Annotated in this window: 230 protein-coding genes, 4 tRNA genes, 5 pseudogenes and 2 riboswitches (1 of these 241 cut by a window edge); of the genes and pseudogenes, 98 read left to right on the top strand and 141 right to left on the bottom strand. The window is 64.4% G+C overall.

Annotated features, from left to right (window positions below; translation table 11 throughout):
- The 14 genes from nuoG to ACJ8FR_RS10595 form a co-directional block, all read right to left on the bottom strand.
- On the bottom strand, positions 1-715 hold the start of the coding sequence (nuoG, locus tag ACJ8FR_RS10660) for an NADH-quinone oxidoreductase subunit NuoG (protein WP_407828601.1). The gene continues 1,295 nt to the left of window position 1, outside the view; only the first 715 of its 2,010 coding nucleotides appear in the window; its start codon is at positions 713-715; the stop codon falls past the left edge of the window.
- Complete coding sequence (locus ACJ8FR_RS10655) at positions 715-1,467, bottom strand: hypothetical protein (protein WP_407828600.1); 753 nt, start codon at positions 1,465-1,467, stop codon at positions 715-717. Before ACJ8FR_RS10655 ends, nuoG begins: the two co-directional genes overlap by 1 nt.
- The gene (gene nuoF / locus ACJ8FR_RS10650; RefSeq protein WP_407828599.1) at positions 1,464-2,789 is read right to left on the bottom strand and encodes an NADH-quinone oxidoreductase subunit NuoF; all 1,326 of its coding nucleotides are present in this window, start codon (positions 2,787-2,789) and stop codon (positions 1,464-1,466) included. The genes ACJ8FR_RS10655 and nuoF overlap by 4 nt, the downstream gene beginning before the upstream one ends.
- Positions 2,789-2,932, bottom strand: a complete 144-nt coding sequence (locus tag ACJ8FR_RS10645; RefSeq protein WP_407828598.1) for a hypothetical protein — start codon at positions 2,930-2,932, stop codon at positions 2,789-2,791. The genes nuoF and ACJ8FR_RS10645 overlap by 1 nt, the downstream gene beginning before the upstream one ends.
- Complete coding sequence (locus tag ACJ8FR_RS10640; protein ID WP_407828597.1) at positions 2,929-3,093, bottom strand: hypothetical protein; 165 nt, start codon at positions 3,091-3,093, stop codon at positions 2,929-2,931. The genes ACJ8FR_RS10645 and ACJ8FR_RS10640 overlap by 4 nt, the downstream gene beginning before the upstream one ends.
- The gene (locus ACJ8FR_RS10635) at positions 3,090-3,782 is read right to left on the bottom strand and encodes a complex I 24 kDa subunit family protein (RefSeq protein WP_407828596.1); all 693 of its coding nucleotides are present in this window, start codon (positions 3,780-3,782) and stop codon (positions 3,090-3,092) included. Before ACJ8FR_RS10635 ends, ACJ8FR_RS10640 begins: the two co-directional genes overlap by 4 nt.
- 220 nt (positions 3,783-4,002) lie before the next feature.
- Complete coding sequence (locus ACJ8FR_RS10630; RefSeq protein ID WP_407828840.1) at positions 4,003-5,199, bottom strand: NADH-quinone oxidoreductase subunit D; 1,197 nt, start codon at positions 5,197-5,199, stop codon at positions 4,003-4,005.
- A gap of 65 nt (positions 5,200-5,264) precedes the next feature.
- On the bottom strand, positions 5,265-6,071 hold the full coding sequence (locus ACJ8FR_RS10625; protein WP_407828595.1) for an NADH-quinone oxidoreductase subunit C: 807 nt from the start codon (positions 6,069-6,071) through the stop codon (positions 5,265-5,267).
- Positions 6,071-6,619, bottom strand: coding sequence for a NuoB/complex I 20 kDa subunit family protein (locus ACJ8FR_RS10620; RefSeq protein WP_407828839.1), 549 nt, complete (start codon positions 6,617-6,619; stop codon positions 6,071-6,073). The genes ACJ8FR_RS10625 and ACJ8FR_RS10620 overlap by 1 nt, the downstream gene beginning before the upstream one ends.
- Before the next feature lie 23 nt (positions 6,620-6,642).
- Positions 6,643-7,020 carry an NADH-quinone oxidoreductase subunit A gene (gene ndhC / locus ACJ8FR_RS10615; RefSeq protein WP_407828594.1) on the bottom strand — a complete coding sequence of 126 codons (378 nt, stop codon included), beginning with the start codon at positions 7,018-7,020 and terminating at the stop codon, positions 6,643-6,645.
- A gap of 82 nt (positions 7,021-7,102) precedes the next feature.
- Positions 7,103-8,008, bottom strand: a complete 906-nt coding sequence (locus ACJ8FR_RS10610; protein WP_407828593.1) for a hypothetical protein — start codon at positions 8,006-8,008, stop codon at positions 7,103-7,105.
- The gene (locus ACJ8FR_RS10605; protein ID WP_407828592.1) at positions 8,005-8,817 is read right to left on the bottom strand and encodes an inositol monophosphatase family protein; all 813 of its coding nucleotides are present in this window, start codon (positions 8,815-8,817) and stop codon (positions 8,005-8,007) included. The genes ACJ8FR_RS10610 and ACJ8FR_RS10605 overlap by 4 nt, the downstream gene beginning before the upstream one ends.
- Positions 8,818-8,820: 3 nt before the next feature.
- The gene (efp, locus tag ACJ8FR_RS10600; protein ID WP_407828591.1) at positions 8,821-9,384 is read right to left on the bottom strand and encodes an elongation factor P; all 564 of its coding nucleotides are present in this window, start codon (positions 9,382-9,384) and stop codon (positions 8,821-8,823) included.
- A 44-nt stretch (positions 9,385-9,428) separates the two neighbouring features.
- Positions 9,429-10,052, bottom strand: coding sequence for a M23 family metallopeptidase (locus ACJ8FR_RS10595; RefSeq protein ID WP_407828590.1), 624 nt, complete (start codon positions 10,050-10,052; stop codon positions 9,429-9,431).
- A 42-nt stretch (positions 10,053-10,094) separates the two neighbouring features.
- Here ACJ8FR_RS10595 and ACJ8FR_RS10590 point away from each other — a divergent pair, with 42 nt between their 5' ends.
- Both ACJ8FR_RS10590 and ACJ8FR_RS10585 read left to right on the top strand, forming a co-directional pair.
- The gene (locus tag ACJ8FR_RS10590; RefSeq protein WP_407828589.1) at positions 10,095-10,844 is read left to right on the top strand and encodes a DUF72 domain-containing protein; all 750 of its coding nucleotides are present in this window, start codon (positions 10,095-10,097) and stop codon (positions 10,842-10,844) included.
- A gap of 36 nt (positions 10,845-10,880) precedes the next feature.
- Complete coding sequence (locus ACJ8FR_RS10585) at positions 10,881-11,591, top strand: prolyl hydroxylase family protein (RefSeq protein WP_407828588.1); 711 nt, start codon at positions 10,881-10,883, stop codon at positions 11,589-11,591.
- Here the strand turns inward: ACJ8FR_RS10585 and thiE are convergent.
- Positions 11,588-12,253: a thiamine phosphate synthase gene (thiE, locus tag ACJ8FR_RS10580; RefSeq protein WP_407828587.1), complete on the bottom strand. Its 666-nt coding sequence runs from the start codon at positions 12,251-12,253 to the stop codon at positions 11,588-11,590. The two genes, ACJ8FR_RS10585 and thiE, sit on opposite strands and share 4 nt — an antisense overlap.
- Before the next feature lie 57 nt (positions 12,254-12,310).
- On the opposite strand from thiE, the gene ACJ8FR_RS10575 reads away from it, so the two are divergent.
- The 3 genes from ACJ8FR_RS10575 (at position 12,311) to ACJ8FR_RS10565 (ending at position 13,495) form a co-directional block, all read left to right on the top strand.
- The gene (locus ACJ8FR_RS10575) at positions 12,311-12,811 is read left to right on the top strand and encodes a helix-turn-helix transcriptional regulator (protein WP_407828586.1); all 501 of its coding nucleotides are present in this window, start codon (positions 12,311-12,313) and stop codon (positions 12,809-12,811) included.
- Entirely contained in the window at positions 12,808-13,212 is a 405-nt protein-coding gene (locus ACJ8FR_RS10570; protein WP_407828585.1) for a VOC family protein, read from the top strand. The genes ACJ8FR_RS10575 and ACJ8FR_RS10570 overlap by 4 nt, the downstream gene beginning before the upstream one ends.
- A 64-nt stretch (positions 13,213-13,276) precedes the next feature.
- Positions 13,277-13,495 carry a hypothetical protein gene (locus tag ACJ8FR_RS10565; protein WP_407828584.1) on the top strand — a complete coding sequence of 73 codons (219 nt, stop codon included), beginning with the start codon at positions 13,277-13,279 and terminating at the stop codon, positions 13,493-13,495.
- A 1-nt stretch (position 13,496) separates the two neighbouring features.
- On the opposite strand, the gene ACJ8FR_RS10560 is transcribed toward ACJ8FR_RS10565, so the two are convergent.
- Complete coding sequence (locus tag ACJ8FR_RS10560; protein ID WP_407828583.1) at positions 13,497-14,396, bottom strand: fructose bisphosphate aldolase; 900 nt, start codon at positions 14,394-14,396, stop codon at positions 13,497-13,499.
- Positions 14,393-14,899 carry an N-acetyltransferase family protein gene (locus ACJ8FR_RS10555; protein WP_407828582.1) on the bottom strand — a complete coding sequence of 169 codons (507 nt, stop codon included), beginning with the start codon at positions 14,897-14,899 and terminating at the stop codon, positions 14,393-14,395. The genes ACJ8FR_RS10560 and ACJ8FR_RS10555 overlap by 4 nt, the downstream gene beginning before the upstream one ends.
- Positions 14,900-15,071: 172 nt before the next feature.
- Here ACJ8FR_RS10555 and ACJ8FR_RS10550 point away from each other — a divergent pair, with 172 nt between their 5' ends.
- Together ACJ8FR_RS10550 and ACJ8FR_RS10545 are read left to right on the top strand one after the other, a co-directional pair.
- Positions 15,072-16,625, top strand: coding sequence for a winged helix-turn-helix domain-containing protein (locus ACJ8FR_RS10550; protein WP_407828581.1), 1,554 nt, complete (start codon positions 15,072-15,074; stop codon positions 16,623-16,625).
- Positions 16,626-16,752: 127 nt separating this feature from the next.
- Positions 16,753-17,019: a hypothetical protein gene (locus ACJ8FR_RS10545; RefSeq protein WP_407828580.1), complete on the top strand. Its 267-nt coding sequence runs from the start codon at positions 16,753-16,755 to the stop codon at positions 17,017-17,019.
- 135 nt (positions 17,020-17,154) lie between these two features.
- Here the strand turns inward: ACJ8FR_RS10545 and ACJ8FR_RS10540 are convergent, their stop codons facing one another.
- The 3 genes from ACJ8FR_RS10540 to tkt are packed head-to-tail and all read right to left on the bottom strand — an operon-like array spanning position 17,155 to position 21,348.
- Entirely contained in the window at positions 17,155-18,354 is a 1,200-nt protein-coding gene (locus tag ACJ8FR_RS10540) for a phosphoglycerate kinase (protein WP_407828579.1), read from the bottom strand.
- Position 18,355: 1 nt separating this feature from the next.
- A complete protein-coding gene (gene gap, locus ACJ8FR_RS10535) occupies positions 18,356-19,363 on the bottom strand; it encodes a type I glyceraldehyde-3-phosphate dehydrogenase (protein ID WP_407828578.1) in 1,008 nt (335 codons plus the stop codon).
- Positions 19,360-21,348, bottom strand: coding sequence for a transketolase (gene tkt, locus ACJ8FR_RS10530; protein WP_407828577.1), 1,989 nt, complete (start codon positions 21,346-21,348; stop codon positions 19,360-19,362). Before tkt ends, gap begins: the two co-directional genes overlap by 4 nt.
- A 134-nt stretch (positions 21,349-21,482) precedes the next feature.
- Between tkt and ACJ8FR_RS10525 the strand changes: the two genes are divergently transcribed.
- The 3 genes from ACJ8FR_RS10525 to ACJ8FR_RS10515 all read left to right on the top strand — a co-directional run bounded on the left by ACJ8FR_RS10525 (position 21,483) and on the right by ACJ8FR_RS10515 (position 22,816).
- Positions 21,483-21,656: a hypothetical protein gene (locus tag ACJ8FR_RS10525; protein ID WP_407828576.1), complete on the top strand. Its 174-nt coding sequence runs from the start codon at positions 21,483-21,485 to the stop codon at positions 21,654-21,656.
- Entirely contained in the window at positions 21,656-22,018 is a 363-nt protein-coding gene (locus ACJ8FR_RS10520; RefSeq protein WP_407828575.1) for a cell division protein ZapA, read from the top strand. Before ACJ8FR_RS10525 ends, ACJ8FR_RS10520 begins: the two co-directional genes overlap by 1 nt.
- 192 nt (positions 22,019-22,210) lie before the next feature.
- The gene (locus ACJ8FR_RS10515; protein WP_407828574.1) at positions 22,211-22,816 is read left to right on the top strand and encodes a 5-formyltetrahydrofolate cyclo-ligase; all 606 of its coding nucleotides are present in this window, start codon (positions 22,211-22,213) and stop codon (positions 22,814-22,816) included.
- Between the two features lie 4 nt (positions 22,817-22,820).
- On the opposite strand, the gene ACJ8FR_RS10510 is transcribed toward ACJ8FR_RS10515, so the two are convergent.
- Positions 22,821-23,213, bottom strand: coding sequence for a hypothetical protein (locus ACJ8FR_RS10510; protein WP_407828573.1), 393 nt, complete (start codon positions 23,211-23,213; stop codon positions 22,821-22,823).
- A 190-nt stretch (positions 23,214-23,403) separates the two neighbouring features.
- Between ACJ8FR_RS10510 and ACJ8FR_RS10505 the strand changes: the two genes are divergently transcribed.
- Genes ACJ8FR_RS10505 through ACJ8FR_RS10495 form a run of 3 tightly spaced genes read left to right on the top strand, consistent with a single transcriptional unit; the run spans position 23,404 to position 24,957 of the window.
- A complete protein-coding gene (locus ACJ8FR_RS10505; RefSeq protein WP_407828572.1) occupies positions 23,404-23,553 on the top strand; it encodes a hypothetical protein in 150 nt (49 codons plus the stop codon).
- Positions 23,554-23,601: 48 nt separating this feature from the next.
- A complete protein-coding gene (locus tag ACJ8FR_RS10500; RefSeq protein ID WP_407828571.1) occupies positions 23,602-23,820 on the top strand; it encodes a DUF2842 domain-containing protein in 219 nt (72 codons plus the stop codon).
- A 42-nt stretch (positions 23,821-23,862) separates the two neighbouring features.
- Complete coding sequence (locus tag ACJ8FR_RS10495) at positions 23,863-24,957, top strand: cell wall hydrolase (RefSeq protein ID WP_407828570.1); 1,095 nt, start codon at positions 23,863-23,865, stop codon at positions 24,955-24,957.
- Here the strand turns inward: ACJ8FR_RS10495 and ACJ8FR_RS10490 are convergent.
- The 4 genes from ACJ8FR_RS10490 to ACJ8FR_RS10475 all read right to left on the bottom strand — a co-directional run bounded on the left by ACJ8FR_RS10490 (position 24,954) and on the right by ACJ8FR_RS10475 (position 27,211).
- Complete coding sequence (locus ACJ8FR_RS10490) at positions 24,954-25,715, bottom strand: DnaJ family molecular chaperone (RefSeq protein ID WP_407828569.1); 762 nt, start codon at positions 25,713-25,715, stop codon at positions 24,954-24,956. The genes ACJ8FR_RS10495 and ACJ8FR_RS10490 overlap by 4 nt on opposite strands.
- Positions 25,716-25,754: 39 nt before the next feature.
- Positions 25,755-25,831, bottom strand: a tRNA-Asp gene (locus tag ACJ8FR_RS10485).
- A 20-nt stretch (positions 25,832-25,851) separates the two neighbouring features.
- Positions 25,852-27,084, bottom strand: coding sequence for an AI-2E family transporter (locus ACJ8FR_RS10480; RefSeq protein ID WP_407828568.1), 1,233 nt, complete (start codon positions 27,082-27,084; stop codon positions 25,852-25,854).
- Between the two features lie 41 nt (positions 27,085-27,125).
- Positions 27,126-27,211, bottom strand: a tRNA-Leu gene (locus ACJ8FR_RS10475).
- A gap of 143 nt (positions 27,212-27,354) precedes the next feature.
- Between ACJ8FR_RS10475 and ACJ8FR_RS10470 the strand changes: the two genes are divergently transcribed.
- Positions 27,355-29,133, top strand: a complete 1,779-nt coding sequence (locus tag ACJ8FR_RS10470; protein ID WP_407828567.1) for a thiamine pyrophosphate-requiring protein — start codon at positions 27,355-27,357, stop codon at positions 29,131-29,133.
- On the opposite strand, the pseudogene ACJ8FR_RS10465 reads toward ACJ8FR_RS10470, so the two are convergent.
- From ACJ8FR_RS10465 to ACJ8FR_RS10455, 3 genes and pseudogenes are all read right to left on the bottom strand, one after another.
- Positions 29,130-29,921 (bottom strand): annotated as a pseudogene (locus ACJ8FR_RS10465) (YifB family Mg chelatase-like AAA ATPase); the annotation flags it as partial. The gene ACJ8FR_RS10470 and the pseudogene ACJ8FR_RS10465 overlap by 4 nt on opposite strands.
- Positions 29,922-29,949: 28 nt before the next feature.
- Positions 29,950-30,909 carry a hypothetical protein gene (locus ACJ8FR_RS10460; RefSeq protein ID WP_407828566.1) on the bottom strand — a complete coding sequence of 320 codons (960 nt, stop codon included), beginning with the start codon at positions 30,907-30,909 and terminating at the stop codon, positions 29,950-29,952.
- Positions 30,867-31,091 (bottom strand): DUF6471 domain-containing protein, encoded by a 225-nt coding sequence (locus tag ACJ8FR_RS10455; protein ID WP_407828565.1) that lies wholly within the window; start codon positions 31,089-31,091, stop codon positions 30,867-30,869. Before ACJ8FR_RS10455 ends, ACJ8FR_RS10460 begins: the two co-directional genes overlap by 43 nt.
- Before the next feature lie 106 nt (positions 31,092-31,197).
- Between ACJ8FR_RS10455 and ACJ8FR_RS10450 the strand changes: the two genes are divergently transcribed.
- Positions 31,198-32,154 carry an IS1595 family transposase gene (locus ACJ8FR_RS10450; protein ID WP_407828564.1) on the top strand — a complete coding sequence of 319 codons (957 nt, stop codon included), beginning with the start codon at positions 31,198-31,200 and terminating at the stop codon, positions 32,152-32,154.
- A 598-nt stretch (positions 32,155-32,752) separates the two neighbouring features.
- Here the strand turns inward: ACJ8FR_RS10450 and ACJ8FR_RS10445 are convergent.
- From ACJ8FR_RS10445 to ACJ8FR_RS10435, 3 genes and pseudogenes are all read right to left on the bottom strand, one after another.
- Complete coding sequence (locus ACJ8FR_RS10445; RefSeq protein ID WP_407828563.1) at positions 32,753-33,091, bottom strand: hypothetical protein; 339 nt, start codon at positions 33,089-33,091, stop codon at positions 32,753-32,755.
- Positions 33,092-33,146: 55 nt separating this feature from the next.
- A complete protein-coding gene (locus tag ACJ8FR_RS10440; RefSeq protein ID WP_407828562.1) occupies positions 33,147-33,581 on the bottom strand; it encodes a hypothetical protein in 435 nt (144 codons plus the stop codon).
- 61 nt (positions 33,582-33,642) lie between these two features.
- Positions 33,643-34,374: pseudogene (locus tag ACJ8FR_RS10435) on the bottom strand (magnesium chelatase domain-containing protein); the annotation flags it as partial.
- Between the two features lie 131 nt (positions 34,375-34,505).
- Here ACJ8FR_RS10435 and ACJ8FR_RS10430 point away from each other — a divergent pair.
- From ACJ8FR_RS10430 to ACJ8FR_RS10400, 7 genes are all read left to right on the top strand, one after another.
- Positions 34,506-34,817, top strand: coding sequence for a hypothetical protein (locus ACJ8FR_RS10430; protein ID WP_407828561.1), 312 nt, complete (start codon positions 34,506-34,508; stop codon positions 34,815-34,817).
- Positions 34,818-34,903: 86 nt separating this feature from the next.
- A complete protein-coding gene (rpmH, locus tag ACJ8FR_RS10425) occupies positions 34,904-35,038 on the top strand; it encodes a 50S ribosomal protein L34 (protein ID WP_407828838.1) in 135 nt (44 codons plus the stop codon).
- Positions 35,039-35,043: 5 nt separating this feature from the next.
- Positions 35,044-35,364, top strand: a complete 321-nt coding sequence (gene rnpA, locus ACJ8FR_RS10420) for a ribonuclease P protein component (RefSeq protein WP_407828837.1) — start codon at positions 35,044-35,046, stop codon at positions 35,362-35,364.
- Positions 35,361-35,573 (top strand): membrane protein insertion efficiency factor YidD, encoded by a 213-nt coding sequence (yidD, locus tag ACJ8FR_RS10415; protein ID WP_407828560.1) that lies wholly within the window; start codon positions 35,361-35,363, stop codon positions 35,571-35,573. The genes rnpA and yidD overlap by 4 nt, the downstream gene beginning before the upstream one ends.
- 16 nt (positions 35,574-35,589) lie before the next feature.
- Positions 35,590-37,296 (top strand): membrane protein insertase YidC, encoded by a 1,707-nt coding sequence (yidC, locus tag ACJ8FR_RS10410; RefSeq protein WP_407828559.1) that lies wholly within the window; start codon positions 35,590-35,592, stop codon positions 37,294-37,296.
- Positions 37,293-37,937 carry a ribosome biogenesis GTP-binding protein YihA/YsxC gene (gene yihA, locus ACJ8FR_RS10405; RefSeq protein WP_407828558.1) on the top strand — a complete coding sequence of 215 codons (645 nt, stop codon included), beginning with the start codon at positions 37,293-37,295 and terminating at the stop codon, positions 37,935-37,937. Before yidC ends, yihA begins: the two co-directional genes overlap by 4 nt.
- A 9-nt stretch (positions 37,938-37,946) precedes the next feature.
- A complete protein-coding gene (locus ACJ8FR_RS10400) occupies positions 37,947-38,615 on the top strand; it encodes a glutathione S-transferase family protein (protein WP_407828557.1) in 669 nt (222 codons plus the stop codon).
- On the opposite strand, the gene ACJ8FR_RS10395 is transcribed toward ACJ8FR_RS10400, so the two are convergent.
- Positions 38,612-39,079 carry a cupin domain-containing protein gene (locus ACJ8FR_RS10395; protein WP_407828556.1) on the bottom strand — a complete coding sequence of 156 codons (468 nt, stop codon included), beginning with the start codon at positions 39,077-39,079 and terminating at the stop codon, positions 38,612-38,614. The genes ACJ8FR_RS10400 and ACJ8FR_RS10395 overlap by 4 nt on opposite strands.
- Positions 39,080-39,109: 30 nt before the next feature.
- Entirely contained in the window at positions 39,110-41,197 is a 2,088-nt protein-coding gene (locus ACJ8FR_RS10390; RefSeq protein WP_407828555.1) for a TonB-dependent receptor plug domain-containing protein, read from the bottom strand.
- A gap of 185 nt (positions 41,198-41,382) precedes the next feature.
- On the opposite strand from ACJ8FR_RS10390, the gene dapE reads away from it, so the two are divergent.
- On the top strand, positions 41,383-42,522 hold the full coding sequence (dapE, locus tag ACJ8FR_RS10385) for a succinyl-diaminopimelate desuccinylase (protein WP_407828554.1): 1,140 nt from the start codon (positions 41,383-41,385) through the stop codon (positions 42,520-42,522).
- On the opposite strand, the gene ACJ8FR_RS10380 is transcribed toward dapE, so the two are convergent.
- The gene (locus ACJ8FR_RS10380; protein WP_407828553.1) at positions 42,519-42,923 is read right to left on the bottom strand and encodes a hypothetical protein; all 405 of its coding nucleotides are present in this window, start codon (positions 42,921-42,923) and stop codon (positions 42,519-42,521) included. The genes dapE and ACJ8FR_RS10380 overlap by 4 nt on opposite strands.
- A gap of 216 nt (positions 42,924-43,139) precedes the next feature.
- On the opposite strand from ACJ8FR_RS10380, the gene ACJ8FR_RS10375 reads away from it, so the two are divergent.
- Together ACJ8FR_RS10375 and ACJ8FR_RS10370 are read left to right on the top strand one after the other, a co-directional pair.
- Positions 43,140-44,306 (top strand): hypothetical protein, encoded by a 1,167-nt coding sequence (locus ACJ8FR_RS10375; RefSeq protein ID WP_407828552.1) that lies wholly within the window; start codon positions 43,140-43,142, stop codon positions 44,304-44,306.
- 97 nt (positions 44,307-44,403) lie between these two features.
- Positions 44,404-46,008 carry a type II secretion system protein GspD gene (locus ACJ8FR_RS10370; protein ID WP_407828551.1) on the top strand — a complete coding sequence of 535 codons (1,605 nt, stop codon included), beginning with the start codon at positions 44,404-44,406 and terminating at the stop codon, positions 46,006-46,008.
- 9 nt (positions 46,009-46,017) lie between these two features.
- Here the strand turns inward: ACJ8FR_RS10370 and ACJ8FR_RS10365 are convergent, their stop codons facing one another.
- The 4 genes from ACJ8FR_RS10365 to ACJ8FR_RS10350 all read right to left on the bottom strand — a co-directional run bounded on the left by ACJ8FR_RS10365 (position 46,018) and on the right by ACJ8FR_RS10350 (position 50,137).
- A complete protein-coding gene (locus ACJ8FR_RS10365; protein WP_407828550.1) occupies positions 46,018-47,703 on the bottom strand; it encodes a putative bifunctional diguanylate cyclase/phosphodiesterase in 1,686 nt (561 codons plus the stop codon).
- 91 nt (positions 47,704-47,794) lie between these two features.
- On the bottom strand, positions 47,795-48,316 hold the full coding sequence (locus tag ACJ8FR_RS10360) for a Smr/MutS family protein (protein ID WP_407828549.1): 522 nt from the start codon (positions 48,314-48,316) through the stop codon (positions 47,795-47,797).
- On the bottom strand, positions 48,297-49,364 hold the full coding sequence (locus tag ACJ8FR_RS10355) for a murein transglycosylase A (protein ID WP_407828548.1): 1,068 nt from the start codon (positions 49,362-49,364) through the stop codon (positions 48,297-48,299). The genes ACJ8FR_RS10360 and ACJ8FR_RS10355 overlap by 20 nt, the downstream gene beginning before the upstream one ends.
- Positions 49,365-49,483: 119 nt before the next feature.
- A complete protein-coding gene (locus ACJ8FR_RS10350) occupies positions 49,484-50,137 on the bottom strand; it encodes a Tim44/TimA family putative adaptor protein (RefSeq protein ID WP_407828547.1) in 654 nt (217 codons plus the stop codon).
- Between the two features lie 181 nt (positions 50,138-50,318).
- Here ACJ8FR_RS10350 and secB point away from each other — a divergent pair, with 181 nt between their 5' ends.
- The 5 genes from secB to ACJ8FR_RS10325 all read left to right on the top strand — a co-directional run bounded on the left by secB (position 50,319) and on the right by ACJ8FR_RS10325 (position 54,895).
- Positions 50,319-50,837, top strand: a complete 519-nt coding sequence (secB, locus tag ACJ8FR_RS10345) for a protein-export chaperone SecB (RefSeq protein WP_407828546.1) — start codon at positions 50,319-50,321, stop codon at positions 50,835-50,837.
- A gap of 30 nt (positions 50,838-50,867) precedes the next feature.
- Entirely contained in the window at positions 50,868-52,457 is a 1,590-nt protein-coding gene (murJ, locus tag ACJ8FR_RS10340) for a murein biosynthesis integral membrane protein MurJ (RefSeq protein WP_407828545.1), read from the top strand.
- Positions 52,454-53,467, top strand: a complete 1,014-nt coding sequence (gene trpS, locus ACJ8FR_RS10335) for a tryptophan--tRNA ligase (RefSeq protein WP_407828544.1) — start codon at positions 52,454-52,456, stop codon at positions 53,465-53,467. Before murJ ends, trpS begins: the two co-directional genes overlap by 4 nt.
- Before the next feature lie 11 nt (positions 53,468-53,478).
- Entirely contained in the window at positions 53,479-54,117 is a 639-nt protein-coding gene (locus tag ACJ8FR_RS10330; protein WP_407828543.1) for an exopolysaccharide biosynthesis protein, read from the top strand.
- 106 nt (positions 54,118-54,223) lie between these two features.
- Complete coding sequence (locus ACJ8FR_RS10325) at positions 54,224-54,895, top strand: DUF4136 domain-containing protein (protein WP_407828542.1); 672 nt, start codon at positions 54,224-54,226, stop codon at positions 54,893-54,895.
- Positions 54,896-54,990: 95 nt separating this feature from the next.
- Here the strand turns inward: ACJ8FR_RS10325 and dnaA are convergent, their stop codons facing one another.
- The 3 genes from dnaA to mutM form a co-directional block, all read right to left on the bottom strand.
- On the bottom strand, positions 54,991-56,385 hold the full coding sequence (gene dnaA, locus ACJ8FR_RS10320; protein ID WP_407828541.1) for a chromosomal replication initiator protein DnaA: 1,395 nt from the start codon (positions 56,383-56,385) through the stop codon (positions 54,991-54,993).
- A gap of 367 nt (positions 56,386-56,752) precedes the next feature.
- Entirely contained in the window at positions 56,753-57,016 is a 264-nt protein-coding gene (gene rpsT / locus ACJ8FR_RS10315) for a 30S ribosomal protein S20 (RefSeq protein ID WP_407828540.1), read from the bottom strand.
- Between the two features lie 86 nt (positions 57,017-57,102).
- Positions 57,103-57,909 carry a bifunctional DNA-formamidopyrimidine glycosylase/DNA-(apurinic or apyrimidinic site) lyase gene (mutM, locus tag ACJ8FR_RS10310; RefSeq protein WP_407828539.1) on the bottom strand — a complete coding sequence of 269 codons (807 nt, stop codon included), beginning with the start codon at positions 57,907-57,909 and terminating at the stop codon, positions 57,103-57,105.
- A 48-nt stretch (positions 57,910-57,957) separates the two neighbouring features.
- Between mutM and ACJ8FR_RS10305 the strand changes: the two genes are divergently transcribed.
- The 4 genes and pseudogenes from ACJ8FR_RS10305 (at position 57,958) to ACJ8FR_RS10290 (ending at position 61,889) form a co-directional block, all read left to right on the top strand.
- A complete protein-coding gene (locus ACJ8FR_RS10305) occupies positions 57,958-58,689 on the top strand; it encodes a class I SAM-dependent methyltransferase (RefSeq protein ID WP_407828538.1) in 732 nt (243 codons plus the stop codon).
- Complete coding sequence (ubiB, locus tag ACJ8FR_RS10300) at positions 58,686-60,218, top strand: 2-polyprenylphenol 6-hydroxylase (RefSeq protein WP_407828537.1); 1,533 nt, start codon at positions 58,686-58,688, stop codon at positions 60,216-60,218. The genes ACJ8FR_RS10305 and ubiB overlap by 4 nt, the downstream gene beginning before the upstream one ends.
- 5 nt (positions 60,219-60,223) lie before the next feature.
- Positions 60,224-61,389: pseudogene (gene coaBC, locus ACJ8FR_RS10295) on the top strand (bifunctional phosphopantothenoylcysteine decarboxylase/phosphopantothenate--cysteine ligase CoaBC).
- 71 nt (positions 61,390-61,460) lie between these two features.
- Positions 61,461-61,889, top strand: coding sequence for a hypothetical protein (locus ACJ8FR_RS10290; RefSeq protein ID WP_407828536.1), 429 nt, complete (start codon positions 61,461-61,463; stop codon positions 61,887-61,889).
- A gap of 4 nt (positions 61,890-61,893) precedes the next feature.
- On the opposite strand, the gene ACJ8FR_RS10285 is transcribed toward ACJ8FR_RS10290, so the two are convergent.
- The 5 genes from ACJ8FR_RS10285 to plsY all read right to left on the bottom strand — a co-directional run bounded on the left by ACJ8FR_RS10285 (position 61,894) and on the right by plsY (position 67,255).
- Positions 61,894-62,640 (bottom strand): HesA/MoeB/ThiF family protein, encoded by a 747-nt coding sequence (locus ACJ8FR_RS10285; protein ID WP_407828535.1) that lies wholly within the window; start codon positions 62,638-62,640, stop codon positions 61,894-61,896.
- Positions 62,637-63,074: a dUTP diphosphatase gene (gene dut / locus ACJ8FR_RS10280; protein WP_407828534.1), complete on the bottom strand. Its 438-nt coding sequence runs from the start codon at positions 63,072-63,074 to the stop codon at positions 62,637-62,639. The genes ACJ8FR_RS10285 and dut overlap by 4 nt, the downstream gene beginning before the upstream one ends.
- A complete protein-coding gene (gene topA / locus ACJ8FR_RS10275) occupies positions 63,071-65,536 on the bottom strand; it encodes a type I DNA topoisomerase (RefSeq protein WP_407828533.1) in 2,466 nt (821 codons plus the stop codon). The genes dut and topA overlap by 4 nt, the downstream gene beginning before the upstream one ends.
- 61 nt (positions 65,537-65,597) lie before the next feature.
- Complete coding sequence (gene dprA / locus ACJ8FR_RS10270; RefSeq protein WP_407828836.1) at positions 65,598-66,680, bottom strand: DNA-processing protein DprA; 1,083 nt, start codon at positions 66,678-66,680, stop codon at positions 65,598-65,600.
- A complete protein-coding gene (plsY, locus tag ACJ8FR_RS10265) occupies positions 66,656-67,255 on the bottom strand; it encodes a glycerol-3-phosphate 1-O-acyltransferase PlsY (protein WP_407828532.1) in 600 nt (199 codons plus the stop codon). Before plsY ends, dprA begins: the two co-directional genes overlap by 25 nt.
- A 121-nt stretch (positions 67,256-67,376) precedes the next feature.
- On the opposite strand from plsY, the gene murI reads away from it, so the two are divergent.
- Both murI and hemA read left to right on the top strand, forming a co-directional pair.
- Entirely contained in the window at positions 67,377-68,165 is a 789-nt protein-coding gene (gene murI, locus ACJ8FR_RS10260; RefSeq protein WP_407828835.1) for a glutamate racemase, read from the top strand.
- A 69-nt stretch (positions 68,166-68,234) separates the two neighbouring features.
- On the top strand, positions 68,235-69,446 hold the full coding sequence (gene hemA, locus ACJ8FR_RS10255; RefSeq protein ID WP_407828531.1) for a 5-aminolevulinate synthase: 1,212 nt from the start codon (positions 68,235-68,237) through the stop codon (positions 69,444-69,446).
- Positions 69,447-69,455: 9 nt separating this feature from the next.
- On the opposite strand, the gene ACJ8FR_RS10250 is transcribed toward hemA, so the two are convergent.
- Complete coding sequence (locus ACJ8FR_RS10250) at positions 69,456-70,616, bottom strand: MBL fold metallo-hydrolase (RefSeq protein ID WP_407828530.1); 1,161 nt, start codon at positions 70,614-70,616, stop codon at positions 69,456-69,458.
- Positions 70,617-70,765: 149 nt separating this feature from the next.
- Here ACJ8FR_RS10250 and rpiB point away from each other — a divergent pair, with 149 nt between their 5' ends.
- The 5 genes from rpiB (at position 70,766) to rpsD (ending at position 74,522) form a co-directional block, all read left to right on the top strand.
- A complete protein-coding gene (gene rpiB, locus ACJ8FR_RS10245) occupies positions 70,766-71,212 on the top strand; it encodes a ribose 5-phosphate isomerase B (RefSeq protein ID WP_407828529.1) in 447 nt (148 codons plus the stop codon).
- Positions 71,212-72,543 carry a serine hydroxymethyltransferase gene (glyA, locus tag ACJ8FR_RS10240; RefSeq protein WP_407828528.1) on the top strand — a complete coding sequence of 444 codons (1,332 nt, stop codon included), beginning with the start codon at positions 71,212-71,214 and terminating at the stop codon, positions 72,541-72,543. The genes rpiB and glyA overlap by 1 nt, the downstream gene beginning before the upstream one ends.
- Positions 72,544-72,558: 15 nt before the next feature.
- The gene (gene nrdR, locus ACJ8FR_RS10235; RefSeq protein WP_407828527.1) at positions 72,559-73,041 is read left to right on the top strand and encodes a transcriptional regulator NrdR; all 483 of its coding nucleotides are present in this window, start codon (positions 72,559-72,561) and stop codon (positions 73,039-73,041) included.
- Positions 73,038-73,772, top strand: a complete 735-nt coding sequence (locus ACJ8FR_RS10230) for an RNA methyltransferase (protein WP_407828526.1) — start codon at positions 73,038-73,040, stop codon at positions 73,770-73,772. Before nrdR ends, ACJ8FR_RS10230 begins: the two co-directional genes overlap by 4 nt.
- A 135-nt stretch (positions 73,773-73,907) precedes the next feature.
- A complete protein-coding gene (rpsD, locus tag ACJ8FR_RS10225) occupies positions 73,908-74,522 on the top strand; it encodes a 30S ribosomal protein S4 (protein WP_407828525.1) in 615 nt (204 codons plus the stop codon).
- 60 nt (positions 74,523-74,582) lie between these two features.
- Here rpsD and ACJ8FR_RS10220 read toward each other — a convergent pair whose 3' ends face one another.
- Both ACJ8FR_RS10220 and ACJ8FR_RS10215 read right to left on the bottom strand, forming a co-directional pair.
- Positions 74,583-75,209: an alpha/beta hydrolase family protein gene (locus tag ACJ8FR_RS10220; RefSeq protein WP_407828524.1), complete on the bottom strand. Its 627-nt coding sequence runs from the start codon at positions 75,207-75,209 to the stop codon at positions 74,583-74,585.
- Entirely contained in the window at positions 75,158-76,591 is a 1,434-nt protein-coding gene (locus tag ACJ8FR_RS10215; RefSeq protein WP_407828523.1) for an alpha/beta hydrolase family protein, read from the bottom strand. Before ACJ8FR_RS10215 ends, ACJ8FR_RS10220 begins: the two co-directional genes overlap by 52 nt.
- A 100-nt stretch (positions 76,592-76,691) precedes the next feature.
- On the opposite strand from ACJ8FR_RS10215, the gene ACJ8FR_RS10210 reads away from it, so the two are divergent.
- Together ACJ8FR_RS10210 and aguB are read left to right on the top strand one after the other, a co-directional pair.
- On the top strand, positions 76,692-77,666 hold the full coding sequence (locus tag ACJ8FR_RS10210) for an agmatine deiminase family protein (RefSeq protein ID WP_407828522.1): 975 nt from the start codon (positions 76,692-76,694) through the stop codon (positions 77,664-77,666).
- 84 nt (positions 77,667-77,750) lie between these two features.
- On the top strand, positions 77,751-78,602 hold the full coding sequence (gene aguB, locus ACJ8FR_RS10205; RefSeq protein ID WP_407828521.1) for an N-carbamoylputrescine amidase: 852 nt from the start codon (positions 77,751-77,753) through the stop codon (positions 78,600-78,602).
- A 196-nt stretch (positions 78,603-78,798) separates the two neighbouring features.
- Here the strand turns inward: aguB and ACJ8FR_RS10200 are convergent, their stop codons facing one another.
- Positions 78,799-79,458, bottom strand: coding sequence for a uracil-DNA glycosylase (locus ACJ8FR_RS10200; RefSeq protein WP_407828520.1), 660 nt, complete (start codon positions 79,456-79,458; stop codon positions 78,799-78,801).
- A gap of 91 nt (positions 79,459-79,549) precedes the next feature.
- On the opposite strand from ACJ8FR_RS10200, the gene folK reads away from it, so the two are divergent.
- From folK to ACJ8FR_RS10160, 8 genes are all read left to right on the top strand, one after another.
- Positions 79,550-80,029: a 2-amino-4-hydroxy-6-hydroxymethyldihydropteridine diphosphokinase gene (gene folK, locus ACJ8FR_RS10195; protein WP_407828519.1), complete on the top strand. Its 480-nt coding sequence runs from the start codon at positions 79,550-79,552 to the stop codon at positions 80,027-80,029.
- Positions 80,030-80,043: 14 nt separating this feature from the next.
- A tRNA-Lys gene (locus ACJ8FR_RS10190) sits at positions 80,044-80,119 on the top strand.
- 42 nt (positions 80,120-80,161) lie between these two features.
- Positions 80,162-81,928 (top strand): ABC transporter ATP-binding protein, encoded by a 1,767-nt coding sequence (locus tag ACJ8FR_RS10185; protein ID WP_407828518.1) that lies wholly within the window; start codon positions 80,162-80,164, stop codon positions 81,926-81,928.
- Entirely contained in the window at positions 81,829-82,752 is a 924-nt protein-coding gene (locus ACJ8FR_RS10180; RefSeq protein ID WP_407828517.1) for an FkbM family methyltransferase, read from the top strand. Before ACJ8FR_RS10185 ends, ACJ8FR_RS10180 begins: the two co-directional genes overlap by 100 nt.
- The gene (locus ACJ8FR_RS10175; RefSeq protein WP_407828516.1) at positions 82,742-84,517 is read left to right on the top strand and encodes a glycosyltransferase; all 1,776 of its coding nucleotides are present in this window, start codon (positions 82,742-82,744) and stop codon (positions 84,515-84,517) included. The genes ACJ8FR_RS10180 and ACJ8FR_RS10175 overlap by 11 nt, the downstream gene beginning before the upstream one ends.
- On the top strand, positions 84,514-85,317 hold the full coding sequence (locus ACJ8FR_RS10170) for a hypothetical protein (RefSeq protein ID WP_407828515.1): 804 nt from the start codon (positions 84,514-84,516) through the stop codon (positions 85,315-85,317). Before ACJ8FR_RS10175 ends, ACJ8FR_RS10170 begins: the two co-directional genes overlap by 4 nt.
- On the top strand, positions 85,266-86,228 hold the full coding sequence (locus tag ACJ8FR_RS10165; RefSeq protein ID WP_407828514.1) for a sulfotransferase family protein: 963 nt from the start codon (positions 85,266-85,268) through the stop codon (positions 86,226-86,228). The genes ACJ8FR_RS10170 and ACJ8FR_RS10165 overlap by 52 nt, the downstream gene beginning before the upstream one ends.
- A 76-nt stretch (positions 86,229-86,304) precedes the next feature.
- On the top strand, positions 86,305-87,441 hold the full coding sequence (locus tag ACJ8FR_RS10160; protein ID WP_407828513.1) for a glycosyltransferase family 2 protein: 1,137 nt from the start codon (positions 86,305-86,307) through the stop codon (positions 87,439-87,441).
- Here the strand turns inward: ACJ8FR_RS10160 and ACJ8FR_RS10155 are convergent.
- The 13 genes from ACJ8FR_RS10155 to ACJ8FR_RS10095 form a co-directional block, all read right to left on the bottom strand.
- On the bottom strand, positions 87,376-87,744 hold the full coding sequence (locus ACJ8FR_RS10155) for a hypothetical protein (protein WP_407828512.1): 369 nt from the start codon (positions 87,742-87,744) through the stop codon (positions 87,376-87,378). The two genes, ACJ8FR_RS10160 and ACJ8FR_RS10155, sit on opposite strands and share 66 nt — an antisense overlap.
- Before the next feature lie 49 nt (positions 87,745-87,793).
- Positions 87,794-89,149, bottom strand: a complete 1,356-nt coding sequence (locus ACJ8FR_RS10150) for an O-antigen ligase family protein (protein WP_407828511.1) — start codon at positions 89,147-89,149, stop codon at positions 87,794-87,796.
- The gene (locus tag ACJ8FR_RS10145) at positions 89,142-90,308 is read right to left on the bottom strand and encodes a hypothetical protein (RefSeq protein WP_407828510.1); all 1,167 of its coding nucleotides are present in this window, start codon (positions 90,306-90,308) and stop codon (positions 89,142-89,144) included. Before ACJ8FR_RS10145 ends, ACJ8FR_RS10150 begins: the two co-directional genes overlap by 8 nt.
- A gap of 31 nt (positions 90,309-90,339) precedes the next feature.
- Positions 90,340-92,592 carry a GumC family protein gene (locus ACJ8FR_RS10140; RefSeq protein WP_407828509.1) on the bottom strand — a complete coding sequence of 751 codons (2,253 nt, stop codon included), beginning with the start codon at positions 92,590-92,592 and terminating at the stop codon, positions 90,340-90,342.
- Positions 92,593-92,622: 30 nt separating this feature from the next.
- Positions 92,623-93,324 (bottom strand): polysaccharide biosynthesis/export family protein, encoded by a 702-nt coding sequence (locus ACJ8FR_RS10135; RefSeq protein ID WP_407828508.1) that lies wholly within the window; start codon positions 93,322-93,324, stop codon positions 92,623-92,625.
- Positions 93,325-93,394: 70 nt separating this feature from the next.
- Positions 93,395-94,174 (bottom strand): metallophosphoesterase, encoded by a 780-nt coding sequence (locus tag ACJ8FR_RS10130; protein WP_407828507.1) that lies wholly within the window; start codon positions 94,172-94,174, stop codon positions 93,395-93,397.
- Positions 94,174-95,289 carry a glycosyltransferase family 4 protein gene (locus ACJ8FR_RS10125; protein WP_407828834.1) on the bottom strand — a complete coding sequence of 372 codons (1,116 nt, stop codon included), beginning with the start codon at positions 95,287-95,289 and terminating at the stop codon, positions 94,174-94,176. Before ACJ8FR_RS10125 ends, ACJ8FR_RS10130 begins: the two co-directional genes overlap by 1 nt.
- 23 nt (positions 95,290-95,312) lie before the next feature.
- The gene (apaG, locus tag ACJ8FR_RS10120; RefSeq protein WP_407828833.1) at positions 95,313-95,693 is read right to left on the bottom strand and encodes a Co2+/Mg2+ efflux protein ApaG; all 381 of its coding nucleotides are present in this window, start codon (positions 95,691-95,693) and stop codon (positions 95,313-95,315) included.
- 30 nt (positions 95,694-95,723) lie between these two features.
- On the bottom strand, positions 95,724-96,461 hold the full coding sequence (gene recO, locus ACJ8FR_RS10115; protein ID WP_407828506.1) for a DNA repair protein RecO: 738 nt from the start codon (positions 96,459-96,461) through the stop codon (positions 95,724-95,726).
- Positions 96,458-98,401, bottom strand: coding sequence for an excinuclease ABC subunit UvrC (gene uvrC, locus ACJ8FR_RS10110; RefSeq protein ID WP_407828505.1), 1,944 nt, complete (start codon positions 98,399-98,401; stop codon positions 96,458-96,460). Before uvrC ends, recO begins: the two co-directional genes overlap by 4 nt.
- 39 nt (positions 98,402-98,440) lie before the next feature.
- Positions 98,441-99,157, bottom strand: coding sequence for an aspartate/glutamate racemase family protein (locus ACJ8FR_RS10105; protein ID WP_407828504.1), 717 nt, complete (start codon positions 99,155-99,157; stop codon positions 98,441-98,443).
- A 115-nt stretch (positions 99,158-99,272) separates the two neighbouring features.
- On the bottom strand, positions 99,273-100,706 hold the full coding sequence (locus tag ACJ8FR_RS10100) for an NAD(P)(+) transhydrogenase (Re/Si-specific) subunit beta (RefSeq protein ID WP_407828503.1): 1,434 nt from the start codon (positions 100,704-100,706) through the stop codon (positions 99,273-99,275).
- Positions 100,699-100,989 (bottom strand): NAD(P) transhydrogenase subunit alpha, encoded by a 291-nt coding sequence (locus ACJ8FR_RS10095; RefSeq protein WP_407828502.1) that lies wholly within the window; start codon positions 100,987-100,989, stop codon positions 100,699-100,701. Before ACJ8FR_RS10095 ends, ACJ8FR_RS10100 begins: the two co-directional genes overlap by 8 nt.
- Before the next feature lie 161 nt (positions 100,990-101,150).
- Between ACJ8FR_RS10095 and ACJ8FR_RS10090 the strand changes: the two genes are divergently transcribed.
- Positions 101,151-103,439 carry an EAL domain-containing protein gene (locus ACJ8FR_RS10090; RefSeq protein ID WP_407828501.1) on the top strand — a complete coding sequence of 763 codons (2,289 nt, stop codon included), beginning with the start codon at positions 101,151-101,153 and terminating at the stop codon, positions 103,437-103,439.
- A gap of 373 nt (positions 103,440-103,812) precedes the next feature.
- Positions 103,813-103,992: a hypothetical protein gene (locus ACJ8FR_RS10085; RefSeq protein WP_407828500.1), complete on the top strand. Its 180-nt coding sequence runs from the start codon at positions 103,813-103,815 to the stop codon at positions 103,990-103,992.
- Here ACJ8FR_RS10085 and ACJ8FR_RS10080 read toward each other — a convergent pair.
- Genes ACJ8FR_RS10080 through ACJ8FR_RS10070 form a run of 3 tightly spaced genes read right to left on the bottom strand, consistent with a single transcriptional unit; the run spans position 103,966 to position 106,369 of the window.
- Positions 103,966-105,078: an NAD(P)/FAD-dependent oxidoreductase gene (locus ACJ8FR_RS10080; protein ID WP_407828499.1), complete on the bottom strand. Its 1,113-nt coding sequence runs from the start codon at positions 105,076-105,078 to the stop codon at positions 103,966-103,968. The two genes, ACJ8FR_RS10085 and ACJ8FR_RS10080, sit on opposite strands and share 27 nt — an antisense overlap.
- A 6-nt stretch (positions 105,079-105,084) precedes the next feature.
- A complete protein-coding gene (locus tag ACJ8FR_RS10075) occupies positions 105,085-106,212 on the bottom strand; it encodes an NAD(P) transhydrogenase subunit alpha (protein ID WP_407828498.1) in 1,128 nt (375 codons plus the stop codon).
- A 7-nt stretch (positions 106,213-106,219) separates the two neighbouring features.
- Positions 106,220-106,369, bottom strand: a complete 150-nt coding sequence (locus ACJ8FR_RS10070; RefSeq protein WP_407828497.1) for a hypothetical protein — start codon at positions 106,367-106,369, stop codon at positions 106,220-106,222.
- Between the two features lie 125 nt (positions 106,370-106,494).
- Between ACJ8FR_RS10070 and ACJ8FR_RS10065 the strand changes: the two genes are divergently transcribed.
- The gene (locus ACJ8FR_RS10065; protein WP_407828496.1) at positions 106,495-107,931 is read left to right on the top strand and encodes a sigma-54-dependent transcriptional regulator; all 1,437 of its coding nucleotides are present in this window, start codon (positions 106,495-106,497) and stop codon (positions 107,929-107,931) included.
- On the opposite strand, the gene folP is transcribed toward ACJ8FR_RS10065, so the two are convergent.
- The 10 genes from folP to ACJ8FR_RS10015 all read right to left on the bottom strand — a co-directional run bounded on the left by folP (position 107,928) and on the right by ACJ8FR_RS10015 (position 119,991).
- Positions 107,928-108,998 (bottom strand): dihydropteroate synthase, encoded by a 1,071-nt coding sequence (gene folP, locus ACJ8FR_RS10060; protein ID WP_407828495.1) that lies wholly within the window; start codon positions 108,996-108,998, stop codon positions 107,928-107,930. The genes ACJ8FR_RS10065 and folP overlap by 4 nt on opposite strands.
- 8 nt (positions 108,999-109,006) lie before the next feature.
- Positions 109,007-109,924 (bottom strand): C13 family peptidase, encoded by a 918-nt coding sequence (locus ACJ8FR_RS10055; RefSeq protein WP_407828494.1) that lies wholly within the window; start codon positions 109,922-109,924, stop codon positions 109,007-109,009.
- A 38-nt stretch (positions 109,925-109,962) separates the two neighbouring features.
- Complete coding sequence (locus ACJ8FR_RS10050) at positions 109,963-111,090, bottom strand: site-specific DNA-methyltransferase (protein ID WP_407828493.1); 1,128 nt, start codon at positions 111,088-111,090, stop codon at positions 109,963-109,965.
- A gap of 92 nt (positions 111,091-111,182) precedes the next feature.
- Positions 111,183-111,914 (bottom strand): ribonuclease HII, encoded by a 732-nt coding sequence (locus ACJ8FR_RS10045; protein WP_407828492.1) that lies wholly within the window; start codon positions 111,912-111,914, stop codon positions 111,183-111,185.
- 97 nt (positions 111,915-112,011) lie between these two features.
- Positions 112,012-113,190 (bottom strand): bifunctional hydroxymethylpyrimidine kinase/phosphomethylpyrimidine kinase, encoded by a 1,179-nt coding sequence (gene thiD / locus ACJ8FR_RS10040; RefSeq protein WP_407828491.1) that lies wholly within the window; start codon positions 113,188-113,190, stop codon positions 112,012-112,014.
- A gap of 88 nt (positions 113,191-113,278) precedes the next feature.
- Positions 113,279-114,619 (bottom strand): phosphoglucosamine mutase, encoded by a 1,341-nt coding sequence (gene glmM / locus ACJ8FR_RS10035; RefSeq protein ID WP_407828490.1) that lies wholly within the window; start codon positions 114,617-114,619, stop codon positions 113,279-113,281.
- A 99-nt stretch (positions 114,620-114,718) separates the two neighbouring features.
- On the bottom strand, positions 114,719-115,372 hold the full coding sequence (locus ACJ8FR_RS10030; protein ID WP_407828489.1) for an NnrU family protein: 654 nt from the start codon (positions 115,370-115,372) through the stop codon (positions 114,719-114,721).
- Positions 115,369-116,793: an amidohydrolase family protein gene (locus ACJ8FR_RS10025; RefSeq protein ID WP_407828488.1), complete on the bottom strand. Its 1,425-nt coding sequence runs from the start codon at positions 116,791-116,793 to the stop codon at positions 115,369-115,371. Before ACJ8FR_RS10025 ends, ACJ8FR_RS10030 begins: the two co-directional genes overlap by 4 nt.
- A complete protein-coding gene (locus tag ACJ8FR_RS10020; protein ID WP_407828487.1) occupies positions 116,790-118,187 on the bottom strand; it encodes an amidohydrolase family protein in 1,398 nt (465 codons plus the stop codon). The genes ACJ8FR_RS10025 and ACJ8FR_RS10020 overlap by 4 nt, the downstream gene beginning before the upstream one ends.
- Positions 118,177-119,991, bottom strand: a complete 1,815-nt coding sequence (locus ACJ8FR_RS10015) for a peptide MFS transporter (RefSeq protein WP_407828486.1) — start codon at positions 119,989-119,991, stop codon at positions 118,177-118,179. Before ACJ8FR_RS10015 ends, ACJ8FR_RS10020 begins: the two co-directional genes overlap by 11 nt.
- An 89-nt stretch (positions 119,992-120,080) precedes the next feature.
- On the opposite strand from ACJ8FR_RS10015, the gene ACJ8FR_RS10010 reads away from it, so the two are divergent.
- From ACJ8FR_RS10010 to ACJ8FR_RS10000, 3 genes are read left to right on the top strand one after another with little or no spacing between them, the layout of a single operon-like run.
- A complete protein-coding gene (locus ACJ8FR_RS10010) occupies positions 120,081-120,680 on the top strand; it encodes a nitroreductase (protein WP_407828485.1) in 600 nt (199 codons plus the stop codon).
- Between the two features lie 53 nt (positions 120,681-120,733).
- Positions 120,734-121,090, top strand: coding sequence for a GntR family transcriptional regulator (locus tag ACJ8FR_RS10005; protein WP_407828484.1), 357 nt, complete (start codon positions 120,734-120,736; stop codon positions 121,088-121,090).
- 38 nt (positions 121,091-121,128) lie between these two features.
- Positions 121,129-122,034 carry an L-threonylcarbamoyladenylate synthase gene (locus tag ACJ8FR_RS10000; RefSeq protein ID WP_407828483.1) on the top strand — a complete coding sequence of 302 codons (906 nt, stop codon included), beginning with the start codon at positions 121,129-121,131 and terminating at the stop codon, positions 122,032-122,034.
- Here ACJ8FR_RS10000 and msrA read toward each other — a convergent pair.
- Positions 122,031-122,579, bottom strand: coding sequence for a peptide-methionine (S)-S-oxide reductase MsrA (gene msrA / locus ACJ8FR_RS09995; protein ID WP_407828482.1), 549 nt, complete (start codon positions 122,577-122,579; stop codon positions 122,031-122,033). The genes ACJ8FR_RS10000 and msrA overlap by 4 nt on opposite strands.
- A 36-nt stretch (positions 122,580-122,615) precedes the next feature.
- A complete protein-coding gene (locus ACJ8FR_RS09990; RefSeq protein WP_407828481.1) occupies positions 122,616-123,323 on the bottom strand; it encodes a PilZ domain-containing protein in 708 nt (235 codons plus the stop codon).
- Positions 123,324-123,456: 133 nt separating this feature from the next.
- On the opposite strand from ACJ8FR_RS09990, the gene ACJ8FR_RS09985 reads away from it, so the two are divergent.
- Both ACJ8FR_RS09985 and ACJ8FR_RS09980 read left to right on the top strand, forming a co-directional pair.
- The gene (locus ACJ8FR_RS09985) at positions 123,457-123,846 is read left to right on the top strand and encodes a response regulator (protein ID WP_407828480.1); all 390 of its coding nucleotides are present in this window, start codon (positions 123,457-123,459) and stop codon (positions 123,844-123,846) included.
- A complete protein-coding gene (locus tag ACJ8FR_RS09980) occupies positions 123,843-124,691 on the top strand; it encodes an EAL domain-containing protein (RefSeq protein ID WP_407828479.1) in 849 nt (282 codons plus the stop codon). Before ACJ8FR_RS09985 ends, ACJ8FR_RS09980 begins: the two co-directional genes overlap by 4 nt.
- Here the strand turns inward: ACJ8FR_RS09980 and ACJ8FR_RS09975 are convergent.
- The gene (locus tag ACJ8FR_RS09975) at positions 124,656-126,119 is read right to left on the bottom strand and encodes an aldehyde dehydrogenase family protein (protein WP_407828478.1); all 1,464 of its coding nucleotides are present in this window, start codon (positions 126,117-126,119) and stop codon (positions 124,656-124,658) included. The genes ACJ8FR_RS09980 and ACJ8FR_RS09975 overlap by 36 nt on opposite strands.
- On the bottom strand, positions 126,116-127,270 hold the full coding sequence (locus ACJ8FR_RS09970) for an aminotransferase (RefSeq protein ID WP_407828477.1): 1,155 nt from the start codon (positions 127,268-127,270) through the stop codon (positions 126,116-126,118). The genes ACJ8FR_RS09975 and ACJ8FR_RS09970 overlap by 4 nt, the downstream gene beginning before the upstream one ends.
- Before the next feature lie 98 nt (positions 127,271-127,368).
- Between ACJ8FR_RS09970 and ACJ8FR_RS09965 the strand changes: the two genes are divergently transcribed.
- The gene (locus ACJ8FR_RS09965) at positions 127,369-127,623 is read left to right on the top strand and encodes a glutaredoxin domain-containing protein (protein ID WP_407828476.1); all 255 of its coding nucleotides are present in this window, start codon (positions 127,369-127,371) and stop codon (positions 127,621-127,623) included.
- 204 nt (positions 127,624-127,827) lie between these two features.
- On the top strand, positions 127,828-128,991 hold the full coding sequence (locus tag ACJ8FR_RS09960; RefSeq protein ID WP_407828475.1) for a glycosyltransferase family 4 protein: 1,164 nt from the start codon (positions 127,828-127,830) through the stop codon (positions 128,989-128,991).
- Here ACJ8FR_RS09960 and ACJ8FR_RS09955 read toward each other — a convergent pair.
- From ACJ8FR_RS09955 to ACJ8FR_RS09905, 11 genes and pseudogenes are all read right to left on the bottom strand, one after another.
- Entirely contained in the window at positions 128,914-130,263 is a 1,350-nt protein-coding gene (locus tag ACJ8FR_RS09955) for a capsule biosynthesis protein (RefSeq protein ID WP_407828474.1), read from the bottom strand. The two genes, ACJ8FR_RS09960 and ACJ8FR_RS09955, sit on opposite strands and share 78 nt — an antisense overlap.
- The gene (locus ACJ8FR_RS09950) at positions 130,260-131,996 is read right to left on the bottom strand and encodes a capsule biosynthesis protein (RefSeq protein ID WP_407828473.1); all 1,737 of its coding nucleotides are present in this window, start codon (positions 131,994-131,996) and stop codon (positions 130,260-130,262) included. The genes ACJ8FR_RS09955 and ACJ8FR_RS09950 overlap by 4 nt, the downstream gene beginning before the upstream one ends.
- A gap of 215 nt (positions 131,997-132,211) precedes the next feature.
- Entirely contained in the window at positions 132,212-133,084 is an 873-nt protein-coding gene (gene rfbA, locus ACJ8FR_RS09945) for a glucose-1-phosphate thymidylyltransferase RfbA (protein WP_407828472.1), read from the bottom strand.
- 81 nt (positions 133,085-133,165) lie between these two features.
- On the bottom strand, positions 133,166-134,227 hold the full coding sequence (gene rfbB / locus ACJ8FR_RS09940) for a dTDP-glucose 4,6-dehydratase (protein WP_407828471.1): 1,062 nt from the start codon (positions 134,225-134,227) through the stop codon (positions 133,166-133,168).
- Positions 134,227-134,793, bottom strand: coding sequence for a dTDP-4-dehydrorhamnose 3,5-epimerase (gene rfbC, locus ACJ8FR_RS09935; RefSeq protein WP_407828470.1), 567 nt, complete (start codon positions 134,791-134,793; stop codon positions 134,227-134,229). Before rfbC ends, rfbB begins: the two co-directional genes overlap by 1 nt.
- Before the next feature lie 215 nt (positions 134,794-135,008).
- The gene (locus ACJ8FR_RS09930; protein WP_407828469.1) at positions 135,009-136,157 is read right to left on the bottom strand and encodes a polysaccharide biosynthesis/export family protein; all 1,149 of its coding nucleotides are present in this window, start codon (positions 136,155-136,157) and stop codon (positions 135,009-135,011) included.
- A gap of 56 nt (positions 136,158-136,213) precedes the next feature.
- Positions 136,214-137,332, bottom strand: coding sequence for a glycosyltransferase family 4 protein (locus ACJ8FR_RS09925; RefSeq protein WP_407828468.1), 1,119 nt, complete (start codon positions 137,330-137,332; stop codon positions 136,214-136,216).
- A 4-nt stretch (positions 137,333-137,336) separates the two neighbouring features.
- Positions 137,337-138,227, bottom strand: coding sequence for a GDP-mannose 4,6-dehydratase (locus ACJ8FR_RS09920; protein WP_407828467.1), 891 nt, complete (start codon positions 138,225-138,227; stop codon positions 137,337-137,339).
- Positions 138,228-138,288: 61 nt separating this feature from the next.
- On the bottom strand, positions 138,289-139,323 hold the full coding sequence (gene gmd, locus ACJ8FR_RS09915) for a GDP-mannose 4,6-dehydratase (protein WP_407828466.1): 1,035 nt from the start codon (positions 139,321-139,323) through the stop codon (positions 138,289-138,291).
- Between the two features lie 4 nt (positions 139,324-139,327).
- Complete coding sequence (locus ACJ8FR_RS09910) at positions 139,328-140,365, bottom strand: class I SAM-dependent methyltransferase (RefSeq protein ID WP_407828832.1); 1,038 nt, start codon at positions 140,363-140,365, stop codon at positions 139,328-139,330.
- 6 nt (positions 140,366-140,371) lie between these two features.
- Positions 140,372-140,566: pseudogene (locus ACJ8FR_RS09905) on the bottom strand (hypothetical protein); the annotation flags it as partial.
- A gap of 268 nt (positions 140,567-140,834) precedes the next feature.
- Between ACJ8FR_RS09905 and ACJ8FR_RS09900 the strand changes: the two are divergent.
- The 3 genes from ACJ8FR_RS09900 (at position 140,835) to ACJ8FR_RS09890 (ending at position 146,096) form a co-directional block, all read left to right on the top strand.
- Positions 140,835-142,535 carry an FkbM family methyltransferase gene (locus ACJ8FR_RS09900; RefSeq protein ID WP_407828465.1) on the top strand — a complete coding sequence of 567 codons (1,701 nt, stop codon included), beginning with the start codon at positions 140,835-140,837 and terminating at the stop codon, positions 142,533-142,535.
- A gap of 91 nt (positions 142,536-142,626) precedes the next feature.
- Positions 142,627-144,960 carry a glycosyltransferase gene (locus ACJ8FR_RS09895; RefSeq protein ID WP_407828464.1) on the top strand — a complete coding sequence of 778 codons (2,334 nt, stop codon included), beginning with the start codon at positions 142,627-142,629 and terminating at the stop codon, positions 144,958-144,960.
- On the top strand, positions 144,957-146,096 hold the full coding sequence (locus tag ACJ8FR_RS09890; RefSeq protein WP_407828463.1) for a glycosyltransferase: 1,140 nt from the start codon (positions 144,957-144,959) through the stop codon (positions 146,094-146,096). Before ACJ8FR_RS09895 ends, ACJ8FR_RS09890 begins: the two co-directional genes overlap by 4 nt.
- 115 nt (positions 146,097-146,211) lie before the next feature.
- On the opposite strand, the gene ACJ8FR_RS09885 is transcribed toward ACJ8FR_RS09890, so the two are convergent.
- The 5 genes from ACJ8FR_RS09885 to ACJ8FR_RS09865 all read right to left on the bottom strand — a co-directional run bounded on the left by ACJ8FR_RS09885 (position 146,212) and on the right by ACJ8FR_RS09865 (position 151,707).
- Positions 146,212-147,531: a class I SAM-dependent methyltransferase gene (locus ACJ8FR_RS09885; protein WP_407828462.1), complete on the bottom strand. Its 1,320-nt coding sequence runs from the start codon at positions 147,529-147,531 to the stop codon at positions 146,212-146,214.
- A gap of 294 nt (positions 147,532-147,825) precedes the next feature.
- Positions 147,826-149,109, bottom strand: a complete 1,284-nt coding sequence (locus tag ACJ8FR_RS09880; protein WP_407828461.1) for a glycosyltransferase family 4 protein — start codon at positions 149,107-149,109, stop codon at positions 147,826-147,828.
- Positions 149,106-149,768: an ABC transporter ATP-binding protein gene (locus tag ACJ8FR_RS09875; protein ID WP_407828460.1), complete on the bottom strand. Its 663-nt coding sequence runs from the start codon at positions 149,766-149,768 to the stop codon at positions 149,106-149,108. The genes ACJ8FR_RS09880 and ACJ8FR_RS09875 overlap by 4 nt, the downstream gene beginning before the upstream one ends.
- Positions 149,765-150,568, bottom strand: coding sequence for an ABC transporter permease (locus ACJ8FR_RS09870; RefSeq protein ID WP_407828831.1), 804 nt, complete (start codon positions 150,566-150,568; stop codon positions 149,765-149,767). Before ACJ8FR_RS09870 ends, ACJ8FR_RS09875 begins: the two co-directional genes overlap by 4 nt.
- Positions 150,565-151,707, bottom strand: a complete 1,143-nt coding sequence (locus tag ACJ8FR_RS09865; protein ID WP_407828459.1) for a hypothetical protein — start codon at positions 151,705-151,707, stop codon at positions 150,565-150,567. The genes ACJ8FR_RS09870 and ACJ8FR_RS09865 overlap by 4 nt, the downstream gene beginning before the upstream one ends.
- A gap of 149 nt (positions 151,708-151,856) precedes the next feature.
- On the opposite strand from ACJ8FR_RS09865, the gene ACJ8FR_RS09860 reads away from it, so the two are divergent.
- The 6 genes from ACJ8FR_RS09860 (at position 151,857) to ACJ8FR_RS09835 (ending at position 156,938) form a co-directional block, all read left to right on the top strand.
- Positions 151,857-152,177, top strand: a complete 321-nt coding sequence (locus tag ACJ8FR_RS09860; protein WP_407828458.1) for a hypothetical protein — start codon at positions 151,857-151,859, stop codon at positions 152,175-152,177.
- A gap of 74 nt (positions 152,178-152,251) precedes the next feature.
- Positions 152,252-153,028 (top strand): outer membrane protein, encoded by a 777-nt coding sequence (locus tag ACJ8FR_RS09855; RefSeq protein WP_407828457.1) that lies wholly within the window; start codon positions 152,252-152,254, stop codon positions 153,026-153,028.
- A 197-nt stretch (positions 153,029-153,225) separates the two neighbouring features.
- Positions 153,226-154,029 carry a class I mannose-6-phosphate isomerase gene (locus tag ACJ8FR_RS09850; protein WP_407828456.1) on the top strand — a complete coding sequence of 268 codons (804 nt, stop codon included), beginning with the start codon at positions 153,226-153,228 and terminating at the stop codon, positions 154,027-154,029.
- 172 nt (positions 154,030-154,201) lie between these two features.
- Positions 154,202-154,969 carry a glucose-1-phosphate cytidylyltransferase gene (gene rfbF, locus ACJ8FR_RS09845; protein ID WP_407828455.1) on the top strand — a complete coding sequence of 256 codons (768 nt, stop codon included), beginning with the start codon at positions 154,202-154,204 and terminating at the stop codon, positions 154,967-154,969.
- Positions 154,936-156,033 (top strand): CDP-glucose 4,6-dehydratase, encoded by a 1,098-nt coding sequence (rfbG, locus tag ACJ8FR_RS09840; protein WP_407828454.1) that lies wholly within the window; start codon positions 154,936-154,938, stop codon positions 156,031-156,033. The genes rfbF and rfbG overlap by 34 nt, the downstream gene beginning before the upstream one ends.
- Positions 156,034-156,071: 38 nt before the next feature.
- Entirely contained in the window at positions 156,072-156,938 is an 867-nt protein-coding gene (locus ACJ8FR_RS09835) for an inositol monophosphatase family protein (protein WP_407828453.1), read from the top strand.
- 6 nt (positions 156,939-156,944) lie between these two features.
- Here ACJ8FR_RS09835 and ACJ8FR_RS09830 read toward each other — a convergent pair whose 3' ends face one another.
- From ACJ8FR_RS09830 to ACJ8FR_RS09790, 9 genes are all read right to left on the bottom strand, one after another.
- Complete coding sequence (locus ACJ8FR_RS09830; protein WP_407828452.1) at positions 156,945-157,607, bottom strand: TylF/MycF/NovP-related O-methyltransferase; 663 nt, start codon at positions 157,605-157,607, stop codon at positions 156,945-156,947.
- A gap of 42 nt (positions 157,608-157,649) precedes the next feature.
- Entirely contained in the window at positions 157,650-158,567 is a 918-nt protein-coding gene (locus ACJ8FR_RS09825; RefSeq protein WP_407828451.1) for a class I SAM-dependent methyltransferase, read from the bottom strand.
- Complete coding sequence (locus ACJ8FR_RS09820) at positions 158,564-158,992, bottom strand: GtrA family protein (RefSeq protein ID WP_407828450.1); 429 nt, start codon at positions 158,990-158,992, stop codon at positions 158,564-158,566. Before ACJ8FR_RS09820 ends, ACJ8FR_RS09825 begins: the two co-directional genes overlap by 4 nt.
- An 8-nt stretch (positions 158,993-159,000) precedes the next feature.
- On the bottom strand, positions 159,001-160,818 hold the full coding sequence (locus ACJ8FR_RS09815) for a thiamine pyrophosphate-binding protein (protein ID WP_407828449.1): 1,818 nt from the start codon (positions 160,816-160,818) through the stop codon (positions 159,001-159,003).
- The gene (locus tag ACJ8FR_RS09810; protein WP_407828448.1) at positions 160,815-161,891 is read right to left on the bottom strand and encodes an NAD-dependent epimerase/dehydratase family protein; all 1,077 of its coding nucleotides are present in this window, start codon (positions 161,889-161,891) and stop codon (positions 160,815-160,817) included. Before ACJ8FR_RS09810 ends, ACJ8FR_RS09815 begins: the two co-directional genes overlap by 4 nt.
- On the bottom strand, positions 161,885-162,901 hold the full coding sequence (locus ACJ8FR_RS09805; protein WP_407828447.1) for a glycosyltransferase family 2 protein: 1,017 nt from the start codon (positions 162,899-162,901) through the stop codon (positions 161,885-161,887). The genes ACJ8FR_RS09810 and ACJ8FR_RS09805 overlap by 7 nt, the downstream gene beginning before the upstream one ends.
- Positions 162,902-163,020: 119 nt before the next feature.
- Complete coding sequence (locus ACJ8FR_RS09800) at positions 163,021-163,830, bottom strand: aldolase/citrate lyase family protein (protein ID WP_407828446.1); 810 nt, start codon at positions 163,828-163,830, stop codon at positions 163,021-163,023.
- Positions 163,831-164,025: 195 nt separating this feature from the next.
- Complete coding sequence (gene rfbD, locus ACJ8FR_RS09795) at positions 164,026-164,901, bottom strand: dTDP-4-dehydrorhamnose reductase (protein ID WP_407828445.1); 876 nt, start codon at positions 164,899-164,901, stop codon at positions 164,026-164,028.
- A 63-nt stretch (positions 164,902-164,964) separates the two neighbouring features.
- Positions 164,965-165,039, bottom strand: a tRNA-Gln gene (locus ACJ8FR_RS09790).
- 187 nt (positions 165,040-165,226) lie between these two features.
- Between ACJ8FR_RS09790 and ACJ8FR_RS09785 the strand changes: the two genes are divergently transcribed.
- Positions 165,227-167,296: a M13 family metallopeptidase gene (locus tag ACJ8FR_RS09785; protein ID WP_407828444.1), complete on the top strand. Its 2,070-nt coding sequence runs from the start codon at positions 165,227-165,229 to the stop codon at positions 167,294-167,296.
- Here the strand turns inward: ACJ8FR_RS09785 and ACJ8FR_RS09780 are convergent, their stop codons facing one another.
- The 8 genes from ACJ8FR_RS09780 to ACJ8FR_RS09745 form a co-directional block, all read right to left on the bottom strand.
- A complete protein-coding gene (locus ACJ8FR_RS09780; protein ID WP_407828443.1) occupies positions 167,297-168,193 on the bottom strand; it encodes a branched-chain amino acid aminotransferase in 897 nt (298 codons plus the stop codon). It abuts the gene before it with no gap.
- 48 nt (positions 168,194-168,241) lie between these two features.
- Complete coding sequence (locus ACJ8FR_RS09775) at positions 168,242-169,072, bottom strand: pyrroline-5-carboxylate reductase family protein (RefSeq protein ID WP_407828442.1); 831 nt, start codon at positions 169,070-169,072, stop codon at positions 168,242-168,244.
- A 12-nt stretch (positions 169,073-169,084) separates the two neighbouring features.
- Positions 169,085-169,597 carry a YbjN domain-containing protein gene (locus tag ACJ8FR_RS09770; protein WP_407828830.1) on the bottom strand — a complete coding sequence of 171 codons (513 nt, stop codon included), beginning with the start codon at positions 169,595-169,597 and terminating at the stop codon, positions 169,085-169,087.
- A complete protein-coding gene (locus tag ACJ8FR_RS09765) occupies positions 169,597-169,893 on the bottom strand; it encodes an accessory factor UbiK family protein (RefSeq protein WP_407828441.1) in 297 nt (98 codons plus the stop codon). Before ACJ8FR_RS09765 ends, ACJ8FR_RS09770 begins: the two co-directional genes overlap by 1 nt.
- A gap of 82 nt (positions 169,894-169,975) precedes the next feature.
- Complete coding sequence (locus ACJ8FR_RS09760; protein ID WP_407828440.1) at positions 169,976-170,716, bottom strand: TlyA family RNA methyltransferase; 741 nt, start codon at positions 170,714-170,716, stop codon at positions 169,976-169,978.
- 25 nt (positions 170,717-170,741) lie between these two features.
- Complete coding sequence (locus ACJ8FR_RS09755) at positions 170,742-171,182, bottom strand: hypothetical protein (protein ID WP_407828439.1); 441 nt, start codon at positions 171,180-171,182, stop codon at positions 170,742-170,744.
- Positions 171,183-171,214: 32 nt separating this feature from the next.
- Positions 171,215-173,137 (bottom strand): 1-deoxy-D-xylulose-5-phosphate synthase, encoded by a 1,923-nt coding sequence (gene dxs / locus ACJ8FR_RS09750; protein ID WP_407828438.1) that lies wholly within the window; start codon positions 173,135-173,137, stop codon positions 171,215-171,217.
- 36 nt (positions 173,138-173,173) lie between these two features.
- Positions 173,174-173,494, bottom strand: a complete 321-nt coding sequence (locus tag ACJ8FR_RS09745) for an ArsR/SmtB family transcription factor (RefSeq protein ID WP_407828437.1) — start codon at positions 173,492-173,494, stop codon at positions 173,174-173,176.
- A gap of 110 nt (positions 173,495-173,604) precedes the next feature.
- Between ACJ8FR_RS09745 and ACJ8FR_RS09740 the strand changes: the two genes are divergently transcribed.
- Positions 173,605-174,387, top strand: a complete 783-nt coding sequence (locus ACJ8FR_RS09740; RefSeq protein WP_407828436.1) for an SDR family NAD(P)-dependent oxidoreductase — start codon at positions 173,605-173,607, stop codon at positions 174,385-174,387.
- Positions 174,388-174,433: 46 nt separating this feature from the next.
- Here ACJ8FR_RS09740 and ACJ8FR_RS09735 read toward each other — a convergent pair whose 3' ends face one another.
- The 3 genes from ACJ8FR_RS09735 to ACJ8FR_RS09725 all read right to left on the bottom strand — a co-directional run bounded on the left by ACJ8FR_RS09735 (position 174,434) and on the right by ACJ8FR_RS09725 (position 176,406).
- Complete coding sequence (locus tag ACJ8FR_RS09735; RefSeq protein ID WP_407828435.1) at positions 174,434-174,898, bottom strand: Fur family transcriptional regulator; 465 nt, start codon at positions 174,896-174,898, stop codon at positions 174,434-174,436.
- A gap of 48 nt (positions 174,899-174,946) precedes the next feature.
- Positions 174,947-175,318, bottom strand: coding sequence for a MerC domain-containing protein (locus tag ACJ8FR_RS09730; RefSeq protein WP_407828434.1), 372 nt, complete (start codon positions 175,316-175,318; stop codon positions 174,947-174,949).
- A gap of 470 nt (positions 175,319-175,788) precedes the next feature.
- Positions 175,789-176,406, bottom strand: a complete 618-nt coding sequence (locus tag ACJ8FR_RS09725) for a hypothetical protein (RefSeq protein WP_407828433.1) — start codon at positions 176,404-176,406, stop codon at positions 175,789-175,791.
- A 117-nt stretch (positions 176,407-176,523) separates the two neighbouring features.
- Between ACJ8FR_RS09725 and ACJ8FR_RS09720 the strand changes: the two genes are divergently transcribed.
- Both ACJ8FR_RS09720 and cutA read left to right on the top strand, forming a co-directional pair.
- Entirely contained in the window at positions 176,524-177,570 is a 1,047-nt protein-coding gene (locus ACJ8FR_RS09720) for a COX15/CtaA family protein (protein WP_407828432.1), read from the top strand.
- Positions 177,567-177,893, top strand: coding sequence for a divalent-cation tolerance protein CutA (cutA, locus tag ACJ8FR_RS09715; protein ID WP_407828431.1), 327 nt, complete (start codon positions 177,567-177,569; stop codon positions 177,891-177,893). The genes ACJ8FR_RS09720 and cutA overlap by 4 nt, the downstream gene beginning before the upstream one ends.
- On the opposite strand, the gene ACJ8FR_RS09710 is transcribed toward cutA, so the two are convergent.
- Entirely contained in the window at positions 177,890-178,189 is a 300-nt protein-coding gene (locus tag ACJ8FR_RS09710) for a hypothetical protein (RefSeq protein WP_407828430.1), read from the bottom strand. The two genes, cutA and ACJ8FR_RS09710, sit on opposite strands and share 4 nt — an antisense overlap.
- 471 nt (positions 178,190-178,660) lie before the next feature.
- On the opposite strand from ACJ8FR_RS09710, the gene rplM reads away from it, so the two are divergent.
- Positions 178,661-179,140: a 50S ribosomal protein L13 gene (gene rplM, locus ACJ8FR_RS09705; protein ID WP_407828429.1), complete on the top strand. Its 480-nt coding sequence runs from the start codon at positions 178,661-178,663 to the stop codon at positions 179,138-179,140.
- Positions 179,137-179,724 (top strand): 30S ribosomal protein S9, encoded by a 588-nt coding sequence (gene rpsI, locus ACJ8FR_RS09700; protein ID WP_407828829.1) that lies wholly within the window; start codon positions 179,137-179,139, stop codon positions 179,722-179,724. The genes rplM and rpsI overlap by 4 nt, the downstream gene beginning before the upstream one ends.
- Positions 179,725-179,781: 57 nt before the next feature.
- Here the strand turns inward: rpsI and ACJ8FR_RS09695 are convergent, their stop codons facing one another.
- From ACJ8FR_RS09695 to ACJ8FR_RS09670, 6 genes are all read right to left on the bottom strand, one after another.
- Complete coding sequence (locus ACJ8FR_RS09695) at positions 179,782-180,552, bottom strand: DUF899 domain-containing protein (RefSeq protein ID WP_407828428.1); 771 nt, start codon at positions 180,550-180,552, stop codon at positions 179,782-179,784.
- Positions 180,512-180,658 carry a hypothetical protein gene (locus ACJ8FR_RS09690; protein ID WP_407828427.1) on the bottom strand — a complete coding sequence of 49 codons (147 nt, stop codon included), beginning with the start codon at positions 180,656-180,658 and terminating at the stop codon, positions 180,512-180,514. Before ACJ8FR_RS09690 ends, ACJ8FR_RS09695 begins: the two co-directional genes overlap by 41 nt.
- A gap of 5 nt (positions 180,659-180,663) precedes the next feature.
- A complete protein-coding gene (locus tag ACJ8FR_RS09685; RefSeq protein WP_407828426.1) occupies positions 180,664-181,218 on the bottom strand; it encodes an SRPBCC domain-containing protein in 555 nt (184 codons plus the stop codon).
- Positions 181,211-181,657, bottom strand: coding sequence for an SRPBCC domain-containing protein (locus ACJ8FR_RS09680; protein WP_407828425.1), 447 nt, complete (start codon positions 181,655-181,657; stop codon positions 181,211-181,213). Before ACJ8FR_RS09680 ends, ACJ8FR_RS09685 begins: the two co-directional genes overlap by 8 nt.
- Positions 181,654-181,986: an ArsR/SmtB family transcription factor gene (locus tag ACJ8FR_RS09675; protein WP_407828424.1), complete on the bottom strand. Its 333-nt coding sequence runs from the start codon at positions 181,984-181,986 to the stop codon at positions 181,654-181,656. Before ACJ8FR_RS09675 ends, ACJ8FR_RS09680 begins: the two co-directional genes overlap by 4 nt.
- A 114-nt stretch (positions 181,987-182,100) precedes the next feature.
- On the bottom strand, positions 182,101-183,681 hold the full coding sequence (locus ACJ8FR_RS09670; RefSeq protein ID WP_407828423.1) for a hypothetical protein: 1,581 nt from the start codon (positions 183,679-183,681) through the stop codon (positions 182,101-182,103).
- A 312-nt stretch (positions 183,682-183,993) separates the two neighbouring features.
- On the opposite strand from ACJ8FR_RS09670, the gene ACJ8FR_RS09665 reads away from it, so the two are divergent.
- From ACJ8FR_RS09665 to ACJ8FR_RS09650, 4 genes are all read left to right on the top strand, one after another.
- Positions 183,994-185,241 carry an amidohydrolase family protein gene (locus ACJ8FR_RS09665; RefSeq protein WP_407828828.1) on the top strand — a complete coding sequence of 416 codons (1,248 nt, stop codon included), beginning with the start codon at positions 183,994-183,996 and terminating at the stop codon, positions 185,239-185,241.
- 77 nt (positions 185,242-185,318) lie between these two features.
- Positions 185,319-187,289, top strand: a complete 1,971-nt coding sequence (locus ACJ8FR_RS09660) for an energy transducer TonB (RefSeq protein WP_407828422.1) — start codon at positions 185,319-185,321, stop codon at positions 187,287-187,289.
- Between the two features lie 49 nt (positions 187,290-187,338).
- Complete coding sequence (locus tag ACJ8FR_RS09655; protein ID WP_407828421.1) at positions 187,339-187,662, top strand: ArsR/SmtB family transcription factor; 324 nt, start codon at positions 187,339-187,341, stop codon at positions 187,660-187,662.
- Positions 187,659-188,138, top strand: coding sequence for an SRPBCC family protein (locus ACJ8FR_RS09650; RefSeq protein WP_407828420.1), 480 nt, complete (start codon positions 187,659-187,661; stop codon positions 188,136-188,138). Before ACJ8FR_RS09655 ends, ACJ8FR_RS09650 begins: the two co-directional genes overlap by 4 nt.
- A gap of 9 nt (positions 188,139-188,147) precedes the next feature.
- Here ACJ8FR_RS09650 and ACJ8FR_RS09645 read toward each other — a convergent pair whose 3' ends face one another.
- Positions 188,148-189,143 (bottom strand): aldo/keto reductase, encoded by a 996-nt coding sequence (locus tag ACJ8FR_RS09645; protein ID WP_407828419.1) that lies wholly within the window; start codon positions 189,141-189,143, stop codon positions 188,148-188,150.
- Positions 189,144-189,156: 13 nt separating this feature from the next.
- Complete coding sequence (locus ACJ8FR_RS09640; protein WP_407828418.1) at positions 189,157-189,432, bottom strand: DUF167 domain-containing protein; 276 nt, start codon at positions 189,430-189,432, stop codon at positions 189,157-189,159.
- Between the two features lie 234 nt (positions 189,433-189,666).
- On the opposite strand from ACJ8FR_RS09640, the gene ACJ8FR_RS09635 reads away from it, so the two are divergent.
- Entirely contained in the window at positions 189,667-190,569 is a 903-nt protein-coding gene (locus ACJ8FR_RS09635; RefSeq protein ID WP_407828417.1) for a LysR substrate-binding domain-containing protein, read from the top strand.
- Between the two features lie 21 nt (positions 190,570-190,590).
- On the opposite strand, the gene ACJ8FR_RS09630 is transcribed toward ACJ8FR_RS09635, so the two are convergent.
- The 4 genes from ACJ8FR_RS09630 to ACJ8FR_RS09615 all read right to left on the bottom strand — a co-directional run bounded on the left by ACJ8FR_RS09630 (position 190,591) and on the right by ACJ8FR_RS09615 (position 194,121).
- Positions 190,591-190,914 (bottom strand): hypothetical protein, encoded by a 324-nt coding sequence (locus ACJ8FR_RS09630; RefSeq protein ID WP_407828416.1) that lies wholly within the window; start codon positions 190,912-190,914, stop codon positions 190,591-190,593.
- A gap of 125 nt (positions 190,915-191,039) precedes the next feature.
- On the bottom strand, positions 191,040-192,599 hold the full coding sequence (locus tag ACJ8FR_RS09625; RefSeq protein WP_407828415.1) for an MDR family MFS transporter: 1,560 nt from the start codon (positions 192,597-192,599) through the stop codon (positions 191,040-191,042).
- 8 nt (positions 192,600-192,607) lie between these two features.
- Complete coding sequence (locus ACJ8FR_RS09620) at positions 192,608-193,684, bottom strand: HlyD family secretion protein (RefSeq protein ID WP_407828414.1); 1,077 nt, start codon at positions 193,682-193,684, stop codon at positions 192,608-192,610.
- Positions 193,681-194,121 (bottom strand): MarR family winged helix-turn-helix transcriptional regulator, encoded by a 441-nt coding sequence (locus ACJ8FR_RS09615; protein WP_407828413.1) that lies wholly within the window; start codon positions 194,119-194,121, stop codon positions 193,681-193,683. The genes ACJ8FR_RS09620 and ACJ8FR_RS09615 overlap by 4 nt, the downstream gene beginning before the upstream one ends.
- A gap of 133 nt (positions 194,122-194,254) precedes the next feature.
- Between ACJ8FR_RS09615 and ACJ8FR_RS09610 the strand changes: the two genes are divergently transcribed.
- The 3 genes from ACJ8FR_RS09610 (at position 194,255) to ACJ8FR_RS09600 (ending at position 197,542) form a co-directional block, all read left to right on the top strand.
- Positions 194,255-194,527, top strand: a complete 273-nt coding sequence (locus tag ACJ8FR_RS09610) for a hypothetical protein (protein ID WP_407828412.1) — start codon at positions 194,255-194,257, stop codon at positions 194,525-194,527.
- 120 nt (positions 194,528-194,647) lie between these two features.
- On the top strand, positions 194,648-195,973 hold the full coding sequence (locus ACJ8FR_RS09605; protein WP_407828411.1) for a glycosyltransferase: 1,326 nt from the start codon (positions 194,648-194,650) through the stop codon (positions 195,971-195,973).
- Between the two features lie 117 nt (positions 195,974-196,090).
- On the top strand, positions 196,091-197,542 hold the full coding sequence (locus tag ACJ8FR_RS09600) for a hypothetical protein (protein ID WP_407828410.1): 1,452 nt from the start codon (positions 196,091-196,093) through the stop codon (positions 197,540-197,542).
- Between the two features lie 4 nt (positions 197,543-197,546).
- On the opposite strand, the gene ACJ8FR_RS09595 is transcribed toward ACJ8FR_RS09600, so the two are convergent.
- The gene (locus ACJ8FR_RS09595; RefSeq protein WP_407828409.1) at positions 197,547-198,524 is read right to left on the bottom strand and encodes an aspartyl protease family protein; all 978 of its coding nucleotides are present in this window, start codon (positions 198,522-198,524) and stop codon (positions 197,547-197,549) included.
- A 183-nt stretch (positions 198,525-198,707) separates the two neighbouring features.
- Between ACJ8FR_RS09595 and ACJ8FR_RS09590 the strand changes: the two genes are divergently transcribed.
- A complete protein-coding gene (locus ACJ8FR_RS09590; RefSeq protein ID WP_407828408.1) occupies positions 198,708-199,346 on the top strand; it encodes a PilZ domain-containing protein in 639 nt (212 codons plus the stop codon).
- Positions 199,347-199,357: 11 nt separating this feature from the next.
- On the opposite strand, the gene ACJ8FR_RS09585 is transcribed toward ACJ8FR_RS09590, so the two are convergent.
- The 8 genes from ACJ8FR_RS09585 to ACJ8FR_RS09550 form a co-directional block, all read right to left on the bottom strand.
- A complete protein-coding gene (locus tag ACJ8FR_RS09585) occupies positions 199,358-199,993 on the bottom strand; it encodes a DUF938 domain-containing protein (protein ID WP_407828407.1) in 636 nt (211 codons plus the stop codon).
- The gene (locus tag ACJ8FR_RS09580) at positions 199,990-200,475 is read right to left on the bottom strand and encodes a hypothetical protein (RefSeq protein ID WP_407828406.1); all 486 of its coding nucleotides are present in this window, start codon (positions 200,473-200,475) and stop codon (positions 199,990-199,992) included. Before ACJ8FR_RS09580 ends, ACJ8FR_RS09585 begins: the two co-directional genes overlap by 4 nt.
- Positions 200,476-200,509: 34 nt before the next feature.
- Entirely contained in the window at positions 200,510-202,078 is a 1,569-nt protein-coding gene (gcvPB, locus tag ACJ8FR_RS09575; protein WP_407828405.1) for an aminomethyl-transferring glycine dehydrogenase subunit GcvPB, read from the bottom strand.
- Positions 202,075-203,433 carry an aminomethyl-transferring glycine dehydrogenase subunit GcvPA gene (gene gcvPA, locus ACJ8FR_RS09570; RefSeq protein ID WP_407828404.1) on the bottom strand — a complete coding sequence of 453 codons (1,359 nt, stop codon included), beginning with the start codon at positions 203,431-203,433 and terminating at the stop codon, positions 202,075-202,077. The genes gcvPB and gcvPA overlap by 4 nt, the downstream gene beginning before the upstream one ends.
- Entirely contained in the window at positions 203,433-204,182 is a 750-nt protein-coding gene (locus ACJ8FR_RS09565; RefSeq protein ID WP_407828403.1) for a class I SAM-dependent methyltransferase, read from the bottom strand. Before ACJ8FR_RS09565 ends, gcvPA begins: the two co-directional genes overlap by 1 nt.
- Positions 204,179-204,550 carry a glycine cleavage system protein GcvH gene (gene gcvH, locus ACJ8FR_RS09560; RefSeq protein WP_407828402.1) on the bottom strand — a complete coding sequence of 124 codons (372 nt, stop codon included), beginning with the start codon at positions 204,548-204,550 and terminating at the stop codon, positions 204,179-204,181. Before gcvH ends, ACJ8FR_RS09565 begins: the two co-directional genes overlap by 4 nt.
- Complete coding sequence (gene gcvT / locus ACJ8FR_RS09555; protein ID WP_407828401.1) at positions 204,550-205,749, bottom strand: glycine cleavage system aminomethyltransferase GcvT; 1,200 nt, start codon at positions 205,747-205,749, stop codon at positions 204,550-204,552. The genes gcvH and gcvT overlap by 1 nt, the downstream gene beginning before the upstream one ends.
- Positions 205,750-205,810: 61 nt before the next feature.
- A riboswitch (glycine riboswitch) is annotated at positions 205,811-205,882 on the bottom strand.
- Position 205,883: 1 nt separating this feature from the next.
- A riboswitch (glycine riboswitch) is annotated at positions 205,884-205,986 on the bottom strand.
- A 79-nt stretch (positions 205,987-206,065) separates the two neighbouring features.
- Positions 206,066-206,707: a hypothetical protein gene (locus ACJ8FR_RS09550; RefSeq protein ID WP_407828400.1), complete on the bottom strand. Its 642-nt coding sequence runs from the start codon at positions 206,705-206,707 to the stop codon at positions 206,066-206,068.
- Between the two features lie 80 nt (positions 206,708-206,787).
- Between ACJ8FR_RS09550 and ispH the strand changes: the two genes are divergently transcribed.
- Both ispH and rnhA read left to right on the top strand, forming a co-directional pair.
- A complete protein-coding gene (ispH, locus tag ACJ8FR_RS09545; RefSeq protein ID WP_407828827.1) occupies positions 206,788-207,768 on the top strand; it encodes a 4-hydroxy-3-methylbut-2-enyl diphosphate reductase in 981 nt (326 codons plus the stop codon).
- Complete coding sequence (gene rnhA / locus ACJ8FR_RS09540) at positions 207,752-208,210, top strand: ribonuclease HI (protein ID WP_407828826.1); 459 nt, start codon at positions 207,752-207,754, stop codon at positions 208,208-208,210. Before ispH ends, rnhA begins: the two co-directional genes overlap by 17 nt.
- 117 nt (positions 208,211-208,327) lie before the next feature.
- Here the strand turns inward: rnhA and ACJ8FR_RS09535 are convergent, their stop codons facing one another.
- A complete protein-coding gene (locus ACJ8FR_RS09535; RefSeq protein WP_407828399.1) occupies positions 208,328-209,434 on the bottom strand; it encodes an NAD(P)/FAD-dependent oxidoreductase in 1,107 nt (368 codons plus the stop codon).
- A gap of 50 nt (positions 209,435-209,484) precedes the next feature.
- Between ACJ8FR_RS09535 and ACJ8FR_RS09530 the strand changes: the two genes are divergently transcribed.
- The 8 genes from ACJ8FR_RS09530 to ACJ8FR_RS09495 all read left to right on the top strand — a co-directional run bounded on the left by ACJ8FR_RS09530 (position 209,485) and on the right by ACJ8FR_RS09495 (position 216,826).
- Entirely contained in the window at positions 209,485-209,958 is a 474-nt protein-coding gene (locus tag ACJ8FR_RS09530; RefSeq protein ID WP_407828398.1) for a prepilin peptidase, read from the top strand.
- 46 nt (positions 209,959-210,004) lie between these two features.
- The gene (cpaB, locus tag ACJ8FR_RS09525) at positions 210,005-211,018 is read left to right on the top strand and encodes a Flp pilus assembly protein CpaB (protein ID WP_407828397.1); all 1,014 of its coding nucleotides are present in this window, start codon (positions 210,005-210,007) and stop codon (positions 211,016-211,018) included.
- A 1-nt stretch (position 211,019) separates the two neighbouring features.
- Positions 211,020-212,468, top strand: coding sequence for a type II and III secretion system protein family protein (locus ACJ8FR_RS09520; RefSeq protein ID WP_407828396.1), 1,449 nt, complete (start codon positions 211,020-211,022; stop codon positions 212,466-212,468).
- Between the two features lie 29 nt (positions 212,469-212,497).
- Positions 212,498-213,130 carry a CpaD family pilus assembly lipoprotein gene (locus ACJ8FR_RS09515; protein WP_407828395.1) on the top strand — a complete coding sequence of 211 codons (633 nt, stop codon included), beginning with the start codon at positions 212,498-212,500 and terminating at the stop codon, positions 213,128-213,130.
- A complete protein-coding gene (locus tag ACJ8FR_RS09510) occupies positions 213,130-214,398 on the top strand; it encodes a pilus assembly protein CpaE (RefSeq protein ID WP_407828394.1) in 1,269 nt (422 codons plus the stop codon). Before ACJ8FR_RS09515 ends, ACJ8FR_RS09510 begins: the two co-directional genes overlap by 1 nt.
- A gap of 63 nt (positions 214,399-214,461) precedes the next feature.
- The gene (locus ACJ8FR_RS09505) at positions 214,462-215,427 is read left to right on the top strand and encodes a type II secretion system F family protein (protein ID WP_407828393.1); all 966 of its coding nucleotides are present in this window, start codon (positions 214,462-214,464) and stop codon (positions 215,425-215,427) included.
- Between the two features lie 19 nt (positions 215,428-215,446).
- Positions 215,447-216,451, top strand: a complete 1,005-nt coding sequence (locus ACJ8FR_RS09500; protein WP_407828392.1) for a type II secretion system F family protein — start codon at positions 215,447-215,449, stop codon at positions 216,449-216,451.
- Positions 216,452-216,547: 96 nt separating this feature from the next.
- On the top strand, positions 216,548-216,826 hold the full coding sequence (locus ACJ8FR_RS09495) for a hypothetical protein (RefSeq protein ID WP_407828391.1): 279 nt from the start codon (positions 216,548-216,550) through the stop codon (positions 216,824-216,826).
- Here the strand turns inward: ACJ8FR_RS09495 and glyS are convergent.
- Positions 216,823-218,847 (bottom strand): glycine--tRNA ligase subunit beta, encoded by a 2,025-nt coding sequence (gene glyS / locus ACJ8FR_RS09490; RefSeq protein WP_407828390.1) that lies wholly within the window; start codon positions 218,845-218,847, stop codon positions 216,823-216,825. The genes ACJ8FR_RS09495 and glyS overlap by 4 nt on opposite strands.
- Positions 218,847-219,698, bottom strand: coding sequence for a glycine--tRNA ligase subunit alpha (locus ACJ8FR_RS09485; protein ID WP_407828389.1), 852 nt, complete (start codon positions 219,696-219,698; stop codon positions 218,847-218,849). The genes glyS and ACJ8FR_RS09485 overlap by 1 nt, the downstream gene beginning before the upstream one ends.
- A gap of 132 nt (positions 219,699-219,830) precedes the next feature.
- Here ACJ8FR_RS09485 and ACJ8FR_RS09480 point away from each other — a divergent pair, with 132 nt between their 5' ends.
- From ACJ8FR_RS09480 to ACJ8FR_RS09470, 3 genes and pseudogenes are all read left to right on the top strand, one after another.
- Entirely contained in the window at positions 219,831-220,721 is an 891-nt protein-coding gene (locus tag ACJ8FR_RS09480) for a TraB/GumN family protein (protein ID WP_407828388.1), read from the top strand.
- A 213-nt stretch (positions 220,722-220,934) separates the two neighbouring features.
- A complete protein-coding gene (locus ACJ8FR_RS09475; RefSeq protein ID WP_407828387.1) occupies positions 220,935-221,729 on the top strand; it encodes a TraB/GumN family protein in 795 nt (264 codons plus the stop codon).
- 140 nt (positions 221,730-221,869) lie between these two features.
- Positions 221,870-222,058: pseudogene (locus ACJ8FR_RS09470) on the top strand (50S ribosomal protein L25); the annotation flags it as partial.

Below are 222,058 nucleotides of genomic sequence, written 5' to 3'. Positions count from 1 at the left end.
GCTGACGGACGTCGAGGCGGATGTTGGATCCGACCGCGTCCATGACGTCGATGCCGGGCACCCGGCGCAGCTCCCACGGGCGCGATTCGAAGATCTGCGGCTTCTGCAGCAGCGCGCCGACCGGGCAGACGTCCGCGAGGTTGCCCGCCAGCTCGCCGCCCACCGCATGCTCGAGGTAGGAGGTGATCTGGCTGTCCTCGCCGCGGTAGAGCATGCCGATCTCGTCGACCCCCGCGACCTCGCTGCTGAAGCGGATGCAGCGCGTGCACTGGATGCAGCGGGTCATCGAAGTCTTGATGACCGGACCCATATATTTGTCGTCGATCGCGCGCTTGTTCTCCTCGAAGCGCGAGCCGCTGCGGCCGTAGGCGATGGCTTGGTCCTGGAGGTCGCATTCGCCGCCCTGGTCGCAGATCGGGCAGTCGAGCGGGTGGTTGATGAGCAGGAACTCCATCACCCCCTCGCGCGCCTTCTTGACCATGGCCGTGTCGGTGCGGATCGCCTGGCCGTCGGCGGCGGGCAGCGCGCAGCTCGCCTGAGGCTTGGGCGGCCCCGGCGCGACCTCGACCAGGCACATGCGGCAATTGCCGGCGATCGACAGCCGCTCGTGGTAGCAGAAGCGCGGGATCTCCTTGCCCGCAAGCTCGCACGCCTGGAGCACGGTCGCGCCCTGCGGGACCTCGAGCTCGACGCCGTCGACGGTGACTTTTGGCACTAGTGAGCTGCTCCAGTGCGTGACGCATAGGCTAGTCTGTAAAAATTGAACGCAAGCGCTCCCCGCACAGTCTCCCGATCAAGTTTGAATTGATTTCCGCGGTCCACGCATCCACTCATTGCGGGGATGAGCGCGTGGATCGCCTGCATCTCGTCGTCCGAGTTGATCTTGGATCGAAGCAAGACCTGAGAGCCGACCGGGTTTGCGCGGATCACGCAATCGCTGAAAGTTTCCAGCGCAATGTTGCGCTGTTCGTTGGCGAGCTCTTCGCGCTCTTTCGCTCCCGTGGCTGCGAGCATGTTCGCTGAAATCGTCAGGCGTGCAATTGGCGCGGCGAGCTTGATCTCGCTCGCGTCGAACGTGGCAAGGTCCTGATTGACCAGAGCGCTCGCGATTATCGTCCTGCCGCGCCATTGCGACATTTCCAATTGCACCGCGCCCATCAAGCCGGCGCGCATCAGCGCTTTGCCGAAGCAGTCGGGGTCGAACAGCTTGCGATACTTAGGCTCCAAGTCGATGGTCGTTGCGGACAGCACCATCGACCGCGCTAACTCAGGTGCGCGTTTGGCCGCGCATTGACCGAAATCGGCAAGGACGGGACGCGACTTGTCGACCGGCCATGAGATCGCCTCGGGCTGCTTCTCGAGCCGCGTTCCCCCTCCATACGGATTAGACGGCTGAGCTACCGTTGACGCGGCCGCCAGCGCCGCAGCTGCTGGGACCAGACGCGCGACGATCAGCGAAAGCTTCACTCCGCAGCCTCCAACATCTGGCGTCCGGCGCGTTCGGCGATGCGGCGCTCGAGCTCGGGGCGGAAATGGCGCACCAGCCCCTGGATCGGCCAGGCGGCGGCATCGCCGAGCGCGCAAATGGTGTGTCCCTCGACCTGCTTGGTGACGTCGATGAGCTTGTCGATGTCCTCGACCTCGGCGTCGCCCTCGCGCAGCCGCTCCATCATCCGCCACATCCACCCCGCGCCCTCGCGGCACGGGGTGCACTGGCCGCAGCTCTCATGCTTGTAGAAATAGCTGATCCGGCTGATCGCGCCGACGATGTCGGTCGATTTGTCCATGACGATGACCGCCGCGGTGCCGAGGCCGGAGCCCAGCGCCTTCAGCCCGTCGAAGTCCATCGGCGCGTCGAGAATCTGCTCGGCGGGGATCAGGGGGACCGAAGAGCCGCCCGGAATAACCGCGAGCAAGTTGCTGAAATCGTCGGCATTCTTACCTCCGCGTACGCCGCCGCCATGACGGACGATCAGCTCGCGGAAGCTGATCCCCATCGATTCCTCGACCACGCAGGGCGTGTTGACGTGGCCCGACAGCTGGAACAGCTTGGTGCCTTCGTTCTTCGGGTTGCCGATGCTCGCGAACCATTCCGCCCCGCGCCGGAGGATCGTCGGGACGACCGCGATCGATTCGACATTGTTGACGGTGGTCGGGCAGCCGTAGAGGCCGGCGCCGGCGGGGAACGGCGGCTTGAGCCGCGGCCAGCCCTTCTTGCCTTCGAGGCTTTCGAGCATCGCCGTTTCTTCGCCGCAGATGTAGGCGCCGGCGCCGCGATGGACGAACAGGTCGAAGTCGAAGCCGCTGCCGCAGGCGTTCTTGCCCAGCAGGCCGGCTTCATAAGCTTCGGCAACAGCGCGGCGCAACACCTCGGTTTCGCGGATAAATTCTCCGCGGATGTAGATGTAGGCGGCGCGTGCGCGCATGGCGAAGCTGGCGATCAAAGCGCCTTCGACCAGCTTGTGCGGATCGTGGCGGATGATCTCGCGGTCCTTGCAGCTGCCGGGCTCGGACTCGTCGGCGTTGATGACGAGGAAATTGGGTTTGCCGGGCTTGGGCTCCTTGGGCATGAAGCCCCACTTCATGCCGGTCGGGAAGCCCGCCCCGCCGCGGCCGCGCAGGCCCGAGGCCTTGATCCTGTCGATGATGACATCCTGGCCGACCGCCATCAGCTTCTTGGTATCGTCCCAGTCGCCACGCTGCCGCGCGCCCTTAAGATCGGGCGATTGAAAGCCGTAGAGGTTGGTGAAGATGCGGTCCTTGTCCGCGAGGGGCCCCGTATAGCCCATCAGAAGGCGCCCGACTGATGGGCGATGAACAAGGCGAACAGGACCACGACCGCGAGCACGGCAAACTTGATCAAACCGCCCACGAACTTGAACGCGAGAAAGGCGAGCGCGATGGCCGCGGCAATGACGAGCAGGATGGTCATTTGATCCGCTTCGTCCCCACACCTTCGACGAGCTTGACCGCGCCGTAGACGACCAGCCCCGCCACCGCGAGACCGACCAGCAGCCCAATCAAGCCCTTCAGGATTTTCCAGACGACGACGATCACGATGATCGCGAGGATGATCTTGCCGACGTCCTTCATTGCGCGCCCTCCTCCGCCGTCGCGGTCCACAGCGGGCGGTAATCGTAGTTCCGCTCGGCCATCTTCTTGAGGCTGGTCGGGCCGCCTTGCGGACAGCTGGTCTGACGGTCGACCTGCGGACCTGCCCTTGGCGCCTTGCCGGCCGCGAGCGCCTCGAGGATCGCGCTTATGCTCTCGGCCGTGAGGTCCTCGTAATTGTCGTCGTTGATCTGGACCATCGGCGCATTGGCGCAGGCGCCGAGGCATTCGACCTCGGTCAGCGTGAACAGCCCGTCATCGGTGGTATGGCCCTTCCTGAGGCCGCGCTTCTTGCAGGCGGCGAATACGTCATCGGAGCCGGCGAGCATGCACGGCGTCGTCCCGCACACCTGGACGTGGAAGCGGCCGACCGGCGCGAGGTTGAACATGGTGTAGAAGGTCGCGACCTCCAGCACGCGGATGTACGAGGTGTCGAGCTCGCGGGCGACGAACTCCATCACCGGGATCGGCAGCCAGCCCTGCGTCTTCGTGTCGGCCCCGACCTGCCGCTGCGCAAGGTCGAGCAGCGGGAGGACCGCCGAGACCTGACGCCCCTCGGGATAGAAGGCAATATATTCCTTGGCCTTGCGCGCATTCTCTGCGGTCCACTGGAACCCCTCCCAGCGCGCGCGCTGCGCGGCGTCGTCGACGAAGGAGCCCTGGCCGGCCATTACTTCGAAGCCCCTTTTGGCAAATAGCGCCGATCCATGCGCTGATAGAAGCGGATCAGCTCCCAGAAGAGACAAATTGTGATCCCGAGGCAGCCGACGGCGAGCGCAATGCTCATTTCTAGCTGAACACGCGAGTACTCAGGTGCAACGGCATAAGCTCGCCCCGCGACTGCAGTCGCGCCGATCAAAGCCGCAAGTGGTAGACGAGCCGTGGGCAACATCACCGGTCCACCTCCCCGAACACGATGTCGAGCGCGCTCAGGATCGCGGTGGTGTCGGCGAGCATGTGGCCGCGCATCATGAAATCCATCGCCTGAAGGTGGCTGAACCCCGTCGGGCGAATCTTGCAGCGGTAGGGCCGGTTGGTGCCGTCGGCGACGAGATAGACGCCAAACTCGCCCTTGGGGCTCTCGGTCGCGACGTAGACCTCGCCCGCGGGCACGTGATAGCCCTCGGTGTAGAGCTTGAAGTGGTGGATGAGGGCTTCCATCGAGGTCTTCATCTCGGCGCGCGACGGCGGAAACACCTTGCGGTCGTCGGTCGCGATGGGTCCCGGTGGCATTTGCTTTAGGCATTGGCGCATGATCCGCGCCGACTGCCGCACTTCCTCGACCCGGACCATGAAGCGGTCGTAGCAATCGTTGTTGGTGCCGACCGGGATCTCGAAATCCATTCGGTCATAGACTTCGTACGGCTGCGATCGGCGGATGTCCCACGGGATTCCGGCGGCGCGGATCATCGGGCCGGAGAAGCCCCAGGCGATCGAATCCTCTCGCGACATCTTGGCGATGTCGACGTTGCGCTGCTTGAAGATGCGGTTGTCGGCGACGAGCGAAATCGCGTCCTCGAACAATTGCAGCCGGTTATCGAGCCAGTCGCCGATGTCGGCGAGCAGCTTCTCGGGCAGGTCCTGGCGCACCCCGCCGGCTCGGAAATAATTGGCGTGCATCCGCGCGCCCGACGCCCGCTCGTAGAATTGCATCGTGTCCTCGCGCACCTCGAACAGCCACAGGTTCGGGGTCATCGCGCCAACGTCCATGATGTGGCTGCCAAGCGCGAGCATATGGTTGGAGATGCGGGTCAGCTCCGCCATCAGAACGCGGATATATTGCGCGCGGATCGGCACCTGGAGCCCCATCAATTTCTCGATGGCGAGCACGAAGCTGTGCTCCATGCACATCGGCGAGACGTAATCGAGCCGGTCGAAGTAAGGCAGCGCCTGGGCGTAGGTCTTGTACTCGATCAATTTTTCGGTGCCGCGGTGGAGCAGGCCGATGTGCGGGTCGACGCGCTCGACGATCTCGCCGTCCAATTCCATGATCAGGCGGAGGACGCCGTGCGCGGCCGGGTGCTGGGGTCCGAAGTTGATCGTGTAATTGCTGATCTTCTCGTCGCCGGGGTCGCGCGCATGGCCCAGCTCGGTTCCCTCGCCGCCGGCGCCGACATTCACCTCGACCTTGCGGCTCCTGGCGCGGGTGTCGGTCACGGCTTCTTCGCCCGCGATGGCTTGATGACTTCGCTCGCGGCCTTCTCCTTGCGCGGCTTGCGCGCCTGGCGGGTCGCTTCCTTGTCGGCCGGAGCGCCGCCGCCGGTCTGTGCCTGCGCTTCAGTCGCCTTGGGCGTCTGCGCCGGCGTTTTCACGTTCTGCGGCGCGGCTCCACCCGGCGCCGGGGCCGGCGACGGCGCGCCGGGCGCCTCGCCCTTCGCCTTCTCGTCGCCGGGAAGCAGATATTCCGGGCCCTCCCACGGCATCAGGAAATCGAACGTGCGGAAGTCCTGCGGCAGCGCGACGGGCTCATAGACGACCCGCTTCTCGGCCTCCGAATAGCGCAGCTCGATATGGCCGGTGAGCGGGAAGTCCTTGCGCTGCGGATAGCCTTCGAAGCCGTAGTCGGTGAGGATGCGGCGAAGGTCGTCGTTTCCGCTGAACGCGACGCCGTACATGTCGAATACCTCACGCTCGAGCCAGCCGGCGACCGGCCACAGCCCGGTGACGCTCGGCACGGGGGTTTGCTCGTCGGTGGTGACGTGGACCCGAACGCGGTGGTTCCTGGTGAGCGAAAGCAGGCAATAGACGATCTCGAACCGCTCGGCGCGCTCGGGATAATCGACCCCGGCAATCTCCATCAGCTGCTGGTATTCATGATCGTCGCGAAGGCTGCGAAGGACAGCCACCAGCTCGTCCCGCGCGACGTCGAACGCGGTCTCGATCCCGGCGCGAGCCCGCGCGTTCGCAAGCTTGGCAAGCGACGCCGGAGCGTCGGCATAGCGGGGGGCCGACGAAGCCATCAGCGCTCGATCGTCCCGTCCCGCCGGATCTTCCGCTGCAGCTGCAGGATTCCGTAGAGCAGGGCCTCGGCGGTCGGTGGGCAACCGGGGACGTAGATGTCGACGGGAACGATGCGGTCGCAACCGCGGACCACCGAATAGCTGTAATGGTAATAGCCGCCGCCGTTGGCGCAGCTGCCCATCGAGATCACGTAGCGCGGCTCGCTCATCTGGTCGTAGACGCGCCGGAGCGCCGGGGCCATCTTGTTGCACAGCGTTCCGGCAACGATCATCACGTCCGACTGCCGCGGGCTCGCGCGCGGAGCAACGCCAAATCTTTCAAGGTCATAGCGCGGCATGTTCACATGGATCATCTCGACCGCGCAACAGGCGAGGCCAAAGGTCATCCACCACAGCGACCCGGTGCGCGCCCAGGTAAACAGTTCCTCGGCGCTGGTGACCATGAACCCCTTTTCGTTGAGGCTCTGCTGAAGCTCGAGCAGCTTCGCCTGGTCGACTTCGCCGGGAACGAGGCCGGCAATCCGTGCCAGCTCCTCCTCGGTCGGCATCGGGTCTTCGCCGGGGCGAAGCATCACTCCCATTCGAGCGCCCCCTTCTTCCACGCATAAGCGAGCCCGAGGGCAAGCTCGACGAGGAAGACCATCATCGCCGCCCAGCCGGTCCACCTGGTGAAGTTGAGGCTGACCGCCCACGGAAACAGGAACGCCGCTTCGAGGTCGAAGACGATGAACAGAATCGCGACGAGGTAAAAGCGGACGTCGAATTCGGCCCGCGCGTCCTCGAACGCCGGGAAGCCGCACTCATATTCGCTGAGCTTGGCCGGGTCGGGCTTGTGCGCGCCGGTGAAGCGGGCAACGATCATCGGCAGCACCACGAACGCGGTGGACAGGCCGAGCGCCACGATCAGGAACAAGAGGATCGGCAGGTAGCCGAAGGCGACGCTCGCCAAGGGGATACTCCAAGGGCTTGAGACTTGGCGGCGCTTTAAGGCACGGGCTTCGCAGCCGCAACACCGCCGCGGTGCAATGTGCTCAGGTCGGTTTGCAATCTTCCGAGAGCGGAACGGCGACGATCGGCGCGCCAGCCGAGCGCCTGAAATCAGGCTTGTCGATCGTCGCCCAGCCGGAATCCGCGACGATCAGCAAGCGCTTGCCGTCATAAGCGATTTGCGTCGGGTCGGGCAGTGATCCCTGGCCAAGGGGAAGATCGACGGTCAGGGCGGTTTCGCCGGGCCTGATCGCCACCAGCGCTCCCGGCGTCGCTCCATTGTAGATGCCGTAATAGACGGGCCCGCAGCGCACGAGCCCGTCGATCCCGCGCAGCGGCTTGCCGTCCTGGCGGGGCAGCAAGGTGCGATCGCCGGTCGCGAGATCGACCACGCCGACGCCCTGGCTGTAATCGGCGACGATCAGCTTCTGCCCGGCGGGGTCGAGCGCCGTGCCCTGCGCGCTCTTGCCGATGCCGGGGGCGATGACCGGCGTGAGGCTGTAACCGCTCTTGGCCAGCTCATAGACGGCGCCGTTCTGGCTATCGCTGACGAATACGCCCGCGCTGGAAGCCGATACGTCGCCCGGGTGGAAGCTACCGGAGGGCGGCGCGATGCGGGTGACGATTCTGCCGCCGGTGCTGACGCCGATCAGCGCACCCCGCTCGCACCGCTTGATTGCAGCCACTCCGGGCGGGCAGTCGGCGACCACCCACAGACGCTTGCGCTGCGCGTCCCAGGCGATCGCGAACGGATGAAGCGGAGTCTGAACCGTCACCAGGGTCCGGCAGGTTTTGCGGCAGGCGAGAACCTGCCGGTCGAGGATGCTCGACACCCAGATCGTCGTCCCATCGCTCGCTATGCCCTCGACCAGCCGGTGCTTGGGGTCGATCGTCAGTACCGTCTGGGGTTGCACGGCCGCCGCCGCGCCAAAGGCCAGCAGCCCGATCATCGCAGCGCGCCCGCCAGCAACCGGTGCAGCTTCGAGTGGATGTCGCTGTTGCCGACGACATATTCGCGCCGTTCGAACATCCGGTCCCCGCCGCGATAGTCGGTGATGAATCCGCCGGCCTCACGGACCAGGATCAGGCCCGCCGCCGTGTCCCAGATATCGAGATCGTCTTCCCAGAAACCATCCATTCGGCCAGCCGCCACCCAGGCCAGATCAAGCGCGGCCGAGCCAAAGCGCCGGATGCCCGAGACCTGCGGTCCGACCGCCGCGTAGATTTTCGCCCATTGGGGCGCTTCGCCGCGACCACAATGCGGAATTCCGGTGCCGATCACGCTCTCGGTCAAGTCCCTGCGCGCCGACACGCGCAGCCGCCGCTCGTTGACCCACGCGCCGCGCCCCTTCTCGGCCCAGAAGCTCTCGTCGGTCAGCGGCTGGTAAACCAGGCCCTCGGTGACCTCCGTGCCTCCGCCCGGCTTTTTCTCTTCGACGGCTATGGAGATCGAGAAATGAGGAATTCCGTGGAGGAAATTGATCGTCCCATCGAGCGGGTCGACGATCCACCGCGGCTTGTCGGGATTGCCGGCGATTTCCCCGCCTTCCTCAAGCAGCATCCCCCAGTCGGGCCGCGCAGTGCGAAGCTCCTCGACGATGGTCTGCTCGGAGCGCTTGTCGGCCATCGACACGAAGTCGGCCGGCCCCTTGCGGCTGACCTGGAGCTGCTCGACCTCGCCGAAGTCGCGGCGCAGCCGCGGCGCCGCCTTGCGCGCGGCGCGTTGCATGACGGTGATCAAGCCCGAATGCGCGACCATGAGCTAGTCCGCCCGCCTCACATATTCCTGGCTGTACACGTCGACGACGATCTTCGTTCCCGCCCCGATATGCGGCGGCACCATCACGCGGACGCCATTATCGAGCTTCGCCGGCTTGTACGATGAGCTTGCCGTCTGGCCCTTCACTACCGCGTCGGCCTCGACGATCGTCGCTTCGACCTGGTCGGGCAGCTGAACGGAGATCGGCTTCTCGTTGTAGAGCTCCATGACCACGTCCATGCCGTCCTGGAGGAAGGCGGCGGCGTCGCCGAGCAGATCGCGCGGCAGGCTGATCTGCTCGTAATTGTCCTTGTCCATGAAGGTCAGCATGTCGCTGTCGGCGAACAGGAACTGGAAGTCCTTGGTGTCGAGGCGGACGCGCTCGACCGTCTCGGCGGAGCGGAAGCGGACGTTGTTCTTGCGGCCGTCGATAAGGTTCTTCAATTCGACCTGCATGTAGGCGCCGCCCTTGCCCGGCTGGGTGTGCTGGATCTTCACCGCCCGCCAGATGCCGCCCTCATATTCAATGATGTTGCCGGGACGGATGTCCACGCCGCTGATCTTCATGGATCGCCTTCACTTCAACTGATTGGAAAGAGCCGGCGCGGCGTCTAGCCGCCGGCCTTCTTCCCGGCAAGCAGCGGGTACGGGTTGATCGGCGTGCCCTGCCACCAGCGCTCGCCCGCCGCCATCGAGTTGATCGCGAGGTGGAGATGCGGGCCGGCGGCGCTTGCGTCACCGGTATGGCCGACGCGGGCGATGACCTGCCCGCGCTTCACCTGCTGCCCCTCGGCGAGCCCCGGTGCGTAGGCCGAGAGGTGGGCATAATAATACATCCATTTGCCGTCGGGCGAGCGCTCGTAGATCGTGATCCCGCCGCCGCCGCGGCTGAAGAACAATTTTTCGATCGTCCCGTCCGCCGCCGCGATCACCGGCGTGCCTTCGGCGGCCATGATGTCGATGGCGTCATGACGCCGTCCGCTGGCCCGCGCGTCGTCGAACGTATCCTGAAGCTGCGCGGCCTTCACGCCGACGACCGGGATCGCCAGGCCTGACGGCGCGACCCGGACCTGCTCGGCGACGACCACCGGCGGGGCATTGGCGGGCTGGACGGTCACCACCGGGCCGCTGCGGGAGACCTGCGGCGCCGGGCCCGGCACCGTGCCGTAGAACCAGATCCAGAAGAAGCTGGTCGCGGCGGCCGTAAGCAGCGCCGTGCCGATGATCTTGAGCATGGGTGCGCAACCTCGAGCGGTGAACGTTGTTCAGCTGCAACGATGGACGCAAGCAGTGTATCCAAGATTCACGTCGGCTGTTCGGGCTGGGTGTACAAGCATTGGCGCGGAATCTTCTATCCGGAAGGCCTACCGCAGAAGCGCTGGTTCGAGCGCTATGCCGAGGAGTTCGACACGGTCGAGATCAACGCCAGCTTCTACCGCCTGCCATTACCCTCGACCTTCGAAGGCTGGCGCGAAAAAGCCCCGCCCGGCTTCCATTATGCCGTGAAGGTCAACCGCTTCATCACGCACATGAAGAAGCTGCTGGATTGCGAGGCCGAGGTTGAACGATTCATTGGGCTGGCGCGCATGCTTGGCGACAAGCTCGGGCCGCTGCTCTACCAGCTGCCGCCGAGTCTCCACAAGAATATCGAGCGGCTGGATGCCTTCCTCGGCCGCCTGCCCAAAGACCTCGAGCAGGTCGTCGAGTTCCGCCACAAGAGCTGGTACGACACCGACGTCCTCGCTTTGCTCGACCGGCATGGCGTCGGCTTCGTCGCGCACGATTTGAAGGGCCTGGTCTCGCCGCGCTGGGCGAGCGGCCGAACAGCCTACGTCCGCTTCCACGGCGCCGCCGGCAAATATTGGGGCCGCTACTCCGACGAGGCATTGCTCGAGTGGACCGACTGGATCGGCGAGCAGCGGAACGAAGGGCGCAGCGTGTGGTGCTATTTCAACAACGACATCCACGGTCATGCGATCGAGGGCGCGCGGACGCTGAAGTCGATGGTCGGCCAAATCGGGCGCTGATTGGCAAATGCGCCAATCTCAAGCACATTCGCGCCCATGGCCGACGCCGAACCGCCGCCGTTCTACGAGCCGAGCATCCCGTTCGCCGAGCAACGGTCGGACCTGCGCGCCGGCGTCGGGCGGCGGATCGGCGATACTCTCGACGCGACGGCGCGGCTGTGGCGGCTGTGCTCCAGCGTGCGGCAGCCGGTCCAGCTGTACATCGGCGATGCGTTCCTTGACGCGAACACCTGCGCTCAGATGTGCGTCAAGATTGACGAAGGCTCCTTCCCCTCCCCGCTCTACGACAAGGAGAAGTGGGAGGACGTCCGCACCAGTTACAGCTGCAACCTCGACGCTTACGACCCGCTGATCGTCGACGTGAATGGGCGGATCGCCGATTTGCTCGGCATCGACCGGGTTCACGGCGAGCCGCTCCAGGGCCAGCGCTACGAGGAAGGCCAAAGGTTCCGCGAGCACGCCGATTTCTTCTACATCGACCAGCCCTACTGGGCCGAGTACGAGCCGCACGGCGGCCAGCGCACCTGGACCGCGATGATCTATCTGAACGAGCCCGAAGCCGGCGGCGCGACGCGGTTCAAATTGCTCGATTTCGCGGTCGAGCCCAAGCTCGGCCGGATTCTCATCTGGAACAACATGGCGCTCGACGGCAGCCCCAATCCGTGGACGCTACATGAAGGTATGCCGGTCGAGCGCGGCACCAAGTACATCGTCACCAAATGGTACCGCGAACGTCAGTTCGTCTAGCCGCTTAACACGTCCTCGAATGCCTGCACTGCGGCCGACGGATCGTCCTTCCCCCACACCGCCTGGCACACCGCGAGGAAATCCGCGCCGGCATCGACCAGCGGCTTGGCATTGTCGGGCGTGATTCCGCCAATCGCGACGCACGGGATTTCGAACACGGCCGACCACCAGCTGAGGATCGACGGCTGCGGGCGATAGTGCGACGGCTTGGTCGTGGTCGGATAGAAAGCGCCGAAGGCGACATAGTCGGCGCCCGCCTCCCCCGCTTCCATCGCCAGATGGCGGTTGTCATGGCAGGTCTTGCCGATCTGCGCCGAAGGCCCGAGCAGCGCGCGCGCCTCGCGAATGTCGCCATCGCTCTGGCCGAGGTGGACGCCGTCCGCGCCCAGCCGCTTGGCGAGCGCCATGCTGTCGTTGACGATGAACGCCACCTCCGCATCGGCGCAGATGCGCTGCAGCGGTTCCGCCAGCCGCGCCAGCTCATGTTCGCCGACATCCTTGACGCGCAGCTGGAATGCGGTCGCAACTCCCGGCTCGAGCGCAGCCTTGAGCCGGTTGGGAAATGCTCCGCCGACCTCCTGCGGGCTGATTAAATAGAGCTTCGCCTGCTCGGTCCGCTCAGGCGGCGGAAAAACAATCGCGTCGAAATCGTCCTCGTCCATGGCGAGCGCTCACTAGCGTGTTTGCGCGCCGAGGCTAGTCGTTCCTATCGGGTGCCAATGCGAGACAAACGCGGCCCAGCGATCCACGACCCCGCGCTGCTGCGCCGCCTGCTGCGCGCAAAGGACCGGATCGATGCCGCCAGCCACGAGGATTGGCCGATCCCTCGCCTCGCGCGAGTCAGCGGCGTTTCCGAGGCCCATTTCGCGCGCTCGTTCAAGGACGCGTTCGGAATCCCGCCGCACCGCTATCTGCTCACTCGGCGCATCGAGCGGGCCAAGGCGCTGCTTCGCGACACTGAGCGGCCCATCACCGAGATCGCGTTCGACACAGGCTGGAACAGTCTGGGGACGTTCGGACGCATCTTCCGCGACATCACGGGCGAGAGTCCGAGTGAGCTTCGAGCCCGTGAGAAAACCGCCCCGCACCGGCTCGGGGAGGTACCTCACTGCTTCGTCAGCGCGGCTCACCGGCCGAACCTCACAATCGCAGTTTCGGAGAAGCGACGGCAGGAATCGGACGATATTGCCCCTGGGTCCAAGCAAGAGGAGATTCCATGAGCCAGGGTGTCGGAGTAGCCGGTCTTTACGTCCGCGATCAGGACGAGGCTGCGGATTTCTATGTCGAGAAGCTCGGCTTCCGCGTCCACACGGACGCGCGCAACGGCGACTATCGCTGGCTGACGGTTCAGCATCCGGACCAGCCGAGCGTGCAGCTCGGACTGTTCAAGCCTCAGCCGCCGACCGTCGACGAAGCGACCGCGCAGACACTGAATGAGATCGTCGCCAAGGGCGCCATGCCGCCGCTTATCCTCGTGGTCGACGATTGCCGCGCGGCCTACGAGCGGTTTCGGGCACGCGGCGTGGAATTCACTCAGGAGCCGATTGAACGCTTCGGCAACGTCGACGCGAACTTCCGCGACCCGTCGGGAAACGGGTGGAAGATGATCGAGGCTCGATAAGATGTGGGCGCGGTTCTACTCGACCAAGCCAGATGATTCTCGTCCTCAGTCAAAGGAGGTTCGAGTGAATCGGAGCAGCTGGATGCGGCAGTTGCACCGCTGGTTGGCGATCTTATTCACGCTGACCGTAATCGCGAATTTCGTCGCCATGGCGCTTAGCCAGCCTTCCGCCTGGATCACTTACTCGCCATTGCCGCCACTGTTCCTGCTGATGTTCACAGGCCTCTACATGTTCGCTCTGCCCTACGCGGCGGCATGGCGTGAGACACGGCAGCCGTCGTAGGTCAGGCCGGCACCTTCGCGGTCGACGCCTGGTAGATCTCTTCGATCGCGGCGCCGAGCGTGCGGTTGAACTCCTCGTCGCTCTGCTGGGCGCGAAGGTCCGAGAGGAGAGCGCGGCTGAAACTCGCGATCATGCCGGGGTTCTTCGCCAGCTCGCGGCAGGCTTCCTCGCGGCTGAAGCCGCCGGACAGCGCGACGACGCGCAGGACCTTGGGGTGGATGACGAGCGGATCGAACAGGCCGGGGTTGGCCGGGAGCGACAGCTTGAGCATCACGCGTTGCCCTTCGGGAAGCTCGTCTAGCTCCTCGAGGATCGCCGCGAGCAAAAGCTCATCGCTTTCCGCCCGGTCGGCGCTCTTGATGTTCACCTCGGGCTCGATGATCGGCATCAGGCCGTGGGCGAGCACCTGCCTCGCGACCTGGAACTGCTGCGCGACGGCCACGGCGATCCCCGCCGCGTTCGCCGAGTTGATGACGGAACGCTCCTTGGTCCCGAAGACGCCGAGACCCTTCGCGCGCTCGAGCAGCGCGTCGAGCCCAGGCATCGGCTTCATCATCTGGACGCCGTTCTCCTCGGCCTCCAGCCCCTTGTCGATCTTGATGAATGGCACGACGCCGACATCGATCAGCGCCTGTGGCGTCGGCTTGCCCGCGACATTGCCGTCCATGGTCCGCTCGAACAGGATCGCGCCGATCACCTTGCCGCTGCCGAAGCAGGGCGCGGTGATGATCCGGGCGCGCATCTCGTGGATGAGGTCGAACATTTCCTGCTCGCTGGACCAGGCGCCCTCCTCGATGCCGTAGCCCTTGAGCGCCTGGGGCGTCGAGCCGCCCGACTGGTCGAGCGCGGCGATGAACCCGTCGCCCTGCCGGATTTTCGCAATCATGTCAGACTGGTTCATTCGTCACCCCTGAGAATGGAAACATCGGGCCAATCGATCCGCTGATTAGGGACAATCGTGCCGTAGAGGTCCTTGTCTTCGATCGGGCCCGGCTGTCCACCCAGTTTGAGATAGAGTGCGCGTGCTCGGTGGTTGGAAGCGACCACATGCAAATATGCCGATCGAACGTCATGACTCAACAATTGGCGAGCAGTTTCGCAAAGCATGGCTCGACCCAAACCCTGGGACTGGCACGACGATCGGACGTGCAAATTATCGATGTAGCCCCCGCTTTCCCCACCCCAGGTCGCGCAAAAGCCGACCACCTCGCCGTCGGTCTCCGCGACGAGGACGGCGTCACCGGGACCGATCGGCTGACTGCGCCAGCGCTCGATCATGATGCCGCTCAGGCGATCGTCCAGAAGCTCGTCGGGCAAGATTCCACGATAACTTTGCTGCCAGCTTGCCGTGTGAATCGCCGCGATAGCGTCGCGGTCATCCTCGTGCGCACTTCGAACCTTCATTAACACCCCAGCGCTGCGACGCCCGGAAGCGTCCGCCCTACTATCCATTTGAAAAATGCTTCGCCAGCGATCGACACGAAGGTCAAGTCGGCGAGCAAAGACAGTTCAAATGTCATCTCGACGATTTCCTGTGTGTCCAATAGACTTCCGCTTCCAGAGCGGGAGTGTCCAGGTGTCGGAAGCAGAGCGCATTGTTCTGGCGCACGAACCCGACTTCGTTCTCGGAAGGTTGCGGGTGTCACCCGTACGCCGGGAGCTCGTGCGCGACGACGGCCTTCGTGACTTGCTCGAGCATCGCGTGATGCAGGTACTGGTCGCGTTGGCGAAAGCCGGCGGAAGTATCCTCACCCGCGACGAGCTGACGTTGAGGTGCTGGGAAGGGCGCGTGGTCGGCGAGGACGCCATCAATCGCGTTATCTCGCACCTCCGCAAGGCGGCCCTCGGGATCGGGGCGGGGTCATTCGAGATCGAGACGATCACCAAGGTCGGCTACCGGCTCACAGGCGACAACGGCGTCGGGCTGGTCGTGGCGGAGGAGCCGCCAGATGCCGCGATGCGGCCAAGATGGTCCACGCGGCGATCATTTGCCGTCGGTGCGCTGAGCGCCGGCATCGTCGCTATCGGCGGCGGCGGCGCGCTGCTGTATCGCCGGTTCAGTCGCTCCGCACTGCCGGCGGAAGTGACGAGGCTCATGACCCAAGGGGCACTCGGGCTGGAACAATCTTCGCCTGACGCGCAGGATGATGGGATCGCCGCGTTCCGGCGCGTCGTCGAAATCGCTCCAGGCTACGCCGATGGGTGGGGGATGCTGGCATATGCCTATGGTTTCGTGTGTCACGTTCGCGCGAGGGATGAAGCCAGTTCCATGCGCGCGCGGGCGCAGGCGGCGGCGCGGCACGCGTTCGAGCTCGAGCCCAGCAACGTCAATGCTGAACTGGGCTTGGCTGTCACGCGGCCGTTCATGGGCCAATGGCTGGAGCGCGAACGCGGGTTTCGGCGTGTCCTGGAGCGCGAGCCAGACAATAAAAACGCACTCCGGCTGCTCGCCGTCAACCTGATATTCGTCGGCCGTTCCAATGACGCGGTGCCGCTGTACGATCGGATAGGCCGTCCGCTCGCCCCATCCGTTTATTCGAACTACATCGAGGCGCTGTGGAGCGCGGGGCGGCTGGAGGAAGCAGATCGCGTGGCCGACCAGGCGAGATCTCTTTATCCCAGCGATCCAGCGATCCGCGGACGACAATATCACATGTTGCTCTTCGGCGGGCATCCGCGCGCAGCCACGGCCATGCTCCAGGACGATGCCCAGAACGGTCCGCACGAGCTGGACGAAGACGGGCTCAGGCAACTAAGAGTGGCGCAGGCTTTGGAGAGCCGAGATCGGGTGCAAATTCAAGCCGTGATCGATGAGCAGCTACGGCTTGCCCACTTGGGCAGCGGTTACGCAAGGGACGCAATCCTTAACGCCAATGCGCTGGGGCGCGTGGATGAAGGTTTCGCCGTTGCGGAAGCCTATTACTTCGGCCGCGGGTTTGTCGTGCCCGACAGGCAAGCACCGTCCGCGACCTACTATGCGCCGCCCAACGATCGGCACACGCGCATGCTGTTCGATCCGGTTTCGCGGCCGATGCGCGCCGATTCTCGTTTTCCTCGCCTCATCGATGAGCTGGGGCTGGAGCGCTACTGGCGCGACTCCGGGTCGCAACCTGATTACCGCCGCGCCTAATTCTCCACGAAATCGGCAAAACATCGGCTTCGCATCAGGTCCGCATCCTCCCGCATGACACCGTTGTCGAGCATCGTCCACGCAGCTGGAAGTGCATTTCCGGCGCTGCAATCGAAAGGAAGAGTCGATGACGATGCTGAAAACCGCAATAGCCCTGGCCGCAATCGCCATTCCGGCCGTGACACTCGCCCATACGCCGGTTGACGTGCCCTACGAGACGCGAGGGGACTGCGAGGCTCAGATGGCCCAAGACAATATTTTTCACGCTCGCGACAAGGTCCAACAGGGAAAGTACGACAACGTCGGCGACGCAATGCAGGACATGCACGAGCATTTCTGGTGCGAGCAGAATCCGGACGATGGGTTCTGGTACATGCTTCGGACCCCGTTCTAGAGGGCCGTCTCCCGATGTGGGCGGCGAGCCAACAAAAAGCATCTTGGGCCGGCCGCTCATCAGCGCCGGCCCACAGAGGCTCAAAGGAAGCTTTAAGCTGCGGCGACTAACCGTGCGAGCCGGTTGGCTCGCGAATTATGCCAGCGCGGCGACGCCGGGAAGCGTGCGCCCTTCCATCCATTCAAGAAACGCGCCGCCAGCGGTCGAAACGAAGCTGAATTCATCGGCGACATCGGCCTGGTTCAACGCGGCGACCGTGTCTCCACCGCCGGCAACCGAGACGAGCGAGCCTTCCTTGGTCAGCGCAGCCGCGGTCTTCGCGAGCGCGACCGTCGCATTATCGAACGGCGGGGTCTCGAACGCGCCGAGCGGGCCGTTCCAAACCAGAGTCCGGCAGGTCTTGAGCACATCGGCGAGCGCCTCGACCGCGGCCGGGCCGATGTCGAGAATCATCTCGTCGGCTGCGACCTCGTGGACGTTGCAGGTGCGGACGCTCGGCGGGTTGGGCGCGAATTCCTTCGCCACCACCACGTCGTACGGCAGATGGATGGTGCAGCCGGCCTTCTCAGCCGCGTCGAAAATGCCGTTCGCCTCGCCGGTCAGCTCATGCTCGCACAGCGATTTGCCGACATTGACGCCGCGTGCCGCGAGGAAGGTGTTGGCCATGCCGCCGCCAATGATGAGGTGATCGACCTTGCCGACGAGGTGCCCGAGCACAGCGAGCTTGGTCGAGACCTTGGCGCCGCCGACCACTGCCGCGACCGGGCGGTCCGGATTGCCGAGCGCGCGCTCAAGCGCCTTCAGCTCGGCTTCCATCGCGCGCCCGGCGAAGCTGGGCAAGAAATGGGTGATGCCCTCGGTCGAGGCGTGGGCGCGGTGCGCGGTCGAGAAGCTGTCGTCGACATAATAGTCGCCGAGCGCGGCCATGCCCTTGGCCAACTCCGGATCGTTCTTCTCCTCGCCGAGGTGGAAGCGCGTGTTCTCGAGCACGCCGATATTGCCCGGGAGCATCGTCGTCACCGCCCGCGCGGCCTCAGGGCCCTGGCAATCCTCGATGAAGCGCACCGACCGTCCCGTCAGCCGGTGAATCGGCAGCACCAGCTGCGCGGTCGACATGTCGGGGCGGATCTCTCCATTGGGACGGCCGAAGTGCGACAGGAGAAGCACGATGGCGCCGCGGTCGCTCAATTCCAACACCGTCGGGAGCATCGCCCGGAGCCGCGTGTCGTCGGTCACCCGCGCGCCGTCCATCGGCACATTGAGGTCGACGCGGACGAGAACTCTTGTGCCGGTCAGTTCCTCCGGCAGGTCGTCGAGAGTCTTGAAACGGCTCACCTCAGCCGAGCGCTGCCATCGCCGCGGCGGTGTCGACCATCCGGTTCGAGAAGCCCCATTCATTGTCGTACCAGCTGACGACGCGCACGAGCTTGCCTTCGATCACCGCGGTTTCGAGACTGTCGATGGTCGAGCTTTGCGGAGTGTGGACGATGTCGACCGAGACCAGCGGCTCATCCGAATAGACGAGCACGCCCTTCAGCCGCTCGCTTTCGGAGGCGGCCTTGAGGATCTGGTTGACCTCATCGCGGGTCGTATCGCGCTTCGGCGTAAAGGTCAGGTCGATGAGACTTCCATCGGGCACTGGAACGCGGATCGCCGACCCGTCGAGCTTGCCCTTGAGCTCGGGAAGCACCTCGCCGACCGCGCGCGCGGCGCCCGTCGTCGTCGGTATCATCGACATCGCCGCCGCCCTGGCCCGCCGAAGATCGGAGTGGATCTGGTCGAGGATCTTCTGGTCGTTGGTGTAAGCGTGGACGGTGGTCATCAGGCCGCGCTCGATCCCGAGCGTGTCGTTGAGCACCTTCGCGACGGGCGCCAGGCAATTGGTCGTGCACGAGGCGTTGGAGACGATGCGGTGCTCAGGCGTGAGCTTGTCGTCGTTGACGCCATAAACGACCGTCAGGTCGACGCCCTTCGCCGGGGCCGAGATCAGCACTCGCTTCGCGCCGGCGTCGATATGTTTTTGGGCGCTCTCACGGTCCGTGAAGAAGCCGGTGCACTCGAGCACCAGCTCGATGTCCTGCGCGCGATGCGGGAGATTGGCGGGGTCCTTCTCCGCCGTCACATGGATGTGTTTGCCATCGACGACGATGTCGTTGCCCTCGGCCTTGACCTCGCCGGGGAACTTGCCGTGCACGCTGTCGTGCTTGAACAGCCAGGCGTTGGCCTTGGCGTCGGCGAGGTCGTTGACGCTGACCAGATCGAGCCCGCAGTCCGGCCTCTCGAGGATCGCACGGGCGACCAGCCGGCCGATGCGGCCGAAGCCGTTGATTGCAACTTTGGTCATTGGATTCCTCTTGTCCTCATGAAGTCGGTGATGCGGATCGCGACCTTGTCCGGCGTCAGCCCGAAATAGTTATAGGCGTCCGGAGCCGGCGCGGAGACGCCGAAGCGGTCGATACCGATGCGAAGCCCGTGCACGCCGGTATAGCGTTCCCAGCCGAAGGTCGTCCCGGCCTCGATCGAGACGCGCAGGATGTCGCGGTTGCTGACATCAGGCAGGATTTCGTCACGATATTCAGCAGGCTGCGCGTCGAAGCGCTCGGTGCAAGGCATGGACACGACGTCGGTACCGATGCCCTGTTGTTCAAGCTGGGCAGCCGCGCCGAGCGCGATCTCGACTTCCGATCCGGTCGCAACAATGACGACCTTACGGTTGTTTTCAGACGGTTTCAGGCGATAAGCTCCGCGTGCGCAGAGGTTCTCGGCGGCGCCCTCGCTGCGCACCGGCGACAGATTCTGGCGGGTCAGCGCGAGGATCGACGGTCCCTCGCCCTGCAGCGCCAGCGCCCAGCATTCGGCCGTCTCCACCGCGTCGGCGGGGCGATAGACCATTAGCTGCGGCATCGCGCGCAGGCTTTGCAGATGCTCGATCGGCTGGTGGGTCGGACCGTCTTCGCCAAGCCCGATCGAGTCATGAGTCATCACGTAGATGACGCGCGCGCGCTGAAGTGCGCTCAGCCGGATCGCCGGCCGCGCATAATCGGTGAACACCAGGAACGTGCCGCCGTAAGGGATCACTCCGCCGTGGAGCGCCATGCCGTTCATCGCTGAGGCCATGCCGAACTCGCGGATGCCGTAATAGATGTAGCGCCCGGCGTAATTATCAGCGGTCAGCGGTTCGAGCGCCTTGGTCTTGGTGTTGTTGGAGCCCGTGAGGTCCGCAGAGCCGCCGATCGTCGCCGGGATCGCCGCATTGATCACCTCGAGCGCCATTTCCGAGGCCTTGCGCGTCGCGACCGGCTTCAGATCGAGAAGCAACTTATCGAGGTAAGGCTTTAGCCAGGCGTCGCTAACCTTGCCGTTGAGCCGCGCCAGGAATTCGACCTTGCGGCCGCTGTCCTCCAACCGTTCATTCCACAAAGCATGATCGATCGCGCCGCGCTTGCCCGCCGCGCGCCACGCGGTGAGGACGTCGTCGGGCACGGTGAACTCGACCGGTTCGAGGCCGAGCTCGGCGCGGGCGGCCTCGACTTCGGATTTTCCGAGCGCGGCGCCGTGGGTCGCGGCAGTGCCCTGCTTGTTCGGGGCGCCAAAACCGATGATCGTCTTGCAACGGATAAGGCTTGGACGCGGGTCGTCGAGCGCTTCCTCGATCGCGCGACTGACGTCGTCGGCATCGAGGCCGTCGCATTGGCAGGTGTGCCATCGCGCCGCCTGGTGGCGCGCGACCACGTCCTCGTTCCGCGACAGGTCTGTCGAGCCGTCGATGGTGATGTTGTTGTCATCCCACAGGACGATCAGCCGGCCGAGCTTCAGGTGACCGGCAAGGCCCACGGCCTCATGATTCAAGCCTTCCATGAGGTCGCCGTCGCCGGCAATGACGAAGGTGCGGTGATCGACCAGCTCGTCGCCGTAGATGGCGTTCAGATGGCGCTCGGCGACCGCCATTCCGACGGCCATCGCAACGCCCTGCCCGAGCGGGCCGGTGGTGACCTCAATTCCGGCAAGCTCGAAATTCTCCGGGTGCCCGGCGGTCGGCGAGCCGAGCTGGCGGAAGCGCTTGATGTCGTCGAGCGTCGGCCGTTCGTAGCCGGTCAGGTAGAGCAAGGCGTAGATCAGCATCGAGCCGTGGCCGGCCGAAAGGATGAAGCGGTCGCGGTCTGGCCAATGCGGGTCCGCGGCGTCAAACTTCAGATGCCGTGTGAACAAAGCCGTCGCGGCGTCGGCCATGCCCATCGGCATTCCCGGGTGACCGCTATTCGCAGCCTCGACCGCGTCCATCGTGAGGGCACGGATGGCGTTTGCGAGACGGCGGTCGGTCGGCTGCATGGGACTCCGCGGCTGGGGTCGGTCCCGCCCGGGAATCCGGGCGATGTTGCGGCCCCATTAGCCGCCCTGCCCGCCGCGTCAAATCGCGCCGCGGATGCTTGCCGGGTGTTGGCAAGTTGCGTACTCAACCCGCCATGGACGACAACGAGCTTCCCCTGGCGTTGGAGCGGGCCGAACGCGCTCTTCAACGGATCGAGAGAATGCTCGCGGCGCGCCACACGGGCGCAGGCCGCGACGACGAGCTGCGCGCCAAGGTTCGCGAAGTCGTCGAGGAGCTTGACGAACTCATCAAGGAAGCCGCTGCCTGATGGCCAAGATGGTCGACCTGACGATCGCTGGACGAACCTACCAGGTCGCCTGCCGCGAGGGCGAGGAGGATAATCTCCGCGCCGCCGCGCGGCTGGTCGACGGGAAGAGCCGTGAAGCGCTCGCCGGGCTCGGAACCTTGAGCGAGGCGCGGCAGTTCCTGTTCGCTTCGCTGCTGCTCGCCGACGAGCTGGTCGAGGACAAGCCGGACGCGGCGGCAGCGACAAAAGCTCGGGCATCAAGCGAGCAAGCGCCGGCACCGCAGACTCGTCCCGATCCGGCGCTGATCCTGCGCGCCGAAGCGCTCGCCGACCGCCTCGAATCGCTCGCAATGACTCTTGAGAATGGGGCATCGAACGCCTAAATTGACCGGCGACGGGCACTACCCGGTGCGAGCCTTTGGAAAATCCCTGAGGCGATATCATCCTGAAGGGAGCTGTCCCTGCCCTGATCATCTGGGTTTTCCAGCGGGTCAGGATCACACGGTGCCCACCTGACGTTTGGGCGTCAGAGGATTTTAGGGCAAACGGCCATGGTGGTCCCGTCACCCCCTTTCATGAGCGGCCCCCAGGATCCCGCGGGCCCTGAGATGGAGCCGCTGGGCAAGGAGTCGCTGCGCCGTGCCGCGCTCGAAGCGCGAAAAGCGTTCGTCCGCACCCTGTCCGACGCCGCTCGGGCGCGCCTGGAGCAGCGCTTGGCCCAGCACCTGACTTCTCTATGCGCCGAGGCCAAGGTGGTCGGCGGCTACGCGCCGCTCGGGTCGGAGATCAGTCCGTTGCTGGCGATCGAGGAAGCCCGCGCGGTCGGCCGAATCGTCGCCTTCCCGGCGTTCGATCACCCGGCCAAGCCGTTCAAGTTCCGCGCCGGCGACCCACTCGAGCCGGGGCCGTTCGGAATCATGCAGCCGAAGCGGAGCTCGCCGGTGGTCGAGCCTGACCTGATCCTGGTGCCGCTGATCGCGCTTGACGGCGAGGGCACGCGCCTGGGACGCGGCAAGGGGCACTATGATCGGGCCCTCGCGAGACTGAAGAAAAGCGGCGCCCGATTGGTCGGCGTCGGCTGGCCGCTGCAGCGGCTGGTTGAAGTAATCCCGACCGACGCGTGGGACATCCCGCTCGACGCCTTCGCCTCGCCCGACGGGCTGGAGATCTTCCGCCGCTAAAAATTCAGCGGGCGTAGGGAATGAAATCGCCGAGGACGCAGGCTGGCCCCGGAATGCGGCTCGAACGGTCGATCGAGCGAACGAGGTCGCCGCGGCAGTAGGACGACCCGAATGGCTCGGTGACCAGCACATCATCGGAGCCGAAGCTGCACTGGCCGAGATTGTTGGTCCAGAGGGTTCGCCCGTTGCCGTAGAGAAGCACGTGCCGATCGCTTTCGGACACCCGAAGCGCTTGCTGTGAGTTGATGGACACGCAGCGCTCGGGCGCGCGGGCGACGCGGCCTGCAAGCTCCTGGTCGGGCGCGCGCTGCTGTGCGGACGGAGGCGGAGCGGCGCAGGAGCCCAGAACGAGCGCAAGTGCGAAGAGGTTGCGCGTCATGCGCGCGGCATAGCTCATTCGAAGGCCGGATGCTGCAGCCATTCCTGTGGTCACCAGCGGCGTGACCCAAAAGCCACAGCAGGCAAAGTTTGCCGTTCCTTACCGAATGTCAGGTAATTCCGTCGCAAATCGCTTCGGTCGCTGCCACCCGAGTGGTATCGGAGCGCGGTCGCGCCGGAGAGAGTTCCGCCGCCACAGGGGTATGATCATGCGTGTGAAGGCATTGGCCGTGGTCGTGGTGCTGGCGTTGAGCGCCGCGTTGTTCGTCGCCATGCGCAAGGACAACCGCGCCGACGCGGCGGGCGGCAATTGCTATTCGGCAACCCAGGGGCCTTCGACGCCGACCGTCTGCAACTGAGGCGGGCTCAAGCGACTCCAGCCGCGAAGGCTGCTATTTCCATCGGCCATGGCCGAGCCGTCCTATCGCAAGCTTGCCGGAATCGGCCTGATCCTGCTGTTGATCGGCGTCTGGGCTGCATTCGTCGCAACCCTCGCGCACGTCGTCGGCCGTTGGCCTATTCTCGTTCAAAGCGCGTTCTATCTGTTCATGGGCATCGTTTGGATCATGCCGCTGAAGCCGTTGGTGCGGTGGATCCAGACAGGCTCTTTCCGGGCGGAACCGTAGATCCGCGTTGAAACGACTGTATTAGCTGGCTATATCACTGACGTGGCAAATGCTGTGCCCCTTCCGACGCCCCAGTGGCGGCTGCGCGACGCCAAGGCGCGGTTGGCGGCGCTGTGGCGCGCCTATCCGCGTGAGATCGCCGGGACGGGTGTGTTCGGGCTCGTCGCGGCCGCGGCTGTCGCGACGACGTCGGTGTCGATGCGTGGGCAAGGCCCGCAGGCGGCCCCGCCCGCGCCGCCGCCAATGGTCGTCCGGCCGCTCGCACCGGCCGAGGCGCTGAAGCTGAACGCGGAAATCCCCGTCGCCAGCGGGCCCAATCCCGCCGCCGCGCCGTTCGTTTTCAAAGGCAATGCCGCGGCCCGATCGCAAGCGCTCAACTGCCTCGCCAGCGCGGTCTATTACGAAGCCGGGAACCAGGATGAGAACGGCGAGCGCGCGGTCGCGCAGGTGGTGCTCAACCGCGTCCGCCATGCGGCCTTCCCGGCAAGCATCTGCGCAGTCGTCTATCAAGGCTCGACGCGCCTCACCGGTTGCCAGTTCACCTTCACCTGCGATGGATCCCTCAACCGCCGGCCCGACGGCGAAGGCTGGAGGCGCGCGATCAAGGTCGCCCAGGAGGCGCTAGCCGGTACGGTGTACCAGCCGGTCGGCTGGGCGACTCATTATCACGCGGACTATGTCGTGCCTTACTGGGCCGCGACGATGGCCAAGAACGCGGTGGTTGGCGCCCATTTGTTCTATCATTGGGCCGGTGGCTGGGGCCAGCCGGCCGCGTTCACCAAGGCCTATGGCGGCCGCGAGCCGAGCGCGAGCGCCTTGCGCGCCGCTGCGCTTGCCGCCGTGCACGTGGTTCCCGCGCAGCCCGGATCGCTCGCAGCGGCGATCGCCCAGATTCCCGGCGCCGAGCCGCTGAAACTCAGCCCCTCGATGCGCGGCGACAAGAGGGTGGCGGTGCGCTTCAACCTGACTGCGCGGAAGGCGTCGGCGGAGGTGAGCCGCGAGGATTATTCCCGCAAGTTCGGTGTCTCCGACAATCTCAAATGGTCGCTGTCGGGCGACGCCGTAGCGGAGAACCAGGCGCCGCTCGGCAAGCCCGCAGGCGGCACCAGTGCAAGCGGAGCTTCGGCGCCGCGCTAATTGCTGCCCGCTGGGCTCGGCCGGGGCGCCGGCGCAAGCGCCAACTCAACCTCCAGCCGGATACGGTCGAGACGACCGTCGATCGCCACATAATCGTCCGACAAGGCGGTCGCGCCGCTCCACAGCCTGCCGGTCACCGCAAGCTCGCTGAACGGTCCCTGGTCGCGCAACGGGTCGCGGTCCTGGAGCTGGACGACGGCGTCGTCGAACGCGGTGCACCGATCGAGCTGAATGAGGCTGGGATCGCTGCGCAGTACGTGGTGGCAGTCGCGGCTGGCGCTGGCGAGCGCCATCTCGTCGCGCGTGCGTGCGAGAAACGAGGCGCGGTGCGCCGCCGCATCGATCGCCGCGAGATGGAGCGGCTGCTCCATCGGATCGGCAGGAGACGCTTTCGATCGTCCGCCACCGAGCAGGTGAGAAGCGGGCGATCGCACGGCGTCCGCCGAGGGCCCGAGCGGCCCCCCTATGAGCAAAAGCCCGAATACCCCCGCTGTCGCTATCGCCGCGAACTTCGGCCAGCCGCGGCCTGCCGATGGCGGGACAGCCCACTCCTCGTTGAGCTCGAGCGGGTCCTTGAGGTGACGCGCGGCGCGCAGGTCGCGATACGCGCGATTGATCTCCGCGGCGCGTTGCGCATCGCCGCCCTCACGGTCGGGATGATGCTCCTTGATGAGCCGCCGGTAAGCCTGCTCGATCGCCGCGGAATCGGCCCCGGGCTCCAGCCCCAGCGCAACGTATGCGGACGCGTCTTCGGCCATCGCCGACCGGTTTAATCCAGCTTAATCCGTTATGGAATGTGGCGCGAGTGACGGGACTCGAACCCGCGACCTCCGGCGTGACAGGCCGGCGCTCTAACCAACTGAGCTACACCCGCGTTTTTGGCGTCGCGGCGACCTACGGTCGGCGCTTGGGAGTGTCAACCATCGCCGGCTCCATTTGCTGGCGATCCTCGACCTCCTCCTCATCCTCTTCGCCGGCGTGGGTCAAGGTGCCGTGCTCGAACAGGAATCCGGCGATGTCCGGAGTTCCAGCGGCCGAAAAGACCGTCTTCAGGATGATCAGCAAAGGAACCGCCAGCAACGCGCCTGTGGTGCCCCATACCCACGCCCAGAAGGACAGCGAAATGAGGATAGACAAGGGGCTGACCGTGAGGCGGTGGCCCACGACCATCGGCGTGAAGAAGTTGGCCTCGACGAGATGGAAGCCGATGAACACGGCGGGGGGCAGCAGTGCGCCCCAGATGTCCGGGTAGGTCATGAGACCGCCGAGGAACAGCAAAAGAGCGCACACGATCGGGCCCAGGTAAGGGATGTAATTGGCGACCGCGACGATGCCGCCCCACATCACCGGCGAGGGCATTCCGAGCCACCACAGCGCCCCGGCGGTGAGGGTGCCGAGACCGATGTTGATAACCGTGATCGTGCCGAGATAGGTCGAGGTCGCGTCGACCACCTGCTGGATGACGCGCGCGGTGGTCAGCGCGCCCTCGAAGCTGCCGCGGGTGACGATCGCTTTCTTGCGCATCGCGGTCCAGCCGGCGAGGAAGAAGAAGATCACCAGCAGCGCGAAGAACAGCTGGATCAAAAGATGGGGCGCCGAGCTGGTCAACAGGCCCAGCATCGAATGCGGCTGCTCGACATTGACCGTCGGTGTGGCCTGCGCCGGCCCAATCGCGATCTGCGACGTCGCGCGCTCGATCCACCGGTCGAGATGCTTGTAGAGGCGGATCACCGGTTCGAGCGCGGCTCGAACCTTCGGGATCTTGGCCGGCACCTGTGCCACCCAGTCGGTGGCGGGAACGACGATCGAGCCGATCGCGAAGAAGGCCAGCATAAGAAAGATGAGGACGCATAGTCCTGCCGACAGCTTGGACGGGATGCCCCTCCGCTCGAACCATTCGAGCAGGGGCACCAGCGCAATCGCGACGACCAGCGCGGCCGTCACCGGCATGAAGAATTCAGCGCCGCCGCGGAGCGCGAACGGCACCATGACGATCAGCCCGATGCCCGCGATCAAGGTGAGCGACGCGAGCAGGCGATCGCGCTTGACGGTGATGGTCTCCGCCAGCATCCGCGCTTCGTCGGCGGTCTCATCCTCGACCGGGTGCTTGCGGGTGCGCGCGTCCATGGCGCCAGCATATCGCCCGCTCTGTCATGCGGCTAGCCGATTGGTGCCCCTGGTCAGAGTCGAACTGACACTCCGGTGAAGGAACTCGATTTTGAGTCGAGCGCGTCTACCATTCCGCCACAGGGGCCCAGGACCAATGTCCTGGCGGCGCGGGTTAGCTAGCGGGCGTCCGGGCACGCCGCAATGGGCGCCTGACAAGAACGAACTATTCACGGAGCGGACAGCCCCGTCTGGCGTTCTCCCCGCACCTCCAACCACGCAGGTGCAGCCATGAAAACCGCGGATTTCCTCGTCGAGCGCCTGAAAGCCTGGGGCGTCAAACGCATTTTCGGCTATTCCGGCGACGGCATCAACGGCGTCATCGGCGCCATCCAGCGCGACGGAAGCATCGACTTCATCCAGCCCCGGCACGAGGAAATGGGCGCGTTCATGGCGGTCGGGTACGCCAAGTTTTCGGGTGAGCTCGGGGTCTGCCTCGCGACCGGGGGCCCCGGCGCGACGCACCTGATCACCGGCCTCTACGATGCCAAGTCCGACCACACGCCGCTCCTCGCCATCTGCGGCCAGGCCGAGGCGACGGTTCGCGGCGGCAGCTACCAGCAGGAACTCAACCTGGATCGGATGTTCGCCGACGTCGCCGAATATGTTCAGGAGGCTTCGCACCCGGCGCAATTGCCGCACGTCGTCGATCGCGCCATCCGTCTCGCGATTGCACGGCGCGGCCCCTCGGCCATCATCATCCCCAAGGACGTGCAGGAGCAGGCCTTCGAGCAACCAAAGCGGGCCCATGGCTTCACGCGCTCCGGCCCCGGCTATTCGCGGCCGGCGGTCGTTCCTGCTGAAGCGGACCTGCGCCGGGCGGCGGAAACCCTCAATGCGGGCAAGAAGGTCGCGATCCTGATCGGCGCGGGCGCCCTCGGCGCGGCCGATGAAGTGATCGAGGTCGCGGACGTGCTTGGCGCCGGGATCGCCAAGGCACTGCTGGGAAAGTCCGTACTTCCGGACGATTTGCCGTTCGTAACCGGCTCAATCGGTCTTCTCGGCACGCGGCCCAGCTCGGACATGATGGACGGCTGCGACACGTTGCTGATGGTCGGGACAGGCTTCCCCTGGTCCGAGTTCCTGCCAAAGACCGGGGCGGCGCGCGCGGTCCAGATCGACGTCGACCCGGCCATGCTGTCACTGCGGTACCCATGCGAAGTGAACCTTCACGGCACGGCGAAGGAGACGCTGCGGCTGCTCCTGCCGATGCTCGAGCGTAAGTCGGACCGCGGCTGGCGGCAGCAAATCGAGCAGGGCGTGGCCGAGTGGTGGAAGACGCTGGAGGCGCGCGCCAAGACGGCCGCTCACCCGGTCAATCCGCAGCGAGTGGTGTGGGAGATGTCCCCGTGCCTCCCCGACGATGCGATTGTCACCAGCGACAGCGGCTCGTGCGCCAATTGGTATGCGCGCGACTATCGCGTCAAGCGTGGGCAGATGGCGTCGCTGTCCGGCGGACTTGCCTCGATGGGCGCTGCCGTGCCTTATGCGATCGGCGCCAAGTTCGCGCACCCCGATCGCCCGGTGGTCGCACTGGTCGGCGACGGCGCGATGCAGATGAATAACATGGCCGAGCTGATCACCATCGCCAAATATATGGACCGCTGGGCCGACAAAAGGCTCGTGACCTGCGTGTTCAACAACCAGGATTTGAACGAAGTCACCTGGGAGCAAAGGGTGATGAACGGCAATCCGCGGTTCGACGCGAGCCAGGACATCCCCGACGTCCGCTATTCAAAGTTCGCCGAGCTGATCGGGCTCAAGGGTATCTACGTCGACGATCCGAAGGATCTGGGCACCGCGTGGAAAGAAGCGCTGTCGGCCGACCGGCCGGTGGTGCTCGAGGTCAAGACCGACCCGGAGATCGCGCCGCTCCCGCCACACATCAGCTTCAAGGAAGCCAAGCAGTTCATGTTCTCGATGGCCAAGGACGAGGATGCCGGACACGTCATCGCCGACACGGCGCGGCAGGTGATCAACGCCGTTCTCGGGAAGGCCGACGCCGACTAGTTGCGCGGCGCCTGGCGTCGGTAGCTGAGCGCCTCGGCGACGTGGATACGGCCGACCTGTTCGGCGCCGCCGAGGTCGGCGATGGTGCGCGCGACCCTGAGCACGCGATGGAAGCCACGCGCCGAAAGCCGCATTGCCGCCGCGGCATCCGCCAGGAGCTTTCGCCCTGGCTCATCCGGAGTGGCGACCTGGTCGAGCAATTTGCCGTCGGCTTCCGCGTTGGTTCGGACACCGTGGCCGTTGTAGCGCTCCGACTGCAGCGTCCGCGCCGCGGCGACGCGCCGCGCAACCTCGGCGCTGCCTTCGGCGGGGGGCGGGAGGGTCAGGTCGGCAGCCGACACGCCGGGCACTTCGACGTGGAGATCGATGCGGTCGAGGAGAGGCCCTGACACCTTCGCCTGGTAATCTGCGGCACACCGAGGCGCCCGACTACAGGCAAGCGCTGCGTCGCCGAGATGCCCGCAGCGACACGGGTTCATCGCCGCGACCAGCTGGACGCGCGCGGGGAAGGTCACGTGGGTGTTGGCGCGGGCGACGCTGACGCTGCCGGTCTCGAGCGGCTGGCGGAGTGAGTCGAGAACGGGCCGCTGGAACTCGGGCAGCTCGTCGAGGAACAAGACGCCGAGGTGCGCCAGGCTGATCTCGCCAGGGCGGACGCGCAGCCCGCCGCCGACCAGCGCGGGCATCGAGGCACTGTGATGCGGCGCGCGAAACGGCCGCTGGCGGCGGATCTTGCCCCCGCCGAGCTCGCCCGCGACGGATGCGACCATCGAGACTTCGAGCGCCTCCGGTATTATGTAGCAGATGCACCAAACATCAGCCGCCACCCTTCAAATCGAGGGTTGGCTGATGGCTAGCGGGCTCTGGCTCTTCCTTCTTCACGGCGCGATGCTGCTGGAGGTCATTGGTGTAAATCACGCCGTTATCAATACTCGCTTTGGTGATCGACAGGTCGGTTCGGTACTCCCAATCCTCACCGAACTCGTTCGAATACGTTCCTTCGAAGATTATGCGGACTTCCCCGGTTCCGCTTTGAAGGCTTTGCAAATCTTCGGCAGCGAGTTGCAATTTGTATTCTATTTCGACCGGCTGCTCCCGGCCTACCGATCCGTGGGGCCATCGACCGGGATGCAAATTGGTGGTTTTGGCCACTCCGTAGGTTCTGAATATAGACGTGGCATAGAATATCAGCCCGTGTGCCGCAGTCCCGCCGCTGTTTGTGAATCTAAGCCAGATTACGAGCTGCTGGACTTCGTCGGGATGAAGCTCAACGGTTTCGCTCTTCGGAGCGAGATATGGCCGAACCATATGGAACGTGTGACCAAGTTGCTCTTCGGCCAGATTAGCTTGACGCCGCGTTTCGCGAGCAGCCTCACGAGCATAGAATGCCGCACCGACTGCGGCGACCAGGGTAAGCATTCCTCCCAAAGTTTGCAGGAACCCCGTCCAAAGCGATTGGCTGGCGATCTCAGCTTGCGCCTGAGCAGCATTCGCGGCCCGCGATTGCTGCACCAAATCATTTGTTTGCAGGCGATATTCTTCGGCTTCCTTTTCACAGGCTTGGGCATCGCGCGCGCGTTTCCGGCTGTTGCGGATGGACGCCAAGGCCGATGGCTGGCAGTCGCGGCCGCCGGGGCGGTAGGTGCCGCTTCGGGGATTCTCTTCGCCGTAGCTCTTTAGCGTCGGCTGAATAGGCCAAGTGGCAATGCCGATGGCAAGAGTCAGTAGTGCGACTATTCCAAGCGCAATGAACTCGCCCCGATGGCTTCTAAGCATTGCAGCAAAAACACCGCTGTAAACTTGCCCCGCGCCAGCTTGTTACGGATGTTAGGTTCGGAGTCCACAACGCCCACCGCCGCGAGCTTCTCGACCAGCTGCGCGTAAGTGACGCCCCGGCGCTTCAGCTCGCCCTTCAGCAAGCCCTTCACCTTGGTTTCCCACTCCGTATTCGTCGCCATTTGCCACTCCATTCGTCGCAAATGCACTCATATACGATACTTTTGCCCTTGCCTAGAGTGCATCAATGCCATTATATCAGATGCATAAGCATTGGAAACAATGGCAATGCAACACTTTCTCCTCTCCGCCGCCGCCCGCACCCTCAGCCTTAAGGCCGTGTTCCGCATGGGCGAGGACAAGGCTTACGAAACCTTCCGCCAGCTGCGCTGGTCATCAACGGAAGGCGAGGCCGTTTGCCCGCGCTGTGGTTGCGTCGAGACCTACGACATTAGCACCCGTCGCCGGTTCAAGTGCGTCGGCTGCGAGCATCAATTCAGCGTGACTAGCGGGACGATCTTCGCCTCGCGCAAGCTGTCCTTCACGGACTTGCTGGCCGCTATCGTGATCTTCGTGAACGGTGCCAAGGGCGTTGCCGCGCTCCAGCTGAGCCGCGACCTGGACTGCCAATATAAAACCGCCTTCGTCCTCTCGCACAAGCTGCGCGAAGCGATGGCGCGCGAGCAGGCGTCCGTTTCGCTGAACGGCATTGTCGAGATCGATGGCGGCTATTTCGGCGGCTACAGCAAGCCTGAGAACCGGGTTGAGGACCGTAAGGACCGCCGCCTCAAAGCCAACCGCACCGGCAAGCGCGAGTGCGTCGTGATCATGCGCGAGCGCAAGGGCCGCTCACTGCCGTTCGTCGTCGCCAATGAGGGCGATGCTTGCCCGATCGTCCGCGACCGCGTTGGAACGCTGGCGACGATCTATGCCGACGAAGGCACCGGTTGGGATGCGCTTCACGCGGGTTGGGATACGCGCCGGGTGAACCACTCCGTTGCGTTCATGGACGAAGGCGTTTGCACCAATCAGGCGGAGAGCTATTTCAGCCGCCTTCGCCGCGCCGAAGTCGGAACGCACCATCACATCGCCGGCCCATATCTCAACGCTTACGCGAACGAGATGGCTTGGAGAGAGGATCATCGCCGGTTGCCGAATGGTCGCCAAGTTGTCCTCGTGGCGTCTTCGGCGATGGCAGCGCAGCAGTCCCGCCGGTGGGCGGGTTATTGGCAGCGGGCAGCCTAAATCCTACGACCCATGATGCTATGATCATCGCGCAGAGCACGGCTAATGCCGTGAACGCCCAAGATATAACCTCCGAATAGGGCGCCGGAAGGATGTGAGCGCCTAAAACAACGACAAGGCCCACCATCGCCCCAAGGAACGCTCTGAAGAAAAGAGGCGTGCCGTGGGTGATCGCTCTTTCGAAGAGCGCCTTACCGTACTCGGTTACGCTCAAATTGTGCTCTTTCCGCGCCGCTTAGACCGGCAAGAGCCGCGAACAGTCCCGCGATAACGGTGCCGAGCGCAAGCTCCTTGAGTCCGGGCAGCAGACTAACGGCACCGAGCACAAGTGCGACTGCCAGGAAGGCCGCAAAAGCGGAAAAGCGCACGTAGACGCCTCTCGAATAAGCAACAGCCTGTGGCGACGTAGAGGCACGGGCAACCGGAACCACTTGCAACGAAGAGCCCTCCAGTATCACCCGAGCAGTGACGCTAGATGCATACCAGATTCCCACGTTGCCTCCAGTCCAGTTTCGACCAACTGAGTCGTCTGCACGACCTACGGGTCCATGCCTAGTTTCCGATGCGGTGGGAGGAGGCCGAACGTCGGCAAGCGCGTTCATTTCAAACCGGCCTTCTTCGCTTGAACAACCTTTTCTTGAAGCCAGCCAATCATGGACTCAGCGAGATCGATATCGAAATGGTATACGGCGTGAACCGAGCGTACAGCGCCCTCTTTTCCGCGCTTCGCGACATCCCGCAAGGTCATGGTGCCCGGCTCCCCTTCCACCGGCACGAGTTCAGCATCAAGCTCCTGAGGTATGACTGGCCGCTCAGAAAACAGCGCCATGCTTATGCCGTGCGGCGTGATTCCACCGTAGACCCCGTGCAGCGGATGTTCGCTGAAATTGGGTACCTTGATATAGTGGAAGGTGACCTTGGTCGGGGCGGTCGCCACGATTCCTCCTCGTGAATCAACGGATGACTACACAGCCGCATTAGGGAGCGCAACGTTACCGGGCGATGGCCCATAACTGAAATTGTCCCGGCCCGGGAACGGACGCAGCACGCCCTTTGTCCCGCTGGTCGCGCAGCGCCACGCCAACGCGCTTCGTCATGATGCGCAGCATTCGCTGATCTTCCGCGTCCATTGCCCGCTCCAGCAACATCTGAGCGGCAATCTCGCGGGTGGTGAGCGGTTCCTTGGACGTTCGCAGTATGGACAGCACCAAGCGGCTCATTTGCCCGCGCCTCGCCCAATCGTCGGGCGGTCGGAACGCCTTTGGCCTGATCGCTTCAAGCTCCATATCCGGCGCGACGATGCGAAGCGTCCCGTCGATATGCTCAAGCTGATTGACCAGCTCGCGGAGCCGAGCGTGCGTAAGCTCAATGTCGCCCGCCAGCTCGGCTCTTTTCTTGACCAGCCCCAAAATCATGTAGTCCGCCATTCGCGGACTTTAGCCATCATGGGCGATTACATCTAGCATCGCCTTGGTGCATTTGCTACATAATACCGAGCGCCTCGCTCGGCTGAAGCGGCGGGAGGATGCCCGGCAGGCAGGCGGCGAGCAGCGACTTGCCCGCGCCCGGAGGGCCGCTCATCAAGAGATTGTGCCCACCTGCCGCGGCGATCTCGAGGGCGCGCTTGGCCACTTCCTGCCCCTTGACCTGGGCGAGGTCCGGCCCGCCGTCGGGCGGCTCGGCCTCGGCAAGCTCGGGGATCGGGCACAGGCTGGTGCCCTTCAAATGCGCGAGCAACGCTAACAGGTCGGGCGCGGCGATGACGTCGAGCTGGCCTGCCCAGCTCGCTTCGCTGCCCTGGGCGGCGGGGCAGATCAGTCCTTTGTCGTGTGCGGAGGCATGGATAGCAGCGAGAAGCACGCCCGGCGACGTCGCAATCCGGCCGTCGAGGCTGAGCTCGCCCACCGCGACATAATGCGACAGCGTCTCGGCGTCGGTGGCCCCGATCGCCGCGAGCAGGCCGAGCGCAATCGGCAGGTCGTAATGCGAGCCTTCCTTAGGCAAATCGGCAGGCGATAGGTTGATCGTGATGACCTTGGGCGGAAGCGCGAGGCCGATCGACGCGAGCGCGGCGCGAACCCGCTCGCGGCTTTCCGCGACCGCCTTGTCGGGCAAGCCCACGATGGTGAACTTCGGCACTCCCGAGGTCAGCTGGACCTGGACTTCGACGGCGCGGGCCTCGAGGCCGAGGTAAGCGACGGTGGCGACGGTCGCGGCCATCAGGCTCCGCCCCCCGAACGATCAGCGCTGAACAGAATTCCCCCTAGCTCGGCGGTGCGAAGCTAGACCGTTGTGGACCTTTCCCGCAAGGCCGCTTGCGCGAACGGCCGCGCGCAACCACATCCGCGGCGATGATCACGCGTGTCCAGTGGCGGAATTTCTTCGACCATCCTGTCGTGGAATGGACGCTTTTCGGGACCGGAATGCTCCTCCTCTTCCTGTCGCCGATCGTCGGCGTCCTTCCGGGGCCGGGCGGAGTGGTCGTCGCAGCCGTCGGTCTCGGACTGATCCTCAAGACGAGCATGTGGGCGAAGCGCCATTATGTGCGGGTCAAGCGGTGGCAGCCCAAGGCCGGCAAGTGGATGGACTGGGCGCTTCGGCGGTCGAGCCATCAACGGCGCGAGGCGATCCGGAAGGCGGTCGATCCGGCCGAGCGGAATTGACTTCCTGGGCACCCTCCACTATCGGCGCGCACGACCGCGGCTGCCTCTTTGGCGGCCCTTTTTCTTTGATCCAAAAGGCATGAGCGATGAAGCGCACCTTCCAGCCCAGCAACCTCGTCCGCAAGCGGCGTCACGGGTTCCGCAGCCGCATGGCGACGGTGGGCGGCCGCAAGGTGCTCAATTCGCGCCGCGCGCGCGGCCGCAAGAAGCTCAGCGCCTAGCAACCATCAAGAAGCGGGCTGATTTCGTCGCCGCGAACGGCGGCCTCCGCGCAACCACCCCCGGGTTCGTCCTGCTGGTTCGCGAGCGCAAGGACGCCGATCCCGAGATGCGCGTCGGCTTCACCGTGACCAAGAAGATCGGCGGTGCGGTCGTCCGCAACCGCATGAAGCGGCGCTTCCGCGCGCTCGCGAGAGAGATTGTGCCTGCGAAGGGCGTCCCCGGCGCCGACCACGTGATGATCGGCCGGGCCAAGGGCATCGAGCGCGACTTCAGCCTGCTTCGCACCGAGCTCATCGACGCTATAGAGCGGCTGCGCAGGCCATGATCGCCAGGCTGATGATCCTGGTTGCCCGCGCGTGGCAGAAGGGCCCGTCGCAGGTTCTGCCGCCCAGTTGCCGCTATCAGCCGAGTTGCTCGGCCTATGCGATCACCGCGATTGAGCGCTATGGCGCCGCACGCGGCGGCTGGATGGCGTTGAAACGCATCTGCCGCTGCCATCCCTGGGGCGGCCAGGGCCCCGACCCTGTACCGTGAAGAGGATCGAACCTAGGTGAACGACAGCAAGAATATGATCATCGCCGTGGTGCTGAGCGCGCTGGTGCTCATCGGCTGGACCTGGGCTGCGAATAGATATTTCCCGACTGCCAACCCTCCCAGCACCAAGGTCGAAGCGGGCAAGCAACAACCTCTGCCCCAGCCGCAAGCGCAACCCTCGGCGCCGTCCGCGTCCAAGGCCGTGCAAAGCGTCTCGGCGGCGCTCGCTTCGAGCCCGCGCGTCGAGATTCGGACCCCGTCGCTGCAGGGTTCGATCAATCTCAAGGGCGCCCAGATCGACGACCTGCTCCTCGTCAACCACAGGCAGACGATCGCCAGGAATTCGCCGCCGGTCCGCTTGTTGTCCCCGCTCGGAACTCCGGCTGCGTATATCGCGAGCTTCGGCTGGACGGCGCAGAACGGCCAGGCCCCGGGCCTCGACACGGTCTGGTCGGCTGACAGCCAGTCGCTGACGCCCGGCCGTCCCGTCACGCTGACGGCGCAGACCGTCGACGGGACGCGCTACCAGATCAGGATCGCGGTCGACGAAGGCTATCTGTTCACGATTCAGCAGAGCGTGACCAACGCCTCAGGTCAGCCGCTCACGGTTCGGCCGATCGGCCTCGTCAGCCGCGCCGGCCAGTCGGCCGACCGCTCGACGTGGCAAAACCACACCGGCCCGATCGGCGTGTTCGGCGGAAAGGCCAATTACAGCGTCAACTGGAAAGACCTCGACCAAGGTACGACCGAAACCTTCCAGACCGATTCCGGCTGGCTCGGGTTCACCGACAAATATTGGCTGACCGCGCTCGCTCCCCGATCCGGAATGAGCGCCGAGTTCCGGCGTTCACCGAGCGGCGGCTATCAGGCGGATTACGCACTCGCCACGGCCAGCGTCGCGCCCGGCCAGACCCTGAGCACGGAGAGCCGCCTGTTCGCGGGCGCGAAGGAAAAAGCGCTGCTCGACCGCTATGAGAACGCGGGCATCCCCAAGCTCAGCTTCGCGATCGACTGGGGTTGGTTCTACTGGTTCATGATCCCGATCTTCAACCTGCTGCTGTGGCTGTTCCACACGCTCGGCAATTTCGGCGTCGCGATCGTCTGCCTGACCCTGATCGTCCGCGCGATCATGTTCCCGATCGCGCAGAAACAATTCCAGTCGATGGCGGGAATGCGCAAGCTCCAGCCGAAGATGAAAGCGATCCAGGAACGCTTCAAGGACGACAAGCCGCGCCAGCAGCAGGAGATCCTGAAGCTCTACCAGGCCGAGAAGATCAACCCGGCGGCGGGCTGCCTGCCGATCCTGCTCCAGATCCCGGTGTTCTACGCGCTGTACAAGACCCTGCTGGTCAGCGTCGAAATGCGCCACCAGCCATTCATCCTGTGGATCAAGGATTTGTCGGCGCCGGACCCGCTGACCCCGGTCAACCTGTTCGGGCTGCTGCATTTCTCGCCGCCGGCCTATCTCGCGATCGGAGTCCTTCCGATCATGGTGGGCGCGACCCAATGGCTGTCGATGAAGCTCAATCCCCAGCCGATGGACCCGGCGCAGGCGCAGGTGTTCGCGATCATGCCGTGGTTCCTGGTGTTCATCATGGCGCCGTTCGCCGCCGGGTTGCAGCTCTACTGGATGACCAACAACATCCTGACGATCGCCCAGCAATGGTGGCTGTACCGCAGATACGGACTGCACCTGTCGGATACCCACCCGGTTCACACATGAGCGAGGTCATGGACAATGAGATCGCCGAGCGGGCGCGCAAGCTGTTCGCCGGGCCGATCGAGTTCCTGAAGTCGGCTCCGGCGCTGCAGTTCTTGCCCGACCCGGTTGCGCCCGAGATCGCCTTCGCCGGGCGGTCGAACGTCGGCAAGAGCTCGCTGCTCAATGCGCTCACCAACCGCAAGGCGCTGGCGCGAACCTCGAACACGCCGGGGCGGACTCAGGAGCTCAATATCTTCGACGTCGGCGAGCCGCTGCAGCTGCGCCTGGTCGACATGCCCGGCTACGGCTTCGCCGAGGCGCCGAAGGACCTGGCGCGGCGCTGGCGCCACTTGGTGAACGATTATTTGCGCGGGCGCGCGGTACTTAAACGGACGCTGGTGTTGATCGATTCGCGGCACGGCCTGAAGCCGCCCGACCGCGACATCATGGACATGCTCGACAGCGCCGCCGTGAATTATCAGATCGTGCTGACCAAGGCCGACAAGGTGAAGTCGGCCGAGCTTGCCGCGACGCTCGAGCGCGTCGGCGAGGAAGCGCGCAAGCATGCGGCCGCGCACCCGGACATCTTCACGACTTCGAGTGAAACGGGTAGCGGGATCGGCGAATTGCGGACCGCGATCCTCGAAGCGGCCGCCTCTTAGGAGAAGGCGTTGTTCAAGCTGATCATCGGCAATCGTGCTTATTCTAGCTGGTCGATGCGCGGCTGGCTGGCGTGCAAGCAGGCGGGCGAGCCGTTCGATGAACTGGTCGTGCCGATGTTCGACGCCGATTGGGAAAAGCGCCGCGAGGGCGACGAGTTCGCGCCGTCGCTCGGCAAGGTCCCGATCCTGTGGGACGGCGACATTGTCGTCTGGGACAGCCTGGCGATCATCGAATTCCTCGCCGACCGCTTCGGCCCGGCGCTTTACTGGCCCGAGGACGAGGGCGCGCGCGGCATGGCGCGCTCGATGGCCGCGGAAATGCACTCGGGATTCGCCAACCTCCGGCGCGAGCTGCCGATGAATGTCCGGAAGAGCTTCCCGCCGATGAAGCTCAGCGAGGAAGTGCGAAGCGAGATCGATCGGATCCTGCAATTGTGGGCGCAGGCGCGGGCGCGCTTCGGCGGCACCGGCGATTTCCTGTTCGGCGATTGGTGCGCGGCGGACATCATGTACGCGCCGGTAGTGACGCGGTTCATCACTTACGGCGTCGGCGTGCCGAGCTTTGCCGCGGTGTACATGAAGCACGTTCTGTCGCACCCGGACGTCGCCGAATGGATCGACAAGGCCCAGGACGAGCCCTGGGTGATCGAGCAGTGGGAGACCGACAAGGCCGCCTAGGCGGGACGCTTCGCCTCGGCGTAGGGCGTGCCGTCACGGTGCGCGAAGCCCCCTTCGGTGGTCCAGATCATGTCGATGTCCGAATACCCGCCGCCGCTGTTCTCTCCGCCGCTCATGCACACGAACACACAGTCGGCATCACTTTCGTTGCGCAGGTGGTGGCCGTTGGTGCTGCCCTTCGGCCAGGCGGCGCAATCGCCCGGCCGAAGCGTGGTGCGGCCCTCGTCCTCGACGAGCACCGCTTCGCCTTCGAGCATCACCAGAAACTCGTCCTCGCCGTTGTGCCAATGGCGCTGGGATGACCAGGCGCCGGGCTTCAGCACGACATGGCTGACGCCGAAGTCGGTCAGCCCCGCGGCCGGGGCGAGGCGGCGATACCACCGCCCGGCGACTTCCTGGTTGAACGGCGGCGGATAGCCGGTGCGGCTCACCTGCTCGATGGCGTCGAGATCGATCTTGGGCATGAGCCTGCCGTTAGCAAACAGGCGTAGGGCTTAGAAGGTGCCTTTGATGCTCAAGTCGAAGAGCGGTCCGACGAGGTCGTCGTGCTTTTCGTAAAAGGCGATCGGAGAGCGGTCGCGGAACCCTGAATAGACGACGCGGTCGACGGTGTGGAGGCCGTGGCGGCCGCCAAAAATGTTGAATACGCTGGCCCGAACGGCCAGGCCCAACAGGTTCTTGTGCTCGACGAACGCGCCGAACGCCAAAGGGATATCGAGCGTCCGGATGATTTCGGTCAGGAAGTAGTTTTTCGCATAGTGTTGGTACTGCACGTTCGCGCCCCAGGCGAACGGCGTTCCGGGCACGTCGTGGCGCAGCTGAGCGCTTCCCCATCGGTCGTAATTGCCGCTGATCGGGCGGTTGCGGCCGGTCAACGGGTCCTTCACCGACGAGATCTCAACGCCGGCGTTGAGATCGATCTTCGCACCATGCCAGCCGAGCGGATCGAGGTTTAAGGTGCTGGTGCTCTCCGCTCCGTATTTGACCGCTCGCGGAAGGTTGCCGATCCCCTGCCCGTCCGTGCCGATCGGGATCACGTCGATAATGTCTTCGACGCGATAGTAATGAAGATTGAGGCGAGTCTTCCCCCATCGACCGAGGTCGTGGGAGAACTCGGTTTCGGCTTCCCAGCTTTGCGGCGGGACGAGTTCCGGATTGCCCGCATTCTGCCGGTCCTGGCTCAGTACCGGTTGTGCGAGGAAATCGAGGAAGTCGATCTGGCCGACGCGGCGGCGTAGTTTGAGGCTGATATCCCACGTCTTCGATGGGCGCCAAGCCAGCGTCACGCTGCCCTTCGGCCGGAAGAATTTGCGCGCTGGCTGGTCGTCGTCGACCCGATCCAGGGTCGAGGTCTCGGCACCGGCGGCAAGCTGCAGGTCAAGGTTCGGCGCAAGCGGCCGGCTGAGCGACGCGATCCCTTCGTAACGCACCTCGGTGACCTTGCCGCTTCCTTCGGGGAACGGCACCTGGATGAACTCGCCCTGCGAATTGAGCTGGAACAACCCGCCTCGCTGGTCGAGCGAATTGAACGCCCGCTCGAGCGATACCTGCCAGTCGTTGTTTCCCGTCTTCCAGCGATATTCTCCGCGCGCGATTGCTTCGCCGTATCTTGCGTCCCTGCTGAAGCGCGTACCGGTCGACGGGGCTGCGGTTGTCTCGAACGCCAGAATCTGCGTGGTGATGTTCGGCGCGTGCTCGTGGTGCCACAGACCGATTGCCTTGAGGCGGCCGGGGCCCAGCGCCAGCTCATAGTCGCCACTGATGTCGGCGTTGTACCCAGCCTTGCTTTGGCGATTTGTACGGCTTCGCCGTTCTCCCGTCGCCAGCACGCGCGTATCGCCGAGGAATTGCGGGCTCCAATAGGGATTATAGCTTAGCGCAAGATTGCCGAGCGAAGACCCTGGCCCGTCCAGGCCGAGCTTCGCCTTGAAAACCAGCTCGTGATATTCGCTGTGATAAATCTCGTCGCGCGTTTCGATGATGTTGTGGCTGGCGTCAGTGATCGTCACCGGGCCGCCAAGGCCGCCCCGACCCGACAGCGCGGCCGCCGACAGCGTATAGTCGAGCGGTCCAGTCTTGTTCGAATAGCTGATAGAAGCATTGTCGTACTGCGGCTGCGTAAAATGCGCGCGAAAGCCGGGATTCCAGCTAAACTGGCCACTACCTTTGGTTTGCGATTTGAGGATGATGTTCGCGACCTGGCCCGACAGGCCTGGAATTCCGAGACTCGCCGCCTCGACGATCTCGATCCGGTCGACGCTCGCGGCGGAGATGCGCTGCGACTGGTCGATCGCCCCGCCCGACTTGTTGGCAATGCGCTGACCATTGATCAGCACATTCTCGGACGCCTGGCCGAGCCCCCGCTCGCTGGTGTCGGCACTGCGAATGGTGAAGCTGGGCACCTGCGCGAGCATATCGTAGGCGGTCTTGGGAGCGAAGCGGGCGAAGTCGGCGGGCGTGTAGGTGCGCTTCGCAGCCGTCGGCGGCGCTGCCGGCGCGGACGGTTGCGCCATCAGCGGCATTGCCGCGGCAAGGCTCGAGCCTGCCCACAAAAGCGCGCGGATCGAACGCCACTCGATCATCGCCAACTCCTCCATCAATCAGCGCGAGACAAACGCGCTACATTTGCAGCGTGCTACATTTGTAGCGAATACGCAAGCGGTCTCCCGCTAACAGGCATACAGTGCCCTACCGTTGCACTACAGCAACTCACCTCCTTGGAACAACCTCCGCTTGTCTGCGAGTGGCGGGCTGTTAGGCACGCACCATGACCACGCCGATCGATCCCATTGCCTTGGCTTCAGAGCTGATCCGCTGCCCGAGCGTCACGCCCGCGGCGGGCGAAGTGTTCGACCGGCTCGAAGCCGCGCTCGCTGCGCTCGGCTTCACAGTCCACCGCTGGGTGATGGGCGAGCCACCCGATGGACCAACCGAAAACATGGTCGCCCTGCGCGGGGAAGGCGGACCGCATTTCGGTTTCGCCGGCCACCTCGACGTGGTCCCTGCAGGCGAGGGCTGGAGCGGCGGCCCGTTCGCTGCCGAAATCGTGGACGGGCTGCTGGTCGGCCGCGGCGCCAATGACATGAAGAGCGCCATCGCCGCTTACGTCGCCGCTATCTCCAGGCTCGGCGATGCGGGCGGAACCCTGTCGCTCCTGATCACCGGCGACGAGGAAGGCTATGCGACCTACGGCACGCCGCGGATCATCGACTGGCTGAACGAGCGGCAGATTCGGCCCGACATGATCCTCATCGGCGAGCCGACGTCGGTCGAGCGGCTCGGCGACACAGTCAAGATCGGCCGACGCGGATCGGTCAACATGTGGATCGAAGTGCCGGGCGTGCAGGGCCACGTCGCCTACCCGCACAGGACGACGAACCCGATCCCGCCGCTGGCGCGCGTGATTGCCGCGCTCGATGCGCTCCACCTCGACGACGGCACAGAGCAGTTTCCCGCCTCAAACCTCGAGTTCACGGCGGTCTCGACCCCGACCAGCGCCAGCAACGTCATTCCGGGGAGCGCGACGGCGCAGCTCAACATCCGCTTCAACAATCTTCAGCGGGGGGCGGATCTGGTCAAGCGGGTCGAGGAAATCGCGGCGCGCGAGGCGCCGGGAGCGATGGTCAAGGCCCGCATCTCGGGAGAGGCTTTCCTGACTCCGCCGGGTCCGTTGTACGATGTGGTGGTCGCGGCAATCGAGGAGGAAACGGGTCAGAAGCCCGAGCTTTCCACCAGCGGCGGCACTTCGGACGGGCGTTTCCTGATCCAGCTGTGTCCGGTGGTCGATTTCGGCCTTCCCAACGCGACCATGCACAAGGTCGGCGAATGCGCCGCGGTCGAGGATATCCACGCGCTCTCGCGGATTTACGAGCGGATCGTACGCAAGGTGCTAGCTGCCAAAAACTAATTGGCGGGGTGAATCGCCAAGACGGCGAAGGGCTGACTGCCGCAGCGCTGCTGATGGAGAGCGATCCGTGGATTAGGGATGCGCGACCATTGGATGGGCTGACCCTCCATCACGAACTCCTCCCCGACAACCACCTGCTGCTCGGCTTTCCCCGGCTGGTGGAAGGCGACCGACGTGCCGTTGAAGATGCTCCCGTCTGGCCACACCGGAAAGAGATGAAAACGATCATGCTCATCGCGAAACAAGAGGCAGCCGCCCTCGTACATCAGGCTTCCGGTAAGGGCGCTGGTAACGACGCCTTGGTAGGGCGCGGTGGCGATCTCCAGCGGCCGCAACGCCTGCACGTCGTTCGAGGCGCAACCCGACAGAAGCAGCGTCAAGATCGATACGGCCGGTCTCATGGGCTCTCCCCCATCGGAACCTTGAACGAGAGGAGCCCGCCGCGGTTCCGCGTAAGATATTCAAAAATAAGACAGTTAGACGGTCGTTAACGATTATTGACGCTTGCAATCGAGCGAATCGCTGTCAGCATCCGCCGCGCTCGGAGTTTGAGCGAGTAACGGAGGGAATTCAGTATGATGTTGCGTCAATGGGGGCTTGTTGGCCTCGGAGTTGCGTTGAGTTCTGCTGGCGTTGGCCCGGCGACGGCGCAAACGCTCCAGCTTGAGAGAAGCGGCAATGTTTTCCACGCCGCGGTCTGCGCGCGTGGCACTCCGGCGGGGACCGCCCGCTGCTATGCGCATGTCGTTACCGACGCGCGCGGTAATCCGCACAATGGCAAGGCCAATCCTGCCGCAACGCCATCGGGCTACGGCCCGGCTCAGCTCCAGGCTGCCTACGGCCTGACCGGAGTGAGCGGCAGCGGCACGCCAACCGTCGCGATCGTCGACGCCTTCGGCTATCCGAATGCCGAGGCAGATCTCGCGGTCTATCGCGCGCAATACGGTCTCCCGGCCTGCACGACAGCCAATGGCTGCCTCAAGATCGTCGGCCAGACTGGCGGCAAAGCGCCGGGCCGGGTCGACGTTGGATGGGACCAGGAACAGGCGCTCGACCTCGACATGGTCAGCTCAGCCTGCCCGAGCTGTCACATCCTGCTCGTCCAGGCGAGCTCCGCGTCCTTTTCCAACCTTTGGACTGGCGTTGACTATGCGAAGACGGTCGCGGGCGTGAAAGCCATTTCGAATAGCTACGGCAATACGGACTCATCGTCCTACTCTGCCTATGATTCGCACTACAGCGCGAACGAGATCGCGGTGACCGTCAGCACAGGCGACTATGGCTATGGCGCGCAATGGCCGGCAACCGCTCCGGGAGCGGTTGCGGTCGGCGGCACCAGCCTTCGCGCTGGCGGCGGCACGCGCGGCTGGACCGAGACGGTGTGGAACGGCGCCGGGAGCGGCTGCGGCCTCGGCCACGCCAAGCCGAGCTGGCAGAACGGAGTGACCGATGCCTGCGGCGGCCGGATGGAAGCCGACGTGTCGGCGGTTGCCGACCCCAACACGGGCGTCGCCGTCTATGGCCCGGCCAGCCGAAGCGCATCGCAGTGGATGGTGTTCGGGGGAACTAGCGCCTCGGCGCCGCTGATCGGCGCGATGTTCGCGCTGCGCAACGGCAGCATCAACGCTGCGTCGTCGATCTACTCGCACACCGCGAATCTCAACGACGTGACGAGCGGAAGCAATGGAACTTGCGCAGTTCCCTATTACTGCAACGCGCAGCCGGGCTACGACGGGCCAACCGGCCTCGGTACGCCGTACGGCCTTGGGGCGTTCGGCAACTAAGGTTCGAGAACAAAGCACGCGGGCTGCCATTGCGCAGCCCGCGTTGCTGTGCAAGTAACTGACTTTCCGGCTTAATTTCAGACTGGCCCAGTTCTAAGTGGCGCAAGCAAAGCGTATCTCACTGCTCATTTGGCTGTTCGTCCTCGCTCTGCTCGGGCCGGCGAGTCCGGCGCTCGCGGCGCAGGCGCCGGTTCCAAGCACCGTCGCGCTGACAAAAATCAACCTGGTCAGCCAAAGCGACCGTGAAGCCCACCTGCAGCTCGTCGTCGAGCCGAGGGTCAATGGGTTTCAGGCGCTCAGCAACAACGCTCGCGACCCAACGCTCGCGCTCGCACTGACCGCGAGGATGCCATCGGCCGTCAGCCCCCGCGATTTGCATGGCTTCGTCCGCGGGATCGAGTTCGTCCAGGCCGAGGGCGTGCTCGTACTCCACTTCCAGGTCGACAAAGGAGCGACAGTCGCGGCGGTCGCCAGCAGCGACAGGACGATCGAGGTCACGATCGGATCGATCGCCAAGCCGATCGAGCGGGCCGCGTCGGGTGAGGAAAGTCGCGGTGGCAGCCTGCCGCCCGCCTTCGCGGCGGCAGCCGGGCAGGACAGCTACGCCCTGGTGCTTTTGAAATATGCCGATGTCTCGGAAGTCGTGGGCCTTCTTTCGCAAGGCGCAGCGGTCAAATCGAACGACGTCTTCATCCCGCGTGAACCGCAATTCGGATCGAACAGCCTGACCGGGACCAATTACCAGGCGCAGACAGCGAGCCAGGCGCCCGGCAGCAGTGACGAACCGCTGGGCCAGTCCGTCGATGCGTCGATGTCGATCGACCGGAGACTCAATGCGGTGTGGCTGAGAGGCTCTCCCGATTACATCGCCCGGATGAAAGAGATGATCGCGGCCATCGACATCCCGGTCGACAGCGTGATCCTCGAGACGCAGATGGTCGAGCTCAACGAGACCGGTTCCAAAGCGCTCGGAATCGATTTCGCGAACTCCGCCGGGCAGATCGGTGTCGTGAGCTTCCGTTCGGGCGAAGCGATCCTGCCCGGGGTTCCGGCGCAGGGCTGCGACTTCGAAGGAGCGAATTGCTCCGGTCACATGACCAGCGCCTCCTTCCAGGCAGCGATCTATGCGCAAATCACCAAGGGCAACGGCCGGATCGTGTCGAAGCCGCGCATTGCCGCGCAGAGCGGATCGACGGCGAAGATCATCACCGGGGATGCGCTTCCGATCCTGACCTCGATTGCCCTGTCAGGCGTCAACGGCGTCCAGCAGCAAGTTCAATATGTGAATGTCGGCGTGACGCTGCAGATCGCCCCGCGCGTCAGCACCGATGGCTTCGTCTCGAGCCATGTTTACTGCGTGGTCTCCAGCGTCACGGGGTTCAGTCAGGGCTACCCGACCATCAGCCAGCGCCAGGCCGAAACGGCGGCGACGGTCCGCGACGGCGATTCCTTCGTCATCGGCGGCCTCATCCAGGACGAAAATCTCACGACCAAGACCAAGGTCCCGCTGCTCGGCGACATCCCCTTGCTCGGTCAGGCGTTCCGGACCGACAAGCAGACCCGCTCGAAGACCGAGCTCTATATCATCGTCACGCCGCATATCGTGCACGGCGTAGGCACGACGGTCCAGACGGCATCGCGGCAGCAGACGTTTGAAGTTCGGCCAGCGTCCATCCCGCCGGCGCCTCCGCCCGCGCGTTAGACCATCAGGTCAGGCGACCGACTTGGCGGCCGGCCCACGGCCCTTGCCGGTCCAGGCGAGGAATTCCTGCTCCATCATCGGCGGCGCGAACACATAACCCTGGACGGTATCGCAACCCATCGCGCGGAGCATGTCGGCCTGGGCAACGGTTTCGACCGCCTCGGCGACGATCTCGCAATCCACGCCCTTGATCAGCTGGATGACCGCCTGGACGATCACCCGCGCCTTTTCGTTGACCTCGATGTCCGCAGTCAGCGAGGGGTCGAGCTTGACGCGGTCGAGCGGCATGGCGCGGAGCCGCGCGAGGTTAGAGTAACCGGTGCCGAAATCGTCGATGGTGATGTGGGCGCCGTCGTTGCGCAGCGCCGCGATCTCGTCGAGCACGGGTGCGCTGACTTCCATCGCCGCGCTTTCGGTGAATTCGAGCTCGATCAGCGATAGCGGAACATCGGCGTCGCCGAATGCCTGGCGCAGCTTGGCGAAGAAATCGGGCCGGTCGACCTGGCGCGGGCTGATGTTGAAGGCGAGCCGTCCGTCGAAGCCGTCGCGGCGCCAATTGCTGAGCGTGGCGGCAACTTCCCCGGTCACCCACTCGCCGATCTCGGCCACCAGGCCGGTGCGTTCCGCGACCGGGATGAAGGTGCCCGGCAGGCGAAGCCCGTCACGTGGATGGTTCCACCGCAGCAGCGCCTCGGCGCCGGCAAGCTCGCCGGTCACCAGGCTCATTTGTGGCTGGAACACGAGCATGAATTCGTCGCGGAGAACCGCTTCCGACAGCGCCTTCTCGGTCTCGATCTTCTGCTGATGTTCGGCCGCGAGGTCGCCCGAGAACAGGCAATATTGGCCGCCCCCGCTGGCCTTGGCCCGATACATCGCGATGTCAGCCGCGCGCATCAGCGCCTCGATGCTCGTGCCATGCTCGGGGCAGACTGCGATCCCAATCGATGCGCCGATGTCGACGCTATGCGAGCAGAGTTCGAACGGCTCGGAGATCGCCAGCACGATGCGGCGCGATACCCGCTCGATTTCGGCGACCGAGGCGATCTCGGGGAAGAAGATGGTGAACTCGTCGCCGGCGAGGCGAGCGAGCAAAGGCCGGCTCCGCGCGCTGCCGGTGAACTCGGCATTGACGACGACACGCAGCCGATTGGCGACCATGATCAAAAGCTGGTCGCCGCGGGCATGGCCGAGGCTGTCGTTGACTAGCTTGAAGCGGTCGAGGTCGACGAACAGCATCGCCGACTGAGCGCCATCGAGGACCTCGCTCATCAGCTTGTCGGCTTCGGAGCGGAAATGCAGCCGGTTGGGAAGCGAGGTGACGGGATCGTACATCCCCAGCGCATGGGCATTTTCGATCGAGGCGCGAACCTCGGCGAACAGGCTATCCACCGCTGCCGCAACCTTGGGCATGACACGCTTTACCGAAACCGGCGCCGGTGACACGAGGTCCCCGTCCTCGACGGCCAGAAGCCGCTCGCTCAGCGCCGAAAGGGCGCGCGCGCTTTCGCTGTTGGGCCGCTCGGCGGCGACGTAGCTGACGAGCAGGCAGAACGCGCCGGCGACCATCGCCGCCAGGATTTTCTGGTCGAATTCCGTCAGATAAAGGAGGGCGGTCAATGAAAACAGGAACGAGGCCGCGCCCGCGCCGCACGACAGGATCGCGTTGCTGATCTTCTGTGCCGTGCCTGCGGTCATCGTGCCTGGTGCGCCTCGCGGGGGCGGGATTCATTCGCCTACCTCCCCGCGTTAATGAATCGAGGTTAAGAAACCGTCATCGGCGCGGCGGTTAGCGTTTTAATATGATGTAGAGGCTGCCGCCGCCGCCGTGGCGCCGGTGCGCACCGCGGACAGCAGCGATCGAGGGTGCGTGGCGCGACGCTGCAAGCCAGTCGTGCACGGCCGCACGAATCTTGCCGCGCTGGACTGGCGGCTCGCCGGGCCCATGATGGCCGGTGATCAGCAGCAAGACGCGGTCGCCGCGTCCAATTGCCTGCTCGAGCCCGCGATCGATGGCAGCCCAGGCGGTATCGAGGTTCATCCCGTGCAGGTCGAGCCTGCGATCAGGCTCGATCCGCCCGCTTCCGAGCCTTTTGTCCCAGCTGCCGTCGAGGGTTCGCGCTCCGATCGGTGTCGGTTTCGCGCGCCTAGCCTCGGTCGGCTTCGAGCGCGAAACGAGCGGGCCCGGAGGCCGCGTCGTCGGCTCGCTTGTTATAGCCGGAAATGGCCTGATCTTCTCCCGCGACAATGGCCTGATCGTCGCTGCGACCCGGGCCCAGAGCTCGGCCTCGTCAGCGCTGAGCGAGCGCACGCGCGGCGACGCCTTTGGGGATCAGGATCAGCGCCTGGCCGGTCGCCGACATGCCGCCGGCGATCGCGGCCGCCTCGGCGCCGGAGCCCCAGAAGGTATCGAAGCGATTGGGCCCCTTGATCGCCCCGCCGACATCCTGCGCGAGCCACGGCCCGTCGACCTCGCGCCGGTCGGCGTGGTGGATGTAGACCGGCGCGCCAAGCGGCACGTAGTTGGGATCGGCGGCGACGGTTGCGCGTGCAGTGACCGGCACGTTAAGCGCGCCGGGCGGTCCGGGGCCCGTCAGCTCCTTGAAGAAGACGTAGGACAGATTCTCGCGCATCAACTCGCGGCCCTGGTCGGGGTTCGAGCGGATCCAGTCGCGGATAGACTGCATGTTCGCGCCGCCCGACGGAAGAATGCCGCGATCACGGAGCAGCCGGCCGATGGCCACATAGTCGCGCCCGTTCTGGCCGGCATAGGCCACGCGCATGACCGAGCCGTCGTCGAACCGGATCCGTCCGGAGCCCTGGATCTCCATGAAGAATAGGTCGACCGGATCCTTGGCCCATGCAAGCTCCAAGCCCTTGCCCGCGAGCGCTCCGTTCTCGATTTCGGCACGCGTGAAATAAGCGACGCAAGTGCCGGTCTCGTCGATCCGGCCGCGGCCTGTCGTACCGTCTGGCCTGGTGCAGCGGACAAGGTCGGGCGGAACGCGATAGATCGGCACAGAGCCGGGCTGCGGGGTCCGCGAGCCTTCGATTTCCGGTTCGTAATAACCGGTGGCGAAAGCCTTGCCTTCGCCGACCCTCACCCAGTCGAACCCGTAATAGAAGAAGCCCGGCGCAAAGCTTGGATCGAGGCTGGCGGCCTGGGCGCAAACCGCCTGCCAGTCGCTGCCGACAGTCAGCCCGGAAGCGTCGGTGCGAGTCATTACCACCGGGCAGCTGAGGCGGAAGGCGGCCAGCGCCCGTGTCGCCTCCTCCTGACCAAGCACGCGCGGGTTCTCGAGCTTGATCCCGGTCTCGACCGCGTTGCGGCCGATCGGCGTCGGCGGCGGGACAGGCACAGGAGTGGGCGCCGGAGCCGAGGTAACGGGAGGAGGGATTTCAGCCGGCGCAATCGGCCTGGAGGCGCAAGCTGCAAGAAAAACGAGAGAGGCGAGCGCGAGCGCCCGTGCGATCAGCCTCACTCTTCCTCGTCGGTCTCGACCAGAAGCCAGTTGGGATCGCGCGAGCCGGTGTCGCGGCGGAAGGTCCACAGGTCGCGGGTCTGCACTGCGTCGCTGAGCGAGCCGGCGACGACCTGGCCGTCCGAATTGCGGGTCACCGCGGCGATATCAGCCTCGAACCGGACCGCGATGACCGCGACTCCGCGCTCCAGCGTCGCCTCGGAGATCACCGCCTGCTCGACCGCAACCAGGCGGTTGTCGAGGCTGAGGCCGTCGGTTTTGCGCTGCTCGACCGCGCTCGCGAACGCATCGAACACGTGCACTTCGACATGGCTGCGGAGGGTCTCGAGGTCGCCCTTCCAATAGGCTTCGAGGATCATGCGATATGCCGATTTCGCGCCTTCGAGGAAGCGCGCGACGTCGAAGCTCGAATCCGCAGCGAGAATGGCGCGCACGCCGGGACCGGCCGTCGGAACATAGGCGAGGTCGCCTGCTTCGGGCGCGGCGGGCTGCGGAACAACCGGCTGGGTTACCTGGGGCGCCGGACGGGCGTCCGGGTCAGCCGGCTTGAGGATTGGCTGCTGCTCGTGGCCCGTGCGTTCGCCGAGCACGCTGTAGAGGCGAAGCCCGATGAACAGTGCTACGAGTGCGAGGACGACGATGACGGTCAACTTTGGATCCTGTGTTTTTCCGCTGCCAACATAGTGTGCTTATCGTAAAGATTCCAACACCGCCCAACGCACGAAGGCGGCATTGCGCCCCATTATTGCGGCTGCTAGGCGCACGAGCCTGAAGCGCCGCTCCTCTGCAGGCGGATCCGGCACAGCACAACAATCTGTAAGGACAGGATAAATGGCGGACCAGCAACCCAATGGCGGCGGCAACGGCGCGGACGATAATGGTCAGCCGCAGGTTTCGATCTTCGCGCAATATGTGAAAGATTTGTCGGTCGAGAACCCGAGCGCGCCGGAAGTCTATTCCTGGCAGGTGCAGCCAAACCTCGACGTCCAGTTCAACCTCAACGTGCAGGGCGCCGGCGAAGGCGTCCACGAAGTGACCCTGAAGTTCGACATTTCGGCGCGTTCCGACAATGGCGTCCACTTCGTTGTCGACTTGAGCTACGCGGGGCTGTTCGGGATCCGCAACGTGCCCGAAGAGGCACTTCCGCCATTCCTGCTGATCGAGGCCCCGCGCCTGCTCTTCCCGTTCGCGCGGCAGGTCATCTCCGACGCGATTGCAAACGCCGGCTTCCCGCCGCTGATGCTGGACCCGATCGACTTCGCCGCGGCCTATATGGCGCAGGTCGAAGCCGCTCAACAGCAACAGCCGGCGCTCGACGAAGTCACCGGGGAAGACGCCGGCGACGCCTGACATTTCCGCAGCCCGCGCGGGATCGAGCCGATGAACCTCGCCCGATCGCTGGGATCCGTCGGCGGCCTCACTTTGGTCAGCCGGGTTCTCGCGCTCGTCCGTGATTCATTGCAGGCGCGCTACGTCGGAGCGAATTTCGCTTCGGACGCGTTCCTCGTAGCCTTCCGCCTGCCCAACATGTTCCGCGCCTTCTTCGCCGAGGGCGCCTTTGCCTCCGCGTTCATCCCGTTGTTCAACCGCAAGCTGGCGGAAGAAGGTGGTGGACGCGGCGCTGCATTCGACTTCGCCGAGCGGACGCTCTCGATGCTGTTCGCATTCCTCGCCGCGATGACGATCGTCATGCTGGTCGCCGCCTGGCCGTTCACCGCGCTGCTGTCGGGCGGGTTCCACAAGCAGCACCCGACTCATGAACAATTCGCGTTCGCCGTCCAGCTGAGCCGGATCACCATTCCTTACCTGATGCTGATCTGCCTCGCGTCGCTGCTCGGCGGGATCCTCAATTCGCTCGACCGCTTCTGGGTTAACGCGGCGGCCCCGATCTTGCTCAACATCGCGATGGTGACGGCGCTGCTCGTCTTTCACGGCACGGCCTACGAGACTGCGCGGGCCCAGGCCATCTCGGTCCCGATCGGCGGCGTGCTCCAGCTCGCGTGGCTTTACCTCGCCTGCCGCGCCGCCGGCGTTTCGCTCCGCCCGCGAATGCCGCGGCTCGACCCGGAGGTGAAGCGCCTGATGCAGCTGATCCTCCCCGCCGCGATTGGCGCCGGTGCCGTACAGCTCAACCTCGTCGTCTCGACCGCCCTCTCGGGCTACCTGCTCGGCGAAGGCTCGATCTCGTACATTTATTATGCCGACCGGGTGAACCAGCTTCCGCTCGGGATGATCGGAATCGGCCTTGGCACGATCCTCCTTCCGACCATCTCCCGGCTGCTGAGCGCGGGCGAAGACGCCAAGGCGATGGACACGCAAAACCGGGGGATGGAGCTGGCGCTGTTCCTGACGCTGCCGGCCATGGTCGCGCTGATCGTCGCCGCCGAACCGATCGTCCGCGGCCTGTTCCAATATGGCCATTTCGACGCGGCGGACACGGTCAAATGCTCGTGGGCTCTCGCGGGCTTCTCGATCGGTCTTCCGTCCTACGTCCTCGTCAAGGTGCTGACCCCCGGTTATTATGCCCGGCACGACACCCGCACGCCGGTGCGTTATGCCGTGATGTCGGTCGGCGTGAATCTTGCCGGCAATTTGATCCTGATCCCAGTCCTCGCCCGGTTCGGCTACGGCCATGTCGGCCCGCCGCTCGCCACGGCTCTGTCGTCAACGGCGAACGTATGGCTGCTCTACTCGACGCTCGCGAGGCGCGGCCACTTCATTGCCGACACCCAGCTCAAGCGCCGCATTCCCCGGCTGGCGCTTGCAGCGCTGCTGATGGGCGCGGCGGTCTACGGTTTCGGGCAGCTGCTAAATCCGTGGCTAAGCGGGAGGATCTGGGAGCGCTACCTGGCATTGACCGGGCTCGTCGGGGCCGGCGTCGCCGTTTATTCAATCGCCTGCTTCTTGACCCGGGCGTTCGTGCTCGACGATGTGAAGCTCCTCCTCAAGCGACGGGCGCGCGAAGCATGACAGACAGCCAAGTGAAACGCGTGGTTTCGGGCATCCAGCCGACCGGCGGCCTGCATCTTGGCAACCTGCTCGGCGCCATCCTTCGATGGGTTCGGATGCAGGACGAGGCGCAATGCCTCTATTTCCTCGCCGACCTTCATTCGTTGTCGGAGCATATGGATCCTGACGAGCGGCGATCGAGCGTGCGCGAAATGGCGGCCGCGCTGATCGCCAGCGGGATCGACCCCAAAAGGTCGATCGTCTTCGCGCAAAGCGCGATACCGGCGCATTCGGAACTGTGCTGGATTCTCAATGGCACCGCGCGAATGGGTTGGCTCAACCGCATGACACAGTGGAAGGACAAGGCCGGCAAGAACCGAGAGGGCGCCTCCGTCGCGCTGTTCGATTATCCGGTGCTGCAGGCGGCCGACATCCTGCTTTACCGCGCGACCCATGTCCCGGTCGGAGAGGACCAGAAACAGCACATCGAGCTCACCCGCGACATCGCGCTCAAGTTCAACACCGATTTCGATACCGACCTGTTCGTGGTCCCGGAGCCGTTCATCGGCGGGGGAGCGGCTGCGCGCATCATGAGCCTTCGCGACGGCCGCGCGAAGATGTCCAAGTCCGATCCGTCCGAGATGAGCCGCATCCACCTCACCGACAGCGACGACGTGATCGCGCAGAAGATCCGCAAGGCGAAGACCGACCCCGAGCCGCTGCCGGAGGATGAAGCGGCGCTCGAGCCGCGGCCCGAAGCGAAGAACCTCGTTGGGATTTATGCGGCGATCACGGGGGTCGGCATTGATGGCGTGCTTGAGCGCTTCGCCGGCCAGGGCTTCGGCACGTTCAAGCCGGCCCTTGCCGAGGCGGTCACCGGCCTGATCGCGCCGATCCGTCAGCGTCTCGAAGAGCTCCGCCGCGACCCCGCCGAACTCGACCGGATCCTTGCCGACGGTGCAGCGCGCGCGATCGAGATCGGCGCGCCCCTGCTTTCGGCAGCCAAGACGGCCGTGGGCCTCGCGCAATAGCCGAACCACCCTTGGATCCCGTCAAACCCCAGCCCGGCTCGTCGCGCCCGCTGCCGCTTTCGAAGCGGCTCGCGCAGATTATCCGGGACCACGAGCCCGACCGACTGAGTTTCACCGAGCTTGCGGCGCAGCTTCACGCCCGTGCGTGGGGCGGCCTGCTGTTCATTTTCGCCGCGATCAACGTGCTGCCGCTGCCCCCGGGCACCAGCGTCTTCTTCGCCATCCCGCTTCTGATCGTTTCGGGCCAGATGGTCCTCGGGCGCGCAAGCCCGTGGTTCCCGGCGCGGATCGACCGGCGGGGTGTGCGCAAGTCGGAGATCGAGCGGCTGATTGGGAAATTCGAATGGGTCGAGGCGCGCATCGAGCGCATCCTCAAGCCACGCCTCGCGATCCTCACCGGGCCGACGGCGACCCGCCTGATCGGTCTCGTCTGTTTCCTGCTCGCGCTCCTCGCCGCGGTGCCGATCCCGCTGTTTCACATCGCTCCCGCCGCCGCGATCGTCCTGTTCGGGCTGGCGTTGATCTACCGCGATGGAGCGCTCGCCATCGCTGCCGCCGTTGCCGCGGTGCTGAGCCTCGCGGTGGATGCACTGCTCGTCGGCTCGGGAGTCGCCGCCCTCAGCTACGCGGCATCGTGGCTGCGGGGCTAGCAACCGCTCGTCGGTGCCGGCGCACGCTTCATCGACCGTTCACAGCTGTTCATGCTATGGCGAAACGATCAGCAATTTCCGTTTCCCCGCCCGAAGGGAAGTCAATATGCGTATCCGTCGCTTCACCGCCATCCTCGCCCTTGGCGTTGCCGCTGTTGGCCTCTCGGCCTGCGCCGAGCAGATCAACACCACGGTCTCCCGCTATCAGGCCATGCCCGCGGCGCAGGGCCAGACCTTCTTCGTCGTCCCGGGCGGCGGGATGGCCAATAATGGCGGGCTCGAGTTTCAGCGCTATGCCGGAATCGTCGCCCAGCAGCTCCAGGCGCGCGGCTTCCAACCGGCGACAAGCTCACAGAGCGCGAACATGATCGTTCAGTTCGGCTATGGCGTCGACCGCGGCCAGGTGCGTTACGTCGAAGACCCATTCTATCGCAGCCGCTTTGGCTACGGCTTTGGCGGCTTCGGCGGTTGGGGCTCGCCGTTCCACCGGTCACGCTTCGGCTGGGGCGGCGGCTATTCCTGGGGCTGGGACGATCCGTTCTGGTACGGCGGCGGCGTCGACTCCTATGTCGAATATCACAGCCAGATCGACGTCCACATCCGCGCAGCCGGGACCAACGCGGCCCTGTTCGACGGCCGCGTCCAGGCGCGCTCCGAGACCAGCAGGCTCGACGTCGTCATTCCGAGCCTGGTCGAGGCGATGTTCACCGGTTTCCCGGGACGCAACGGCGAAGTCGTGAAGATCACCATCCCGACTCGGCCACCGGCGAGATCGTAAGCGGCGCCGGTCATCCCACCAGAAAAGAAGGCCCGCTGGGACCATCCGGCGGGCCTTTTTCTTTGTCCAAGACCGGCCGGCGTGGACGGCGCCGATCAGCCCTCGAGCTGGCGCATGAGCAGCCGGATATCAGCGTCGAGCTCGGCGTCGGCGGCGCGGAGCTTCTCGATCTGCCGGACGGCGTGGATCACCGTCGTATGGTCGCGCCCGCCAAAACGGCGGCCGATGTCGGGAAGCGACTTCGGTGTCAGCTGCTTCGACAAATACATCGCAACCTGGCGCGGCCGGGCGACTTCGCGCGCCCGCCGCGCAGATGTCATCTCCGCCTTGCGGATCCGGTAATGCTCGGCGACCTGGGTCTGGATCTCATCGATCGAGATGCGCCGCTGGTTGGCGCGCAGGACGTTGGCGAGGACTTCCTCGACGAACGCGACATCGATCTCGCGCCCGGTCATCATCGCATAGGCGCCGATGCGGTTGAGTGCTCCCTCCAGCTCGCGCACCGACGAGGTCACGCGCCGCGCCAGGAAGTCGATTACCGGGCGCGGCATGTCGACGCCCGGCAGCGCTTCAAGCTTGGAAACGATGATGTTGAAGCGAAGCTCGTAGTCGGCTGAATTGATGTCGGCGACGAGACCCCACGACAGCCGTGACAGGATTCGCGGCGCGATTCCGTCGAGGTCCTGCGGCGCACGGTCGGAGGTGATCACCAGCCGCCGCCCCGCGGTGATGATCTCGTTCATCGTGTGGAAGAATTCCTCCTGCGTCGAATCCTTGCCGGCAATGAACTGGACGTCGTCAATCAGCAGCAGGTCGGCCGAGCGCAGCCGGCTCTTGAAGCCGATCGTGTCATTCTCCTTCAGCGCGCGGATGAACTCGACCATGAACTTCTCGGCCGACATCGAGACGACTCGAGAGCCGCGGTTGCGGGCGAGGAATGCGTGGCCGATCGCGTGCAGCAGGTGCGTTTTGCCGCGCCCGGTGCCGCCGTGGATGAACAATGGATTGAAGTTGACGGCGGGCGAGGTCGCCAGAGTCTTCGCGGCGGTTGCGGCGACTTCATTGGCCTTGCCGACGACGAACGTCTCGAACCGGTAACGCGGGTCGAAGTTTGGAGCATTGGGGTCGCGCTCAGCGGGGACCGGCGTCTCTTCGAGAATCAGCAGCGGCGCCGGGCGCGGGGCATCGGCGGCAGCAATGACCCGAACATCACGGACAACCGGGAGAACGGTTTTCCATGCAAGGGTCAGCCGCTCGCCGAAATGCGAACGCACCCAATCAGCCATGAACTGGCTCGGCATCACCAGATCGAGCGTGCCGCTATCCGGCTCGAAGCCGCCAAGCTCGGCCGGCTTCAGCCAGCCGTCGAAGGTGCGGGCGCCAAGATCGCGGCGAAGCCCGGTGCGGATCGATTCCCAAGCCGCCTCCAGCGGCGCCGCAACTGGCGCTCCGGCCAGTTCAGCAGTCGAGCTCGCCCCACCCAGTTGCACTAGCCCGCGCCTCCCTCTCTCGTCCCCCTGCAAAAGACAAAGCCTACCTGCCGCCCGCGATGCGAGTCGCGCGCCCTGCGTCTCTTTTCTCTCTTGCCCCCGGCACGGATTCGCGCCCGGAACAGCCTTTCTGTGACTGTCCGCGGCAGCATGCAAGTGCCGTTTTTTCACAGAAGTGAAATAATGACACTTGACAGAGGATTCAGGCCGAAAGTTTCACGGATTGGCGGAAAACCGCCGTTTTCGCGATTAGCTCGTTGTTAACGGTGACGCGAATCGCCGGAATTGCTGCTTTTTTTGACATTCCAAAAACGGGACGAGCCGCCGGTTGCCCGGCGGCTCGAGTCTGTCCCCTTAGGATGGGTTTTTAGCCGAGCGAGGCAACCCGCTTCGACAAACGGGAAAATTTCCGAGAGGCGGTGTTCTTGTGGATAACCCCGCGCGCGACTCCGCGTGCAATCTCCGGCTGGACCTTTTTCAAAGCCTCGGCCGCTTCGCCCTTCTTGCCCGACTCGATCGCCGACTCGACGGCCTTGATGAAGGTCCGGATTCGGCTGACGCGCGAGTGGTTGATCGTCTCGCGCGTTGCGTTGCGACGGATGCGCTTTTTGGCCTGCGGCGTATTCGCCATGGTCGTCCTCTAGCTCAATGAAAAACGGCGCGGCCAACAGGCTCGCACCGAAGCGGCGCGTCCCCTACCGCGTAGAGCGCTGGAGGTCAACGCTGGCAGCTCGGGCAGTAGAAGGTCGAGCGGCCGCCCTGGACGATACGCCTAACGGTTCCGCCGCAGGCGCAGCTCCGGCCTTCCCGATCGTAAACGGCGAACGTCTTGGAGAAATAACCGAGCTCGCCGCCGGGCGCGACAAAGTCGCGCAAGGTCGATCCACCGGCGGCGATCGCTTCGGCGAGCACATCGTGAATAGCAGGCACGAGGCGGGCCAGCCGCTTACGCGAGACCGACCCTCCTGCGCGCTTCGGGTGGATCCCGGCGCGGTACAGCGCCTCGCACACATAGATGTTGCCAAGCCCGGCGATGATGCGCTGGTCGAGGAGCAGCAGCTTGATCGCCGCGCTGCGTCCGGCAAGGCGGTGCTGCAGCTCTTCCGCCGTGATGTCGAGCGGCTCGGGCCCGAGCGCCATGAACGGCGGCCATTCGCCAAGCTCGTCCGTTCGCACGAGATCGAGCGATCCGAAGCGGCGCGCGTCATTGAGCGCAAGCCGCCGGCCGTCGTCGGTCTCGACCAGGAAATGATCGTGCTTGCCAATCTCCGCGGGATCGATCCGCCAATGGCCCGACATGCCGAGATGGAAGACGAGAGTATCGCCGCGGTCGGTGTCGATCAGCCCATATTTGGCGCGCCGGCGCAGCCCCACGACCCGCGCGCCGGTCAGCCGCTGCCCGAGGTCGACCGGAAGAGCGCGCCGCAGATCCGGCCGTCGCGCTTCGACCCGCTCGATGCGCCGTCCCTGCAGCACCTGCGCAAGACCGCGGACGGTCGTCTCGACTTCGGGAAGCTCCGGCATGCGCGCGATATGGCGAAGGCGGGGCAACCCCGCTAGAGCCGCTCACCCATGACGGAACAGGTCAATTTCGGCGACGAGCTCGTCAGCCCCGAGGAGAAGATGCGCCGCGTCGGCGAGGTCTTCAGCTCGGTCGCACGCCGCTATGACGTGATGAACGACCTCATGTCGGGCGGCATGCACCGCTTGTGGAAGGACCGCTTCGTCGCCCGGGTGAAGCCGCGGCCTGGTGAGGACATCCTCGACATGGCGGGCGGCACCGGCGACGTCGCCTTCCGCATGGCCCGGCGCGGCGCCCATGTGACGGTCGCGGACATTAATGCCGACATGCTCGAGGTGGGCAAGTCACGGGCCGAGCGGCGGGGCCTCACCGGCCTCTCGTGGAAAGTCGAGAATGCCGAAGCGCTGAGCTTCGCCGCCGCCGCATTCGATGCCTACACCATCGTGTTCGGGATCCGGAACGTCACCGACATCCCGGCGGCGCTGCGCGAAGCGTATCGCGTGCTGAAGCGCGGCGGGCGCTTCTATTGCATGGAATTTTCGGCGAGCGACTGGCCGGGGTTCTCGACGCTCTATGACCGCTATGCGTCGTACGTCATCCCCAAGGTCGGCAAGGTCGTGGCCAACGACGAGGACAGCTACCGCTATCTCATCGAAAGCATCCGGCGCTTTCCAAAGCCAGCGGCGTTCAGGGCAATGGTCACCGAAGCGGGCTTCATCCGGGTCAATGCGGAGCCGATGCTGGGCGGGCTGGTGACGATCCATTCGGGCTGGAAAATTTGACCACGTCCGTCACTCATTTGTGGCGTTTGTTGAAATGGGGCCGGACATTGGCCCGCCACGGCGCGCTGCGCGGCATCGAAGAAGACCCACTGACCCCTCCGCCGGTGCGTCGCCTCGCTCGCATCGCCCGCTTTGGGGCCCCCATTCCGTCTGTGCCCGATTATGCCGCGGCGCTGGTCGCGATCGGTCCCGCCGCGATCAAGCTCGGGCAGGCGCTCTCGACCCGCCCCGACCTGGTCGGCGAGAAGGCCGCAGCCAATCTGTCACAGCTGCAGGACGACCTGCCCCCGGCCCCGTTCGCGCAGATCAAGCGGACCATCGAGACGTCGTTCGGCGCGCCGCTCGAAATCCTGTTCGCCGAATTCGACGAGAAGCCGGTCGGCGCGGCGTCCATCGCCCAGGTCCACCGCGCGGTCACGACCGAAGGCCGCGAGGTGGCGGTCAAGGTCCTGCGCCCCGGGATCGAGGAGGAATTCGCCAAGGCGATCGAGACCTATGAATGGGCCGCCGCGCATGTCGAGCGCTACGGCGGCGAAGCGCAGCGGCTGCGCCCGCGGCACGTCGTCGCGCAGTTCCGCCAATGGACCGCGCGCGAGCTCGACCTGCAGCGCGAGGGCGCATCAGCCTCTGAGCTGCGCGAGAACATGGTCGCCGAGCCGGGCTATTTCATTCCCGAGATCGACTGGCGCCGCACCGCCCGCCGCGTGCTCACGCTCGAATGGCTCGACGGCATCAAGCTCAACGACCGCGATGCGCTGATCGAAGCTGGCCAGGACTGCAAGGCGCTGGCCGCGATCCTGGTCCGCGCCTTTTTGCGCCAGGCAGTGGTCGACGGTTTCTTCCATGCCGACCTCCACCACGGCAATTTGTTCGCTCTCGCCGACGGTCGGATCGCGGCGATCGACTTCGGGATCATGGGCCGGGTCGACCGGCGCGCGCGGATCTGGCTCGCCGAGATCCTCTATGGCCTTATCACCGGCAATTACCGCCGCGTCGCGGAGATCCATTTCGAAGCGCAATACGTCCCCGCGCATCACAGCGTCGAGGAGTTCGCGACCGCGCTTCGCGCCGCCGGCGAGCCGATCCGCGGATTGCCGGTCAAGGACATTTCGGTCGGCCGGATGCTCGAGAGCCTGTTCTCGATCACCCGCGATTTCGACATGCCGACCCAGCCGCACCTGCTGCTGCTGCAAAAGACGATGGTCATGAACGAGGGCGTCGCGACCGCACTCGATCCCGACATCAACATGTGGGAGACGGCCGAGCCGTTCCTTCGCGAGTGGATGCGCTCGGAACTCGGCCCCGAGGCCTATTACGCCGACCGCATCATCGAGCTTGTGCGTGCGGTCAAGAAGATCCCCGAGCTGATCAATCGGCTCGACGAATATTATCCTGCGCGCGGCGCCGCGCCCCCCGCGCCGCCGTTGCCCGACATCGCCATCATCGAGCACCGCCATTGGTGGGGTTACGCGCTCGCGGGCGCGGCCGGCGTAGTCCTCGGCGCCTTGCTACTGTTTGTGCTAGTCTGAAGACCATGGCGCGGGTGCTCCTCATCGTCGGCGGCGGGATCGCGGCCTTCAAGGCGCTGGAGGTTGTGCGGCTAATGAAGAAGGCCGGCCACGCCGTTACCCCCGTGCTGACCAAAGGCGGTGAGCATTTCGTCACCGCGATGAGCCTAGGCACGCTCGCCGAAAACCAGGTTCACACGTCGCTTTGGGAGCTCAAGGACGAGGTCGAAATCGGCCATATCCAGTTGAGCCGCGCCGCCGACTTCGTATTGGTGTGCCCGGCGACTGCGGACCTGCTGGCGAAGATGGCTGCCGGCATCGCGGACGACCTGGCAACGACGCTGCTCCTCGCGACCGACAAGCCGGTCGTCGTCGCCCCTGCGATGAACGTCCGCATGTGGCTGCATCCGGCGACCGAGCGCAACGTCCAGCAGCTCAAGGCCGACGGGGTAAAGGTGATCGAGCCCGCCGAGGGCGAGATGGCGTGCGGCGAATTCGGGCCTGGGCGGCTGCCCGAGCCGCAGGACATCATGGACCAGCTCGCCGACCTCCTGAAGTGACGCTGGCAGGCAAGCACATCCTCGTCACCGCGGGGCCGACGCACGAGCCGATCGATCCCGTCCGGGTCATCGCCAATCGCTCCTCAGGCCTTCAGGGCTTCGCGATCGCCGCAGCAGCGGTTGAGGCTGGCGCGCGCGTGACGCTGGTGGCAGGCCCGGTCGCGCTCGAGACTCCCGCGGGCGTGGAGCGCATCGATGTCGAAAGCGCCGAGCAGATGGCGAACGCCGTCATGACGTCACTTCCCGCCGACGTTGCGATCCTCGTCGCCGCGGTTGCCGACTGGCGCGTCGAGCCTTCGGCGGCCAAGCTCAAGAAGAGCGACGGGCCGCCAGCGCTCCGCTTCATTGCGACGCGAGATATCCTCGCCGAGCTCGCCGCCAGCGATCAGCGCCCGCGCCTCCTCATCGGCTTCGCCGCGGAGACCGAGAATGTCGTCGAGCAGGCGACTGCCAAACGGCAGGCGAAGCGCGCCGACTGGATCGTCGCCAACGACGTCTCCGGCGACGTGATGGGCGGGCACCGCAACCGCGTGCACCTGATCACCGCCGAGGGCGTCGAGGATTGGCCCGAAGCCGCGAAGCAAGAGGTCGCCGAGCGGCTAGTCAGGCGAATCGATCAAGCGCTCGGCTGATTTTGCAGCCCTTCTCGACTTGAACCCTCGCCAGGAATAATCTCGCGGCTGCAGAACGGCGGGAGATTGCCATGAAGCGCTTGCTAGCCTTGCCTCTTGTCCTCGCGACGATTGCCGCGACCGCGCCGGCGCCAAAGGTCGAGGTCGCAACCGGCGACTGGAGCGAGCTCCCTGATCTCCAATCGCGCGGGTACGACCATCTTCAGTCGAATGTCATGCAGCGCATCTGGGAGCTGGGACATGCACGGACGTGCCAGATTCCCGGATATGCAATGGGCAAGCTCGACTTCCGCATCTCGTTCGCGACCCAGTTCAATCCGGACGGGAGCATCGCCCGGCTGATCGTTCCGCAGCTCAACTGTCCCGAAGCCGAGGGGATCGTTGCCGGCGCGCTTCTGGAAATGATCCACGGGGGCGACTACCGGCGTCACGGCGACAGTCCGGAAGGCTGGTACAAGGGCAACCTGACCTTCGGGTTCGAAGGCGGCCCCGGCTCCTGACCGCCTAGCCCTCGCCGCAGGCGCGGCAACCCGCATCGGCCGGGATTCGAATTTCGCGCCATGAGAGGCGCGCGCCATCGAACAGATGGAGCTTGCCGGCCTGGTCCTCGCCGATGCCGACAATGAAGTTGATCGCCAGCAGCGCGGCGAAGCTTCCAACGGTCGCGGTCAGCGCCCCGAGCACGCCCAGCTCGGCGCAATTGTCGCAATCGTCCGCATCGAATGCATCGCCGACAAAGCACCGGTAACAGGGCTTCGATCGGAACAACCCGACCTGTCCCTGGAACTGCACGGCGGCCGCCGAGATCATTGGAACGCCGAGCGCGACACAGGTGTCGCTGACCGCGAGGCGGGTCGCGAAATTGTCGCTGCCGTCGATCACCAAATCGTTACCTGCAAGCAGGGCGGGCGCATTCTCGCGTCCGATTCGTTCCTGCACCGGGCTCGCTTCGACGAAGCGGTTGAGACGATGAACGAACTGGAGCGCGAGATCGGCTTTCGAATAGCCGGCGTCGCGCTCGCGGAACAGCGGTTGGCGATGGAGATTGGCCAGCTCGACGACGTCGGAATCAATGATGGTGAGCTTGCCGATGCCCGCCCCGGCAAGCGCCGGAATGACCGCGCTCCCGATTCCGCCGGCCCCGATGACGGCGACGCTTGCGCTGTTCAGCTTGCGTTGCCCGACCCCGCCGACCTGCGGCAGAACGATATGTCGCGCGTACCGGTCCAGCTCTTCGTCGGAGAGCCTCACTGCCCCGTCGAGCCGAAGCCGCCGGCACCGCGATGGGTTTCGGTCAGCGTCTCGACCTCGCGAAACGCGGCCTTGAGCACCGGGGCGGGCACAAGCTGTGCGATCCGCTCGCCGCGGCGGACCTCGAACGGCTCGGATCCGAGATTGGCGAGAATCACCTTCACCTCCCCGCGATAATCGTGATCGATCGTGCCGGGCGTGTTGAGGCAGGTGACGCCGTGTTTGAGCGCGAGGCCAGAGCGTGGGCGGACCTGGACCTCATAACCCTCGGGAATGGCGATGGCGAAGCCGGTGGCGACCGCGTGACGCTGCCCCGGCGCGAGACTCACATCTTCGGCGGCGACGACGTCCAGGCCAGCCGCGCCGTCCGTCGCGTAGGCCGGCGCGGGAAGGCCTCGGCCGTGTGCTAGCCGCTGCAGTTCGACCTCGATCACTTCGCCTTCTTCTTCCGTGCCGGGCGTCGTCCCTTCTTAGCGGGACCCTGGGCCGAGCGCTCATCGATCAGCCGGACGGCTTCATCCAGGGTCACGGTCTTTGGGTCGGCGCCCTTGGGCAAGGTGGCATGGGTCGTCCCGTCGCTGACATAGGGGCCGTAACGCCCCGCCATGACCTTCACGTCCTTGCCGTTGGGGTGCTTGCCGAGCATTGCGATCGGTTCACGCGACGCGCTTCGCTCACGACCGCCGCCCGATGCAGCATCCGCGAGCTTGGCGACCGCGGCGTTCATGCCGGTTTCGAACACTTCGGCCGTCGAGCCGAGCTTCGCATATTTGCCGTCATGCGCGAGGTAGGGACCGTAACGCCCGATGGACGCGGTGATCGGCTTGCCCGTCTCGGGGTGCGGCCCGATCTCGCGCGGCAAGGACAATAGCCGCTCGGCTACCTCTGCGGTTACGTCCTCCAGCGGTACGTCCTTCGGGATCGATCCGCGCTTGTCGCCGCGCTCGACATAAGGGCCGAAGCGGCCGCTCTTGAGCAGGATGCCATCGCCAAGATCGGTCGGCCCGTCGCTCTGCGCCTGGTCGCCGCCCTGGCCGAACTTCTGCGTATATTTGCAATCGGGATAATTGGAGCAGGCGACGAACGCACCGAACTTCCCGCCGCGCAGGCTCAGCCGCCCGTTGCCGCACTGCGGGCACACGCGCGGATCGCTGCCGTCAGCGCGCGGCGGGTAGAGCCAGGGCGCGAGGAACTCGTCGAGCGCTGCCGTGATCTCGCTCGGTTTCTGATCCATGACCTCGCCGGCCTTGGGCTTGAAGTCGCGCCAGAAGTCGTCGAGCAATTTCTGCCAGTTGAGGCGGCCACCGGAGACATCGTCCAGTTCCTCCTCGAGCTCGGCCGTATAATCGTAGCTGACGTACTTCTCGAAGAAGCGCTCGAGGAACGCCGTGACCAGACGTCCGCTCTCCTCGGGGACGAAGCGGGCCTTCTCGACGCGGACATATTCGCGGTCCTTGAGCGTCTGCAGCGTCGCGGCATAGGTCGAGGGCCGGCCGATCCCGAGCTCCTCGAGCCGCTTGACCAGGCTCGCCTCGGAATAGCGCGGTGGCGGCTGGGTGAAGGACTGGGTCGCATCGACGCCGGTCTTGAGCGGCGCATCTCCCTCGCGCAGCGCGGGCATCCGCGCGCCCTCCTCGTCCTGAGGATCGTCGCGGCCTTCGTCGTAGAGGACGATGAACCCCGGGAAGAGCACGACCTGGCCGGTCGCGCGCAGCACCGCCCTCCCCGCGCCGTCGGTAAGCTCGACGGTCGTCCGCTCAAGCCGCGCCGACGCCATCTGGCTCGCCAGCGCGCGATTGTAGACGAGCTCATAGAGCCGCGCATGATCGCCCGAAGCAGCGCGCGGCCGGTCGAAATCGGTCGGACGAATCGCCTCGTGTGCTTCCTGCGCGTTCTTGATCTTGCTCTGATACTGGCGCGGCCGGTCGGGGACGAAGCCGGCGTCGTACCGGCTCGCGATCGCCCTCCGTGCGGCGCTGATCGCCTCTGGCGCCATGTCGACGCCGTCGGTCCGCATGTAGGTAATGAGCCCGTCCTCGTAGAGCGACTGCGCGACGCGCATCGTGTGGCTGGCCGAAAATCCGAGCTTGCGCGCGGCCTCCTGCTGCAGCGTCGAGGTCGTGAACGGGGGCGGCGGATTCTTCGCGAACGGCTTGGTCTCGACCGACGCGACCGTGAAACGACCAGCCTCGACAACCGCTTTGGCGGCGTCGGCGTCGCCGCGGTTGCCGATCGTCAGCCGATCGATCTTGTTGCCGTCGAGCTGCACCAGCCGCGCCGTGAAGCGTTGCCCGTCCGCTTCGAAGGTGGCGCTGACCTGCCAATATTCCTGGGGCCTGAAGATCTCGATCTCGCGCTCACGATCGACGATCAGGCGAAGCGCCACCGACTGCACTCGGCCGGCCGATTTCGCGCCCGGCAGCTTGCGCCACAGGATCGGTGAAAGCGTGAAGCCGACCAGATAATCGAGCGCCCGGCGCGCCCGGTAAGCGTCGATCAGGTCCTCATCGAGCCCGCGCGGATGCTTCATCGCCTCGGTGACGGCCGAATTGGTGATGGCGTTAAAGGTTACTCGCTGGACGTTGCTTGGAAGCGCCTTCTTCTGGCGCAGCACCTCTTGGACGTGCCAGCTGATTGCCTCGCCCTCACGATCCGGGTCCGTGGCGAGGATCAGAGTATCCGCGTTGCGGGCTTCATCCGTGATTGCCTTGAGCTGCTTCGAACGATCGGGCGAGACCTGCCACAGCATGTCGAAGCCCTGGTCCGGATCGACCGAGCCGTCCTTCGGCGGCAGGTCGCGCACGTGGCCGAACGAGGCAAGCACCCGGTGCCCGCTCCCAAGATATTTCTCGATGGTTTTCGCCTTGGCCGGCGATTCGACGACAACCAGCTTCAAGAGATGTTCTCACGCATACGCGTAAAGGTGGGGCTTCGGGTTTCGCCGCGTCAAGACAGGCTCAGGCGGGCCGCAGCGAGACCCGCCCCCCGGCATGCCGCTCGAGGCGGCCGGCGAGATCCAGCTCGAGCAGTGCCATCTGCACCGCGCCGGAGGGTGCGCCGGAAAGTCGGATGATCTCGTCGACCGGCACCGGCGAAGGGCCGAGCAGCTCCTCGACCAGCGCTGATGCGTCGGAATCACCGTTCAACGCTTCGAGCGCTGCCTCGAACGGCACGGGTGCCGAGCGGACCTGGCTCGCGAACGGCCGGATCGCCTCGATCACGTCTTCGGCGCTTTGCACCAGCGTCGCTCCGTCGCGGATCAACTGGTTACAGCCTTGCGCGCGGGGGTCGAGCGGCGAGCCGGGCACGGCCATCACTTCGCGGCCCGCCTCGGCGGCGAGCCGGGCGGTGATCAGCGAGCCGGATCGCGGTGCCGCCTCGACGACGACGGTGCCACTCGCCATCCCGGCGATGATCCGGTTGCGGTAGGGGAAGTGCCGCGCGCGCGGCTCGGTGCCCGGCGGCATTTCGGCGAGCACCAGCCCGCGCTCGTAAAGCGCCTCCTGCCGCTCCTCGTTCTCCGGCGGATAGACCACATCGATGCCCCCCGCGATGACCGCAATCGTGCCGGTCTCCAGCGCGCCGTCATGGGCCGCGCTGTCGATGCCTCGCGCCAGCCCCGACACGACGACCAGGTCGTGCTGGCCGAGATCGTGGGCCAGACCACGCGCAAAACGGCATGCGGCGGCCGAGGCATTGCGCGCGCCGACGATCGCGACCGCTTGGCGGTCGAGCAGGTTGAGCTTGCCTTTCGCGACCAGCAGCGGCGGCGCGTCCTCCAGCTCGGCGAGCAAGCGCGGATAAAGCCCCTGCCCCAACGCGAGCCACGTCGCGCCGAGCTTCTCCACCCGGGCGATCTCGCGTTCGGCATCGTCGCGGCTCCGGATTGTGGGCGCCCTGCCGCCGCCGCGCCGCGCGAGATCGGGCACTGCGGCAAGTGCCGCCGCCGGGGTTCCGAAGCGGGCGATCAGCTGGCGGCAGGTGACGGGTCCGATGCCCGGCGTGCGCAGCAGCCTCAGGCGGTCGACGAGGTCTTCGATCCTATTCGTGGCTCGGTTCCTTTCGTGAGGCGGACGATGTTCTCGCGGTGCTTCCACAGCACCACCACCGTGAAACCGAGCAGCATTAGGACGTAGGACGAGTGCAGGACGACGGCCGTGATTGGCGCGCTGGCCGTCGCCGCCATTCCTGCGACCGACGAGATTCGGAGCGTCAGCAGCAGGAGAACCCAGATCGCAGCGTAAATTGCAGCGGCAACCGGCAGCAGCGGGATCAGGATCCCAAGGTAGGTGGCGACGCCTTTGCCGCCGCGGAACCTGAGCCACACAGGATAAAGATGTCCGATCAGCGCCCCGGTCGCTGCAAACGCCGCGCTTTGGTCGCCGAACAGGGACCTGGCGAGCAGGATCGCAGCGGTGGCCTTGAGGCAGTCGAGCACGGCCGTCAGCACCGCGAGCGGCTTGCTCCCGGTTCTCAGCACGTTGGTCGCACCGATATTGCCCGAACCGATCTCGCGCACGTCGCCCTTGCCGGCGATCCGGGTCAGCACCAGCCCGAACGGGATCGACCCGAGCAAATAGCCGAGCGCCAAAGCGAAGAGCATCTCGCGGGTCATCGCGCGGTGGTAGCATAAGCATTCCGGGCCGCAATCAACCGTCATTGCGAGCGGAGCGAAGCAATCCAGCTATGGGGGACTGGATTGCTTCGTCGCTCCGTTCCTCGCAATGACGCGCCAGATGGACCCGAATGCCCCTATCCTGTTTTTCGATTCCGGCGTTGGCGGGCTGTCGGTGCTCGGACCGACGCTGAAGGTCCTGCCGAATGCGCCGATCGTCTATGCCGCGGACAGCGCCGGATTCCCTTATGGGAAGCGCACTGAGGCGGAGATCGCCAGCCGCGTCCCGGCCCTGCTCGGCCGGCTGGTCGAGCGCTTTCACCCGCGCCTCGCGGTCATCGCGTGCAACACCGCGAGCACCATCGCTCTGGATCACGTCCGGTCGGCGCTCGACCTTCCGGTCGTCGGCACCGTGCCGGCAATCAAGCCGGCGGCGGAAATGTCGAAAAGCCGGGTGATCGGCGTGCTCGGCACCGAGGCGACCGTTCGCCAACCCTATGTCGACGACCTTGCCGCGAAGTTCGCCGCCGACTGCACGATCATCCGTCACGGCTCGCCCGAACTGGTCGAGCTGGCTGAGGCCAAGCTAGCAGGTGAGGAAATCGGCACCGACGCAGTCCGCGCCGCCGCTCAACCGATGTTCGATGCGCCAGGTGGCGATCGGATCGACACGGTGGTCCTCGCCTGCACTCATTTCCCGCTGCTCGATGCGGAGCTTCGCGCCGCCTTCCCCGGCGTTGCTTATGTGGACGGCGGACCGGGCATCGCCCGCCGTATCGCCTGGCTGACGCGCGAGCAGGCGTGGCCGGGGGCGCCCTCGGAAGGCCTCATGCTGTTCACCTCGGCGACGCGGACGCCGTCGCTGGCGAACCTCGCCCGTTTCGGCATCGGCGACGTCCGCACGCTCTGAGACAAGTTGCGAGTCGTTCGCAATGGAATTGCGCCGGAGTGGAAGCTAAAGGCCCCAGAAGAGCCGGCCTTGGATTACGACCGCATCTTCAGATCCGCGATCGAGCGCCTTCACGACGAGGGCCGCTACCGCGTGTTCATCGACATATTGCGGACCAAGGGCAGCTATCCGAACGCGCGCTGCTTCGGCGGCAACGGGCCGAAGCCGATCACCGTCTGGTGCTCGAACGACTATCTGTGCATGGGCCAGCACCCGGCGGTGGTCGGTGCGATGGAGGAGGCACTGCGCGAGGTCGGCGCAGGCTCCGGCGGCACCCGCAACATCAGCGGCAACACCCATTATCATACCCAGCTCGAGGCCGAGCTTGCTGGCTTACACGGCAAGGAGGCCGCGCTGCTGTTCACCAGCGGCTATGTCTCCAACGAAGCGGCGCTGTCGACGCTCGGCAAGCTGCTGCCCGGCTGCATCGTCTTCTCGGACGAGCTCAACCACGCCTCGATGATCGCCGGCATCAAGAACAGCGGCTGCGAAAAGCGCGTCTTCCGCCACAACGACCTCGAGCATCTCGAGGAATTGCTCGCCGCCGAGGATGCCGAGACCCCCAAGCTGATCGCGTTCGAGAGCGTCTATTCGATGGACGGCGACATCGCGCCGATCGCGGCAATCTGCGACCTCGCCGACAAATATAATGCCCTGACCTACCTCGATGAGGTCCACGCGGTCGGCATGTACGGCGAACATGGCGGCGGCATTTCGGAGCGCGACGCGGTCGCCGGCCGGCTGACGATCATCGAAGGCACGCTCGGCAAGGCGTTCGGCGTGATGGGCGGATATATCGCCGCCGACCGGACGATCATCGACTGCATCCGAAGCTATGCGCCTGGCTTCATCTTCACGACCTCGCTGTCGCCGGTGCTGGTCGCCGGGGCCCTCGCCAGCGTCCGGCACCTGAAGGTTTCGAGCGACGAGCGGCGCGCGCAGCAGGAAGCCGCGGCGATGCTCAAGGCCAAGTTCGCCGCCGCCGGCCTGCCGATGATGCCCAGCGTCACCCACATCGTCCCGCTGCTCATTGGCTGCCCGATCAAGGCGAAGAAGATCAGCGACATCCTGCTCGCCGAGTACGGGCTCTACGTTCAGCCGATCAATTTTCCGACGGTGCCGCGCGGCACCGAGCGGCTGCGCTTCACGCCCGGCCCGCACCACAGCGCGGAGATGATGGACGAGCTCGTCGGCGCGCTGGTCGAGATCTGGGGACGCGAAGAAATCCGCCTCGCGGCTTAACGCTGCGGCTCAGCTCTTGTGATGGATCGCCCTGGATACCGGCGGCGTGTCGGTCGCTGCGGCCGGCGGGGCGCCGTCGCGGTCGCCCTGCAGGATCGGCTCGCCCCGCGCTTCTTTGTAAACGTTGCGGATCATCGGAATGAAGAACAATCCCTCGACGTTGGCCCTTATCCGCGGATTGTCGCCGAACAGTGCGAGCGACTTGGAAAAATCGACCTTCTTTCGGACATCCTCGAGCGTCATTTCAGCCTTGGCGAGCGGTCCAACCTGTGCCCGCAAGTCGGCGATCGAGGTGATGAGCTTGTCGAGATAGCCGGCGTCGCTCATCGGCTCACCGTGCCCCGGTATCAGGGTCCTGAACCCAAGCGCCTTGACCTTGGCAAGGGTTTCGATCCAGTCGGCCGGATAACTGCCAAAGCCGAACGGGATCGGCGAAACGACGATGTCGCCACTCGCCAGGATTTTCTGCTTCGGAAGCCAGGCGACCGCATCGCCCGCCGTGTTGGCGCGGCCGAGAAACAGCATGCGCACGGGGACGTCGCGATCATTGATCACCAGCTCGTGCTCGAATGTCTCGGTCGGCGGAACGATGTAGGTACCGGGAACGTCCTGGATCATCTCGTCCAATTGAGCGAGCGCCTTCTTCACCCGCTCCCTTCGGTCGGGCGGCGTTGCCGGATCGTCGAGTAGCTTGCTGAATGCCGCCTTGTTGCTCTCCGCGAGACCGGTCCAGGCTCGATCGAACTTGGCGTCGGGGCGATAACCGACGTCGTAGGACTCCGGGCCGAGCATTCCGGCCTCGGTGCCCGGCGTGGAAATGATCCGGACCTTTGGAAAAGCATCGCGGATCGCCGAAATCCCCTGCGGATGATCATTGTGCCAGTGGGTGATCATCACCGCCTTGATCGGTTTGTTGGCAAGCGAGCGGGCATAACGCACGACGGCGCGGCCATTGGCGGCATTGAAGCCGCTGTCGACGACAACGAAACCATCGCTTTGCTCGATCAGGATCACATTGCTGATCGCCACCGCGTACCAGTCGCTTGGTGTCGAGAGCAGATGGACCTTGGCATTGACCTCGTGCGCGACGAAGGGTCGGACGTCGACGGCGGGCGCGGGCTGCGCCGCCGCGGCCGCCGAAACGACAAGAATCCCGACTGCGGACAGCATCGCTCGCACTGGCCCATCCCCTGCTCGGCAAGCGGAACAGGCGGAACAACCGCGGTCGAGCCCGCATCGACCAGAGTGCGCTGCGATTAGACCGTTCGACGAACGGCGGGCACTGGCCATTTGAGCGCCCGTGGCTTACTCAAAACCGCATGCGCATCGCTCTCGCCGCGGACCATGCCGGCTACCTGCTTAAGGACGAGCTTGCCAGCTGGCTGCGTGAACAGGGTCACGACGTCCGCGACCTCGGCACCAACGGGCCGCAAAGCGTCGATTATCCGCTGTTCGGGCGCAAGGTCGCGCGAGCGGTGGCGTCCGGTGAAGTCGAGCGGGGGATTGCCGTGTGCGGCACGGGCATCGGCATCTCGATCGCCGTGAACCGCGAACCCAAATGCCGTTGTGCGCGCGTCGGCGACCCTCTCTCCGCCCAGCTAGCACGAGAACATAATGACGCGAACGTTCTCGCGCTCGGTGCGCGGCTGATCGGCAGCGAGATGGCGAAAGCCTGCGTCGCTTTGTTTCTCGGCACCGAATTTGCCGGTGGACGTCACCAGCCCCGCGTCGACCAACTGTCCCAGGAATTGCAGGAATCCGACTGATGGCCACCGCCGCCGATATCGAGCACGACCCAAAGGACAATAAGGACTACCGCGTCCCCCACGGCTTCTTCACCAGCGGGCTTTCGGAAATCGATCCGGCGGTCGAGGACGCCATCCGGCTGGAGCTGGAGCGCCAGCGCGAGAAGATCGAGCTGATCGCATCGGAGAATATCGTCAGCAAGGCCGTGCTCGAGGCCCAGGGCTCGGTCCTCACCAACAAATATGCCGAGGGCTATCCCGGCCGGCGCTATTACGGCGGCTGCGAATATGTCGACATCGTCGAGACGCTCGCGATCGAGCGCGCGAAGCAATTGTTCGGCGCCGCCTTTGCCAACGTCCAGCCCAACAGCGGCAGCCAGATGAACCAGGCGGTGTTCCTGGCGCTGCTTCAGCCCGGCGACAAGTTCATGGGTCTTGATCTCAATGCCGGCGGCCACCTCACCCACGGCTCACCCGTGAACATGTCGGGCAAGTGGTTCCACCCTGTGTCGTACGGAGTCCGCCGCGACGATCAATTGATCGACATGGACGAGGTCGCCGAAATCGCGCGGCGCGAGCGGCCGAAGCTGATCATCGCCGGCGGCACGGCCTATTCGCGGACCTGGGACTTTGCCGCCTTCCGCCGCATCGCCGACGAGGTCGGCGCCTATCTGATGGTCGACATGGCCCATTTCGCCGGCCTGGTTGCCGGCGGCGTGCATCCCAATCCGGTGCCGCATGCGCACGTCACGACCACGACGACGCACAAGTCCCTGCGCGGCCCGCGCGGTGGCATGATCCTCGCCAACGACGAGGAGATCGCCAAGAAGATGAACTCGGCCGTCTTCCCGGGCCTGCAGGGCGGTCCGCTGATGCACGTGATCGCAGCGAAGGCGGTTGCGTTCCACGAAGCACTGCAGCCGGAATTCAAGACCTACGCGAGAAACGTGGTCGACAATGCGCGCGCGCTCGCGGCCTCGCTCCAGGAAGCCGGGCTGGACATCGTATCCGGCGGCACCGACAACCACCTGATGCTTGTCGACCTGAGGCCGAAGCACGCGAAGGGCAAGCATGCCGAAAAGGCGCTCGATCGCGCGTCGATCACCTGCAACAAGAACGGTATCCCGTTCGATCCCGAAAAGCCGTTCGTCACTTCGGGCATCCGTCTCGGGACTCCGGCAGGCACGACACGCGGCTTCGGTCAGGCCGAGTTCCGGACGATCGGCGGCTTGATCGCCGAAGTCGTCGAAGGCCTGCGCAAGAACGGCGAGGCTGGCGACGCGCAGGTCGAACAGTCGGTCGCCCGTCGCGTCGGCGAGCTCTGCGCCCGCTTCCCGATCTACCCGGGCTGAGGGCGAAGGACCGCGATGCGCTGCCCCTTCTGCGCGCACGAAGACAGCCAGGTGAAGGACAGCCGGTCGAGCGAGGACGGCGCGGCGATCCGCCGGCGCCGCCAGTGCGAGGCCTGCGGCGCGCGCTTCACAACCTTCGAGCGAGTCCAGCTGCGCGACCTCACGGTGGTCAAGAAGGACAGCAAGCGCGAGCCCTTCGACCGCGACAAGCTCGCCCGGGCGATCGGCCATGCGTGCCGAAAGCGCGACATCGATCCGGCGCGCATCGACCGGCTGGTCAGCGGAGTGCAGCGGCAGATGGAGACGCTCGGCGACGAAGTCACTTCGGTGCGCATCGGCGAAGCCGTCATGGCCGGCCTCAGATCGCTCGACCATGTCGCCTACATCCGCTTCGCCAGCATCTACAAGGATTTCAGCGACCCCGGCGACTTTGCCGAAATCGCCGAGCGCGTGGAGAAAGAGGCCGCGCCGCCGCCCGGCCACGACAAGTTGCTGTGAACGGGGCACGCAAGCCGGTCATCGTCCTCGTCCGTCCGCAGCTTGGCCAGAACATCGGCAAGGCCGCGCGGGCGATGCTCAATTTCGGGCTGACCGAGATGCGGCTGGTCGCCCCCCGGGATGGCTGGCCCAACCCGGAAGCCGGGCCGGCGGCGAGCGGCGCGGACATCGTGCTCGAACAGGCCGCGGTGTTCGACACCGCCGAGCAGGCCGTCGCCGACTGCAATCTGGTGTTCGCCTCGACCGTCCGCCGCCGCGACCTGGTGATGCCCGTCGTCAGCCCGGACGAGATGGCCGACCGAATCGCGGCATTGCCTGAGCGCAGCGCGATCCTGTTCGGGCCCGAGCGGTCGGGGCTGGAAACCGAGGAGGTCGCGCTGGCCAACGCCATCGTCACCGTTCCGATCAACCCGGACTTCGGCTCGCTCAACCTCGCGCAGGCCGTGATCCTCCTCGCCTACGAATGGTCGAAACGAACGAGCCTGGCGCAACCCACCGTCAAGGAGGGCGAGCCTGCAGCGTCGCATGGCGAGCTCGAAGGGCTGATCGGCCACCTCAATGGCGAACTCGCGGCCAAGGGCTATTTCCATCCGCCGTCGCGGACGCAGGCGACGAAGAACACGCTCCGCACGATCCTGACCAAGCCGGGCTGGTCGTCGCGCGAGATGAAGGCGATACGCGGGATCATCCGCACGCTGGTCGGTCCCGCCCGAACGCGAGGCAAAACTTGACCCGAAGCAACCGCTTAAGCTAGGGGCGCCGTTCGCAATTGATCCCGCACGTCCGGTGAAGCGGTGATCGCGTGAAGCTTGTGCTTCGCGGTGCGGTTCCGGGCAAACTAGCTAACGCGAATTGGAGAAATCACCGTGACGAAGCGCACCAGCGCCAAATACAAGCTCGACCGCCGCATGGGCGAGAACGTCTTCGGACGTCCCAAGAGCCCGGTCAACCGCCGCGAATATGGCCCGGGCCAGCACGGCCAGCGCCGCAAGGGCAAGATCAGCGACTACGGCATCCAGCTGCGCGCCAAGCAGAAGCTCAAGGGCTATTACGGCGACATCACCGAGAAGCAGTTCAAGAAGAACTATCTCGACGCGATCCGGATGAAGGGCGACGCGTCGCAGAACCTCATCGGCCTGCTCGAGCGGCGGCTCGACATGGTCGTCTACCGCGCCAAGTTCGCGCCGACGATCTGGGCCGCCCGCCAGCTGGTCAGCCACGGCCACATCCGCGTCAACGGCGGCAAGTGCAACATCGCCTCGCGCCGCGTGGACGTGAATGACGTGGTCGAGCTCGGCGCCAAGGCGACCGAGATGGCGCTGGTGGTCGAGGCGCAGAGCCTCGCCGAGCGCGACATCCCCGATTATGTGGTTCCCGACGGCACGTCGAAAGTGACGTACACGCGCGTGCCCAAGCTCGACGAGGTGCCCTATCCGGTACGGATGGAACCCAACCTCGTGATCGAATTTTACTCGCGCTAGATCCGGGTCTCAGCAAAATGGACAAGGGCGGTCGTCGGCGGCCGCCCTTTTCCTTTTGCGTCAGTGGCCGATCGCCGAATCCAGGAACTCACCCATCTTGGTCAGCATAGAGACCCTGGCGTCGCTATCATCCAGCTGATGGTCGAGGCCCTTGAAGCGAACCAGCTCAACCTTGTCACCCGCGCCGCGCAGAGCAGCGGCCATTTTCTCGCTTTGCTCGATGGCAACATTGCGATCCATGTCCCCGTGAAACAACAGCACCGGGACCTTGATCTCGGTGGCTCGACGGAGGGGTGAGCCTTCCACCACATGCGGTCCGGAACCCACGAATTGGTTGACGAGGCTATAGCTGCTCAAATTCAATGCTTCCGATTTGAGAAGAGACAGATCGGTCACGGGGGCAATGGCCACGGCTGCTTTGTAAAGGCCCGGATCGACCGCCGCTGATTGAAGAGCGGCATAACCGCCATATGACCAACCGACGATGGCCAGCCGAGCGGGATCGGCAATGCCCTGCGAAACCAGGTAGCGAGCGGACGCACTCACGTCTCCAATGGCCTTGCGCCACTCCTTGAAGGCATTCTCGCCCTTCCATTCGTCGCCATAACCTGCCGATCCGCGGTAATTGGGCTGAATTACCGCATAGCCGCGCGCGGCAAGGAACTGCGCCAGCCAGTCAAACCCCAATCATCGCGCGCACTCGGACCGCCATGAGGAAGAACCACCGCCGGCATATTCCTCGGGGACCGATTGATCGGGAGGGTCAAATAGGCCGGGATCTGCGCCCCGTCCGTGGCGGTAACCTTGATTGTTTGAACGCGGGCAAGCGTCCGCCCTTCAAGCGTCGGCCGGATCAGTTCCACTTCGTCCAAGTGGCGCGTGTTCCGATCAAAATAATAGTAGGTTCCGGGACTGGCGTCGCCCCGCGCGATGATCAACAACTTGGAACCATCGGCGCCCGCCTCCATGAAATTAATTAGGGGCTGGTTCGGCAGCGCCTTTCCAAGCGAGGCAGCTAGCTCGCCGAATTCGTGATCGAAATAAACAATGTGACCCCGGTCGTCGGTATAGTTGTAGCCGATGACGCGCTGGCCGCGTCCGAACCGCTCGATACCGTCGATGTCGACGTTGGGATTGTTCGCCACAAGCTGCGCGCTCAGCGTCCCGTCCAGCTTGATCGTGTAGAGAGCATCGCGTCCGTTGGTCTTGCGCAGCACGAAGGCGCAGTCGCAGCCGGCATCGACGGCAATTGGAAGAGAACCCGAGCCACTGCGTGAATCAAAGTCGCTGAACGACAGCCATTCCTTCGAATTTTTGACGCGGTATTTCCAGCTGTAGACGCCGGTCATGTCATTGGAGCCAGCCCCGCTGAAGGACATCATGCGAACGTTCCCGCGCCCGTCCGCCAAATAGTCATCGGCATAGAGCTGCGGCCTCTCCACACGCGTGGACTTCAGCGTGGCAAGATCGATTCGGTCGACGCCCAATCCCTCTCGGTTGTCGCCCAGATGGCTTCCTATTGTGTCGACCGCCGGTACATAGTTGCGGGTCATCAAAACCGATCCAGGACCGTCCGGCAGCCAATCGAGAATCTCGCCGTCAAATTGTCGGAGGCCCGCGTCATGTTCATGCGCACGCTGACCGAGCAGCTTCTGGTTCTGGCCGTTCGTGTCAAGGGTGATGAGACGGCTGAACCCAACGACGTCATTGCCGTAATAAGCGCCACCGCCAAAACGGCAGATCAGTTGTTGGTCGGTCGCAAACTTGCACCAGTAAAGCTGCTCCGGGTCGCCGCCACTTGTGAGGATCGCTCGCTCTTTGCCCGTCGACGTGTCGATGATCGTCAGGATGGAGCTTTTGCCCGGTCCTGGATCGATCGTCAGCACCTGCCGCCCACTCGGCGAGATATCGACGCTCTGGGCGCTCGGGCGCCTTCCGAACGCCTTCGCATCCGCGATCAATTGCGGATCGGCGGCTCGAAGCGGCGCAGCGACAGACAGCCAGATCGCGCTTGCGATTAACAAGCCGCACGACCTTTTCGACGCGACCACGCCAAAGAGCTTACGCAACATTGATCCCCCTCGCTCGGCCGCCGCATCATGCACTGTCAGGCGCGACGTGCAAGCATCCGGCTTGGCGCTGAGGCAGCGCCCTGTTAGCGGCCACCCGATGAATCGTCCTCCCCTCCCCGAATGGGCGCCGCATGAAGCGGTGTGGATCGGCTTTCCGAGCGATCCCGAGCTGTGGCTCGGCGATCTGAAACCGGCCGAGCGCGAAGTCGCCGCGTTCGCCAAGGCGGTCCACGCCGGCGGCAAGGGCGAGAAAGTGTGGCTGGTCGCTGCCCACGAAGGCGCAGCGGACACGGCAAAGCGCCTTTGCCCGTTCGCCGAGGTCATCGTCGAGCCGTTCGGCGACATCTGGCTGCGCGATACGGCTCCGATCATTCTCGGCAGTGGCCCGGACAGGCGCGCGCAGGGCTTCGGCTTCAACGGCTGGGGCGGCAAATACGAGCTCGAGGGCGACGACGATATCGGCGAGCGGCTGGCGCGCTGCGCGGCCCTGCCTTTCGCCAAAGCCGGCTGGGTTCTCGAAGGCGGCGCGATCGATGGCGACGGATCGGGTACGGTGCTGACCACCGAGCAATGCCTGCTCAATCCCAACCGCAACACGCTGACCCGCCGCGAGCTCGAAGGGCGGCTGCTCGATGACCTCGGATTCGAACGCGTCTTGTGGTTCGGCTCGGGGCTGATGAACGACCATACCGACGGCCACATCGACAATCTCGCGCGCTTCGTCGCCCCGGGCCGCGTTGCGATTCCCACCTGTGCCCCGGGCGATCCGAACGAGGCGGTGTACAAGGACGCCGCGCGGCGGCTCGGCGATGCCCACCTCGACATCGTCACTCTGCCCTCGCCCGGCCGCATCACCGACGAGGACGGCGACGTGATGCCGGCCAGCTACATGAACTTCTATATCGGCAATGCCGTCGTCGTGGTCCCGCAATATGGCGCCGCGAACGACCGGGGCGCGGTCGACGTCGTCCAGGCTTTGTTCCCCGACCGCGTTGCAGTCGGCCTTCGCGCCGACCACATCCTGACCGGCGGTGGAAGCTTCCACTGCATCTCCCAGCAAGTGCCGAAGTGAGCGTCATTGCGAGGAGTGAACGCGACGCGGCAATCCAGCTCTGGATTGCTTCGCTTCGCTCGCAATGACGGTTAAGGGCGCGCAATGACCAGCCTGACCGTCGCCGCGCTGCAGCTCGCCTTTACCGGCGACACGGTCGCGAACATCCGCGCGGTCGCCGAGCTGGTGCGGGAAGCCGCCGCGAAGGGCGCCGAGGTCGTCCTCCCGCCCGAGCTGTTCGAAGGCCCCTATTTCTGCCGGGTCGAGGACGAGAGCCTGTTCGCGAACGCGAGGTCTCCCGACGAGCACCCGTCGGTGCTCGCGATGCAGGAGCTGGCGAAGAACCTGAAGATCTGGATCCCGACCAGCTTCTTCGAGGCCGACGGCCCGCATTTTTACAACAGCCTCGCGATGGTCGGCCCCGACGGCAAGGTCGCCGGCGTCTATCGCAAGAGCCACATCCCCGACGGCCCCGGTTACGAAGAGAAGTTCTACTTCCGCCCGGGGAACACCGGCTTCAAGGTGTGGAAAGGACCGCACCGCTCGACCCTCGGCGTCGGCGTCTGCTGGGACCAATGGTACCCGGAGACGGCGCGCTCGATGATGTTGATGGGCGCCGACATCCTGTTTTACCCGACCGCGATCGGCACCGAGCCGCACGATCCCGACCTCGACACCTCGCGGCTGTGGCGGCGGGCGATGATCGGCCATGCGGTGTCCAACGTCGTCCCGGTGGTCGCCGCCAACCGCATCGGGACCGAGGGCGGCCAGCGCTTCTACGGCCACAGCTTCATCTGCGACGAACGCGGCGACATTCTCGCCGAGTTCGGCGCGGAGGATACGGGCGTGCTGGTCGCGACGCTCGATCTCGCGGCGGCGAAGAAGCACCGCGCCGCCTTCGGCTTCTTCCGCGACCGCCGGCCTGAACTTTATGGGCGACTGGTTGAGGACCGCTAGCGCCCCTATATTCGACGCATGGCCATTCGTATCCGCGACAGTCGAGAGTCCTGGGAACGCCTCCTGAGAATCTATCTCAAGCCGAAGCGGCGTCCGCCACGGCGTGGAGGGCATGGTCTCACGGAACCGGTAGAGCCGGACAAGCCTAGTTCACTGTCCGGCGGTGCTGCTGCTGCACTGGAGTTCGACGACTGAGCTAGATGAGGCTCTTCGCCCGCTCGAACACGCTTTCGAACATCGCCGCATCGAGGCGGCCGGTATTCTGGTTGTACCGCGAGCAATGGTAGCTCGACAGCAGGATGCGCCCATCGGGTGCGGCATTCTCGGCGCCGTGCCCGAACTTCGTTGAGGCAGGCGGCAGGCCGAGCGCCCGCGCCGCGGCGACATGCGCGATCTGGCCGAGCGCGACCAGCACCCGCACCTTCGGAAGCGCGGCCAGCGCCGCCTCGAAATAGTTGCGGCAGGTCGCGATCTCGCGTGGTTCGGGCTTGTTCCCCGGCGGCAGGCATTTGACCGCGTTCAGGATCACCGCGCCCTTGAGTTGCAGACCGTCGCCCGGACTCGCCCGATATTCCCCTTCCGCCAAGCCGAACTTGAGCAACGTCGCGTAGAGCAGCTCGCCGGCATAATCGCCGGTGAACGGCCGCCCGGTGCGGTTCGCCCCGTGCTTGCCGGGCGCGAGGCCGACGATCGCCAGCCACGCATCCGGGTCGCCGAACGCGGGCACCGGCGCGTTCCACCAACCGGGATGCTCGTCGCGGCATTCTTCGCGGAAGCGGACCAGCCGCGGGCACAGCGGACAGTTGCGCGGCGCCTCGGCCTCGGGGATCGGCGACAAATCGGCGGGCTGGAGCATGGCTCCGTCATTGCGAGGAACGCGGCGACGAAGCAATCCAGCGACGCGAGGCTGGATTGCTTCGCTCCGCTCGCAATGACAGGGCTGAGGCGTGTCTCACCTCTACGCGATCGCGATCGGCTCGAACCGGCCGCATGGCCGGTATGGCCGCCCGGCCGGCGTGGTCGAGGCGGCGATCGCGCGTCTCGATCACGAGTTCGGCCTGTTCGACGCGTCGCCCATCGTGCTCAACGCGGCGCACGGCGGCGCCGGGCGCGATTTCGCCAATGCCGTGGCGATGGTCGAGAGCGACATCGGACCAGCGCAGATGCTTGGACGCCTCAAGAGCATCGAGCGCGCGTTCGGCCGCCGTGGCGGCCGCCGCTGGGGGCCGCGCGTCCTCGACCTTGACGTTTTGCTGTGGAGCGGCGGCAGATGGCGCTCGCGCCGCCTGACCATCCCCCACCCGCAGCTTGCCCGGCGCAGTTTCGTCCTCCAGCCGCTCGCCGCGATCGCACCGGGCTGGCGGGTCGGAGCGCTCGCCGTCCGCCATCTCGCCCACCGCCTTGCCCGCGGCGTGCCTAAGCGGTAACCGCCGCGCGAGGTGGGCCCATAGCTCAGTCGGTAGAGCAACTGACTTTTAATCAGTAGGCCGCTGGTTCGAATCCAGCTGGGCTCACCAGCGTTTCGCAAGCAACGATGAGCGCGCAAGGGAGTGCCACGGATGTTGCGACGCTCGGCTGGCCATCGGACGTCGCCGCTGATCCCCGTGCTTCGCAGTCTTGCGCGGTTTCTTCCACTCGTCGCCGCTTTGGGCCTCGTCGCCAGCCTGCTCGAAGGCGCCGGCATCGGACTTTTCATCCCGCTGATTGCGCTGTTGCTGTCGAACGCCGGCGGGGCGGCTGTCCCCCCGCTGCTCGGGCATGTTGCGGCGCTGTTCGATGGCTTCGACCCCCGAAGGCGTTCGGCGATCCTGGCCGGCGCCATCTTCGCGCTGATCCTGCTCAAGGGAGCCGTCCAGGCCGCGAACGACCGCCTGGCCGCGTCGGTCCAGGGGCGCATCGGCGTTCAAATCCGCACCGCGGTCGCAAGGAAGCTGCTCGAGCTCGACTATCCGTTCTTCCTCGAGGCCGACCGTGTACGGCTGTCGCACATCGTCTCCACCGACTGCTGGTTCGTCCTGAGTGCAACCCAGTCGGCGCTGACTCTCATCCCCGCGGCCGCCGGACTGCTCGTCTTCGCCGCGCTGCTCGCGTGGCTGAACGTCAAATTGTTCCTGGTCGTACTGGTCGGAGGCCTCGCGGTGCAGGCCACACTCCGCCTGTTTGAAAAGCGTCAGGCGCAGCTCAGCTATGAATTCACGGCCGGCCACCAGCGGGTTTGGGAACGGCTGCTGACGCTTGTCCAGGCGCCCCGGGTCATTCGCTTGTTCGGCCAGCAGCAACGGGAACAGCAACGAACCTCCGCCGCGATCGAGCAGCTGCGGGACAACGTGATGGCGGGCCAGACCCTCAAGGCAGTGGTTCAGCCGGCGCTCGACGCGATGATGGCTTTGCTGTTCCTGGTCGTCCTGGTCGCTGGATATTGGAGCGGGATGTCGGTTGCTGCCATCACCGTATTCTTGCTCCTGCTCAGCCGTGCCCTGCCGCAAGCAAAGACGATCAGCACGGCCCGCTTCAGCATCGTGTCGCTGCGCGGCTCGCTGTGGGAAGTCGAATGGCTCCTTTCGCAGCCCTCTCCGGCGTCCGTCCAACATTCGATCGACCCTGATCTTCGGATCGACCGCGACATTGGCCTCGATAATCTCTCCTACGTCTATCCCGACGGCAGCCGCGTTCTCGACGGCCTCACGGCGACCATAAAGGCCGGGTCCACGACCGCGCTGATGGGTGAATCAGGCTCGGGCAAGACGACGCTGGTCAACCTGCTGTGCCGGCTGCTGGAGCCGCAGTCCGGCGACATTCGCCTCGGCGACGAAAGCATTCGCGAACTGGACCGGGAAGCGTGGCGCAGGCGCGTCGCAGTCGCAGGGCAGGACAGCGAGCTCGTGACGGGCACCGTGTTCGAGAACATCGCTTATGCTCGGCCCGATGCTTCGATGGCCGACGTCGCGGAGGCGGCACGCGCTGCCGGCGCGGAGGAATTCATCGCCGGCCTTCCTCACGGCTATGATACGCGCGTCGGGCCGAGCGGCCTCAGCCTTTCTGGCGGCCAGCGCCAACGCATCGGCCTCGCCCGTGCCTTGATGGCGCGGCCCGACCTGCTTATCCTCGACGAAGCGTCCAATGCGGTCGATGCCGCGTCGGAGGCCAAGATCATGAAGCTCATCAGCGGGGGACGCTTCTTCCGCACGGGGTTGGTCATCAGTCATCGCAAGCTGACGCTGGGCCATTGCGATTATGGGATCGTCCTGGACAAGGGTCGAGTGAGCGAGGCCGGCCCCTTGAGCAGCCTAAACTACTTCCGCGACATGGCCGGAGAGTCCCGCTGACCGAACTCATCTACGACATCGGGATGCACGATGGCGAAGACAGCGAATTTTATCTTCGCAAAGGCTTCAGGGTTGTAGCGGTCGAGGCAGACCCGGAAATCTGCCGTACGACTGCTGAGCGGCTCCGAACCTTTCTCGACTCAGGGCAGCTGACGATCGTCAAACGGGCGATCGCCCCGGCGCGCGGTCCGCTAACCTTCTATAGAAGTGAGACATCCGGCTGGGGCAGTGTCGTCAGCAAATGGGCTTACGACAACGCCGCTCTCGGCGTCGCATCCGAGCCTATCACCGTCGATGGAATCACGCTGGCGGATTTGGTCGGCGAATATGGCAATGCGTTTTATATGAAGGTCGATATCGAAGGCATGGACCGCCGAGCGCTCGAATCGCTGGCCGCGACTTCGGTCCGGCCCAAATACGTGTCGATGGAAACAAGCTTCGCGCGCGATCCTTCGTTCGATGCGGTCCGAGCCGATTTCGAGGTGCTTACGAGCCTCGGCTACGACCGGTTCAAGATCATCAACCAGACTCAGGTCGAGGACCAGTTGCCGCCTCAGCCGGCTCTCGCCGGCTCTTACGTTCCGATCCGCTTCACCAGCGGCGCAAGCGGGCTATTCGGCGAGGAGAGTCCGGGTCCATGGCTCACCAGAGAAAGCGCCCTGGCACAGTTTGCACGGTTCGTCCGGTGGAAATGGCTGGAGGTTCGGCTGTACCGAAACATGCGCTACTACCTGCTTTATTGTAAGATCATGTTCCGGCTCACCGGGAGATATTCGAACCTTGGTTGGTACGACATTCACGCGAAGCACTCGAGTGTCGACTAAGCCGGCCCGCGAAGCGGCGAGTGCGTGGCCGGAGGCGGCGTCCGCTTCGCCAGCAGCCGTCGGCGAGCCCGATTGGACTTCGTTCTCGGTTGTCATTCCCACCTACCAGCGACGCGATGTCGCCTGCGAAGCCGTGCGCGCGCTCGGCCGGGTCGATTACCCCGGCGCGATCGAGCTCATTGTCGTCGTCGACGGGTCGACCGACGGCACCCCCGACGCGCTCGCGGCGATTACCTGCCCGTTCCCGTGTCGGATCGTCGTGCAGCAAAATGCGGGCGCCTCGGCTGCCCGCAACCGCGGGGCGGCTGAAGCTGCCAACGATGTCATCCTATTCCTCGACGACGACATGATGTGCGATCCTAACCTGCTGCGCGAGCATGCTCGGCGGTACAGCAGCGGCGCCGACGCCGTCATAGGAGAGACGCCGATCGACCCCGCATCGCCCGCCGGCTTCCTTGCCGATAGCGTCGCCCGCTGGACGGCGTGCTCCGCTGTGCAGTCTCCCTTGTCGCCATTCGACATCTTTACGGGCCAGCTTTCGGTTCGCCGGTCGGTCTTTGAACAGGTCGGCGGCTTCGATCCAGTTTTCACCAGCGGCTCTGCATTCGGCAGCGAAGACGCCGACTTTGGCGCCCGGCTGTTGGCGGAGCATGATGTCCATCATGCTGCTTTGGCGCTTAGCTTCCAGCGCTACGTCGTGGGGCCTCGGGAATATCGCAACCGAGCGGAACGTGCCGTCGCTGCCCACCTCCAATTCATTCGCAAATACCCGCAGCTCGCGCGCGACCTGTTCGAGCGGAAGGGCGTCGGTCGGCCGATGGTTCGTTGGATCTATCGTCCCCTCAGCCGAATCCCCTTCGTTCCCAAGGCGATCGCGGGCCTGGCGGTCCGCGCCGCCGAGGTAGGATTGGGGACGCGCTTGAGGTCCAACCGAGCGCTCGCACGCTTCTTCTCGGGCGCGTGTTCTTTGGCTTATTGGACCGAACTTCGGCGAAGCGGCTGGTTCCCCTTTTCGAACAAGGTGCTGGTCCTCTGCTATCACGCCATCCGTGATGAGGACGACCCACTCCTCGGTCGCTTCAGCGTCCAGCCCAAACGCTTCGAACAGCAACTCGACGCTCTGGCCGACCGCGGATTCACCTTCATCACTCCCGCCCAGCTCATCGCATTTCTCGAATCCAGCGCGCCGCTTCCGCGCCGACCGGTACTGCTGACCTTCGACGATGGCTATGCCGAGCTGATCGACCTCGCGCGGGGGGTATTGCGGCCGCGTGCGATCGAAGGGATCGCGTTCATCGTAACCGGCACCGATTCGAATGAATGGGATCAGGCGTACGGCGCTCGGCCGGTCGATTTGATGACCCGTGAACAGCTGAGAGAATTGGGTGCGCTGGGCATCGAGGTCGCGTCGCATTCGCGCACCCACGGGGAAATGCAGCTCATGGACGAGGCTGAACTAGAGGCAGAAGCCGCGGGCTCCATCGGCGATCTGGTGCGTGATGGCCTGCCCCGGCCGCGCTTTTTCGCCTATCCCTATGGCGCGACCAATCGCGCATCGCGCAGCGCGGTCGGCCGCGCCGGTTTCCTTGCCGCGTTTGGCCTCAAGCAATCTCGGCTGCAGCACAGCAATGATCGCTTCGATCTTCCGCGCGTCATCGTCCTCGCCAGCGATAAGGGGGGGAAGTTCCGCGCGAAAACTGCCGCCCCGCGGCTGTTCAACCTGTTCGTCAGGGCTCGGCGGAACCTCGGCTTGATGTTTGGATGACCGACGTAGGCTGGCGCAAGCTCCATGAACTGCGTTTCCCCGAACTGCCGTTCGACTGCGGAAACAGCAGTGATCCGGGAATCGTCTATGGGCCGGACCTTCGCGACTGGTCGGCCAAGGCCACGACATCCGATCAATATCGCATTGAAAAGTACATCGATCGCTTCGATCTGCGCGATCGGCGTGTGCTCCACGTCGGGATCGGCAACTCCGGCCTGGCGAGAAGATTTCACGGCCACGTGAAGGAGATTGTCGGGACGACGATCGACAAGCCCGAGATCAGGGTCGCACAAACACTCGGCTATCCGAACTATTCGGCCGTGCTTCACAACAAATATTCCGGCGGCAGCGCGAGCCTCGCGGGCAAGTTCGACCTCATTCTCGACAATAATCTGACCAGCCCGTGCTGCTGCTTCGCGCATCTCGCCGCAATGTTCAGCTTCTACGAAGACCGGCTTGCCAGAGGCGGCCAAATCGTCACTGATCGGGAAGGGCTGGCGTGGGTGCCCCCCGAATCCAATCGGCGATGGAGTTTCGATTTCGACGATCTCGCCGCTGTGGCTTCTGCCGCTGGCCTGGCGGCCTTCCGGGTCAATCGAAACGTCTATGTTCTCTCGCGAGCGGCGCCCCCCACTCCGACCATCGGTTCCTTTTCTCGCCACATGGCCCGCCGCGCAGCGATGCTGCCCGGCAAGATCGCGAGAAGTGGCCCGCGCAAGCTTGCTCGAGTTTCCCGCAAGGCGGTCAAATGGTTGATGATGTCCGCCCGATCTCGGCCGCCAGGAACACACGGGCAATGACGGAGGCACATACGGGCCCACGCCTGCCGAACCTGTTCATAGTCGGCGCGCCCAAGTGCGGGACGACCGCGTGGGCCGAATATTTGCGCTCCCACCCGGACATCTTCTTCCCGACGGTCAAGGATCATTGCTACTTCGCGTTCGACCTGCCGAATTTCCGACTGACGAACACCAAATCAGACTACGTCGAGCTTTTCCGGGAGAGTGGCAAAGCCAAGGTCATCGGCGAGGCGTCGGCGATGTATCTCTTCTCGAAAGCCGCGGCAGACGCGATTCGCCAACACGATCCCGACGCGAAAATCCTGATCTTCCTGCGCGACCAGGAGGATTATCTTCCGTCGCTGCACAACCAGTTCCTGTGGGAATTTGCCGAGGAGATCGAGGATTTCGAGGTCGCCTGGAGGCTATCCGGCGGGCGTCCGCACGGCACCGTTCCCGCCCAATGCCTGGAGCCAGCCACCCTCGACTATGCGGCGATGGGCCGCTTCCGGGAACAGGTCGAACGGTTTCTCGCCAACTTCCCCGCCGAGCAGGTCCGCGTTTTCCGGTTCCGGGACTGGGTCGCCGATCCACGAGCGACCTATCTCGAGATTTTGGAGTTTCTTGGACTGCAGGATGACGGGCGCAGCGCCTTCCCGCCGGTCAATCAGGGAACCACATACCAATCCAGGATCCTCACGCGGTTGATCGTTAGTCCCCCGACCGCGCTCCGCCGGAGCGCCCGGCTCATCAAGAAGGTGACAGGTCCCCTGGGCCGGCAGCTCCACCGGCTGGCCTTGAGGGCCGCGCGCCAGGCGTCGGCGCCGGGATATAAGAAGATCAGCCCCGAACTCCGCGAGGAAATTGAGCATTATTACGCTGAGGACAACAGGTTGCTCGATGAACGGCTCCAACGCTCCACGGCCCCGTGAACCGGCTGCCGGCGGCACATCGACTTTGCCCGCGAGTTTCTTTAACCCAGCAAGCTAGGTAACAGTGTCGGATAGAATGTTAGCTGCCGAAACCCTCCGGGTCAGCGTCGTCATGCCGGTTCACAATGCGATGCCGTATCTCGACATCGCGGTGGAAAGCATTCTCGACCAAACACTGCAGGATTTCGAGTTCGTCATCCTCGACGATGCGTCGACCGATGGCTCTACGCAGCGGCTGCGCGAATGGGCGGCACGGGATCCGCGGATCCGCCTGATCGAGGAAAAGCACAACCTCGGCCCTGCCCTCAGCTCTCAACGGGTGGCGTGCGCGGCGACGGCGCCGGTGGTTGCCCGGATGGACGCCGACGACGTCTCCCTTCCGCACCGCCTCGCCGAGCAGCTCGAGGTGCTCGACAGCTTTCCGGGGACTGGCGTCGTCGGCGGCCTCTACGACATCATCGACGCCTCCGGCTGCACGATCAGGGGGCCGGAGGCGTGGCGGTTGATCCGGCCGGTGTCCGCTCCGCCGTTCGGCAACGGACCCTTGATGTACCGGCGCGAAATATTCGATGAAGTCGGCGGCTACCGCAAGCAATGCGAGTTCTGGGAAGACCATGATCTCATCATCCGGATGTCGGGGGTGTCGACGATCATGGTCGTACCGCACTCCGTCTACCAGGTCCGGCAATCGCCGGTCAGCACGAGGTTCGCATCCGAACAACGCCGCGTCGAACGCGCGTTGGATCTCATGTACCGCTGCCGCGAACGGCTCGAAGATCATCGCCCGTATGACGACCTGCTCGACGCACCGACAGACGAGAACGCCGCAATTGACCCCCGCGTCTTCATCTCGGTCGGATCGACCGCGCTTTGGTCGGGGGGAAAGCCGCGCCTGTTCCGCCGGCTCCTCAAGCGTGGGCATCTGAGGCCCGACTTTCGGACGCTCAGTGCGATGATATGGACCGGGTGGGCATCGCTCGAGCCGCGCTCCTTACGCGCGTTCATCCGATTGCTGCTTCTCGCTCGACGTGCCCGCGCTTCGCTCGCGGTGAAAACGACAGGGCCGCTCCGCTGGGCCGCTCCGAGCCTTCCCGCAAGTGAATCACCCCGATGGGGCCGCCCCGAGCAAGCGGGCCAAGCGTCGCGGTCAACGCCGGCGCGAGGTACGCCGGCGGCCCGTGAGCCGCGCAGTGCGCGAGTCATGGCGGAATAGATCGGGCCGAACGCGGACGGCGAACAACAGGACCGTCGGTAAGATCATCGTCAGCACAAGATCCTTGGCCGTCTCGCCATATTGCCAGCCGAAATCGGGCCAGTGCTCAAGCGAGAGATCGACTGCCTCATTCCAAATATTGAACGCCAGCACCCCAAGCCACGGTCTCCACGAGGTCAGCGGCCGCCGCAACAGCAGCGCCAGGACTAGCCACAGGAAAGCGCCGGCAAGGATGTGCAGTGCATCATGATCAATCGCCAGCGCGTGCTCGACGAACAGCTTGCCTTGGTGCCACGGTACCATGGCGGCAAGCAGTCCATTCCATAGCTCGTGCACCAACGCGGAAGACTGCTCAGGTCACGATCAGGTGGCGCGCCGGCCGAAGATCATTAGGCTCATGCCGCTGTTGCGGTCGGCGATCGATCATTAGCGCGAGGCACATGGCGAAGGTCGCGCCGATGCCAGCCGTGCGCAGCGGAAAATCGACCAGGCTGTGGACGAGGATCGCCGCCGAGGCGATCGACGCGGCGCGGGCATAGGGGCTTCCTCCTCCGGTCTGCCATGCCGCCCTTGCGGCGGCCGCCCACCAGCCGAGGAAGACAAGCATCAGGAGGATTCCAGGCACTCCGAGCTCGAGCGCGACCTCCGCATAATCATTGTGGGCATGGATCACATATTCTGGAGTAACCCGGTCGGCGCTTTCATATATCGGATAGACCTTGACGAACGAGCCCAGGCCCGAGCCGAATGGCATGGTATCGCCGATCGCCTGCCCGGTCGTGTTGAGGATCTGTTCGCGCGACTGCACTGAGCTGCTTGCGTCCTGGCCAATCGTCGCGCTGCCGATCGAGGTCGAGGCCAAGGCGGCGACAGCCGCAAGCATTGCAAGCCCAGCGGCCACGGCGATCGGGACTCGCAGATTGCGCGCCGAAGAGCTGACGATGAGCAGGCTTGCGGCAATTACCGGCACCGCGAGGGCATAGCCCGCCAGCGAGCCGTTGAGCGCGATCCCCACGATAAGTAGCAGCGCGACGGCCGCAAGGACGGCCAACAATGCCGAATAGCGTTGGACGTTGCGGCTCCGGCCCGCTGCCGCAAGCGCGGCTACGAACGGCAACGCGACCACCAGCAGGTCCGCCATGTGGTTAGCATTGGCGAAGAATCCGACGCCGAGCCCTCGGTTCGTTTGCGGGTAAAGGTACCAGGGCGAAACTAGCCCGTGCGAGGCCACCTGGAGTGCGCCGAGGATGATTCCGGCGACCGCACCGGCGAGCAATCCGGCGGCAAGCCAACTTGCGCGATGCGCGCCGAGGCGAAGGATTGCGCAGAACAACGCCAGCGGCGGGATCAGTCCGAGCAACGCATTAAGCGAATCATAGGGCGTGACCGAAAGCGGCAGCATCGGCAGCGGCGTTCCGAGCAGGGCATAGCCGTCGCCGATCCGGGCGCGCATACCATGCGCCCAAATGGACGGGGGGAGCGGAACCAGCTGGACAACAACGACCGCGACGGCCGCAATCAGCGTCCACAGCAGCGGTTTCGCCGTTTTGGGCAAAAGCTCGTCGCCATTTGCCGCGGCCCATGCAATGATGCCCAGACCAGCCAGCTGCAGCCCCATGTTCTGCCAAACGCCCTGGGCGCTGCCGCCAAGGATCAGGCACGCCAGCAGATATGCCGGAGCGATAAAGCTCTTGGCCGTTCTAGGCACCGGGTCCGACCTTCGCGACGGTGAGGCCGGAGATCGAAATATCGCTCTGCTGCGACATTTCACCCGAGGTTCCGGAGAGTTTCAGCCATTGTGCCGGGCACCCCGCCGGCACTTGAAACTGCCATCCGCCCACGGCCGCCTTATCGAGCGTGACCGAGACAATCGGCTGCGGCGCCTTGTCGCACCACATCGACCAGGTGAGCGCATGCGCGCGCGACGGATCCCCCTGCAATCGCATCGATAGCCGGTAAGTACCCGGCGTTAGGGTGAGAAGCTCGCTCGCCAGTATCCCGTCCTCGTCGCCATAAAAGAGTACGTGGAGGCGTCCGGCCGGTTGTCGCTCGGCGAGGCCGACGGTTGAACTCGCAAGCTGCCAGTTGAACGGCGGCGGCGCAGTTCGGTCGCGAAACTCGGCATCATGAAGCAGCTCGTTCGGGTTGGGCCTGACTCCCGCCGCGCGGGTCCAAATGGCGCGCGCCTTGGCATAATCCCCAGCCTTGATCAGCGTGTCGATCAGCGTGCCTAGCCATTGCGGGTTGGCCTCATGCGGATCGGCCAGCGCAAGCGCCGCTGGAACTGTCGACATGTTGGAGGCGAGCGCCACGAGCACCGGACGGGCAAGTTGCGGATCGGCCATGAACATCGTGCGCAGCGCCGGCCAGTTGACCGGATTCGCAGCATATTGCGCGAGATAGGGCACCGCGCCGATCCCCCCCTCCGGGGACAACCGCGCCAACGCTGCCACTTCTCGCATACCGCGGCTCATATCGCCGGTGCGGAAGTAACGGTCGGCGAGAAAGAAGGCCGCTGGCAGGGAGCGCGGGTTGCGCCACTGCGCAGCTTCGAACGCACGCTGCGCTGTCGCGCCGTCGCCGGCCAGCCCGGCCTGGACACCGCGCACGAGGAATGGCTCGGGTGCAAGCGGGGCTTTCTCTGCCGCGTCGGAGATCAGTGCGAAGTCGGCGGCCGGAACCGGCTGCCGGGCGCGCGACGCTCGCGCGATATCGGTCAGGGCGACGCCGATCTCGGTGGCCGGGTGATCGCTCCACAGCTTGGCCGCGTCAGCCGGCCTGGCCCCGCTCAAAGCACCAACTGCGGCATTTCGAACGACCTGCACGGCGATTAGCAGCGCGGCCAGGACGGCGACCACGGCCCTCAAGACAAATGGCCGTGCTTTGCCGCCCCGTTTGTCAGGCGTCGGACTCCACCGGACTTTCCTCCTCGGCATTGTCATCGGCTTGGGGGATCATCAGGATCTCGGTCTTGTTGACCCGGTGTTTCACGCCGTAGCCATATCCATAGCCGTAACCCGTTCGACCGTATCCGCCGCCTTCTACCGCCTTGGTCAGCGTGGCGCCGATGATGTGCGTGCCTGTCGCCTCCAGCCGGTTGAGCGCCTCGATGGCGGCGTGAGTTCGGGTCTTGCCGCTTTCCACCACGAACAAGGAGGTTCCGGCAGCCGCCGATAGCAGCGGCGCATCGGCGAGGCCAAGCGTCGGCGGACCATCGATGACGACAAGGTCGAAACCCTCCTTCGCCTCGTTGATGATCTTGCGGATCCGGCCGGTGGACAGCAGGTCCGCCGGATTGGGGGGAAGCGGGCCGCTCGGCAACAGCCACAGATTCTCGTGCTGGGTCTCGACGATATGGGCGGCAAGCTGGTCGTCGGTGGTCAGGAGCTTGCTGAGACCGAAGCGGTCGCTCGCCGCCTTGAACGCCGGCTTGCGCAAGTCGCTGTCGATGAGGAGCACGCGGCGCCCGCGCCGGGCAAAGTTCTGCGCGATCGCCAACGCGGAGGACGACTTGCCCTCGCCCGAGCGGGTGCTGGTCACCAGCAGCACCTTCGGCGTGCCCTCCTCGGTGCTGAAGCGAAGCGCGGCGACGATCGCCGAATAGGCCTCGGAGATGATCGAGGTCGGGTTCTTGAGGTCGTCGACGAACGAATCCTTGGCCGGTGTCCTGGGCACCGTTCCAAGACACGCGAGGGCGAGCTTCCGGCGGACATCCTCGCGGCTCTTGATCGTATCGTTGACGAACTCGAGGCCGATAGCCCCGGCGATGCCGGCAGCGAGCCCAAGCGCAAGGCCGACGATAAGGTTGAGCAGCAGGTTCGGCTTGAACGGCAGCGCCGGCACCTCGGCGCGGTCGACGATCGACACCGGGGCCATGCCGATACCGCCGGCGACCCCGATCTGCTTGTAGCGTTGGAGCAGCGCGTCGTAGAGGCTCCGGTTGGTATCAACCTCGCGCTGCAGGATCGTGTACTGGATGCTCCGGCCCCGCAGGTTGAGGACGTCGCCCTTGAGCTGCCCAACGCGCGCCTGGAGCGACCGCTCGGCCGCCAGTGCACCGCGATAATCGGCAAGGAGGCCGTTCATCCGGCCCGAGGACGCCTGCGTCACCTGGCCCGAGATCTGGCGCTTGAGCTCGTCGATTTGCGACTGCAGGCTCTGCATTTCCGGATGATCGGGCTTCATGAACGTGCGCTTCTGCTGATAGTCGCTCTCGAGCTTGGCGAGCTCCTGACGAAGCGGCAGCACGCTGTTGTTCACCTCGCTGGTCGGCCCGGTCGCGAGCGCCTCGCGGTAGGCGCCCTCGGCTGCCACGCGGCGGGCCGTTGCGGCCCCAAGCGCCGCATTCAGCTGGACCAGCGACTCGCCTTGAAGCGAATTGGTATCGCTGCCGCTCGGCTTGCCGTCTGCACCGGCGCCGGGCGTAGTGATGATGCCCTGCTGCTGTGCATAGGCGACGACCCCGCGCTCCGAGCGTTCGAGGTCTGCCCGGGTCTTGTTGATCTGCCGTTCGAGGAAATTTCGAGCATATGCGGACGCTTCGTAACGCCGCTGCAGCGAGGTATTGATAAAGCTGTCGGCAACCCCGTTGGCGACAAGGGCCGCGAGCTGGGGCGAGGTCGAATCGTAATTGAACTTGATCAACTGTCCCTGCTCGGGCGGGATGACCTTCAATCCCTTCTCCACCGCCGTCGCCGCAGCGTTGAGGCGTTGCGAAGCGTCGCGGTCCTGCGGCACGATGTCGGGGTTGTTGGCAAGGTTGAGTTCCTGCGCGGTTCGCTCGGCGACGGCCCTGCTGCCGAGAAGTCCGACCTGGGTTGCCACGAAGTCGTAGGTGTTGGTCGCCTGCTGGTCCTGCTGGCGAGACTGCTCGTCGCTGACCGCGACCGCGGGCGGGTTCGCCTCGAGCGTGACGGTCGCGCGATAGACCGGAGCGGTCAGCAGCGAGGCCAGGATGGCGCCGAACACACCAATTGCGACCGCACCGAGGATCAACCAGCGCCAATGGTGCAGGATTCGCACCAGCATCTGGAAATCGAGGATATTGACGGCCGAGTAGGAGCGCTGCCCGCGGCCGAGCGTCGTCTGCGCGCCCGGATAAGGGGCGATCGGCCATTGACCGTCGCTTCTCACGATAAGGTTGGTGTTCACACCGCCAGCTCCGTTTGCCCCGAAATCAACCTAGAGAGGACCAAAGATTGCGAGAAGCGGAATGGTCTGGAGCAGCTGCTTCTGCACCGCTTTAACCCTGGATCCGTCGACGACGACAATGTCGCCGGGATAGATTTGCGGATCGGGCGCTTCGCCGCGTCGGATCGCCGTCAGGTCGAATGCCGCTGCCTGCCGCTGCCCGCCGATGGTCCGGAACACTGCCACGCGCCTGGCATTGGCGTCCTCGGTGGTCCCCTTGGCCATGGCGACCGCGCGGATCAACGACGTCGGCCCGCCAACCGGGAATGAGCCTCCATCCTTAACGGCGCCGTCGACGGTCACGACATGCGCGGTGGACGACTTGATGGCGACGCTGACATCGGGGTGCTCGAGATATTTCTCGCCGAGCTTCTGGGTCAGCTGGTCGTCCAGCTGCTCCGTCGTCAGATTGGCGGCCTTGAGCTGGCCGATCAGCGGCAGCGAGATATTGCCGGCGAGGTCGACGTCATATTCGCCGGTCAGGTCCTCCATCTTGAAGACCTTGATCGCGAGCTTGTCCATCGGCGCGATCTTGTAATTGGACTCGAGCGTCTGGAACGTCACCTCGTCAGGCGCCGCGAGCGGCCTGTCATAAGGGATGGACCCGCCGCGCGTATCCGCGCACGCGGCGACGAGGAAAAGCCCAAGGACGGCGACGATGCCCCATGGCCGCCGGGGCGTTTGATCAAGCAACAGCGACGCTCCTCGTAACCAAATCCGACGAATTCAAGCCCATAACGCCTATTCCGCCCATGGCGTCAAATCAATCGCCAGCGCTCGCGGTCCCCTCGGGCGCGGTCCGCGTGTCGATCAGCCACCGGTCGGCGTTCTCGATCGCCAGCGCCGTCAACACGCCCGACCGGTAGGCACCGGTGTCGATGCCGATCCGGTTCGGACGTTCTTCAACCTCGTCGCGAATGGTGTGGCCGTGGACGACGACGAAGCCATGGTCGCTCTCGTCGAACAGGAACGGCTCACGAATCCATCGGAGGTCGGACTGGCTCTGCCGATCGACCTCAATGCCCGGGCGGATTCCGGCATGGACGAAGAGGTAATCGCCGAAACGGCAGCTATCGACGAACGTCTCGAGGAACTCGACATGATGCTGTGGCACCGCGCTACGGACGATCTCCACGACCTCCTCGGCGGGCCGGTCGCGCAGCCTGGCAAAGGGCACGCCATAGCTTTGCAGGCATTGCAGACCGCCAAACCGCAGCCAGCTGTCGACCACGGACACGTCCCCGCCGAGGATCCGAAGCAGCACTTCCTCGTGATTGCCGAGCAGGAAGACTGGCCGCACCCGCTCGCGCCGGTACGTCCGGAGGCGCTCGAGGACCTGCGCCGAGCTAGGGCCCCGGTCGATCAGGTCGCCGACGAACACCAACAGCGCCTTGCGTGCAGGGCGGTGCTGGAGGTCGGCATGAATCTTGGCCAGCAAATGTTCGAGGAGGTCGACGCGGCCGTGGATGTCCCCGACGACATAGGCGCGGTAGCCCCGCGCGCCGGCCGGGCCCTTTCCGCGTCGAGGAGAGAAATTGAACATCAGGACTCCGGTTGAGCCGCATCCAGGCCGGCAAGGACGTCGAGATAGGCGCGTACTACGAGCGCTTCGCTAAACCGCTCCTGAACCCGCTGCCGGCCGGCTTCCCCCATGGCAAGCCGCTGCCCCGGAGGCAATTGCGTGAGCCGGCGCATCGCCGCAGCCAGGGAGCCCGCGTCGCGGACGGCGCAAAGATAGCCGTTTAGACCATCCACGACGACGTCGCGGCATCCGGGAACGTCGGCGGCGATCAGCGGCCGGCTCATGGCCGCAGCCTCGAGTAGCGAGCGGGGCAGCCCCTCGCGGTACGAGGGCAACACTATGGCCGTGGCCGCCGCGATAAACGGGCGGACATCGTCGGTCGTGCCGAGACGCTCGACCACGCCTTCCGCGACCCACGAATCGATTTCAGACTGGCGGATGGCCGTGCGATTGCCCTCGTCCACCGCTCCAAGGAGCTGAAAGCGCGCATCCGGATATTCAGGCCGAAGGGATCGCGCGGCCTCAACGAACTCGACCACCCCTTTGTCGCGAAGCAGCCGGCCGATGAAGAGAAAGACTGGGGGCCCCCCGGCCAACGGCGCCGGGCGGAACCGCTGCAGGTCGACACCCGATCCAGGAAGTACGCGCGTCTGGCCGGGCCGGACGATGCGGCGGTCGACGAACAGCTGCCGGTCTTCCTCGTTCTGGAAAAAAACCACCGGCGCGCGCCGGAATCCGGCACGATACAGGCGGGTCACGATCATCTGAAGCGGGCCGCCGCGGATGAACGCAGTGCCCAGGCCGCTGACGTTGGGCAAAGCCGGAATGCCAAGCGAAGCCGCGGCAAAGGATCCGTAGATGTTGGGCTTGATCGTGTAGCCGAGATGGGCGGCGGGCCGCAGCCGCTTCAGCAGCGAGCGATATCGCGCGAGCAGCCGCAGGTCCGCGACCGGATTCATCCCCGAACGGTCGATCTCGATCGCAATCCGCTCCACGCCGAGGTCGCGCATCCGGTCGTCGGCCGCAGGATCCTGGGGCGCGATCACCACGGGCTCGTAGCCTGCGGTGCGGAGTGCACGGACAAGCCCCTGTCGAAAATTGGCGATGTTCCAGTCGCTGTTCGCCGAAAGGACGATGGTTCGCGGCGTAGCCTGCTCCGTCAGGCGCTGAGCAGCTGAAAGCGCGGGATTTCGACGTCGAACGCGCTGCCGTCCTCGTCGACCATCCGGTAGCTGCCGCTCATGCCGCCGTCCGGGGTGTCGAGCGGGCAGCCCGAGACGTAATCGAAGCTCGCCCCGGGCGCGATCAGCGGCATCTCCCCGACCACCCCCTCGCCGACCACCTCGTGAACGGTTCCCCGGCCGTCAACGATGGTCCAGCTGCGCGACAACAATTGCACGGCCACCTCGGAACCGTTCTCGATCCGCACATGATAAGACCAGAACCAGCGGTCGGTGGAGGGGTCCGATTGCTCTGAGAGGTAGCTGACCGCCACGCGCACCGCGATCCCGCGGGTCACGGCAACATTGGGGAACAGCATGGCGAGCGCGTCGATGGTCACAGGGTGAGCCTAGGCGAGACCGCCCGCACGGCGCAACCGTTCGACGAGCCGCGCGCGTGCCTCGCCGATCGGCCGCGCCCGGTCGGTGAGCAGATCGCGCATCAGGAAATGGCCCGTGATGTCCAGGCCCTGCGCAATTTCCTGCCAGGACGCGGGACCGCCTTCGCGCAGGAACCGCGGCAGCGGCAGGAGCTTGCCAGCAAATGGCTCGGCCTCTGCGGCGCTGACCGCGCGGCCCGATTTCGGACTGACCGCGACGAGATTATCGTTGGTGCCGGTCACCGCGCATCGTTCGAGGTCGAGGCCGAAGCCGAGCTCCGCCAAGAGCAAAAGCTCATAGCGGACCAGGGCCGCGCCCCAGCCGCTCGCCGAGGGCGCCGCGTCGATCGCGTCGAGCAAGCCTTCGAGCGCCTGGTAGAGGCGCGGATAGGGTTGGCCTTCAGGGAGCGCCGTCGCGGTCAGCACCGTCGTCCATTCGATCGCCGCGGCGGGAAGCGGCTCGGACAGCAATGGCCCACGGCTGTGAACCAGCTCGATCACGGCCTGCGGAAGCTGCGTCTCGGTGCGAGCCGAGAGTTGCGCCTGGACAACGTTGCCGGCCATCAGCACCGGCCGCATCCGCCGACCGCGCGCGCCCCGGACATAGGCCGCGATGAGCCCCTGCTCGGGCGTTATCAGTCGAACGATGGCCCCGTGCTCGCCGTGGCTGCGCAGCGCGCAGACGATTGCCGAAGTCTCGCTTCTCATCCGCGCGGATGGAAATAATCGTAGAGCTGGCGCGCCATCGCCCTGCTGATCCCCGGCGCCTTCTCGAGATCGTCGAGCGCCGCGCCTTTCACCGCTCTGGCGGTTCCGAAATGCATCAGCAGCGCGCGCTTGCGGCTGGGCCCAATGCCGGGGACCTCGTCGAGCGTCGACGTGGTCAGGCTCTTGGCCCGCTTCGCGCGATGCGTCCCGATTGCGAACCGGTGCGCTTCGTCGCGAAGCCGCTGGAGGTAGAACTGGATCGCCGAGTTGGGGGGAAATGTTATCTCGCGGCCGCCAGGCAGGTGAAAGACTTCGCGCCCCTCTCGGCCGTGGTGCGGACCTTTGGCGACCCCGACCACGGGGACGTCGTGCACCCCCATCTCCTCCATCACGTCGCAAACAGCGGACAGCTGTCCCTTGCCGCCGTCGATCATTATGAGGTCCGGCCATTCGCCGCTCTGCCGGTCGGGGTCCTCCTTCTCGAGCCGCGCAAACCGCCGCTCGAGCACTTCGCGCATCATCGCGAAATCGTCGCCAGGCTGGGTCTCCGGCCGCTTGATGTTGAACTTGCGATAGTTGTTCTTGCGGAACCCCTCCGGGCCAGCGACGATCATCGCGCCGGTCGCGTTGGTGCCCATGATGTGGCTGTTGTCGTAGACCTCGATGCGCTTGGGCACGTCGCCGAGCTCGAACGCGTCGGCCAGCTCGCGCAGGACCTTGCCCTGGCTAGTGGTCTCGGCGAGCCGCCGGTCGAGCGCCTCCTCGGCGTTGCGCGCCGCCTGATCCAACAGCCTGCGCCGCGCGCCGCGCTGCGGTTGCTCGATCACGACCTTGCGCTCCGCCCGCTCGGACAGCGCTTCCTCGAGCAACTGCCGATCCGCGACCTCGCGATCGACGAGGATTCGCCGCGGCGGCGGAAGGTCCTCGTAGAATTGGACGAGGAAGCTGGATAAAACCTCAGCTTCCGGAACGTCATTGGTGTGCGCCGGGAAGAAGGCGCGGTGCCCCCAATTTTGCCCGCCGCGGATGAAGAAGGCCTGGATCGACACCGTCCCCGCCTTGCACGCGAGCGCGAACACGTCGGCGTCACCGAGGCCCTCGGCGTGCACGGTCTGGCTGCCCTGGATGTAGGTCAGCGCGCGCAACCGGTCGCGATAGACCGCGGCGAGCTCGTAATCCTGGTGCTCGGCGGCTTCCGCCATATGCCGCGACAAGCGCGCCTGCACGCCTGTCGACTTGCCGGCGAGGAACTCCTTCGCTTCCCCGACGAGCTCGGCATAATTCTGCTCGCTGATGCGCCCAACGCACGGGGCCGAGCAGCGCTTGATCTGGTAGAGCAGGCAAGGGCGCGATCGATTCGCGAAAAAGCTGTCGGAACAGCTTCTTAACAGGAACAGTTTCTGCAATGCATTAAGCGTCCGAGTGACCGAGCCGGCGCTTGCGAACGGTCCATAATATTGGCCCTTGATGCGGCGCGCGCCGCGATGCTTCTGCACCCGCGGGAATTCATGGTCCTCCCGCAGCAGGATGAACGGGAAGCTTTTGTCGTCCCTCAACAGCACATTGTATGCGGGGCGGAAGCGCTTGATCAGCTGCGCCTCGAGCAGCAGCGCCTCGGCCTCGGTTCGCGTGGTGACGATGGTCATCGACCGCGTCTGCGCGACCATCCGCTGTAGCCGCTTGGGAAGCCGCGCCACCTGCGTGTAGTTGGTCACGCGGCTCTTCAGCGTCCGCGCTTTGCCGACGTAGAGCACGTCGCCCCGCGCATCCTGCATCCGATAGACACCGGGCCGGGACGGCAACGTCTTCCACACCTCGCGAATGGCGGCGACACCCGCTTCGAGGTCCGGCGCGCCCTCGCCGCGCACGGCATAGGTCGCCTGATCCTCGTTGAAGCGGTCGGCGCCTCCGGGCTGGTCGGGACGGTCGGCCTTGCTCACATTGCCGAGATAAGCGCTAGCCGGGTCCAGCGCGAGAGGTCAGGCCGCGGCCCGCGCTTGTTCCTCATCCGCGAGCATCCAGTCGACGCAGGCGCGGGCGTGGATTTCGGTCGTGTCGTAAACCGGAAGCACATTTGCCCGCACGTCGACCGCGAGCACCAGCTCGGTGCATCCGAGCACCACTGCCTCGACACGCTCCTTGGCGAGTTCGGTGATCAGGGTCTTGAGTTTGCGCTGGCTGTTGCGGACCACCCGGCCGGCGGCGAGTTCCTCGAAGATGATCCGGTCGACCTCCTCGATCCAGGCCTGCTCGATCGGGACCGGCCTGATGCCACGGCCTTCGAGGCGGCTGCGAACGTGCGGCTCGAGCATGGTGAAGCGTGTGCCCAGCAAGGCGACGCGCTTGCGCCCGTCGGCGAGCAGCCGGTCCGCCGCCGCGTCGCCGATGTGGAGCATCGGCACGCCGACTTTCGGCGCAACCGCATCATAAACCTTGTGCCCGGTGTTCGACGTGATGATCAGCCCTTCTGCGCCGGCCCCTTCGAGGCGCTTCGCGGCTTCGAGTGTCACGTCGGCGACGCCATTCCAGTCGCCCGATAGCTCCATCTCAGCGAACGGCGCGAGATCGAGGCTTTCGATCACCAGCCGGGCGCTGTGGAGGCCTCCGAGCCGCTGCGCGATGCCGCGGTTGATGTGCTCGTAATAGAGCGCGGTGGAGGACCAGCTGGTCCCGCCGATGATTCCGAGCTTGCGCATCGATTGACCCCTCCCGTCGCTTGCCGTTTCCTAATCCGCGAACATCGGCTGGGCAGCAAGCGGGTAAAGGCAGTTTTGCCGCAAGACGAGTCGACGGCGCGGCGAGCGGATCGTCTCAGCCGAGGGCTTTAACGATCTCGTCGGTCATCTTCTTGGCATCGCCAAGCAACATCATCGTATTGTCCCTGTAGAACAGGTCATTGTCGATGCCGGCATAGCCGACGCCGCCCATCGAGCGCTTCACGAACAGCACCGTCCGCGCCTTCTCGACGTCCAACACCGGCATGCCGTAGATCGGCGAGCTCTTGTCGGTCCGGGCGGCCGGGTTGGTGACGTCGTTGGCGCCGATCACGTAAGCGACGTCGGTCTGCGCGAATTCGTTGTTGATGTCGTCGAGCTCGAACACTTCGTCATAGGGCACGTTGGCCTCGGCCAGCAGCACGTTCATGTGCCCCGGCATGCGCCCGGCGACCGGGTGGATCGCATATTTGATCCGCACCCCGTTGGCCTTGAGCTTGTCAGCCATTTCCTTGACCGAATGCTGGGCCTGCGCGACGGCCATGCCGTAGCCGGGGACGATGATGACCTGCTCGGCCTGCTTCATCAGGAATGCCGCATCGTCCGCCGATCCGAGCTTGTACGGCCGGTCGATGGCCGCCGCCTCGCCGGCGCTCGCGACGGCGCCGAACCCGCCGGCAATGACCGAGATGAAGCTGCGGTTCATCGCCCGGCACATGATGTATGAAAGGATCGCGCCAGAACTTCCGACCAGTGCGCCGGTGATGATCATCGCGCTGTTGTGGAGGGTGAAGCCCATGGCCGCGGCGGCCCAGCCCGAATAGCTGTTGAGCATCGAGATCACGACCGGCATGTCGGCGCCGCCGATGGGCACGATCAGCAGGAACCCGATCGCAAAGCTCAAGCCCGCAATGGTGAAGAACACCCACTGCGCCTGGTCCTGCGTGAAGTAGGCGATCAGCCCGAGAATCGCCGCGAGCACGCCGAGGTTGATCACGTGCCGCAGCGGCAGCAGGATCGGCTTGCCCGACATATTGCCGTTCAATTTGAGGAAGGCGATCACCGAGCCGGAGAAGGTGATCGCGCCGATGGCGACGCCGAGCCCCATCTCGATGCGGCTTTGAGGAAAGATGCTGACGAACGACGGGCTGGCGATCGGCGTCACGCGGACCGCGATCCCGAACGCTTCCGGGTTGAGGTAGGCCGCGGCGCCGACCAGCACGGCGGCCATGCCGACCAGGCTATGGAAGGCCGCGACCAGCTGCGGCATCGCGGTCATGTGGATCTTGCGCGCGGTAACGAGGCCGATGCCGCCGCCGATCAGCATTGCCCCGGCGATCTCGGCAATCGATGCGAACCTGTGCAGGGCAAGCGTCGTGGCGATCGCAATCGCCATGCCGATCATGCCGGTGTAGTTGCCGCGCCGGCTGCTGTCCGGCTTCGACAATCCTCTCAGCGCCAGGATGAAGCAAATGCCCGCGACGAGGTAAGCGAGCAGCGCCCAGGCCGGCTGCGGCGCGGCTTCATGCATCGGGCCACTCCCGCTTCTTGTACATCGCCAGCATGCGCGCGGTGACCGCGAATCCGCCGAAGATGTTCACGCTGGCCAGCGTGACCGCCGCGAGACCGAGCCATTTCGAAGCCGGGCTACCAGCCGCAGCGGATGCGATCAGCGCGCCGACCACGATGACCGAGGAAATAGCGTTGGTGACGCTCATCAGCGGCGTGTGCAGCGCGGGGGTGACCGACCAGACGACATAATAGCCGACGAAACAGGCAAGCACGAAGATCGACAGGATCGAAATGAAGTCCATGACGGCTCCTCAATGGCGGCCGCTTTCTTGGCGGGTCGTTCTGGAACTGTCGAGTGCCGACGTCGGTCGACCGGCCTGCTGTTAATTTTAATCCGGTTAGCGTTTTCCTAACCTTTTCGCGCGCATGCGTGTGACGCTCGTTGGGAAGGAAGCAGCCGCAGGTGTCGAAGCGCAGTGATCAGGACGCGGGCCGCAAGCCGTGGAAGCTGTTGTTGTGGACGACGCTGGCCGGGCTGATCTTCGGCTTGATCGGCTTTGGAGAGATCGCCGAGGATTATCTGCGGACGATCCGCAACCTGCTCCACTGGCACAAGGCCAGCGGCGAGATTGTCCTCGTCAAGATCGACAGCGATGCCCTTCGGGATGTCGGGCGTTGGCCGTGGCCGCGACGTGAAGAGGCCCATCTCGTCGATCAGCTTACGCAGGCGGGTGCGAATCGCATCGTCTTCGACATCGGATTCTTCGGACCGACGGATCCGCTCGACGACAATAGTCTGGCGGAGGCGCTGAAGCGATCGAAGCGCGTCGTGCTCGCCGCGCGGACTCGCGCCGGACCCGGCGGCGGCGAACATGAAACGGCAGTGCCGCTTCCTATTTTTGCGCGGAACGCGACCGTCGCGAGCATCAGTTGGCTGTACAATTACCAAAATGCAGTCACGCGCATTCCGTACGGCACGATGCGGAACGGCCAAACGGTGCCGTCCTTCGCCGCACTCCTCGCGAATCGTTCAGGCAGGCCAGACGAGACCTTCGCCCCCGATTATTCGGTCGACCCCTATTCGATCCCGAACGTTTCGGCCGGGGCGGTGCTGAGCGGCAGGTTCGATCCGCGCCTGATTCGCGGGAAGACGGTGTTGATTGGCGTCACAGCCGATTCGACCGGCGACCAATTCTTCGTGCCCGGAACAGGCAAGATGGGCGGCGTCTATGTCCACGCGATCGGCGCCGAAACCTTGAGGTCCGGCAAGCCGGTGGATCTCGGCTGGGTACCGCTGTTCGCGGTCAGCCTGGCGCTCTGTGCCCTTGCGCTGACCCGGCGCAGAGCGGGCCAACAAGGTGCCATCCTGGCCCTGACGGCCGTGGCGCTGTTCATTGGGCCGGCACTTCCTGAGGCCTATCTGATCTATCTCGACATGACTCCGGCGCTGTTCGTCGTGCTGATCGTGTCGAGCGTAATCATCTGGCGCCGCTACCGCGCGAGTGGATTCATCAATCCAACGACGAACCTGCCGAACCTGAACGCCCTTCGCGCCAATTCGAACGGGCGCGGCAAGGCGATCGTCGTCGCGCGGGTCCTCAATTACGAGGAGATCGTCGCCACCCTGCCCGCCGCGAACGAACGGCAGCTGGTCGACCAGATCGTATCGCGTTTGAAGGTCGGGTCGCCCGACCGCATACTCTATCAGGGCGACGGCGGGATTTTTGCCTGGTTCGAGGAGCCGCACCAGCCGTTCGCCAATCACCTTGAGGCGCTTCACGTACTATTCCGTAACCCCGCACGGATCGCCAGCCTGTCCATGGACCTGACGGTAGCCTTCGGCGTCGAGGTCGGCGGCGGCCGGTCGACGGCGAGCCGCTTCGCAAGCGCGCTGGTTGCAGCCGACGACGCCGCTCACGATGGCCTCAAGTGGAAATATCACGATCCCGAAAGCCTGGAGACGGCGTCGTGGAAGCTGTCGATGCTCAGCCAGCTCGATGAGGCGATCGATCGCGGTGAAGTATGGGTCGCCTATCAGCCTAAGCTCGAGATCGGGACCCGCCGGATTATCGGCGCCGAGGCGCTTGCCCGGTGGACGCACCCGGAGAAGGGGCCGATCGCAGCCTCGGAATTCGTTGCCGCCGCCGAGCAGCACAACCGCATCGGCAAGCTCACCGATTTCGTGCTCGAGAAAGCGGTTACCGCAGCGGCGCAGATCAACAAGCGCGGCACGGATTTCGACATGGCCGTCAACCTTTCAGCGCGGCTGCTTACCGACAAGGGCTTCACGCTGCGCCTCTCTGCGCTGCTCGCCCGGCATGGCCTAGCGGCGCAGCATCTGACGCTGGAACTGACCGAGACCGCGGCGCTGACCGGCACCGGCGAAGGCCTCGACATGATCGCGCGCCTGCGCGACCTCGGCGTAAACATCGCCATCGACGATTACGGAACGGGACTTTCGACGCTGGAATATCTGAAGAAGATCCCGGCGACCGAGATCAAGATCGACCAAAGCTTCGTAAAAGGCATCGTCGACAACCGCAGCGACCGGTTGATGGTCCAGTCGACCATCGGCCTCGCCCACTCGCTCGGCCGCAAGGTCGTCGCCGAGGGCGTCGAGACCCGCGACATCCTCGACCTTCTGATCGAAATGGGCTGCGACATCGCCCAGGGCTTTGCGATCGGCCGCCCGATGAGCCTGGACAGTCTGGCCAAGCGCCTGTCGTCCGACCGTAAGCGAAGCGCCGCCTAAGCAACCAGTTCCGGTAAAGTAACGAGGATCCGCTTCTCAGCGGAGCGCCGCCCCTGACTTTGGTTAACCGTTTGCTAACCATGCCGATTAAGGTTAACATCGCCCCAGCTGCCGAATCGCAGTTCGACAAACGGGGTGATGACGATGAAGAAGATCAAGACCGTCCGTGGTTTCTGGAGCTGGGCCCTCGGCTATGGCTGGGACGGCGGCGGCGAAAACGGCTAACCGTTTTCGGCCCCAGTAAAGCCGGGCTGTATTTCAACAACTTACCAAGCGCCCGTCGTATCGCGGGCGCTTGTCGTTTGTGTCCAATTCTCGGTGCTGCGCGACCGCTGGCGGCGCGGCCTGGCGCCGTCTAACGCGCGATCATGCTTTGACAGGCGATTATAGTGCTGCCGATTCGCGCGTCGCACTAAAGGCGTTCGATATCGTCTATCCACCGGCGGACTCACCCAACACTTCGGTGGAGATCCTCGTGAAGCGACTGTTCGATCTGGCAGGCGAGCGCTGGGTCGACCTGTGCGTCCTACGAAAGGAATCGGCGAGCGAGTAGCGCACCGGGGGCGACATCGGGCACAGCCCAGGGTGTCCCGACGATGAGTGACTCGACAATCGAGGCCATCGCCGGCGAGGTCTGCAGCCCGAAACCGCCCTGACCCGCCAGCCAAAAGAAGCCTTCGACGCCGGCGGCAAAACCCACTGCGGGATGCTTGTCGGGAGTAAAGGTCCGAAGCCCCGCCCAGCGGCTGTGGATTCGCCCGACCTTCACAATCGTCCGTTCCTCGATCCGGTAGGCCGCGAGCGCCACTTCCAATTCCTCGGGCTGTGCGTCGCAGGGTTCGCTCGGCACCTCGTCCATCGGCGAGGCGAACAGACGCCCGGTCTCGGGCGCGAAATACAGTTCGTCTCCGATCGTCTTGGCGAAGGGCAAGGCATCCAGGTTGGTGCCGTGCGGCGCGTCGAAAGTGATGATCGTCCGCCGTTTCGGCTCGAGCCCGAGCGGCGAAACGCCCGCTAGCCGCGCGACCGCGTCGGCCCACGAGCCCGCTGCGTTGACGATGATCGGCGACGAAAATCGCTCGCCGGCTTCGGTCGTCACGGTCCAGACGCCGCCCTCATGTTCGATGGCAGCGATGCGTTGTCCGGAATGCAGCGCGCCGCCACGGGCCCTCAGCTGTCGCAGATTGCCTTGAAGGAGCGCGTGCGGGTCGAGCCGGATGCCGTTGCGATCGGCGATACCGTAGAGCGCATCCTGCTTGAGCAGCGGACAGAGTTCGTGGACGCCCCGCGCGTCCAGCCTTTCGAGGGCGGCGAATGCCGACAGCTCGGCCTCGAGCTTGTCGAGCGCCTCGCGTTCATCCTCGCGGGCGTGGATCAGCACCGGCATCCGGCACCCAAGCGGAACCTCGCTAAAGCCGTCCGGCGGCGAGTCGAAGAAGTCTCGGCTGGCGAGCGTCAGCGCGCGCACCAAGCGGTCTCCCAGCGCATAATGCAGCATGGTCGCGCTGCGTCCCGAGGAGTGGAAGCCGATCTGCGCCTCCGCCTCCAGGACGGTCACTCGCGCGTGCCTGGACAAGGCCGCCGCGGCCGATAGACCGGCGATCCCGCCGCCAATGACCAGGATGTCGGACGTATTCACTCGGGATCAGGCGGTGGTCAGCCGCTCGTTCACGATCTTTCCGCCTTGAGTCAGGCGAATCCCTTTCACGATCTCGTCGTCATCGGGGAGGATCGGCCGCCCCTGCCCCTTGTCCCAGAAGGCGGAGAGGAAATTGTACAGGTTGCGAGCGAACAGCGCCGATGCGTCCGCGGCGAGGCTGCGCGCCAGATTTGTGGCGCCGATGATCGTCACGCCGTGCTTCACGACGGACTCCCCGCTGACTGTCCCTTCGATGTTGCCGCCGGCGTCGGCCGCAAGGTCGACGATCACGCTTCCGGCGCGCATCGAGGCCACTTGCGCGTCGCTGATCAGTCTCGGCGCCGGGCGTCCGGGGATCAGCGCGGTGGTGATGACGATATCCTGCTTGGCGATGTGGGCCGACACCAGCTCGGCCTGAGCCTTCTGATATTCGTCCGACATTTCCGTGGCGTAGCCGCCCGCGCCCTCCCCCTCGATCCCGGCCACATTCTCGACGAAGATCGGCTTGGCGCCCAATGACTGGATCTGCTCCTTCGTAGCCGAGCGCACGTCGGTCGCGCTGACTTGGGCGCCCAGGCGCCGCGCCGTCGCGATCGCCTGCAGCCCGGCGACTCCGACGCCCATGACGAAGGCCTTGGCCGGGCTCACTGTCCCGGCCGCCGTCATCATCATTGGGAAGGCGCGCCCGTACGAAGCCGCCGCATCAACCACGGCCTTGTAGCCGGCAAGGTTCGATTGCGACGACAGCACATCCATCGACTGCGCGCGCGTGATCCGCGGCATCCATTCCATCGCCATCGCCTGCAGTCCGGCGGCGGCGTAGCCCTGGATCGCGTCGCGCCGGCGCAACGGGTCGAGGCCGCCGACGAGAAGCGCATCCGCTTCTACGCCTTTGAGAGTCGCGGGATCCGGCCCGCCGATCGTCAGGATGATCCCCGCCCCCTTAAGCACCTCGGCGCGAATGCCGAGCGTCGCTCCGGCGGCCTCGAAGTCGGAGTCTGCGATGGAGGCACCCACTCCCGCTTCACGCTCGACGGCAACTTCGGCTCCCAACGCAATGAATTTCTTCACAGTCTCGGGAACGGCAGCACAGCGGGTCTCGCCCGCCGCCTCTTTCAGGACCGCGATTTTCATGTCTCGGCTAGCGCAGGATCAGGAGAACGATGAAACCGATGACGAGGCACGTCAGGGCCCCCCATTTGAGCATCATGGTGAACCGCGTGTAGTCGGCAACGTGATGCGCCATCTCCTGTGTCGGCGGACTGACCAGGATCGGCTCTTCTTCGGCCATTCAACTTCCCCTCTGTCGAGATCGAGATGTGGAGGCGTCCATAACAAGGCGATGGCCGGTACCCAAGCCCCGCTCCGGCGGATCCCTTAAGCTCCCCTTTACCGCTTTTGACGTACGCGTGAGCGATGCGCGAAGAACCCACACGATCACTGTTGCTGCTGGACGCCAATCCCGAGGAACGCCGGCTGATCTCCGCGATTGCCGGGCGCGCCGGGTGGAGCGTCGTCGGCGCCGCCGACGAAGAGATGGCGCTGGCGCTTCTGCAGGGCCCGCACGGTCGCGAAGTCCTCGCCGCACTGCTCGGTAGCTGGGAAGCCGAGAAAGGGCCGCAGCTGATCACGTCGTTGCGCGAACATCGTCCGAGCCTGCCGGTGATCGTCCTGTCGCACGGCGACACGGTGTCCGCCGCGGTGGAGGCGATGCGCGCCGGCGCGTCCGATTTCCTCGTGCGCCCGGTCGCGCCCGAGCGCCTCCTGGAGGCACTGGCAGCCAATGCCGATCGCCGCCGTGCAGCCGGCGAGCTCGCGCCCGTCTCGGAGAAGCTCGCACCGACGCTCGATCTCGAGCAGCTGATCGGCGCCGCGCCGGACTTCCGCGCCGCGCTCGCAGTCGCCGCCAAGTCGGCACGAAACCGGCTGCCGGTGCTTATCATCGGCGAGCCGGGCACCGGCAAGGAAACCCTCGCCCGCGCGATCCACGCGGCAAGTTTGAGGGCCAAAGGTCCACTGCTCGCGCTCGACTGCAAGTCGGTGCCCGCGAATATCATCGACAGTGAGCTGTTCGGGCATGAGAAAGGCGCCTTCCCGGGCGCGTTCGCCGCCAAGACCGGCAAGCTGGTGCAGGCCGACACCGGGACGCTGATCCTCGACGAAATCGCCGTGCTTCCGGCCGAGACCCAGGAGCTGCTCGACCGCGTGCTGGCGACCGGCGAAGTTCGTCCGGTTGGCCTTAACGGCAGCTATTCGGTCGATGTTCGGGTGATTGCCACCAGCAGCCGCGCTTTGCCCGAGGACTTCCTCGCGGGCCTGACCGAGCGAATCGGCGCGACCACCGTGACGCTTCCCCCGCTTCGCGAACGCAGCGGCGACATTCCCGCGCTCGCCCGCCACCTGCTTCAGCGGCTCGCCGATCACGCCGGCATCCGGCAGCTGTCGATCGGCAATGACTCACTTGCCGTGCTGATGCGCTACGGCTGGCCCGGCAACGTCCGCCAGCTTGCCGGCGTGCTGTTCCGCGCCGCGCTTCAATGCGAGGGCAACTCACTGACCGCGCAGGACTTCCCGCACATCGCGACCCAGTCGCGGTACACGGCTCGCCAAACCGACTTTACGCCGACGATGAGCGCCGAGCGCAGCGACGAGGTTCTGGCCGGATCGCCCGGGATCACGCTGTACAGCGGCGATGGCCATCTGCGGCCGCTCGAAGAAATCGAGGCCGACATCATCCGCCTCGCGATCGGCCATTATCGCGGTCGCATGACCGAGGTCGCGCGGCGGCTCGGGATCGGCCGCTCGACGCTCTACCGCAAGCTCGGCGAGCTCGGGATCGACACCGCCGCCTAGGTCCGCGGCGTCAGCGCCTGGTCGCGCATGCCACGCCACACGCGCAGCGCCTGCACCGTTTCGAAGACATCGTGGACGCGGACGACCTGCGCGCCCTGCTCAACGGCCTTCATCGCGAAAGCTATGCTGCCGCCCAGCCGCTTGTCGGCGGGGGTCTCGCCCGAGAGCGCGCCGATGGTGCGCTTCCGGCTGGCACCCACGACCAGCGGGTACCCAAGCGAATGGAACAGCCCAAGGCCGTTCATCAGTTCGAGATTGTGGCCGACATTCTTGCCGAAGCCGAATCCCGGGTCGACCAGGATGTGGTCACGCGAAACGCCGGCGTCGATCGCGGCGGCGATCCGTTCCTCCAGCCACAGATAGACCTCGACCAGCAGGTCATCGTAGCGCGGATCCTCCTGCATGACCTCGGGAGCGCCACGGTGGTGCATCAGCACGACGGGCACGTTCAGTCCGGCCGCGACTTCCGCCGAGCGCTGATCGTAAGTGAGCGCCGACACGTCGTTGATCATCCGCGCCCCGGCCTCGACAGCTGCCGTCATGACGTCGGCCTTGCGCGTGTCACACGATACCGCGGTCCCAGCCGCCGCAAGCTGCCGGATCACCGGCACCACTCTTTCGATCTCATCGCCTTCCCAGATGGAGCGCGCACCGGGCCGGGTAGATTCGCCGCCAACATCGACGATAGCCGCGCCTGCCCCGGCCATCGCCGCCCCGGCCTCGCCGGCTTCGGCGGCATCGGCGAACTGGCCCCCGTCCGAGAAGCTGTCGGGGGTCGCGTTGACGATTCCCATCACCTGCGGCTGGTCGAGACGGATCGTGCGCCCCCCGAGTTGCAGCGCGCCGCGCGGCGCGGTCAGCGCCTGCCACTGCGCCGCCATGCCATCGTCGAACCGCGCTTCGATCTCCTCGACCGGCACCAGCTCGGCCGAGACCCGACAATGGCCGTCGACGTGAATCAGCTCGACCGCGGCGAACCAGTTCATGCCGCCCGCGAGGCGAGCGACCTTCCCGTCATGACCGAACGGGGAGTCGACAAAGGCAGTCGGCCGGAGGAGCGTGCGCATGGAGACGCTCATCTGCCGAGGCCGAGGACCGACTGGCCGACCGGCTCGGACGTCGATTTGGGCTCTCGTTCCTGGAGCCGGCTGAGCCACTTGGCGGTGTCCGAACCGGTGCTGACCTGTGGATTGGACGGTGTCAGCCTTTCGCGGCCCTCGGCGGCGGCGATCAACGCCGAGGCCCGCTGCAGCTGCACGTCGAGCGGCAGCGGCTGGCGGAAGGCATGATTGATCAGCGCGTCGCCGAAGAAGGTCCAGTCATTGCCCGCCTGGCACCCGAACGACGAGCGGTCGGCGGCCGCGGCGGTGACGACGATCGTGCTCCGGCCCTTGAGCGCAGGTACGAACTGACCGGCAAAGCAGGCCTGGAGGATCAATAACCGGTTCCCGATTCCGAGTGAGCTCAACATGCTGGCGAGCCGCGGCGGGGAAATGACGCCCGCGCCGCGCCGCAAATCCTTGTAGACCAGACCAACGTCCGGCTCGCCGTGGCTCGTGCTATAGAGGATCAGGACATCCTCGTTCAGGTCCATCAGCTCCGCGACCCGCGCCAACGCCAGGGCCAGCGTTTCAGGCGAGCCCGGCCCGGCCGCCTTGTCATTGCCCTGGTCGTTGGCGAGCACGATCGTTCGACCGGCGGCATCGAAGCGGGCGGAAAGCACACGCCCGGCCTCGCGCGCCTCGCGGTTGAAGACAGGATCACCGTCGAGCGCGACGACGACGACATAGGCGTCGACCGTGGCCGGCTGCTGCGGCTTGAGCGCGTCGAGGGCAACGAACAGTCGCCGATGTTCGGCCAACAGCTGCGCAGGCGGCTCCGGGACGGCTGCCCACTCGGCTTGCTGGGCGGACGAAGCAGTGATGCTCAGCGTCCCGGCAAGCGCCAGCGCTGACAGGAAATAGACCGCCGCTTGCCGCGTATTGCGCGTCACACGGTTACTCTCGTCGGCGGCAGCGAGCGACGCAAGCGCTAAGCTTGTGCGGACAAATGCTGTTGCCGCAGGGTGTCGAGCGCCGTCAGCACGCCGCCATCGGCGATGTGCCAGAAGGTCCAGCCATTGCATGACGGCGCACCCTGGAGCGCCGCGCCGACCTTGTGGATCGAACCCGCGTGGGTATCACAGGCGATCGAGCCGTCGGCACGCACCGCAGCGGCCCAGCGGCGTTTCGAATCGGTCAGCATCGTGCCGGGCGCGACGAGCCCGCTTTCTACCAGCACGCCGAAGGCGACGCGCGGCTGCTCGCGCTTGTCGAGCACGGTTTGCATCGCGCTCTCATCGAGCGGCAGGGTCGAATCGATCCGCTCGCGCGCGACCTTCACATAGGCCGGCTCCCGCTCGATCCCGATCCATCGCCGGCCGAGCCGCCGCGCGACCGCGCCAGTTGTGCCCGTGCCGAAAAATGGGTCGAGCACCACATCACCGGGCTTCGTGCAGGCCAGCAGGATCCGGTACAGCAAGGCCTCCGGCTTTTGCGTCGGATGCGCCTTCGCCCCGTCCTCGCCCTTCAGTCGCTCCGGTCCCGCGCAAATCGGCAAAAGCCAATCAGACCGCATCTGAAGATCGTCATTCAACGCTTTCATCGAACGGTAATTAAAGGTGTACCGCGCGCCCTCATCCTTGGCGCACCAAATGAGCGTCTCGTGAGCGTTGGTGAAGCGGGTGCCCCGAAAATTAGGCATCGGGTTCGCCTTGCGCCACACGACGTCGTTGAGAATCCAGAAGTCCGCATCCTGGAGCAGCGCGCCGACGCGATAGATGTTGTGATAGCTGCCGATCACCCAGATCGTGCCGTCGTCCTTGAGCACCCGCCTCGCCTGCTCGAGCCAGCCGCGCGTGAAGCCGTCGTAAACGGCGAGGCTGTCGAACTTGTCCCAATCGTCGTCGACCGCGTCGACGCGGCCGCCTTCGGGGCGGAACAGGTCGCCGCCGAGCTGCAGATTGTAAGGCGGGTCGGCAAAGATCATGTCGACAGATCGGTCGGGGAGCCGCGCCATCTGGGCGATGCAATCCCCCTCCAGGATGGTATCGAGCGGCAACTCGCGCGGCGTGGCGCGCGCACGCACCACAGGCTCCGCAATGCGGGCGATGAGATTCATTGACCTTCTGCCCCTCCGTTGACGGGCGAAGGTGAGTCAGGCTGGACTCCGGGTCAAGCAATCAAGGGTTAACGCCCCGCGTTGGGACTCGATCATGCGGCGGTCGACCGCGCCTCCGCCACAACATATTGAGTCAGCGCCTCGGGTACGGACTCAACCTCTGGTGGGTGTGACTCCAGGGACTCGCCCGGCGAAATTTCGAAGACCAGCTCCGGCTGAGCGTCCCGCTCGGCGATTGCGCGCACCAGGCCGAAGCTGCGCCGGTGTAGCGGGGTCAGCCCGAGATCGTTGATCGCGCGACGGTGATTGGGGGTCGGATAGCCGCGGTTATGCTCCCAGCCGTAGCCCGGATATTCCGCGGCATACTCAGCCATCATCCGGTCGCGCGTGACCTTGGCAATGATCGACGCGGCGGCGATCGACCGGCATTTGGCGTCGCCGTCGACGATCGCCTTCGACGGCCGCTGCCACCGCGGCGTCGCATTGCCGTCGACCAGCACCCAGGCCGGCTCGAGCCCGAGCGCTTCGACCGCGCGGGTCATCGCCAGCATCCGCGCCCAATAGATGTTGATCTGGTCGATTTCCTCAACGGTCGCGATGCCCACGCCCCAGGCCGAGCATTTGACGAGGCGGCCGTAGATCGCCTCGCGCTTTTCGATCGGCAGATTCTTGCTGTCGTCAATCCCGCGGGGAAATTTATCGCGGTCGAGAATGCAGGCACCCGCCACGACGGGACCGGCGAGCGGCGCACAGCCGGCTTCGTCGACCCCGGCGAGGGGCTGCGGGAATTCGAGCTCGAGCTTAAAGGAACAGCGCCGCGGCATTGAGTCGCTTTGTGTACCTCTGCGCAGGCAGGGGTCCAGACCAGTTCATTGAGCTATCAACAGAAATTCTGGGCTCCTGCCTCCGCAGGAACATGGGTCAGCTTTCCATCCGCCACGGCGGGAAGCGGCGGTTCTCGCCCGCCTTGTAGAAGAAGATGATGTTGCCGTCGGGGTCGCGCAGCCGTGCCTCGCGCCACATCCAAGGCTGGTTGCGAGGCCCATGCTCGAACGCGATGCCGCTTCGCGCGAGCTGTTCGACCCGCTGATCGAGATCGTCGCATTCGAGATAGATGGCGGTCGTTGCGAGGATCCGTTCGTCCGGGTCGATCTGGACCGACAAGGTCACGCCGCCCGCCGTCTCGAACCGCGCATAACCGGTGTCCGGGCTGTCGACGATCTGCTTGAGCCCGAGGCGACGATAGAAGTCCGCCGAGCGCTCGTAATTGGTACCGGTGACAGTTACCTGGTTGAGCCTGGGGCCGGCGCCGACGTCCAGGCGAACACGACCGTGGCCCATAGGCCCCGCGCCCTCTCCCAGTCCCGGCGCATCGTGTAGCGCGACACGGACAAACTCGCGCGCCCGGGCGACCGCGTCGGCGAGACTCGATCCCTCCGCCAGGAAGAAGGCCATCGCGCTGGCAAGCGTGCAGCCGGTCCCGTGGGTGCTGGTCGTATCGATCCGTTGGCCCTGCCAGCTGGTCATATTGTCGGTCTCAATCAGCGCGTCGGCGAGCGCGTCGCCCTCTTCGTGCCCGCCCTTGATCAGCACCGCGCAGCCGTGGGCGCCGACCAGGTGAAGCGCGGCCGACACGGGATCGTCCTCGGCGGTCAGCCGCTTGAGCTCGGGAAGATTGGGCGTGGCGATCGTGGCAACGTCCATCAGCCGCCCGAAGGCGGCGATCGTCGGCTCGTCGGCGAGCGACGCGCCGCTGGTCGCAACCATCACCGGGTCGAACACGATCGGCAAGCCCGGCTGCTCCGCGCGCAAGCGCTCGAGACGGCTAGCCACTTGCTCGGCCGCAAACGCGCCGCCGATCATGCCGATCTTTACCGCGTCGACTCCGATATCGCTGATAACTGCATCGATTTGCGCAAGAATCATCTCGGCCGGAACCGGGTGGACGCCGCTGACGCCAACGGTGTTCTGGGCGGTAATGGAGGTGACTGCGGTCATCGCGTGGCCGCCGAGCATGGTCACCGTCTTGATGTCCGCCTGAATCCCCGCGCCGCCGCTCGAATCCGAGCCGGCGATGATCAGGATCCGAGCAGTGGTCATATGCGACTCGACCCCGGCTCCGCCCCGTCGAGCGAAGTTTTCCATGCGCACTGAACGACTCTTTGACCCGCAATTGCGAAGAAAGCGTTCACGCCGACGCTGCGACAGCCTCGCAAATATCGTCCACCAGCCGCTCGACCATTGCGGGGTCGTCGCCTTCCGCCATCACCCGGATCAGGGGCTCGGTACCCGACTTTCGGATAAGCAGGCGGCCCCGCCCCTCGAGTTCGGTTTCGGCGGCGGCGATGCGCTTCCTCACGCTGTCCGCCTCCAACGGTTCGCTGCCGCCATTGAAGCGCACGTTCTTGAGCAGTTGCGGCAGCGGCTCGAACTGGCGCAGAAGCTCGCTCGCCGGCGCATTCGCCTCGACCAGCGAAGCCAGCACCTGGAGGCCGGCAACTAACCCGTCGCCGGTGGTCGCATGGTCGGCTAGGATGATGTGCCCCGACTGCTCGCCGCCGACGTTGCAGCCGCTCTTGCGCATCGCTTCGAGCACGTAGCGGTCGCCGACCTGAGTCCGAAGGAGCTTCAAGCCCGCGTCGCCGAGCTTCCGTTCGAGGCCAAGGTTGGACATGACGGTCGCGACCACCGCATCCCCGCGAAGCTCGCCGCGGGCCTGCAGTCCGAGCGCGATCAACGCCATCAGCTGGTCGCCATCGACAAGATGGCCCTTCTCGTCGGCGACAAGCAGCCGGTCGGCGTCGCCGTCGAGTGCGAGGCCGATGTCCGCTCCACTTGCGACCACCGTCTCCTGCAGCAGCTGCGGGTGGGTCGATCCGCAACCATCGTTGATGTTGGTGCCGTCGGGCGAGACGCCGATCGGGATCACCTCGGCGCCCAGCTCCCACAGCGCCTCGGGCGCAACATGATAAGCGGCGCCGTTGGCGCAATCGACCACCACCTTGAGGCCATCGAGCCGCAGATGCTCGGGGAAGGTGTCCTTGGCGAACTGGACATAGCGGCCGCGGGCATCGTCGATCCGGCGGGCCCTGCCGATCATCTCCGACTTGGCGAGCTTAGGCTCCTTTTCGAGCCGCCGTTCGATCGCCCGCTCGTCCTCGTCGCTGAGCTTGTACCCGTCAGGCCCGAACAGCTTGATGCCATTGTCCGCGAAGGGATTGTGCGAGGCCGAGATCATCACGCCGAGATCGGCGCGCATCGACCGCGTCAGCATTGCCACCGCGGGCGTCGGCATCGGGCCCAGAAGAACCACATCCATGCCGACGCTGGTAAATCCGGCGACCATGGCCGATTCCATCATATAGCCGGAGAGACGCGTATCCTTCCCGATGACAACGCGGTGGCGGTGGTCGCCGCGAAGGAAATGTGCGCCCGCCGCCTGGCCGACGCGAAGCGCGGTCTCCGCCGTCATCGGTTCGAAGTTGGTCGTCCCGCGGATACCGTCGGTGCCGAAGAATTTGCGCGTCATTCCAATTCCGTCATGCCGGACTTGATCCGGCATCTGCCTTCTCTTCTCATCGCTAGCAAGAAACAAGGCGGACCGCGGCTCAAGGCCGGGGCGACGACACTAGATCCAGCGCCAGATTCCCGCTGGAACGGGGTGAGCCCAGGTCGCGATCAGGAACAGCAGCGTTCCCCCAGCCAGCGCGACGGCTCCAGGATTGGCGAGCCCTCGCGTGAATGGCACGAACGCCGTCTGGGCGGTCCATTCGTGCCAGGCTTCGCCCATCAGCTGCGCCTTCTTGCGGTCTTGACCCGCCGCTCCGGCCAGCGCGAGCAGGATGATCGCTCCGTCGAACACAATGCTCTTGGGCTGAGCGAGGATCATCAGGTGCACCGCCGCCCAAAGTGCGAAGCCCCACATCATCGGGTGCCGCGTCAGCGCGAAGACGCCCCTCGGCCCTCCCCTCCGTCCGCGCGCGCCGGGCAGCGCGGGATTGCCGACGAACGAGCCGACAAACAGGATCGATGCGAGCCACATCAGCAATGTCCCGGCGATCCAGCCGGCGAGGCCGGCATCCCACAGCGGCGGCTCGCGGCCACATTTGCGGTAGAAATAGACCATCAGGCCGAAGGTGATCAGCGCAACCACCGAATAAAGGCCCTGAAACGCCTTCTCGCCCGTCGACTCGACGAGCCGGGCGCGGAGCGGGTGCGACAGCAGGAAATGCGTGCCGACGAAGGCTATTGCCGACAGCAGCAGGCCTATCTGGACGGTCAATGCCGGTAAGCCTCGGGCAGGTCGCGCCGCGGCAGGTAACGGTAGCGGTCGAGCAGCCGCGTCTGGTGCGTCTGGAGCGGCTGTCGGACGCCGTCGATGAACACCTGTTCGGCGGCGCTCGTGCCCTCGAGCGGATCGCCCGACCAGATGACCACGTCGGCCCGGCGGCCCGGGGCGAGGCTCCCGATCTCACCTCCCATGCCGATCGCGCCAGCGGCTCTGGAGGTGATCATCGCCAGCGCCTCACCCCAACTCACGCCAGTGGCCCCGGGGATTTTCTGCAATCCGACGAGATTGCCTGCGTACTGCCGCTCCATGAAGAGGTTGCGCGTGTCGTTGTCGCCGATCATGCCGATCGACACATTGACGCCCTTGGCGCGCATCCGACCGACATTGGACTGGGTCGCGGCGACCTGCTCGAACGAGGCTGGCAGGTCGTTCACGGCCGAAGCGATGACCGGCACCCGCGCGCTGGCAATTCGGTCCGCGACCAGCCAACCCTCGCTCGCGCCGACGAGTACAATCTTGAGCGCAGGAAATTCGCGCTTGAGGTCGAGCACCTGGAGGATGTCGCTCGCCCGCTCGACGTGAACGAGCAAATATTGCCGGCCTTGCAGCACCGGAACCAGCGCAGCGGCATCAAAACGGGTCAACAGCACGTCCTGGCTGCGGCGCGCGTCAGCACCGTAGATCCGCGACTCATTGGGGTTGCCGATCACGGGGCGGTCGCGCTCATCCGGCGTTCGCGCCGCCGATGCCGCGACCGGGGCTGCGTAACGGCGCAGCTGGGCCGCTTCGCGCAGGGCGTTGCGGAACAGGACATGCGCCGAGGCGCGCGAGCCGCCCGCGTTCGCGGCGCCGGCCTCCCCGAGCTCGACGAACTGGAATTTGCGCGCTGCCGTGACCGGCTCCATGTCGGCGCCGGTGTCGATCACCGCGCCTTGCCCAGCGAAGATGCTCTTGCCTGCGCTCGGGGCGACCAGGGCCCGCGTGACCCCGTCCGCGCGGTTGACGGAGATGGTGGTGTCGAGCGGGTTGATCGCCGGAACGACGTCGATCGCGGCACTGAACGGCCCGGTCGAGGTCGTGTCGTCGGCCGCTCCAGATGTGTCTGACCTGCCCCCGCCATCTTCCTCGCTGGCGGTCAGATCGACTTCCGCGAGGCCAAGCCTGGAGAAGCCGGCGACGATCCCCGGGGTGACCCATTTGCCCGTGGCGTCGATCGCCTGCGTTCCGGCCGGCAGTTTCATCCGGACGTCGCCGGCGGCGACGATGCGCCCGTCCCGAATCACGACCATGCCGCCCTGGATGGGCGCCGAGCCATCGCCGAGCGCGACGATGCCATTGACGATGGCGAAGGTCTGCGCCGCCGCCGGCGCGGCCGCAGCCACAAGCAGCGTGGCGATCGCAGCGCGGATCATTTCGTGTCTCCCTCGCCGGGCTGCCCGAGCTCGAAGTCGCTGACCGGCCGCCGCTTGGGATCGTCGGCGTCGTACATCAATGCGCCGTCGATCCACACCCGTTCGGGCCGGGTATAGTCGCTGAACGGATCGCCGTTCCACAGCACCACATCAGCCATCTTGCCGGGCGTTAGCGTGCCCGTTTTGTCGAGGATTCCGAGCGCCTTGGCCGGATTGCGGCTGAGCCACTCCCAGGCGACGGCCTCGCTCAAGTTAGGAATGCCGGCGCGGATCCCGTCGGCGAGCGCCTTCGCCGCTTCCTGATTCAGGCGCTGGATGTAGTTGGGATCGTCCGAGTGGACGATCGCGCACGCCCCGGCATTATGGACGAGCGGGATGTTCTCCTTGATCGCGTCGTAGCTTTCCATCTTGAAGCCGTACCAGTCGGCCCACATCACGGCGCAGACGTCATTGTCCCGCAAAAGGTCGGCGATCTTGTAAGCTTCGACAGCATGGTGAAACGCGGTGACGCGGTAGCCAAACTCCTTGGCCATATCGATCATGATGGCCATCTCGTCGGCGCGATAGCAATGGTTCTGGACCAGGATGTTGCCTTCGAGCACACCGCGCAGCGTGTCCATCGCGAGGTCGCGGTCAGGGGCGTCCCCGCCCTCCTTCTCATACTTGTCCCACTTGCGCTTATACTCGACCGCCTTGATCCAGGTCTGGCGGGTCAGCGCGATATTGCCCATCCGCGTCTGCGGCATGGTGCCCTTCGAGCCATAAACCCGCTTGGGATTCTCGCCGCACGCCATCTTGAGGCCGTAGGGCGCGCCTGGGAATTTCATCGCCTGCGTAGTGCGCGCCGGGACATTCTTGAGCACCACCGAACGGCCGCCGAACAAATTCGCCGAGCCCGGCAGGATCTGCAGCGTGGTGACGCCGCCATTGGCGAGCGCCCTGCTGAAGCCCGGGTCCTGCGGCCAGACGCTATGCTCGGCCCAGACCTCCGGCCGCACAGGGTCCGTCGCTTCATTGCCGTCCGACAATGACGATACGTCGGGGGACGGATAGTCGCCAAGGTGGCTGTGGACGTCGATGATGCCGGGGGTCACGAACTTGCCCGTGCCGTCGACCACAACCGCCCCCTCGGGCACCATGAGGTTTGGCTCGACCGCCTTGATGACGCCGTCTGCGATCAGCAGGTCGCCATAGTCGATGCGGTCGCCATCGCCGTCCAGGATCGTCGCTCCGTGAATGAGCGTCGGCAAGCCCGGATAGCGGACATAGGTCGAGGGATAAGGGTCCGGGTTGATCGCGACCGGCGGCGCTTTCTTGGGCTTAGCCTCGAACGCGGCGCAGCCGGAAATCAGGCCGACGGCGGCAACCAGCGCCGCAACGCGCTTATTTGACACCGTGCATCCACTTTTGGAGTGGCCAGGACAGCAGGAACAGCAAGACGCCGAGACCAATCGCGATCCAGGCGATCGTCGTGAACGTGGCGAGATACGTGTCGAGGCTGACCTTGAGGTTGGTCACCTGCCCGCCGACCGTCTCGACGCTCGCGAACTGGGCGACGACGCCGGCCACATATTGAGCGACCGAGATCGACAGGAACCATACGCCCATCATCAGCCCGACGATGCGCGCGATCGACAGCTTGGTGATCATGCTGAGACCGACCGGCGAGATGCATAGCTCGGCGAGCGAATGGATGACGTAGAGCCCGGCCAGCCACCACAATCCGACCTTGAAGTCCGGCCCGGCGAAGCGGGCGCCGAACACCAGGAACAGGAAGCCCGCGCCGACGCCCATTAGCGCAAGCGCGAACTTGACCGGGATCGACGGCTCGAGGTTGCGTCTGGCGAGTACTCCCCACAGGATGCTCATCAGGGGCGCCAGGACCACGATCGCGATAGGGTTGAAGTTCTGGGTCTGCGGCGCCGACAGCTGGAACATGCCGAACACGCTGCGGTCGGTGTTGCGGTCGGCGAACAAAGTCAGCGACGAACCCGCCTGCTCGAACAAGGTCCAGAACACGACGTTGAATACGATCAGGACCATCGCCGCGACCATCATCTGAAATTCCTGGCGGCTACCCTTGGCGTAGGACCAGATGAGAATCCCTGGGACTCCGATGAGGAACGTGCCAAACAGCAACTTGCCCATCAGCGACAACGACAGGATGTAACCGACAATGCCCGATCCAGCCGCCGGCTCGGGCGAGTTCATGAGGTTCATGAACAGGAACACGAACACAGGAATGGCGAGGACCGCGAGGCCGTAGATGATCAGCGCCTTGTCGCCGCCCTCGCGCTGCGGAGATTCGCCCATGCCGACGAGGCGTCCGCCGTCGAATTGAATCAGCAAATAGCTGGTGAGCATTCCGATGCCGGCAAGCGAGAAGCCGGCCCACCAGCCGAGCCATTCAGCGAGGATCGGGCAGAAGAATTGCCCCAGGATCGAGCCCAGGTTGATGCCCATGTAGAAAATGGTGAACCCGGCATCACGGCGACGGTCGCCCTGCTCATAGAGCGCTCCGACCATCGTCGAGATATTGGGCTTGAAGAAGCCGTTGCCGACCGAGATGGTCGAGAGCGCGATGAGCAGAATCGCGATTAGCAGCGGGCTCTTGTCGCTTTCGTCCTGCATCCCGCCCTTGGGCACAGTACGCGCGACGTGGCCGTCGGCGGCGAGCAAGCTGATGCTGCCGTCATCATTGCCCTGGACCTTGAGCCGTTCGCCGGTCGGCTGGACGAGGAATCGCTGCTCGTTCGCAGCACTGCTCGGCCGGTCGCGGAAATTGTCGATCTGAACTTCGTAGCGCTGACCGTCGATCATCGCGTACGGCTTCGACGGCTGGCCCCCGAACGCGAGGGTAAGATAGCCGATCGCCATCAGGATCGCGCCGAACTTCACCGAGCGTTTCGAGCCCAAATACTGATCGGCGATGAAGCCGCCGATCAGCGGTGTCAGGTAAACCAGCGCGGTATAGCCGCCGTACAGCCCCGTCGAAGCATGGTCGCCGAGGACGAAATGCTTGGTTAGGTAGAGCGTCAGCAGCGCCCGCATGCCGTAATAGCCGAACCGTTCCCACATCTCGGTGGTGAACAGCCGCGCAAGCTGCCGCGGATGGCCGAACCAGGTCTGCTTATCAGCGGGATTCGTCCTGCCTGAGGCAGGCGAAAACGGTTCTTCAACGGCTGGCGTATCGACCATCCGGTTCTCTCCCCATCACAAAGCGCGGCGACCGTAACGGGCAAATCACGGTTGTGAAGCACATTGTTGCGAGAGGATGGCGCCCTTAGATGGACGGCAAGATGCTCAACAACCGCTCCTCGCTCCTGTCGCTTCTCGAAACCCGCCGCTCGGCCAAGCCGCGCGAGCTGGTGGGGCCCGGCCCCACTGCGGCCGAGATGGAACGGATCCTGACCATCGCCGCGCGGACGCCGGACCACGGCAAGCTCCTGCCCTGGCGGTTCGTCACGGTTGCCGACGACCAGCGTGACGCGTTCGAGAAGGTGTTGGGCGAAGCGCTTGCCGACGAAGACCCGAGCGCCACGCCTGCCCACCACGAGAAAGAGCATGATTTCGCGCACTATGCCGGGCAGCTCGTGGTGCTCATCTCGGCGCCGATCCCGGACCACAAGATCCCGGTGTGGGAACAGCAGCTGTCGTGCGGTGCGGCCGGCATGAACATGCTGCTTGGCGCGCACGCGCTCGGCTATGTCGCCGGATGGGTGACCGGCTGGCGCGCTTATTCGCCCAAGGTGAATGCCGCCTTCTGCGGCCCGGGCGAGCGGATCGCAGGCTTCATTTTCATCGGCCAAGCCTCCCGCGAGCTCGAAGGCCGCGATCGCGCACCGCTCGCGAGCGTTCGGAGGCCATGGGGTCCGCCTCGAATCTGACACTTTCCTGATCAGCGATTGAAACTCGCCGCGCTCCGCTGTATTAGAACAGCATGACGGTAGGAAAGCCGCACGAAAAGCCTGTCTATGTCCGCCTGCGCGAGACCATCGCCGACGCGATCCTCGCCGGACGATACGGCGACGGCGATCCCTTGCCGTCGGTGCGGGCGCTCGCAGCGGAGGAGCAGGCCAATCCGTTGACCGTCGCCAAGGCCTACCAGGGCTTCCAGGACGAAGGGCTGATCATCGTCAAGCGCGGCGTTGGAATGTTCGTCGCGCCCGGCGCGCGGGCACGGCTCGGCGATTCGGAGCGCAGCCGCTTCCTGACCGAGGAATGGCCCGAGATCCGCGCGCGCATGCGCCGCCTCGGCATCGATCCCGCAGGCCTGCTGGACCACGAACGCGCTTAGGTATTCCGGCAGCGCGCGTTATGCTCTAGCCGCGCCGGATGGAGACGCGGCTACTTCCGTTCACCGACGACAGCATCGCAGAGGCCGCGCGGCTGATCCTTTCTGGCGAGCCGGTCGCCGTGCCGACCGAGACGGTGTATGGCTTGGCGGCCGACGCGACCAACGCCACCGCTGTCGCACGTATCTATGAGGCCAAGGGAAGACCAGGGTTCAACCCACTGATTGTCCACGTCATTGATTTGGCGGAGGCCGAGCGGATGGGCGACTTCAATGACCGAGCGCGCCAGCTTGCCGACCGGCACTGGCCCGGGCCCCTTACCCTCGTCGTCCCGCTTCGGGAGCATTCAGGCATCGCCTCGCTTGTGACGGCCGGCCTGCCGACCATCGGCCTGCGAATACCGGCGCATCCGGCAATGCAGGCGCTGCTGCGCGCTGTCGGGCGCCCGCTGGCAGCACCGTCCGCCAATACGAGCGGCTCCATCAGCCCGACGCGCGCCGCGCATGTCGGCAAGAGTCTCAGCGGTCGGATCCCCTTGATCATCGATGGCGGAGCGACCGAGCGCGGGCTGGAATCGACGATTATCGCAGCAACGGCGGAGAAGTTGCGGCTGCTTCGTCCGGGTCCGATTGAGGTCGACGTCGACCTGGCGCCCGGCGAAACCATCGAGGCGCCAGGCCAGCTTGCGAGCCATTATGCGCCCTCGAAGCCGGTTCGGCTCGACGCCTCGTTTGCTGACGCTGACGAATATCTGATCGGCTTCGGCCCTGTCGCGGGAGATGCGACCCTCAGCGCCGCGGCCGATCTGATCGAGGCCGCCATGCGGCTGTTCGAGCTGCTTCATCTAGCGGATGCGTCGGACAAGCCGCGCATCGCCGTCGCACCGGTGCCCGATCACGGGCTGGGCTTCGCGATCAACGATCGCCTGCGGCGCGCGGCCGCTTAGGCGGTCGCGCCGGCGCTCTTGACCCGCGCCTGGAAGCTCTTCCGCAACTTCTGGAGCTTGGGCGGGATGATCGCGATACAATAAGGGTTCCGCTGCCCCTCGCCCGCCCAATAGTCCTGGTGATAGCCCTCGGCGGGATACCATTCGCTCTTGGGCTCGATCGTTGTGACCACGCGCCCGCCAAGCTCCTGGTTGGCTCGCTCGATCGCCTCGCGCGCCTTGCGGGCCTGATCCTCGTCTTGGGGGAAGATGGCCGAGCGGTACTGCGTCCCGACGTCATTCCCCTGGCGGTTGAGCTGCGTCGGATCGTGCGTCGCGAAAAAGATGTCGAGCAGATCGTCGTAACTGATCTGATCGGGGTCGAAGGTCACGCGGATCGCTTCGGCATGGCCGGTGTTGCCGTCGCACACCTGCCGGTACGTGGGGCTGGCGACCGTGCCGCCGGTGTAGCCGCTCTCCACCGACTTCACGCCTACGACATCGAGGAATACTGCTTCGGTGCACCAGAAGCACCCGCCGGCGAGAACTGCGACTTGATCGGCCATGCTAACGCTCCTTTGCTGGAGCGCAGATAAGCCGTGTCAGTGGGCTTTGTAAGACGCCTTGAGGCTAGCGAGCTCGAGCCTCTTGCCGACCCACTCGGCGAGCTCGTCGAACTCCAGCGGCCGCTCGAACACGATGCCGGCGCGGCGGTCCGAATACCAGCGCACCTCGCCCTTGATCGGACGCAGGCTCTCGACCACCACCAGTACTCTCTTGCCGACGCAATATTCATCGATCGGCTCGACCTTGATTCCGCCGAGCGAGATGTCGTGCACATCGACCGTATAATAGGTCTTTCCGACCCGCACCGACGCCTTGCACGGAATCTCGAGGCGCGGCGGACGCGCTCTGAAGCCATGGCGCGGCTTGCGCCCGGCAAGGAGCTCGCCGAGATCGACATCCTGGTCGAACTTGATGCCGGCCGTGTCGTTGCGGATCCACACCACCGTGCTCGGAATGCGCTGCGAAGAAAGTTCGACGCCGACCTGGTCGCCGACCGCCGGCGCGCGGCTGACGATGGCCATGACCCCGCCCGCCGACAGGTTCTTGACCTTGATCAATTGCTCGTTCCCCGCCGCGTCGGTCAGCTTGCCGACACGGAGCATCGCCGAGAGCCGCTCGTCAGAGCGCCGTTCGGCTGGCCGCGGAACCGCGGTGGAGAGGGAGACCGTGGTCGATTCGAACGCGGCATCGCTGCTGCCAACGCGCTCGAGCCCGAATTTCCTCCGAATCAGTTCTGCGAACATGCGGGACCGTGCCTCCGGATGACGCGGATCGCGCCAAATTGGGACTTTATCGGCAGTACGGTTAAAAAGGCGTTGAGAAAGCTTGTCTGACGCGTTGTTGCTGCCTACGCCGCTGAAGGGGAGAGACGAGTTCATGCCGCAGCCTCGCCTGCTGCTGATCGATGACGAACCGGCACTCGCCGACTATCTGGCGAACGCAGCCCGCGCGTGCGGGTTCGACCCCATCATCACCGAGCGCGATGAACAGTTTCGCGAGGCGTTCATCGCCAGCCAGCCGGAAATGGTCGCGCTCGATCTCGGCATGCCTGGGATGGATGGGGTAGAGCTTACGCGCTTTCTTGCCGACCAGAATTACCGTGGCCCGGTGCTGATCGTCAGCGGTTTCGACCGGCGCGTCCTCGAATCCGCCTTCCGGCTCGGCGAAGCGCTTGGGCTGAACATGGTCGGGCCGGTCGAAAAGCCGGTGCGCTTCGAAGTTCTCGAAGAGCTGCTGTCCAAGCTCAAGGCGGCGCTGGTGCAATGACCGCCAAGGCCGAGATGCGGCTGGTCGACGGCCTGCAGTTGGCCCTTGAGCGCCAAGCCTTGCACATGGTCTATCAGCCCAAAGTGTCGATGCGCGACGGCAGCCTTGCACAGGTAGAGGCGCTGGTCCGCTGGGACGACCCTGAGCTCGGCACGGTAGGTCCCGCGCGGTTCGTGCCCTTGGCTGAGCAGCATGGGCTGATCGACGACCTCACCCAATGGGGGCTGCGCAGGATCCTGCGGCAATGGCTCGACTGGCGTCAGGAGGGCATCGACGCGTGCATTGCCTTCAACATTTCAGCGCTGAGCCTGCAGCATCTCGACTTCCCCGACCTAGTCGAGCGAATGTGCCGCGGCCTCAATGTTCCCACCGATCGCATCGTGCTCGAACTGACCGAGGGCGCAACCCAGCCGCTGGTCAAGATGATGGACGCCCTGACCCGGTTCCGGATCAAGGGCATCGGCCTTGCGATCGACGATTTCGGGACCGGCTATTCTTCGCTTATGCAGCTTCGCCAGCTGCCCTTTACTGAAGTGAAGATCGATCAGGCGTTCATTGCCGACGCACCCCACTCGCGCGACTGCCGGCTGATCATCCAAAGCGTTGCCGAGCTCGCCAAAGGCCTCGGCCTCACCACGACCGCCGAGGGGGTGGAGACGATCGAGCAGCTGCGCATCGTGCGTGAGCTCGGCTGCGACTATGTCCAGGGCTATCTTGTCTCGCCGCCGCTCGAACCGACCGCGCTCAAGGCCTGGACAAGCAAATTCCGGCGCGCCTGGCCTGCGATGATCGCGGAGGAGAGGCTCGCTCTATGGGGCGATGTCGAAGCGGATTCCCTGGGCTAGCGGCAAATCCGACCCGTAATTGATCGTGTTGGTCTGGCGCCGCATGTAAGCGCGCCAGCTGTCCGAGCCGCTCTCGCGGCCGCCACCGGTTTCCTTTTCGCCACCGAAGGCGCCGCCGATCTCCGCGCCCGATGGCCCGATATTGACGTTGGCGATCCCGCAGTCGGAGCCGGCCGCCGACATGAACCGCTCGGCCTCCCCGAGGTCGCTCGTGAAGATCGAGGACGAGAGGCCTTGGGGAACAGCATTGTTCAGCGCGATTGCCTCCCCAAGGTCGGCATAGCGCAATACATAGAGGATGGGTGCGAACGTCTCCTGGAGCACTTGGTCCTTCTGCGCCTCGACCTCGACGATCGCTGGACGCACGTAGGAACCGCCGGATACGGCTTCGACACGCTCGATCCGGTCGCCGAGAACGACCTCCATGGCATTGAACGCGGCTTCGTCGATCAGCGGCCCGATCAGGGTTCCCGGATCGCGAGGGTCGCCGATCTTGGCCTGGGCGAACAATTCGCGGACCCGCGCGACAAGCTGGTCCGCGACACTTTCGTGAACGATCAACCGCCTCAGCGTCGTGCAGCGCTGCCCGGCCGTGCCCGCTGCCGAAAACAGGATCGCGCGGCTCGCCAGCTCGAGGTTGGCGCTCGGCGCGACGATCATCGCATTGTTGCCGCCGAGCTCGAGCAGCACACGGCCGAATCGCTGCGCGACACGCGGCCCGACCACTCGGCCCATTGCCGTCGAGCCCGTCGCCGACACCAAAGCAATGCGCGCATCATCGACCAGCGCCTCGCCGACCTCGCGGCCGCCCTGGATGGGCTGGATCAGCCCGTCGGGCGCGTCGCCAAAGCGGTCCAGCGCGCGCCGGACCAGCGCCATCACTGCTTCGGCGCACAGCGGCGTCTTCTCGCTCGGTTTCCAGATCACCGGGTCACCGCAGACCAGCGCCAGCGCGGCGTTCCACGCCCACACCGCCACCGGGAAGTTGAACGCGCTGATCACCAGCACCGGCCCGAGCGGGTGCCATTGCTCCATCATCCGGTGGTCGGACCGCTCGCTGGCGATGGTGAGACCATAGAGCTGGCGCGACAGCCCGACGGCGAAGTCGCAGATGTCGATCATCTCCTGCACTTCGCCGAGGCTCTCGGCGAGGATCTTGCCGGATTCGATGGTTACGAGGCGCGCCAACGGCTCCTTGGCGGCTCGAAGCTGCTCGCCGAGCAGCCGCACGAGCTCTCCGCGGCGCGGTGCTGGGACGCTCCTCCACTGCAGGAAGGCTTGCGCGGCACGCGCCGCGGCCTCGGCAGCATCGCCAATCGCAACCCGTCCGATCTCCGCACCGTCGATCGGTGATCGGCTGACGAGCTCGCCCGAGCTAGCGAATCCGAACTGATGCAATAGATCGCTTGTTTCCTCGGCGGGGCTCATGCCAGCAACTCCTTCGCTCGCGCCATCGCGGCCACCCCGGCATCGATAGTTTCGTCCTTCTTGCCGAAGCACAAGCGAACCAGGTGCCGCGGCGGATCGCGCTCGGCGAAGGCGGACAGCGGGACAACGGCGACGCCGGCCCGCTCGACTGCGCCTAGTGCGAACGCCTCGTCCTCGATGCCGAAACCAGAGGCCGCGAGGTCGACGCACAGGAAATAGGTCGAGGTCGCGTCCAGCACTGCATAGCCGGCCGTCCGCAACCCGCTCGTCATTCGGTCGCGTGCGCGTTGGAACCGGTCCTGCATCGGCTGAATCCAGGCACCGCCCTCGTTAAGGCCGAACGCCACCGCCGACTGGAGGTTGGGAGCGGTCGCGAAAGTCAGGAATTGGTGAGCGCGCGCGACCACGGTCGCCAATTCCGGCGGAGCGATGATCCAGCCGATCTTCCATCCGGTCAGCGAGAAGATCTTGCCCGCGGAGCCGATCTTGATCGTCCGCTCGGCCATGCCTGGCAGCCTCGCGAGCGGCGTGAAGCGGCGTCCGTCGAGCAGCACATGCTCCCACACTTCGTCGCTGATCACGATCAAGTCGTGCTCGCGCGCGATCGCAGCGAGCGTCTCCAGCTCATCGGCGTCGAACAGTCGCCCCGCGGGATTGTGGGGATTGTTGAACAGGATGGCGCTGGTTTTCGGCCCGATCGCCGCCTCCAGCGCCGCGTGGTCGAGCCGCCACGCCGGCGGCTGTAGCGCGACTTCGACCGGGGTTGCGCCGGCGCGGCGGATCATCGGCGCATAGCTGTCGTAAGCTGGCGTGAAGATGACCACGTCGTCGCCGGGCTGCACTGTCGCGAGGATCGCGGCGCCGAGCGCCTCGGTCGCACCGCTGGTGACGCAGACGTTGTCGGCCTCGAGCGGCTGGCCGAAGTGCCGCTGGTAATGCGCCGCGACCGCCTCGCGCAGCACCGGCAGGCCACGCGACGGCGCATATTGGTTCGACCCTTCCATGAGCGCGCGCGCGGCCGCCTCGAGAATTTCGTCCGGCCAGCCGAAATCGGGGAAGCCCTGGCCGAGGTTTACCGCCCCATGTTGGGTCGCGGCGAGCGACATCCGTTCGAAGACGCTGGTCTTCATCTGCTGGTAGAGCGGGTTCATTGCGGCCGGCATAGCGCGGCAGACAGCCGACCGCGAGCGAGGCAACTTTCGGGTCGCGCGCGCATTGGCGCTCAAACCTCAAGCCAGGATGGCCCTGAATGTCCCAGCGTAAAGCCGTGCTCTACCGGATGAAGTTGCCGACCCACGAATGCCCCTATGGGCTGCTCGCCAGGCGCATGCTCGAAGATTCCGGCTTCGACGTCGACGAGCATTTGCTGACCACGCGCGAGCAGGTCGACGACTTCCAGGCGGAGCATGATGTCGCGACGACTCCGCAGGTCTTCATCGACGGCGAGCGGATCGGCGACAGCGAGGAGCTTGCTACTTACCTCGAGCGCGTGAAGCAGAACTAGCCGAGCGCGAATTCGAGCCCCGCCACGGTTGACCGAATACTTGATTGCGGGACGCGGCCATCAACTGCAAGTCTGTAACATGACGTCTGCGCTCTCTAACTCGTTGGCGCACAACGCATCATTGCTTCACAATCGGAATTCCGTTGACGAACGCCAAGCTTATTGGAATGGCCAGGCCTCCTTCCCCTCATCCAGCCTGATCGAGTGACTGACGACGCGCCCATCTTGCTCGATGTCAGCCGATTGGTATGGCGCCGCTGGAGAGGCCGGCTGCCGACCGGCATCGATCGCGCCTGTCTCGCCTATCTCCGGCATTTCGCGCCGAAAGCGCAGGCGGTCATCCAACATGATCGGTTCCGGCATATTCTTGATCGCGACGCATCGCGGGAGCTGTTCGCCCTACTCGACAGTCCGGGAACGGGATTCAAGGCCGCTCTCGCGCTCGGCGCGCTCCAAAACTTCGGGCGATGGAGCGACAACGGCCGCAGTCGCCCTTATCTGAACATCGGCCATACCGGGCTCAATTCGAACGCATTTCGCGAGTGGATTCGCAATGCCGACGTGAAGCCGGTCTACTTGGTGCACGACCTGATCCCGATTACGCACCCGGAATACTGCCGCGCCGCCGAAGCCGCCCGGCATCGCGAGCGAATGCAAACGGTGCTGACGACAGCGGCGGGCGTGATCGGGAACAGCCAGGCGACGCTTGATGAACTGGCCGGCTTTGCCCGAGCCGAGGAGCTGCCTAGTCCACCTGGAATTGCCGCGTGGCTGGGCAGCGAGCCGCTTCGCGCAGTGAACGTATCGCCAACGTCGCGTCCGACGTTTGTCACCGTCGGAACAATAGAGGCGCGCAAGAACCATCTGCTGCTGCTCGAAATCTGGTCGCGCATCGTTGGCCGTTTGGGGAGCGCCGCACCCCGGCTGCTGATTATCGGTCAGCGCGGGTGGGAGGCCGAGTCGGTTTTCGAGCTGCTCGACCGCAACGACAAACTGCGCGGACACGTGGTTGAGATGAACAACTGCTCGGACGAGGAACTCGCTGGACATCTTGCGACAGCGCGGGCGCTGCTCTTTCCGAGCCACGCCGAGGGCTACGGACTCCCGTTGATCGAAGCCTTGGGATTGGGCGCGCCGGTCATCGCCAGCGACCTTCCCGTTTTCCGGGAGCTTGCCGCAGATATTCCGACCTATCTTAGTCCGCTCGACAGCGTTGGCTGGGAAGCTGCGATCTTGGACTATTCGCAAGACGCCAGCGCCGCTCGCGAGGCGCAGGTGACGCGCATGAAATCATTCAGCGTACCCGATTGGGTCGGCCACTTTGACGCGGTCGAAGGTTGGCTCCATACGCTCGGGGCAGCAGCCTAAGCGCGCAAGTATCGACTCGATAAGCGTATTCACCGCCGATTCGCTCGCGACCCCACCACGCACGAGGCAACGGTCGACAAGGACACGGCGAAAGGCACCGTAGAGTCCCGGCTCCGGCGGTATCGGATCCGACCAGAATTCGTCGAGATGCCTTGCAAAGGTCAGGCCAGGGACATTGTAGATGGCGTCGCCCAACGCGCAAACCGGGCTGCCGGCGGCAAGCGCCAGGGTCGCCGACGTACTGTTCACGCACACCATCCCGCTCGTATCGGCGGCAAGCTGTTCGAGGTCGCCCCCGTCGATGAAATGGACGCGCTGCACAATCCCGAGGCGCTGCGCGCTGCGGTTGACGTATCGGCGCCAGTTCATAGACGCCATATCGAAGGGATGCGCCTTGATGAGGAGGTGCGCCTCCTCGGGCGCATGCCGCGCAAAGCTTTCCATCACATAGGCCGCGGCCGACCGCATGTTCGGAAAAGGCGAATGATTCCGGATCTGATAGTCGCCGGAAAGCTGCAGCGGGAAGAGAAAGAAGGGTTTGTCGGACAAGATATGCAGCACGGTCTTGGCGTGCCCGTCGCTCACACCCCGGACGAGATATTTCCAACCCCAACCGACGGCTTCCATCAAGGCCGAGCCAGGACGGTGCGTGCGGTAGAATGGATAGGCGAGCCGACCGATGTGAACCGCAACATAGTGCTTGGCGGTGTCGCGGATGCGACGGCGGAAGTTGGCGGTCACCGGCGCCAGGAAGGGTTCGGGCGGAAGCGCCCTCGCCTGCTCGATCAGCCATTCTTTCTTGCGCGCTAGCTTCGAATAGCCGTTCACACCATCGAGCTCGAGGGTCATCCAGTGGGGCCTGAGATAGCCCTCCTCCAGAACGTAGGTGTGGACGCCGCGAAGAGCGGCAATCCGGCGCGCCGACATATGGTAAGGCCGGCAATCGCCGAACTGCAGGATGTCGGTGATTTCGTGTTCGCGCAGGAAATTGTCGAAGAACACGGGCCAATCGTGGAAACGGCCGCGGAAATCGGTCGCGGGCTCGGGCCAATCGATTCGATCGCCCGCGCAGATGTTAATTCGTTCAACCTTCATCCCGCGCTCGCGCATCGCCGTGGCCAGCAGGTAAAGCAGCGGGCCCGGCGGCCCCTGGAGGAATAAGAACGCGCGTCGTTCGGGCTGCGGCCTGGGCGGGCTCGGGCGACGAGGTTCGCTGAGGCGGATGGGAAGGCCCCGCATAAGCAGGCTAAGATTGCCGGCCGGACGATTCATTGGATCCGCCCCCTCAAGCGCCGCATCAGCCTGCCCTGCAACCGGCGCACTTTGACCAGCGCGCCGGGGTCCCGCCTATCATTGGCACTGAGGCGCGACACAACGACTTCTGCCGGGCACGGAAGTCCCGTAACTGGATCGAGATAGCGCGGGTAGAGGAGCAGCGTTGCCGCCACGAGCTGGTCGAGTGTGCGTGCCTTGCTTCGCCGCGGAGGTACTGGCCCGAGATCTCGCGTGAGCCCCCACCCGGCATAAAACGGAACGCCGTAGGTGGTAACCGGTTTTTCCCGCAGAAGAGCTTCGAACCCGGCTAGCGACGTGTTGACGTGGATCTCGTCGACCATTGCGATCAGCGAGCTGATCGGCAGGTCGCCAACAATCTGATCAGCTTGTTCAAGGCATGCGGCTTGCGGAATTGCGCCCCGCCGGTGGCCGGCAATGACATCCGGATGCGGTTTGTAGAGGATATAGGCGTCGGGGGCTTGCTCGCGCACCCTTTTCAGCAATTCGAGATTGGATACCAGGCCGCAACCGCCGGCGGTTACCGCACGGTCATCCTCGACCTGCCCTGGCACAAGAATGTGCCGCCGCTCGCCCGCAGGTCGGTCGAGCACCGCATTGCCCCGTCCATACTTGCCGAGTCCCGCCTCGACGATCAGCCGCCGCAGCTCGGCGGCGCGCTCCAATAGCGGCTCATCAAATTCACCCTCCTGGAGTAGGCATTCGAGTTCGCTGGCACATGAGGGATCGAAATATGCACCGAGCCGATCGACGGTGATCGACAGCGGGGGAATGCAATCGGCGCCGAGACCCTGCGAACGAAGGAAGCCGTCTTCGACCTCAACGGGAGTCGCTCCCGTCCGTTCGAGCTCGGAGCTGGTCTCCGCCGCCACTTTTGCGCGCCAGACGGCGACCGCCGCGCCGCGCCGGATTCCTCCGGCATTGCGCATGAATTTGAACTCACGAGAGCCGTTCCACAGCAGCGGCGCGACGTGGCTCTGCTTCCAGAAGGCGAAGCCGATCCCAGCCTCGATGCCGCGATTCGAATCAATCAGATTGCGCCAAAAACCGCATAGACCGACGACCTCGAGCGCGTCCATCGGCTCCCCAGTGAACGGATTTTCGAATGCCGTTTCGGACAATTCGTCGGAAAGCAGCTCGCCCGGATCGATGCTGACCGCCTTTGCGTCGCCGGTCGCGCCATCGACATCGAAGCATGGGCGGTTGAGCAGGGCAGCAACGATGCGTAGCTCGTCTCCGGCCTCTGAAACGAGAGCCGAGGCCTTGGACAGCATGTGCCAGGGATCGCAATCCCCGCTAATGACGCCGGTGGTGGACGTGAAGCTATCCCCCGCGCGATCCCATAGGATGACCGGGCGCCCTGACGAGATCGCCTTCGCAGGCCCGAGCCTCGACCTTGACGACGCAAGAACATAATCATTGGGCAACTTGGGCTGTGCTCCCCAGTAACATCCGCCCACGCGCAGGCGCCTGATCTCTGCCGTCAAGTCATCGCGACTAAAAGCTGCGCGTTTCACTTTGGTGAACCGGCGGAGGTGAGCGCCGGGGAACGGCGGGATACGAAGAAAAGATTTGACCTCGGCGGTCACGTCAAAGGCTGCACGAGCCAAGCGACGGCCGGCGCCGGTGTCCGCATGTTCGCGCAAAATTCGATTGTCCGCCAGAAGGATAGACACAAATCCGAAACCACACTTATCCCCAGCCGAGCACAACGCTCACTATCGTTCGAGATGCTGCGGTCAAGCCGGACTGCATCTAATTTGGCAGTCGGGAAGAGCGGTCAAACCGAGTTACCTAAAAGTAAATGTGTTTTGTTGCCTGCCTGCAACAGCATCGCCCAGCGGGCCGCGTAGGTTGGCTCCGCTCCGGCCGAGGGCCCGTGACCATTGCCGAAGGCACAGGTCTGCTCGTCAACGCAGGAGTGGGTTCAGCGCGACGTCTGGCGCAAACGGTGCAGATATTGCGAATAGCTATTGCGTCCAAGGCGTTCGATCGCCCGGTCGAGTCCGCCGTCATCGATGAAGCCCATGCGGAAGGCGATCTCCTCGGGGCAGGCGATCTTGGTGCCCTGGCGGCGCTCGAGCGTTCCGACGAAAGAGGCCGCCTCCAGCAGGCTATCGGGTGTTCCTGTGTCGAGCCACGCATAGCCGCGCCCCATCAACTCGACCTGAAGCTCCTGACGGTCGAGATACACGCGATTGACGTCAGTTATCTCGAACTCACCGCGCGCCGAGGGCGCGATGTTCCCCGCAATGTCCACGACCTGCTCGTCATAAAAGTATAAACCCGTCACAGCCCAGCTCGACTTGGGCCGCGCCGGCTTTTCCTCGATGGTCAAGGCGCGCATCTCCCGGTCGAATTCGACGACTCCATAGCGCTCCGGATCTGCGACCTGATAGGCGAAGACGGTCGCGCCGGTGGCCCGCTGTCGCGCGCGGTCCAGGACCTCGGGAAGACCGTGCCCGAAGAAGATGTTGTCGCCGAGAACCAGGCAGGAGGGCCCGCCGGCAACGAAGTCAGCGCCGATGGTGAACGCTTGAGCCAGTCCCTTCGGCTCGGGCTGGACTGCGTAGGAAATGCTCATTCCCCACTGTGCTCCATCTTCGAGCAGCTGCTGGAAAAGTGACGAGTCATGCGGCGTCGTGATGACCAGCACGTCGCGAATTCCAGCCAGCATCAAGGTCGTGAGCGGATAATAGACCAGCGGCTTATCATAGACCGGAAGCAGCTGTTTCGAGACCGACAATGTCATCGGGTAGAGCCGGGTGCCGCTTCCGCCGGCGAGAATGATTCCCTTCATCGATGCACCCCTCCCTTGCCGGTCGAACTGACGCGCGTCGTGATCAGCGTCTCGCCCCCTGACAGGCATACGTTTGGCAATTCAGTCCTTGGCCGCCGTCTTGGGGAGGCCGAGCCTTTCTCCAGAATAGCGTTCGCGCAGCGGTCTCCACCACCAATCGTTGTCGAGATACCAGCGTACTGTCTTCTCGATGCCACTGTTGAAATCCTCTTGAGCGCGCCAGCCCAGTTCGTTTTCCAGCTTGGACGCATCGACGGCATAGCGAGCATCGTGCCCGGGCCGATCGGCGACAAACTCGATTAACTCCTCCCGCGGCCGGTTCGCCGGCGCGATTTGGTCGAGCACGCTGCAGATGGCTCGCACGACATCGACGTTGCAGCGTTCATTGCGGCCCCCGACGTTGTAGGTTTCTCCCGGTCTTCCGCGCTCGATAATCAGGTCGAGGGCGCAAGCATGGTCCTCGACATAGAGCCAGTCGCGCACGTTCTCGCCCTTGCCGTAAACCGGCAGCCGCTCTCCAGCGAGCGCGTTCAAAATGGTCAGGGGAATGAGTTTCTCGGGAAAGTGATAAGGCCCGTAGTTATTGGAACAGTTCGATACCACGACGGGCAATCCGTAGGTCCGCTGCCACGCCTTGGCCAAATGATCGGAAGAAGCCTTCGAGGCAGAATAAGGTGAGCTCGGATCATAAGGCGTATGTTCAGTGAAGACGCCCTCGCGACCGAGCGAGCCATAAACCTCGTCGGTCGATACATGGAGAAACCGAAACGCTGCCTTGGCTGCCTCGTCGAGCTCGGACCAGTGTGCCCGCGCCGTCTCCAACAGCGTGAACGTCCCCATGATGTTGGTCGCGATAAAATCCGCTGCACCGGTGATGGACCGATCGACATGGCTTTCCGCTGCCAGGTGCATGATCCGATCCGGCCCAAACTCGGCGACGGCCCGTTCCATCGACGGCCGGTCGCAAATATTCGCATGAAGAAAGCGGTAGTTCGCTCGTCCGTCGACGGCTCTTAGAGAATCGAGATTGCCGGCGTACGTCAGTGCGTCGACGTTCAGCACTTCGTATCCCCGCTCGAGCACCAGGTATCGCACCAGCGCCGAGCCGATGAAGCCCGCGCCCCCAGTCACCATTACGCGCATCAATGATCGTCCATCGGAAAGTGGGGCGGCAAATCGGCAAGTCGAGGCTGCGTCCGATCCCTATCGGACAGCGTATCGGCGTCGGCCACCGACGGCCAATCGATGGCGATGTCCGGATCGTCCCACGCCACGCCTCTGTCATGCTCGGGGCTGTAATAGTCCGTCACCCGGTAGCTCAGGATGGAATTGGCCTCGAGCGTGCAGAAGCCGTGGGCAAAGCCTGCGGGAACCCAGAGCTGTTTGTTATTTTCTGGTGACAGGATCAGCGACAACCAGCGACCGAAGCTGGGAGAATCCACGCGAAGGTCGACGGCGACATCGAAGATCGAGCCCGCGAGACAGCGCACCAGCTTGCCCTGACTAAAGGGAGCGGACTGGAAATGAAGTCCGCGAACGGTACCGGCTCGGACGTTGAGAGACTCATTGTCCTGAACGAACGCGACGGAGCCGACTTGATCGGTGAACCTGTCGCTCCGGAAAGTTTCGGAAAAGTAACCGCGCTCGTCTTCGATCCGCCTCGGGCTGATTTCGACTAGTCCGGGAAGTTCAAGCGCGTGGAATTCCAATGTTCGATCCTCGCATCGGAGCTGGCTGCGGCGGCCCAGGCCCGGTCAATCGGGGCGTTCGGGCGAAAAAGCAATTGGCTCCACGGCGGGCGTTCGTGAAGTTGGCAAGCGCCGACGTCGTGGATCCTGTCCCTACTGATTCACAGCGCCGGACAGCTTGCCAACCTTGTGAGCGCTATCCGCGCTGGTTACCAAAGCTACCGCGGCGTCGAGCCCTACTGGGCGACCGTATGTCCCAGGTTCACCAGCGAGTAGGTCATGGAAGATACGATCCCGACGAACTTGCCAAGATCGGACAAGGGAGTGTTGGCGACGTAGAGCACGTCCTTGTTCTTGATTGGGAAGGTCTGCGCAACAAGCAGAGTTGCCGGATTCTTGAGATCGACCCGATAGATCACGGGTATCTTGCCGTCGGCAGTGACGCGCGCTCCAGCCACCAGCGATGGATCAAGCGCCTTCGGATCCTCGAACCGGAAAACGAAAACTCCCCGAATGTCGGCGCGATTGTCCTGTAAGCCGCCGACTCTGCCGAGAGCCTGCGACAGAGTCACGGTCGTGCCCTCAAGCGGAACCTCCGCGTTGGTCCCGGTCGCCCCCAGAACGGTAAAGCTGTAGGGCTGATAATAGACTGTCACCACGTCGTTTGGCTGGAGGACAATGTTCTGCCGACCATCGCTGATGACCGTGGTGAGCGGAAGTGTCAGGCTGCGATCGCCGCGCGTAATCTGAACCACGCTCTTCGAAATGGGCTGCTTTGCTCCGCCGGCGGTCGCAAGCACGTCCAGAATTCGTTCGCCCTTGGCCGTCAGCGGTATGCGACCGCTTTGCCCTACTTCGCCGAGCACGGTGGCGGTTGAGCTCGCATTGGTGACCCGTCGCACGATCGCCTGCGGGTCATGAGCTTTGCCTCGCAGGCGGCTGACAATCTCCTGCCCAATCTGCTGCGGCGTCCGCCCAGAGGCCTGAATCGAGCCTGCAAATGGTACGGTGATCCGTCCGTTCAGGTCGACCATTTGCTGCGGCAGCTCGAGGCCTGTTGAAACGGTGGTTGGGCGGACCGTGCCGCCGATCGGCAACTGGGCATTTGAAAGGCCACTCGAAAAAAGTACCGCCGGCGGCGCTTCGATGATGCTGATGTCGATCACATCCCCCGGGCCGATGACCGTCGGTTCGGCAAAGCCGTCCCCGAGCTCTTGGGAGAAAAGCGCCGGCCGGTTGAAGTCGGCAGTCTGTCGAGCGACACTATCCGTGACGTCGACAAGTTTGATGCCTGAGTTCTCGATTTGCTGCTGACGCACCTTTACGATCTGAGCCGTCGACGGCCCTGACGCACCCACGGACGCGCAGCCGGCGAGCAGGCCCATCGCTACGACCAAACACATCCGCGCATCGGCGGAGATTCGGCTTGCAAATTTCCGGGTCATTGTTGCTCACCCCTGAGTCCACTGTTAACGCGTTGATAAATCGCAATAGTTTCCGCAACGCAACGCGTCCACGTGTACCTTGTAGCGACCTGAATGCCAGCTGAAATCGCCTCGCTTCGCCACTGATCGTCCACCAGCGCCCGAAGAAGAGTCTGGGCAAAGCCTTCGATATCGTCCGGGTTTGTCGCTAAGGCAGCGCCTTTCGTGACTTCGGTAAGGCAGGAGCCTGCGGCGATTACGGTCGGCGCCCCACTAGCCATGGCTTCGACCGGCGGCAAGCCAAAGCCCTCGTAAACGGAGGGATACGCGAAGACCCTAGCACCCGAATAGATCGCCGGCAGGTCCGATTCGGCGATGTAGCCCAACGGAATGAGCCAGCCCTCAGCGGCCCCGTCTCGGATCTGCGCGTGGAGCGCCTCGTTGTTCCAACCCGCCGCGCCACCAATCGCCAGCGGAAATCGGTCTCGCACCGGGCGAGGCAATCGCCGCCACGCCGACAGCAGACGGTCGATGCGCTTTCTCGGCTCGAGGGTCGAAAGAGTGAGACCGTAACCGTTATCAGGCAGGCCGTAGCGTTCGAGCGCTGGTCCGCGTCGCTCGAGCGGCACGGGCCTGAACGATTCGGACACTCCGAGTGGCACGGCAGTTACCCGCTCTGGCGGGATGGCGGCGAATTCTATCACCTCCCGGCGGATCGTGTCGCAGTCGGTGATCAAGTGGCATGCTTTGTCGATCGACCGCTGGAGGTTCCGCTCAAAGTCCCTGACCCGAGCCGCCGGATGAAGCTCCGGATAGCGGAAGACCGAAAGGTCATGCACCGTGATGACGCCGGTCTCGACATGAGCCGGAAGAAAGTAGTTGGGGCTATGCACGAGGGTGTTCCGCAGCGCTTCCCGGGCACGCCATCTGCCATACGTAAGCGCCCACAGCCCGCGCCGGGTCCTTCGCTTCTCGCCAACAAGCAAGCGACCCGGTTCCTCGACGAGCTGATTGCCGGCAAAAAACAGCGGTGAAACGCCGCTGTGATGCCGAAGTCCCTTGCATAGCTCCCAGGTGTAGCGGCCGATGCCGCCGGGCTGCGGCTCGAGCGCGTCGACGCAAAGGGTTACGCGCACGACGTCATGCTTCGAGCATCCAGCGAAGCGTCTCCTCGAGCGGGATCCGATCGATCGGTCCGATCAGCCGGTCCAAGAGCGAGGAATCGCCCCACAAGGTACGTACTTCATTGCCGCGGACCAATTCGGGATCGATCTGGACCTCGAGATCGTGACCGCTGAGCGACGCGACCTTCAGGAGAATCTCATCGAGACGATAAGCCCGCCCGGAGCTGACATTCACGGTAAGACCGGCCGCGTCGCGACAATGCAGCAGCCGCGCGCAAGCCTCGGTCACAAAGCGGACATCGGAGAAATCGCGAGCGACCTCCAGATTGCCGAGCCGAATGATTTTCTGGTGTGTTCGAACGTGCTCGACGACCTTCGGGATCAGGAATGAGGGCGATTGGCCGATCCCGGTGTAGTTGAATGGCCGGACGACACAGATCGGCAGGCGCGGCATATACATGCCGGCGATCATCTCCGCGGCGACCTTGCTCACCGAATAATCGTTCACAGGATCAGGAGTCATGTCTTCGCGCATGATCCCCTCATTACGATTGCCGTATACGTTCGAGCTACTCGCAACGAGAACGGACTTTGGCTTGATCTCCAGCGAAGCGAGCGCCTCAAGCAGATTGCGCGTACCGATCAGATTTGTGCGGTAAATCTCTTCGACATTGTCATGGACCACGGACGAGATTGCGGCGAGATGGACGACGAAATCGGGCTTTTCAGCCAAGATTACGTCGCGGACGCCACCAGCGTTGGAAACGTCCACCACATGAACGCGGTCCACGTCCGGAAGCGCGGTCGGGGTATGGGCAAGTCCGACCACGGAGATACCGCGCTTGGTTAGCGCTTTCGCCAGGTATGGTCCGGTAAAGCCGGATATGCCCGTAACCAATGCCTTCACGCGTGGTTCCTAGCGATCGAACCTGGAACAACCTTGCCGATGGGGGTCAACTCCGGACAGATTAGAACATCCAGCCTTGATCAACTCGCCTTAGATCGGCTTCGACCATCCTTTGGCATAGCTGTTCAAGGGTGACGATCGGCGTCCAGCCCAACACGGACTCGGCCTTGGACGGATCGCCGATCAACAGGTCGACTTCGGCTGGACGATACAAAGCCGGATCAACCTTCGCCACGATCTTCCCCGAATTCTTGTCGATCGCGGTTTCCTCTTCCGACGAGCCCTCGAAGATCAGGTCGAAACCAGCGCTTGCTGCGGCCATTCGAAGAAAATCGCGAACCGTTTCGGTTCGGTTGGTCGCCAACACAAAGGTGTCGGGCTCGTCCGCTTGAAGCATCCGCCACATGCCCTCGACATAATCGCCGGCAAATCCCCAGTCGCGCTTCGCGTCGAGGTTGCCAAGCATGAGCAGATCAAGCTTGCCACGCTTTAGCCGCGCCAACCCCGAGGTGATCTTGCGGGTGACGAATTCCAGGCCACGCAGTGGGCTCTCGTGATTGAACAATATGCCACTACAGCCAAAGATGCCGTAGCTCTCTCGGTAGTTGACGGTCATCCAGTGGGCATAGAGCTTGGCGACGCCGTAGGGGCTGCGCGGATAGAAAGGGGTAGCCTCGTTTTGCGGAACGGCTTGCACCTGTCCGAACATTTCGGACGTGCTCGCCTGGTAGAAACGGATCTTCGGATCAACAATCCGGATCGCTTCCAGGAGATGTAGTGCGCCGATCCCGGTTATCGCGGCCGTCGCCGCCGGCTGGTCGAACGACATTCCGACAAAGCTCTGCGCCGCAAGATTGTAAATCTCATCGGGCTGGGTGGCCTGAAACAATCGAATGCACGAACCCAGGTCAGTCAGATCGAAATCCACGAGCTTGAGGTTCGGATGGCTCGTTGTCCCGAGTTCGTCCATCCGCCAGAAGTTCGTCGAAGCCGCACGGCGGTACGCGCCGAAGACCTTGTAGCCTTTATCAAGCAAGAGCTCGGCAAGATATGCACCGTCCTGCCCGGTAACGCCGGTAATAACAGCCGTTTTCATTTTCTTAGATGATCTCGATTTCGGGGAATGGGAAAATGAATTTTCCGCCGGAGTTGAGATATTCCTTCTCTCGCCGGAGGATGCCTTCCTTGAAATGCCAAGGCAGGACCAGATAATAATCGGGTTTCATCTTATGAGCGTCGGCTTCGCTGATGATCGGGATATGAGTGCCTGGCGTCACCCGACCGAATTTCTCTGGGTTTACGTCGGCGATCGCTGGGATATCCTCGGTCGTGAAGCCGCAGAACTGGAGGACAACGTTTCCCTTGGTCGAGGCGCCGTAGCCCAGGATGGTCTTGCCGTCCGCGCGCAATGCGCGAATCAGCCGGGTCAGGTCTTCGCGGTGACGAAAGACCCGCTCTTCGAATTCGCGATAGGGCTTGGGCGTGTTGAGGCCCATCCTGCCTTCCTGCTCCAGAAGCCAATTGACGACTGCGTCGTTTGTCCGAATGCCGGAATTGGTCTTCTTGGCAGCCGTCACGGCAAAGCTGCCGCCGTTGACATTGTTCATGATCACATCGACGACCTTCATACCGGCAGTATCAAGGATCGTTTGCACCACTCCGAGCGAGTAATATTCCAAATGCTCGTGGCAGATGGTGTCATATGAGTTCAGTCGAAGCATCGACGGCATGTAGCTCTGCTCGAAATGCCAAAGACCGTCATCGGCCAGGCAGTCCTTGATCTGGCGCGCAAATGCGACGGGATCGTCGAGATCATAGAACATCGCGATTGACGTGATGATCTTTGCCGGACGGGCCTTGGTCGTCGCGTAGTTCGCCGCCGAAAAGAAGTCGGGCACCAATTTGACGTCGTCGGGGTAATAAGAGGCGAACTTCTTCCCCGTCGGGTCAATGCCAACCCGTTCAATCTGCGGAACGCTGTAAGCCTTCAACAGGGTGCAGTCGTTGGAGCCGATGTCGAGCACCGCGTCGCCCGGCTTCAAGTTTGCCAGCTTTTCGAGATATGCGACCTTGGACGACAGGTGATCGACCATCGACTGGTTCAGGCCCGATCGATAGCCGTAATTGTCGCCGTACATCTCTGACGCTTCGTACGAATGTTTGAGTTGCAAAAGGCCGCTGTCCGGATCCCACACGAGCTCCAACGGACCACGGGTGACTGTCTCGGCAGGGCCCTTTGGGAAGACGCCGGTTAGCTCCTGATTGCCCAGATTAAGAACCGTGATGAGATTATCGCACTGGCCAATACGTGATCGTTCGATTTGCCTATAGGACGACACGTCTTTCTCCGGTCGATGAGGTACTGGGCCGGGTTGGACCCATCATCCTGCAAAGTAGATTAAGCTGAGAATGCCAGTGAGTCGCTCGGCACGCCGGGCCCTGTCGCCTCTGTCGCGTCGGGTGTCAATCGTTTGACATATCCCGGTCGAGTCCACTTGGTCTGCCCTGGCGCGCTTTACGTGCTCCTGACCTTGGGATATTGACCCACGCCGCGCCACGGTCGGTTTTGGCAGTCCAGAGACGACTTAGAGTCGAGCGAATTCGTTCATGTATAGCTTCAGTCAAAACTTTGAAGATGTTTATATCTATAGAGCTTTTCGTGAAGTAACCGACGGATTCTACATTGATGTGGGAGCATTCGATCCTATCATCGATTCTGTGACCAAGATGCTTTATGACTTGGGTTGGTCTGGAATTAATCTTGAGCCAGGTCCGTCGTTTCCTAATTTTGCTTCGCGGGTTCGCGACGTAAATCTTCCCTGCGCCCTTACCACCAGCGAGGGCGAAGCAGTTTTTCATTACAACGCCTCCGATCCCGCAACCTCGACCACGACCCTCTCCAATCTACCTGAGGATTGCCCGTCGGTTCAAAGCTACAAGGTTAACTCAACAACGCTTGAGGCGGTCGTACGAGATCATGCCGCTGACAAGCATATCCATTTTCTGAAACTGGATATCGAAGGCGCCGAATGGGACATTTTGCGAAGTACGGATTGGCACGCAATCCGGCCTGAGCTGATCATCGCCGAGTCATGCCTCCCATACACGAACCAACGGCGAGATGCGGGCTGGGCGGATCATATGAAGTCTTTTGGATACCACGAAATATTTTTCGACGGAATAAATACCTATTATTTGCGCGAAGAAAGTCTTCATCGAAACGGTGCGTTTCAGTTCCCTGTAAACGTTCTCGACGGTATTAGAAAATTCGACCCGTACCAGCATTATAGTTTGAGCAAAGATGAGAACACTGATCTGATCAAGAGCATTTCTCAGGAAGTCGGTCGTGTTGTCGAGGCGGAAAGCTCGGCTGTTCGCGGCTTTCTGGAAAGTGACTTGGGTCCCGGCCTGCGAGCCCAGAAAGATCTGGTTGAAAAGCTGACTTCTGAGCAGTCGGAACACTTTTCGCACCTCCGCGCAATAGCTAGTGACCTCTCCGGCTTTATTTCCGACGCCGAACACACTGACCGCGGCAGGCGCGGCGGCAACAGTATCGAGGCGGTCATCGAGCAGGTCGGGGAAGGCGTCTCGAAGCTTGTTGAGCAGCAGAGCCGGCAGGCCGCCGAGGTCATTGCCTCGCAGGAGGCTGCCGAAGACGCCAGGGCAGCGCTTCGCGAGCAAGAAAAGCGCGTTGATGAAGCGAGAGCGGAAGTGAGATTGCTCGGCAGGCGCCTATCTGCGGCACGCGCTTCACGTAACACTATGATCGAGATGACTGAGCGCGTGATAGACGGGTTGGAGGGAGGACGCGGCGCGCCCAATCCTGGCCCGACGACGGGTGATCATGGGCATGAACCGATCAGCATGGAGCCGCCTGGAAGCGCGCCGAATTCTACGGCCCAGCGTATCGCCAGGGCGCGCACGGTTCCCGTTTGGCGAAGGCTCATCAGGTTTCGAAGTCGCGCTTGGGTGCGGCGTGCTGACTCTGATCGCGACGGCGGACGTTTCGCTGAAGCGGCAGAGGGTTATGCGCGGAGCTATGCGTTGCGACCTGACCGTGCAGATCTATGTTTGCAAATGGCGAACATGCTGACGCAGTTACGCATCTTTGACCTTGCTGAGGATGCTTATCGTGAAGCCCTGGCGAAAGCTCCGGGCGATGGTCTCATTTTGCTTCACCTTGGTCACATGCTTGAACTGTCTGGCCGTCCGGCAGAAGCGCGGGACGTTTACTTGGAATCGTCGAAGCTGATTCCAGATCACCCGGATCTGGCGCCCGGGCTGAGCCGAACCTCACAGTCGCAGTAGCTTGGCCGAGAAGACCAGCCGCGACGACAACCGTTCGTTCGTCGACATGCCTCTTGCTGCAGCGGCCAAATGATTTCGTGGAGAACATCTCTTGAAGAAGGACGGTGAAGCGATCTGGCGCATATACGTTGACGCGCGTTGCCTTCAGGATGCTCGTTTTCGGGAGCGAGGCATTGGCCAGCATGTCTTGAGTGTGCTGGCGGGAGCGCATGAGTTCGCACCTGTCGGCGTGACGCCGCATCTGATCGCCTGTGTTGATCGCTCGCTCCCGCCTCTGGAGGCGAACGCCCGGGCCCTTTTCGCCGGAGAGCAGGCGCTTAGCGTGCCGATGAAAGGCAATTCGACGCTGCTTCAGCTCTCGCCGATGACGCACTCGCCGCATCCGCTAAGCAAAGCCCTGGAAAACCCTACGATCCGCACGATTTCGATTGTCTATGATTTTATTCCCTTCGATTTTCCAAGCGATTACTTGACCGATCCCGTTGCTCGCAAAGAATATCTGACGAATTTAGCCGTGCTTCACGACTACGACGCTTACATCAGCATTTCGGAGTTCACGTCAGGCGAACTCCAAAAGAATCTCGGTGTGATGCCGCGCAATTGTTACGTGTCGGGCGTAGCGGTGCGTGAAAGCGTGATCCGGTTCGGCAGCTGCGTTCCAAGCGGCGAACATTATTGTCTGGTTGTTGGCGGAGGTGACAAGCGGAAAAACGTCGAGCTCCCGATTCGCGCACATGCAAGAAGTTCGTTACTTCGTCGCTCGAACGTTTCTTTGAAAATCGTCGGGCATTATTCCAAGGGCGATCATAGCGAATTGTGTGATTTGCACCGGCGCGAAGGTGGGGCCACACATTTGTTGCAATTCATCGACGGCATCAGCGATGCTGATCTGGCAACGCTTTACCAATGTGCTTTGGTAACCGTCTGCCCCTCGCGGGCGGAGGGTTTCTCCATCCCGGTAGTCGAAGCCAACGCGAACGGTTGCCCCGTCATCGTCGCCGATTGCGACGCTCAGGTCGAGCTGATGCCGCTGCCAGAATATCAGGTCGACCCGGATGACTATGATCGCGCGCGTGCCCTCATGGAATCGTTTCTCGATCCACGGGCAGGCGAGCTGGCAACGAAACGGCAAGGCAATTTTTGGAAGCGATTCCAGCTGCCGGAGGTTCAGCAGCGGTTTTGGTCTGCCTTCTTTGAGCAGCATTTCGAGAATGTGGTGCCGATTGCGCCGGTCCAGGGCGCGCCCTACGTCAAGCGGAACTTCAAGCCTCGGCTGGCGATCGCCTCACCGGTGCCGCCTGACCGCTCGGGCGTCGCTGACTACACGGTGGCAACGATGACAGCGGTGGCCCGGCACGCAGATCTCGATCTGTACACGGAAACGAACGGTCGGATCATCAATCGCGCATTCAATATGATCCAGCCGCTATCGGCCGAACCCTATACCAACCGCAACTATGATGGCGTGATTTCCGTCTTGGGAAACTCTCACCTGCACCTGCAAACGTTTAACTTACTCCTGAACTACGGCGGCGCTGCGATCGCTCATGATGCTCGGATGCTTCATTTCTATGTCTCTCTGTTGGGGGCCGATCGAGCTCGAGCAGTAGCTTCCCACGAACTGGGACGGCCGGTGACGATCGAGGAAATCCATGGCTGGATTGCGAACCAGAGAAGCATGCCGATCCTATTCCTGAGCGAGATACTGGAAGCTTCCCAACCTACTTTCGTGCATTCACCGACCACGCAGAAGATCATTAGAGACTTGTACGGTCGCGAAACCATCGATCTTCCCTTTGCAACATATCGCGCGCAGCCGCCTGAGTTTCGGGGCGCCGAAGGACAGGCACGCGCCCGCGCACTTCTCGGTTACGACGAGGATGACCGCCTATTGATCTGCCTTGGTGATCTGGTTCCTGACAAGGCACCAGAGGAATGCCTTTGGACCGCCAGCATCATGCATCGTTGGAGCGTGCCGATCCGCCTTGCATTCGTGGGCAACAGTCAGCCGAACATGGTGGCTTACCTGCAGTCCATCGCGGACCTTATCGATATGGGAAGCAAGGTACGGTTCAGTGAGAGCGTCGTCGATGAGCGCACCTACCAAGCGTATCTTGCCGCAGCCGATGCGGCCATTCAACTGCGCAATTATGAGTTCGGGGGCCTATCGGGAGCGATGCTGGACGGGATCGCCGCCGGGGTGCCAACAATTGCGAATGAGCACTTGGCTGAAGCAATGGAAAGTCCGTCCTACGTTGCTCGAATTCCGAACGGGTTGAGCCCAGTTTTGGCGGCGGAGAAACTCCTCGAAATATTCGATCGCGACCGACGCGCGGACTATGAGGAGGAACGCAACGCCTTTCTCGAAGCGCACAGTGTGGACGCCTACGCAAAGCGCCTCATGAACGGAATGGGCTTCGCATGATCACTGCATCGCCCATCTATTGCGACATCACCGAGTTAGTGAGCAATCCGGTGCGCACCGGGATTCAACGCGTCGCCCGCGAAGTTATTCGCAATTGGAACGGGAGCAGGCGGCTGCGCCTTTGCCGCTTCGACCCGAAACTGGGACTAGTCGAGCTGCCTGAAGCAGTGAGTTACTATTTGACCGAGCCGGATGAGGCTACGCGATCGGCATCCACGGCCGCGATCCGGGAGCGCTTATCGGAACTGATCGTCAGTCACAAAGGCAATGTAGTTCGGCAGGACTGCACGATCTTCATTCCTGAAGTCTTCTTCGACGAATCGCGTTGCCGTCACTATCTCTGGCTGCTGTCGCAGAACCCGGAGAAGATCTACGCTCTTTTCTATGACTTTATCCCTTGGTTATATCCGGATCTAATAGGTGTCCAACGATCTCACCCATTGATGTGGTATCTGCGCGTTGCGCAACATGTTGAAAATGCAGCATTCATCAGTGACGCAACGCGACGCGACTGGGCCACGCGCATTCTAAGAGATGAACAGCGAAGCGGAACGGTTCTCCCACTTGGCGCCGACGGACTGCGGGTGTCCCGCCAGACTTTCAATAAGAAGAAGCGCAATTTTGTCGTATTGGGTTCGATCGACGGCCGGAAGAATCAGCTATCCATCCTGCGAGCGTTCAAGAAGCTTTGGGCCGATGATCTGTCCGTTGAGCTGACCTTGGTGGGCAGCGTGTTTGCAGCGGAGCAAGCAATTCGCGCCGAGTTGGAAGAGTGTGCCCAATGTCCGCACTTTAGACACGTTGAAAACGCGACGGACACCGAAATAGGGGAAATTCTGTCAAGTGCACGGGCCACCATTTATGCAAGCACGACGGAGGGCTATGGTTTGCCACCGGTGGAAAGCCTGTATGCCGGAATCCCCAGCATAGTCAGTCGCCGCGTACCGAGCGTCGCGGGACTATCGGGTGGCGTTCGCTTCCTCGATGAGGCGACGCCGGATGAAATCGCCAACGAGGTGCGCGCGCTTCTGAGGGACGGTGAAGCGGAGAAAGCTTGGAAGGAAGCCTCCAAGCTCAGCCTGCCGACATGGCAACAGTTCGGATCAGCGACGGCAGACTGGATTGGCAACCAATAGGCCAACCGAAATGGGTGGCGGCGTCCCGCAAAAGCGCGAGTCTAGCAGCTGTGCAAGATGCGCATGCCCCGTTCTGAAAAGCCGCCCGGCAGTCGTTGGTTTCAGAAGGAGCACGTCATTCGGAGCATCTGGCTATCGTAGGCACCGAAACGGTCCAGTTCCTTACACCGCTTATGCGCGCCCTAAATTCGGCTCCTCGGGCGCCCTGTGGCAGCTCGAACTCGCGTCGGAATATCATCGTGCTTCCGTCTAAACTTGGCTGAACTTCCTCGCGCCAATGCTCGCACGTGCCTTGGTCGCTGACCATGTCCAGAATCAGTAAACTCTCAGCGGGTCCTGAGCCGTAGGAAACGATGACCGAAACGTCATAGCGCCCTGGGGCCAGGTTCGTATAAGGACCGAACATGAGCACGCCGTCGCCACCCGCATTTTGGCGAAATCCGGGGCGGTCGATGACTTCTGTAGGAACCCCCACTTGGGTGAGATAACGATCCGGACCGGTGCCGAATGGCTCTTTGATTTCACGCACGCCAATTTCTTGCGCCCTCGCGCGACACCGTTCTAACGTCCCGGTGTCAGTGGCGGCTATACCGATCTCTCCACCTTTCAGTCCGCCCGTGAAAAAGAGCAGCCGCATCCCATTTTTCGCGAAGCATTCCGAGATAAAATCGTACGACCAACCCGATTCGAACCAACCGTACTCTCGAGCGACGTAAATGGATTCTAGATCCAGTCGCAAACCCCAGTGGTCCCACCAGAGGCTCTGAACGGGCTCACCTGCGAAAGCGATAATGCCATCCGAGCAAAGCTTCGTCTTAAGCTGTGCGATGAGTTCCCAGGGCCGAAGGCAATGATGCAGTGATTGGTAGAAGAATGCTCCTGAGTAAGAATCCGAAGGTATGTCGTGAAGATCATCGAAGTTCATGTCATGCCGACGGATTTTATAATTCCGGCTCTGCGCCCGGATTCTAGCTACGGCTCCCAAAACTGGATCAATATCCACGGCATCAACATTGCAGCCACAAAAAGCAAGGAGTTCAGAGCTGACACCGTGCCCCGCACCCATGTCAAGCACGTTGGCTTCGGTTGGTAGGTTTGCTAGCGAAAGCATCGCCAGTATGGCCCTGGAATACTCGGCCATTTGTGCGACATCTCTTAGGCCAAGGGGATTCGAAGACGCGATCAACTCGTCTGCATTGGCAAGGTGAAGTTCCCCGTCTTCTTGATTCAGCCTTCGCCCCGATATTTCCTCGTAAAGGGCGACTTGCTGCTCGAAATAGTCATTTGAAAATGGACAAAGGGTCTGGTTGACCGTCGTCTTGTAATCGATCTCCAGAGGTGAGTATTTCGCGAGAATCGCTGGGTGCCCTGGATCCCCCTTCACTGCATTGACGTCAATTCGCAGCTCGCCCAATTGCGACGTTTTAAGCTTCATAGGTGGTATACTCTGTCGAACTATCTAGTTGGCGACCTACGGCTGAGGCGTGTACCAACTCAACCCAAGACCCTAATGTCTGCGTTCTTCGTTATTCGCAATGGCAGAGAGCACAAGCGGGAGCGGAGAAAGCTTGGAAGGAAGCCACCAAGCTCAGCCTGCCGACATGGCAAGAGTTCGGATCAGCGACGGCAGACTGGATTGAAGACTAAGAACTGACCCGCGGCAACGGCCAGCTCGACGAGAGAGCAGCGTGAATTCAACCTACTTCAGAGCTCCCCAAAAGAAGCATCCTCACCTAGCGCGCAGCATATTATCGCTATGACTCTTGGTAGACCAAGTGCTCCTGTCGCGCGCATGTTCATGAATTCCCATCTCGACCAGAAGGCGATCCACGCATTCGCTCCAGGTGCGCAGATCGATGACAGGGGCCGTGCCGCGAAGACCAGCGCCCACCAGGTCCATCAGCCTTTCCGCGAGCGCTACCGGACGGTCGTCATCGAAGTACAGCACGTTGGGAAGCCGCTGTTCCCGGAACACCGGCAGGTCGCGTGCGAGGATGAATCGCCGGTGGGTTGCCGCTTCCAATAAGGGAAGACCAAAACCCTCCGCTCGAGACGCCATCAGCACGCCGCGGCAGCCCTCGTAGAAGCCGCACAGCGCCTCGTCACTGACCTCGTCGAGCCAGTGCAGGCGCCGCCCATTTTGCGGATGCAACCTGATACGCCGCTGGAGCAGTTCAGTCTTCCAGCCGCCCTTGCCGACGATGATTAGATCCGGAGCATCGTTCGGCCGATTCTTCCAGAGATAGTCGAATGCGGTGAGCGCAATCTCATAGCCTTTCCGCGGTTCGATCGTCCCCACCATCAGGATCGCCGGCCGGAAACGCAAACCATCCAGGAGCCGCCGCGCATCATCGGAGATACCGGGCGACGGAACCGACTTGCTGATGTCACCGCCCAGATGGAGCCGACCCACGAACGGCCGATCGACCGCCCCTTTCGTCGCAAGTTCTTGGCACAGTTCGCGGGATACTTGGTCGGAAATGCAGAGTGCCTGATCCGCATCATCCCTCACGACGTCGAACCAGCGGCGGAAATGAGCACAGGTCTGACGGCTGAACCATGCGGGTCGGACCAGCGGCAGCAGATCATAGACGACCAGATGGATCGTTGCACCGCTGGCCCGCCAGCCGCGGAGCTGGCTCCGGTACTTCGGAAGGAGGTGCGCTGAAAGGTCGAGGCCCAAGAACATGTCGCCGCAACCGGCAACAACTGGTTGACGGTCGAGCTCGCGTGAGCCCTCCAGGAAACCAAGCGGTGCGTAGCAATAGCCGTGCTCCGGAGTCGCGTAGACCGGGGCGATGATGAACTCCCTATCTTCACGATGGCGGAGCTCTGACCAAACCGCGCGCACGACGCGCTGGATCCCAGTCTGGGCGTCATGCTGGATGATCGCAGAAACGTCGACCAGCAAGCTCCAGCGCTCGCGGCGAACGGCAACCGCGAACGAAGAACGGTGGCGCCACAGCCAGCGATGACGGGCAACTGCGGCCGCCGTTCGAACCAACCACTTCATGCCGCCAGCGACATTTCTCTCTGATACAAGTCGAACGCCTCATCGAGAGTCCGCGTCAGATGCAGCCGGCCCCCGGCCAGGACGGCGCCACGGTCGCAATGCTCGCGGATGTAGACGGGGTCGTGCGAAACAATGATCATCGCTCTGTCGCCGCGCTTCTCGAACAACTCGCGATTGCATTTTTCATGAAAGCGCGCGTCTCCGACCGAAACGATTTCGTCGATCAGGAAGCAGTCGAATTCAATGACCATGGAAATCGCAAAGGCGAGCCTTGCCCGCATGCCCGACGAATAGCTTCGCACGGGCTCGCGCAGGTAAACCCCGAGTTCGGAGAAATCATCGACGAATGGGATCTTGTCTTCAGGTTCCACGCCGTAGATCCGGCAGATGAATCGAAGGTTGTCGACGCCAGTGAGTGCCCCTTGAAACGCACCGCCGAATGCCAATGGCCAGGAAACGCTCATCTCGCGTTCGATCCGGCCGGACGTCGGTCTCTCGGCGCCGCTAACGAGCCTGATCATGGTCGATTTACCGGCTCCATTTCGGCCGAGAATACCGATCCTTTCTCCGGGCGCGATCGTCAGATTGACGCCGTCGAACACCTTCGTCGATCCCAGTCGAGTGGAATAATATTTCGAAACATTGATCAGCCTGATCATTCCGGGACGACCTCCCTACTGACCTTCCGCAACTTTGCTGCAGCGACAAAGAGAAGGGCAATATTGACCACGGCCATGTATCCCAGGTCGTAATGCGCTTGGAATCGCGAACCGAAATATCCTTCGCGAATATATTCCACTGCGTGAACCATCGGCAGGTACAACACATAGTGCTGAGCGGCGGTTGGCAGCGCATCGACTAAGAAACCCGAGCCCGACAGGGGAAACAGCAAGTAAGCTGCGGGATGCCAAAGCTTTTCGACAAGTTCGGATTCTTGAGCAAGCGACCCGAGCAGCAAGGCAAGCGATACTCCAAACCAGGCCATCATCAGCCAGCCGCCGACGACTTGCAGGACGTTCTCGGGCGGATCGATTAGCCCCACGGCGATGAAAGTTATGGACAAGACAACGAAAGAGATTGTCGCGCCGCCGGCTTCGAGAACGAGACGGGCCGCGAAAATGTCCGCGATCCGCACGTTGCGATGATACATCAGAGAGAGGTTGGGCTCGATCGCGCCGATGCATCGCATGGGCATGTTGCGCCATAGAAGAACGGCGGAATAGCCGGTCAGGGCAAAAGCCGCGATCGGCAGATTGGAACCATGCACTGACCTGGTGAGGGACCAGAGCGCGGTTATTCCCAGCGTGAACAACATCGGTTCGACGAATAACCACAGGAAGCCGATGTTGTGCCTGCCGAAACGAGTCAAAATTTCGCGCAACAGCAGCGCGTGGATTACGCGGCCTTCGATTGCTGAGGACCGAAGGACTTGTCGAAGGTCACCATTCCCCACGATCAGTCCTGGTGCTCTCGGATACCTGCTAGGAGCATTGACAGAATCCCCCACGCAACAAGACCTAGCACGAGGGTCGCAAAAATTCCGCGCAGTCGCCGCGGCTCGAGCGCTTCGTCGGGGAGGTTCGGACGCGCGATTCGCTCGACATAAGCCTGCTTGCGCCGCGCTTCATTCTGCGCATCGGTTAGAGAACTCATCGCCGCGCCAAGCTGTTTGTCGGCGAATTGGCTTTCGAGCGACAGGCGCTGGTACTGGGCAGCGGTTCCGGCAAGCGAACCCTGATTGCCCGCCACCTTGTTGGTCTCCTCGGTTGTCTGCCGCTGAAGGCTGGCAATCCGGGTCTGGAGAGACTCGACCTGCGGATTTGCCGGCGCATAACGCCGGATTTCGGCCAGTTGCGTGCGATTTGCGATCAGCTCGTCCTGAAGCTTGGACACCATTTGCAGCTGAACGGCGGCCTGCTTCTCCGGATCGACGACACCGGCCCGGTTGCGGAAACTCGCGAGCGAGCTTGCGGCCATTTGCGACTTGACCTTCGCCCGAGCAACCTCCGCCTGGGCAAAACCGATCAGATCCTGCCGGCCGCGGTCATTCAAGCGGTTCACGGTCCGCTCAGCTAACTCGAGTAGCTCCTCATTGAACCGAAAGGCGTCGCGCGCATTGAAAGCACGAACTGTCAGCTTCGTGATCGACGTGGAACTGTCATAATTGACGTCCACCTTGCCCGTGAAATACCGGTACAAGTCCTCGAACGACCCGCGCATGCCTGTCGGATTGAATCGATCGAAGATTGAGATCCCATGCGCCGCATAGGAAGCGTTGAAATCTCCTTTTCGGTTGATTGCCCGAAGCGCATCCCTGGAACGGATGAAGTCTTGGGCAGCGAAGACCTCGTCGCTCGAGTTACTAAAACCGGCGCTCTTCAGGAGAACGCCGAAGGCCCCGGTCGATGGTTTGTCCGGGCTGCGGACGACGAAACTCGACTCTGAAACGTAAACATCGGATGCGAATAAACCGTAATATAATATCGCCGATACGGTCGGAACTAATACCGTTATCGCGAATAAAGGAGAAATTCGACGCTTCGCCCGTCGCAGTGAACTCCGGACTAACTTATCGGTTATGTTAAACCCCTCGTACAAGCTTGGTCTCTTTCCCTCGGCGCTGGTTAGTTCTTCGACTAGCAACACGAAATTCAAACAGCCATTCACTCTGACCAAGCAGGCCAATCACGGCGCCTTGCGCATCACCTAAACGCTTGGAATTCCATGACTTCGCAAAATGATCGTAGATGGCCAGCCGCGCCGCTTCTACGATCTTTCCCGCGGCGGTGCAAACCCGCCACCATCGACAGAACTGGGGTGATACCCAGCCGACGGTGGAGCATGAAAGTCCCGGTACGGATGTTGCGTTGACGCAACATAAGCAACAAAATTTGGCAGCTGAGTGGAACCGGTATCACTTATTCCGCGTCTCCTATGCGATTGAGCCAATTTCCGCTCTCGGGCGCGAGCAGAAGAACATAGGAGGCCCAGAAACAGCTCCAAGGTCGCTCAGTTTTGCTTTGGAAATACACGTCGTCCCTGCTAACGAAACGCTACACTGCTTCTGAAGTTGGGTGACGGCAGGAATTAACAACAAGTTTACTTCACGTTACGGTATAATCACAGGAAAGGGGTTACAAGTATGAGACGATTGCACACCGGCGTTGCTTCGGCTCTTGCATTGGTCTTGGGCGTAAGCGCAACACAGGCAAACGCACAGGCTTTGCGCGGCTTCCGGGCTGAGGGTCAGGCGGGTGTCAGCAGCTTCAGCTCCGAAGGACGGAGCAAATCGAAATTTGGCTGGGGCGCCGCCGCCGGCGTCGATTTCGATCTCGGGGGCTTCGTGCTCGGAGCCGAAGGCACCTTCTGGTGGGCGCCTGCTGAAAATCGCGGGATCGATGGCCCCGGCGAAGCGCGCCATAAGACGTTTCAAGAATGGGGCGTCGCAGGGCGTGCTGGGTTCCTCGCAACCCCGTCCACGCTCATTTACGGCAAGCTTGGTTGGGTCACGAACGAACAGCGCAAGGAATTCGTGCCGTTCTTGCCCGGGACGACCACGGTCGGTGGAGCCGTCACGCCGGGCTATTATTACCACCACTTCAACGCACACGGCTACCAGTGGGGCGGCGGCATTGAACAGAACCTAACCGACATGTTCTACGTGAAGGCGGAAGGCCGCTATTCGCGTTACAATGATCACACCCACACGATCACGGGTCTGCTGGGCCTAGGCGTCCTCCTGGGTAGCACGCGCGCAGAAGCAGAGCCTCTTCCGCCGCCGCCTCCCCCTCCGCCGCCACCGCCGCCGGCGACGCAAACCTGTCCTGACGGCAGCGTGATAGACGCGACGGCGACCTGCCCGCCGCCGCCTCCTCCGCCTCCACCCCCACCGCCGGCACAGCGCGGCGAGCGCGGCTAGGCTCGGCTGAGCGTTACGAACATGGGGCGGGCCTTCGGGTCCGCCCCGTCTTTTTCCACAATGAATCCAAGGGTTTTAGACCCAGACCGTGATCCGCCCAAGTCTTTGTCTCGAACTCTTTTGTTCGCCCAGAAGCGACCGGCGCGAGCGAGCGCACGTTCAAGGTCGCGCGTCGCGATGCCCGGATGCCGGTCAGTATGAAGCTCAAACAACATCACGTTGAGAAGCCTTGGGGGCGCGAGTCGATCCCGCAAGCGTTCGGACCGACCAATGGCAAGCGCATCGGCGAGATTTGGTTTGAAAACCCAACCGGTAGTGACCTGCCGTTGCTGATGAAATACATCTTCACGAACGAGCGCCTCTCAATCCAGGTCCACCCGAGCGACCAACAGGCACGCGAACGCGGGCTGCCTCGGGGCAAGAGTGAATGCTGGTACATCCTCGACGCGGAGCCGAACGCGAGACTTGGCCTCGGACTGACGGATGAGCTGTCCGCAGACGAGCTGCGCCAGGTGGCGATCGACGGCAGGATCGAACATTTCATGGACTGGCGAAAGGTCGCGCCAGGCGAGTTCTACTTCATCCCGCCCGGAACGATTCATGCGATCGGTGCGGGCATCACGCTTCTCGAATTCCAGCAGAACGTGGACGTCACGTATCGGCTCTTCGATTATGGGCGTCCGCGCGCGCTCCATCTGGACGATGGCATTGCCGTATCAAAGACAGATCCATATCCAGAGGGCCTAGTGCGCCGCGCCGACGCGCCCACCGACGCGATCCTACTCGATGGTCCTGAGTTCAGTGTGGTCCGAGCGAGCCGACCCGACGGCATTCCCGCTTCGATTGATGCCAGTCGCCGATGGGTTATGCCTGTCACCGGTCAGGTTGCAGTCGGCGACGAGCTCGCTGGGCCAGGTGAATGCATCGTCATCGAGCCGGCCGTTGCCATGGAATTCGCAAACGGCACCATCGCTCTCATTGGCAGCGAAGGCGCGCTCTGATCCATCAAGGTGGGAGACATCTCCCCGCTCGGCCACTGACTCCGGACCAATTCAAAGCCTGGCGCAGGGCTGGAACCTTGTCGCACCAGCAGTTAGACCGGCTGCAGTTCCGGTGATCTTTTGGTGCGCCAGGGCTGAAGCGCTGCCAAGGCCATTCTGAAGAGGTTCAATCGTGCAAGCAGTCATACTCGCGGGCGGATTGGGGACACGCCTGGGCGAGGAGACAGTCGTCCGTCCCAAGCCGATGGTCGAAGTCGGCGGCATGCCGATCCTGTGGCATATCATGAAAATGTATTCGGCCCACGGCGTGAACGATTTCGTGATCTGCCTTGGCTACAAGGGTTACGTGATCAAGGAGTTCTTCGCGAACTACTTCCTCCACACCGCCGACGTGACGCTCGACCTCGCGAAAAATTCGATGGAGGTCCACCGCGGCCGCAGCGAGCCGTGGCGCGTAACCTTGGTCGATACCGGGCCGAACAGCCAGACGGGCGGACGCCTGAAGGCCGTCCGCGAGTATATTCATCCCGGCGAGCCCTTCTGCTTTACCTATGGCGACGGCCTCGCGAACATCGACGTCACGGCCGAGATCGCCTTCCACAAAAAGCATGGCCGCAAGGCAACGATCATGGCCGTCACCCCGCCCGGCCGCTTCGGCGCGCTCGAATTGGAGGGCGATGCCGTCCGCGCTTTCCGCGAAAAGCCGGCTGGGGACGGCGGCCTGATTAACGGCGGCTTCTTCGTGCTCGAGCCGACGGTGCTCGATCTCATCCCGGGACTGAAGACCCACTGGGAGGAAGAACCGCTCGAGGCTCTCGCGAGCGCGGGCGACCTGGTTGCGTACCGCCACGATGGCTTCTGGCAGCCGATGGATACGCTGCGCGACAAGCTTTACCTTGAGGAGCTGTGGCAGCGGAAACCCCCGTGGAAGTGCTGGTGAACCCTACGGCCTGGGCCGGCCGGCGCGTCCTCGTCACCGGCCACACCGGGTTCAAGGGCGGCTGGCTGAGCCTGTGGCTCCACCACGTGGGCGCGAAGGTCACCGGCCTGGCGCTCGATCCGCCCACCGACCCCAGCTTCTTCGCGCAGACCTCGCTCGGCGAGCTGGTCCGCCATGAGATCGTCGACGTCCGCGACGAGGCGGCGACTGAGCACCTGATCGCCGAGGTTCGGCCGGAGATCGTCTTCCACCTCGCCGCCCAGCCGCTCGTCCGCTATTCCTACGACCATCCGGTCGAGACCTATGCGACCAACGTCATGGGCACCGTCCACGTGCTCGAGGCGTGCCGCAAGTCAGACAGCGTCAAGGCCGCGGTCTGCATCACCAGCGACAAATGCTACGAGAACCGTGAGTGGGTCTGGCCCTATCGCGAAAGCGATCCGATGGGTGGCCACGACCCCTATTCGAGCAGCAAGGGCGCGGCCGAGCTGGTCATTTCGGCTTATCGCCGGTCCTATCCCGACGGCCCACTCATTGCCTCGGTGCGCGCCGGCAATGTCATCGGCGGCGGCGATTGGGCGCCCGACCGCCTCGTCCCCGACATCGTCCGTGCGATGCTCCGCGGCGAACCGGTCCAGGTCCGCAACCCCGGCTCGGTCCGACCGTGGCAGCACGTGCTCGAGGCCCTCGGCGGCTATCTGCTGATCGCCGAACGCCTGCTCGACGGTGACAGGCAGGTCGCGACCGCATTCAACTTCGGACCATCCGACGACGACACCCAGCCGGTCAGCTGGATCGGCGACCGCATGCTCGATGCGTGGGGCGGCGGGGAATGGACCAAGCCTGAAGGCGCTCAGCCGCACGAAGCGGCCCTGCTCCGCCTCGAGTGCAGCAAGGCCCGCGGCGAGCTCGGCTGGCGGCCGCGTTTCCGCCTCCAGGACGCACTCGACAAGGTCGTCGAGTGGCATAAGCTTGTCGCGAACGGCGGCGATGCAAGGGCGATCAGCCTCGCCCAGATCGACGATTACATGGCGCGCGGAAGCGTTTCGCGGGCCGGCACATAATGCTCGATCCTCGAACCGTCGCGGATCTTCGGGATCGGGTGGCCGACGTCATGCGGGAGGCCGCGACGACGGCCATCCTCCCACGCCTGGGAAAGCTCCGGGCGTCCGAAAGCTTTGAAAAAACTCCCGGGGAGATCGTCACCGTCGCCGATCATGAGTCCGAGCTCATCCTGAGCGAACGGCTGCTGGGACTGCTCCCCCAGGCCGAGGTGGTCGGAGAGGAAGCCTGCGCGACCAATCCCGTACTCCTCGACAAGCTCTCCGAACCCCTCGTCTGGATCGTCGATCCCCTCGACGGCACGCCGAACTTCGCTGCGGGAAGGGCCCCCTTCGGTATAATCATCGCTCTCGCGGAGAAAGGCACGGTTCTGGCGGGGTGGCTGTACGATCCGCTTGAAGACCGCCTGTGCTTCGCGGCGCGAGGCGGCGGTGCGTGGATCAGCTATCGAGGCGGTAAAGCCGAGCGGCTGCGTGCACCGCCGCCGAGCGGCCGGCCGATCGCGGCGCTGGCAACGCAGTTCATGCCCGAACCGCTCCGTGAAACATTGATCGCCGCAGCCGCCGACCACTACGAGCTGCGGCCAATCCCCCGCTGCGCGGCTGAGCATTACCCCCGGCTCTGCCTCGGCGAGAACCACATCGCACTGTTCCAGCGCACCCTTCCCTGGGATCACGCTGCCAGCGCATTGTTGCTCGAGGAGGCCGGCGGGCAGGTTCGCCGCTGGAGCGGACGGCCTTATCAGTTCGATGATTACGATGTCGGGATCCTCGCGGCGACCAGCGGCGAGCTATGGGAAAGCGCCGCCAACATCCTGCTTGGCGACGCGACCCTTCTCGACCACGCACGTGAGGCGGTCGGCAGCCTGGAGCCGCGTTCCTCGTCCTGGGCAACGCTTCGGCGTTAGCTCCGGTTACTCGAAAAGGAAGGCGGCCTGCTCGGCGTAGGGGCCCGAAGATCCGATCAGGGTCGCGGTCCGCATATAGGAGTCCAGAAAATCGTTCCATGCCCGAAACTCGTGCAGGGGACTCGCGAACTCATCGAAGATGATGATCGTCCCGGGCACCAGGAGATCGTGAAGCATCGTCAACGTGTATAGCGTCGAGGAATATAGATCGCTGTCGTTATGAATGACGAGGCGGCCTGCGCTCTTACGTTTGGCGAGATAGGCCGGAAGCGACTGCTGGAACAATCCTGCGATGAACGACGCGCGCTCGTCGGCCAATTCTGGCGTCTTTCCGCCGGTGTCGAAATGACCCCTTTTGAGATATTCACCCCAGTCGGTCGGCAATCCGGTGAAGGTATCAAAGCCGACGAAGCAGCTGTTCCGATGGCGATGAAGCTCGGTCCATTTCTTGATCGAGTCTCCTTCATGGACGCCGAACTCAAGGTACTGGATCTTTCCGCCTTTGATATATTCGCGCTCGACGAACTCGTAGAGCTCAAACCTGTGCTTGAACGTGGGCGCCTTGTTCGCCCGCAGCCACCTATTCAGCTTCGCATGCCCATTGAGTGTCTCAACGACGTTGCTCGGTCGCGGATACACGAGGGATGCGATATCTCGCTTCAGTTTCATTGAAGCACTCACTGCACTGTACTCCTTGGGATTGAGTGGCTTTCAGCCTGCGCTCGCGATCGTCATCATGTTGCCCAGCCTCAAGCCGAGCACGGTCCTGGGCAGAGGTACCCGCTCAAGCTTGATCCCCGCGGTGTACGCCGCTTGCCGGACCATGAAGCTCAGCGGAAAGTAATTCTTGCTGCCATGCACCTCGACCTCGCCGTAGCCGGCGCTGTTCAGCAGGCGCGTGATCGACTGCGGATTGTAGAGCTCGGGGTGCTGCAGGCAGAAGGGCGGCCAGCGCGTGCCCATCACCGAACGGAGCAGCGAGCGCTCATTGTGCGTGACGATGGCGACACGGCCGCCGGGCTTCAGCTTCCTGCGGATTTGCACGAGCATCGCCTTCGGGTCGAGCAGATGGTCGAGTACATGGATCATCAACGCCAGTGCCACCGAGCCATCGGGAACCGCCGACAAATCGCCCATGTCCTCCGAGATCGTGAAGGGCTTGCGGTTGGTCGCGGCCTCCAGCTCGGCGTGGACCGACTTGTTCGGTTCGAACAAATAGAAATGCTCAAATCTCGGGTCCAGCGCCGCACGGGCGACGATGTAACCGATGTCCGGCCCGATCTCGAGGAAGTTGCCCGAAACGTCGAGACCGTTCGTTGCCTCCTCGAAATAGATCCGTTGCGTCGCCTCGATCGCATCGTCTCCGATCGCGTCCATGTTCGGCTCCATCGCCGAATAGAGCTCGCCGAGCTGCGCCTGATCGAAAAACACGGGAGCATAGAGCAGCCCACACCCACCGCAGCGGTCGTAGGTGAAGAACACTTTCTTCTGGAACAGCCCGCGCCAGTAGGGCCGAAGGTCGTCGAGGCTCAAGGTCTCCGCCGCTTCGCCGCTGAAGGCTTCGGCCGCCCCGCCGTTCGCCCCGCAGGCCGGGCAATCGCGCGTAAGGAAGTTCGTGACTGCGTTCACCTTGCGCCCCTGAACGTCACTTTGCTGTGCCAGAAATAGCTCGTGATCATGATGACCGCGCAAAATATCAGCTGCGCGATGATGGGCGGAATGTGCCCGAGTTCGACCAGCGCCGGAAGCGCGACCCAGTTTGCCGCGTAATTGACCCCGTAAAAGGAAACGAAGGCGGTAACCTCGCGCGCATAGCCGCCGCGCGTCCGGAAAACGCCGAGCTTGTAGTTCGCATAAGCGAAGCTCAGGCTGAACGCCTGCGCGATGAACAGGCCGATCATGTAATGGACCCGGAGCCACGGGAACGCCCACAGCAGCGCCGGGTAGATCGCCACCCCGAACGCAGTGTTCATCCCCGCCGCGAGGAGATAGCGGAACGGCCGCCTGACGCGGCTCCCGGCCTTCGCCGGCTCGCTGGCAAGAGACGCGTTCACGGGCTGGCTCACTCGTCCGCCAGGTCGATGCGCATGTTGTCGCGCAACACTTCGCGCGGCAGGAACGGCGACAGGTCCTCCAGCGGCGGCGACGTGATCCGGCCGTCCGGATGCTGCTTGGCGCCAAGCTTCGGGGCGAACGCCACGGCTTCGTCGATGAAAATCTCGCACATCGCCGGCCCAGGGCTCTCCAGCGCCGAGCGGATCGAGCCGGCAAGCTCCTCGTGGCGCGCGGCGCTGCTGTAGGCGAAGCCGAACGCCTCGGCGATCTTGCGGAACTCGGGGAAGGTCACGTTGCTCTTCGGCCCGCCGCCGACCTCGACGCCGTTGAAGAAATTGCGCTGCGTCTGGAAGATCGAGACGTAGCCGTTGTTGTTGAGCAGGAAGACCTTCACCGGCAGGCCATTGCCCGCGATCGTCTGCATCTCCTGGATGTTCAACATGATGCTGCCGTCGCCGGCGATGCAGATGACGCGCTTGCCGGGCCCGCGCGCGGCGCTGACGCCGATCGCGGCGGGCAGGTCGTAACCCATCGTAGCGCAGCCGGAGTTGGTCCACAGCCGCTGGCCACGCTTGATGTCAGCTGTCTGGAAACCGACCACGCAGGCGCTGCCGTTGCCGGTGACGATCACGTCGTCGCCGCCAAGCTGGGCGAACAGGGCTTCCATCGCGACATAGGGATGGCATGGCTCGTGGTCGGAATATTCGGCCAGCACGACCGGGAATTTCGCTCCGCGCTCGCGCGCCCAGGCGAGCCATTCGCGCTGCTTGTCCGTCGGCGCGTCGGGCGCCGCCTCGATCAGCGCCGGGATCATGTCCTTGAGGTCGGCGCAGACCGGTAGCTCGGCCTTCACGGTCGGCTTCTTGAGCTCGACCGGGTCGACATCGACCCACGCCTTGAACGCCGCCCGCGCGAAGCTCGCCCAATTGTAGCTGATCTGACGGATATTGAGGCGGCTGCCGAGGATCAGCAGGAAGTCCGCGCTCTGCGTGACCATGTTGCCGCCGCGGTCGCCCACCGTTCCCGGACGTCCGCAGTAGAGCGGATGATCGTTCCAGATCACATCATGCGCGTTCCATCCGGTGACGACCGGGATGCCGAGCTTGTCGACGAGCGTCAGGAAATCGTCATAGGCGCCGCTGATCCTGACGCCGCCGCCGGCGAACACCACCGGCCGCTTGGCTGTACGCAGCTTTGCAATGATCTCCGCGGCGGCCGCCGACACGTCGGTTCGCTTCCACGGCTCGTCGAGTTCCGCCGGACCGAAGCCGGGGCCGAGCTTGTCGGGATCGATCTTGGCCGCCTGCACGTCGAGCGGGATGTCGAGCCATACCGGGCCCGGCCGTCCGCTCGTCGCGATGTAGATCGCCTTTTCGAGATGGTAGCGGATGGTCTGCGGGTCGGTGACCATCACCGCATATTTGGTGATCGGGGTCACGATGGGCTCGATGTCGAGCTCCTGGTCGCCCATCTGGCGCAGCGGCAGCCCGGTGTAGCGGACCGTGGTCTCGTTCTTCACCTGGCCGGAAATGACCAGCATCGGGATCGAATCGACGAAGGCGCCATAGACGCCGGTGATCGTGTTGGTGCCGCCGGGGCCCGAGGTGACATTAACCAGCGCCATGCGCTGGGTCAGCCGGGCATAGGCCTCGGCCGCCATCGCCAGCGCCTGCTCGTGGTGGCAGAAGGTGGTCTTGATCCCGGGGTGCGTGCCGATCGAGTGGTTGAGGTGCATCGCGCCGCCGCCGGTCAGCATGAACGCGTCGCGGATCCCGTGCGCCACGAGCTGGTCGGCGACCCAGTCGGACAGTTTGACTTCGGTCATTCACTCCACCCGTTCCACCGCGCCGTACGCACGATCGCCTCATCGAGGCCGACCGTCGGCGTGACACCCAATTCTGTCCTGATCTTCGCTGTCGAAGGCACGTAGCGGCCCGGGTTCCAGCCCGGATCCGCCCGCCCGAGGATCTCGAAACCCGGCGCGCCGAACAGGCGCGCGACGCGCTCGGCAAGCTCCGCGATCGAAACCGATTCCTCGGACCCGACATTGTAGATCGCGCCGGTCGGCGCGCGCAGCAGCATCGTCCACAGCCAAGCCGTCAGGTCGGCCGCATAAAGGTAGGACCGGACCGCCTTGCCCGCGCCTTCGACAGTGATCGTCTTGCCCGCCATCGCGTCGCGGATGAAGTTGCCCGCGGCAAAGTGGGTGTCGAGCGACAGCAGGGGCCCGAGCAGCGCGAAGATGCGGGCTGTGACAATGTCCAGGCCGTGCTGCCGCGCATATATGGTGCACAGCATCTCGGCCGCGCGCTTGCCCTCGCCATAGGCCGAGCGGTGCGTCGTCAGGTCGGGCGCTCCAACATGACTTTCCGGAACATGCGCCAGCTCCCAAGGCTGAGCGCCGTAAACCGCGCCTGAGGAAAAGAAGAAGAAACGCTCCGCCTTGCAGGCGAGCGCGAAGTCGAGCGCAAGGCGGGTGCCCTCGACGATCGTATCGAACATCTTCAGGGGATCATGCTCGTTGAGATGCGCGCTGGCGTCGGTCGCGGCGTGCAGAACGTAATCGTAGCGCGCTTCGGCCGTGGCGATCGTAAGGACGTCGCCACGCACGAACCGGAAGCCCTTCGCCGCGCCAAGCTCCGGTTCGCGGTTCGCGAACGCGTCCGGATCCCGCGTGAGGACGTCGACCTCAACGCCGAGGTCGAGACGCGCGTTGGCGTCGGCCAGCGCGCTGAGCATCCAGCTGCCGATGAAGCCCGTGCCGCCGGTCATGAAGATACGCTTGCCCGCGAGCTTCGGCCAATCGGCAGCAAGGGCGGCGTGGATCGACTCCAGATCGTCCGCCAGCGACCGGGTGCGATGGCCGGCGGCGAGAGGCGGCCGAGATACGCTCAGCACCGGTTCGACTGTCGGCTGGAAGCACTGACCTCGGCCAGCGTCTCCTCGCTCGCGGGTGCGAACCCCAGGCGCTCCTCCTCGATGACCAGCGGCACGTTGCGCGTCCGTTCGGCGAGCAGGCGGACCTGGTCGCCGATCAGGGCCACCGACAGCAACAGGATCGAGAACAGCCCAACGATAAAGGTGAGGATGAGGAGAGCCGGCGAATAGCCATGAAACAGGAACCGCAGCAGCGTCGCAATGCCGAGTACGAAGGAGAAGATGCACAGGTAGATCGCGAATATCAGCTGCAAGCGCAGCAGCCCCTTCGCGGACCCGCCGACTCCCGACAAAGCGAAATTGAGCAACGCCGAATAATTGTTGCTGCTGCGCCCACCTGCGCGTGCCGGCCGGTCGTACGGAATGGCCGCCAGGCGGAACCCGCTTTCGATCAGCATCCCGCGGAAGAAGGGCTCCGGCTCATTCCACCTTGAAAGCTCGTCGACCACCTCGCGCGAATAGAGGCCAAAGCCGGTCGCACCAGGAATCAGCGGATAGTCGCCGAAGCGCCGGAAGAACGCGTAGCCCGTGCGCCGCGCAAGGCCCAGCAGCAGCCCGGACTTCTCGCTACGCCGCTGCCCTAGGACGATCTGGGCCCCTGCCCGCCACTGCCGGACCATCTCGCCGATCAGCGCCGGCGGGTCCTGGAAGTCGCAGCACATGCCGATGACCGCCTGCCCGCTCGCCTGATAGACGGCGTAGGTCGGCGAGCGCATCTGCCCGTAATTGCGATTGTTGAAGATCGCGCGCACCCGTCGGTCGCGGGCGCACAGCTCGCGCAACAGCTCGCGCGTGCGGTCGGTCGAACAATTGTCGATGAAAAGGATTTCGTGGCTCGCCGCGTGCTTCTCGGCCTCGGCGGTCACCGCCTCGTACATGGCGACGACGTTCGCTTCCTCGTTGTAGCACGGGATCGCGAAGGACAGCTCGGGCCGCTCTGCGAAATCGGGCCGGGAAAAGTGCTTCGTCATTGGCATGAATCGCCTTTTTCCGCCTGACCTGCGCTTGGTTGTTCGCCCTTGAGTAACCTTCTTGAAGAACCTCTGCGACCGGCCTCGGCACTCGGGGCCGCTGGCCGGCTTTCCGCTTGCTACGCCACCTTGGCGTAAACCGCCGGTTCGGGTTTTGCGAGGCGGGTTTCCATCATAGTGATCCGCTTGTCGTCCTCGGTTGCGATGACTCCATAATAGTCGCGCTTGTTCTTGAGCCAGGCGAGCTCGAATTCGACCGCGTTACGAATGCCGCCGAGGATCGCCGGACTCTGGATCGCCTCACCGGCGAAGATCACCTTGCGGGTTTCGAACCGGTCGAGCCGGATGAGCTGGATCTCGCGCAGGGCGCTGATCGCATCGGTCGAGACCGAGCCGCCGACGACCAGTTCGAGGTCGGCATCTGCGCAAGCCGCCGCGACCCGAAGCACCGCGTCGGTGATCGACCGGTCGTTGATCGCGCCTCGGGCCATGCCCCGCGAAAGGGTGAAGTCGACGCGGCCGAAAACCACGCCGACCTGGCTTTCGCGAGCGCTCTGGATCATCGCGTCGAGGTTGCGCAGCGTCGTTTCGGTTTCGAGGTTGAAGAGGAACTTCGTCCCCTCATCCTTACGGCGGTAAATCTTGTCCTTCGCTTCGATGAATTTCGACAGCGCGTACGGGGTCTCGACCATCGGCGCGATGATATAGTCGATGCCGTACAGCCGGCTTGCAAGCAGGTCCGACACAGCCTCGCAGCCGCCGATCTTCAGCCCGACCTTGAGGTCGGCGCGGCGGGCAAGCTCGAGCAGACGCAGAAGCTCCTCCGGGCGGGTGCCCTCGGCCTCGAACTCCGCCTTGACCGCAACCACGCCATGCTCGTCACGTCCACGCTTCAACATGTCGAGCATCTTGATTTCGACAGAGTTCACGTGCGTCCCCTTTGTAACCACAAACTGCGCGCCGAGCTGAATGCTCAGAACGGCGGCGAGCGGCGGTCAGCAAGGCAAGGATTTGTTATCCCTGTTCGGTGACGTTCGCTTAGGCGGACAATGCGCGGCGATGGTTAATTTTCTGCCAACAAATTGAGGCTCCGCAGGCCGTAACCTTAAAGCGCATCGGGACCTTCAGGCTGCCGGCGCCGCCTGCTCGCGCGCCAGCCGCTCAACGACGGCCCGGGCCGAAATGCGCCAGTCGGGCATGGCAAAACCGAACGTCCGCTCGAATTTGCCTGAATCGAGCACCGAGTTGCGCGGGCGCGCGGCGCGCGTAGGCCAGTCCTCGGAGCGGATCGGCTCAACTGGCACATGCGGCAAGCCACGGACAGCGCACTGGGCCATGATCTCCCGCGCAAACTCGCACCAGCTCGCTTGTCCGCGCCCGGCGAGATGAAAGGTCTCGCCCCATCCCGCGCCTGTTGCCGCCATCGCGAGCAGGCCGTCGGCGAGATCGAGCGCGCTGGTCGGGCTGCCCCGCTGGTCGTCGACGACAGTGAGAACGTCGCGCACGCCCGCCGCCGCCATGATCGATCTGACGAAGTTTCGGCCGAACGGGCTGTAGACCCAGGCGGTGCGGACGATCGCGTGGCGCGGATTGGCGGCGCGCGCTTGCTCCTCGCCGGCGAGCTTGCTGCGGCCATAAACGCCGAGCGGATTAACCGTCGCATCTTCGCGATAGGGCTCAGAGCTCCGCCCGTCGAACACATAGTCGGTCGACAGCTGGATCACCGCCGCCCCCGCAGCCGCCGCGGCCGCCGCGACCTCACCGGCACCATCGCCGTTGATCCGGAAGGCGCGTTCCGGCTCGTCCTCGGCCTGGTCGACTGCGGTGTAGGCGGCCGCATTGATGACGACATCCGGAGCGAAAGCCGCGATCGCCGATTTTGCGCTGCCCGGGATTTCGAGGTCGAGCTGCGGGCGCCCGCAGACGACGAGCTCCACACCGTCATGGAGGAGAGCGCGCTCCGCCAGGCTCTGTGCGAGCTGTCCCCCAGTTCCAGTCACCAAGATTCTCATCCACGAGCCCCAGCTTGCCCCGGCGTCCGGCCGGCTATGCGCGCAACGGATTGGCTGGGGCGGCAGGATTCGAACCTGCGAATGCCGGTACCAAAAACCGGTGCCTTACCACTTGGCGACGCCCCAGCAGGCGATCCGCATGTGCGGGAGAGCGGCGCTTATAACGGGCGCAAGCGCGGTTGGAAGCTGTTAGTCGCTGCCGCCGGAAAGGGCGGCGATCGCCGAACTCACGCTCGCCGGTTCGTCGAAAGCGCAGTTGAACTCGTGCCTTGGCCCGCTAGCGTCGTCCGGGCTGTGATCGGGGGTATATGAAATGGACAATTATCGCATCGCGCTGATGGCCGCCGCTGCATCGGTGGCGACGCCCAGCTGGGCGCAGGGAGCCGCCAAGGGTCCCCACTACGCGCCCTCGGGTTATGACGTCAGCGCCGTCGATCGCTCGACCCGCGCCGGCGACGATTTCTTTCGATATGCGAACGGCCGGTACCTCGACCGGGCAATCATCCCCGCCGATCGCCCCGCGGTTTCACGCCGCCTGGAAATGACCGACCGCATGGAAGGCCAGCTCCATGAATTGCTCGAAGATGTCTCGCATGATGTCGGCGAGCAGCCCGCCGACGTCCGCGGCAAGGCCGGAGCATTCTATTATTCGTTCATGGACGAAGCGACGATCAACCGGCGCGGCGCCGCGGCGATCGCCCCGGAGCTGGACGCGATCCGCTCGGCGTCGAGCCCATCCGATCTTGCCGCGCTGATGGGCCGTTCGGCCGATGGCTTCTACCCGGCGATCGTCGCGCCGAACATCGACAGCGACCTCAAGGCCCCGGACAAATACGCGGTCTACCTCAACCAGTCGGGCCTCGGTCTCCCTGACCGCGATTATTATCTGAAACCCGAGTTCGCCCCGCAGCGGCAGGCCTATGCGGACTATGCGACCAAGCTGCTGGGGCTGATCGGCTGGCCCGACCCGGCGGGCGCATCCGCGCGCCTGATCGCGTTCGAAACGAAGATCGCCGAGGACAGCTGGGACAAGGCGAAGCTGCGCGACCCGACCACGCAATATCATCCCAAGTCGCCGGCCGAGCTCGCCGCACTGGCGCCGGGGATCGACTGGCCGGCATTGCTCAGTAAAGCCCGTCTGGGCGACCGCGATCGCCTGATCGTCGGCCAGCCGGACGCCTTCACCCGGCTCGCGGCGACCTACGGCGGGACTTCGCTCGACGCGCTCAAGGCATGGATGGCCTTTCGCGTGGTGGATTCCGCGGCACCCTATCTGCCCAAGGCGTTCGCCGACGCGAACTTCGATTTCCGCGGCAAGACCCTGCTCGGCCAGGCCCAGCAGCCGGTGCGGTGGAAGCGCGCGATGCTCGCGGTCGCCGGCGGGGACTGCGGCGCTGCTCCCGGGACCTGTTTCGGCACCTTCAACTGGGGTGTGGGCCAGCTCTACGCCGAGCGCTACTTCCCGGCCGAGACCAAGGCGCGGATCGAAGTCCTGGTCGACGACATCAAGGCCGCGTTCCACAACCGCATCCAGCATCTCGACTGGATGGGTCCCGCGACCAGGGTCGAAGCGTTGAAGAAGCTCGATACCTACACCATCAAGGTCGGCTATCCCGACAAGCAGCGGGACTATTCGACCCTCGTCATCCGCCGCGACGATCTGGTCGGCAATGTCCGCCGAGCGGCCGAGGCCGATTGGCAATTCTATGTCGATCGCAGCAAGGGGCCGGTCGACAAGGGCGACTGGCAGATGACCCCCCAGACCAACGACGCCTACAACGGCTCGCTGCGTGACATCGTATTCCCCGCCGGCATCCTCCAGGCGCCGATGTTCGACGCCGCTGCCGACCCCGCCTATAATTATGGCGCGATCGGCGGCGTCATCGGGCATGAGCTGACCCACGGCTTCGACGACCAGGGCCGCGCGATCGACGCCTCGGGCGCGCTACGCGATTGGTGGACGCCCAAGGACGCGGCGGAGTTCAAGCGCCGCGCGAAGATGCTCGGCGACCAATATGCCCGGTTCGAGCCGGTGCCCGGCGTCCACATCAAGCCCGACCTGACGATGGGCGAGAATATCGCCGACCTCGGCGGGCTGACGCTGGGGCTGGACGCCTATCATGCCTCGCTTCACGGCAAGAAGGCGCCGGTGATCGACGGCTTCACCGGCGACCAGCGCGTGTTCCTCGGCTGGGCACAGGTCTGGGCCGGCAAGATGACTCCGGAGGCGATCCGCAACCTCACCACCAGCGATCCGCACAGCTATCGCAAGTTCCGGGTCAACGGCGTCGTCCGCAACATCGACGCCTGGTATGCGGCGTTCGGCGTCAAGCCCGGCCAATCGCTCTATGTCGCGCCCGCCAAGCGGGCGCGGATATGGTGATCAGGCGTTCGGGATGCGCCCGTGGACCACGTCCTCATAGTCCTTCATCAACTGCCGAGTGAGGTCGCCGACCTCGAAGTTCCACGGGCCGGCTGACCTCACCGGCGTCACCTCGACCGCGGTGCCGGTCAGGAACATCTGCTCGAAGGTTTCGAGCTCCTCGGGCCAGATTGCGCGCTCGACAACGTCGACGCCGCGATTGCGCGCGAGGTCCATCACCGTGCGGCGGGTGATCCCGTCGAGGAAGCAGTCGGGGGTCGGCGTATGCAGCTCACCGTCGCGCACGAAGAACACGTTGGCGCCGGTCGCCTCGGCGACTCGTCCACGCCAGTCGAACATCAAGGCGTCGTCATAGCCGCGGCTTTCCGCATGCTGCTTGGACAAGGTGCAGATCATGTACAGGCCCGAGGCCTTGGATTCGGTCGGCGCGGTGTAAGGCGCGGGGCGCCGCCACGGCGCGATGTCGAGCCTTATGCCGTCGGCCGATTTCCGCTCCTCGTAATATTTGCCCCATTCCCACGCGGTGATCGCGACGTGCGGCTTGGTCAGGCCGGGGGCGACCCCCATCGACTCCGACCCGCGCCAGGCGAGCGGGCGCATGTAGGCGTCGGTGAAGCCGTTGACCTTCAGCACTTCCTTGCACGCGGCGTTGATCTCTTCGACCGACCACGGGAGCTCGAAGCCGAGCAGGCTGGAGCTCCGCCGCAGCCGCTCGCTGTGCGCATTCAGCTTGAAGATCTCGCCGTTGTAGGCGCGCTGTCCCTCGAACACCGACGACGCATAGTGAAGCGCGTGCGTCAGCACATGGACGCGCGCATCGCGCCACGGGACCATCTCGCCGTCGAACCAGATCCAGCCGTCGCGGTCGTCAAAGGTGGTTTGTTGCGGGGCAGCCATGAATTCGCGCCTAGGCGAGGCGCTCGCACTCGGCAAGTTGGAGGGCTTTTAGGCTTGGACTGCGGCTCGCGCCTCTTCGGCCAGTTCGGCGCCGCGGCTGAAGGCGGCATTGATCGTCGCAGCGATCAGGTCGTCGAGGACGCCTTCGCCGTCGAGCACCGCCAGCCCGGCTTCCGTCGTGCCTTTGGGGCTCGCAACCCGCCGCGCGATCGACTCCATGCCTTCGCCGGTGGTCGCGGCCATCCACGCCGTGCCGAGCACGGTTTCGCGCGCGATCACCGCTGCGATTTCCTCCGTGAGACCCCGCTTCACGCCCGCCTTCGTCAGCGCGGCAACGAACCGCGCGACATAGGCGGGTCCCGCCCCGGCAACCGATCCCAGCGCGGCCAGCTTGGACTCGTCCGCCATCCACATCGCGAAACCGAGCGCGGAGAAGAGGTCGTTGAGTTCCTGCTGCGTCTGTTGGCCGGCATCGGTGCTATACAGCCCGGTCACACCGCGGCGGACCGCGACCGGCAGGCTCGGGATTGCGCGAACGACCGCGCCGACGCCCGGAAAGCGCTGGCGTAGGCTCGCGGCTTCGACTCCGGCGAGCAGCGACACGATCACCGTCCTGGCGCTGAGCCATTTGCGCAGCTCCGGCGCGACCTCTTCCAATTTCTGCGGCTTGAAAGCCAGGACGACGAGCTTCGGCGGCGGGCCAGCGTCGGCAAAGCCGGTGACAGTTCTCGTCCCCTCGACGGGCGTTCCGCTCGGGCGGATCACCGTCACCGGGCTAAGATCGAGCCCGCCGGCGCGCCAGCCGTCGAGGATCGCACCGCCCATGTTGCCGCAACCGACAAACCAGGTCGGGGCGGGGAGCTTCAGCGTGCCGTTCACGCCTCGCCGCCCCTACGCCTCGCCATGGGTGTCGATCAGCGCGGCGGCGATCGCTTCGCCGGGCGACTTGCCGCCCCACAGGACGAACTGGAATACCGGATAGAAGCGTTCGCACTCCTCAACCGCGGCTTCGGCGATCGCCTCGGCCTGCTCGAGGCTGAGTCCCTCGCCTTCGCGCGCGTCGAGGATCGTCGAATGGCGGAACACCACCAGGCCGGATCCCGACCACATCTCGAAATGGCCGAGCCACAATTGCTCGTTGATCAGGCTCAGCGCCTCGTGGATCGCGCTCCGTTTTTCGGGTCCGACCTTGATGTCGGGAAAGGCGAGGAATTGCAGCACCTGGTCCTCGGGCCGCCACACGCCGCGCAGCTCGTACTGCGCCCAGCTGCCCGTGGCCGAGGCGACGATCTCGCCTTCCGCCGTGCGCTCACAGGCCCAGCCGCGCGCCTCGAAATATTGCTCGAGGACCTCGATCGGCGCCCCGTCGTCGCGCTCTTCCTGGATTTCTTCTTCGCTCAGGATCACGCTCCCGGTTTGGCCTTCGGTGAGCGCTTCGCGGCTCCCGCGGCAGGTCCCGCGACCTTTGCCTCAAGGGAGGCGACACGCGCCTTCAGAATCTCGTTCTCGTCGCGCGCCGCGGCGGCCATGGCCTTGACCGCCTCGAACTCGTCGCGGCCGACGAAATCGCTCCCCGCCATCCACTCGCGGAACTTCTCGCGCGCCGAGGATTCCGCTTCGCGGCCCATGCCGGCGAAAGTCCCGGCGAAGCCGTTCACCATCTTCACGAAGTCGTCGAACAGCCGGTTCTCGGACTGCATCTAAAAATCTCCCTTTCGGCGCGGAAATAGGGGCTCGGGCGCCATTCCGCCACCCTGCCGCCGACACCTATCCCCAAGTCCGTCAGCTATCCCCAGTTTTCACCGCTCCGAGCAGGAATTCGATATTGCCCTCAGGCCCGGTGATCGGGCTCGGCGTGATGCCGATGACGGTCCAGCCCTGCGAAGTCACCCATTCGGCAGCTTCGGCGCAGACGCGCTCATGGACTGCGGGGTCGCGGACGACGCCGCCCTTGCCCACTTCCTGCCGGCCCGCCTCGAACTGCGGCTTGATCAACGCGACCAGCTTCGCGCCCGGTCTGGCCAGCTTGAGCGGCGCCTCGAGCACCTTGGCGAGGCCGATGAAGCTTGCATCGCAGACGACGATGTCGATGGGTCCGGGGATGATGGTCGCATCCAGGCTGCGCGCGTTGGTCTGCTCGTGGACGACGACCCGCGGATCCTGCCGCAGCTTCCAAGCCAGCTGGTTGGTGCCGACGTCCACCGCATAGACCTTCGCCGCCCCGCGCGAGAGCAGCACGTCGGTGAAACCGCCGGTCGAGCTTCCGACGTCAAGCGCCACCGCTCCAGCCACATCGAAACCGAAGTGCGTCAGGCCGTGGTCGAGCTTGATGCCCCCGCGCGACACCCACGGATGGTCCCTGCCGCGCACGTCGAGCGGCGCATCCTCGGCCAGCATGTCGCCCGCCTTGGCGACCTTCCGCTCACCGCTGAACACCGCACCCGCCATGATCAGCGCCTGCGCCCGCGTCCGGCTCTCCGCCAGCCCTCGGTTCACCAGCAGCTGGTCTGCGCGAACCTTCACCTCGGGTTACTCACGTGGCCTAGAGCTATGGCATTTTTTCAAGGTGCCGAAGATACCAGCCTGGAAAACCATATTCCCGACCGGCGGCAATCAGCTTGGCAAGATAATCCTTGTCTGCAGGCTCGGTCCCGACCGCAGGAGGGATATAGCATAGGGCTGGACTGAGTTTCCCGTCCCGCGTCAGGACCACGACAGCTTCAGGCAGAAACACCCCTACGCCCGGAGCTGAATACATTATTTCTAGGTGGCGGTGAGTGATGCCTACCAGAATGCCATATACCGCACGGCCCTCGGATCGGCTGAGGGCGGCATGCGGAGCGATATGAATGTCGAACCCGTTCAAACAGGCGATTTCAACGGATCGGGGGGAGAAGCCGGCCTTGAGTTGAACGTCCTTTCGAACGAAGGACCCATAAAAGAAGGCTTTGACCTCACGTTCGACCATGTTTTCGTCATTAGACGACATGCCGTTCCCCCAAATATTTACGTGAAGGGCCTTTAAGCCCGCACCTCTTCGACACCGGCGCTGTTGATGCGCAGCGCCTTGAGCACCGTCTCGACGATGTGGGGCGCGTTCAGGCGCGCCTCGTCATATTGCTTCTCGGGCTTGTCATGCTCGAGGAACGCGTCAGGCAGGCGCATCGTTCGGATCTTCAGGCCCGCATCGACCAGCCCCTCGTCGCTGGCGAGCGTCAGGACATGCGCGCCCAAGCCCCCGATCGACGCTTCCTCGACCGTCACCGCGACCTCGTGCGTGGTCAGCAATTTCCGGATCAGCGCGCTGTCGAGCGGCTTGGCGAAGCGCAGATCGGCGACCGTGGTCGACAGGCCCTTGGCCTCGAGCTCATCGGCGGCCTTCTCGGCTTCCTCGAGCCGCGTTCCCAGCGACAGGATGGCGACCGTCTTGCCCTCTCGGACGATGCGCCCCTTGCCGATCTCCAGCGCCTGCGGTTTGACCGGCAGCGGCACGCCCCTGCCCTCGCCCCTCGGGTAACGGACCGCGCTCGGGCCGCTGTCGTGCAGCGCCATGGTGTGAACCATGTGGCACAGCTCCGCTTCGTCGGCCGCCGCCATCACCACGAAGTTCGGCAAGGTGCAGAGGTAGGCGAGGTCGAAGCTCCCCGCGTGGGTCGCACCGTCGGCGCCGACCAGCCCGGCCCGGTCCATCGCGAAGCGCACGGGCAGGTTCTGGATGGCGACGTCGTGGACCACCTGATCGTAGGCCCGCTGGAGGAAGGTCGAATAAATGGTCGCGAACGGCCGGTAGCCCTGAGCCGCCAGCCCGGCGGCGAAGGTCACCCCATGCTGCTCGGCGATGCCGACGTCGAACACGCGATCGGGGAATGCTTCCGCGACCTTGTCGAGGCCCGTGCCCGACGGCATTGCGGCGGTGATCGCCACGACTTTCTTGTCGCGCGCCATCTCGCCCAAAAGCGCCTTGGCATAGACGCTGGTGTAGCTCGGCGCGCCGGCCGCGGCCTTCGCCTGCACGCCCGAGACGACGTCGAACTTGACCACGCCATGATATTTGTCGGCGGCATTTTCCGCCGGCGCGTAACCCTTGCCCTTCTTGGTGACGACGTGGACCAGCATCGGGCCTTCGTCCGCGTCGCGGACGTTCTCGAGCACCTCGACCAGCGCGCGGACGTCGTGCCCGTCGACCGGCCCGACATAGTAAAAACCAAGCTCATCGAAGAGCGTCCCGCCGGTGACCATGCCGCGCGCATATTCCTCCATCCGCCGCATCGAGCGGTGAAGCGGCTCGGGCATCGCCCTGGCGAGCTTCTGCGCCAATTTGCGAGGCGTCAGATATTTGCCCGAGCTGACCAGCCGAGCGAGCGCATTCCTCAGCGATCCCACCGGCGGGGCGATCGACATGTCGTTGTCGTTGAGGATGACGATCAGCCGGTTGCCCGCGGCGGCCGCATTGTTCATCGCCTCATAGGCCATGCCGGCGCTCAACGCGCCGTCGCCGATCACCGCGACCGCGCGGCCCGGCGATTCGGACAGCTTGTTGGCGATGGCGAAGCCGAGCGCGGCCGAGATCGAGGTCGAGCTGTGCGCCGCCCCGAACGGATCGTATTCGCTCTCGGCGCGCCGGGTGAAGCCGCTGAGGCCCCCGCCCTGCCGAAGCGTGCGGATTCGGTCGCGGCGCCCGGTGACGATCTTGTGCGGATAGGCCTGGTGCCCGACGTCCCAGATCAGTTTGTCGCTCGGCGTATCGAACACGTAATGGAGCGCGACGGTCAGCTCGATCACGCCGAGCGCCGATCCCAAATGTCCGCCGGTCACCGAGACCGCCGAGATTATCTCCTGCCGAAGCTCGTCGGCAATCTGCGGCAAGTCCTCCTTGCTTAGAGCGCGCAAGTCCGCGGGGAACTGCACGGTATCGAGCAGGGGCGTGTCTGGGCGATCGGACATGGTCGCTTACCTAACCCCCCGCGCCGCTTGTGTCGATTAAGAGCCCGCGCCAAGGACCGCGTCGAGCAAGCCTGGATAGCGCGCGTCGAGGTCGCCCCGTCGCAGGCGATTGATCACCTTGGTCCCTTCCTTGCGGCTCTCGATCAACCCCGCGCTTCGCAGGATCGTAAAATGGTTCGAAATGGTCGCACGCGGCAGTTCCTCTGGCGCTGCGCAGCTGCAGGCCAGGCCCTCGCCGCGCTTCCCGCGATCGTCGTCGAGCCGGCGTACGATCTCCAGCCGCGTCGGATCGGACAGGGCGTGGAGCACGCTGGCGAGCTGCACGTCGTTCAGATTGGGATGCGTGAAGGGGGCCATCGCACTGATGTAGAAGGAAAAGCCGAAAGTTCAAATATTCCTTTATTCGGATATATTGAACTAATGAACCAGGCTGCCTACGTGTCGTCGGTCACAAAAGGAGCCTTCCCATGCCTGATTTCGCTACCCCGCCTTCCCGCACCAACCCGCTCGCCGGCAAGACCGCCCTTGTCACCGGGGCCTCGCGCGGGATCGGCCGCGCCATCGCCCGGCGCCTTGCCGCCGACGGTGCCCACGTACTCGTCCATTACAACCAGTCTTCGCGAAGCGCTGAGGAGCTGGTCGCCGAGATCGAGCAGGCCGGCGGCTCCGCCGAAGCGGTCGCGGCCAATCTCGAGGACGTTGAATCGACCGATCGCCTGGTCGGCGACGTCAAGCAGAAGCTCGGTAACCGAAAGCTCGACATCCTCGTCAACAACGCCGGGATCCTCGATCAGGCGCCGCTTGGGGAAAAGGACATATCCGGGTTGGAGCGGTTGCTCGCGGTCAACGTCCGCGCACCTTATCAGGTGACCTCCGGACTGGTTGATGCGCTGGCCGACGATGCGCGCGTCCTCTTCACAAGCTCGATCGTTGCCAGGAACTTCTTCCCCGGAGCGGCCGCTTATGCCCTGACCAAGGGCGCGGTCGATACGCTGACCCGCTATCTGGCCGCGGAACTCGGCGAGCGCGGCATCCGTGTCAACGCCATCGCGCCCGGCGCGATCGACACCGACATGGCCGTGGGGTTCATCGGCACCGACGAAGGAAAGGCTCAAGTCAAGCAGATGCAGGCCTTGAAGCGCATTGGCCAAACCGACGATATCGCTCGTGTCGCCGGATTCCTCGCCGGTCCGGACAGCGGCTGGGTCACCGGCCAGGTGATCGATGCCTCGGGCGGAAGCAAGCTCTAGGACGACGTTCACGATTAGGGCGTCGCGACCGAAACCGCGGCGCCCGCTAAACGTCCCCGCAATCGCCGCAGGTGCCGCGCACTTCGATCACCGGCCGCGGGGCGGAGAAGCCGGCGCTCTTCGCCGCCTCGCGCACGCCGCCGGTCAGCTTGTCGTCGTCGATGTGCACCGCCTGCCCGCATGTGTCGCAAATGAGGAAGATGCAATCGTGGAGGCACGCCGGGTGTTGATTGGCGACATAGGCATTTGAGCTTTCGACCCGCCGCGCCAGGTTCGCAGCCACGAACAGGTCGAGAATCCGGTATACGCTGTTGGCCGCGACCCGCCGCCCCTGTGCCTTCGACACTTGCTCGGCGACATCATAGGCGCTGGCCGGCTTGGCGAAGCTCGCCAGGGCCTCGAACACCGCAGCGCGCATGTTGGTCCACTGCTCGCCCTCGCGGGTCAGCCGCTCGCGCGCCGCCGCGGTCAGCGAGTCGCCCTGATGGAGCTGGTGATCGTGCTTGGTCATGATTGGTGCTTGAGCGGAATAGTCCTTGCCCGCGGCACGGGCAAGAAATCAGACTCGGCGGGCGGCGTGCATGTTGAGCCGGTGGCCCAGCGCAAGGATGAGAACGCCGATTATCGTCAGCGCCGGTTCATAGCCGGTTTCATGCAGGGTCATCGCATAGGCCATGGTCGCGAGCCCGACGACGCCGACGGCGGCGGGCAGGACAAGTCCATGGTCGCGCACACCGCGTCCGAGCGCGACCGCGCCAATGATCATCGCCAGGGTGAGGCCGACCTCGTGGATGATCGGCTTTCCGAGCAGGCCGCCGGCCGACGCCAGCAGGCCCAGCAGCACGACGCTCGCGACGCAGTGGACGGCGCACAGGCCAGAGAGGCCCATGGCGAGCCGGTCGAGGCGCGAGCCCGCTGTGAATCGCTGCATCATCGCCCTCACATAGCCGCCGCTCACGGGAGATACAATATATCATACGAGGGAATTACGCCCTCGCCGCTCGAGCCGCCGAAAAGCAGTCGCAGTCCGGCTCGCTTGGTACTAATCTCGACGATCGATAAGTCGGCATCGATCATGGAGAAAGATCATGCGGGGGATGAAGGTCATAGCGTTTGCCGCGGGCGCGGCGTGTCTGGTTTTCGGACAGGCCGCAATAGCCGCGACCGATCCAGCTAATTCTGATCAGACGGCGGCCGCTCCGCCACTCAAGAACGATACGGGGAAACGGGTTTGCCGGGTCCTCACGCCCACCGGATCACGGTTCACGACGCGTGTCTGCAAGACTGCCGAAGAGTGGCAACGTGATGAACAGAAGGCCCAAAACCAAATGGAACAGGAACGGCGCGGAAATGCGGACCTCGACGCTCCTCCTCCTCACTAGAACGACATTGCGCTGGTCCTTAACCGTTTGACCAGCTCGAGGCGGTGACCGCGCGATACAATGCGGTCGCGATCAGCGCGCGCAGCGCCTGAAGGTCAACTTGGACGCGCTCACCTGGCATTGTGCACGATGGAACGCCGTTGGCGAGAGCCGAAGCGGTTTGCATCTCGTCCGCGCTCCCCAGCTCACTCCGGACAAGGTCGACCGCGGCCGCCGGATTGCGCGACGCAACGCAAAGCGCAAAATCCTCCGAGACGTTAAGTGGGGGAGCGGTGGCGAGCGCGGCTGAGACTCTCCGGAGATCGGATGTGCCCAGATCGCTGCGAACGAAATACTCGGCGACCGCCCCGGCTACTCCCGATATCCGAAACGCGACCGCGACCTCGGGCGCGCCGAGGCAATTGTCACGGCCGGAGACAAGCTCGGCTGCGGCACTGGCCTGTGCGTCGCTAAGGTAAGGGTAGGAAACCAGCTGATGGGCCCACCGCGGACGCCGTTCCGCCACGCAAAACGTCAGCTTGCGGAGCGCCTGCCGCTCGGTAGGTGTGTCGATCGGTTGATGAACGACGACGCTTGGAGCGGCGTTCGCCGGCACTCCGCAAATGAACAGAATTGCGGCCAGATGACGCTTGTTCATAAGCTTCAACTCCGTTTCGGCGCGCCTCCATTCTGCACCTTCCGTGCACGAAACGAAAGGTCGCATAGCAATTCGCTTGCCCGGAGCCGGACGCCGCCTAAACACGTTCGCTCGCCCATGGACTCTTTCGCGCCAGCCATCACCCTTGCCCGCACCCCTGTCCGGACGAGGTCGCTGTCAAACCTGCTGTTCGCCGTCGCCGCTCTCGTTTTTGCCATGGTCATCGTCGGCGGCATCACGCGCCTGACCGAAAGCGGCCTGTCGATCACCCAATGGAATTTGGTGAGCGGCGCCATCCCGCCGCTGACCCACGCCGACTGGCAGCACGCCTTCGGCCTCTATCGGCAAACGCCGCAATATCGCGAGGTCGCCGGCCCGGCCGGCATGACCCTCGCCGGCTTCAAGTTCATCTTCTTCTGGGAGTGGGTCCACCGCCTGCTGGGACGGATCCTCGGGCTGGTCTTCTTCGTCGGGATCGGCTGGTTCGCGGTGCGGCGCGCGATCCCCAAAGGTTATGGCTGGCGCCTGGCGGCGCTGTTCGTCCTCGGCGGCCTGCAGGGCGCGGTCGGCTGGTTCATGGTCATGTCGGGGCTCGAGGGCCGCACCGAAGTCAGCCCCTACCGCCTCTCCGCCCACTTGTTGTTCGCCTTGTTCCTGTTTGCCGCGCTGATCTGGACCGCGCTCGACCTTCGAAACCGGGACGGCCGACCCGCACAGCCCACGGGCTGGGGCGCGCTGGCGCTCGCCACGCTCGCGATCCAGGTGATGCTGGGTGCGTGGGTCGCGGGGTTCCGCGCAGGCTATGTATCGAACAGCTGGCCCGACATGAACGGCCGCTTCCTCCCCGACGGGATCGACTGGTCGCGCGGCGTCGGCTTCGCGTTCACGCACGACCCTTACTTGCTCCATTTCATGCACCGCTGGTGGGCATGGGTCGTCGTCGCCGTGCTGGTGCTGTTCGCCCGTCAGGTCAAAAGGCTCGAAGGTGGGCGCGCGGCGACGATCGCCATCCACTCGGCGTTCGGTACACAGATCCTGCTCGGCATCCTGACGGTTGTTTCGGGCGTCGCGATCTGGCTGGCCGTCGCTCACCAGGCGACCGCGGCGCTGCTCGTCGCCGCGACAGCCTGGGGCGCGCACGAGCTCGGGAGCCGGCGCGCATGAGCGTCATCTCGGTCTATGCCGTGTTTGCCGACGCCGACGAAGCCGAGCGCATCGGCCGCGCGATGGTCGAGGAGCGCCTCGCCGCCTGCATCAATATCCTCGGCCCAATCCGCTCGATCTACCGCTGGAAAGGCGCGGTCGAGACGAGCGACGAGGTCGCGGCGATCTTCAAGACGACCGACGATCTCGGCGGCCTGCTCGTCGCCCGCATCACCGCGCTGCACAGTTATGACGTGCCCTGCGTCACCGCCTGGCCGATCGCCGATATCCTCGGCGCTTACGCCGATTGGGTCGAGGACAGCGTCACGAAGACCGAACGCTAGCTGCCGTTCGCCTTGCCGAGCTTGTAGGGAAGGTCCTCGAGCTTGCGGCGAAGATCCTCGATCGTCGCGCCATTCTCGCCCGCGGCATATTTGTTCTCGAGCTCGGCCTCCTCGGGCGTCTGCTCGCGGAAATAAGTGATCGTCAGCCGCCGCCCGAACACTTCGTCGCCGCGGATCTTGAGCTCGGCCTGGTGCTCGGGCGGCAGATTGTCGCGGATCGTCTCGAGGTAACGGATGAGGTCGTCGAGCGAAGTAAATTCGCTGATGTCGATGAAATCCTTGACGCGTCTCGGCACGGAAACTCTCTGGCAGCGGGAATCGGAGGGGTCTGGGCTGGCGCTGATTAAAGCTCCGCGACCCGCGAGGCAACGCGGTCGTGCGGCAAATTTGTTCCTAGATTGGCGCTTCCGCGACCTCGTCCACGAGCGCTCCGGACGCACCTCGCCCGCGACGGACGCGCCGCCGCGGGCGAGCCTTGAATGACAGTGGCTTTTAGATGACCCCGAGCAACCACAGGATCAGGATCAGGATCAACAATCCGCCAAGACCGATATACATACCGTTCCTCCCGTTTCGTGTTGCTTTGAAACGGTGGGCACCCCGGCGGCGTTCCACTTGTTACGCCCGCGTGATCAGTTTTGAGGTATTATTTTACCCGTCGACAACAGCCCGGATTTCCTTGACTTTTTGGCTTCCGCCCGCAATTAGCCGTGCGACGGCGGCACCTCCTATGTGCCGCTTTTCTATTTAGGAAGAGGTTTCAGGCCATGAAGGCGCTGATGAAAACGACCAAGTCGGCCAAGCCGGCCGAGGTCGAGAAGAAATGGCATTTGATCGACGCCGACGGGCTGGTCGTGGGCCGCCTGGCGACGATTGTCGCCAACATCCTGCGCGGCAAGCACAAGCCGAGCTTCACGCCGCATGTCGACTGCGGCGACCATGTCGTGGTGGTCAACGCCGACAAGGTCCGCTTCACCGGCCGCAAGAACGACCAGAAAATCTATTACAAGCACACCGGCTATCCCGGCGGCCTCAAGGAGATCACCGCGGGCAAGGTGCTCGAGGGCCGCTTCCCCGAGCGCGTGCTGGAGAAAGCCGTCGAGCGCATGATCCCGCGCGGGCCGCTTGGCCGCGACCAGATGCGCGGGCTGCATCTCTACAAGGGCGCCGAGCACCCGCACGGCGGCCAGAATCCGCAAGTCCTCGACGTCGCGTCGATGAACCGCAAGAACAAGGTGGGCGCATAATGGCTGGCAAGAAATCCCTTTCCGATCTGGGCGAATTGACCAGCCCCAAGGCCGAGACTCCGGCCATTTCCGAGGCTGAGACGCCGGCTGCCGCTGCCGAGGCGCCCGCCGAAGCCGCAGCGACTGGCGACGACCAGGGTGCATCGACCCAGGGTCCGCAGATCGAGGCGGTGCTGCGCGAGCAGCAGCTCGACAAATATGGCCGCGCCTATGCCACCGGCCGCCGCAAGGACGCCGTCGCGCGGGTCTGGCTCAAGCCGGGCTCGGGCAAGATCGTCATCAACGGCCGCGAACAGGATGTCTATTTCGCGCGTCCCACGCTGCGCCTGATCATCAACCAGGTTTTCGATGTCACCGATCGCCGGGGTCAATATGACGTCGAAGCGACGGTCAAGGGCGGCGGTCTGTCGGGCCAGGCGGGCGCGGTCCGTCACGGCATCTCGACCGCGTTGACGCGCTTCGAACCGGCCCTGCGCATTGCGGTGAAGCGCGAAGGCTTCCTGACCCGCGATCCCCGAGTCGTCGAGCGCAAGAAGTACGGCCGGGCGAAGGCTCGGCGTTCGTTCCAGTTCTCGAAGCGCTAACCGCCAGTCACGGCAAAGCAATGGAGGGCGGTTGGGCTTACCCCAGCCGCCCTCTCCTTATGCCGCCGCGTAGGCGTCGTGGTGCCGCCACCAATAGCTATTCTCGTTGCGGCCCTTCGGCGCTCGGTCGAGCCACTGATACGCGCCCCACAGACCGTCGAGCCCGCGCGCGAATGCTGAGTAGGTGTGATAGACCACACCCTCGTCGAGCACGAAGGCGCTCATTCCGGGCTTTTCCCGCACATAGGTGGGAAAGTCCGTGTTGGTCTGGGCCGCGCTCCTGGCCGGCCATTCGCCGACCGACGGCGCGAGCGGGCTTCCGGGCCGGAAGTTATATTCATAGACGCCGGTCCGCTGCTGGTCCTCTGTCGCATAGACGTGGAAGTCGGAGTTGAAGCCGTTGTCGTCCGAGGACGCCCAGGGGAAGCTCCACCCCATGCGCTGCTTGAACGCCTGCAGCTTTTCGATGGGCGCGCGCGAAACCGCCCAGAGCATCACGTCATGGTTGGCAAGATGCGCGGCGATACCGTTGAACCCGTCGGCGATCGCCGAACAGGACGGACAGCCGGCGCTGTAATCGGGTCCGAACATGAAGTGGTAGACGAGCAGCTGCGAACGTCCCTGGAACAGGTCTACGAGCGACGCGCTGCCCTCGTCGATGTCGAACTGGTAGTCCTTGTCGACTTTCACCCACGGCAGCGCCTGTCTCCGCCGCGCGACTTCGTCGCTCTGCCTTGTCAGCTCCTTTTCCGCCGTGAGCAGCTCGAGCCGCTCCTTGAGCCATTCCTCACGCGTCGCGGTCCGGTGCGCGGGTGCAATCGTCGCCATCGTCATTCCCTTTCAATCTCAAGCCGATCAGCACGGCGGCCAAAGTGCTTGCCGATCCGCCGCCGAGCGCGAGCCAGGCCACGGTCGAGAGGCACAGCGGGCACATGGCGGTCAGCCCTCCGCGCCGAGCGCCTTGACGACCGCCTCGCGCGACTGCGCATGCAGCGCCCAGAAGTTGCGCACGCCGCGCCCCGCAAGCCGCTCCTCGAGCACCGTCAGGTGCGAGTTCCAGCCGGTGCCGAAATCTTGGGCTCCGGTGCCGCTCGTGATCCCGCTATGCGTCAGCACCAGCCGCGTTTTCTCGCCTTGGTCGAACAGCTCGTAGGTGACGGTGCCGTTCTTGCCGCCCTGGAAGGTCGTCTCGAGCAGACGCGGCGCCTCGAAGCGGCTCACTTTCTCCGTCCACACCGCGCCTTTGAAGGCGGCGTAGCTCTCGGGGTACGGGACATTCTCGTCGTCCGATAATTTGTCGTGATCGACCACGAGATCGAACTCGCCGATGCCGGTCGCGTCTGTCCCGCCCATGAACCAGCGCTGCCGCAGCTCGGCTTCGGTCAGGTAGCGCCACACGGTCTCGACCGGCGCGTCGAGCAGCCGCTCGAGGCGAATCGTGTCCGGCGCAATCCTTTCGACCGGCACGCGGATTTGCGCAGCAGCTTCAGCCATTGTTCGTCTCCATCTGGTTCGAGAGCGTGTCGAGGATCATCGTCCAGCCGCGCTTGACCGGCTCGGCATAGGACGCCCACTCCGGCGGGATCTCGTGCGTCAGGGTCAGCGTGCAGCCCGTGGCGCTAGGCGCAAAATCGACGGTCACCGTCGACCACTCGCCTTCTTGCGTATGCGGTCCGCGAAAGAGGAATTTCAGGCGCCGCGGCCGGTCGATGTCGAGGAACTGGCCATGATGCTCGGCATCGCCGTCGGCGCGCCGGTCGACGATGAAGAACCGACCGCCGACCCGTGCGTCGATGTCGCAGCGGACGATCTCGCCGTCGGGCGTCGCGAACAGGAATTGCCTCGCGACCGCCGGATCGAGCCAGGCGTCGAACACCTGGCTCGGCGGCGCGGCGATGTCGCGCGTGACGGTGAGGATCGCGGGCTCGCTCATTTTCCCTGCTCCTTGCCGCGTTCGATCGCCGCTTCGAGGCGGTCGAGACGAACGGTCCAGAACCGTTCCCATTGCTTCAGCCAGTTTTCGGCCTCTGCCAAAGGTTCGGCCCTGAGGCTGCACAGATGCGTTCGGCCGACCTTGCGCCGCGACAGCAGTCCCGCTTTTTCCAGGACCTGGACGTGCTTGGACGCGCCCGCGAAACTCATCGCGAACGGCTGGGCGAGCTCGCCGATCGATTTCTCGCCCAGCGCGAGGGTCGCAAGCATCCCGCGCCGGGTCGGATCGGCCAGTGCCTGGAAGGTGATATCGAGTCGTTTCTCAACCATGTGGTTGAATTAGGCGTGGGCCGAATGATTGTCAACCGATTGGTTTAACGATCGCGCCTAATGTCCGCTGTGGGTGGAAAGCTGATCTTAGAGGCCGACGGAAAAGTCGGCCTCTCAGGCAACGGGGACGGCAGGTTTTTGCGGCTCTTTTGGGCGTCCGCCGAATTGAGCGGCTTCATTCACTTTGAACGGAAGCACCCGACCGTATTTTCGCAACTCCGACAGGACCTGCGGATCAGACTGAAGCTGCGTCCAGCGCTGGCGCATGTCAGCGCAATAGCCGCTCTTGCATGGGGGAGACGCTTGCATCTGCAGCATTCCGATTGCGGCAGTTCTATTCTCTTCTGCGGCCAGCGCCTTGACCAATATCCCTCGCGCCGCGTCTTCCTTTCCTAGGCAGAGCTCTAAACTCACAATGCTATCCACGTCGGCTAGGGTCATCGCCGCGGCCGTTGATATCGCCGCGTCTGCGTCTCGGCCCAATCTATGAAGGGCACAGGCCCTATAAAGGTGCATCGTGGCGGTCGCGTCGGAATTGATTACGTCACCCCACTTTCTCGTTCGTTCAATCGCTTGGTCCATCAATTTCACAGCGTCGTTCGGACGATCCTGATAGAGAAGGAAACGGGCTTGGTTGGCGATCAAGTTGAGGGCATTCGGCTGCGAATCCGTAGGCCAAACCTGTTCAGCACGGTCGAACATGGACTGCAGGTCACTCCACTGGCCCGTCCGACTCAATGCGGCCGCAAGCGATATTGAGACGCTGATCAAGTCTTGATCGCGCACGACGTCTATTTTCCGAGAGAAAAGCGGGAGAGTTTCAGAAATGAGTAATTCGTCCTTGCCCGCGGATCGCAAAGCTTCGACATAAGGAATGATGTGTTCGATATCTTTACTCGCGGAGTATCGAGCTCGCGCTTCGTCCAGATAGATTGCCCACTGGCGCTCCAATCTCGGCCCTGCCCACTTCTCGAGGTCCGGCCATAGATCCCGATATCTATTGTCGGCGAGAAGAGCGTAGGTCTGGTCCGGTACGACGAGCTCCGGGACAAGGGATCGCGCCCCGGCGATGTCGCCATCCGCGACGCGGCGCTTGATCGCAAGGATCGCCAAATTGGAACGTCCTTCGATCTGTTTCCCGGTCCAGCCGATGGCCAATAATTTAGCTGCGACAGCATCGAGGCGGTTGCGCTCGCGATTTACCGACAATCGGTGGGTCAGATTTCCTATGTCATAATCGTCGATCTTCTTGACAGCATCGGGGTCGATTTCGCTCGCGCGGAGCAGATAATCGGCGGCCTCGCCAGGACGATCCGAGTATGCGTACACTTCAAATGCTTGCAGCAATGGCCCGCTGTAGCCGGGCAAGAGCCGCACGCTTTCGTCAACGGCCGACTTGGCCTCGTCGCCGCGGTTGGCGTCAAGAAGGATGGCCGATCGCAGCAGCTGTAAGTATCCCCGGAACTGAGTGGGCTCGGAGTCCTTCGCCAACATTATGTCTAGAGAAGAAATATCCTGACGCTGGTCCGGATCGAGCTTCACCAATCGATCTTGGATAAAATCCGAGAAGAGCTGCTGCTCTTTTGCGGTCATGATGGTGTCGAGCGGCGGCAACGTCTCCGCAAGCGCAGAACTACAAATGGCTGCGCTGGAAATCAAAAGGGCGCGGGCGAGGAAACGGAGTACTTGAACCATATCACCTTCCGGAATCGTCGACCCGGCAATTACCGAGGCTAGAGGCCGCCGGCCACTTGTCCAGCGCAAATACGCCGCCTTCCATCTCTAGTTAGTGCCTGGATAATGTCCGTAACGGTCGAAAGCAGACATTGAGCGACGGCAGAACCGAACGATCCCCCATCCCTTGCGCAAAACCACTTTCCTACTCACCCCAATCTGTGTTCCACATCGGCCATGACCAGCCGCTTCGCTCCCCCAACTTTGCTCACGGCCGACGTGGCTTCTCTCGCGCGCACGCGTAGAGGGGTGAACTTAGTGAACTTTCGCGCCATGGCCGCCCTTCTGCTGGGCCTGTTGCTGGCCGCCCCCGCCCTCGCCGACACCCTCCTCCTCCACCCCGCCCGCGTGTTCGACGGCGTGAACCCGCAGCCGCACGAGGGTTGGTCGGTCGTGGTCGAAGGCGATCGCATCGCCGCCGTCGGGCCCAACCTTGCCGCGCCAGCCGGCGTGCGCGTCATCGACCTCCCCGGCGCGACCCTGATGCCCGGCATGATCGAGGGTCATTCGCACCTGTTCCTCCACCCCTACAACGAGACGTTGTGGGACGATCAGGTGCTGCACGAGGCGCTTGCGCTGCGCACCGCGCGCGCCGTAGTCCAGGCCGAGCGCACGCTCGACGCCGGCTTCACCACCGAGCGCGACCTCGGCACCGAGGGCGCCGGCTTCGCCGATGTCGGCCTCAAGCAGGCGATCGACCAAGGCATCGTCCCCGGCCCGCGCCTGCTCGTCTCGACGAGGGCAATCGTCGCCCGTGGCGCCTACGGCCCCAAGGGGTTCGAGCCGGGCGTCTCCGTGCCGCAGGGCGCGCAGGAAGTCGCCGGGGTCGACGAGACCATCCGCGCGGTGCGCGACCAGGTCGCCGCCGGCGCCGACATCGTCAAATTCTACGCCGATTATCATTGGGGCAAGGGCGAGCCGTCGCGACCCACTTTGTCGCAGGCCGAGCTCGACGCCGGAGTCGCCGCCGCGCACGACGCCGGACGTCTCGTCGCGGTCCACGCCACCACCGCCGAAGGGATGATGCGCGCGGTCCGCGCCGGCACAGACACGATCGAGCACGGCTATGGCGGCACGGCCGATGTGTTCCGGGCGATGGCGGCCAAGGGCATCGCGCTCTGCCCGACGCTTGGCGCGTCCGAGGCTTACGCCCGCTACTTCCAGCACTGGAACGGCCAGGAACCGGCGCCCGAGAGCGTTCAGCAAAACCGCCGCTCGTTCCAGCTGGCGATCAAGGCCGGCGTTCCGATCTGCATGGGCGGCGACGTCGGCGTGTTCACCCACGGCGAGAATTGGCGCGAGATGGAGGCGATGCAGCGCGCCGGAATGCCCGCGGCCGAGGTGCTGATCTCGGCCACGTCCCGCAACGCGCGCATCCTGCACCTGACCGACCGCGGTGCGATCCGGGCCGGCCTCATCGCCGACCTGGTTGCCGTCGACGGCGACCCGACGCGGGACGTTTCAGCGGTCGAGCACGTGCGGCTGGTGATCAAAGGCGGGACGGTCATCCGCGGGCAATAGGGACAAAGCAGGTCGACGACCTACTTGCAGACCCTTGCCGCACCGCTACAGTTTCAATGCCGAAAGAGGGGGTAGTTATGCGTTCCGTTGTGCTGGCGCTTGCGGCCGTCGCTTTGATGGCGGAATCGCCGCCGCCGCCTCAAGTCCAGCAGTTTGAGCAGGCGCTAGCTGGATCCCGCCTTGCCGACGCAGCTGCGGCGCTAGACAAGCTCATCGAACAGCGCACGCCTACCGACGGCAAACCGCATCCCGACCCCTTGCTCAACGCACTCTTCGGACGCTTTTACCTCGCTGCCCATGAGGCTGGAGCGGCAGTGATCTACCTCGATCGCGCACCGCTCCAGGAGCTTCCAGGGACGCTCCGCGCCGCAACCGCACTCGCTCATGGCCACGCCCTGGAGCTACGCGGCGATCGAGCCGCCGCGCTGGCCGCCTATCGCGAAGCCGCTGCGACAGCCGATAGCGATAGCGGGCGGCGCCGCGCCACGCTCGGGATCGCTCGCCAGCTGCTGCCCGAAAATCCTTCGGCCGTTCGTCCCGAGTTGGGCGCTATAGCCGGAGGCGCTCCGACCGCGGAGCGCTGGCGCGCCAAATATTTGCTGGCTGCCTCCGCCTCTCTCACCGGCGACCGGCAGACGGCCGAGCGGCTCGCGGATGAAGCCTGGGCGGACGCGCTCTATGCCCCGCTGAGCGATCTTGCGACGCTCCACGTCGCGACGCTTCGCGCGGGATTGGCCGCCGCGCGTCATGATCAAGCCGCGGAGCGGGCGATGCTGATCGCCAGCAACGGGCTATCGCTTTCGGCGAGCTCGGCGTTGAGCGCTCAATTACCGATATGCGGGGACCGCGGGATCACCCAGTCCGACTATGTGATTTTCGGTTACGTCGCCGGCCCCTATGCGACGCTGGAGCTGCTCCCTATCGCGGCCAGCCGGACCGAGGCCGTGGTGCCGTTCGCGGACTCGCTCGCTGGTAACGCCCCAATCATGGAGGCGGATGGCTTCAAACCCTTGGGCACGGTTTTCACGGTGGCGTGCCGAAGCTCGGTCCATCCCTACTTCGCGTCCAAGCCGATGTACGACCCGCTGCTTGACTGGTTCGTCGAGCGGGGCCTCTATCCCGCCTCGGCCTCGTACGATGCCGAGGACAGGCATCTGAACGCGATCGCCGAGCGCATTAATACCCTCGCCACTCGCTTCGGCCAGTCCAGCCCGCTTCTGATCGTCCCGCGCTGGCAGATGATGATCCTGCTCGAAAACCGCGCCAGTGCTGGCGATACTGTTTTGCCCGGACAGCTCTCCGATCTCAGCAAGCAGATCGCAGGCGGAATGAGACAAGCTGCGGCACCAGAGTGGCTGGCGCAGACCGTCGAATCTCGGGTCAGCTACGAACAAGCCGCCGAGACTGCGCCCGATGACCCGGCGCAGCTCTCGGCCATGCAGGATGTGCTTCGAACTTTCCTTTTGCGCATCCCGATCAACTTCGCGCGCGAACTGATCGCGGAAGGCACGAACAGCTTCCATGGCGATTGGCCGGCTCCCTATGCGCAACTCGTGGTCGATCTGAAGCCAAATGCGGCCTCGCTGACCGGCCGCGAACGCCAGGCGTGGCTGCTGATGCTTGCACAGGCGCAACGAACGCTTGGACTGAAGCGGGACGCCGTCGTCACGATTTCAACTGCTGGATTGCCGAACGACCTTTGCGCCAGGACCGATGCGGAGCCCGCGCTGCTCGATCAGAAATTCTCGTACAAGGACTATCCCGAAGACTTCATTGCCGGCGAGCAGGAGGGAGCCGTGATGTTCGACTTCGCTCTTTCACCCTCCGGGAATGTCGCCCGCCGGCGGATCGTCTATTCGCTTCCGTCGGGGCTGTTCGACGAACCGAGCGCGAAGGGACTTGCGACGGTCCGCTACACGGCGCCGAGGAAGGGCGGCAAGGCAGTCGCCTGCGACGGTGTCTATCAGCCGATCGTCTGGCGGCTGGAAGGCGAGCACGACTTCTCGCTTCCGCGCTTGGCGCCGGAGCTGTCCGACAAGGTCAGTTAGGGCTCAGAGGTTGGAAGGTCGTGCGGTAAGCATTGACTTACCGTAAGCGATGACTTACGAAACGCGCATGGACGACCGGGCTTTTGCCGCGCTTGCCGACCCGACCCGCCGGGCTGTGTTCGAGCGCATTGCCGCCGCGCCGCAAAGCGTCGGTGCACTTGCGGCGCAATTGCCGGTTAGCCGCCCGGCCGTGTCCCAGCACCTCAAGGTGCTCAAGGAAGCAGGGCTGGTCGCCGACGAGCCGCGCGGCACTGCCCGGATCTATCGCATCGACCCCAGCGGACTCGGGCCGCTTCGCCACTGGCTCAACCGCCATTGGGAGCGCTCGCTCGACAATTTCAAGCAGCTTGCCGAACAGGAGGACGACCAATGAACGATCTTGCCCAGCAGCGCATCGCACCCGCCGCAATCCGCAAGACCATCACCGTCAACGCGCCGGTCGACCGCGCCTTTGCCGTCTTTGACTCCCGAATGGGCGACTGGTGGCACAAGGAGCACAGCGTCGCGCAAGGAACCACGCAGAAGGACGTCGTGATCGAGCCCCGCGCCGGCGGCCGCTGGTACGAAGTCGGCGCCGACGGCTCGGAGCACCCGTGGGGCCGCGTGATCGCCTACGACCCGCCGCGCCGCCTCGTCCTCGCCTGGCAGCTGACGCGCGAGTTCGCTTACGATCCCGACTTCGAGACCACGGTCGAGATCCTGTTCACCGAGCAGGACGGCGGCACCCGCGTCGATTTCGAGCACCGCGACCTCGAGCGCATGGGGCCGGACGCCGTCGAGATGCTCGAGAGCATGGACGGCGGCTGGGGGATGCTGCTCGACCTCTACAAGGCCGCGGCCGAGCGCTAGCGACCTCAGCTAGAGGTTGACCGTTTCCATCCCGCGCTCGTGATAGCGCGGGCCGGCGGCGGCGCCCGGCGGCAGGATCTCGTCCAGCCGCTTGAGGTCGTCGCCGCTGAGCTTGATCTCGAGCGCGCCGATATTCTCGTCGAGATATTTGCGGTGCTTGGTGCCGGGGATCGGGACGACGTCTTCGCCCTTGGCGAGCACCCAGGCGAGCGCGAGCTGTGCGGTCGTGCAGCCCTTCTCCCTGGCCATCGCCTCGACCTCGCGGACGAGCGCGATGTTCTTGGCGAAGTTCTCGCCGGTAAAGCGCGGGTGGAAGCGCCGGAAATCGTCGTCCGGAAAATCGTCGGGCGACTTGATCTGCCCCGTCAGGAAGCCGCGGCCGAGCGGCGAATAAGCGACATAACCGATGCCGAGCTCGCGCACGGTCGGCAGCACCTCGGCCTCGGCGTCGCGGCTCCACAGCGACAGCTCGGTCTGGACCGCGGCGATGGGGTGGACGGCAGCGGCGCGGCGGATCGTCCGCGGCGCGGCTTCGCTCAGCCCGAGGAAGCGAATCTTCCCCTGCTCCTTGAGGCGCGCCATCGCGCCGACCGTGTCCTCGATCGGCACGTTGGCGTCGACGCGGTGCTGGTAATAGAGGTCGATCACTTCGACCCCCAAGCGCTTGAGGCTCGCCTCGCACGCCGAGCGGACGTACGCCGGGTCACCCTTGACGCCGAGGAACTCGCCGCGTGGGCCGCGAACGTTGCCGAACTTGGTCGCGAGGAAGACCTGGTCGCGCCTGTCGCGGATTGCGCGGCCGACCAGCTCCTCATTGCGGCCGACGCCGTACATGTCGGCGGTGTCGAGGAAATTCACTCCGCGGTCGAGCGCGTGGTGGATGGTCGCGATCGACTCCTCGTCGCTGGCGGCGCCATAGAATTCGCTCATGCCCATGCAGCCGAGCCCGATCGCCGAGACCTCGGGGCCGTTCCTACCAAGACGCCGTTTGCCGACCTGGAACATATTGTTCTCCTTCTTAGGTACCGAGCCGCGCCCGCGCCTCCGCGACATCAAATGGGATCGCGACGCGCTTGTGACGAGATGTCGGTCCGGAAATAATCGACAGTTCGGAACGGCTGACCCGAAGCGCCTTGGCTAGGAGCTTCACGACCGCTTCATTGGCGGCGCCATCGGCCGGGGCTTCGGCCACCCTGACCTCAAGCTGGTCACGCCCGTCCGCACCTACACGCCAGCCGCCGACCCCAGGCTTGGCGGAGCGCGAAGTCACTCGAATCGGAAGAATATCGGCCATCGCCCAGGCTTCATTACGCCGGGTTGCAGATGTTGCACACGCGAATAACCTATTCGCAGTTGCAGCAAAACCGGTGATGGTCCAGCAAAGGCATGGCCGCTCTGCAGCTCCTCTCCTCGACCCTGCAAATGGTCATGGGGGCCTTCCCACTCTCCCGGGAGGGCCCCCGTTTTTTCTTGCCCACGCCAAATCACACCCTAGATTGTGCACTGCACAATCAGGAGATCGATCGCGGTGCGCAGACTCCCGCCGGTGGGATCGATACAGGCGTTCGTGGCTGTGGCTCGGCTGGGCTCATTGAAAGCTGCGGCCGAGACGCTGGCCCTCTCCTCTCCGGCGCTGACCCGCCGAATCCAGTCGCTCGAGCAGTTCGTCGGGGCGCCGCTGTTCGATCGCCAGCACAACTCGGTCGAAGTCAACACACGGGGTGCCGCCTTTCTCACCGAGATCGAGCCGCACGTCGATGCTCTGGCCCTCGCGGTCGAACGCGTCAGCACTCCGCCCAATTCAATGCGCCTTCGGATCGCGGTGCCGTCGCTGTTTGCATCGCAGCGGCTGATGCCGGCTCTACCGCTGCTGCGGGCGCGGCACCCGAACCTGACCATCGATGTCGAAACCGCACCCAACCGCATCTCGCTTCTTTCGGAGGGCGCCGATGCCGCGATCGCGATCAGCGAGCGGATCGACGACCGGCTCTATGCGCGCAGGCTGGAAAGGGGGCGCGTCGTCGCGATCGGGTCTCGCCGGCTTTCGGATGTCAGGGAACCCGCCGACTTGCAGCGCGTCCCCATTCTGCTCCACCGCGACATGCCGGACCTGTTCAACACCTGGCGCAAGGCCATCGGCATGCCCGGCCTCGAACCGGCGGATACAAGCTACTTCGATGCCGGTCAGCTCATCCTCGATGCAGCGGCCGGAGGCCTTGGAGTGGCCTTCATGCTGGAAAGCCACCTCAGCCGTTCAGTTGACGATCGGCTGGTCCAGCTGTTCGGACACGCGGCGGAGAGTCCCTACACATACTGGTTTGCCTGCGTCCCTGCCGCGCTCGAACGGCGGCCCGTGCGGCTTTTCCATGACTGGCTGTTCGAGCATTTCGGCAGTGCCGAGGAGGCTCCGCGCCGGGCGGCCGCGGGATGACCGCCCGGCTTTAGCCGAATCTCAATTGTGCGTGTCCGCGCTGGCGAGGGCCGGGCCTTCGCCGAGTTGCGCGGCTGCGCGGTCACGGGCCCCCTTGCCGACGTCGTACTCGACGCGAGTGTCCCCAAACGTGCCGTCGACATGGCCCTTGGGCGTGACGTCAAGCACGAACGGCTCGCGAGAGTCGAGCAGGACCCCTGTGATGTGAAGGACTCCGTTGGCGCGGAGCCCGGTCGTATATTCAAAGCGCTCGCCGGCGCCCTGCCCGTACTGGATCGCGGGAGCGGCAATAGCCGGCTGCGTGGCGGCAATGGTAATCGCAGCGAGCGTCGTAATCCGGAGCATGTCAGCCTCCTTGTCAAAGGTCGGCCGTCACTTCGCTCCTCTCCTGCCGCTGATTGTCCCTGAAACACCTCGCGCGGGCAAATGCAAAGGGCAGAGCCGCCGATGCAAACGTTGCATGCGGAAAATCAATCCATGGCCGCGTGCTGCGGCGGCCCGCCGGTGCCGACGCGGTTGCCGCGTTTCATGAACAGAAGCAGCGGAAGCACGGCGAAAGTGACGATCATCATCAGCTTGAAGTCGTCGAGATAGGCGATGAACAGCGCCTGCCGCGTCACTTCCAAATTGATGTAGGCGAGCGCCGCCGGCCCCGCGACCGGGAAGATCGTCTGGAGGACCGTGGGGTCGAGCGTCGGGATCGTCTGCTCGGTAATGTTGTGGGCAAGGTCGGCGTGGGCGACCTGCGTCATCCGCACCAGCTGCGTGCTGACCACCGAAATTCCGACCGATCCGCCGATGTTCCTCGACAGGTTAAGGAGCGCGGCCGCGGTCGTCCGCATCCGCGGCGCCAGGGTCTCAAATGCGAGGCTCTGAAGCGGCACGAAGATCAGGCCCAGCCCGAGCCCCTGAACCACGCCGCTTTGAATGACCGGCCCCGACGGCTGGTCGATGGCGAATCCGGTCATCATGTAGAGCGACGCGCCCATCAGGCATACGCCGATACCGACCAGAAGGCGCGAATCCACCTTGCCCACCAAGCGCCCCGCCATCAGCATCGAGATCAAGGTGCCGACGCCGCGCGGCGCGGTCAGGAACCCCGATTGCAATACCGAATAGCCGTAAAGCGTCTGAAGCAGCGGCGGGAGCAACGCGAGGCCGGCGAGCAGCAGGATGCCGGTCACCGCCATGAACAAGAGGCCGGTCGCGAAATTGCGGTCGGCGAACATGGCCCGCTCGAACAAGGGATGCTTGGAGGTCACCATATGCACGGCGAACATCCAGGTTGCGGCGATGGCCAGGCCAAGCTCGAGCCGGACCTCCCAGCTCGACAGCCAGTCGTTCTGCTCGCCGCGGTCGAGGAACAGCTGCAGCCCCGCCAGCGCCAGCGCCAGCAGCGCGAAGCCGAACATATCGAACCGGCGCTGGTGCGTCTGGGTCTTGGGCATGAAGCGGGCCATCAGCAGCCAGCACAGGATTCCGACTGGCAGATTGACCAGGAACACCCAGCGCCAATTGTAATTGTCGGTCAGCCACCCGCCGAGCACGGGCCCCAGGATCGGCCCGATCATCACCCCGCCGCCGAACAAAGCCATCGCCTGGCCGTGCTTCTCGCGCGGGTTGATGTCGAACAATGTGGCCTGCGCCAGCGGGACGATGAATGCGCCGCTGATGCCTTGGAGCGCGCGGAACAGCACCATTTCAGTGAGTGACGTCGCCGTCGCGCACAACACCGAGGCGATGGTGAAGCCGGCGACCGAGATCAGCAGCAGGCGCTTGCGCCCGATCTTGTCGGCGAGCCAGCCGCTGATCGGCAGCGCGATCGCCGAAGCGACGATATAGCTCGTCAGCACCCAGTTGATCGTGTCCTGCGTGGCGCTGAGGCTCGCCTGCATGTGCGGTAGCGCGACGTTGGCGATGGTCGTGTCGAGCACCTGCAGCAGCACCGCCATCATCACGCCGACGGTGACGATCAGCCGCTGACCGCGCGGCAGCGGGTGCGTTGCGACATGGGCCGGAGTCTCGGCCATCGGTGCCGCTACTTCTTCTTGGCTTTGTCGAAATAGACTGTGGCGGTGACCGACAGGCCGGCGATCATCGGCCTCGACGGCGTACCGTCGAAGGCGATCCTGACGGGCACCCGCTGGGTCACCTTGACCCAGTTGCCGTTCGCATTCTGCGCCGGAAGCAGCGAAAACTCGCTTCCCGTGCCGGCACCGATGCTCTGGACATGGGCAGCGAACTTCTGCCCACCATAGGCGTCAACCTGCACCGACGCGCGCTGCCCGGGCACCATCCGCCCGACGTCCTTCTCCTTGAAGTTCGCCTCGACCCACGCGGTCGTGCTGTGCACCAGGCTCAGCATGCCGATGCCGAGCACGGCCATCTGGCCGACCTGGAGCTTGTCGGCATTCTCAATGACGCCGTCCATCGGCGCGCGCACATCGGTGCGCGAGAGGTCGAGCTTGGCTTTGTCGACGGCCGCCTGTGCCTGCGCGATCTGCGGCTGCTCGCCCGGCGCCACCGCGGCGCTGGCATTAGCCGCCCGGGCACGGGCATCGGCCAGTTGCGTCTCGGCCGAGCGCACCTCGTTCATCGCATCCTCGTAATCGGCCTTGGTCGTGAAGCCCTGATTCAACAGCGTCTGCTGCCGCGCGAATGCGTTGCGCTTGATCGCTAGATTGGCCACGGCGCCATTGATGTCGCCCCCGGTGCCGGCCGCGGTCGTCCTCAGCACGTGCGTCTGGAGCACGGCCGCGGCGAGGGTCGCTTGAGCCTGCTCGAGCGCGACCCGGTACGGCTGCGGGTCGATGCGGAACAAAAGGTCCCCGCGCTTCACATGGGCACCGTTGCGGACGAACACCTGCACGACCTGGCCGTTGACCTGCGGGCTGACCGAGACGATGTCCTGCTTTACCTGCGCATCGTCGGTCGACACGCTGCCGCCGCCGGTCAGCCACAAATAGGCACCGCCGATGACCAGCAGCGCGGGGACGATCAGCATGACGAACGTGCGGACCCAATTGCGTCCGCCATCGGCGTTGCGCTGGCGCCCGGTTTTGGACGACTCCGCCGCCTCGGCCGGCGCGATCGGCTCGGTCTGCATCTTGTTCATAGGTTCGAAGCCCTGTTCATCGGCGCGGTGGAAAGGTTCTCGCGGACCCGGCCGAGGACGTGCCGGGCAATGTCTATGTCTTTGGGGTCAAGGCCGCCAAACGCTTCAGCGGCCATCTCGTCGGCAACCGCGCGCAGCTTCTCGACGATCGGCTGTGCCTTTGCGGTGACGTGAAGACGCCAGGCGCGACGGTCGGCAGGGTCCGCGGCCCGCTCGACCAATCCCGCTTCCTCAAGCCGGTCGACGATGCGCGACAACGTGATCGGCTCGATGTCGAGCATGTCGGCCAGCTCGATCTGCCTGAGACCAGGCAGGCGAGTCACCTTGAACAGCACTTTCCACTGCGCGCGCGTGATCCCGAGCCCAACCGCGCGGCGGTCGAATGCCTTGCGCAGCGCGTGCGCAGTCTCGCCAATCTCGAAAGGAAGAGTTTCCATGTGCAACTGGATATAGTAAGCGTGCTTATATTAAGCAACTCCCAAAATGCGCAGCCGTTCCCTTCTGCCGCACTTTTCATGTTGCGTTCGGCGGCGCACCGTTGTTGGGCGTGAGGCGAGCAGGAGATCGACGATGCTGTTCGCCTGGATGGGGTTCCTCAAATCCGCCGATCCGATCGATCAATCGGTGCAGCAGCAGATCAGCGCCTTCCTGCAGCAACCCTATCTCCCTATCCGCGCCGCGGGCGTTCTCCGAAACGCTTCCGGCGGACCTGCTGGCTATCTCATGATTTTCGAAGCAGAAAACCGCGCGGCGGCCGAGGCGCTGGCTCACGAAAGCCCGCTTCGCGCCGCGGGTCTCTACAGCGAGTTCCACCTTTTCGAATACCAGGACGAGGTCGGATGAACGGGATCGCGCTGCGCGCGACGAAGCATCTTCACAGTCGAATTGTGTAAGTCCGTCGCCTTGCTAACTGGTTCGAAACACTAAAGTAGCGGCGACTGTATGCCCCACAAGCACGGCCGAGTGGCCGCAAGGCCGACCCGGGCGCTGTACCTTTCCTATGACGGGATGTGCGATCCGCTCGGCGGCTCGCAGGTCTTGCCCTATCTTATCGGTCTATCGGCACGCGGTCACAAGATAGACCTGATCAGCTTCGAAAAGGCCGAACGCAGCGCCGAGGAACGCGCGGCCGTTGCGAGAATGTGCGCGCAAGCGGGCATTCGCTGGCATCCGTTGCCCTATCACAAACGGCCGCCGATCCTTTCGGCGATCTATGATGTTCACCGGATGCGGCGGCTGGCGGAGCGCCTCCACCGCCAGGACCGGTTCGACCTAATCCACTGCCGAAGCTATCTGTCCGCCCTGGCCGGCCTGAAAATCAAGCGCCGTTTCGGCGTCCCGTTCATATTCGACATGCGAGGATTCTGGGCCGACGAGCGGCTGGACGGCCGCATCTGGAAGCTCTCCAACCCGCTGCAGCGCCTCATATATCGGTATTTTAAACGGCGCGAGGCCGAGTTCCTCGCCGAAGCTGGCGAGGTTGTCAGCCTGACGGAGGCAGGGCGGCAGATATTACTGGCGTGGCGGGACGATCCCGCGTCCGGTCCGCCGATCACCGTAATCCCCTGCTGCACCGACTCAGCCGCCTTCGCACCGGTGACGTCAAGGGATCGCGCCGCGGGACGCAAGGCCCTGAACATTCCGGCCGATGCAAAGGTCGCCGCATATCTTGGCTCGTTCGGCAGCTGGTACATGGTCGGAGAAATGCTGGACTTCTTCCGCGTCCAGCTCGAACGCGAACCTTCAGCCCTGTTCCTGATCGTCAGCCGAGAACCGGCGGCGGAGATTAGGACAGCAGCAATCGAACGCGGCGTACCAGTTGACCGGCTAATCATCCGCGCAGCTTCTCGAGCCGACGTCCCTGGGTTGATGGCGTCAGCCGACTATGGCCTGTTCTTCATCAAACCCGTGTTTTCGAAGAAGGCGAGCTCCCCTACGAAAATGGGTGAATTCCTCGCTCTCGAGATCCCGATCGTCACCAATAGCGGCGTGGGCGACGTCGATCGGATCATGGCGGAAACGGGCGCGGGGGCGGTCGTCCAGACTTTGACGCCCGGCTCGTACCGGCGGGCGCTCAATGAGCTTGCCCAACTCAAACCTGATATGGCTCGATGGCGAAACGCCAGTCGCCGATGGTTCGACCTGGAGACCGGCATCAAGCGCTACAACGAGATCTACCAGCGTCTGCGCGATGCTCCTGTTGGCAGCGGTGAGGGGTCGGCTGGTCCACAGCGTCGTCCAGAACGCGCGGTCGACTCACAACCAGTCGGGAGGTCCGATAACGCCTAATAGCTTCGCGGGTGACGAGGTCATGATTGTGCGCGGTGCCAGAGGCGGTGTACGGGATAAGTCGCCAAAACGGCGGGATTCTTTGGGAGCAAACCGTCTTCGGGCGGAGGTGACTGCATGGCCGCAACTCGAAGCTTCATACTTTTTGAACTGAACGAGGTGCCCTTGCGGGTCGTCCGTCACTTCGCCGACCGCCGCCCCAACTCGGGCTTCGCGAAGATTATGGGGCGGGGGCGGCACTGGACGACGATCACCCCGGACGAGGGCCATCTTTCGCCGTGGATCACCTGGCCGACGTTGCATCGGGGCGTGTCATCGGCCGACCACAGGATCGGCGCCCTTGGGCAGGACGTCGCCGACGCCGACCGCCGCTATCCTCCAGTGTGGAGCATTCTCGCGGGGGCGGGCCGGCGCGTCGGCATGTTCGGCTCGCTCCACTCCTACCCTCCCCCACAGAACCTCGACCAGTACGAATTCTATGTTCCCGATACCTTTGCGGCGGGGCCGGAGGCGAAGCCCGCCGAGCTCGCCGCCTTTCAGCAGTTCAACCTGCACATGGTCGATCGTTCAGGCCGCAACGTGTCGAACGAACTGCCGGTCAAGCAGGCCCTGTCGTTCCTGCTTCGGGCCATGCCGGCGGGCGTCCGCCCGGCGACGATGGCGAAAATTGCCCGGCAAGTCGCAGCCGAGCGCATCTGGCGGCATCGGACCGCGCGGCGGCGCACGATCCAGTCGCTGCTCGCCTTCGACCTGTTCCTCGCCCAGCTGCAGTCGAAAAAGCCCGATGCCGCCTTCTTCTTCACCAACCACGTCGCCTCCTCGATGCACCGCTATTGGCCCGCGACCTTCACCGACGATTATCGGACCACCAAATGGAGCGACGATTGGGTTCGCCGCTTCTCGGGTGAAGTCGACTATGTGATGGACGAAGCAAATCAGATGCTCGCCGACCTGATCGCCTTCGCCCAGCGCAACCCCGATTATTTCGTCCTGGTGGCAAGCAGCATGGGCCAGGCGGCGGTCGACAAGGCCGAGCGGCAGATCAGCACCGAGGTGCTGCTTCGCGACATGGGCAAGTTCCTCGGCGCAATCGGCGCTGGCGGCGCCTGGCAGCGGCGCCGAACGATGGAGCCAACCTATACTCTGGCATTCGATGAGGAAGCGAATGCGGACGCATTCATGCAGGCGATCGCACGGGTCAAGATCGCCGGAAAGGCTGTCGACCATAAACGGCTGGATGCGCACGGCGTCGAATTCGTCCTCGGCCAGCCCAACATCATGGACGACGACGTCACTGTCACCATCGGCAACCGCTCGGTCGCGCCGGATGATGCCGGCATCGCCAACATTCCGATCGAGGATGAAGTCGGTGCCGCCGCCTATCACATCCCCGAAGGTATGCTGCTCGCCTACGATCCGCAGTCGAACTGGACCGCGGCCCCGGCCTCCGAACCCATCTCGTCCACCAGGATCGCGCCGACGCTGCTCGAGCTCCAGGGGGTGAGAATTCCCGGATATATGGAGAGGCCGATCGACCAGTTCGCCCGGCCGCAGCTCGAAGTCGCCTAGCCGGTCAGATGCGGGCCCTCATCGCGAGCCGTGTCTCGATCTCGCTGCGCTCGGGAACCACAACCCGGAACTTGCGGTTGGCGAAATCGATCGAAACCTTCTTGAACGCGCGGAATGCATTCATTCCGAGCAAGAGAGTAGGGGTCTTGTCGAGCTTCACCTGCTTGAACGTATGCGCGTCGGCGAACACCACAGCCAGATTCTCCAGCGTGATCCCGCCGATCTCGAGCTTGCGCACGAACATATAGTCGCCGGTAATTCTGGCCCCAGTGACCGATTCAAGCTCGACCGTTTGCCTCGCGTCGATGAGATTTCGCCCAAGGAGTCGGTCACGGAGTACCTGGTTCCCAACACAAATCTCTGAACCTGTGTCGAGCACCACGGTGATTGTCTGGCCGTTGGCGGCGGCGTCGGTCACGATCAGCCGGCCATTCTTGCGCCGCGCCTCGACCACGATGGTGCCGGGCTCATCGCGGAAGTCCGGGACGGCGGCCGGAACGACCGACATCGTCTTTTTTTCGAAATCGAACTGGACGCGCTGCGAATTCAGCACGTCCGACCCGACGATCCCGTCCGCTCCCATGTAAGCGCTTTCGAGGACCGCGGCTTCGATCAGCTTCTGCGTCGGGCGAGTCAGCTCAAGGTTCGGCACTCGTGCCGTCGTCACTGTCGTTACACCAGTGCTGCTGTGCAGTGCGGCCGAGCTGCCCCGCGCGAGGGCAAGCTTTGCGACGATCGCACTGGAGACAGCCGATCGGTCGGCACCCGTGTCGACCAGAAATTGATACGGGCCCGTTCCGGCCAGGCGGACAGTCACGGTCATCCGATCGTTGGCCGTATTGCGGAATTGAATGTCCTGCGTCTGCGTCGTCTTGTCGATTTCGGGCACGCCCGCGACTGCGTCCAGCCTCGTCACATTCTGGGCCGACAGACCCGAGCTGCACATGAGGACCGCCGAAAGCACCACTCCACGCCGGACCATAGACCGTCTCCCCTAGAGCATCATCATTACGCGCGGCACCTTGGAACAGCAAACCACCAGATCGGCAGGCAAGGAAACAATCCGGTAAGTCTTTCCCTGCTAACTGGCGACCTCAGTGGGACCGGCCGGCGCGAGCCGAGCGGATGAGCAATGCAAATTGCGTATCGGTGATCGGAACCCACGTTGAAAAAGCAAGTCGAGCATACTGTCTATTCGCTGGCGGCGAACGCGCCCGAACCCCCCGAACGTCGCAACGGCGAGCGGTATCTGAGCTTGCTGCGGGTCGGCGCGCTTCTCATCGACGGTCGCCAGGAGCTCTGCCTCGTGCGCAACGTCTCTGCGGGCGGGATGCTGATCCGACCCTATTCGCCGGTGGACCTCGGCACGGCGGTCACGATCGAGCTCAAGCACGGAGAACCGGTCAGCGGCGTCGTCAAGTGGATCGATGATGGCTTGGTTGGAATCGCGTTCGATTCTCAAATCGATGTCGTCGCCTTGCTTGCCTCATCGGCCGACGGGCCGCAGCCGCGCATGCCCCGCATCGAGCTCGGCTGCACGGCCTGGGTGCGCCAAGACGCGGACGTCCATCGCACCCGCTCGGTGAACATCTCGCAGGGAGGCATGTGCGTCGAGGGGAACGGCCAGCTCGGCGTGGACTCTGACGCGATTGTGAGCCTGGCCGGCTTGGAGCCGATCCAGGGGCGAGTGAAATGGCAGGAAGGCGAGCGTTACGGAATTGGCTTCAACCGCGTTCTGGCGGTCAACGAGCTAATGGGCTTCCTTCGGCGGCAGCAGCGTCTCGCAAATAGCTGCGCCGCCTGACCGGTCGCCAATCAGGTCCGGCGAAGAAGCAGCATCAGGTTGTTCGCGGGCATCGGGCGCAACGCTTCCATTGCAAGGCCGCGTTCCTCGGCGGCAGCGGCGAAGTCCTCGACTCGGCGCAGGCCCCAGGCGGGATCGCGGCGCTTGAGGTCGGTATCGAAGGCGGCATTGCTCGGCGCCGTCTCAACGTCGTCCTCGAGCCACGGGCCATAGAGAATGAGCGGCGCCCCGGGCGCCAGCAGGCGCTCCGCCCCGTCCAAGAGGCCCAAAGCTGACGCCCACCGGCTTATGTGGACCATGTTGATACTGAGCATGGCCTCGGCGCGGTCGATCGGCCAGTCGGGCGATGCGGCGTCGACGACCAACGGCACGCGAAGATTGGGCATCCCGGCAGCTTCGCGCCAGGCGGCGGTCGATTCCAGCGCATCGGGGTGAACATCGCTTGGCTGCCACTCGAGAGCGGGAAAGCGTTCGGCGAAGAAAGCCGCGTGCTCGCCGGTTCCGCTAGCGATCTCAAGGACCAAGCCCGACTGCGGGAGCCAGTCCTGGAGCACCTCGGCGATCGGCTCGCGGTTGCGCAGGGCGGCCGGCGCGGAGCGGCGCGCGCCTTCCGCCAGGCTTTCATAGAAACGGCGAACGTCGCTCATCCTATAGCGGCGAGGAGCCGTTGCGCGCGCAGGTAGAGTTCGAGCCTGGTCGCGGAAAGCAGCCCGAGGGCGAAGCCGAGGAACGCGTCGGTCATCAGCATTGCGCTGCTGCCCGGCTGCGTCGCCGCCGTATCCCCGAAGATGCTGCGCGCACCGAGCTTGAGCACGATCAGCGCGACGAGGAGGACCAAGGCGAGCGGCGAGGCCTTCTGGGTCAGTGCGCCGGTTTCGGGATTGCGCTCGATCCTGATCAGCTTGCCCCGATGCCAGCCGATCGCAATGCCGACGCCGAGCCCGGCAATGAGCAGACCCCAGCCCATCGGCGGCGGCTTGAGAGCGAACACCATCGACCCGGCGAGCAGCAGGTAGACGACGGGCACGATCCACAAAGTGCCGAGCTTCAGCGGCCGCTCCTTGCTCATCGAACGGAAGCGCAGCGCCAGCACGAAAGCGATGATCATGAAGGGCAGCAGAGTCGCCACCCAATTTCCCCCATGCGAATTCATTTGACCCCTCTTATTCGGCAGCCTCGGCCGGTTCCGGCTCCTTGTATGTCAGCACAGGCTTGCGCGCGGCAAGGGTCTCGTCGAGGCGGCGGCGTGGCGCGTAAATGGGCGCGGCCTTCAAACTCTGGTCGCCCCCCTTCGCGCGCCTGGCGATCGCTCGAACCGCCATGATGAACTGATCGAGGCTCGCCTTCGATTCGGTCTCGGTCGGCTCGACCAGCATCGCGCCGTGAACCACGAGCGGGAAATACATCGTCATCGGGTGGAAGCCTTCGTCGATCAGCGCCTTGGCGAGGTCGATCGTGCTGGTTCCGCCCTCGAACCCTCGATCGGAGAAGATCGCCTCGTGCATGCACGGCCCGCTCCTGGCGAACGGCGCATCGAGCACGTCCTCGAGACTGCGCAGGATGTAGTTGGCATTGAGCACCGCATCCTCCGCGACCTGCTTCAAGCCGTCGGCGCCGTGGCTCAGGATATAAGCGAGCGCGCGGGTGAACATGCCCATCTGGCCGTGGAACGCGACCATTCGCCCGAAAGCATTGGGATGCTCTTCCCCGGCATTCTCCTCCTCGACGATCTTGAAGCTCCCGTCACCGAGCCTGGCGACGAACGGCAGGGGCGCGAACGGCGCGAGCGCTGACGACAGGACGACAGGGCCGGATCCCGGCCCACCACCGCCGTGAGGCGTCGAGAAGGTCTTGTGCAGGTTGATGTGCATCGCGTCGATGCCGAGGTCGCCCGGCCGCACCTTCCCTACGATCGCGTTGAAGTTCGCGCCGTCGCAATAGACCAGCCCGCCCACCGCATGCACGGCATCGGAAATGGCGATCATGTCCGGCTCGAACAGGCCGCAGGTGTTCGGGTTGGTGATCATCACCGCGGCGACGTCGGGCCCAAGGCGGGCCCTGAGCGCGTCGAGATCGACCCGGCCCGCGGTGGTCGCCGGAATGTTCTCGACCCGATAACCGGCGAAGGCTGCCGTCGCGGGGTTCGTGCCGTGCGCGCTTTCCGGGACCAGCACGACCTCGCGCTTGTCGCCCCGCGCCTCCAGCGCCGCGCGAATGCACAGCAGCCCGCACAACTCGCCGTGCGCGCCCGCCTTGGGGCTCATCGCGATGCCGTCCATGCCGGTCAACTCGAGCAGCCAGACAGCGAGCTCGTCGATCACCTGGAGCGCGCCCTGAACCGTCTCCTGCGGCTGCAGCGGGTGGACGTCGGCGAACCCAGGCATCCGCGCGACCTTCTCGTTGAGCCGCGGGTTATGCTTCATGGTGCACGACCCAAGCGGGAATAGTCCGAGGTCGATCGCGTAATTCTGCCGTGACAGGCGCGTGTAGTGGCGCATTGCGTCGGGCTCGCTGAGGCCGGGAAGGCCGATAGGCCGTGACCGCTCGAGATCGCCGAGACGACTCCCCCGCCGCGAAACCTCAGTAAAATCGACACCCGTTTGCTCCGTGCTTCCGATCTCGAAGATCAGCGGCTCTTCGAGCATCAGCGCGCGATTGCCGGTGACGGTTTGCGCTTCGCCCTGCTCGTTGGCGGGGCTCATCGGCCGCCAGCCAGAAGGATTGACGGTCATTGGACCACCTCCTTCAGCGCGGCTTCCAGGGCCGCGACATCCTCGTCAGTCGTGGTCTCCGTGACAGCAATCACCAGTCCGTTCTTCAGCGCCTCGACGCCCGGGTAGAGCCGTCCTAGCGAGACGCCGCCGAGCACGCCTTTCTCGACCATGGCATGCACCGCCGGCCGCGCCTCAACCGGCAGCCTGAGTGTGAATTCGTTGAAGAAGCTGTCGTTGACCAGGCTGGCGCCGGGGATCGCGGCCAACCGTTCGGCCGCTTCGCACGCGCGCGCGTGATTCAATGAAGCGAGCTGCCGCAGCCCCTTCTCACCGAGCAAGGTCAAATGAGCGGTGAAAGCCAGCGCGCACAGCACCGAGCTGGTGCAGATGTTCGAGGTCGCCTTCTCCCGCCGGATATGCTGCTCGCGGGTCGAGAGCGTCAGCACGAAGCCGCGCTTGCCCTCGGCGTCGACGGTTTCGCCGGCAAGGCGACCCGGCATCTGCCGCACATGCTTCTCGCGGCACGCAAACAGACCGACATAGGGCCCGCCGAACTGCAGCCCGACCCCAATCGATTGGCCTTCGCCCACCACGATGTCGGCGCCCATCTCGCCGGGCGATTTGATTAACCCGAGCGCGACCGGCTCGGTCACCACCGCGATCAACAGCGCTCCGGCCGCGTGCGCCGCCTCGGCGATCGGCGTCAAATCGGTGATCCGGCCGAGGATGTCGGGATATTGAACCACCACGGCGCTTGTCGAGTCATCGATCCGGTCGATCAGCGCCTCGGCGTCGGTTTCGGCGTCCAATTCGGGAAGCGAAGTCTCGAGCTGGTCCTCGCTGAACTTCGCCATCGTCGTGGCCACCCCGACATAATGCGGGTGCACGCCGGACGAGATCAGCGTCTTGTTACGCCGGGTGATCCGGTGCGCCATCAGGATCGCTTCCCACATCGCGGTCGAGCCGTCGTACATCGAGGCGTTGGCGACCTCGCATCCGAACAGCCGCGCCACTTGCGACTGGAATTCGAACATCATCTGCAATGTGCCCTGCGCGATCTCGGGCTGATAGGGCGTGTAGCTGGTCAGGAACTCACCGCGCTGGATTATATGATCGACGCTCGCCGGTACGTGGTGCCTGTAGGCACCGCAGCCGAGGAAGAAGGGCACGTCTCCGGCGACCATGTTCTTGCGCGACAGCGCGGCCATGTGCCGCTCGACGGCCATTTCGGACGCATGCATCGGCAGGCCCGCGATCGGGTCTTTGAGCCGCAATTCCTCGGGAACGTCACGGAACAATTCGTCGATCGAGCCGGCACCGATCACGCGCAGCATGTCGCTGCGGTCGGCATCGCTCAGCGGCAGATAACGCATCAGGCAGGCTTCCTCATGATGAAGCGAAGGCGGACATAATCGGCAATGTTGGAGCCCACGCGGTCGGCGACGGCGGCGCCGATCTCGGCCCGCTCGTCTTCGGGAACGCCGGCGCGGTCGAGCCAGCCCTTGCGGAAGGTCGTGACCCAGGCGGCGATACCATGCTCGATCGGCGTCGGACGCTCGATCAGCCGCGCATCCAGTTCGCGGAAGCCGGCGGCCTCGTAAACGGCGGCGAACTCCTCCGGCGACGCGTACCAATTGCCCGCCTCGACCGGTGCGACATAGCCGCGAATGATCAACTCCTCGTCGAGTGCCTCGCGCAGCCGCGCGATATTGCCTTCGCCGCCCAGCTCCCCCGCAAAACGGCCGCCGGCCTTGAGCGCCCGAAAGATCGCCCGCGCCGCCTGCTCCTTGTGCAGCACCCAGTGCAGCGTTGCGTTGGAAAAAGCCGCGTCGAACTCGGCAAAGAACTGCATGTCCTCGGCGGCGAGCTGAACCGCGTCCATCCCGTTCGCTCGAGCCGCCGCGATCATCTCGGGCGAATTGTCGATGCCGAGAACAGTCGCGCCGCGCTCGATGATCTTCCGCGTCAGCGTTCCCTCGCCGCAGCCGACGTCGAGGATCCGCTCGCCCGGCTTCGGATCGAGCAAGTCGAGGGCCGCGCCGCCGAGCTCGGCAACGAATGCGCCAACGCGGGCATAATCCGCAGCGTCCCACTTGCTCGTCGAGGCAGGCGTCGGGTTCAAAGCGTGTTGACCCACTCGCGATAGGCGGCTTCGTCCATCAGCCCGTCGAGCTCTGACGGATTGTCGAGCTTTAGCTTGAAGAACCACCCTAGCCCTTCCGGATCGCTATTGATCAGCGCCGGGTCGTCCGCGACCGCCGGATTGCCTTCGATCACCTCGCCCGAGACAGGCGCATAGACGTCCGACGCCGCCTTGACCGATTCGACCACAGCCGCTTCCTGGCCCCTGGTCAGGCGGCGACGGGCTTCGGGCACTTCGGCGAAAACGATATCGCCGAGCTGCTCCTGCGCGTGGTTGGAAATGCCGACAGTCGCGGTGTCGCCGTCGACCCGGATCCATTCGTGATCCTTCGTGAAATAGACTGGCATCAAGCGGCTCCCTTGCGGTGATAGCGGTGCGGAACGAATGGCATGGGGACGACGCGCGCATCGAACAGCTTGCCGCGCTGCTCGAGCTTCAGCGCGGTGCCCGGCTCGGCCAGATGGCTGGCGACATAGCCCATCGCGATCGGGCGCTGGAGCGACGGCGAAAAACCGCCGCTGGTGATCATGCCGATCTCATTTCCTTCGCCGTCGAGCACCAGCGCGCCTTCGCGGACCGGCTGGCGGCCGTCGACGTCGAAGCCGACGCGCTTTTGCGGCGGCCCATTCTGCAGCTCGGCGAGGATGCGCAGCGCACCGGGGAAGCCGCCCTCGGCACGGCGGCGCTTGTTGATCGCGAACGTGAGCCGGGCCATCACCGGCGTCGTGTCGAGGTCGAGGTCGTGGCCGTACAGCGGCAGCCCCGCCTCGAGCCGCAGCGAATCACGAGCGCCGAGGCCGATCGGCTTGGCCAGTTCATGCGCGGTGATGGCGTCGGCGAGATCGGCCGCCGCGAGCGCCGGCACGGATATCTCGAACCCGTCCTCGCCGGTATATCCTGAGCGGCTGATCCACAGGTTGCGACCCTTCCAGTTGAACGCGCCGCCCTGCATGAAGCTCAGCTCGCTCACGCCGGAGATGACGGTGTCCAGCAGTTCGGCCGCCCGCGGGCCCTGGAGGGCAAGCAACGCCTGCTCCTTCATGTGGTCGATGACGACCGAGCCGGGCAGCAATCCCTCCATAAAAGCGATATCGCCGTGCTTGGTGGCACCGTTCACGACGACGTAGAAATCCTCGCCGCGACGCGTCGCCATCAGGTCGTCGACGATCCCGCCGTTTTCCTCGAGCAGCAGCGAATATTTCGGCTTCATATCCGCCGCGTCCCTAAAATCGCCGGGCATCAGCGTCTCGAGCGCGGCGTCGACATTGCGTCCGTGCACCAGCAGCTGGCCCATGTGGCTGACGTCGAACAGCCCGGCCTTCTCGCGGGTCCAGAGATGCTCGGCGATGATGCCTTCGTACTGGACGGGCATTTCGTAGCCGGCGAAGGGGACCATCCGCGCGCCGAGGTCGCGGTGCCAGGCATCGAGCGGGAGCTTGTCGAGGTCAGGGGCCTGGACGCCCGTGCCGCCCGCCGGGTCGCCGCTGTAGGGCGTGCCCCGAGCCTGGGTCTCGTCGGTCGGGCCGTTATGGACTTCCCTGCTCATTTCCAAGCGCTCCGGCATAGGGTGCGATTGACAAAGCTCGCCCGAGCCGTGCCAGCCGCCCCCGTCTGTCTTTAGCGCCTGAGAGCTTTGCCCCTTCGGCGGCCCCGGACTGACCGGGGCTCTTTCCAGACTGTCAGGCGCGCGCGGTCCTTTATGCCTGAGAGATTCCGGGGGCGGTTGCTCCTTCGGCGGTGGGCCGAGGTTTCCCTTGGCGCCACACTCTCCCGCGCGGCCTATCCGGAGGCTTGCACTTCCGGCGACGCGGCATGCCTTGGCCGTGCCCCGACTTCGAGTCAACGCGACTTTCTGTGAAAACCTAACGGGTTGCGTTGTATTTGAGCTGGTCCTGGGTGAGCTGGAAGCCGACCAGGTGCTCGAAGGTCGCGTTGGCGACCGCGGCGCGGACGCCCGGCTCGGCAAGCGGGTCGATCGCGGCCTCGGCCTCGCCGGACTTCCGCGGCCGAGTCAGGATCTGGCGGACATTCGCGGGAAGACTCGCGGCGCCGCGATTGACCCGGACGCTCGCCCGCGCGCTCGTCCTCGCGTGCTGGCTTCCCGCGGGGAAGTTGAGCGCGACGGCACCGATCTGCTTTGCGGCGACCGTCGCCCCGCCGCGCAGCGCGACGTCGAAATAGGGCAAGACCACCTGGCGCGCAGGACCGGCATCGCGACGCAAGCCGGTCACCGTGAAGGTGACCGTCGATACGACGTCGTTGCCGGCATCCTGACAATAAGCGCGCAATTGCGTGATCGCCGCGGTCACGTCGATTGCCCTTGAGTCCGTGCTGCCCTGCGGATCGAACAAGGTGATGTCGCCGGTGCCGGTCGGGATGCCGGCGATCGGGCAGGTGCTGCGCACTGCGTAGATGCCGCCACCGTTCTCGGCCGTCACATCGCCGGCGTGGCGGCAACCGGCAAGCAGAGTCAGGGCAAGAAGAGCCGTGGTGCGAAGCTTCACTGGGGGAATTTCCTTAACTGAGCGTCATCAGCAGCCAGCGTCATAGGAAGGCCCTTCTATGGCTGCAAGCGATGCCTTACATGGCCTGCATCGTGGCTGAACCCGGCTCCTCACTCCCGCCACTCCGAGTGCTCATTGCGGCACCGCGCGGCTTTTGCGCCGGCGTCGATCGCGCGATCCAGATCGTCGAGCTGGCGCTCGAGCGCTTCGGATCGCCGGTCTATGTGAGGCATGAGATCGTCCACAATCGCTTCGTGGTCGACCGCTTGCGCGAGCTCGGGGCCGTGTTCGTCGACGAGCTCGACGAGGTGCCCGACGACCGGCCGGTCGTCTTTTCCGCGCACGGCGTGCCCAAGTCGGTTCCGGCTGCGGCGCAGACGCGCGGTCTCAGCTACGTCGACGCGACCTGCCCGCTCGTCTCCAAGGTCCATCGCCAGGCCGAACGGCTGATCGAAGAAGGGCGGCACATCCTGTTCATCGGCCACGCCGGCCATCCCGAGGTGATCGGCACCTTCGGGCAGGTGCCGCCGGGTTCGATCACGCTCGTCGAGACGGTCGAGGATGCGGCAAGACTTAGCGTCCCCGAGGGCGCAAGCTTGGCGTTTCTGACCCAGACAACTTTGTCGGTCGACGATACCGCGGCAATCGTCGAATCGCTGAAGGCGCGCTTTCCCGAGATCCGCGCCCCGCGCAGCGAGGACATTTGCTACGCGACGTCGAACCGCCAGGCCGCGGTCAAGGCGATCGCCGGCGAGTGCGACCGGATGCTGGTCATCGGCGCGCCGAACAGCAGCAATTCGCTCCGCCTCGCCGAAGTGGCCGAGCGGTTGGGCGTGCCCGCGCGCCTGATCGAACGGGCGGCGGACATCGACTGGGACTGGCTCGGCACGCCCGCCACGGTAGGCCTGACCGCCGGGGCGTCGGCGCCGGAGGTGCTGGTGCGCGAGGTCGTCGACGCCCTCCGCTCGCGCTTCGAGGTCACCGAGGAAGTGGCCGACCACAGCCCCGAGCGGATGAGCTTCAAGCTGCCGCGTGAGTTGCTCCCTGACCGAGCTGCCTGAAGTCGAGCTGTTCACCGACGGCGCGTGCCGCGGCAATCCCGGGCCGGGGGGCTGGGCAGTGCTTCTGCGCATGGGCGACAAGGAGCGCGAGCTGTCGGGCGGCGAGCCGCTGACCACCAACAACCGCATGGAGCTTGTGGCCGCGATCAAGGGACTCGAGGCGCTGAAACGGCCATGCCGGGTGCGGCTCCATACCGACAGCATCTACGTTCGCGACGGAATCACGCGCTGGGTCCACAATTGGCAGCGCAACGGCTGGCGCACATCCGACAAGAAGCCGGTCAAGAATGCCGAGCTGTGGCAGGAGCTGGTTGCCGCCTGCGCCCGGCACCGAATCGATTGGCACTGGGTCAAGGGCCATAGCGGACATCCCGAAAACGACCGCGTTGATGCGCTCGCCTGCGCGGCCGCGGACGACCAGCGGCGGCACCATCGCCTGTAATGAACGCAAGTTCACTTTCGATAAGAATCGGAAGGCGCTAAATCGCGCGCTGTCACCGACTCTCTCGTTCCCCTGTTGGATGGTTGGTGAGGGGAGGCGTGACCCGCGCCTCCCCAATCATTTTCCGCTGGGACTGAAGCGCCGCGGCGAAAAGACGGCCTGCTTGACCGGCACCCCCGGCTCGTCCTCAAGCAGCAGTGCGGCGCACAGCTTGGCAGCAGCCGGCGATGTCTGGATCCCGAACCCGCCCTGCCCCACGCACCAGAAGAAGCCAGGCGCGTCTGCGTCAAATCCGTAAACCGGTACCCGGTCGGGCGCGAAGCTCCTGAGGCCGGCCCAGCTCCGCTCCACCCGCTCGACCGGCCAATCGACCACGCTCTCGAAACGGTCGATCGCGGTTGCAACGTCGAGCTCTTCGGGGGCGGCGTCGCAAGGGTCGTTGGGCGTCTCGTCGTGGGGACTGACCCAGACACGATTGTCCGATTCGCCCTTGAAATAAAATCGCTCGAGCGCGTCGTTGATGAGGGGCAGGTCGCGCACGTCCGAGCGGCCGACGCGCAGCTGAGTGATGGTCCGCCGGTAAGGCTGGATTCCTAACGGTCGGACTCCACAGCGGCGGGCAACGCCGTCGGCCCACGCTCCGGCGGCATTGACGATAATGCCGGCGGTCAGCCGTTCTGTGCCCACCTCGATCGCCCATCGATCGCCCAACCGGCGCGCGGACGTGAGCGGAGTGGAGCACAGGACGGTTCCACCACTGCGTCTGAAATGCGCGAGGCAGGCGTTGTGAAGACCCGCGACATCGATATCCGCGCAGCTCGCATCGTAGACTCCGAAGTCCCAGCCGGCGCGGAGTCCCGGAATTCGTTTTTCCATTTCCGCGCACTTCAATTCATGGAGAGGCGCTTCGTGTGTGTTCACGCTGAGCGCCTCGCGCAGGTGCATATATTCGCGGGCGATGGTGATCGCCCCGCGCTGCCGAAGCCACGAGCGCTCGCCGGTCGGCCATCCCGCTTCGAGGTCTCGACGCGAGGCGAGAGTGAGCGGCATCACCGCCGGACCGCCATAATGTGCGAGCCAGAAAGCCGCCGAGCGCCCGGTGGTGTGATAGCCGCATTGGTCCTCGGCCTCGACGATCAGCGTGCGCCTTGTGCCGGCGATTGCCGCGCCGAGGCTCGCACCGGCAATCCCGCCGCCGACAATGATGACGTCAAAATCACTCATTTCCGCCGCTGGTTACGAATTGGAAAGCCGCGCCGTCTAGGGGTGGGTTCATGTTCAACGGGGGCTTTACCGATCTGCTGCTTCTGGCGCTCGCAGCGACTTTGGTCGTGGCGGCGGTCATCGACATGCGCACTTTCACCATTTCCAACCGCCTCAACGCGACCGTTGTTGCAGGTGCGCCGCTCTATTGGCTGTCGATCGCTTTGACGCCGTGGCCCGGCATGGCGATCCAGCTCGCGGCAGGCGGAATCGTGTTCGCGCTGCTTGCCGGCGCGTTCTACGCCGGGATGATGGGCGGCGGCGACGTCAAGCTCGCCTCGGCGCTGGCGCTATGGTTTTCGCCCGCGGGCACAGTGAAGTTCCTGGTGCTGATGTCGATCGCCGGCGGGGTGCTGACGGTGGGAATTCTGGCCTGGCACCGCGCTCAGCTGCGCGAGGGCAGGCCCGAAATTCCGTACGGAGTCGCCATCGCTTTTGGCGCCTTGGCGATTCTCGCCCAACGCTTTCTTAACCATTTTGCCTGATGTGTGAGGCTGTTCAAGTAGCCCGTTTGGGGGAGGCGATCTCGCCATGGATGTGAAGAAGCTCGCGCTGCTCGTTGGAGCGCTGGTCATCGCGGTCATCACCGCGGTCATGGCCAAGAACATGTTCGCCGGCGCCGGCAGCCAGCAGGCTGCTGCGGCGACCGTTCCAGTCGGGCCGAAAGTGCTCGTCGCCAAGAAGGCGCTGCCGGTCGGCACGATCATCGATCCCGACAGCTTCACCTTCCAGCCCTGGCCGAAGGAGCTCATGCAGAGCGCCTATTATCTCGAGAGTCAGCCCGACGGCGATCCCAAGAAATTGCTGGGCACGGTCGTTCGCTACCAGATCACGGCCGGCCAGCCGGTCACTCGCGGCTCGCTCGTCGGCCCCCAGGACCGTGGCTTCCTCGCCGCGGCGCTTGGCGCCGGCATGCGAGCCATCACGGTGCCGGTGAACGTCTCATCGAGCGTCGCGGGCTTTGTCTTCCCGGGCGACCATGTCGACATGGTGCTCAACCAGACCGTCAGCGGTGGCGGCGAAGGCCCGCCGCTCAAGGTCTCGGAAACGATCATCCGCAACCTGCGCGTGCTCGCCACCGACCAGCGCGTCACGGAGAAGAATGACGACGGCAAGACCGAGGTGAAGACTTTCTCCAACGTCACGCTCGAAGTCACTCCGCGCATCGCCGAAAAAATCTCGGTTGCACAAAGCATCGGCTCGCTGTCGCTGTCGCTGCGCTCGATCGCCGACAATACGTCGGAGCTGGAGCGGGCGGTTGCCGCCGGCGACATCAAGGTCCCGGCCGGCGCTAACCCCGCCGACGAGAAGCAGATGCTGCTCGCGCTCGCAAATCGCCCAATCGACAACAATACGACCTTCTCGACCGGCGGCGACGTCTCGCGCTTCCAGCGCCGCACAGTCCCGGCGTCAGCCAACAGCGGCAATCAGATGGCGCAGGCGATGAAAGGCCTGGGTCAGGCCCTTGGCCAAGGCGCGTCAGGGCCCGTCGTCCGGGTCGCACGCGGCAATACAGTCACCGTTGTTCCGGTGGGAGCTCGCTAACATGAAGACTCAAGCCATCACCCGCCGGGCTCGCCTCGGCACCGCACTGGCCGCTTTGGCCATTGCGATGGGCAGCGTAGGCGCCTCGGCGCCCGCCATTGCCCAGCCGACCTCGGCCAGGCCGGCGGAAACGCTGACCCTGAGCAAGGGGACGGGCTCTTTGGTCCGCCTGTCCGAGCCGATGAGCGACGTGTTCGTCGCCAACGAGACGATTGCGGATGTCCAGGTGCGCTCGTCGACCCAGCTCTATGTGTTCGGCAAGGGAGCCGGCGAGACGACCATTTACGCCACCACCAAGGGTGGCCGCGTGGTCTATGCCGCAACCGTCCGGGTCGGCAACAACCTGAGCTCGGTCGGTGAGATGCTCCACCTGGCGATGCCGGATGCGAACGTCCAGGTGACCCCGATGAACAACCTCGTGCTGCTCACGGGCACCGTCGCCAATCCGGATGACGCCGCCGAAGCGCAGCGCCTGACGCAGGCTTATGTCGGCGACGGGACCCAGGTCATCACTCGCCTTCGCTCGGCAACGCCCCTGCAGGTCATGCTGAAGGTCCGCATCGCCGAGATCAACCGGTCGATGCTGAAGAAAGTCGGTATCAACCTCGTCGGCCGCGACGTTCATCCCGGCGGTACGTTCTTCGGCATTGGCCAGGGCAATCCGGGCAACCTTAACGGCGGCACGGCAGGCGGCAACCGTACCTTCAACTTCGCAACGTCGGGCACGACTCTCGGTCTTGCTGGCAAGATCCTCGGAGTCGACCTCCTGGGCACACTCGACCTGATGCAGAACGACGGCTTCGTTACGACGCTCGCCGAGCCGACGCTGACGGCGCTTTCGGGTGAAACCGCCAGCTTCCTTGCTGGTGGCGAGTTCCCGATCCCGGTCAGCCAGGCAATCGGCGCCGTAACCATCGAGTATAAGCAGTACGGCGTCGGCCTCGCGTTCACTCCGATCGTCCTCGCCGACGGCCGCATCTCGATGCGGGTTCGTCCCGAGGTCAGCGAGATTAGCGACGCCGGCTCGGTCACCCTCAACGGCTTCGTCGTGCCGGCACTGACCACGCGTCGCGCAGAGACGACGGTGGAGCTTGGTTCCGGCCAGTCGTTCATGCTCGCCGGCCTGCTTCAGAACAAGAATAACAACAGTATCCAGAAGGCGCCCTTCCTTGGCGACCTTCCGATCCTGGGCGCGCTGTTCCGCTCAACGAGCTACCAGCGCAACGAGACCGAATTGGTCATCATCGTGACGCCATATCTGGTGCGCCCGGTTTCGGGGCAGCTGGCCACGCCGACGCAGGGCTACCGTGCGCCATCCGATGGTCAGATGGTGCTTGAAGGGCAGGCGTTCTCAGGGGTTAGCGGACCCGCCGCAGCGGCTCCGCCGGTCGCGGCTGTCGCTGTCCCCGGCCCCGCCGGACCCGTCGCCGCTCCGGGGTTCAAGCTGTGAGCCGCCGCTTCATCGTGAAGGATGCAACCATGCGTTCGAAACTGATCCTCATCGCACTGAGCTCCGCGCTGGCCGCCTGCGCCACGACGACGAGAGACCTTCCGGACCGCGGTGTCGCGTCGGTCAATGTCCCGGTCGTGACGACCGCCGACTATGTCTTCGACGCGGCCGCCCCGGGCGGATCACTCGCGCCCGGTGAGGCCGACCGCCTCTCCGGCTGGTTCCAGGGCCTCGGCCTCGGCTACGGCGACACCGTTTATGTCGATGGCGGCTATGCGCCCGCGGCCCGCTCGCAGGTCGCGTCGGTTGCCGGCCGCTACGGCATGCTGGTGACTGCCGGCGCCCCGGCAACCGCCGGAATGGTCCAGCCGGGATCGGTCCGCGTCGTCGTGGCTCGCCGCCGCGCCGAGGTGCCGGGCTGCCCGAATTGGAGCCGCCCGGCGGCGCCCGACTTCAACAATCGCTCGATGTCGAACTACGGCTGCGCGGTGAACACCAACATCGCCGCGATGGTCGCCAACCCGGAAGACCTGCTCCACGGTCGCGAGGGCACGGGCGTCACCGATACATATACCGCCTCGAGGGCGATCGAGATGTACCGGACCGCGCCGCCCACGGGCACGAAGGGCCTTCAGGACGTTACGCCGAAGGGAGGCAAGTGATGAATGCTCCGTTCCAGGCTCGCGCCGGTTTGCGCGACCCGTTCACCGCCTTCGTCTGCGACGACGCGACCGCCGACATGTTGCGGCCGGTGGCGGTCGAGCACGGGTGGTCGCCGGAGAAGGTCAACAAGGGCGGACTGCGCAACGCAGTTCAGTCGCTGTCGGTCTCGGCAAGCCCCAACATCCTGTTCGTCGACCTGAGCGAATCCGCGGATCCGCTCAACGATATCAACGCGCTCGCGGAAGTGTGCGAGCCGGGCACGATCGTGATCGCGGCCGGCACCGTCAATGACGTTCGTCTATATCGCGATCTCGTCGTCAGCGGCATTCACGACTACCTGCTAAAGCCGTTCACCGTCGATCAGCTTCGTGACACGTTTGCGCACGCGCAAATGACTCTGTCGGGTCCGCGCGGTGAGGCTCAGGCCGACAAGCCGCACGTCATGGCCGCTGTGATCGGCGTCCGGGGCGGAGTCGGCGCTTCGACCATCGCGACCTCGCTGGCATGGATGTTCGGCGAGAAGGCCCGCCGCTCAACCGCGCTGCTCGACCTCGATGTCCATTTCGGCACCGGCGCCCTGGCGCTCGACCTCGAGCCCGGACGCGGCCTCACCGACGCAATCGAGAACCCGAGCCGCATCGACGGACTGTTCATCGAGCGGGCGATGGTCCGCGCCAATGAGCGCCTGTCGGTCCTCTCGGCGGAGGCTCCGATCCACCAACCGCTGGTGACCGACGGCACCGCCTTCTTCCAGCTTCAGGAAGAGATGCGGAATACCTTTGAATCGACGGTGCTCGACCTGCCGCGCCACATGCTGATCCAGTATCCGCACCTGGTCCACGACGCGCATGTCGCAGCAGTGGTCGCCGAGCTAACCCTGGCCGGCACCCGCGACACCATTCGCATCCTCGCATGGCTAAAGTCGAACGCTCCGCAGACCAAGGTCATCGTGGTCGCCAATGCGGTCCCCTCGGGCGGCGCCCTGGAGATCAGCCGCAAGGATTTCGAGCAGTCGATCGAGCGCAACGTCGATGTTGTCTTCCCGTTTGACGCCAAGGTGGCGGCCCAGGCGGCCAAGCTCGGCAAGCCGATGGCGGAAGTTGCGTCCGGCAAGCTCGCGGCGCCCTTCAACACCCTGTCGGGCATGGTGCTCAACCACGCCAGCGAGGAGGGCTCGGCTCCCGAGGCAGCCGGATCGGCGGGCGGCAAGTCGCTGGTCGACAACCTGAAGTCGATGCTCGCGAAGCCCAAAGGCAAGGCCGCGTAAGCATGGTTCGCGCCGCCGCCCCACCGGGCGCCCGGCCGAAGAATTTGAGAGGCGAAGGCTAGTATGCTCCTGTGGCTACTCATCATCGGCGGCACGGTCGCCCTCGGCCTCGCCTATATGGCGGTGAATGGGCCGTCGCCCTCGAAAAGTCTCAAGCGGCGCGTGGAGCTCATCAAAGAGCGCCACGGCGACGTCATCGCCGGCAATGCGCAGGCGCAGATCCGCAAGCTGTTCGCGGAAAGAGCCAGCAAGTTCGAAGGCTATGCCTCGACTTTGATCCCGAAGCCGGCGTTGCTGCGCAAGCGGCTCGAGCAAACTGGCAAGAACATCACCCTCGGCAAATATGCTCTCGTCTGCCTCGGTCTCGCCGCGGTTGTGGCGATTGGGCTGACAATCCGCGGCGCGCCGCTGATCCTGGCGTTTTTGCTCGGTGTCTTCGTCGGCGTCGGCGGGCCCCATTTTGTCATCGGCAGGATGATCAAGCGCCGGATCAACAAGTTCAATTCGAACTTCCCCGACGCGATTGAGCTGATGGTCCGCGGTCTACGTTCCGGTCTGCCGATCACCGAGACCCTGGGAATCGTCGCCAGTGAGCTTCAAGGACCGGTGGGAATCGAGTTCCGCATCGTTGGGGACAAGATGAAGATCGGCCGCACCATGGAGGCGGCGCTCCAGGACACCGCGGACCGGCTCGGGACCGCCGAGTTCCAATTCTTCGTCATCACGCTCGCGATTCAGCGCGAGACCGGCGGCAACCTCGCCGAAACGCTGTCAAACCTCGCTGACGTGCTGCGCAAGCGCGCGCAGATGAAGCTCAAGATTCGCGCGATGAGCTCGGAATCCAAAGCCTCTGCTTACATCGTCGGCTCGCTGCCGTTCGTGGTCTTCACACTCGTGTGGATGATCAACCCGCACTACATGCAGGGGTTCTTCAGCGACCAGCGGCTGGAGGTCGCGGGCATTGGCGGCATGATCTGGATGGGCATCGGGGCCGCGATCATGGCCAAGATGGTCAACTTCGAGATTTAGGGGAGGCATAGGAACAACGATGCAGGTTTCCGCGCCCCCTACCGGGCCCCACATCCTCGGGTTCGACATCATCTGGATCGCGACGATTCTGAGCGCCGTCGCGAGTTTCGCCGTGTTGCTCGCCATCTATGCGGCGACGACCGTCAAGGACCCTATGGCGCGGCGCGTCAAGGCGCTCAACGAACGCCGCGAACAGCTCAAGGCCGGCATTGTCGCGTCGACCAACAAGCGCAAGAAGCTCACCAATCGTAACGAGGCTGCGGACAACGTCCGCCAGCTCCTGGGGCAGTTCAAAATGCTTCAGGACGATCAGGTCAAGAAGACCCAGCAACGGCTGATGCAGGCCGGTATCCGGACCAAGGACCTCGCTTTCTTCATCATCCTTGCGCGCTTCCTCCTTCCGGTCGTGCTCGGACTGACTGCGGTGGTGCTGATCTACGTCCTCAACCATTGGCCGGCTTGGAGCTGGTACCGGCGTTATGGGACCGTCGCCGGCATCCTGATCGGCAGCTATAAAGCGCCGGACATCTGGCTGAAGAACAAGGTCAACAAGCGCAGCAGCGCGATCCGCAAGGGCCTTCCCGACGCGCTCGACCTGCTAGTGATTTGCGCCGAGGCCGGCCTCACCGTCGACGCCGCCTTCGGGCGCGTGTCGAGGGAACTCGGCAAGGCGTATCCGGAGCTGGGCGATGAGTTCGGCCTGACCGCGATCGAGCTCGGCTTCCTCAACGAGCGCCGCCAGGCGTTCGAGAATCTCGCCAACCGCGTCGACCTGGAAGCGGTGCGGGGCGTCGTCACGACCATGATCCAGACGGAAAAGTACGGTACTCCGCTGGCAAGCGCGCTGCGCGTGCTGTCGGCTGAATTCCGTCACCAGCGCATGATGCGCGCGGAGGAAAAGGCGGCCCGGCTGCCGGCGATCATGACCGTGCCGCTGATCCTGTTCATCCTGCCGACTTTGTTCGTGGTCATTCTCGGCCCGGCAAGCTGTTCGATCAACGACAGCTTCCTCCACCCCAAGTAAGGGCGGGCGCCCAATTTCGCTTGGGCGCGAGAAATTGGAACGCGGCGGCGGGCTCAGGCGTAGTCGCCGCGATACCAATTTCGTTGGGGACGCGACATGAGCTTCACGACCGATCCGAACGTCCTGATCATCTATGCTTTGATTTTCCTGCTAGGCCTGCTCGTCGGCGTGTTCCTGACCGCCGGTGGCCGCCGCAAGTGGAAAGAGCGCTACAACACGGAGGTCGATCGGCGGAAGCGGCTCGAGAGCACGCACGCCGAGCGCGAGACGCATTGGGCGGATCAGGAAAAGGAGTGGCGCGAGCGCGATAGCCTTCGCGCCGCCGCGATCAAAGATCCACGCGAACCCGGCGATCAGGAAATACGCGGCCTCTAACCCTCGATCTTCGAAAAGTCCGCGACCCGGTTGACCGCATCGCGGAAGCGCATCAGCAGGTTGAGCCGCCGCTCGCGCTTGACGGGATCGGGATCGTTGACCGTCACATGGTCGAAGAAATCGTCGATCGGCTTCCGCAGCGATGCGAGGGCCGCCATCGCGGCAGTAAAATCCTCGGCGTCGACCGCTGCGGACGCCTTGGGTTCGGCGGCGTCGAGAGCGGCGATCAGCGGCCGTTCTTGCGGCGCGGTATCCGCGGCTCCCGAAGCCGAACTGCCCTCCCACTTCTCCTTCTTGAGGATGTTCGCCGCGCGCTTGTAGGCGACGAGCAGGTTGGTCCCGTCCTCCGAACCAACGAATTTCTGCAATGCGTGAACGCGGAGGACCATGCGAACATTGTCGCCTCCGGTCTCCACCGCCACGACCGCATCGATCATGTCGTGGCGGACACCAGCCTCGCGCTGTTGAACCTTGAGCCGTTCGATGAGGAAGCTCGCAATGTCGCGGCCCGCGTTCGCACCGCCCTTGTGCGCCGCCGCGGTGATCAGCTCGCGCATCGAGACACGGAGCTGGTTGTCGATGATCAGGCTCAATATTCCGAGAGCAGCCCGTCGCAGAGCGAACGGATCCTTCGAGCCCGTCGGCTTTTCGTCGAACTGGAAAAAGCCGACGAGGCTGTCGAGCTTATCTGCGAGAGCGACGGCCATCGTCACCGGCGCTGACGGCACATCGTCGCCCTGCCCCACCGGCTTGTAATGGTCGCGGATGGCGTCGGAGACCGACCTCGCCTCGCCCTGCGCTTCGGCGAGATAGCCGCCGATGACGCCCTGCAGCTCGGGGAACTCGCCGACCATGCCGGTGACGAGGTCGGACTTGGCCAGCCGCGCGGCCCGTTCGACCTGGTCGGCGTCGGCCTTCACGACACCGTTTTCGACCAGCCAGCGCGCGAGCTTGGCGACGCGCTCAACCTTGTCGGCGACCGTCCCGAGCTTTTCGTGGAAGACGATTCCGCGGAGCTTCTTTGCCTGTTCCTCCAGCGGAACCTTGAGGTCTTGCTCCCAGAAAAAGCGCGCATCTGCCAACCGCGCCGCGAGCACGCGTGCATTGCCTTGTGCGATCGCCTCACCGCCGTCGTTTGGCGCGATATTGGCGACGCACACGAACGCCGGCGCAAGCAACCCCTGGTCGTTGGTGCAGGCGAAATATTTCTGGTTGGTGCGCATGGTGAGGACGATCACCTCGCGCGGGACGTCGAGGAATTCGGGATCGAACCGGCCGACCAGCGGCACCGGCCATTCGGTGAGGCCGGCATTCTCGACGACGAGTCCCTCGTCCTCGAGCAGCGTGAGGCCCGCCTCGGTCGCTGTTGCCGCGGCGCCTTCGCGGATCAGCGTCTCCCGCTCCTTCTGGTCGACGATGACGTGGCAGGCCCGGAGCTTCTCGACATAGTCCTGCGCGCCGCCGATGGTGATGTCGCCCGGGTGATGGAAGCGGTGCCCAACGGTCGTTGCGCCGCTGGCGATCCCGTCGATCTCGACCGGCACGATCTCCTCGCCCAAGAGCGCGACGATGCCATGCAGCGGCCGCACCCAGCGCAGTTCGCCGCCGCCCCAGCGCATCGACTTCGGCCAGGGAAAGTCCGCGACGATGCGCGCGATCGTATCGGCGAGGATATCGGCAGCCGGCCGCCCTGCCCGCTCGATCACCGCGAAAAAGACGTCGCCGCGCTCTTCGAGTTGGTCGCGGGTGAGTCCGGTCTTGCGCAAGAACCCATCGAGCGCTTGCGGCGGCGCGTTGACGCGCGGTCCCTTGATCTCCTCGCGGCTCGCCTCGGTGGCTTCCGCGACGTCACGCGCGATCAGCACCAGCCGCCGGGGCGTTGAGAAGGTGTCAATCGCTCCGGTCGTCAGTCCGAACTCGCCCGTGCATTCGGCGAACAGCCGCGCGAGGTCGTTGCGTGCTTTCGCCTGCATCCGCGCCGGGATTTCCTCCGACAGAAGCTCGAGCAGGAAGTTGGTCATCAGGCGGCGCGCTCCAGCCACGCCCCGCACGCAGCCTTGGCGAGGTCACGGACACGGCCAACATAGGCTTGGCGCTCGGCGACGCTGATCACGCCGCGCGCCTGTAGCGTGTTGAAGACGTGGCTCGCCTTGATCGCCTGCTCATAGGCGGGGATTGGCAGCTTGGCTTCAAGGCAGCGCTCGCTCTCGGCGGCAGCCTTCCGGAACAGGTCGAACAGCGCCTCGGTGTCCGCCACCTCGAAATTATACGCTGACATCTCGCGCTCATTCTCGAGAAACACGTCGCCGTACGTCACTCCGGCGTCGTTGAACCTGAGGTCGAACACATTGTCGACGCCCTGGATGTACATTGCGAGCCGCTCGAGCCCGTAGGTCAGCTCGCCCGTGACCGGCTTGCATTCAAAACCGCCGACCTGCTGGAAGTAAGTGAACTGGGTCACTTCCATGCCGTCGCACCACACTTCCCATCCGAGGCCCCAGGCGCCGAGCGTCGGGCTCTCCCAATCGTCCTCGACGAAGCGGATGTCGTGCTTCAGCGGGTCGATGCCGATCTCGACGAGGCTGCCGAGGTAGAGATCCTGGAGGTCGTCGGGACTTGGCTTCAGCACCACTTGGTACTGGTAATAGTGGCCGAGGCGGTTCGGGTTCTCGCCGTAGCGGCCGTCGGTCGGCCTGCGGCACGGCTGGACATAGGCCGCGCGCCACGGATCGGGCCCAAGCGACCGTAGCACGGTTGCCGGGTGAAACGTCCCCGCACCCATCTCCATGTCATAGGGCTGCAGGATCACACACCCCTGCCGTCCCCAATAATGGTGGAGCGTGAGGATTAGGTCCTGGAAGCTCAAGCTCAAGCGGAAGCGACCCCGTGCGATTGCGTTCGCGCTGCTTTGGCGGCTGGACTCGGGAACGGCAAGTCGGCCGGCTCGCCGCTTCAGCAATCCGCAAGCTTGCGTCCCTAAGTGCGAGGCCCCAACTGAGAGCGGATGATGAACAAGTTCCTCCAGCGGCTTTTTGCAGCCGTGGCCGCGTTGCTGTCACTCGGATCGGCCGCCGAGGCCCGCGTCCCGCAGGTCGCCCGGCCCGCGCTGTGGGAGGTCTCGGACCCCGACACGACGATCTACCTATTCGGTACCATCCACTTGCTCCCCTCCGACACGCAGTGGCGGACACCCAAGCTCGACCAGGCGCTGACCAACTCGCAAGAGCTGGTCGTCGAGACGATCGTCGATGAGAAGAACCCGACCAAGCTGATGTCGGCTATGGCGAGCCTCGGGCTGGCGAAGGGGCTGCCGCCGATCATCGATCGGGTGCCCGCCGCGCAACGCCCGGTGCTGGAGGCGGCAATCAAGAAGAGCGGCGTGCCGGTGAAAGCCTACAACAGCATGAAGACTTGGATGGCGGCCTTCCTGCTCCTGTCGAACCAGTTCAAGGACCTTGGACTGTCCGGCGGTGTCGAAGGCGTGTTGCGGAGCGACTTCACCGCACACAACAAGCCGATCGGGGAACTCGAAACCAACCTCGAGCAGCTGAGCTTCTTCGACCGGCTGCCGGAATCCGCCCAGCGCAATCTATTGGAGGGCGCGATCGAGAACAGCGCGTCGATGAAACGCGAGTTCGGCGGCATGCTCGGCTCCTGGTCCAGGGGTGACGTCGGAGGCATCGCAGCCACGTTCAATCACGATCTGTCGGGCTCGCCCGAGCTCAAGCAAGCGCTGCTCGTCCAGCGCAACATCAATTGGAGCAAGTGGATCGAACGGCGGATGACGCAGCCCGGGACGGTCATGATCGCGGTTGGGGCAGGCCACCTCGCGGGCAAATATTCAGTTCTCGAGATGCTCAAGAAGGACGGCTACAAGGTCCGGCGGCTGCAATAGCGGCCCGCAAGTCATCCATTGCGTGGATTATCCACCGGGAAATGTTCACGTTTCGCCGGAATTCGCTAGACATTTATTAAGGAGTTGGTGACCATTCTCACCAGGTATCGGGCTGGGGGGTCGGATGCGTGAATTGACTGAGCGGCGGAGCTGATCCGCCGAAGTCCGTTCCGCCTCTTCCATCCGGCACCATTCGCCTCGGGAGGGTGATGGATGGTCAATCTTCTAGTCGCTGCCGCGCTTGCCGCCGCATCGCCAATCGGCGTGCCTCCCAGCGCACCGGTCGCCGAGCCCGCCATGTTCGTGGTTCGCGACGCCGACACGACGGTCTACATCTTCGGGACCTTCCATGCGCTCGACGGGCGCTCGGAATGGTTCGGGAACGAGGTTCGAGACGCCTTCGAGCATTCGGGCGAACTCGTGCTCGAGACGTTGATCCCGGAGCAGCCGCAGCCGGGCCCCTACATCCCGGCGATCCGCGCGCCATCGGTGACCCCGTCGGCTTCGTTCCTCGCGACGACCCGCATGGCGATCAATGCCGGCCGCGCGCAGGGCATGCAGGTCGGCAACGGCGCCGACATGGTGCTGCGCCGCGTCGCCGAGGCCGAGGGCAAGCCGGTCGAGGGCCTTGAGACGCTCCAGCTGCAGATCGACATGTTCAACCGCATGCCCGCGAACGCAACGACGCCGGCATCGCGCGCCGGACAGCCGGTCGGGGGCAGCTCGATGGCTGGGCTATCGAGGGCGATGGGTGAAATGCAGTCGGCCTGGAAGCGCGGCGACCAGAGCGTATTCGTGCGCATGCTCGACCAGCTCCGCCAGGCGTCGCCCGACACCTACCGCATGATGTTCACCGAGCGGAATGACCGCTGGGCCGACTGGATTCGCGCGCGGATGCAGGCCCCGGGCACTGTCTTCGTCGCGGTCGGCGCCGGCCACCTCGCAGGTCCCGACAGCTTGCTCGTCCGCCTCGCTGAGCGCGGCATCCCGTCCCAACGCATCAAGTGAAGCCCGCGGCCATGCCGCCGGCATGGCGCACTGGCAGCGGCATCCTTGCATTTTTGACCGCCGTCCCTTAGGGGGCGCGCTCCCGGCCATGGTCATCCCTGGAGGCGTGGCGGGTCATTCAAGAAACGGAGCATAGCCAAATGAGCGAACAGCTGACGCTGCCCGCCGAGGCGCGCGACCGGGCTGGCAAGGGAGCCTCCCGTGCACTGCGCCGCGAAGGCCGGGTCCCCGCCGTGGTCTACGGCGAGAAGAAAGAGCCTCTCTCGATCCATGTCGAGGAGAAGCTCCTCGCCAAGATGATGTCGACCGGCCACTTCATGAACTCGGTC

Origin of the sequence: Sphingomonas sp., assembly GCF_045810705.1 — a bacterium.
Classification (GTDB): Bacteria; Pseudomonadota; Alphaproteobacteria; order Sphingomonadales; family Sphingomonadaceae; genus Sphingomicrobium.
This window is presented reverse-complemented; position numbering and strand designations above follow the sequence as displayed.

Bases quoted from the DNA above. Each gene is read 5' to 3' on its own strand.
- ACJ8FR_RS10050 (WP_407828493.1), bottom strand. From the start codon at position 111,090: ATGAATCTCATCGCCCGCATTGCGGAGCCTGTGGTGCGTGCGCGCGCC.
- dapE (WP_407828554.1), top strand. From the start codon at position 41,383: ATGACCACGCCGATCGATCCCATTGCCTTGGCTTCAGAGCTGATCCGC.
- ACJ8FR_RS10065 (WP_407828496.1), top strand. From the start codon at position 106,495: ATGCGCGAAGAACCCACACGATCACTGTTGCTGCTGGACGCCAATCCC.
- ACJ8FR_RS09595 (WP_407828409.1), bottom strand. From the start codon at position 198,524: ATGGTCCGGCGTGGAGTGGTGCTTTCGGCGGTCCTCATGTGCAGCTCG.
- ACJ8FR_RS09625 (WP_407828415.1), bottom strand. From the start codon at position 192,599: ATGGCCGAGACTCCGGCCCATGTCGCAACGCACCCGCTGCCGCGCGGT.
- ACJ8FR_RS09535 (WP_407828399.1), bottom strand. From the start codon at position 209,434: ATGAGTGATTTTGACGTCATCATTGTCGGCGGCGGGATTGCCGGTGCG.
- ACJ8FR_RS09955 (WP_407828474.1), bottom strand. From the start codon at position 130,263: ATGAATCGTCCGGCCGGCAATCTTAGCCTGCTTATGCGGGGCCTTCCC.
- ACJ8FR_RS09530 (WP_407828398.1), top strand. From the start codon at position 209,485: ATGTTCAACGGGGGCTTTACCGATCTGCTGCTTCTGGCGCTCGCAGCG.
- ACJ8FR_RS09610 (WP_407828412.1), top strand. From the start codon at position 194,255: ATGCTGTTCGCCTGGATGGGGTTCCTCAAATCCGCCGATCCGATCGAT.
- dxs (WP_407828438.1), bottom strand. From the start codon at position 173,137: ATGTCCGATCGCCCAGACACGCCCCTGCTCGATACCGTGCAGTTCCCC.
- ACJ8FR_RS09730 (WP_407828434.1), bottom strand. From the start codon at position 175,318: ATGCAGCGATTCACAGCGGGCTCGCGCCTCGACCGGCTCGCCATGGGC.
- ACJ8FR_RS09885 (WP_407828462.1), bottom strand. From the start codon at position 147,531: ATGAAGCTTAAAACGTCGCAATTGGGCGAGCTGCGAATTGACGTCAAT.
- ACJ8FR_RS10160 (WP_407828513.1), top strand. From the start codon at position 86,305: ATGTTAGCTGCCGAAACCCTCCGGGTCAGCGTCGTCATGCCGGTTCAC.
- ACJ8FR_RS09685 (WP_407828426.1), bottom strand. From the start codon at position 181,218: ATGGCTGAAGCTGCTGCGCAAATCCGCGTGCCGGTCGAAAGGATTGCG.
- gmd (WP_407828466.1), bottom strand. From the start codon at position 139,323: ATGAAAACGGCTGTTATTACCGGCGTTACCGGGCAGGACGGTGCATAT.
- ispH (WP_407828827.1), top strand. From the start codon at position 206,788: ATGGCCTGCATCGTGGCTGAACCCGGCTCCTCACTCCCGCCACTCCGA.
- ACJ8FR_RS10305 (WP_407828538.1), top strand. From the start codon at position 57,958: ATGACGGAACAGGTCAATTTCGGCGACGAGCTCGTCAGCCCCGAGGAG.
- ACJ8FR_RS10520 (WP_407828575.1), top strand. From the start codon at position 21,656: ATGGCCAAGATGGTCGACCTGACGATCGCTGGACGAACCTACCAGGTC.
- rfbB (WP_407828471.1), bottom strand. From the start codon at position 134,227: ATGCGCGTAATGGTGACTGGGGGCGCGGGCTTCATCGGCTCGGCGCTG.
- ACJ8FR_RS09855 (WP_407828457.1), top strand. From the start codon at position 152,252: ATGAGACGATTGCACACCGGCGTTGCTTCGGCTCTTGCATTGGTCTTG.
- ACJ8FR_RS09620 (WP_407828414.1), bottom strand. From the start codon at position 193,684: ATGAACAAGATGCAGACCGAGCCGATCGCGCCGGCCGAGGCGGCGGAG.
- efp (WP_407828591.1), bottom strand. From the start codon at position 9,384: ATGAAGATCAGCGGCGTGGACATCCGTCCCGGCAACATCATTGAATAT.
- ACJ8FR_RS10170 (WP_407828515.1), top strand. From the start codon at position 84,514: ATGACCGACGTAGGCTGGCGCAAGCTCCATGAACTGCGTTTCCCCGAA.
- rpmH (WP_407828838.1), top strand. From the start codon at position 34,904: ATGAAGCGCACCTTCCAGCCCAGCAACCTCGTCCGCAAGCGGCGTCAC.
- murI (WP_407828835.1), top strand. From the start codon at position 67,377: ATGGACCCGAATGCCCCTATCCTGTTTTTCGATTCCGGCGTTGGCGGG.
- ACJ8FR_RS10595 (WP_407828590.1), bottom strand. From the start codon at position 10,052: ATGCTCAAGATCATCGGCACGGCGCTGCTTACGGCCGCCGCGACCAGC.
- ACJ8FR_RS09630 (WP_407828416.1), bottom strand. From the start codon at position 190,914: ATGCTCCGGATTACGACGCTCGCTGCGATTACCATTGCCGCCACGCAG.
- cutA (WP_407828431.1), top strand. From the start codon at position 177,567: ATGAGCGTCATCTCGGTCTATGCCGTGTTTGCCGACGCCGACGAAGCC.
- ACJ8FR_RS10365 (WP_407828550.1), bottom strand. From the start codon at position 47,703: ATGACCGCAGGCACGGCACAGAAGATCAGCAACGCGATCCTGTCGTGC.
- ACJ8FR_RS09695 (WP_407828428.1), bottom strand. From the start codon at position 180,552: ATGGCGACGATTGCACCCGCGCACCGGACCGCGACGCGTGAGGAATGG.
- ACJ8FR_RS09645 (WP_407828419.1), bottom strand. From the start codon at position 189,143: ATGTTCCAGGTCGGCAAACGGCGTCTTGGTAGGAACGGCCCCGAGGTC.
- ACJ8FR_RS09805 (WP_407828447.1), bottom strand. From the start codon at position 162,901: ATGACGAAGCACTTTTCCCGGCCCGATTTCGCAGAGCGGCCCGAGCTG.
- recO (WP_407828506.1), bottom strand. From the start codon at position 96,461: ATGAGAAGCGAGACTTCGGCAATCGTCTGCGCGCTGCGCAGCCACGGC.
- ACJ8FR_RS09720 (WP_407828432.1), top strand. From the start codon at position 176,524: ATGGACTCTTTCGCGCCAGCCATCACCCTTGCCCGCACCCCTGTCCGG.
- ACJ8FR_RS10640 (WP_407828597.1), bottom strand. From the start codon at position 3,093: ATGAAGGACGTCGGCAAGATCATCCTCGCGATCATCGTGATCGTCGTC.
- ACJ8FR_RS10200 (WP_407828520.1), bottom strand. From the start codon at position 79,458: ATGCTCCAGCCCGCCGATTTGTCGCCGATCCCCGAGGCCGAGGCGCCG.
- rplM (WP_407828429.1), top strand. From the start codon at position 178,661: ATGAAGGCGCTGATGAAAACGACCAAGTCGGCCAAGCCGGCCGAGGTC.
- ACJ8FR_RS10015 (WP_407828486.1), bottom strand. From the start codon at position 119,991: ATGGTCGATACGCCAGCCGTTGAAGAACCGTTTTCGCCTGCCTCAGGC.
- ACJ8FR_RS10460 (WP_407828566.1), bottom strand. From the start codon at position 30,909: ATGCTTAGAAGCCATCGGGGCGAGTTCATTGCGCTTGGAATAGTCGCA.
- ACJ8FR_RS09740 (WP_407828436.1), top strand. From the start codon at position 173,605: ATGCCTGATTTCGCTACCCCGCCTTCCCGCACCAACCCGCTCGCCGGC.
- ACJ8FR_RS09980 (WP_407828479.1), top strand. From the start codon at position 123,843: ATGACCGCCAAGGCCGAGATGCGGCTGGTCGACGGCCTGCAGTTGGCC.
- ACJ8FR_RS09600 (WP_407828410.1), top strand. From the start codon at position 196,091: ATGGCCGCAACTCGAAGCTTCATACTTTTTGAACTGAACGAGGTGCCC.
- ACJ8FR_RS10560 (WP_407828583.1), bottom strand. From the start codon at position 14,396: ATGAACCAGTCTGACATGATTGCGAAAATCCGGCAGGGCGACGGGTTC.
- ACJ8FR_RS09780 (WP_407828443.1), bottom strand. From the start codon at position 168,193: ATGGCTGCCCCGCAACAAACCACCTTTGACGACCGCGACGGCTGGATC.
- ACJ8FR_RS10470 (WP_407828567.1), top strand. From the start codon at position 27,355: ATGAAAACCGCGGATTTCCTCGTCGAGCGCCTGAAAGCCTGGGGCGTC.
- ACJ8FR_RS10000 (WP_407828483.1), top strand. From the start codon at position 121,129: ATGGAGACGCGGCTACTTCCGTTCACCGACGACAGCATCGCAGAGGCC.
- ACJ8FR_RS09665 (WP_407828828.1), top strand. From the start codon at position 183,994: ATGGCCGCCCTTCTGCTGGGCCTGTTGCTGGCCGCCCCCGCCCTCGCC.
- ACJ8FR_RS09970 (WP_407828477.1), bottom strand. From the start codon at position 127,270: ATGAACCCGCTCTACCAGCAGATGAAGACCAGCGTCTTCGAACGGATG.
- ACJ8FR_RS09725 (WP_407828433.1), bottom strand. From the start codon at position 176,406: ATGAACAAGCGTCATCTGGCCGCAATTCTGTTCATTTGCGGAGTGCCG.
- ACJ8FR_RS10165 (WP_407828514.1), top strand. From the start codon at position 85,266: ATGGTTGATGATGTCCGCCCGATCTCGGCCGCCAGGAACACACGGGCA.
- ACJ8FR_RS10045 (WP_407828492.1), bottom strand. From the start codon at position 111,914: ATGCCGCGGCGCTGTTCCTTTAAGCTCGAGCTCGAATTCCCGCAGCCC.
- ACJ8FR_RS10635 (WP_407828596.1), bottom strand. From the start codon at position 3,782: ATGGCCGGCCAGGGCTCCTTCGTCGACGACGCCGCGCAGCGCGCGCGC.
- ACJ8FR_RS10505 (WP_407828572.1), top strand. From the start codon at position 23,404: ATGCGTGTGAAGGCATTGGCCGTGGTCGTGGTGCTGGCGTTGAGCGCC.
- glmM (WP_407828490.1), bottom strand. From the start codon at position 114,619: ATGACGCGCAAATTCTTCGGCACCGACGGTATCCGCGGGACGACCAAC.
- rpiB (WP_407828529.1), top strand. From the start codon at position 70,766: ATGCGCATCGCTCTCGCCGCGGACCATGCCGGCTACCTGCTTAAGGAC.
- ACJ8FR_RS10490 (WP_407828569.1), bottom strand. From the start codon at position 25,715: ATGGCCGAAGACGCGTCCGCATACGTTGCGCTGGGGCTGGAGCCCGGG.
- ACJ8FR_RS10075 (WP_407828498.1), bottom strand. From the start codon at position 106,212: ATGAAAATCGCGGTCCTGAAAGAGGCGGCGGGCGAGACCCGCTGTGCT.
- ACJ8FR_RS10380 (WP_407828553.1), bottom strand. From the start codon at position 42,923: ATGAGACCGGCCGTATCGATCTTGACGCTGCTTCTGTCGGGTTGCGCC.
- ACJ8FR_RS10105 (WP_407828504.1), bottom strand. From the start codon at position 99,157: ATGCGCAAGCTCGGAATCATCGGCGGGACCAGCTGGTCCTCCACCGCG.
- mutM (WP_407828539.1), bottom strand. From the start codon at position 57,909: ATGCCGGAGCTTCCCGAAGTCGAGACGACCGTCCGCGGTCTTGCGCAG.
- ACJ8FR_RS10605 (WP_407828592.1), bottom strand. From the start codon at position 8,817: ATGGTCGCGCATTCGGGCTTGATCACCGTCATGCAACGCGCCGCGCGC.
- ACJ8FR_RS09880 (WP_407828461.1), bottom strand. From the start codon at position 149,109: ATGAAGTGGTTGGTTCGAACGGCGGCCGCAGTTGCCCGTCATCGCTGG.
- ACJ8FR_RS10005 (WP_407828484.1), top strand. From the start codon at position 120,734: ATGACGGTAGGAAAGCCGCACGAAAAGCCTGTCTATGTCCGCCTGCGC.
- ACJ8FR_RS10395 (WP_407828556.1), bottom strand. From the start codon at position 39,079: ATGCCCAAGATCGATCTCGACGCCATCGAGCAGGTGAGCCGCACCGGC.
- ACJ8FR_RS09930 (WP_407828469.1), bottom strand. From the start codon at position 136,157: ATGGGCCTGCTCGCCGGCTGCGCGTCCGTGGGTGCGTCAGGGCCGTCG.
- ACJ8FR_RS09985 (WP_407828480.1), top strand. From the start codon at position 123,457: ATGCCGCAGCCTCGCCTGCTGCTGATCGATGACGAACCGGCACTCGCC.
- ACJ8FR_RS09830 (WP_407828452.1), bottom strand. From the start codon at position 157,607: ATGAAACTGAAGCGAGATATCGCATCCCTCGTGTATCCGCGACCGAGC.
- ACJ8FR_RS10555 (WP_407828582.1), bottom strand. From the start codon at position 14,899: ATGAAGGTTCGAAGTGCGCACGAGGATGACCGCGACGCTATCGCGGCG.
- ACJ8FR_RS10590 (WP_407828589.1), top strand. From the start codon at position 10,095: ATGGACGCAAGCAGTGTATCCAAGATTCACGTCGGCTGTTCGGGCTGG.
- ACJ8FR_RS09660 (WP_407828422.1), top strand. From the start codon at position 185,319: ATGCGTTCCGTTGTGCTGGCGCTTGCGGCCGTCGCTTTGATGGCGGAA.
- ACJ8FR_RS10095 (WP_407828502.1), bottom strand. From the start codon at position 100,989: ATGGACTTCATTTCGATCCTGTCGATCTTCGTGCTTGCCTGTTTCGTC.
- thiE (WP_407828587.1), bottom strand. From the start codon at position 12,253: ATGGACGAGGACGATTTCGACGCGATTGTTTTTCCGCCGCCTGAGCGG.
- ACJ8FR_RS09520 (WP_407828396.1), top strand. From the start codon at position 211,020: ATGAAGACTCAAGCCATCACCCGCCGGGCTCGCCTCGGCACCGCACTG.
- ACJ8FR_RS09900 (WP_407828465.1), top strand. From the start codon at position 140,835: ATGTATAGCTTCAGTCAAAACTTTGAAGATGTTTATATCTATAGAGCT.
- ACJ8FR_RS09755 (WP_407828439.1), bottom strand. From the start codon at position 171,182: ATGTCGTCTAATGACGAAAACATGGTCGAACGTGAGGTCAAAGCCTTC.
- ACJ8FR_RS10390 (WP_407828555.1), bottom strand. From the start codon at position 41,197: ATGATCGAGTGGCGTTCGATCCGCGCGCTTTTGTGGGCAGGCTCGAGC.
- ACJ8FR_RS09890 (WP_407828463.1), top strand. From the start codon at position 144,957: ATGATCACTGCATCGCCCATCTATTGCGACATCACCGAGTTAGTGAGC.
- ACJ8FR_RS10585 (WP_407828588.1), top strand. From the start codon at position 10,881: ATGGCCGACGCCGAACCGCCGCCGTTCTACGAGCCGAGCATCCCGTTC.
- murJ (WP_407828545.1), top strand. From the start codon at position 50,868: ATGAACCTCGCCCGATCGCTGGGATCCGTCGGCGGCCTCACTTTGGTC.
- ACJ8FR_RS10625 (WP_407828595.1), bottom strand. From the start codon at position 6,071: ATGGCTTCGTCGGCCCCCCGCTATGCCGACGCTCCGGCGTCGCTTGCC.
- folP (WP_407828495.1), bottom strand. From the start codon at position 108,998: ATGCGCACGCTCCTCCGGCCGACTGCCTTTGTCGACTCCCCGTTCGGT.
- ACJ8FR_RS09670 (WP_407828423.1), bottom strand. From the start codon at position 183,681: ATGGTTCAAGTACTCCGTTTCCTCGCCCGCGCCCTTTTGATTTCCAGC.
- gcvPA (WP_407828404.1), bottom strand. From the start codon at position 203,433: ATGCGTTATCTGCCGCTGAGCGATGCCGACCGCAGCGACATGCTGCGC.
- ACJ8FR_RS09640 (WP_407828418.1), bottom strand. From the start codon at position 189,432: ATGGCCGATATTCTTCCGATTCGAGTGACTTCGCGCTCCGCCAAGCCT.
- ACJ8FR_RS09505 (WP_407828393.1), top strand. From the start codon at position 214,462: ATGCTCCTGTGGCTACTCATCATCGGCGGCACGGTCGCCCTCGGCCTC.
- ACJ8FR_RS09495 (WP_407828391.1), top strand. From the start codon at position 216,548: ATGAGCTTCACGACCGATCCGAACGTCCTGATCATCTATGCTTTGATT.
- ACJ8FR_RS10515 (WP_407828574.1), top strand. From the start codon at position 22,211: ATGAGCGGCCCCCAGGATCCCGCGGGCCCTGAGATGGAGCCGCTGGGC.
- ACJ8FR_RS10155 (WP_407828512.1), bottom strand. From the start codon at position 87,744: ATGGTACCGTGGCACCAAGGCAAGCTGTTCGTCGAGCACGCGCTGGCG.
- ACJ8FR_RS10525 (WP_407828576.1), top strand. From the start codon at position 21,483: ATGGACGACAACGAGCTTCCCCTGGCGTTGGAGCGGGCCGAACGCGCT.
- ACJ8FR_RS10100 (WP_407828503.1), bottom strand. From the start codon at position 100,706: ATGCATGAAGCCGCGCCGCAGCCGGCCTGGGCGCTGCTCGCTTACCTC.
- ACJ8FR_RS09675 (WP_407828424.1), bottom strand. From the start codon at position 181,986: ATGGTTGAGAAACGACTCGATATCACCTTCCAGGCACTGGCCGATCCG.
- ACJ8FR_RS10210 (WP_407828522.1), top strand. From the start codon at position 76,692: ATGAATCGTCCTCCCCTCCCCGAATGGGCGCCGCATGAAGCGGTGTGG.
- gap (WP_407828578.1), bottom strand. From the start codon at position 19,363: ATGACCAAAGTTGCAATCAACGGCTTCGGCCGCATCGGCCGGCTGGTC.
- ACJ8FR_RS09785 (WP_407828444.1), top strand. From the start codon at position 165,227: ATGGACAATTATCGCATCGCGCTGATGGCCGCCGCTGCATCGGTGGCG.
- ACJ8FR_RS09850 (WP_407828456.1), top strand. From the start codon at position 153,226: ATGAAGCTCAAACAACATCACGTTGAGAAGCCTTGGGGGCGCGAGTCG.
- ACJ8FR_RS09510 (WP_407828394.1), top strand. From the start codon at position 213,130: ATGAATGCTCCGTTCCAGGCTCGCGCCGGTTTGCGCGACCCGTTCACC.
- apaG (WP_407828833.1), bottom strand. From the start codon at position 95,693: ATGCTGTTCCCCAATGTTGCCGTGACCCGCGGGATCGCGGTGCGCGTG.
- ACJ8FR_RS10620 (WP_407828839.1), bottom strand. From the start codon at position 6,619: ATGCCGACCGAGGAGGAGCTGGCACGGATTGCCGGCCTCGTTCCCGGC.
- ACJ8FR_RS10500 (WP_407828571.1), top strand. From the start codon at position 23,602: ATGGCCGAGCCGTCCTATCGCAAGCTTGCCGGAATCGGCCTGATCCTG.
- ACJ8FR_RS09875 (WP_407828460.1), bottom strand. From the start codon at position 149,768: ATGATCAGGCTGATCAATGTTTCGAAATATTATTCCACTCGACTGGGA.
- ACJ8FR_RS09975 (WP_407828478.1), bottom strand. From the start codon at position 126,119: ATGAGCCCCGCCGAGGAAACAAGCGATCTATTGCATCAGTTCGGATTC.
- secB (WP_407828546.1), top strand. From the start codon at position 50,319: ATGGCGGACCAGCAACCCAATGGCGGCGGCAACGGCGCGGACGATAAT.
- ACJ8FR_RS09585 (WP_407828407.1), bottom strand. From the start codon at position 199,993: ATGAGCGACGTTCGCCGTTTCTATGAAAGCCTGGCGGAAGGCGCGCGC.
- plsY (WP_407828532.1), bottom strand. From the start codon at position 67,255: ATGACCCGCGAGATGCTCTTCGCTTTGGCGCTCGGCTATTTGCTCGGG.
- yidD (WP_407828560.1), top strand. From the start codon at position 35,361: ATGATCGCCAGGCTGATGATCCTGGTTGCCCGCGCGTGGCAGAAGGGC.
- ACJ8FR_RS09690 (WP_407828427.1), bottom strand. From the start codon at position 180,658: ATGTGCCCGCTGTGCCTCTCGACCGTGGCCTGGCTCGCGCTCGGCGGC.
- ACJ8FR_RS09765 (WP_407828441.1), bottom strand. From the start codon at position 169,893: ATGCAGTCCGAGAACCGGCTGTTCGACGACTTCGTGAAGATGGTGAAC.
- ACJ8FR_RS09650 (WP_407828420.1), top strand. From the start codon at position 187,659: ATGAACGATCTTGCCCAGCAGCGCATCGCACCCGCCGCAATCCGCAAG.
- ACJ8FR_RS09910 (WP_407828832.1), bottom strand. From the start codon at position 140,365: ATGTACGGCGACAATTACGGCTATCGATCGGGCCTGAACCAGTCGATG.
- ACJ8FR_RS09615 (WP_407828413.1), bottom strand. From the start codon at position 194,121: ATGGAAACTCTTCCTTTCGAGATTGGCGAGACTGCGCACGCGCTGCGC.
- msrA (WP_407828482.1), bottom strand. From the start codon at position 122,579: ATGGCCGATCAAGTCGCAGTTCTCGCCGGCGGGTGCTTCTGGTGCACC.
- ACJ8FR_RS09515 (WP_407828395.1), top strand. From the start codon at position 212,498: ATGCGTTCGAAACTGATCCTCATCGCACTGAGCTCCGCGCTGGCCGCC.
- ACJ8FR_RS10010 (WP_407828485.1), top strand. From the start codon at position 120,081: ATGGACGGCAAGATGCTCAACAACCGCTCCTCGCTCCTGTCGCTTCTC.
- cpaB (WP_407828397.1), top strand. From the start codon at position 210,005: ATGGATGTGAAGAAGCTCGCGCTGCTCGTTGGAGCGCTGGTCATCGCG.
- ACJ8FR_RS09500 (WP_407828392.1), top strand. From the start codon at position 215,447: ATGCAGGTTTCCGCGCCCCCTACCGGGCCCCACATCCTCGGGTTCGAC.
- ACJ8FR_RS09735 (WP_407828435.1), bottom strand. From the start codon at position 174,898: ATGACCAAGCACGATCACCAGCTCCATCAGGGCGACTCGCTGACCGCG.
- ACJ8FR_RS10545 (WP_407828580.1), top strand. From the start codon at position 16,753: ATGACGATGCTGAAAACCGCAATAGCCCTGGCCGCAATCGCCATTCCG.
- ACJ8FR_RS10575 (WP_407828586.1), top strand. From the start codon at position 12,311: ATGCGAGACAAACGCGGCCCAGCGATCCACGACCCCGCGCTGCTGCGC.
- ACJ8FR_RS09815 (WP_407828449.1), bottom strand. From the start codon at position 160,818: ATGACCGAAGTCAAACTGTCCGACTGGGTCGCCGACCAGCTCGTGGCG.
- ACJ8FR_RS10070 (WP_407828497.1), bottom strand. From the start codon at position 106,369: ATGGCCGAAGAAGAGCCGATCCTGGTCAGTCCGCCGACACAGGAGATG.
- ACJ8FR_RS09475 (WP_407828387.1), top strand. From the start codon at position 220,935: ATGGTCAATCTTCTAGTCGCTGCCGCGCTTGCCGCCGCATCGCCAATC.
- ACJ8FR_RS10430 (WP_407828561.1), top strand. From the start codon at position 34,506: ATGATCACGCGTGTCCAGTGGCGGAATTTCTTCGACCATCCTGTCGTG.
- ACJ8FR_RS10185 (WP_407828518.1), top strand. From the start codon at position 80,162: ATGTTGCGACGCTCGGCTGGCCATCGGACGTCGCCGCTGATCCCCGTG.
- gcvH (WP_407828402.1), bottom strand. From the start codon at position 204,550: ATGCCAGTCTATTTCACGAAGGATCACGAATGGATCCGGGTCGACGGC.
- glyA (WP_407828528.1), top strand. From the start codon at position 71,212: ATGGCCACCGCCGCCGATATCGAGCACGACCCAAAGGACAATAAGGAC.
- yihA (WP_407828558.1), top strand. From the start codon at position 37,293: ATGAGCGAGGTCATGGACAATGAGATCGCCGAGCGGGCGCGCAAGCTG.
- thiD (WP_407828491.1), bottom strand. From the start codon at position 113,190: ATGACCACTGCTCGGATCCTGATCATCGCCGGCTCGGATTCGAGCGGC.
- glyS (WP_407828390.1), bottom strand. From the start codon at position 218,847: ATGACCAACTTCCTGCTCGAGCTTCTGTCGGAGGAAATCCCGGCGCGG.
- ACJ8FR_RS09745 (WP_407828437.1), bottom strand. From the start codon at position 173,494: ATGGCCCCCTTCACGCATCCCAATCTGAACGACGTGCAGCTCGCCAGC.
- ACJ8FR_RS09655 (WP_407828421.1), top strand. From the start codon at position 187,339: ATGACTTACGAAACGCGCATGGACGACCGGGCTTTTGCCGCGCTTGCC.
- ACJ8FR_RS09480 (WP_407828388.1), top strand. From the start codon at position 219,831: ATGATGAACAAGTTCCTCCAGCGGCTTTTTGCAGCCGTGGCCGCGTTG.
- ACJ8FR_RS10610 (WP_407828593.1), bottom strand. From the start codon at position 8,008: ATGATCGGGCTGCTGGCCTTTGGCGCGGCGGCGGCCGTGCAACCCCAG.
- ACJ8FR_RS10450 (WP_407828564.1), top strand. From the start codon at position 31,198: ATGCAACACTTTCTCCTCTCCGCCGCCGCCCGCACCCTCAGCCTTAAG.
- nuoF (WP_407828599.1), bottom strand. From the start codon at position 2,789: ATGGGCTATACGGGGCCCCTCGCGGACAAGGACCGCATCTTCACCAAC.
- ACJ8FR_RS10455 (WP_407828565.1), bottom strand. From the start codon at position 31,091: ATGGCGACGAATACGGAGTGGGAAACCAAGGTGAAGGGCTTGCTGAAG.
- ACJ8FR_RS10290 (WP_407828536.1), top strand. From the start codon at position 61,461: ATGAAGCGCTTGCTAGCCTTGCCTCTTGTCCTCGCGACGATTGCCGCG.
- trpS (WP_407828544.1), top strand. From the start codon at position 52,454: ATGACAGACAGCCAAGTGAAACGCGTGGTTTCGGGCATCCAGCCGACC.
- ACJ8FR_RS10440 (WP_407828562.1), bottom strand. From the start codon at position 33,581: ATGGCGGACTACATGATTTTGGGGCTGGTCAAGAAAAGAGCCGAGCTG.
- tkt (WP_407828577.1), bottom strand. From the start codon at position 21,348: ATGCAGCCGACCGACCGCCGTCTCGCAAACGCCATCCGTGCCCTCACG.
- ACJ8FR_RS09860 (WP_407828458.1), top strand. From the start codon at position 151,857: ATGGCCAGCCGCGCCGCTTCTACGATCTTTCCCGCGGCGGTGCAAACC.
- aguB (WP_407828521.1), top strand. From the start codon at position 77,751: ATGACCAGCCTGACCGTCGCCGCGCTGCAGCTCGCCTTTACCGGCGAC.
- ACJ8FR_RS10570 (WP_407828585.1), top strand. From the start codon at position 12,808: ATGAGCCAGGGTGTCGGAGTAGCCGGTCTTTACGTCCGCGATCAGGAC.
- ACJ8FR_RS10325 (WP_407828542.1), top strand. From the start codon at position 54,224: ATGCGTATCCGTCGCTTCACCGCCATCCTCGCCCTTGGCGTTGCCGCT.
- ACJ8FR_RS10480 (WP_407828568.1), bottom strand. From the start codon at position 27,084: ATGGACGCGCGCACCCGCAAGCACCCGGTCGAGGATGAGACCGCCGAC.
- ACJ8FR_RS10130 (WP_407828507.1), bottom strand. From the start codon at position 94,174: ATGTTCAATTTCTCTCCTCGACGCGGAAAGGGCCCGGCCGGCGCGCGG.
- ACJ8FR_RS09965 (WP_407828476.1), top strand. From the start codon at position 127,369: ATGTCCCAGCGTAAAGCCGTGCTCTACCGGATGAAGTTGCCGACCCAC.
- ACJ8FR_RS10645 (WP_407828598.1), bottom strand. From the start codon at position 2,932: ATGACCATCCTGCTCGTCATTGCCGCGGCCATCGCGCTCGCCTTTCTC.
- gcvT (WP_407828401.1), bottom strand. From the start codon at position 205,749: ATGAGCAGGGAAGTCCATAACGGCCCGACCGACGAGACCCAGGCTCGG.
- ACJ8FR_RS10250 (WP_407828530.1), bottom strand. From the start codon at position 70,616: ATGCTGTCCGCAGTCGGGATTCTTGTCGTTTCGGCGGCCGCGGCGGCG.
- rpsT (WP_407828540.1), bottom strand. From the start codon at position 57,016: ATGGCGAATACGCCGCAGGCCAAAAAGCGCATCCGTCGCAACGCAACG.
- nrdR (WP_407828527.1), top strand. From the start codon at position 72,559: ATGCGCTGCCCCTTCTGCGCGCACGAAGACAGCCAGGTGAAGGACAGC.
- ACJ8FR_RS10510 (WP_407828573.1), bottom strand. From the start codon at position 23,213: ATGAGCTATGCCGCGCGCATGACGCGCAACCTCTTCGCACTTGCGCTC.
- ACJ8FR_RS10025 (WP_407828488.1), bottom strand. From the start codon at position 116,793: ATGATCCGCGCTGCGATCGCCACGCTGCTTGTGGCTGCGGCCGCGCCG.
- ACJ8FR_RS09990 (WP_407828481.1), bottom strand. From the start codon at position 123,323: ATGTTCGCAGAACTGATTCGGAGGAAATTCGGGCTCGAGCGCGTTGGC.
- gcvPB (WP_407828405.1), bottom strand. From the start codon at position 202,078: ATGACCGTCAATCCTTCTGGCTGGCGGCCGATGAGCCCCGCCAACGAG.
- rfbA (WP_407828472.1), bottom strand. From the start codon at position 133,084: ATGAAGGGAATCATTCTCGCCGGCGGAAGCGGCACCCGGCTCTACCCG.
- ACJ8FR_RS09680 (WP_407828425.1), bottom strand. From the start codon at position 181,657: ATGAGCGAGCCCGCGATCCTCACCGTCACGCGCGACATCGCCGCGCCG.